193 protein-coding genes, 1 tRNA gene and 13 pseudogenes are annotated in these 230,686 nt (G+C 70.1%); 109 read left to right on the top strand and 98 right to left on the bottom strand.

Translation table 11 applies throughout. The annotated features are described in order from the left end of the window. Nucleotides 1-7: 7 nt before the first annotated feature. From ACHFIV_RS16425 to ACHFIV_RS16395, 7 genes and pseudogenes are all read left to right on the top strand, one after another. Nucleotides 8-481 (top strand): annotated as a pseudogene (locus ACHFIV_RS16425) (GNAT family N-acetyltransferase); the annotation flags it as partial. Nucleotides 482-759: 278 nt separating this feature from the next. Continuing rightward, a complete protein-coding gene (locus ACHFIV_RS16420; protein WP_398968872.1) occupies nt 760-1,422 on the top strand; it encodes a maleylpyruvate isomerase family mycothiol-dependent enzyme in 663 nt (220 codons plus the stop codon). A gap of 365 nt (nt 1,423-1,787) precedes the next feature. Further along, a complete protein-coding gene (locus ACHFIV_RS16415; protein ID WP_398968869.1) occupies nt 1,788-2,633 on the top strand; it encodes a GNAT family N-acetyltransferase in 846 nt (281 codons plus the stop codon). Nucleotides 2,634-2,760: 127 nt separating this feature from the next. After that, nucleotides 2,761-3,075, top strand: coding sequence for a hypothetical protein (locus ACHFIV_RS16410; protein WP_398968867.1), 315 nt, complete (start codon nt 2,761-2,763; stop codon nt 3,073-3,075). 72 nt (nt 3,076-3,147) lie between these two features. Next, nucleotides 3,148-3,312, top strand: a complete 165-nt coding sequence (locus tag ACHFIV_RS16405) for a hypothetical protein (protein ID WP_398968864.1) — start codon at nt 3,148-3,150, stop codon at nt 3,310-3,312. After that, nucleotides 3,279-3,458, top strand: a complete 180-nt coding sequence (locus ACHFIV_RS16400) for a hypothetical protein (RefSeq protein ID WP_398968861.1) — start codon at nt 3,279-3,281, stop codon at nt 3,456-3,458. The genes ACHFIV_RS16405 and ACHFIV_RS16400 overlap by 34 nt, the downstream gene beginning before the upstream one ends. Further along, the gene (locus tag ACHFIV_RS16395) at nt 3,395-3,823 is read left to right on the top strand and encodes a transposase family protein (RefSeq protein ID WP_398968859.1); all 429 of its coding nucleotides are present in this window, start codon (nt 3,395-3,397) and stop codon (nt 3,821-3,823) included. The genes ACHFIV_RS16400 and ACHFIV_RS16395 overlap by 64 nt, the downstream gene beginning before the upstream one ends. A 204-nt stretch (nt 3,824-4,027) precedes the next feature. On the opposite strand, the gene ACHFIV_RS16390 is transcribed toward ACHFIV_RS16395, so the two are convergent. Next, on the bottom strand, nt 4,028-4,570 hold the full coding sequence (locus ACHFIV_RS16390) for a hypothetical protein (RefSeq protein ID WP_398968856.1): 543 nt from the start codon (nt 4,568-4,570) through the stop codon (nt 4,028-4,030). Between the two features lie 562 nt (nt 4,571-5,132). Further along, nucleotides 5,133-6,023, bottom strand: a complete 891-nt coding sequence (locus tag ACHFIV_RS16385; RefSeq protein ID WP_398968853.1) for an LLM class F420-dependent oxidoreductase — start codon at nt 6,021-6,023, stop codon at nt 5,133-5,135. A gap of 429 nt (nt 6,024-6,452) precedes the next feature. On the opposite strand from ACHFIV_RS16385, the gene ACHFIV_RS16380 reads away from it, so the two are divergent. Beyond that, a complete protein-coding gene (locus ACHFIV_RS16380; RefSeq protein WP_398968850.1) occupies nt 6,453-7,526 on the top strand; it encodes a glycerophosphodiester phosphodiesterase family protein in 1,074 nt (357 codons plus the stop codon). Nucleotides 7,527-7,839: 313 nt separating this feature from the next. Here the strand turns inward: ACHFIV_RS16380 and ACHFIV_RS16375 are convergent, their stop codons facing one another. Continuing rightward, on the bottom strand, nt 7,840-8,451 hold the full coding sequence (locus tag ACHFIV_RS16375) for a hypothetical protein (RefSeq protein ID WP_398968848.1): 612 nt from the start codon (nt 8,449-8,451) through the stop codon (nt 7,840-7,842). 740 nt (nt 8,452-9,191) lie between these two features. Here ACHFIV_RS16375 and ACHFIV_RS16370 point away from each other — a divergent pair. The 3 genes from ACHFIV_RS16370 (at nt 9,192) to ACHFIV_RS16360 (ending at nt 13,224) form a co-directional block, all read left to right on the top strand. After that, nucleotides 9,192-9,395, top strand: a complete 204-nt coding sequence (locus tag ACHFIV_RS16370; protein WP_014158060.1) for a cold-shock protein — start codon at nt 9,192-9,194, stop codon at nt 9,393-9,395. Nucleotides 9,396-10,082: 687 nt separating this feature from the next. Then, on the top strand, nt 10,083-10,274 hold the full coding sequence (locus ACHFIV_RS16365) for a hypothetical protein (protein ID WP_398968845.1): 192 nt from the start codon (nt 10,083-10,085) through the stop codon (nt 10,272-10,274). 676 nt (nt 10,275-10,950) lie between these two features. After that, nucleotides 10,951-13,224: an FhaA domain-containing protein gene (locus ACHFIV_RS16360; protein WP_398968842.1), complete on the top strand. Its 2,274-nt coding sequence runs from the start codon at nt 10,951-10,953 to the stop codon at nt 13,222-13,224. Between the two features lie 283 nt (nt 13,225-13,507). On the opposite strand, the pseudogene ACHFIV_RS16355 reads toward ACHFIV_RS16360, so the two are convergent. Next, a pseudogene (locus ACHFIV_RS16355) lies at nt 13,508-14,416 on the bottom strand (LysR substrate-binding domain-containing protein). Between ACHFIV_RS16355 and ACHFIV_RS16350 the strand changes: the two are divergent. From ACHFIV_RS16350 to ACHFIV_RS16335, 4 genes and pseudogenes are all read left to right on the top strand, one after another. Continuing rightward, nucleotides 14,363-14,782, top strand: a pseudogene (locus ACHFIV_RS16350) (SRPBCC family protein); the annotation flags it as partial. The pseudogenes ACHFIV_RS16355 and ACHFIV_RS16350 sit on opposite strands and share 54 nt — an antisense overlap. 225 nt (nt 14,783-15,007) lie before the next feature. Beyond that, complete coding sequence (locus ACHFIV_RS16345; RefSeq protein ID WP_398969705.1) at nt 15,008-15,634, top strand: hypothetical protein; 627 nt, start codon at nt 15,008-15,010, stop codon at nt 15,632-15,634. A 156-nt stretch (nt 15,635-15,790) separates the two neighbouring features. Continuing rightward, on the top strand, nt 15,791-16,237 hold the full coding sequence (locus ACHFIV_RS16340; protein ID WP_398968840.1) for a TIGR03618 family F420-dependent PPOX class oxidoreductase: 447 nt from the start codon (nt 15,791-15,793) through the stop codon (nt 16,235-16,237). An 890-nt stretch (nt 16,238-17,127) separates the two neighbouring features. Then, nucleotides 17,128-17,283, top strand: a complete 156-nt coding sequence (locus ACHFIV_RS16335) for a hypothetical protein (RefSeq protein WP_398968837.1) — start codon at nt 17,128-17,130, stop codon at nt 17,281-17,283. Nucleotides 17,284-17,463: 180 nt separating this feature from the next. On the opposite strand, the gene ACHFIV_RS16330 is transcribed toward ACHFIV_RS16335, so the two are convergent. Both ACHFIV_RS16330 and ACHFIV_RS16325 read right to left on the bottom strand, forming a co-directional pair. Further along, on the bottom strand, nt 17,464-18,282 hold the full coding sequence (locus ACHFIV_RS16330) for a MerR family transcriptional regulator (RefSeq protein ID WP_398969702.1): 819 nt from the start codon (nt 18,280-18,282) through the stop codon (nt 17,464-17,466). Nucleotides 18,283-18,624: 342 nt separating this feature from the next. Further along, nucleotides 18,625-19,191 (bottom strand): annotated as a pseudogene (locus ACHFIV_RS16325) (alpha/beta fold hydrolase); the annotation flags it as partial. Between the two features lie 919 nt (nt 19,192-20,110). Between ACHFIV_RS16325 and ACHFIV_RS16320 the strand changes: the two are divergent. Together ACHFIV_RS16320 and ACHFIV_RS16315 are read left to right on the top strand one after the other, a co-directional pair. Next, entirely contained in the window at nt 20,111-20,383 is a 273-nt protein-coding gene (locus ACHFIV_RS16320) for a hypothetical protein (protein WP_398968835.1), read from the top strand. A 271-nt stretch (nt 20,384-20,654) separates the two neighbouring features. After that, nucleotides 20,655-21,464 carry an alpha/beta fold hydrolase gene (locus ACHFIV_RS16315; RefSeq protein ID WP_398968832.1) on the top strand — a complete coding sequence of 270 codons (810 nt, stop codon included), beginning with the start codon at nt 20,655-20,657 and terminating at the stop codon, nt 21,462-21,464. A gap of 247 nt (nt 21,465-21,711) precedes the next feature. Here the strand turns inward: ACHFIV_RS16315 and ACHFIV_RS16310 are convergent, their stop codons facing one another. Then, nucleotides 21,712-23,172 (bottom strand): amino acid permease, encoded by a 1,461-nt coding sequence (locus tag ACHFIV_RS16310; RefSeq protein ID WP_398968829.1) that lies wholly within the window; start codon nt 23,170-23,172, stop codon nt 21,712-21,714. A 504-nt stretch (nt 23,173-23,676) separates the two neighbouring features. On the opposite strand from ACHFIV_RS16310, the gene ACHFIV_RS16305 reads away from it, so the two are divergent. Next, the gene (locus ACHFIV_RS16305) at nt 23,677-24,243 is read left to right on the top strand and encodes a GNAT family N-acetyltransferase (protein WP_398968826.1); all 567 of its coding nucleotides are present in this window, start codon (nt 23,677-23,679) and stop codon (nt 24,241-24,243) included. A 149-nt stretch (nt 24,244-24,392) separates the two neighbouring features. Here ACHFIV_RS16305 and ACHFIV_RS16300 read toward each other — a convergent pair whose 3' ends face one another. Together ACHFIV_RS16300 and ACHFIV_RS16295 are read right to left on the bottom strand one after the other, a co-directional pair. Continuing rightward, the gene (locus ACHFIV_RS16300) at nt 24,393-25,298 is read right to left on the bottom strand and encodes an NAD-dependent protein deacetylase (RefSeq protein ID WP_398968823.1); all 906 of its coding nucleotides are present in this window, start codon (nt 25,296-25,298) and stop codon (nt 24,393-24,395) included. 84 nt (nt 25,299-25,382) lie between these two features. Further along, a pseudogene (locus tag ACHFIV_RS16295) lies at nt 25,383-26,398 on the bottom strand (ArsR family transcriptional regulator). Nucleotides 26,399-26,631: 233 nt separating this feature from the next. On the opposite strand from ACHFIV_RS16295, the gene ACHFIV_RS16290 reads away from it, so the two are divergent. Beyond that, on the top strand, nt 26,632-27,135 hold the full coding sequence (locus ACHFIV_RS16290; RefSeq protein WP_398968821.1) for a metallophosphoesterase family protein: 504 nt from the start codon (nt 26,632-26,634) through the stop codon (nt 27,133-27,135). A 41-nt stretch (nt 27,136-27,176) separates the two neighbouring features. Here ACHFIV_RS16290 and ACHFIV_RS16285 read toward each other — a convergent pair whose 3' ends face one another. Beyond that, entirely contained in the window at nt 27,177-27,506 is a 330-nt protein-coding gene (locus ACHFIV_RS16285) for a DUF6233 domain-containing protein (RefSeq protein WP_398968818.1), read from the bottom strand. Between the two features lie 655 nt (nt 27,507-28,161). On the opposite strand from ACHFIV_RS16285, the gene ACHFIV_RS16280 reads away from it, so the two are divergent. From ACHFIV_RS16280 to ACHFIV_RS16245, 8 genes are all read left to right on the top strand, one after another. After that, nucleotides 28,162-29,025 carry an alpha/beta hydrolase gene (locus tag ACHFIV_RS16280; protein ID WP_398968816.1) on the top strand — a complete coding sequence of 288 codons (864 nt, stop codon included), beginning with the start codon at nt 28,162-28,164 and terminating at the stop codon, nt 29,023-29,025. A gap of 146 nt (nt 29,026-29,171) precedes the next feature. Further along, nucleotides 29,172-30,020 (top strand): NAD(P)H-binding protein, encoded by an 849-nt coding sequence (locus tag ACHFIV_RS16275; RefSeq protein WP_398968813.1) that lies wholly within the window; start codon nt 29,172-29,174, stop codon nt 30,018-30,020. A gap of 312 nt (nt 30,021-30,332) precedes the next feature. Then, nucleotides 30,333-32,237: a CASTOR/POLLUX-related putative ion channel gene (locus tag ACHFIV_RS16270; RefSeq protein ID WP_398968811.1), complete on the top strand. Its 1,905-nt coding sequence runs from the start codon at nt 30,333-30,335 to the stop codon at nt 32,235-32,237. 402 nt (nt 32,238-32,639) lie between these two features. Continuing rightward, entirely contained in the window at nt 32,640-32,786 is a 147-nt protein-coding gene (locus tag ACHFIV_RS16265) for a hypothetical protein (protein WP_398968810.1), read from the top strand. A gap of 37 nt (nt 32,787-32,823) precedes the next feature. Further along, complete coding sequence (locus tag ACHFIV_RS16260; RefSeq protein WP_398968808.1) at nt 32,824-33,825, top strand: terpene synthase family protein; 1,002 nt, start codon at nt 32,824-32,826, stop codon at nt 33,823-33,825. Next, nucleotides 33,825-35,435, top strand: coding sequence for a prenyltransferase/squalene oxidase repeat-containing protein (locus ACHFIV_RS16255; RefSeq protein ID WP_398968805.1), 1,611 nt, complete (start codon nt 33,825-33,827; stop codon nt 35,433-35,435). The genes ACHFIV_RS16260 and ACHFIV_RS16255 overlap by 1 nt, the downstream gene beginning before the upstream one ends. A 273-nt stretch (nt 35,436-35,708) precedes the next feature. Continuing rightward, nucleotides 35,709-37,322 carry a wax ester/triacylglycerol synthase domain-containing protein gene (locus tag ACHFIV_RS16250; protein WP_398968802.1) on the top strand — a complete coding sequence of 538 codons (1,614 nt, stop codon included), beginning with the start codon at nt 35,709-35,711 and terminating at the stop codon, nt 37,320-37,322. Between the two features lie 149 nt (nt 37,323-37,471). After that, the gene (locus tag ACHFIV_RS16245) at nt 37,472-38,515 is read left to right on the top strand and encodes a beta-ketoacyl-ACP synthase III (protein WP_398968800.1); all 1,044 of its coding nucleotides are present in this window, start codon (nt 37,472-37,474) and stop codon (nt 38,513-38,515) included. A 94-nt stretch (nt 38,516-38,609) separates the two neighbouring features. Here ACHFIV_RS16245 and ACHFIV_RS16240 read toward each other — a convergent pair whose 3' ends face one another. Further along, entirely contained in the window at nt 38,610-40,097 is a 1,488-nt protein-coding gene (locus ACHFIV_RS16240) for a SulP family inorganic anion transporter (protein ID WP_398968796.1), read from the bottom strand. Nucleotides 40,098-40,509: 412 nt separating this feature from the next. Here ACHFIV_RS16240 and ACHFIV_RS16235 point away from each other — a divergent pair, with 412 nt between their 5' ends. Next, nucleotides 40,510-40,971 carry a MerR family transcriptional regulator gene (locus ACHFIV_RS16235; RefSeq protein WP_398968794.1) on the top strand — a complete coding sequence of 154 codons (462 nt, stop codon included), beginning with the start codon at nt 40,510-40,512 and terminating at the stop codon, nt 40,969-40,971. 143 nt (nt 40,972-41,114) lie between these two features. Here ACHFIV_RS16235 and ACHFIV_RS16230 read toward each other — a convergent pair whose 3' ends face one another. Continuing rightward, a complete protein-coding gene (locus ACHFIV_RS16230) occupies nt 41,115-41,693 on the bottom strand; it encodes a dihydrofolate reductase family protein (RefSeq protein WP_398968791.1) in 579 nt (192 codons plus the stop codon). A gap of 431 nt (nt 41,694-42,124) precedes the next feature. Next, on the bottom strand, nt 42,125-44,371 hold the full coding sequence (locus ACHFIV_RS16225) for an MMPL family transporter (RefSeq protein ID WP_398968789.1): 2,247 nt from the start codon (nt 44,369-44,371) through the stop codon (nt 42,125-42,127). 368 nt (nt 44,372-44,739) lie between these two features. Here ACHFIV_RS16225 and ACHFIV_RS16220 point away from each other — a divergent pair, with 368 nt between their 5' ends. Beyond that, nucleotides 44,740-45,543 (top strand): siderophore-interacting protein, encoded by an 804-nt coding sequence (locus ACHFIV_RS16220; protein ID WP_398968786.1) that lies wholly within the window; start codon nt 44,740-44,742, stop codon nt 45,541-45,543. A 201-nt stretch (nt 45,544-45,744) separates the two neighbouring features. Further along, nucleotides 45,745-48,447: a helix-turn-helix transcriptional regulator gene (locus ACHFIV_RS16215; RefSeq protein ID WP_398968783.1), complete on the top strand. Its 2,703-nt coding sequence runs from the start codon at nt 45,745-45,747 to the stop codon at nt 48,445-48,447. Here the strand turns inward: ACHFIV_RS16215 and ACHFIV_RS16210 are convergent. Together ACHFIV_RS16210 and ACHFIV_RS16205 are read right to left on the bottom strand one after the other, a co-directional pair. After that, entirely contained in the window at nt 48,426-49,367 is a 942-nt protein-coding gene (locus ACHFIV_RS16210) for a GNAT family N-acetyltransferase (RefSeq protein ID WP_398968780.1), read from the bottom strand. The two genes, ACHFIV_RS16215 and ACHFIV_RS16210, sit on opposite strands and share 22 nt — an antisense overlap. 334 nt (nt 49,368-49,701) lie before the next feature. Beyond that, complete coding sequence (locus ACHFIV_RS16205) at nt 49,702-50,937, bottom strand: epoxide hydrolase family protein (protein WP_398968777.1); 1,236 nt, start codon at nt 50,935-50,937, stop codon at nt 49,702-49,704. A 488-nt stretch (nt 50,938-51,425) separates the two neighbouring features. Here ACHFIV_RS16205 and ACHFIV_RS16200 point away from each other — a divergent pair, with 488 nt between their 5' ends. Further along, nucleotides 51,426-53,456 carry a PA14 domain-containing protein gene (locus ACHFIV_RS16200; RefSeq protein WP_398968775.1) on the top strand — a complete coding sequence of 677 codons (2,031 nt, stop codon included), beginning with the start codon at nt 51,426-51,428 and terminating at the stop codon, nt 53,454-53,456. 134 nt (nt 53,457-53,590) lie between these two features. On the opposite strand, the gene ACHFIV_RS16195 is transcribed toward ACHFIV_RS16200, so the two are convergent. From ACHFIV_RS16195 to ACHFIV_RS16180, 4 genes are all read right to left on the bottom strand, one after another. Continuing rightward, nucleotides 53,591-54,100, bottom strand: a complete 510-nt coding sequence (locus ACHFIV_RS16195) for a hypothetical protein (RefSeq protein WP_398968772.1) — start codon at nt 54,098-54,100, stop codon at nt 53,591-53,593. 21 nt (nt 54,101-54,121) lie between these two features. After that, nucleotides 54,122-55,189: a DNA polymerase III subunit beta family protein gene (locus tag ACHFIV_RS16190; protein WP_398968769.1), complete on the bottom strand. Its 1,068-nt coding sequence runs from the start codon at nt 55,187-55,189 to the stop codon at nt 54,122-54,124. Between the two features lie 77 nt (nt 55,190-55,266). Then, nucleotides 55,267-56,559: an acyltransferase family protein gene (locus tag ACHFIV_RS16185; RefSeq protein ID WP_398968767.1), complete on the bottom strand. Its 1,293-nt coding sequence runs from the start codon at nt 56,557-56,559 to the stop codon at nt 55,267-55,269. A 178-nt stretch (nt 56,560-56,737) separates the two neighbouring features. After that, nucleotides 56,738-57,250, bottom strand: coding sequence for a hypothetical protein (locus tag ACHFIV_RS16180; RefSeq protein WP_398968764.1), 513 nt, complete (start codon nt 57,248-57,250; stop codon nt 56,738-56,740). Between the two features lie 242 nt (nt 57,251-57,492). Between ACHFIV_RS16180 and ACHFIV_RS16175 the strand changes: the two genes are divergently transcribed. Beyond that, entirely contained in the window at nt 57,493-57,840 is a 348-nt protein-coding gene (locus ACHFIV_RS16175) for a VOC family protein (RefSeq protein WP_398968761.1), read from the top strand. A 294-nt stretch (nt 57,841-58,134) separates the two neighbouring features. Here the strand turns inward: ACHFIV_RS16175 and ACHFIV_RS16170 are convergent, their stop codons facing one another. Then, nucleotides 58,135-58,662, bottom strand: a complete 528-nt coding sequence (locus tag ACHFIV_RS16170; protein ID WP_398968759.1) for a GNAT family N-acetyltransferase — start codon at nt 58,660-58,662, stop codon at nt 58,135-58,137. A 392-nt stretch (nt 58,663-59,054) separates the two neighbouring features. Between ACHFIV_RS16170 and ACHFIV_RS16165 the strand changes: the two genes are divergently transcribed. Then, nucleotides 59,055-59,681 carry a class I SAM-dependent methyltransferase gene (locus ACHFIV_RS16165; protein WP_398968756.1) on the top strand — a complete coding sequence of 209 codons (627 nt, stop codon included), beginning with the start codon at nt 59,055-59,057 and terminating at the stop codon, nt 59,679-59,681. A 97-nt stretch (nt 59,682-59,778) separates the two neighbouring features. Here ACHFIV_RS16165 and ACHFIV_RS16160 read toward each other — a convergent pair whose 3' ends face one another. Then, complete coding sequence (locus ACHFIV_RS16160) at nt 59,779-61,554, bottom strand: serine/threonine-protein kinase (RefSeq protein ID WP_398968753.1); 1,776 nt, start codon at nt 61,552-61,554, stop codon at nt 59,779-59,781. Nucleotides 61,555-62,328: 774 nt separating this feature from the next. On the opposite strand from ACHFIV_RS16160, the gene ACHFIV_RS16155 reads away from it, so the two are divergent. Together ACHFIV_RS16155 and ACHFIV_RS16150 are read left to right on the top strand one after the other, a co-directional pair. Further along, nucleotides 62,329-63,513 carry a globin domain-containing protein gene (locus ACHFIV_RS16155; RefSeq protein ID WP_398968751.1) on the top strand — a complete coding sequence of 395 codons (1,185 nt, stop codon included), beginning with the start codon at nt 62,329-62,331 and terminating at the stop codon, nt 63,511-63,513. A 35-nt stretch (nt 63,514-63,548) separates the two neighbouring features. Then, a complete protein-coding gene (locus tag ACHFIV_RS16150; RefSeq protein ID WP_398969699.1) occupies nt 63,549-64,205 on the top strand; it encodes a pyridoxamine 5'-phosphate oxidase family protein in 657 nt (218 codons plus the stop codon). Nucleotides 64,206-64,266: 61 nt separating this feature from the next. Here ACHFIV_RS16150 and ACHFIV_RS16145 read toward each other — a convergent pair whose 3' ends face one another. The 7 genes from ACHFIV_RS16145 to ACHFIV_RS16115 all read right to left on the bottom strand — a co-directional run bounded on the left by ACHFIV_RS16145 (nt 64,267) and on the right by ACHFIV_RS16115 (nt 71,046). Continuing rightward, a complete protein-coding gene (locus ACHFIV_RS16145; protein ID WP_398968748.1) occupies nt 64,267-64,872 on the bottom strand; it encodes a GOLPH3/VPS74 family protein in 606 nt (201 codons plus the stop codon). 388 nt (nt 64,873-65,260) lie between these two features. Further along, entirely contained in the window at nt 65,261-66,406 is a 1,146-nt protein-coding gene (locus tag ACHFIV_RS16140; RefSeq protein WP_398968745.1) for an RNA polymerase sigma factor, read from the bottom strand. A gap of 17 nt (nt 66,407-66,423) precedes the next feature. Next, the gene (locus ACHFIV_RS16135) at nt 66,424-66,831 is read right to left on the bottom strand and encodes a YciI family protein (protein WP_398968743.1); all 408 of its coding nucleotides are present in this window, start codon (nt 66,829-66,831) and stop codon (nt 66,424-66,426) included. A 278-nt stretch (nt 66,832-67,109) separates the two neighbouring features. Next, nucleotides 67,110-67,820, bottom strand: a complete 711-nt coding sequence (locus ACHFIV_RS16130; protein ID WP_398968740.1) for a hemerythrin domain-containing protein — start codon at nt 67,818-67,820, stop codon at nt 67,110-67,112. 320 nt (nt 67,821-68,140) lie between these two features. Continuing rightward, on the bottom strand, nt 68,141-68,734 hold the full coding sequence (locus tag ACHFIV_RS16125) for a hemerythrin domain-containing protein (protein ID WP_398968737.1): 594 nt from the start codon (nt 68,732-68,734) through the stop codon (nt 68,141-68,143). A 9-nt stretch (nt 68,735-68,743) separates the two neighbouring features. After that, a complete protein-coding gene (locus ACHFIV_RS16120; RefSeq protein ID WP_398968735.1) occupies nt 68,744-69,943 on the bottom strand; it encodes a hypothetical protein in 1,200 nt (399 codons plus the stop codon). A 242-nt stretch (nt 69,944-70,185) separates the two neighbouring features. Then, on the bottom strand, nt 70,186-71,046 hold the full coding sequence (locus ACHFIV_RS16115; protein ID WP_398968732.1) for an MBL fold metallo-hydrolase: 861 nt from the start codon (nt 71,044-71,046) through the stop codon (nt 70,186-70,188). 531 nt (nt 71,047-71,577) lie between these two features. On the opposite strand from ACHFIV_RS16115, the gene ACHFIV_RS16110 reads away from it, so the two are divergent. From ACHFIV_RS16110 to ACHFIV_RS16095, 4 genes are all read left to right on the top strand, one after another. Then, nucleotides 71,578-71,829, top strand: a complete 252-nt coding sequence (locus ACHFIV_RS16110; RefSeq protein WP_398968729.1) for a TraR/DksA family transcriptional regulator — start codon at nt 71,578-71,580, stop codon at nt 71,827-71,829. Between the two features lie 158 nt (nt 71,830-71,987). Beyond that, nucleotides 71,988-72,593: a dihydrofolate reductase family protein gene (locus ACHFIV_RS16105; protein ID WP_398968726.1), complete on the top strand. Its 606-nt coding sequence runs from the start codon at nt 71,988-71,990 to the stop codon at nt 72,591-72,593. A gap of 290 nt (nt 72,594-72,883) precedes the next feature. Further along, a complete protein-coding gene (locus ACHFIV_RS16100; protein ID WP_398968724.1) occupies nt 72,884-73,870 on the top strand; it encodes an aldo/keto reductase in 987 nt (328 codons plus the stop codon). Nucleotides 73,871-74,075: 205 nt separating this feature from the next. After that, the gene (locus ACHFIV_RS16095) at nt 74,076-75,254 is read left to right on the top strand and encodes a septum formation family protein (protein ID WP_398968721.1); all 1,179 of its coding nucleotides are present in this window, start codon (nt 74,076-74,078) and stop codon (nt 75,252-75,254) included. 144 nt (nt 75,255-75,398) lie between these two features. Here ACHFIV_RS16095 and ACHFIV_RS16090 read toward each other — a convergent pair whose 3' ends face one another. Both ACHFIV_RS16090 and ACHFIV_RS16085 read right to left on the bottom strand, forming a co-directional pair. Further along, nucleotides 75,399-76,070, bottom strand: a complete 672-nt coding sequence (locus ACHFIV_RS16090) for an enoyl-CoA hydratase-related protein (RefSeq protein ID WP_398968719.1) — start codon at nt 76,068-76,070, stop codon at nt 75,399-75,401. A gap of 84 nt (nt 76,071-76,154) precedes the next feature. Then, nucleotides 76,155-76,745: a TetR/AcrR family transcriptional regulator gene (locus ACHFIV_RS16085; protein WP_398968716.1), complete on the bottom strand. Its 591-nt coding sequence runs from the start codon at nt 76,743-76,745 to the stop codon at nt 76,155-76,157. 436 nt (nt 76,746-77,181) lie between these two features. On the opposite strand from ACHFIV_RS16085, the gene ACHFIV_RS16080 reads away from it, so the two are divergent. The 4 genes from ACHFIV_RS16080 (at nt 77,182) to ACHFIV_RS16065 (ending at nt 81,045) form a co-directional block, all read left to right on the top strand. Next, complete coding sequence (locus tag ACHFIV_RS16080; protein WP_398968713.1) at nt 77,182-78,555, top strand: glycoside hydrolase family 76 protein; 1,374 nt, start codon at nt 77,182-77,184, stop codon at nt 78,553-78,555. A 286-nt stretch (nt 78,556-78,841) separates the two neighbouring features. Next, nucleotides 78,842-79,516: an HAD family hydrolase gene (locus tag ACHFIV_RS16075; protein WP_398968710.1), complete on the top strand. Its 675-nt coding sequence runs from the start codon at nt 78,842-78,844 to the stop codon at nt 79,514-79,516. A gap of 99 nt (nt 79,517-79,615) precedes the next feature. Continuing rightward, the gene (locus ACHFIV_RS16070; protein WP_398968707.1) at nt 79,616-80,050 is read left to right on the top strand and encodes a VOC family protein; all 435 of its coding nucleotides are present in this window, start codon (nt 79,616-79,618) and stop codon (nt 80,048-80,050) included. 335 nt (nt 80,051-80,385) lie between these two features. After that, the gene (locus tag ACHFIV_RS16065) at nt 80,386-81,045 is read left to right on the top strand and encodes a class I SAM-dependent methyltransferase (protein ID WP_398968705.1); all 660 of its coding nucleotides are present in this window, start codon (nt 80,386-80,388) and stop codon (nt 81,043-81,045) included. A 36-nt stretch (nt 81,046-81,081) separates the two neighbouring features. Here the strand turns inward: ACHFIV_RS16065 and ACHFIV_RS16060 are convergent, their stop codons facing one another. Further along, nucleotides 81,082-81,951, bottom strand: coding sequence for an alpha/beta fold hydrolase (locus ACHFIV_RS16060; protein WP_398968703.1), 870 nt, complete (start codon nt 81,949-81,951; stop codon nt 81,082-81,084). Nucleotides 81,952-82,035: 84 nt separating this feature from the next. Between ACHFIV_RS16060 and ACHFIV_RS16055 the strand changes: the two genes are divergently transcribed. Continuing rightward, on the top strand, nt 82,036-82,812 hold the full coding sequence (locus ACHFIV_RS16055; protein WP_398968700.1) for a class I SAM-dependent DNA methyltransferase: 777 nt from the start codon (nt 82,036-82,038) through the stop codon (nt 82,810-82,812). Between the two features lie 120 nt (nt 82,813-82,932). Here ACHFIV_RS16055 and ACHFIV_RS16050 read toward each other — a convergent pair whose 3' ends face one another. Continuing rightward, nucleotides 82,933-83,823, bottom strand: coding sequence for a helix-turn-helix transcriptional regulator (locus ACHFIV_RS16050; protein WP_398968697.1), 891 nt, complete (start codon nt 83,821-83,823; stop codon nt 82,933-82,935). A gap of 258 nt (nt 83,824-84,081) precedes the next feature. Between ACHFIV_RS16050 and ACHFIV_RS16045 the strand changes: the two genes are divergently transcribed. The 7 genes from ACHFIV_RS16045 (at nt 84,082) to ACHFIV_RS16015 (ending at nt 89,488) form a co-directional block, all read left to right on the top strand. After that, a complete protein-coding gene (locus ACHFIV_RS16045) occupies nt 84,082-85,098 on the top strand; it encodes a zinc-dependent alcohol dehydrogenase family protein (RefSeq protein ID WP_398968694.1) in 1,017 nt (338 codons plus the stop codon). Nucleotides 85,099-85,136: 38 nt separating this feature from the next. Beyond that, entirely contained in the window at nt 85,137-85,316 is a 180-nt protein-coding gene (locus ACHFIV_RS16040) for a hypothetical protein (protein ID WP_398968691.1), read from the top strand. Nucleotides 85,317-85,584: 268 nt separating this feature from the next. Further along, entirely contained in the window at nt 85,585-85,932 is a 348-nt protein-coding gene (locus tag ACHFIV_RS16035; RefSeq protein ID WP_398968688.1) for a cyclophilin-like fold protein, read from the top strand. An 82-nt stretch (nt 85,933-86,014) separates the two neighbouring features. Beyond that, nucleotides 86,015-87,271, top strand: coding sequence for an MFS transporter (locus tag ACHFIV_RS16030; RefSeq protein WP_398968685.1), 1,257 nt, complete (start codon nt 86,015-86,017; stop codon nt 87,269-87,271). 135 nt (nt 87,272-87,406) lie between these two features. Beyond that, complete coding sequence (locus ACHFIV_RS16025; RefSeq protein ID WP_398968683.1) at nt 87,407-87,820, top strand: (R)-mandelonitrile lyase; 414 nt, start codon at nt 87,407-87,409, stop codon at nt 87,818-87,820. A gap of 404 nt (nt 87,821-88,224) precedes the next feature. Beyond that, complete coding sequence (locus ACHFIV_RS16020; protein ID WP_398968680.1) at nt 88,225-88,797, top strand: DUF6328 family protein; 573 nt, start codon at nt 88,225-88,227, stop codon at nt 88,795-88,797. Nucleotides 88,798-89,263: 466 nt separating this feature from the next. Then, nucleotides 89,264-89,488, top strand: coding sequence for a hypothetical protein (locus ACHFIV_RS16015; protein WP_398968677.1), 225 nt, complete (start codon nt 89,264-89,266; stop codon nt 89,486-89,488). 247 nt (nt 89,489-89,735) lie between these two features. On the opposite strand, the gene ACHFIV_RS16010 is transcribed toward ACHFIV_RS16015, so the two are convergent. Next, nucleotides 89,736-90,455, bottom strand: a complete 720-nt coding sequence (locus ACHFIV_RS16010; protein WP_398968674.1) for a MerR family transcriptional regulator — start codon at nt 90,453-90,455, stop codon at nt 89,736-89,738. 62 nt (nt 90,456-90,517) lie between these two features. Here ACHFIV_RS16010 and ACHFIV_RS16005 point away from each other — a divergent pair, with 62 nt between their 5' ends. After that, nucleotides 90,518-90,988, top strand: a complete 471-nt coding sequence (locus tag ACHFIV_RS16005) for a DUF6194 family protein (protein WP_398968673.1) — start codon at nt 90,518-90,520, stop codon at nt 90,986-90,988. 400 nt (nt 90,989-91,388) lie between these two features. Then, nucleotides 91,389-92,771 carry a hypothetical protein gene (locus tag ACHFIV_RS16000; RefSeq protein ID WP_398968670.1) on the top strand — a complete coding sequence of 461 codons (1,383 nt, stop codon included), beginning with the start codon at nt 91,389-91,391 and terminating at the stop codon, nt 92,769-92,771. Nucleotides 92,772-93,036: 265 nt separating this feature from the next. Here the strand turns inward: ACHFIV_RS16000 and ACHFIV_RS15995 are convergent, their stop codons facing one another. Both ACHFIV_RS15995 and ACHFIV_RS15990 read right to left on the bottom strand, forming a co-directional pair. Then, complete coding sequence (locus ACHFIV_RS15995; RefSeq protein ID WP_398968667.1) at nt 93,037-93,708, bottom strand: adenylate kinase; 672 nt, start codon at nt 93,706-93,708, stop codon at nt 93,037-93,039. 199 nt (nt 93,709-93,907) lie between these two features. Continuing rightward, nucleotides 93,908-94,678 carry a calcium-binding protein gene (locus tag ACHFIV_RS15990; protein ID WP_398968664.1) on the bottom strand — a complete coding sequence of 257 codons (771 nt, stop codon included), beginning with the start codon at nt 94,676-94,678 and terminating at the stop codon, nt 93,908-93,910. Nucleotides 94,679-95,326: 648 nt separating this feature from the next. On the opposite strand from ACHFIV_RS15990, the gene ACHFIV_RS15985 reads away from it, so the two are divergent. Beyond that, nucleotides 95,327-95,932, top strand: coding sequence for a lytic polysaccharide monooxygenase auxiliary activity family 9 protein (locus ACHFIV_RS15985; RefSeq protein WP_398969696.1), 606 nt, complete (start codon nt 95,327-95,329; stop codon nt 95,930-95,932). Nucleotides 95,933-96,092: 160 nt separating this feature from the next. Here the strand turns inward: ACHFIV_RS15985 and ACHFIV_RS15980 are convergent, their stop codons facing one another. After that, nucleotides 96,093-96,365, bottom strand: coding sequence for a hypothetical protein (locus tag ACHFIV_RS15980; protein WP_398968661.1), 273 nt, complete (start codon nt 96,363-96,365; stop codon nt 96,093-96,095). Between the two features lie 243 nt (nt 96,366-96,608). On the opposite strand from ACHFIV_RS15980, the gene map reads away from it, so the two are divergent. Next, nucleotides 96,609-97,394, top strand: coding sequence for a type I methionyl aminopeptidase (gene map / locus ACHFIV_RS15975; RefSeq protein WP_398968657.1), 786 nt, complete (start codon nt 96,609-96,611; stop codon nt 97,392-97,394). A 231-nt stretch (nt 97,395-97,625) separates the two neighbouring features. Continuing rightward, on the top strand, nt 97,626-99,095 hold the full coding sequence (locus ACHFIV_RS15970; RefSeq protein WP_398968655.1) for a hypothetical protein: 1,470 nt from the start codon (nt 97,626-97,628) through the stop codon (nt 99,093-99,095). An 87-nt stretch (nt 99,096-99,182) separates the two neighbouring features. Here the strand turns inward: ACHFIV_RS15970 and ACHFIV_RS15965 are convergent, their stop codons facing one another. After that, complete coding sequence (locus ACHFIV_RS15965; protein ID WP_398968652.1) at nt 99,183-99,860, bottom strand: response regulator; 678 nt, start codon at nt 99,858-99,860, stop codon at nt 99,183-99,185. Further along, nucleotides 99,857-100,969, bottom strand: a complete 1,113-nt coding sequence (locus tag ACHFIV_RS15960; protein ID WP_398968650.1) for a sensor histidine kinase — start codon at nt 100,967-100,969, stop codon at nt 99,857-99,859. The genes ACHFIV_RS15965 and ACHFIV_RS15960 overlap by 4 nt, the downstream gene beginning before the upstream one ends. A 183-nt stretch (nt 100,970-101,152) precedes the next feature. Between ACHFIV_RS15960 and ACHFIV_RS15955 the strand changes: the two genes are divergently transcribed. From ACHFIV_RS15955 to ACHFIV_RS15940, 4 genes are all read left to right on the top strand, one after another. Beyond that, nucleotides 101,153-101,794: a hypothetical protein gene (locus ACHFIV_RS15955; RefSeq protein ID WP_398968647.1), complete on the top strand. Its 642-nt coding sequence runs from the start codon at nt 101,153-101,155 to the stop codon at nt 101,792-101,794. Then, nucleotides 101,787-102,326: a hypothetical protein gene (locus tag ACHFIV_RS15950; RefSeq protein WP_398968645.1), complete on the top strand. Its 540-nt coding sequence runs from the start codon at nt 101,787-101,789 to the stop codon at nt 102,324-102,326. The genes ACHFIV_RS15955 and ACHFIV_RS15950 overlap by 8 nt, the downstream gene beginning before the upstream one ends. Nucleotides 102,327-102,674: 348 nt before the next feature. Further along, nucleotides 102,675-103,190: a hypothetical protein gene (locus ACHFIV_RS15945; RefSeq protein ID WP_398968642.1), complete on the top strand. Its 516-nt coding sequence runs from the start codon at nt 102,675-102,677 to the stop codon at nt 103,188-103,190. Between the two features lie 21 nt (nt 103,191-103,211). Then, nucleotides 103,212-103,757, top strand: a complete 546-nt coding sequence (locus tag ACHFIV_RS15940; RefSeq protein WP_398968640.1) for a hypothetical protein — start codon at nt 103,212-103,214, stop codon at nt 103,755-103,757. Nucleotides 103,758-104,031: 274 nt separating this feature from the next. Here the strand turns inward: ACHFIV_RS15940 and ACHFIV_RS15935 are convergent, their stop codons facing one another. Next, entirely contained in the window at nt 104,032-105,540 is a 1,509-nt protein-coding gene (locus tag ACHFIV_RS15935; RefSeq protein ID WP_398968637.1) for a DUF4246 domain-containing protein, read from the bottom strand. A gap of 293 nt (nt 105,541-105,833) precedes the next feature. Here ACHFIV_RS15935 and ACHFIV_RS15930 point away from each other — a divergent pair, with 293 nt between their 5' ends. Next, nucleotides 105,834-106,421, top strand: coding sequence for a lytic transglycosylase domain-containing protein (locus tag ACHFIV_RS15930; protein ID WP_398968634.1), 588 nt, complete (start codon nt 105,834-105,836; stop codon nt 106,419-106,421). A gap of 146 nt (nt 106,422-106,567) precedes the next feature. After that, on the top strand, nt 106,568-107,371 hold the full coding sequence (locus ACHFIV_RS15925) for an SDR family NAD(P)-dependent oxidoreductase (RefSeq protein WP_398968632.1): 804 nt from the start codon (nt 106,568-106,570) through the stop codon (nt 107,369-107,371). A 294-nt stretch (nt 107,372-107,665) separates the two neighbouring features. On the opposite strand, the gene ACHFIV_RS15920 is transcribed toward ACHFIV_RS15925, so the two are convergent. After that, nucleotides 107,666-108,628 (bottom strand): LLM class flavin-dependent oxidoreductase, encoded by a 963-nt coding sequence (locus ACHFIV_RS15920; RefSeq protein ID WP_398968629.1) that lies wholly within the window; start codon nt 108,626-108,628, stop codon nt 107,666-107,668. Nucleotides 108,629-108,893: 265 nt separating this feature from the next. Then, nucleotides 108,894-109,598, bottom strand: a complete 705-nt coding sequence (locus ACHFIV_RS15915) for a TetR/AcrR family transcriptional regulator (RefSeq protein WP_398968626.1) — start codon at nt 109,596-109,598, stop codon at nt 108,894-108,896. A gap of 132 nt (nt 109,599-109,730) precedes the next feature. On the opposite strand from ACHFIV_RS15915, the gene ACHFIV_RS15910 reads away from it, so the two are divergent. Further along, entirely contained in the window at nt 109,731-110,954 is a 1,224-nt protein-coding gene (locus ACHFIV_RS15910) for a saccharopine dehydrogenase family protein (RefSeq protein ID WP_398968623.1), read from the top strand. A 430-nt stretch (nt 110,955-111,384) separates the two neighbouring features. Here ACHFIV_RS15910 and ACHFIV_RS15905 read toward each other — a convergent pair whose 3' ends face one another. Genes ACHFIV_RS15905 through ACHFIV_RS15895 form a run of 3 tightly spaced genes read right to left on the bottom strand, consistent with a single transcriptional unit; the run spans nt 111,385 to nt 113,637 of the window. Continuing rightward, nucleotides 111,385-112,092, bottom strand: a complete 708-nt coding sequence (locus ACHFIV_RS15905; RefSeq protein ID WP_398968618.1) for a B3/4 domain-containing protein — start codon at nt 112,090-112,092, stop codon at nt 111,385-111,387. Between the two features lie 40 nt (nt 112,093-112,132). Beyond that, nucleotides 112,133-112,780 (bottom strand): FMN-binding negative transcriptional regulator, encoded by a 648-nt coding sequence (locus tag ACHFIV_RS15900; protein ID WP_398968616.1) that lies wholly within the window; start codon nt 112,778-112,780, stop codon nt 112,133-112,135. Between the two features lie 23 nt (nt 112,781-112,803). Then, nucleotides 112,804-113,637, bottom strand: coding sequence for an EamA family transporter (locus ACHFIV_RS15895; protein WP_398968613.1), 834 nt, complete (start codon nt 113,635-113,637; stop codon nt 112,804-112,806). A 114-nt stretch (nt 113,638-113,751) separates the two neighbouring features. Here ACHFIV_RS15895 and ACHFIV_RS15890 point away from each other — a divergent pair, with 114 nt between their 5' ends. Together ACHFIV_RS15890 and ACHFIV_RS15885 are read left to right on the top strand one after the other, a co-directional pair. Then, entirely contained in the window at nt 113,752-114,327 is a 576-nt protein-coding gene (locus ACHFIV_RS15890; RefSeq protein WP_398968610.1) for a helix-turn-helix domain-containing protein, read from the top strand. 315 nt (nt 114,328-114,642) lie between these two features. Further along, nucleotides 114,643-114,915 carry a hypothetical protein gene (locus tag ACHFIV_RS15885; RefSeq protein WP_398968607.1) on the top strand — a complete coding sequence of 91 codons (273 nt, stop codon included), beginning with the start codon at nt 114,643-114,645 and terminating at the stop codon, nt 114,913-114,915. Nucleotides 114,916-115,334: 419 nt separating this feature from the next. Here the strand turns inward: ACHFIV_RS15885 and ACHFIV_RS15880 are convergent, their stop codons facing one another. Further along, entirely contained in the window at nt 115,335-116,570 is a 1,236-nt protein-coding gene (locus ACHFIV_RS15880) for an MFS transporter (protein ID WP_398968604.1), read from the bottom strand. Nucleotides 116,571-116,642: 72 nt separating this feature from the next. Here ACHFIV_RS15880 and ACHFIV_RS15875 point away from each other — a divergent pair, with 72 nt between their 5' ends. Further along, the gene (locus tag ACHFIV_RS15875) at nt 116,643-117,485 is read left to right on the top strand and encodes a LysR family transcriptional regulator (protein WP_398968602.1); all 843 of its coding nucleotides are present in this window, start codon (nt 116,643-116,645) and stop codon (nt 117,483-117,485) included. Nucleotides 117,486-117,829: 344 nt separating this feature from the next. On the opposite strand, the gene ACHFIV_RS15870 is transcribed toward ACHFIV_RS15875, so the two are convergent. Further along, nucleotides 117,830-118,039, bottom strand: a complete 210-nt coding sequence (locus tag ACHFIV_RS15870; RefSeq protein WP_398968600.1) for a hypothetical protein — start codon at nt 118,037-118,039, stop codon at nt 117,830-117,832. A gap of 905 nt (nt 118,040-118,944) precedes the next feature. Between ACHFIV_RS15870 and ACHFIV_RS15865 the strand changes: the two genes are divergently transcribed. Both ACHFIV_RS15865 and ACHFIV_RS15860 read left to right on the top strand, forming a co-directional pair. Further along, on the top strand, nt 118,945-119,343 hold the full coding sequence (locus ACHFIV_RS15865; protein WP_398969747.1) for a hypothetical protein: 399 nt from the start codon (nt 118,945-118,947) through the stop codon (nt 119,341-119,343). A gap of 109 nt (nt 119,344-119,452) precedes the next feature. Then, nucleotides 119,453-119,859 (top strand): annotated as a pseudogene (locus tag ACHFIV_RS15860) (ATP-binding protein); the annotation flags it as partial. A gap of 81 nt (nt 119,860-119,940) precedes the next feature. Here the strand turns inward: ACHFIV_RS15860 and ACHFIV_RS15855 are convergent. Beyond that, nucleotides 119,941-120,585 carry a dihydrofolate reductase family protein gene (locus tag ACHFIV_RS15855; RefSeq protein WP_398968597.1) on the bottom strand — a complete coding sequence of 215 codons (645 nt, stop codon included), beginning with the start codon at nt 120,583-120,585 and terminating at the stop codon, nt 119,941-119,943. 345 nt (nt 120,586-120,930) lie between these two features. Here ACHFIV_RS15855 and ACHFIV_RS15850 point away from each other — a divergent pair, with 345 nt between their 5' ends. The 3 genes from ACHFIV_RS15850 (at nt 120,931) to ACHFIV_RS15840 (ending at nt 123,076) form a co-directional block, all read left to right on the top strand. Beyond that, on the top strand, nt 120,931-121,206 hold the full coding sequence (locus ACHFIV_RS15850; protein ID WP_398968594.1) for a hypothetical protein: 276 nt from the start codon (nt 120,931-120,933) through the stop codon (nt 121,204-121,206). A 180-nt stretch (nt 121,207-121,386) separates the two neighbouring features. Next, nucleotides 121,387-121,602: a hypothetical protein gene (locus tag ACHFIV_RS15845; RefSeq protein WP_398968591.1), complete on the top strand. Its 216-nt coding sequence runs from the start codon at nt 121,387-121,389 to the stop codon at nt 121,600-121,602. Nucleotides 121,603-122,683: 1,081 nt separating this feature from the next. Then, on the top strand, nt 122,684-123,076 hold the full coding sequence (locus ACHFIV_RS15840; RefSeq protein ID WP_398969693.1) for an alpha-amylase: 393 nt from the start codon (nt 122,684-122,686) through the stop codon (nt 123,074-123,076). A gap of 145 nt (nt 123,077-123,221) precedes the next feature. Here ACHFIV_RS15840 and ACHFIV_RS15835 read toward each other — a convergent pair whose 3' ends face one another. Further along, nucleotides 123,222-124,172, bottom strand: a complete 951-nt coding sequence (locus ACHFIV_RS15835) for an NADP-dependent oxidoreductase (RefSeq protein WP_398968589.1) — start codon at nt 124,170-124,172, stop codon at nt 123,222-123,224. A gap of 71 nt (nt 124,173-124,243) precedes the next feature. On the opposite strand from ACHFIV_RS15835, the gene ACHFIV_RS15830 reads away from it, so the two are divergent. Beyond that, nucleotides 124,244-125,200 (top strand): GlxA family transcriptional regulator, encoded by a 957-nt coding sequence (locus ACHFIV_RS15830; RefSeq protein WP_398968587.1) that lies wholly within the window; start codon nt 124,244-124,246, stop codon nt 125,198-125,200. Between the two features lie 247 nt (nt 125,201-125,447). On the opposite strand, the gene ACHFIV_RS15825 is transcribed toward ACHFIV_RS15830, so the two are convergent. The 6 genes from ACHFIV_RS15825 to ACHFIV_RS15800 form a co-directional block, all read right to left on the bottom strand. After that, nucleotides 125,448-125,888 (bottom strand): VOC family protein, encoded by a 441-nt coding sequence (locus tag ACHFIV_RS15825; RefSeq protein WP_398968584.1) that lies wholly within the window; start codon nt 125,886-125,888, stop codon nt 125,448-125,450. A 354-nt stretch (nt 125,889-126,242) separates the two neighbouring features. Then, on the bottom strand, nt 126,243-128,075 hold the full coding sequence (locus ACHFIV_RS15820) for a hypothetical protein (RefSeq protein ID WP_398968581.1): 1,833 nt from the start codon (nt 128,073-128,075) through the stop codon (nt 126,243-126,245). Continuing rightward, the gene (locus tag ACHFIV_RS15815; RefSeq protein WP_398968579.1) at nt 128,072-131,941 is read right to left on the bottom strand and encodes a DUF5682 family protein; all 3,870 of its coding nucleotides are present in this window, start codon (nt 131,939-131,941) and stop codon (nt 128,072-128,074) included. The genes ACHFIV_RS15820 and ACHFIV_RS15815 overlap by 4 nt, the downstream gene beginning before the upstream one ends. 3 nt (nt 131,942-131,944) lie before the next feature. Then, nucleotides 131,945-133,177, bottom strand: coding sequence for an AAA family ATPase (locus ACHFIV_RS15810; protein WP_398968576.1), 1,233 nt, complete (start codon nt 133,175-133,177; stop codon nt 131,945-131,947). Then, nucleotides 133,174-138,330, bottom strand: coding sequence for a hypothetical protein (locus ACHFIV_RS15805; protein WP_398968573.1), 5,157 nt, complete (start codon nt 138,328-138,330; stop codon nt 133,174-133,176). Before ACHFIV_RS15805 ends, ACHFIV_RS15810 begins: the two co-directional genes overlap by 4 nt. Further along, nucleotides 138,327-139,187 carry a DUF4132 domain-containing protein gene (locus ACHFIV_RS15800; RefSeq protein WP_398968571.1) on the bottom strand — a complete coding sequence of 287 codons (861 nt, stop codon included), beginning with the start codon at nt 139,185-139,187 and terminating at the stop codon, nt 138,327-138,329. Before ACHFIV_RS15800 ends, ACHFIV_RS15805 begins: the two co-directional genes overlap by 4 nt. A gap of 244 nt (nt 139,188-139,431) precedes the next feature. On the opposite strand from ACHFIV_RS15800, the pseudogene ACHFIV_RS15795 reads away from it, so the two are divergent. Then, nucleotides 139,432-139,599, top strand: a pseudogene (locus ACHFIV_RS15795) (acyl carrier protein); the annotation flags it as partial. A 269-nt stretch (nt 139,600-139,868) separates the two neighbouring features. Here the strand turns inward: ACHFIV_RS15795 and ACHFIV_RS15790 are convergent. Together ACHFIV_RS15790 and ACHFIV_RS15785 are read right to left on the bottom strand one after the other, a co-directional pair. Beyond that, complete coding sequence (locus tag ACHFIV_RS15790) at nt 139,869-140,300, bottom strand: hypothetical protein (RefSeq protein WP_398968568.1); 432 nt, start codon at nt 140,298-140,300, stop codon at nt 139,869-139,871. A gap of 546 nt (nt 140,301-140,846) precedes the next feature. Next, entirely contained in the window at nt 140,847-141,530 is a 684-nt protein-coding gene (locus ACHFIV_RS15785; RefSeq protein WP_398968565.1) for a GntR family transcriptional regulator, read from the bottom strand. Between the two features lie 108 nt (nt 141,531-141,638). Here ACHFIV_RS15785 and ACHFIV_RS15780 point away from each other — a divergent pair, with 108 nt between their 5' ends. Beyond that, nucleotides 141,639-142,805, top strand: a complete 1,167-nt coding sequence (locus ACHFIV_RS15780; RefSeq protein WP_398968562.1) for a mandelate racemase/muconate lactonizing enzyme family protein — start codon at nt 141,639-141,641, stop codon at nt 142,803-142,805. Between the two features lie 162 nt (nt 142,806-142,967). After that, nucleotides 142,968-144,347, top strand: a complete 1,380-nt coding sequence (locus ACHFIV_RS15775) for a cation:dicarboxylate symporter family transporter (RefSeq protein WP_398968559.1) — start codon at nt 142,968-142,970, stop codon at nt 144,345-144,347. 242 nt (nt 144,348-144,589) lie between these two features. On the opposite strand, the gene ACHFIV_RS15770 is transcribed toward ACHFIV_RS15775, so the two are convergent. The 10 genes and pseudogenes from ACHFIV_RS15770 to ACHFIV_RS15725 form a co-directional block, all read right to left on the bottom strand. Continuing rightward, a complete protein-coding gene (locus ACHFIV_RS15770) occupies nt 144,590-144,886 on the bottom strand; it encodes a nitroreductase family protein (RefSeq protein WP_398968556.1) in 297 nt (98 codons plus the stop codon). Between the two features lie 254 nt (nt 144,887-145,140). Next, nucleotides 145,141-145,401, bottom strand: a pseudogene (locus ACHFIV_RS15765) (nitroreductase family protein); the annotation flags it as partial. A gap of 146 nt (nt 145,402-145,547) precedes the next feature. Then, nucleotides 145,548-146,282 carry an NADPH-dependent F420 reductase gene (locus ACHFIV_RS15760; protein ID WP_398968552.1) on the bottom strand — a complete coding sequence of 245 codons (735 nt, stop codon included), beginning with the start codon at nt 146,280-146,282 and terminating at the stop codon, nt 145,548-145,550. A 100-nt stretch (nt 146,283-146,382) separates the two neighbouring features. Continuing rightward, entirely contained in the window at nt 146,383-146,976 is a 594-nt protein-coding gene (locus ACHFIV_RS15755) for a TetR/AcrR family transcriptional regulator (protein WP_398968551.1), read from the bottom strand. Nucleotides 146,977-147,201: 225 nt separating this feature from the next. Next, a complete protein-coding gene (locus ACHFIV_RS15750) occupies nt 147,202-148,197 on the bottom strand; it encodes a carbohydrate kinase (protein WP_398968548.1) in 996 nt (331 codons plus the stop codon). Between the two features lie 220 nt (nt 148,198-148,417). Continuing rightward, a complete protein-coding gene (locus ACHFIV_RS15745; protein WP_398968545.1) occupies nt 148,418-149,881 on the bottom strand; it encodes a glycoside hydrolase family 32 protein in 1,464 nt (487 codons plus the stop codon). Nucleotides 149,882-149,957: 76 nt separating this feature from the next. Beyond that, on the bottom strand, nt 149,958-150,830 hold the full coding sequence (locus tag ACHFIV_RS15740) for a carbohydrate ABC transporter permease (protein WP_398968542.1): 873 nt from the start codon (nt 150,828-150,830) through the stop codon (nt 149,958-149,960). A 1-nt stretch (nt 150,831) separates the two neighbouring features. Next, nucleotides 150,832-151,758 carry a carbohydrate ABC transporter permease gene (locus ACHFIV_RS15735; protein ID WP_398968539.1) on the bottom strand — a complete coding sequence of 309 codons (927 nt, stop codon included), beginning with the start codon at nt 151,756-151,758 and terminating at the stop codon, nt 150,832-150,834. 71 nt (nt 151,759-151,829) lie between these two features. Then, nucleotides 151,830-153,131 carry an ABC transporter substrate-binding protein gene (locus ACHFIV_RS15730; protein WP_398968536.1) on the bottom strand — a complete coding sequence of 434 codons (1,302 nt, stop codon included), beginning with the start codon at nt 153,129-153,131 and terminating at the stop codon, nt 151,830-151,832. Between the two features lie 145 nt (nt 153,132-153,276). Further along, nucleotides 153,277-154,311: a LacI family DNA-binding transcriptional regulator gene (locus ACHFIV_RS15725; protein WP_398968532.1), complete on the bottom strand. Its 1,035-nt coding sequence runs from the start codon at nt 154,309-154,311 to the stop codon at nt 153,277-153,279. 262 nt (nt 154,312-154,573) lie between these two features. On the opposite strand from ACHFIV_RS15725, the gene ACHFIV_RS15720 reads away from it, so the two are divergent. From ACHFIV_RS15720 to ACHFIV_RS15710, 3 genes are all read left to right on the top strand, one after another. Beyond that, nucleotides 154,574-157,507: a GH32 C-terminal domain-containing protein gene (locus ACHFIV_RS15720; protein WP_398968530.1), complete on the top strand. Its 2,934-nt coding sequence runs from the start codon at nt 154,574-154,576 to the stop codon at nt 157,505-157,507. Nucleotides 157,508-157,703: 196 nt separating this feature from the next. Beyond that, nucleotides 157,704-160,496 (top strand): GH32 C-terminal domain-containing protein, encoded by a 2,793-nt coding sequence (locus ACHFIV_RS15715; RefSeq protein WP_398968527.1) that lies wholly within the window; start codon nt 157,704-157,706, stop codon nt 160,494-160,496. Between the two features lie 523 nt (nt 160,497-161,019). Beyond that, entirely contained in the window at nt 161,020-161,724 is a 705-nt protein-coding gene (locus ACHFIV_RS15710; RefSeq protein ID WP_398968525.1) for a phosphodiesterase, read from the top strand. A 27-nt stretch (nt 161,725-161,751) separates the two neighbouring features. Here the strand turns inward: ACHFIV_RS15710 and ACHFIV_RS15705 are convergent, their stop codons facing one another. The 5 genes from ACHFIV_RS15705 to ACHFIV_RS15685 all read right to left on the bottom strand — a co-directional run bounded on the left by ACHFIV_RS15705 (nt 161,752) and on the right by ACHFIV_RS15685 (nt 166,094). After that, on the bottom strand, nt 161,752-162,003 hold the full coding sequence (locus ACHFIV_RS15705) for a hypothetical protein (RefSeq protein ID WP_398968522.1): 252 nt from the start codon (nt 162,001-162,003) through the stop codon (nt 161,752-161,754). 39 nt (nt 162,004-162,042) lie between these two features. Beyond that, complete coding sequence (locus ACHFIV_RS15700) at nt 162,043-162,576, bottom strand: hypothetical protein (protein ID WP_398968520.1); 534 nt, start codon at nt 162,574-162,576, stop codon at nt 162,043-162,045. Between the two features lie 529 nt (nt 162,577-163,105). Next, nucleotides 163,106-164,377 (bottom strand): SGNH/GDSL hydrolase family protein, encoded by a 1,272-nt coding sequence (locus ACHFIV_RS15695; RefSeq protein WP_398968517.1) that lies wholly within the window; start codon nt 164,375-164,377, stop codon nt 163,106-163,108. A gap of 102 nt (nt 164,378-164,479) precedes the next feature. Further along, nucleotides 164,480-164,995: a carboxymuconolactone decarboxylase family protein gene (locus ACHFIV_RS15690; RefSeq protein ID WP_398968514.1), complete on the bottom strand. Its 516-nt coding sequence runs from the start codon at nt 164,993-164,995 to the stop codon at nt 164,480-164,482. Between the two features lie 205 nt (nt 164,996-165,200). Continuing rightward, nucleotides 165,201-166,094, bottom strand: a complete 894-nt coding sequence (locus ACHFIV_RS15685; RefSeq protein WP_398968511.1) for a sigma-70 family RNA polymerase sigma factor — start codon at nt 166,092-166,094, stop codon at nt 165,201-165,203. A 360-nt stretch (nt 166,095-166,454) separates the two neighbouring features. On the opposite strand from ACHFIV_RS15685, the gene ACHFIV_RS15680 reads away from it, so the two are divergent. Continuing rightward, nucleotides 166,455-167,039, top strand: coding sequence for a hypothetical protein (locus ACHFIV_RS15680; RefSeq protein WP_398968508.1), 585 nt, complete (start codon nt 166,455-166,457; stop codon nt 167,037-167,039). A gap of 266 nt (nt 167,040-167,305) precedes the next feature. Here ACHFIV_RS15680 and ACHFIV_RS15675 read toward each other — a convergent pair whose 3' ends face one another. The 4 genes from ACHFIV_RS15675 to ACHFIV_RS15660 all read right to left on the bottom strand — a co-directional run bounded on the left by ACHFIV_RS15675 (nt 167,306) and on the right by ACHFIV_RS15660 (nt 169,643). After that, nucleotides 167,306-167,578: a hypothetical protein gene (locus ACHFIV_RS15675; RefSeq protein ID WP_398968507.1), complete on the bottom strand. Its 273-nt coding sequence runs from the start codon at nt 167,576-167,578 to the stop codon at nt 167,306-167,308. Beyond that, nucleotides 167,575-167,853, bottom strand: coding sequence for a hypothetical protein (locus ACHFIV_RS15670; RefSeq protein ID WP_398968504.1), 279 nt, complete (start codon nt 167,851-167,853; stop codon nt 167,575-167,577). The genes ACHFIV_RS15675 and ACHFIV_RS15670 overlap by 4 nt, the downstream gene beginning before the upstream one ends. A gap of 179 nt (nt 167,854-168,032) precedes the next feature. Beyond that, nucleotides 168,033-168,578, bottom strand: a complete 546-nt coding sequence (locus ACHFIV_RS15665; RefSeq protein WP_398968502.1) for a hypothetical protein — start codon at nt 168,576-168,578, stop codon at nt 168,033-168,035. A gap of 507 nt (nt 168,579-169,085) precedes the next feature. Further along, nucleotides 169,086-169,643: a CchlQ gene (locus ACHFIV_RS15660; RefSeq protein ID WP_398968500.1), complete on the bottom strand. Its 558-nt coding sequence runs from the start codon at nt 169,641-169,643 to the stop codon at nt 169,086-169,088. 392 nt (nt 169,644-170,035) lie between these two features. Between ACHFIV_RS15660 and ACHFIV_RS15655 the strand changes: the two genes are divergently transcribed. Beyond that, nucleotides 170,036-170,788 (top strand): DUF899 family protein, encoded by a 753-nt coding sequence (locus tag ACHFIV_RS15655; RefSeq protein ID WP_398968497.1) that lies wholly within the window; start codon nt 170,036-170,038, stop codon nt 170,786-170,788. Nucleotides 170,789-171,207: 419 nt separating this feature from the next. On the opposite strand, the gene ACHFIV_RS15650 is transcribed toward ACHFIV_RS15655, so the two are convergent. Both ACHFIV_RS15650 and ACHFIV_RS15645 read right to left on the bottom strand, forming a co-directional pair. After that, nucleotides 171,208-172,326: a fatty acid desaturase family protein gene (locus ACHFIV_RS15650; protein WP_398968494.1), complete on the bottom strand. Its 1,119-nt coding sequence runs from the start codon at nt 172,324-172,326 to the stop codon at nt 171,208-171,210. Nucleotides 172,327-172,333: 7 nt separating this feature from the next. After that, nucleotides 172,334-173,389 (bottom strand): ferredoxin reductase, encoded by a 1,056-nt coding sequence (locus ACHFIV_RS15645; RefSeq protein WP_398968492.1) that lies wholly within the window; start codon nt 173,387-173,389, stop codon nt 172,334-172,336. A gap of 86 nt (nt 173,390-173,475) precedes the next feature. Here ACHFIV_RS15645 and ACHFIV_RS15640 point away from each other — a divergent pair, with 86 nt between their 5' ends. The 4 genes from ACHFIV_RS15640 (at nt 173,476) to ACHFIV_RS15625 (ending at nt 176,271) form a co-directional block, all read left to right on the top strand. After that, the gene (locus ACHFIV_RS15640; protein WP_398968489.1) at nt 173,476-174,621 is read left to right on the top strand and encodes a PucR family transcriptional regulator; all 1,146 of its coding nucleotides are present in this window, start codon (nt 173,476-173,478) and stop codon (nt 174,619-174,621) included. A 300-nt stretch (nt 174,622-174,921) separates the two neighbouring features. Continuing rightward, nucleotides 174,922-175,260, top strand: a complete 339-nt coding sequence (locus ACHFIV_RS15635) for a thioredoxin family protein (RefSeq protein WP_398968487.1) — start codon at nt 174,922-174,924, stop codon at nt 175,258-175,260. A 91-nt stretch (nt 175,261-175,351) separates the two neighbouring features. Then, nucleotides 175,352-175,705, top strand: a complete 354-nt coding sequence (locus tag ACHFIV_RS15630; protein ID WP_398968484.1) for a transposase — start codon at nt 175,352-175,354, stop codon at nt 175,703-175,705. Beyond that, a complete protein-coding gene (locus ACHFIV_RS15625) occupies nt 175,702-176,271 on the top strand; it encodes a hypothetical protein (protein WP_398968482.1) in 570 nt (189 codons plus the stop codon). Before ACHFIV_RS15630 ends, ACHFIV_RS15625 begins: the two co-directional genes overlap by 4 nt. A gap of 179 nt (nt 176,272-176,450) precedes the next feature. Here ACHFIV_RS15625 and ACHFIV_RS15620 read toward each other — a convergent pair. Next, a tRNA-Ala gene (locus ACHFIV_RS15620) sits at nt 176,451-176,524 on the bottom strand. Between the two features lie 50 nt (nt 176,525-176,574). Further along, entirely contained in the window at nt 176,575-177,021 is a 447-nt protein-coding gene (locus tag ACHFIV_RS15615; RefSeq protein ID WP_398968479.1) for an anthrone oxygenase family protein, read from the bottom strand. A gap of 91 nt (nt 177,022-177,112) precedes the next feature. Here ACHFIV_RS15615 and ACHFIV_RS15610 point away from each other — a divergent pair, with 91 nt between their 5' ends. Next, nucleotides 177,113-177,691, top strand: coding sequence for a TetR/AcrR family transcriptional regulator (locus tag ACHFIV_RS15610; RefSeq protein ID WP_398968477.1), 579 nt, complete (start codon nt 177,113-177,115; stop codon nt 177,689-177,691). A gap of 310 nt (nt 177,692-178,001) precedes the next feature. Here the strand turns inward: ACHFIV_RS15610 and ACHFIV_RS15605 are convergent, their stop codons facing one another. Both ACHFIV_RS15605 and ACHFIV_RS15600 read right to left on the bottom strand, forming a co-directional pair. Beyond that, complete coding sequence (locus ACHFIV_RS15605; protein ID WP_398968474.1) at nt 178,002-180,947, bottom strand: FG-GAP-like repeat-containing protein; 2,946 nt, start codon at nt 180,945-180,947, stop codon at nt 178,002-178,004. Next, on the bottom strand, nt 180,947-183,502 hold the full coding sequence (locus ACHFIV_RS15600; RefSeq protein WP_398968472.1) for a S8 family serine peptidase: 2,556 nt from the start codon (nt 183,500-183,502) through the stop codon (nt 180,947-180,949). Before ACHFIV_RS15600 ends, ACHFIV_RS15605 begins: the two co-directional genes overlap by 1 nt. 229 nt (nt 183,503-183,731) lie before the next feature. Here ACHFIV_RS15600 and ACHFIV_RS15595 point away from each other — a divergent pair, with 229 nt between their 5' ends. The 3 genes from ACHFIV_RS15595 to ACHFIV_RS15585 all read left to right on the top strand — a co-directional run bounded on the left by ACHFIV_RS15595 (nt 183,732) and on the right by ACHFIV_RS15585 (nt 186,908). After that, entirely contained in the window at nt 183,732-183,857 is a 126-nt protein-coding gene (locus ACHFIV_RS15595) for a hypothetical protein (protein ID WP_398968469.1), read from the top strand. An 86-nt stretch (nt 183,858-183,943) separates the two neighbouring features. Further along, entirely contained in the window at nt 183,944-185,836 is a 1,893-nt protein-coding gene (locus tag ACHFIV_RS15590) for an alkyl/aryl-sulfatase (protein WP_398968467.1), read from the top strand. A 52-nt stretch (nt 185,837-185,888) separates the two neighbouring features. Next, nucleotides 185,889-186,908, top strand: coding sequence for a DUF389 domain-containing protein (locus ACHFIV_RS15585; protein ID WP_398968465.1), 1,020 nt, complete (start codon nt 185,889-185,891; stop codon nt 186,906-186,908). Between the two features lie 610 nt (nt 186,909-187,518). Here ACHFIV_RS15585 and ACHFIV_RS15580 read toward each other — a convergent pair. Beyond that, the gene (locus tag ACHFIV_RS15580; protein WP_398968462.1) at nt 187,519-190,863 is read right to left on the bottom strand and encodes an ATP-binding protein; all 3,345 of its coding nucleotides are present in this window, start codon (nt 190,861-190,863) and stop codon (nt 187,519-187,521) included. A 646-nt stretch (nt 190,864-191,509) separates the two neighbouring features. Beyond that, complete coding sequence (locus ACHFIV_RS15575) at nt 191,510-192,439, bottom strand: AraC family transcriptional regulator (protein ID WP_398968460.1); 930 nt, start codon at nt 192,437-192,439, stop codon at nt 191,510-191,512. A gap of 110 nt (nt 192,440-192,549) precedes the next feature. Here ACHFIV_RS15575 and ACHFIV_RS15570 point away from each other — a divergent pair, with 110 nt between their 5' ends. The 4 genes from ACHFIV_RS15570 (at nt 192,550) to ACHFIV_RS15555 (ending at nt 195,594) form a co-directional block, all read left to right on the top strand. Then, complete coding sequence (locus tag ACHFIV_RS15570) at nt 192,550-193,230, top strand: NAD(P)H oxidoreductase (RefSeq protein WP_398968457.1); 681 nt, start codon at nt 192,550-192,552, stop codon at nt 193,228-193,230. A 278-nt stretch (nt 193,231-193,508) separates the two neighbouring features. Continuing rightward, nucleotides 193,509-194,045: an RICIN domain-containing protein gene (locus ACHFIV_RS15565; RefSeq protein ID WP_398968454.1), complete on the top strand. Its 537-nt coding sequence runs from the start codon at nt 193,509-193,511 to the stop codon at nt 194,043-194,045. Between the two features lie 495 nt (nt 194,046-194,540). Further along, nucleotides 194,541-195,179 (top strand): LysE family translocator, encoded by a 639-nt coding sequence (locus ACHFIV_RS15560; RefSeq protein ID WP_398968451.1) that lies wholly within the window; start codon nt 194,541-194,543, stop codon nt 195,177-195,179. A 214-nt stretch (nt 195,180-195,393) separates the two neighbouring features. Then, nucleotides 195,394-195,594: a hypothetical protein gene (locus ACHFIV_RS15555; protein WP_398968449.1), complete on the top strand. Its 201-nt coding sequence runs from the start codon at nt 195,394-195,396 to the stop codon at nt 195,592-195,594. Between the two features lie 579 nt (nt 195,595-196,173). Here the strand turns inward: ACHFIV_RS15555 and ACHFIV_RS15550 are convergent. After that, the gene (locus ACHFIV_RS15550; protein WP_398968446.1) at nt 196,174-196,692 is read right to left on the bottom strand and encodes a hypothetical protein; all 519 of its coding nucleotides are present in this window, start codon (nt 196,690-196,692) and stop codon (nt 196,174-196,176) included. Between the two features lie 605 nt (nt 196,693-197,297). On the opposite strand from ACHFIV_RS15550, the gene ACHFIV_RS15545 reads away from it, so the two are divergent. The 4 genes from ACHFIV_RS15545 to ACHFIV_RS15530 all read left to right on the top strand — a co-directional run bounded on the left by ACHFIV_RS15545 (nt 197,298) and on the right by ACHFIV_RS15530 (nt 201,793). Then, nucleotides 197,298-197,765 carry a hypothetical protein gene (locus tag ACHFIV_RS15545; protein ID WP_398968444.1) on the top strand — a complete coding sequence of 156 codons (468 nt, stop codon included), beginning with the start codon at nt 197,298-197,300 and terminating at the stop codon, nt 197,763-197,765. A 462-nt stretch (nt 197,766-198,227) separates the two neighbouring features. After that, the gene (locus ACHFIV_RS15540) at nt 198,228-200,540 is read left to right on the top strand and encodes a molybdopterin-dependent oxidoreductase (protein WP_398968443.1); all 2,313 of its coding nucleotides are present in this window, start codon (nt 198,228-198,230) and stop codon (nt 200,538-200,540) included. Nucleotides 200,541-200,675: 135 nt separating this feature from the next. Further along, nucleotides 200,676-201,227, top strand: a complete 552-nt coding sequence (locus ACHFIV_RS15535) for an EF-hand domain-containing protein (RefSeq protein ID WP_398968441.1) — start codon at nt 200,676-200,678, stop codon at nt 201,225-201,227. Nucleotides 201,228-201,274: 47 nt separating this feature from the next. Beyond that, nucleotides 201,275-201,793: a hypothetical protein gene (locus tag ACHFIV_RS15530; protein ID WP_398968438.1), complete on the top strand. Its 519-nt coding sequence runs from the start codon at nt 201,275-201,277 to the stop codon at nt 201,791-201,793. A 323-nt stretch (nt 201,794-202,116) separates the two neighbouring features. Here the strand turns inward: ACHFIV_RS15530 and ACHFIV_RS15525 are convergent, their stop codons facing one another. Next, the gene (locus tag ACHFIV_RS15525; protein ID WP_398968436.1) at nt 202,117-203,607 is read right to left on the bottom strand and encodes a carboxylesterase/lipase family protein; all 1,491 of its coding nucleotides are present in this window, start codon (nt 203,605-203,607) and stop codon (nt 202,117-202,119) included. Nucleotides 203,608-203,629: 22 nt separating this feature from the next. Then, entirely contained in the window at nt 203,630-204,544 is a 915-nt protein-coding gene (locus ACHFIV_RS15520) for an MBL fold metallo-hydrolase (RefSeq protein WP_398968434.1), read from the bottom strand. Between the two features lie 182 nt (nt 204,545-204,726). On the opposite strand from ACHFIV_RS15520, the gene ACHFIV_RS15515 reads away from it, so the two are divergent. Further along, nucleotides 204,727-207,528: a helix-turn-helix transcriptional regulator gene (locus ACHFIV_RS15515; RefSeq protein ID WP_398968431.1), complete on the top strand. Its 2,802-nt coding sequence runs from the start codon at nt 204,727-204,729 to the stop codon at nt 207,526-207,528. A 282-nt stretch (nt 207,529-207,810) separates the two neighbouring features. Here ACHFIV_RS15515 and ACHFIV_RS15510 read toward each other — a convergent pair whose 3' ends face one another. Next, entirely contained in the window at nt 207,811-208,725 is a 915-nt protein-coding gene (locus ACHFIV_RS15510) for a YceI family protein (RefSeq protein WP_398968428.1), read from the bottom strand. 307 nt (nt 208,726-209,032) lie between these two features. Between ACHFIV_RS15510 and ACHFIV_RS33205 the strand changes: the two are divergent. After that, nucleotides 209,033-209,152: pseudogene (locus ACHFIV_RS33205) on the top strand (IS701 family transposase); the annotation flags it as partial. Between the two features lie 146 nt (nt 209,153-209,298). Then, nucleotides 209,299-209,484, top strand: a pseudogene (locus tag ACHFIV_RS15505) (hypothetical protein); the annotation flags it as partial. 22 nt (nt 209,485-209,506) lie between these two features. Here the strand turns inward: ACHFIV_RS15505 and ACHFIV_RS15500 are convergent. Next, a complete protein-coding gene (locus tag ACHFIV_RS15500) occupies nt 209,507-209,920 on the bottom strand; it encodes a DUF6086 family protein (RefSeq protein WP_398968426.1) in 414 nt (137 codons plus the stop codon). Nucleotides 209,921-210,078: 158 nt separating this feature from the next. After that, on the bottom strand, nt 210,079-210,771 hold the full coding sequence (locus tag ACHFIV_RS15495) for a vWA domain-containing protein (protein ID WP_398969690.1): 693 nt from the start codon (nt 210,769-210,771) through the stop codon (nt 210,079-210,081). A 525-nt stretch (nt 210,772-211,296) separates the two neighbouring features. Between ACHFIV_RS15495 and ACHFIV_RS15490 the strand changes: the two genes are divergently transcribed. The 6 genes and pseudogenes from ACHFIV_RS15490 (at nt 211,297) to ACHFIV_RS15465 (ending at nt 216,907) form a co-directional block, all read left to right on the top strand. Then, nucleotides 211,297-212,226, top strand: coding sequence for a hypothetical protein (locus ACHFIV_RS15490; RefSeq protein ID WP_398968423.1), 930 nt, complete (start codon nt 211,297-211,299; stop codon nt 212,224-212,226). A 67-nt stretch (nt 212,227-212,293) separates the two neighbouring features. Next, the gene (locus ACHFIV_RS15485) at nt 212,294-212,737 is read left to right on the top strand and encodes a hypothetical protein (RefSeq protein ID WP_398968420.1); all 444 of its coding nucleotides are present in this window, start codon (nt 212,294-212,296) and stop codon (nt 212,735-212,737) included. Nucleotides 212,738-213,281: 544 nt separating this feature from the next. Continuing rightward, complete coding sequence (locus tag ACHFIV_RS15480; RefSeq protein ID WP_398968417.1) at nt 213,282-214,118, top strand: alpha/beta fold hydrolase; 837 nt, start codon at nt 213,282-213,284, stop codon at nt 214,116-214,118. A gap of 74 nt (nt 214,119-214,192) precedes the next feature. Then, a pseudogene (locus tag ACHFIV_RS15475) lies at nt 214,193-214,611 on the top strand (hypothetical protein). Between the two features lie 468 nt (nt 214,612-215,079). Beyond that, the gene (locus ACHFIV_RS15470) at nt 215,080-215,817 is read left to right on the top strand and encodes a dienelactone hydrolase family protein (RefSeq protein ID WP_398968414.1); all 738 of its coding nucleotides are present in this window, start codon (nt 215,080-215,082) and stop codon (nt 215,815-215,817) included. A gap of 355 nt (nt 215,818-216,172) precedes the next feature. Next, nucleotides 216,173-216,907, top strand: coding sequence for a DUF6193 family natural product biosynthesis protein (locus ACHFIV_RS15465; RefSeq protein WP_398968411.1), 735 nt, complete (start codon nt 216,173-216,175; stop codon nt 216,905-216,907). Between the two features lie 333 nt (nt 216,908-217,240). On the opposite strand, the gene ACHFIV_RS15460 is transcribed toward ACHFIV_RS15465, so the two are convergent. Together ACHFIV_RS15460 and ACHFIV_RS15455 are read right to left on the bottom strand one after the other, a co-directional pair. Further along, nucleotides 217,241-217,507: a hypothetical protein gene (locus ACHFIV_RS15460; RefSeq protein WP_398968409.1), complete on the bottom strand. Its 267-nt coding sequence runs from the start codon at nt 217,505-217,507 to the stop codon at nt 217,241-217,243. 277 nt (nt 217,508-217,784) lie between these two features. Further along, nucleotides 217,785-218,657, bottom strand: coding sequence for a LysR family transcriptional regulator (locus ACHFIV_RS15455; protein ID WP_398968406.1), 873 nt, complete (start codon nt 218,655-218,657; stop codon nt 217,785-217,787). A gap of 167 nt (nt 218,658-218,824) precedes the next feature. On the opposite strand from ACHFIV_RS15455, the gene ACHFIV_RS15450 reads away from it, so the two are divergent. Beyond that, a complete protein-coding gene (locus ACHFIV_RS15450) occupies nt 218,825-219,634 on the top strand; it encodes an EamA family transporter (RefSeq protein ID WP_398969688.1) in 810 nt (269 codons plus the stop codon). A gap of 592 nt (nt 219,635-220,226) precedes the next feature. Here ACHFIV_RS15450 and ACHFIV_RS15445 read toward each other — a convergent pair. Next, nucleotides 220,227-220,784, bottom strand: a complete 558-nt coding sequence (locus tag ACHFIV_RS15445; protein ID WP_398968404.1) for a hypothetical protein — start codon at nt 220,782-220,784, stop codon at nt 220,227-220,229. 169 nt (nt 220,785-220,953) lie between these two features. Here ACHFIV_RS15445 and ACHFIV_RS15440 point away from each other — a divergent pair. Further along, nucleotides 220,954-221,427, top strand: a pseudogene (locus ACHFIV_RS15440) (transposase family protein); the annotation flags it as partial. Between the two features lie 677 nt (nt 221,428-222,104). Here ACHFIV_RS15440 and ACHFIV_RS15435 read toward each other — a convergent pair. The 4 genes from ACHFIV_RS15435 to ACHFIV_RS15420 all read right to left on the bottom strand — a co-directional run bounded on the left by ACHFIV_RS15435 (nt 222,105) and on the right by ACHFIV_RS15420 (nt 227,083). Next, nucleotides 222,105-223,211: a lytic polysaccharide monooxygenase auxiliary activity family 9 protein gene (locus tag ACHFIV_RS15435; protein ID WP_398968402.1), complete on the bottom strand. Its 1,107-nt coding sequence runs from the start codon at nt 223,209-223,211 to the stop codon at nt 222,105-222,107. A gap of 249 nt (nt 223,212-223,460) precedes the next feature. Then, nucleotides 223,461-224,594, bottom strand: a complete 1,134-nt coding sequence (locus ACHFIV_RS15430; RefSeq protein WP_398968400.1) for a GH12 family glycosyl hydrolase domain-containing protein — start codon at nt 224,592-224,594, stop codon at nt 223,461-223,463. A gap of 293 nt (nt 224,595-224,887) precedes the next feature. Next, nucleotides 224,888-225,910: a LacI family DNA-binding transcriptional regulator gene (locus ACHFIV_RS15425; RefSeq protein WP_398968397.1), complete on the bottom strand. Its 1,023-nt coding sequence runs from the start codon at nt 225,908-225,910 to the stop codon at nt 224,888-224,890. Between the two features lie 393 nt (nt 225,911-226,303). After that, entirely contained in the window at nt 226,304-227,083 is a 780-nt protein-coding gene (locus tag ACHFIV_RS15420) for an NAD(P)H-dependent oxidoreductase (RefSeq protein WP_398968394.1), read from the bottom strand. A gap of 139 nt (nt 227,084-227,222) precedes the next feature. Between ACHFIV_RS15420 and ACHFIV_RS15415 the strand changes: the two genes are divergently transcribed. Then, nucleotides 227,223-228,071 (top strand): helix-turn-helix transcriptional regulator, encoded by an 849-nt coding sequence (locus ACHFIV_RS15415; RefSeq protein WP_398968391.1) that lies wholly within the window; start codon nt 227,223-227,225, stop codon nt 228,069-228,071. Nucleotides 228,072-228,173: 102 nt separating this feature from the next. Here ACHFIV_RS15415 and ACHFIV_RS15410 read toward each other — a convergent pair. After that, a pseudogene (locus ACHFIV_RS15410) lies at nt 228,174-228,337 on the bottom strand (glycoside hydrolase family 6 protein); the annotation flags it as partial. Between the two features lie 546 nt (nt 228,338-228,883). Continuing rightward, complete coding sequence (locus ACHFIV_RS15405) at nt 228,884-229,381, bottom strand: hypothetical protein (protein WP_398968388.1); 498 nt, start codon at nt 229,379-229,381, stop codon at nt 228,884-228,886. Nucleotides 229,382-229,542: 161 nt separating this feature from the next. Between ACHFIV_RS15405 and ACHFIV_RS15400 the strand changes: the two genes are divergently transcribed. After that, nucleotides 229,543-230,379: a hypothetical protein gene (locus tag ACHFIV_RS15400; RefSeq protein ID WP_398969685.1), complete on the top strand. Its 837-nt coding sequence runs from the start codon at nt 229,543-229,545 to the stop codon at nt 230,377-230,379. Nucleotides 230,380-230,686 lie beyond the last annotated feature (307 nt).

The following is a 230,686-nucleotide window of genomic DNA, read 5'->3' as shown; positions in this document are numbered from 1 at the left end:
CGCCCGCCTGTTCCGTCAGCTCCGGTGCGTAATCGCTCGAGTCCTCGAGATCCACGAGATCGGGATGCCTGAGATCGCTGACGACGAGCCACTCCTCGTCAGCGAACTCTCCCGCTACCGGACGAACGGACTGGCCTGGGTCGCCGTCGACGACGCAGACGCTCCGGTGGCCTATCTCATCGCTGAACGCGTCGACGGTAACCTCCACGTGGAGCAGGTGTCGGTACACCCTGCCCAGGCACGCCGCGCCGTGGGACGCCGGCTTCTGGACCACCTCGCGCAGCACGCGGCCGACAACGGGATACCCGCCCTCACCCTCACCACGTTCGCCGAAGTCCCGTGGAACGCGCCCTACTACAACCGGTGCGGATTCCACACACTCGACGACAGCGAGCTCGGCCCCGGTCTCCGCGAGATCCAGCGGCAGGAAGGCGCACACGGCCTGGACCGATGGCCGAGAGTCTGTATGCGCAGGGACCTGTGGCTGAGCGGTCGTCCTGGCGCGGCCGGGCAACCCGGAGCCGAGCTCTCGTCCCGGCGCGACAAGCGCCCGGGTGACCGCGTCGTCTCCTCGGCACAGGCGGTGCCGGAGGAGTGTGCCTACTGACTGCTGCGAAGCCGCGGCGCGGGGCCACTCGTCGCCGATGATTTTCCGCCGGGGAGGGAGTCCCGTCTCCGACCACTAGGCCCTGGCAGCCTGCGTATCCGGAGCCAGGGCCGACAACAGACAACGAAGCGTGACACGAGGAAGATGCCCGTATGACTGAAGTGAAACCGGTAGGCCGAAGTGGCGGGCGAGACATCTGGCCCCTCATCCACTCCGAGAGGGCGGCCCTCGCAGCAGACCTCTCCGGCCTGCCCGAGGGGCGATGGATGACACGGTCGCTGTGCAGTGAACTGACGGTGAGGGAGGTGCTGGCCCATCTCACCGCGGGGGCGAGCCTCAACTCCCTGCGTTGGCTGGCAGGCGTCTTCCGGTGCCGGTTCGACTTCGACAAACAGGTCGCCATGCGGCTGGCCGAACACATGGGCTCGTCCCCGGACGAGACGGTCGAGCGGTTCAGCCAGGTCGTCGCGAGTACGACGAAGCCGCCCCTCCCCGCCATCGCCATGCTCGGGGAGACGGTGGTGCACAGTGAGGACATCCGGCGTCCGCTGGGCATCCACCGGGACCACCCGATCGAGACGGTCACGCAGGTCGCCGACTACTACAGAAAGTCGGACCTCGTGGTACTCGCCAAGGGACGCATCCACGACCTGCGGCTCGTCGCACAGGACGGCCCCTTCAACACCGGTTCCGGACCGCTGGTCTCCGGTACCACACTCGCTCTGGTGATGGCCATGACCGGCCGTGCGACGTTTCTGGAGGACCTGGAAGGAGACGGAGTCGAGCTTCTCCGGGCGCGTTGCGAGTCCGTGTGACGCCGTTGCCTCCCGAAGGCGCCCCAACGTTGCGTGCGTGAGGCCGGGCAGGGTGCCGACGCCTCGGCGCCCTGCCCGGGGCGGAGGCCGTACGCGGGCAACTGCCGTGGGCGAGCGCAGCGAGCACCGCACGGACCCGGCGGTGACTCCCACGCGTCAACTCGCCATGCTCAGCCTGTCGCACGGACGACGTCACAGTGTCCGCCGAGCGCGTCATCGGGGCCGGGGCTGGGTACCTAACCCCGTGTACGCGCTGTCGTGAGTCCCGCAGCGGGCAGGAGGCTGCCATGTTCCGCGCGGCGGTTGCCCGGCAGCGTGGCCTGGGCGGGCGTTCGGACACGTTCCGTATCGAGTGGAAGCAGGACATGGCAGAGTACGAGATCACCATCGCCGGTACCCGTGACATGACGAAGTTCCTGCAGTGGGCCGACGACGAACAGTGGAATCCAGGGAAGCTGGACCATGTGCCCTTCCACGCAGCCGATCCGCACGGATTCCTCCTGGGGCGGCTGGACAAGGAACCCGTCACCTCCATCTCCGCCGTACGGTACGGAGCGGACTTCGGGTTCATCGGGCTCTACATCGCGCGGCCTCACATCCGTGGCCAGGGCTACGGAATCCAGACATGGCGGGCGGCCATGAAACATCTGGACGGCCGGAACGTGGGCCTGGACGGTGTGATCGACCAGCAGGACAACTACCGCAAGTCCGGGTTCCGTACCGCCTGGAACCACGTGCGGTACGCAGGGGTGCCGGACACCGGGGTGCCTGCCGCAGACATCACCGTCCTCGACGCGGGATCGGTTCCCTTCGACAGGCTGGCTTCCTACGACCGCCGCTTCTTCCCCGCGTGCCGTGATGCCTTCCTCTCCTTGTGGGTGGGAGTTCCTGGCCACACAGCTCTGGTGGCACTGCGGGACGGCGAGTTGAGCGGCTTCGGCGTGGTGCGCCCCGCCGAGTCGGGCGCGCGCGTGGGGCCCCTGTACGCCGCTTCCGACGATGTTGCTCTCGCCCTTCTGCACAGCCTGTCGGCAGCGCAGGAGGGGGCACCGGTGGCCCTGGACGTGCCCGACGTCAACACGGCCGCGGTGAGGCTGATGGAGCGCCTGGGACTCGAACCGACCTTCGAGTGTGCCCGGATGTACACGCGTGCCGCGCCCGACGTCGACATGGCCGGCATCTTCGCCGCTACCACCATCGAACTCGGATAGCGCCGTGCCGGCCTGAGCGCGCCCCGCACGTGGCGTCGTCGAGCTCGAAGAACAGCTGGCCAAGCAGCTGGAAGCAGTGCGGGCTGGGCGGGACGAGCTCGCCGTCGCCGAACGTGTCCTTGAGTGGGTGAGCGAGCAGCTCGCCGAGGAACGCGCCTCAGCCCGGCCGATTCCCGGGCAGGTGGGCGGCCGGGCGGTGATGCTGATCCCGCGCCGCGACCCGGGCACGGACGAAAGCATGCTCCCGCCGGACTACCAGCGCATCATCGCCGCCGTGCGGCAGGCTGCCGGACCGGTCATGGCCCGCGAGGTCGGCGAAGGGGTGGGAGTTGACGTCAGCGTAAAGGCCAAACTGGAACCGCTGCGCGGCAAGCTGGTCAGACTCGTCGATCGCGGCTGGCTCCAGAAGCTGCCCGACGGCCGGTTCACCACCCGCCTGTGACCAGGAGCACCGCCACTCGAAGCGGCTCGGCACGGGCGTATCCGGGCTGCCCCCGGCGACCGTTGGAACTGTGTGACGAATACAAAAGAGCACGCCGAGGACACCTGCCTGCTTGTCTACCAGTGCCGCCTGCCGCTGTGCACGCGCACCGTCAACCACCTCGCCGACCTGCTCAGGCGCCATCTCAAGGCGATGCGGTCCAGGTGGCGGATCCTGCCGCCGGGAAGATCGCGGTGATCGTCCTGGCCGTACTGCGCCACGGCCAGCGCCTGGCCGACATGGACGGCGGCAACGACGTGTCCGAGTCCACCGTCCGCCGTTGGCGCGACGAGCTGACCACGGCCTGCACTTCCTCGCCCTCACCGACGAGAAAGGCCGCCTGATCTGGATATCCGCCGCCCGGCCCGGCCGCACCCACGACAACACCGCAGCCCGCCACGACCACATCCTGGCCCACCTTCACGCCGCCGGCCTCGGAGCGCTGGTCGGCCTCGGCTTCCGCGGCCTGGAGAACAACCTGCTCAACCCCATGATCGTCACCGGCTACACCGCCAGCCGAACCCACAAGCTCACCCCGGGCCAGAAGGACGCCAACCGCGTCCTCGCCGTGGGACGTGCACCAGTCGAGCACGCCTTCGCCCACCTCAAGAACTGGCGGACCTCCACCAAACTCCGAACCGACCCCGCCCGCGCCCCCCGACTCCTGCGCGCCCTGCTCGTCCTGACGAACCTCGAAATCAACCGCTAACGGCGCGCTGTGTGCCTGGCCGTGGACCATGTGGTGGACGCACCGTCCATGGGTCGCCGCGCTCGTAGCCGGGGTCGCCCTGAGGTTCGGGGTATTGGACTCCTCGCAGGCAGCAGGATCCCGGCGACAGATCCGGGATCTGACGACCACGCGACAGCCGACCGTCCCACCGGGCGGCCCGGATACTTCCCCATCAGGCCGGTCTCACACGGGTTGCACGCTGATGGACCACGGTCCGTCGGAGCGGGCGTGGACGAGGCAGGGCCCCGACAGAGGCGCCTCGCCCTGCCACGGGCCCGTGCGGTTGGCCAATTCGTCGAGAAAGCCGCCCCCGTCAGCCTCGAAGGTCTCTATGAGGCAGTAGCCACCGTCGCCGGACCGCGGGTCGCCCTCGTAGGTGAGCGTCGCGATTCCCGGGCCACCCTCGTAGCACAGTACGTCCGAGGCGGGGCGCCGTGCCTGGCCGTCCAGGGGCAGCGCGCTCGACAGCGCGGTCACCTCGATCGTCCACGGCCCGTCCGCCTGGACTCGAAGTGCCTTCACCGGTCTGTCGTCGGCGTTGATCAATGACCGACAGGAGAAAGGCCCGTCGGTGTAGACCAGTTGTCCCTGCGAACGCAGCTTTCCCTCCAAGGCGTCCACGACGAAGTGCCCGGCCCCCTGGTGCCTGATGTCGAGGATGACCGGCTCCACCCCGGTGGTCAGACGCGCGACCTGGTTACCGTCACCGCCGATCCTCTGCGACACCGGACCGCCCTTGGAGAGCAACAAGGGCGCCTGGCCAGGCAAGGACAGGGGCAGGGGCGCATCCCTGGTCTTGGCAACCCCGCGAAGAGATGTCACATCCGCATGCTGCTTGCCCCGGTTCGGCGTGAACCACTTCATCGAACGCCCCTTGTCTCTTGGTGGTGTCTTACGTCTCAACGAGGGCGTCAAGCCCTGCCTCGATGAGCCGATCGGACCCGATGTGCCTACCCGATCCTCGCTCGCGGGCGATATGGCGGACCCGCTTGGGGGGATCATCGCGGGTCACCAGAGTTTTCGGTCGGCGTCCGAGGACAGCAGGCTCGCACATCCGCCGACGCCGCTGCATCGCGTTCTCTTCGACCCAGCCGTACTGACAGACGATCTTCTTCTCAGACTTCCGCCGACGACCAGCACGAGCACCCAGAGCACGTGTTACACCAGCCTTGCGACCTGCGGCTTCAGGTTGACGGAGGCTCACTGGTCCGCAAGTGCCACGTTGCCCTGTCCAGCTGAGGCGGGCCGACGGCAGGGCTCCGGTGAGGTCTTCGCAGAGCGGCCCCCGCTACAGCTCGTCCGCGAAAGCCCCGGCCAGCTCGCGCCATTCGGCCCGCGGCAGGCCACCGCCCCCCTCCTCGGCGGTGAGGATCTGCAGGGCCACGTGGTCGGCGCCGGCGTCGAGGTACTCCCGGGTCCGGGCCCTCACCCGTTCGACGTCACCAAGGGCGAACAGGGCGTCGAGGAGACGGACGCTGCCACCACCCTCGAAGTCGCTCTCCGTGAAACCCAGGCGCAGCAAGTTGTCGGTGTAGTTGGGGAGCTGGAGATACATCGCCAGCATGTCGCGTGCGGTGGTGCGGGCACGGTCGGCATCGGTGTCCAGAACCACCGACAGTTCAGGGGCGAGCATCGCGTCCGGGCCGAGCGCCGCGCGTGCTTCCGCGGTGTGCTCCGCGGTGACGAGATAGGGATGCGCGCCCAGCGTCCGGTCCGAGGCCAGTTCGAGCATCCTCGGGCCGAGGGCGGCCAGGAGGCGGCGCCCGGAGCTCACCGGCGGGCTCGCGGCGTCGAGAGCGTCGAGATAAGCGACCATCGAGCTGTACGGCTTCGTGTACTGCGGCACCATCGGGCCGTGACTGACGCCCAGGCCGAGGACGAACCGCTCGCGCGCCGTCGCGTCGATCTCGGCGATCCGCCCGGCCACCTCCTCGGCGGAGTGGTCCCAGATGCTCAGGATGCCGGTGGCCACCGTGACCGTGCGGGTGGCGTCCACCACAGCTGCGGCGTCCTCGACGGACGGACTGCCGCCGATCCAGAGAGTGCCGTACTTCAGCTCCTCGAGCTCGGCGACCGCTTCCGCGATCGCCTTTCTGCCCGCGCCGTCGGTGCGCGACCCGTGCAGTGCGCTGCTCCAGATGCCGATCCGTCCAAACGCCTCGCGCGTCTCAGAAGTCATGGTGTGGTCAACAGCGGCCCGACCTCGCTATTCCCGGCCGGACGGGATTCACCCGAACGGCCGCATGGAACGCCGTCCTTCTGAAGGGGCCAGAGGGAGCGGGGGAGAGCGAGGGCCCCTCGCACGTGCCGGCGACGTCCGGAACCGTGTCGACCGCCACGGCATCCCGTTCCCGGACGCCCTCGTGCGCGGATGGTTCAGGTGCCAGGGCATTTCAGCGCCTACGGAGCGGGTAGATAGGGGCCACGGGAGGCAGCCGGCCCCCGGAACTCGCGGGGAGGGACCGGCACGCGGGGCGGGCGGCTGGTCACCACCTCCGAGTGAGCGTTCCACGGACGTTCACCACGTCCTCGCCGAGGGTCTGTGTGTGAGGCGGGCCCTCAGGATTGGCTTCGCGACGTCCAGCCCTACGCAACAGATGAGGCACACATGTCCCTGAGGCACGCGGTCGCCGGTCTCCTCCTTCTCTCCGCCCTGGCCCTTCCGACGACCGCAGGGGCTGCCACGGCCTCCCCCGAGCGGGAACCGGTTCGCAGGACCTCGTTCGACCTCCAGGCCCACCGTGGGGGACTCGGACTGACCACGGAGAGCTCCCTCGAGGGTTTCGGAAAGGCGCTGCGGCTGGGTGTCAGCACGCTGGAACTGGACACCCAGATCACGAAGGACCGCAAGGTGGTGGTGACCCACGACCGGCAGGTCAGCTCACAGAAGTGTGAGGACACCGGTCCGCTGAGGCCGGGTGATCCGATGTATCCGTATGTCGGCAAGTACGTCAAGGACCTGACGCTCGCGCAGATCCGGAGCATCGACTGCGGATATCAGCAGCTCCCCGGATTTCCGGAGCAGGAGCGGATCGAGAACTTCCGCATGGTCGAGCTCAAAGACGTCCTGAACCTGGTGAGGAGCTACGGGGCGAAGCGGGTCAGGCTGAACATCGAGACGAAGGTGGAGGCCGGGGCGCCCGAGCAGACCGCGCCGCGCGAGCTCTTCGTCCGACGCGTCTTCCAGGAGATCCGCCGTTCCGGCGTCGAGAAGCAGGTGTCCGTCCAGTCCTTCGACTGGGGGGCGCTGAAGGAGATGCACGAACTCGCCCCGGACTACCCTCTCGTGGCGCTGACGAACTACGACTTCCTGCAGGTGGGGAGGCCCGGAGCATCGCCCTGGCTCGGTGGGATCGACGCCGATGACTACGACGGGGACTTCGTGAGGGCCGCCGCTTCCGTCCCCGGCGTCACCACGCTGTCCCCGAACTACGGTTTCCCGCAGAGCGGTACGGTCGCCGATCCCGACTTCCGGTTCTACCCCGACGAGAAGATGATCCGCGACGCGCACCGGCGCGGTCTCAAGGTCGTTCCCTGGACCTGTGACGACCCCGCCACCATCGGGGCACTCATGGACATGGGCGTCGACGGGATCATCACCGACTACCCCGACCGTGTACGGAGCGCCATGGCAGCCCGCGGCATGCGTCTGCCCACCTCGTACCCCGCGCCGCGTCACTGACGACGGCCGGGCGGCCCTTGCCGGGCGAGCTCCAGGCCCTCGTACTCCGGTATGCGTGGCCGACGGGGAGACGGCCGACCGGCGCCCTGAGTGCCGACGGCGTGTCGGATCGGCACCTCAGGGATCGCTCGGCGGTTCGCGCCACGGGGGGTCCGGTGACGCCCACTGCGGGGCACAGGTGCGCCGTCGCGTGGATCATTGTGCCCGCGTGTGGCCGGCCCCACCGGCGGCAGGCCGACAGGTCCGGCGACGGGGCCACGCCGTACACGCACGCCGTCGAGGCACTCCCGCCGCCCGCACTCATCGTTCCCGACTAAGCGGCAGACTCCGCGCCTTCGTCGCCCTTCGCGGCGGGGACGGGGCTGTAGTAGACGGAGCGTCCCTGCTTGGAGCGCTCCAGCAGCCCCTGTGCGACGCCGTGCTCGAGGGTGTTGCGCACCACGGTGACCTGCGCCGGGCGCTGGGGGTGAGCCTCGGTCAGCGCGGCGGTCACCTCGGCGGCCGACTTCGGCTCCCGCTGCTCCGCGAGATACCCGGTGACCAACTCGCGCCAGGTCGGCTCGCCGGCGTCCTTGGGGGCGGCGGACTTGCTCGCGGAAGCCTGCTGACCGGCCCGAGCCCGGGACTTCGCCCCGTCCGCTCCCTTCTGCGCGGACGCCTTCCCCTTGGCCCGGCGGGCGGCGGGCACAGCCGCCGCAGCCTTACGGCCGCCGCTCTTGCGCGCAACGGGCTTGTCAGTTCCGCCCAGTACCTCCTGCATCTTGACCAGGATCTGCTCACCCTCTTCGAGGCGGATGAGCTCGTCCTGCAGACGGGTCAGCTCGGCACGCGCCTGGTCCTGCTCGCTGCGGTTCGCCGCGAGGTCATCGGCGATCCTCTGTGCGTAGTCTGCGCTGATGCCGGAAGTAAGAGTGTTTTCGGACATGCAGTCCTCGTCTTTCGGTGTGTCTCAAACAGGTATGGGCGGCTGATGCTACCCACAAACGAAGGCAACGCCCCAGTGGATGCCGATTCACCACAGATGCGGGCCTTCTCCGGTGCTCGATCCCAAGGGACCGTAGAGGGCCCATTCCCGGCCCGCACCACGCAACACCGTGGGAAGGCTGCCGTGTTGGCGCGATTTTGTGTAGACATGACTGGGGCCATGTGGTCGGAGGCGAGCCTGGTCGACCCTCTGTACACCTGATGGTGTCTTGTCCTCCACGTCGCGGCCCACCACTGCGACGCGGCAGGCGAGATGTCGAACCTCACACCACCCCGGCGGTCCGCCGCTCCGCTTCGGGGACCTCGACGCCGCCTCCTCTGAGGGCCACGAGGTACTCACCCGTGCCGACGGAACACGGCCGGATCAACCCGGGTACATGAGTGCCCCTGGAGTGGCGTGGACCCGGGAGTCAGCCGTGACCGACTCCCGGTCAGTGTCCGCCGGGCCGTGTGACACGTGCTCGGACCGTGCCGTAGGAGTGAGTCAAATCCATCGGATGCACACATCGCGTCGTTGCTCTCTGGTGGGGGCCGGTTTCGCCATGTAGCGTCACTGCCAGATGTCGTGGTTCGCCGTACCTGCCCGCGCTTCGGTGCGGGCGTTCTACTGTGCCGGTCCGGACCATGACATCTCCGGGACCGCGCGGTGCGGGATCCGGATATCAACGGGAAGGCACGAGCATGGCCAGCGGAACCGTCAAGTGGTTCAACGCCGAAAAGGGTTTCGGCTTCATCCAGCAGGACGGCGGCGGGCCGGACGTCTTCGCGCACTACTCCGCCATCAACGCCACCGGCTTCCGGGAGCTCCAGGAGGGCCAGGCCGTCACCTTCGACGTCACCCAGGGCCAGAAGGGCCCCCAGGCGGAGAACATCACGACTGCCTGATCCGGTAGATCGAGGTCGCCCAGGCCCCGGAAGCGCGATCCGAGGGCCTGGTGCCGCCATCGAGCGGGCGTACGTGCCTGTGCGACGGCGGGCGTGACCGAGCGGAGACAGGAGCCGGGCCTGTGGCGTCGGGTGCGTTCGTTCGTACCCGGGCGCGTCGCCGGTACCGGCCACAGCGGAACCGACGGGGTCGAACCCGTCCTTGGGACGCGGACTCGAGCGCACACTGCCGATACGAGTGCCTCGTCGACGACAGCACCCGGCACTTTCCGAGTCGGCCCCGTACAGCCTGACCGCCTTCGTGCGAGTTCCGGATTCCGTGGGCCGTCCCCTGTCCGGCCAAGGCGCCGATGCCGCCAGGACCAGTGCCACCGGCATCCACACACCTGGCGCGGACCCGTGGGCAGGGCCGACGGGAGTCGGCGTGCGCCGGCGCGCGTCACCAGTGGACACTTTCGCGACCTGCCTCAGGGGGATGTACCGGGCTCAGGGCCGGGCATGTGCGGTGCGCAGGCCAGGAGCCCGGTCCGCGCGAGCGCGGTTCCGGCGACACGCCGGATGTCCCGACTCGCCCGCTCACCGAGGACCAGCCGGTGGCGTCGGACGAAAGTGTCGGTTCAGCCGAACACGAGGCTCAGGGATCGTGGTGGGCGCGGGACCTGCCGGCTCGGAAACACCGTCGCCGAGGTGGTGCTCGCCCGGTACGGATACCGTCCGCTCCTCAACCGCCGCGTCATGGCCTCGCCCACGCCGGTGCGCTTTCTCGCCCGGCTTCTGACGCACGGCACCGACGCACCTTCCGGCGACCTGATCGAGACCGTCGTCCGGGGTCTCGTACGCATGGTCCCCGCGCCGAGCCGACGCACACGCGGTGTGTGAACGCGCCCCCGGCAACCCGACACCAGGGACACGCCGCCGGAAGCCTCCGCACATGTGTCGCTCGCGACGAACCTGGTCCGGGACCGCACACCCTGACCGCAGGGCCGGGAAGGCGGCACGAGGAAGTCATACACACGACGCGTACCACGGGACAGCATTGCCGCCGATGATCCTCGCCTACTCGACCCCGTCAAGGTCCATCTCGGCCGTGGCCTGACGCGCGGGCCCACCTGCGCCGTCGACGCGCCCGTCCGCACCGGCCGGGCTTCCGGCCAGCCGCCCGGGCCGCGTCGAGCCTTCTCCGTTTCTCGAGAACCTGCGTCCCGATGACGACCGCACAGGTATCGGCGCGTCAGGTGATGTCACCACGGTGTGTGACGGCCGCTGCGCCATCGCATCGTGAGGTACGCGGTCCTGTGGCGAGCAGGCGGAGTGCCGCCTCGAACCGTTCTTCGACGGAGCGCGAGTGCCCGGTGGCCCGGGAAGGGTCCGGCCCGTAGTGCCGGGTTTCGTCCCCGCCCGTCGGTCCGGGCATCGGCCGAAGCGGGCGACTGGGGGGACGATCGAGTGAATCGCGCCGACACACCGCAGCAAGGGGCGAATTCCGGCTAGAGACACCCAGTCAGTGAACGCACATTCGCTCAAATGGCGGGCGATCCGTACTGGAAGGCTGACAGTGGGAACGCTGAACAAGCTGGAGCAGCGCTTCGAGGCGTGGGTGAACGGCGCTTTCGCCAAGGCTTTCAAGTCTGCGGTGCAGCCCTTGGAGTTCGTCGGCGCGCTCCGGCGCGAGTGTGACGTCAACGCCAGGATCTGGAGCACTGATCGCACGGTTGTACCCAACAGCTTCGTCATCGAGCTGAACAGCGACGATCACGCGTTGCACAGCACCTGCCTGGTCATGCTCGGCGAGGAACTGGTCGAGAAGGTGCGCGACTACGCGGAGTCGCAGCTGTACTCCTTCGTGGGCCCTCTGAAGGTGCAGCTGCAGTGCGCGGACGACTTGGAGACCGGGCGCTACCGGGTGAGGAGCCGGATCGAGATCCCTCCGAAGGTCAAGCAGGCCATGGAAGCGGCCGAGAGGCGGGCGATGGCTGCGCGCGAGTGGGGCGGCCATGGGGAGGCCATGACCTGGAGGCAGCCGCCACGCTCCTTGGGCAGGGAGAAGCAGGTACTGACCGTGGAGCAGTTCATAGAGCACGAACTGACGGTCGACAGCAACGGCATGCTGGTACGAGGTGGTCTCCGGCCGGTCGCCAAGTCGTCGCAGCTCCGGAGCATGAAGGACCCTGGGACCAAGGGTGCCGACGCTCCCGAACTGCTGCCGTTCCGGCAAGGGCCGTCGACCCGCACGCACAGGCTCGGGGACCGTCCTCCGCACGGCCCCATGACAGGATCCGACCGGCCGAAGAGCCTGGCTTCCGAGATCCAGAGATGCCTTCCTGCCGGTCGGCCGCGGCTGTCCGCGCCCGGTGTCGAGGACTGCCCCCGCGAAGAAGCGCCTCGTCAACCCGAAGAACACGGTAGATCGGTGGTGGAAGCATCCTCTCCCCGACGCGCCGAAGCTGTGCCCAAGAGCTCTACGAGATCATCGAAAGGACCGAACAGTATGACGAATGACCGTGACCTCAGCGTCGGCAGTCCTACGCCTGACGGGGGAGAGGGCAGGCCGGAGGGCTTCGGAGGCCACAGGCCGCCGGACCGGTACGCGGCGAGTGAGTCCCACGCCTCCGCGGCCCGGGAATCCCGTCCGTCGGCGCGGGCGGCCGACGAGGTCGGACACGGTGAATTCGGGCCGCACGCGCCTGCCGGCGCCGCCTCCGCCCACGGACAGGGCGGAGCCCCCCTGTCCTACCCGTACGCCGGGGCTGCGCAGGCTCCACGGTTCGCCGACGCCCCCCCGGTCAACCACCGGGCGGCGGCCGCCTATCCTCCTGCGGCTCCGGACCGTTCCGGTCATGGCAGCGCGTTGGGGCACAGTTCGTCGGTCGAGCTCTCGTCGGAACGTCTCCTGCGCAACAAGTCCGGCGTCCGGGGCGGTCTCAAGAAGCTGCGTCTCGGCGGTAGGGGCGCCGAACGGGTGAGGCAGCAGAAGCTGTCCGTGCTCCGAACCCCGGTGATGGACTGCTACAAGATCGCCGTCATCAGTCTGAAGGGCGGAGTCGGCAAGACCACTACCACGACCGCCCTCGGCGCGATGCTCGCCACGGAGCGCCAGGACCGGGTCGTGGCGATCGATGCCAACCCCGACGCCGGCACGCTCAGCCGACGGGTACGCAGGGAGACGAGCGCGACCATCCGTGACCTGGTGGCCGATCTGCCGAACCTGCCCAACTACATGGCGGTACGCCGGTACACCTCCCAGTCCCCGAGCGGCCTGGAGGTCCTCGCCAACGACGTGGACCCCGCAGTCTCCACGGCGTTCAACGACGAGGACTACCGCAAGGTGGTCGGCTGCCTCGGGCAGCACTACCCGATCATCCTCACGGATTCCGGTACCGGGCTGCTCCACAGCGCCATGGGCGGCGTACTGGATCTCGCGGATCAGCTGATCGTCGTCGCCACGTCCAGCGTGGACGGCGCTGCCAGTGCGAGCACCACCTTGGACTGGCTCAATGCCCACGGCTACGCGGACCTCGTCCAGCGGAGCATCACCGTGGTGTCCGAGGCGCGCAAGACCGGAAAGATCGTCAAGCTGAACGATGTGGTTGCCCATTTCCGTGCTCGCTGCCGTGGTGTGGTGGTCGTTCCCTTCGACGAGCACCTCTCCGCCGGAGCGGAGGTCGACCTGGCCAAGATGAAGGCACAGACCCGCGAGGCGTACTTCAACCTGGCGACGCTCGTGGCAGCGGACTTCCACCGCACCCAGCCCGAGCCCGTCGGCTGGCCGCCCCTCCCGCACGCGGGATACAACTCGGCCAGCGTCTTCTCGGCTCCGGTCTGGGGCTGACTGCTGTCACCCCGACCGCGCATAAGCGCGGCACGCGGCAGGACCTGCGATGCCGCTGAAGCGGACGCCGGCGGTTCGGGCCACCGCCACCAGGGCGTGCGCATGGACAGAGACTTCGTCCCACCGGTGGTGGCCGCCCCGTGTTCCAGAGGCGGCCACCACCGGTGGGACGGGGTGCCGCTCGGCCCGCCAGGCCGAGCGCGATTCCGCGCCAGGCGATCGCCCACAGTGAGGGGGCTGAGCTCCCCGCTGGGTCGAGGACACGACCCGTGGGCCTGTGCCGTCACACGGCTGGTGGGGCGGTGCGGTGGCTGAGGACGGTTTCGCGGAACGACCCGACCACCGGGCGGAGGTCGGTGCGGTGCCAGGCTGCCCACAGGTGCACGGAAGCCTGATGCCAGGGGAGTTCCCGGACCTCCACTCCCTCGGTGGCGCCATGGATCATGCTCTTCTGGACGAGCGCCAGCTCCAGGCCCGAGGCGACGAGGCCGAGGGCGGTCAGCGGATCCGGCGCGTCGAGGCGGATGTCAGGTGTGAAACCCGACGCCGTGCAGGCGGCGACGAACGTGTCCCTGGCCGCCTGCTGGTGCAGCGTGTCGATGGCGATCCAGGGCTGGCCGTCGAGGTCGGGCGCCGTGATGTCCTGCCGGCGTGCGAGGGCGTGTCGCGCGGGCAGGGCGAGAAGCAGTGGATCCTCGAGCAGGGGGGCCGCCAGCAGGTCGGGGTCGTCCGCTCCGGGGGGCTGCTGGACCAGGGCGATGTCGAGGCTGCGTTACCGCAGGCCCACGAACTGTTCGTCCGGGGTCAGATGGTAGAGGGACACATGGATGCCGGGGCGCTCCCGCTGCAGGATGCGCAGCGCTGAAGGGAGCACGCCGGTGTGCATGGCGTCGGGTACGTACCCGATGCACAGTCCGCCTTCCTCTCCGCGTCCCAGGCGTCGCCCGAGGTTCTCCAGCCGGTCGGCGTGGCGCAGCAGCGCGCGGGCCTCGGTGAGGAAGACCCGTCCATCGGCGGTCAGACGAATGCGCTGCTGGGTGCGCTCGAAGAGTGTGAGGCCGAGGCTCTTCTCGAGCTGGGCGATCTGGCGGCTGAGAGGCGACTGGGAGATGTGTAGCTGCTCTGCCGCGCGGCCGACGTGCTCGGCCTCGGCCACGGCGATGAAGTAGCGAAGTTGTCGCAGGTCAAGCATGTAAGACCTCTGGGGACTCAACTCAGTCCAAGCGAGTCTTGGACCACGACCACCGCGTCGATTCGCATTCCCGCGCCGCCCACACGTGTCTGGCAGCTCATCGGAGGCTTCGGCACGCTGCCCGACTGGCTGCCGTACATCCTCAGGAGTGAGCTCGGTGAAGGAGGTCGCACCCGGAGCCTCACGAGTGAGGAAGGGGGCCGGATCGTCGAGCGTCTCGATCTCTTCGACGACAAGGCCCGCACCTACAGCTACTCGATACTCGAGGCCCCGTTCCCGGTGACCGGTTACCTCTCGACCCTCACCGTGCGCCAGGACGCGCAGGGCGGCTCCTCCCTCGTCGAGTGGACCGGCACTTTCACGCCGGACGGAGCCGGTGAGGACGCGGCGCGGGGCACGGGGTTCCGCCTCGTGCCCCACCTCCGGGAAGGGGGGCCCGCGCGACGCTGTCGGACGTGTCCGGGTTCGACATGTCCGCCCTGTCCGGCGTGCGGCCGATTCGGCCCTGACAGCACCCGACAGCCTAGGCTGTCATCGAAGCACTCGACAGATTTACTTGTCGTCAGTGTCCCGCGCAGGTATGTTTGTCGCATGGATGACGCAGTGGCAATCCCGACCCCCGACAAGGACGACAAGGACTTCTGGCCCACCGTCCTGACCGCGGTGGATCCCGCCTGGAATGAGCCCACCGACGACGATTCGTTCGTCATGGACGACGAAGTCCTCAAGACCGTCCGCGCGCTCACCGAACGCATTTCGACACGCGCGCTCGCCTATCAGGCCGCCGGTAAACCCTTCGACAAGGCCCTCATGGCCGCGCCGGACGTGCAACTGGCTCTGCTGCGGGCACTGTACGAAGCCAAGCAGTCCGTCGACCGGCTGGCGGAGAGCGCCGCGACCGTGGCCGGCCGTGGGGGAGCGAGTTACGCCCAGCTGGGTAAGGCCTGGGGTGGCATCAAGCGCCAGTCCGCTCGCCTGAAGTGGCCCCACGCGGTCGCCAAGAAGTCGGCCAGTGAATCCATCCCGCTTCGCTATGCAGGCGGCACGGCCGTCATTCACCACGAGCCGGACGCCGACGCCTGGTGGTTCGCAGCCGTCGCCGCGGACCAGCAGGAGGAGGAGTCCGAGGCCTGCCACGCCACGTCCACCGAGGCCATCGCGAGGGCGACCGAGTTCCTGCTGTCGCACGCCCAGCCCACCCGGCAAGCCTCTGTCTGACCCTGAACGCCGCGTACCGCCTGGCCCGGCAGGGCGCTCCGGACGTACCGGGCGGTGCGGGCAGGAAGGTGTGGGTGTGCCATCCCGTCGTCGGTGCCCCGTCGGACGAGCAGCCCTCTGAGCTGTCCTGCGGGTCATGGTTGGTAGCCTCCGGTGATGACTGCGACCTTCGACGAAGCTGTCCGCGCGCGACTGCGAGCCCCTCACATCTGGTACGTCGGCACCGTGTTCGCCGATGGATCTCCGCAGGTCAGCCCGATGTGGGTGGATCTGGAGGGGGAGGGAGAGCTGACGTTCAACACCTCGGTGGGCCGGGTGAAGGAGCAGAATCTACGCCGCGACCCCCGCGTCTATCTCTCGCACGCAGACGCCGCCGACCCCTTCGACAGGGTGCAGATCAGCGGTGAGGTGGTCCGCTTCATCGAAGGCGAGGAGGCGCACGACCGGATGGACCGGCTGGCCAGGAAGTACCTGGGCGTCGAGCGCTTCGAGTGGATCATGCCGGGCGAGCAGCGGGTCGCGGCGATCGTGCGCCCCCTCAAGGTGCGGCATGTGGTCGGGGTCGAGAGGTTCCGTCCCGGCGGCCCCACTCCCGCACCATGAGGGCCCTGAGGACACTCCGCTGCGACGCCCCGGCTGCCCGAACCGCCCCGGTCCGAGACGTCCGGGACGCCGCCGGCCGCGACGGGCGTCGGCACAGCCATCCGCCTCGGTCGAGGTCGGGCCTGACAGGGAGACCCCTGCCGCCGACTACGCGCACGTCTTCAACCGTGCCGAAGACGCCGATGTGCGTCCTCGGTTGCTGACACGGGTGGAGACGACTCCGGGAGGCCCCGACGAGTTGCCCGACCGGTTCCACTCGGAGGTAGCTCCCGTCCGAACGGGGTGAAACACCACCTGTTCCGGTGCGAGTGACCGGCTCTCAGGGCAGCCCTGCTGTCCAGGGCCGCTCTGAGAAGGGCTCCCGAAGCGTGCTTCGGGCGGTCTGATGGGACACCGCCGATGGGTCACGGAGCGGGCCATGTCCTGGCTGACCGGGTACCGGGCGCTCAACCACCGCCACGAACGCCGTTCCGGCGGGTCCGCACCGTCGTCGGGTGATTGTGATCGGTGGGCAGGCGCACCCTCGGCAGATGCGGTAACCCGAACGCGAGTGCTATCGGTAGCCGCTTGCTGTGCTGGTGGGTGCGGGGTGTCGGTGGCGGACGGATCGCCGGCAGCGGCGGCGCGACACGAGGCAACTGCCCGCCGGGCAGGTACCCCGTCGCGCGTTGCACGCGGACATCTGTTGTGAACGAGTGATCGTGAGATTACGCATTTCATGTGCGCTTGCGGTGTGCATGAACGCGATGGTGCGGGGCACGAGGATGAGCGCGGCAGGAACCTGACCGCTAACGAATTGAAGTCAGCCAGGCTGTACCGGCCGGGTGTGATCAGTCCGCTACGAAGTGGAAATCTGAACGCGCCCATGAAGCTCTATGACGGGAACTGACATGATTCTGCTCGGTGCCATTCTGCTCGTAATCGGCTTGCTTGTCGGCATATCGTTGCTGACCACCATTGGCAGCGTGCTCGTCGTGGTCGGCGCCATCCTGTGGCTCCTTGGCGCAAGTGGTCGCAAGGTGGGCGGGCGAAAGCACTATTTCTAGTTCCGTGAGCCGATAGAACGCTGCCGAGGCCTTCGAGAATTCGATCCGCGCCTGCCCAGCGAGTTCGGTGGAACAGGTGCCGATACGTGCGGGTGGGCCGCGACGACATGTCGTCGCGGCCCACCCGCACGTCGCCGTCTCCTCCGCCCGGGCCACGGGTCGGCCCCTTACGCCGGCTCCTCAGCCCCCGGCCCTCAGTTCGTCAGTGAGGATCTCGGTCGCCTCCCGCGTGGGGCGCACGCGCTGAAGCCTGGTCCATCCGGTCCAGCCTCGCTTCGTCAGCAGCTCGATCAGTTGCCGGGCCGGCGGCACCGTTTCGAACGCCAGCACGTCCATCAGCTGGGCCAACGGTGGTGAGATGCCGGTGTCGTCGACGTAGTCCTCACCCTGCTCGTCGGCCATGTGTGTGAGGTAAGCGGCCAGCTCGTCTGCCAATGCGACCAGCAGCGGGTCGTCGTGGGTGCGGTCGAGAGCCTGGCTCAGGGTCACGTAGAAGGCGACGAACTGGGGGTCGGTGATCTGCCTGCGCTTGCGCGCCATCCACTCCGGGACTCGGTCGGGCGCGAGCGCGACCAATGGAATCCAGCCGTCACGTTCAGCCTGGACGATCCGCTCGTCGACCCCGAGCGCCCGCAGCCGGTCGAGATGCCCGACCACCTCCGGAGGTAACGCCAGGTGGTCCCCGGAGGCGAGGGACGCTATCCGCTCCCGGTGCCGCTGCCGTACTCGGATCTCGGCTGTCAGCCGCTTGTCGATATCTGTGATCGCCGCGGTGAACTCCGACTCCTCGGCCTCCAGCAGCTCCCGCACGCGTCCCAGCGGGACCCCTGCCGCGGCGAGGGTCCGGATCCTGATCAGCTCGACCACGGCGCCGGCGTCGTACCTCCGATAGCCGGAGCGGTCTCGCTCCGGCTCGGGCAACAGCCCCTTGGCGTGATAGTGGCGCACCGCGCGCACGGTCACGCCGGCATGCGACGCCAGCTCGCCGATGGTCAGCATCGGACCAGTCTCCTGGAAACCGGCCTGACGTCTGAGTGGTCCGCTCCTGATGATCTCCGCGATTTCCGCGGCATGAGTGAAGACCAGCCCGTGGTCGGCCTCGAGCCACGCCGTGGCGACGTCGGATCGTGCACGGACGAGCCGCTCGACGCCGGCGCGCCAGACGCGGTTGTGCCGTGACGCACGTCCTGCACCGCTGCTTCCGGCGATGGACGTCGACATGATCATACGGATGGGGTGATCGATCTTCCCGTACCGGTCGAGTATCGCGGACCGGACCACATCGATCTCCAGATTCAGGTCGAAGATGTCCTGCCCGGTGAGCAGCACCTGACGCGCGGTCGCCCGCATCGCGTCTTGCCGCGTCGCCAGGTCCTCTGCCATAGCGCGGAACGCCGCCAGGTCCGCATCGGCGATGAACGGCTCGGGCAACGGGTTCGCCCCGTCGATGAGGACGAGTCCCGCGACTGCCCCGGGACGCTCGGCGGCGTAGTGCACGGCCAGATCCGCACCCATCGAGTAGCCCACGAGCAGGGGGGCGGAGGGCAGCTCGATGTGTGTGAGTACGGCGACGAGATCACTGAGGAACGCTTCGAAGGAGTACTGTCCGGCGGCCGAAGCCAGGCCGTGGCCCCTGAGGTCGAAGGTCACCACGTCGTGGTCGCGCCGAAGCAGGTCGGCCAGGTCGTGCAGGCCGGCCTGGGTCGAGTTGAGTCCAGGGCACAGGACCAGTGGATGTCCGCGGCCGCCGCGGGTCACCGGAATGGTGACGCCGTCGTGGTGGACCGTGAAGTGCTGCACCGCCCGATCGCGTCCTGCGGCCCCCTCCTCCCTGTCGGTCGGAACGCAGGCGAGTGTCACGGGGGCGGATCCCTGGTCGGTTCCGGCGGCATCGGCTTGTGAAGTCATGCCAGCCATGCTGAGAGGTTGCCCGTGCGTCAGGGTCAACCGCCGCACGATCCTGGAGGGACGCCGCCGGAGCCAACGGGGAAACACAGCGAGACGCTCACCCCCCCCCACGTCCCCGCCACCGCACCGCACACGGCTCCGCATGTCCTGCAGCCCGGGGGAGGGCCGCGTCCACCACGGCAACGCCTGAGCCTCCGCAGCCCGTACGGCGAGAGGGCGGAGCTCGGTGTGCGGATCGTCTTCCACGGGCGCGTGGTCGGTGTGCACGGTCGCGGCCGTCAGCCGCGGCGCCGCGTGGACCGGCCCACGGCATCCGCACCTGGCAGCACCACGAGTGAGACCGCCGTGATCGTGTCCGTGGTCGTGATGCTTGCGCGCGTGCGTGTGCCGATTGCCCGCCGTGCGGTTCGCCATGACGCACGGACCCGGTTGTGGACACTGTCGTCATATGCCCGGTGACCGGGTGCGATTCCCTCGCCACAGTGCCGACGGGGCGTGCCACCGCCCCGGCGTCGCCACCTCCCCGATGACTATGACCGCACCCTCACCGCCGCACATCGGTCACGCCACCGGCTCGCCCACCGGTGGTCGCCTGCGGCCGGCCTGTGTCCCGGCGCAAGCGGCAGCACTTGCCGGACCTACCCGCGCGGTCCAGGATCGCAGTGAGCCCTCGCAGTCCCGTGTGTGCCGCCCCTCGAGCCGCTGCTCCACCGTTGTCGCAGTTCGAGGAGTTCGTGCGGCTGACGGAGTCCGGGTACGGAAGGCGCGTCCGCCTGCACGTACGCACGGGTCGTCCGCCTTCCCGTCCCGGTGCGGGAAGCATCCGGACCGGGATGCGTCGTCCCAGGGACGGGGGGTATGCGAGGTGCGAAACCGGCCCGTCCGCACCGGACGGGCACGCACCGACGGGAGTGACGACATGACCGATCGCAGGCCCCAGGGCACCGCTTACACAGGTGCGGAGGGCAGCCCGCCGCCCATACCCGCCGACATGCCCGACCAGCAGGTCCAGGACGGTGAGGACGCCCTCGACGTGATCCTCCCGCCGGACAGCGAAGCCGCCGAAGCGGAACAGCACGCCGAACCCGAGACCGACAGGCCCGACCTGGACGAAGCCGGCTCCGGCCGCGGCGCGGCCCGCAATGCCGGCGTCCACCCCGAACACCCCACCCCGGACGAGTCGACGGGGTGACCCGTGGCCCCGTCACGCACGGGCCCGGCCGCGTACGGCGGGACGCAGGGGGGGGCGACCCTGCCGGCGCCCCGCTCGACGGAGGCGGAGGAGCGGCGACCACGTACCGGGATTCCTCTCTCGTCCTTCCCTTTTCGCCCGGGGCTCTCGGAACGCCCGACGCGGGCCGGTGGCCCCGGGTGCCTGCCCGGCGCCCTCGGCCCGCGTGGCGGACGTGAGAGGGCCGGCGCACACTGGCCGGGACGGCGACAGCGCGGAGAGGCCTGGAACGATGGGCGAGTACGCGGAACTTCCCGGAGTCAGGACGTGGTACGAGACCGAGGGCGCCGGTGAACCGCTGATCCTGCTGCACGGCGGCTTCTGTACCAACGAGACGTGGGGGGAGCTGCGCACCGACCTCGCGTCCGGATACCGCGTCCACCTGCCTGAGCGGCGCGCGCACGGGCACACCCCCGACGTCGCCGGCCCGCTCTCCTACCAGGACATGGCGGATGACACGGAGGCCTTCCTGGAGACCGTCGTGGGACGGCCGGCCCACCTGGTGGGCTGGAGCGACGGGGGCGTGGTCGCGCTGCTCGTCGCCATCGCCCGGCCCGACCTGGTCCGCAAGGTCGTGGCCGTCGGAGCCAACTTCCGCCCCGCGGCCGAGTGCTTCGCCGAACCCGGGATGCTCGACGCCATGACGCCGGCCGGCGACGGCCTCGCGTTCTTCCGTGAGATGTACGAGGCCGTCGCGCCGGACGGCGCGGGCCACTGGCCGGTGGTGGCCGAGAAGATGATCGACATGTGGCGCACCCAGCCGACGCTCACCCGCGACGACCTGGGCCGTGTCGAGGCGCCTGTCCTCGTCCTGGTCGGCGATGACGACATGATGACGCTGGAGCATACGACGGCCCTGTACCGGGCGATCCCGGATGCCCAGCTGGCCGTCGTACCCGGCGCCTCACACCTGGTTCCGCTGGAGAAGCCGGCCCTGGTCAACCGGCTGATCGTGGACCACCTCGCGGGGGACGAGGTAGAGACGATGCTGCCCATCCGGCGCGCGCCGGCACCCGAAACCGCTGAGGGCACCGCGGCCTGACCGGTCCCGATCGGCTCTCGGCCCTTCATGAGCACGACCGCGGTCGGTGGGCCGGACCGCCGGTGAACGGCGGGGCGGCCTGCCACAGGTGCCGCCCCGCACGGACGAGTCGGCTCCGGCCGACAACGGCGTCGCGCCCCACGCATGCGTGGGGCGCGACGCCGTTGTCGCAGGGCTGCACTCTCGCCCCGACGCGAGCGGGCGACCGTTCTGCTCGCCGGTCGGCACCCGGGCAGGGGGCGCGAGGTCAGACGTTCTGCTTGGCCCGCGCCACCTCGTCGACCCGGCCGCGGACGACGAACCAGCCACCGACCAGTGCCGCCGCGATCAGCGGCAGGCACATCACCGTCGTCCGGCCGACGCCGCCGCCCCACCACATCAGGAAGGCCACCCCGACCAGGAACACCAGGGTCACGATCTGGGTGTACGGAGCCCACGGCAGGCGGTAGGCCGGCCTCGTCACCCGGCCGTTCTGCGAGCGGTGCCAGAAGACCAGCGAACAGAGCATGATCATGCCCCAGGTCCCGAGGATCCCGATCGACGCGAAGTTCAGCACGATCTCGAATGCCTGGCCGGGCACCACGTAGTTCAACCCGACGCCGAGTACCCCGAAGCCCGCGGTCAGGAGGATGCCGCCGTAGGGCACCTGCCCCTTGTTCATCAGACCGGTGAACCGGGGCGCGGAACCTGACAGCGCCATGGAGCGCAGGATGCGGCCGGTGGAGTAGAGGCCGGAGTTCAGACTGGACAGAGCGGCGGTCAGTACCACCAGGTTCATCACACCGGCTGCCCCGGGAACGCCGAGCTTGTCCATGACGGTGACGAAGGGGCTCTGGTCCCCGGAGTAGGCGGTGTACGGCAGCAGCAGCGCGAGCAGCACCACCGAGCCGACGTAGAACAGTCCGACGCGCCACATGATGGAGTTGATGGCACGGGGCATGATCTTCTCGGGGTTCTCCGTCTCGCCGGCGGCGACACCACACAGCTCGACGGAGGCGTAGGCGAAGACGACGCCCTGGATCACGAGCAGCATCGGAAGTGTGCCGACGGGGAAGACACCGGTGTCCGAGACGGTGGACAGCCCCGGGGTGTGGCCGTCCACCGGATGCTGGGTGACGACGAGGAAGATGCCGACCAGCATGAAGGCGACCAGGGCGGCCACCTTGATGATCGCGAACCAGAACTCCATCTCGCCGAAGTACTTCACCGAGATGAGATTGGCCGTGAGCACCACCGCGAGGGCGATCAACGCGAGGATCCACTGCGGGACGTCGCTGAACATGCCCCAGAAGTGCGCGTATGTCGCTGCTGCGGTGATATCGGCGATCGCAGTCGTCGACCAGTTGAGGAAGTACAGCCAGCCGGCCGCGAAAGCCCCCTTCTCACCCATGAACTCGCGGGCGTACGAGACGAAGGCGCCTGACGACGGCCGGTAGAGGATCAGCTCGCCCAGCGCGCGGACGACGAAGAAGGCGAAGACACCGCAGACCGCGTAGGCGATGGCGAGCGAGGGCCCGGCGTCGGCGAGACGGCCGCCGGCGCCCAGGAACAGTCCCGTGCCGATCGCGCCGCCGATGGCGATCATGTTGATGTGGCGGGACTTGAGGTCCTTGCTGTAACCGGCGTCGCCGGCGTCCACGTGGGGGGAGCGCGCCGCTGGTGAGTCAGCGGCGAGCTGATCGGCTGCTGTGATGCTGCCGTCACTCATGGAGGGGATTCGCCTTTGTGAGGGGATGATGGTCGGTCCCGGCCGGGCCCGTGGGGGGCTGCGCCCGGCGATGGTTCGAAGGCGCATGATCAGGAACCCTGTGATTCTGGCAGTGCGCTCCAGCTGTCGAAAACAAATCTGAGGTATTCCAGAGGTTTCGGCACAGTAAAGCAAGCGAGGTCTCGTCTGTCGCCCAGCTGGGGAGTGCGCTCCGTGGCCTGACCGCCCGTGCGGCGCGGCGGGGGGAGGGAGACCTCGTCCGGCTTCGGCGGTTCAGGCTCCTGCCTCGGCTCGGGGCCCCCGGTCGGCGGGCCGGTCGGGCCTTCGCCCATGTGCCTTGCCCTTGCCGGGGGAAGGCGACATCCTGTCCGCGAGCCGGCCCCTGCCGGTCACGCGGTCCTGACCCGGTGCGTCCACCAGGGGACGGGACCGTGTCCGCTGCTGCCGTGGGAAGTCGAAGCGACCGGCCGCCGACGTCTGCAACTGAGCGAAGTGGTGAGCGTCATGAGCGACATGTGGGCCGGCGAGAAGGTGCGCCTCCGGGGCGTCGAGCCGGAGGACTGGAAGGGGTTCCGGGACCAGGCCCGGAACACCATCGACGTACGCAACGCCGACCTGGTCGAACCTCCCCGCTCAGCGGAGAGCTTCCGGGCCTGGACCGCCGACCGTGCCGGGCGGCCGCCGAACACCGAAGCGTTCCGGCTGGTGGTCGAGGTGCTGGCCGACCGCGCGTTCGCGGGAGCCGTGACGGTCGGAGAGACCGATGCCCGCGCCGGACGGTTCAAGACGGGCATCGAGATCTCCCGCGAGCACCGTGGGCGGGGGTATGCGACGGAGGCCACCGGACTTGTCCTCACCTACATGTTCGCGGAGCAGCGCTACAACAAGTGTGAAGTCGAGGTCTACGCCTTCAACGAGGCGTCCCTCGCCCTGTACGCCAAGCTGGGTTTCACCGTCGAGGGGCGGCTCCGGCAGCACGAGTACTTCGCCGGAGAACATCACGACGTGGTGCTGCTGGGCATCACGGCCGCCGAACACTGGGCCACGCACCCGCGCCCCTCGGTGCGGTGACGCGCGACAGGCTCGGCGGACGAGGGACCGGTGGTCGTGCGAGGCACCGGCGAGCGGTCTGTCGACCGGTGCGAGCGGGCGGGAGAGGCGGGACGTTCGGGGCCCGCGGTGCGGGAGCGTGCCCGAGGCGCCCTGCCGCGGTCACCGCCTCACCGGGACTCTGCCGCCTCGTTTCCCACGGCGATGCCGAGCCGGCCGGCCACGTCGGTGAGGGCCGTTCCCAGCGGGAGTGCGACGCGGGCGACGGCGTGCCGGTCGCCCCGGGTCGGGTCCCGGTTCACGACCAGTACCGGTTTCCCGGCCCGGTCCGCCTCGCGGACGAAACGCAGCCCGGACATCACCGTGAGCGAGGAACCCAGCACCAGTAGGGAGGCCGCCCCGCCGACCAGTTCGCGGCAGTACGCGACCCGCGGCGGAGGTACGGCCTCACCGAAGAAGACCACGTCCGGTTTGAGGATGCCGCCGCACGCCGTGCACGGCATCACGCGGAACTCCCCGACCTGTCCGTCGGTGAGGTCGGCGTCACCGTCCGGGTTGATCGTGGCGCCCACCGGCTCGAAACCGGCGTTGGCCTCCTCCAGCCGCCGGGCGAGTTCCCGACGCGGGCTGCGGGCACCGCAGGAGAGGCACACGACCCGTCCCAGGCTGCCGTGGAGTTCCACGACGTCCTCGCTGCCGGCGGACTGGTGCAGACCGTCGACATTCTGGGTGATGACGCCCGAGAGGAGGCCATGCCGCCCGAGCGCGGCCACGGCTCGGTGTCCGGCGTTGGGGCGGGCGCTACCGAAGGTGCGCCAGCCGAGGTGGCTGCGCGCCCAGTACCGCCGCCGGGCCTGAGGGCTGGTGACGAATTCCTGGTACGTCATCGGAGTGTGCCGGCTCAGGCTCCCGCCCTCGCCCCGGTAGTCGGGAATGCCCGACTCCGTGGAAAGGCCCGCCCCGCTGAGTACCAGCACACCGCCGGTGCGCAGCGCCTCGGCAACCGGCGTCAGATCGGTCGTGCCCGGCGACAGGTCCGCCGGAGGGACCCAGCTGAGAGTGGGGCGCATACGCATGCCCCCAGGATACGGAACACGCCACGATCACCCCCTCCATCGCGCTGCCTGCCCGGCCCCGGGCACCCACCACCCGGATTCCGTTCAGCCGGACGACACGGATGCCGTCGTGCCCGCCCGGAGCAGGGAGGCCCCGGCCGGGGTGAGGGTGTGCAACACGGTCGGGCCGTGCCGGACGGTGGTGATGAGCGGGGCGTCACGCAACGCAGTGGCGTGCCGACTGGCCGATGACGCCGAGATCCCTGCGGCACGGGCGATCTCCGTGGTCGTTGCGCCGGTGGACGCGGCGCGCAGAGCGACCGCGCGTGATCGTCCGAGAAGGGCGGTCAAGGGCCGGCCGTCGACGTCGGCGCCGTACGGGGTGCCCGGCCGGCTCCCTTCGTGGAGCATCGAGTACCAGAGCACGGGCGGCAGCTGGGGATCGGCGAAGGTGACCGGTTCCCCCCAGTTGAAGTACGAGGGGACCAGTGTCAGACCACGGCCGTCCAGATGCAGGTCCCGGTCGGCGGCCTGCTTCGGATAGCTGACCTCCAGAACGGGAGGGCGCCAGCGCAGCAGGGGCCCGAGCCCGGAGAGCATGCCCTCCACACCGCCGTCCAGGAGCCCGCGGCAGCGTGCCGCACGCTCCGCTTCGAGCCGGGCCTGGGCCTGTTCCTCGTACGGGGCGACGACCGCGTCGTAGTAGGTGCGCAGCATGCCCACCAGCTCCTTGCGCGCGTCCAGCCGGGTCAGTTCCCCGGCTTAGGCAGGGGCTCCGACGGTGCGGTCGAGAACGGCGACTTCCTCCAGGACCCGTCGCGCAGGCGTGGCCACGATGATTCCATTCCCATGGCCAGGTCGCCCACCGCGTCAGCGGGGGTCAGGAAGTCCGGAAAGTACGCCGCTCTCGGGTACAGCGGCAGAAGGACACTCCGCAGAGCCCGCTCCAGCCCCTTCTCCCGCAGTTGCTGCCGGGCCGTCCGGTACCACTCCGCGTGAGCCCAGCGGCCTTTCCGTGACTGCAGCCGGTGCAGGCTCGCGGCGATCTCCCAGACCGGATCAGGCGCGGCTGCGATCCTGGTCCTGGCCAGGTCCGCGTCACTGAAGTGCATACGGAGCATGCGTCGTCCCCTGGTGCCCGGCTCGGTGCCGTCCAGCGTCACCCCTGGCTCAGCACGTCTGGCCGACTGATCGTAGGACTTCCCTATAAGACGCGATAAACGGGAGTCTCATGGTCATAGGGGGCAGGCGTTTATCGCCGCCCGCGCGGCGTCGAAGGCCGGACGATGACACACTGGCTGATCCGGCGAACGCCGCGCTTCAGCCATGCGACCGAAGGACAGGAGGGCCCAGCGTGCGCCTCCTGCTGACATCGGACACGCACGTGCCCAGGCGGGCGAAGCACCTGCCCGCTTCCCTCCTCGCGGAGATGGACGCGGCGGATGTCGTCCTCCACGCCGGAGACTGGGTGGACGCCGCGACGCTGGACCTGTTCGAGGCGCGCGCGAAGCGCCTCGTCGCGGTTTACGGCAACAACGACGGGCCGGAGCTGCGATCGAGGCTCGACGAAGTCGCACGGGTGGAGTGCGAAGGTCTGCGGTTCGGCGTCGTGCACGAGACGGGGGCGTCGCAAGGCCGCGAAAGACGGTGCGCGGCTCGCTTTCCCGATCTTGACGTCCTGGTGTTCGGTCACAGCCACATCCCGTGGGACACCACCGCTCCGGGCGGGCTGCGCCTGCTCAACCCGGGTTCGCCGACCGACAGGCGCAGGCAGCCGTACTGCACGTACATGACCGCCGAGGTGTCGGGCGGAAGGCTCGTCGACGTACAGCTGCACCGCCTGCCGCCTCGCGTCTGACATGAGCTTCGCCCGTGGCGCCGCCGTTCACATGTGCTGGTTCACGGCAGCCCCGTCCGGGGGTCGCAGATCTGGCAGGCCTCGATACCGGGGTCGGCCAGCGCGGCCACCGCTTCCTCGCGGGAGATGAACCCGAAGTCGTTCTTGAACAACGCGCAGCTGCCGCGGTGCAACAGGGCGCTCGAACTGGAGCGTTGCGGTTGGATCTTCCACGACCGTTCGACCCTCGCCCGCCGGCTGCGACGCCTGTCCCGCTGCTCCTGAGCCTCCAGCTCCCGGATGCGGCGGTCCACGCACTGCAGCTGCCAGGCGAGGTATGCCCGGGTCGCCCGCCACTTCTCGAGCCGGGAGATCCCGTCGGGCCCCGGCACGGCTACGGCGCCCCGTCGGCGTGCACCGTCCGGCGGGCACTCGCCGGGACCGGGCGGAACGCGGTCGGGTGCTCCGCGCGCCGGTGAGGGCGCAGGTGTGTGGACACCGCGGCGCTGGGGCCGATCGCGAGCCGCCCTCGGCGGTCCGCCTCTCCACCCTGCACGCGTGTGTGCCCGTGGCAATCGGCGGATCCCGGCCGGCGGTCGCAGTGCTGCTGCTGCTCGGCCTGCCGACCGGGCGGCGCTTCAGCGGGCCGGGTAGGGCTCGCGGCGTGGTGTCCAAGGGCGGCGCGAGTCCGGCGCGGCGCGAGGTGGGCTTCGCGGCGGACTTCGGGGAGGTGGTACATCGGCACATCCGTAATAGTACGCCTGTTCGATTTGTGCGGGCGAGTCCCACGTGGATGCTCCGAGATGTTCCGGACCCGGCGGACGTGGAAACGGAGAGGCTCATACCGGTTGCATGGATGATCTTCCGCTGCGTAGTGTCCCCGAGGGATATCGGGCAACCGTTCGCGCCGTCATTCGACCGACACTTCGCCTCGGGCGGGGTGGCGCCTGCCGCACGCAGGCGTCTCCGCAGCAGGGGGAAGCACAGCAGCCGTTCACAGGCCGCGCCTGTCGCCGAGGCGGCCGTGGTCAGAGAGTGAGCAGCTAGATGCAACCGACGTTCGTACTGGTCCACGGAGCCTTCGCCAACTCCTTCTCCTTCGCGCCGCTCCAGGCGGAACTCGGCCTGCTCGGACATCGTTCGGTGGCTGTCGACCTGCCCGGCCACGGGTTCGGGGCAAGCTTCTCGAGGGCGTATCAGGCACCGCAGGATCCCGCAGGTCTGGCCACGGCCCCTGGCTCGATCAAGGGCGTCACGCTGGCCGACAACGTCGCGCACCTGCTCGGCATCCTGGAACGGGCCAAGGAGAACGGGCCGGTGATCCTCCTGGCGCACAGTCGCGGCGGTGCGACCGTGACCGCTGCGGCCAACGCGCGGCCGGACCTCATCGACCGACTCGTCTACGTCGCGGCCTGGTGCCCGGTGGATCTGGACGTCGGCGAGTACTACGCCGAGCCGGAGATGGCCACGGTCGACGCCGGGTCGCTCGGCTTGGCCCTGGCCGGAAATCCGGCTGAACTGGGCCTGCTGCGTGTCAACTTCCGGACTGCGGACCCCGCCGCCCTCGAGGCGTTCAAGGCCGCGTTCGTCGCCGACGGCACCGACGACGAGTTCCTGACCTTCCTGAACACCTTCCAGCCCGATGAGAACCTGGACGTCGGCACCTCGGCCGACCGGGCACAGGCCGCGTCCTGGGGCAGCGTCCCCAAGACGTTCGTGCGCCTGTCCGGTGATGCGAGCATGCCGCTCGCGATGCAGGACCGGCTGATCCGCGAGGGTGACGCGCTGACGCCGGACAACCCCTACGACGTCCGCACCCTCGACAGCAGCCACCTGAAATGGCTGATCACTCCGGGGCCGGCGGCTCGGCTCCTGGGTGAAGTCGCCGCGCTCACGTCCCGGTCGTCCTGACCGGGGGCGTCGGCGTACACGTGAACGTGCACATCCGGGTGAACGTGCCCACTCCTCGTGCACGGCCGGGCGCCTCCTTGACCTGAAGCATTATCGAGGTTCTAGCGTGTCGACCACTCGATCAGCTGACGACGGGAGACACGCTCGTGATCCTCGTGACCGGAGCCACCGGAAACATAGGCAGTGCCCTGCTGAAGGAGTTGCACGCACGCGGTGTCGGGCCGCTGAGAGGGCTCACCCGTGACGCCGCACGGGCCGTCTTCCCCCAAGGGGTCGAGGCCGTGGAGGGCGACTTCGCAGAGCCGGCTTCGCTGAAGCCCGCGCTGAAAGGGGTGCGCTCGCTGTTTCTTGTGCCGCGTCCGGGATCGGACGCCGACATCCTCGAAGCCGCCCGGCAGGCGGGAGTGGAACACGTCGTACTGGTGTCGTCCATCACCGTCCAGACCCACCCGCACCTCGGCCCCGCCGGCGAGAACCTGGCGGTGGAGCGACTGCTCAAGGAAACCGGCATGGCCTGGACGATCCTGCGGCCGACGCAGTTCGCGTCGAACGCCCTGATGTGGACTGCGTCCATCCGCGGCCGCGAGACCGTCCGCGCGCCGTACCCCGAGACGGCGCTACCGACCATCCACCCCGCGGACGTCGCATCGGTGGCACGGGTGGCACTGACCGAGCCCGGCCACCACGAACGCACGTACGCCTTGACCGGGCCGGAGCCGATAACCGCCCGACAGCAGGTCGCGGTTATCGCGGCAGTACTGGGTCGGGAGGTGCCCTTCGCCGAGATCAGCCGTCGGCAGGCCTACGCGCAGATGGTCGCGGTCTTCGGGGCCGAGGCCGCGGACGCGGTGCTCGACGTCACTGGTGGAGACGTGAACCCCGAGCTGCTGATGGTGCGCGACACGGTTTCTCAGGTCACCGGAACGCCGGCTCGCCCGTTCCGGCAGTGGGTTTCGGAGAACGCCGACGCCTTCCGTCGAGTCGCCAGGGCCTGAGCACGTTCCTCCGGACCCCGGTGCGCATGATCAGGAGCACGACGACAGGGGGTGCGCGGAGTCGGAGTCGTGGTGCTCACCACCGAAGCCGGAAGACCACGCGCAGGTGAGGGGCCGCAGCGCCGATGGGCGAGGCCCTGCTGCTTGTGGATCTCGAAAGGATGAAACCCGGTCTGATCGCCTGTGCTGGACGCCACGACCTCTCACGCTGCTGCTGTGCAGAAGACAAGTGGCGGTACGGACCGGCGTTCGCGCTCCGGCGGTGCCCGTGTGGGGAAGCAGAGGCAGCCGCAGCACGCTTCGCGTGGGCCGGTGCGACGCGGGGCGGAAACCGAGCGCCGGGCTCCTCTGAACGAACAGGTGCGGTACTGGTTCGACAACACGCTGACCGGCGGAGTGGCCGGCCTCATCGGATGGCTCGCCGTCGCCTGCCTGGCCGTCGTGGTTCCCTTGAGCGCGGTCCTGGTCTGGACGGACGAAAGGGCTCCCGACGCCCTGCGGGCCAAGACCGCCGCGGTGTGGCGGACCGTCGGTCAGACACTCAGGCTGGGCGGCGAGGTCGGATCCCCTCTGCGGGTCGTCCTGTCGGTAGTGCTCGCCCTCGTAGCCCTCTTCTACGTCTCCACCCTCGTCAGTCTCATCACGGCTGCGATCACCGAGAAGCTCGTCGCTCTGCGCCTCGGCCACTCCACGGTCCTGGAAGAAGGGCACACCGTCGTACTCGGCTGGTCCGCCCAGCTCCACACGGTGGTGACCGAGCTCGTCGCCGCCAACGCCAACCAGGGGCGTAGCGCGATCGCGGTGCTGGCCGACCGGGACAAGACCGAGATGGAGGAGGAACTGAGCGCCGAAGTCGGCAGTACCGGGCGCACACGGATCATCTGCCGCAACGGACGGCCCACCGACCCGGCCGCACTCGTACGGGTCAGCCCCGGCACGGCTGATGTCGTGCTGGTGCTCCCGCGGGACGAGCCGGACGAGGACGCGGAGATCGTCAAGAGTCTGCTGTCCCTGCGTGCCGCTGTCGACGACGGCTGCCGGGTGCGGGTGGTGGCCGTGGTCCGCGACGAGCGATACCGGCTGGCGGCACGCCTCGCGGCCGGTCCGGACGCGGTCGTTCTCGAGGTCGACGACATCACCGCCCGCCTGATCTCACAGTGTGTCAGGCAACCGGGCCTCTCGCTCGTCTACCAGGAGCTGTTCGACTTCGCCGGGGACGAGTTCTACGTCATCGACGCTCCGGCGCAAGCCGGGCGTCCCTTCGGCCGGGCGTTGCTGGCCTATCAGGACGCCTGCGTGGTCGGGGTCGTGCGGGCGAACGGCACGGTACAGCTGAACCCGGCCCCCGACTCGGCCGTTCTCCCGGGGGACCGGCTCGTCGTGATCGCGCAGGACGACGACACGGCGACACCGGCCGACGAGCCCGCGGCCTTCGACGAGTCGGTCATCGTGTCCCGTCCACCGACGTCGGCACGCCCTCAGCGACTGCTCCTGCTGGGCTGGAATCGTCGGGCACGACACATCGTCGCCCATCTGTCCCGCCACACCGCGGCCGGTTCGGCCCTGCACGTGGTGGCCGACGGCGGAGGGGCGGCGGACGCGGACGTGCGGGACACGGCCTCCGAGGCCACCGGCCTGGCTGTCACCTTCCGCGAAGGAGATCCGACCCTTCCCGAGACGGTGAACGGCCTGGACGCCGCCGGCTACGACGGTGTCATCGTCCTGGGGCCCGACCGATCGGCCGGCACGGGGTCACCGGACGACCGGGCCCTGGTCACACTGCTGCTCCTGCGCGATCTCGAACGCACCTCGGGACGAGCGATCTCCGTGGTCACCGAGATGACCGACGACCGCAACAGAGCGATCGCGCCGGTCGGGCCCGGTGCCGACTTCGTCGTCAGCGGCAAACTGATCGGTCTCCTGATGGCTCAGATCTCCCAGAACTGGCGTCTCGCCGAAGTGTTCGAGGACCTCCTGTCTCCCGGTGGCAGCGGCATCCACCTCAGGCCGGCCGGTGACTACGTCCGGGAAGGGCACCACGCCTCCTTCGCCACCGTCGTCGAGTCGGCCTCGCGCCGAGGGGAGTGCGCCATCGGCTACCGGAGCCGCGACACGGCCACGGCCGGGCCCCACCACGGCGTCCACGTCAACCCCTCCAAGGGAGTCGTCCGGCGCTGGATGGCGCACGACGACGTCATCGTGATCACCACGAACTGACCGGTCAGCCCGGGTGCGCCGGGGCCGGGGGACCGCTCCCCGGCCCCGGCGGCTTCGTCCGTGGCGCCGCCGCGGGCCCGAGAAGCCGCGCCCGCGCGGTCATCCGGACGACTTCCACCTGACCTGCGTCCGCCGGGTGCCGGTGGTTCCCGTACCGCAGGAGGGGCCGAACAGCGGGCCCCGAACTCATCACCGACCCTTCCGGGGCCGTGAAACGGGTCATGCCCGCGCGGTGGATGACCTCGTAGTGTCTCAGCCGGCCTGACGGAGGTGGCCGCCGCGGTTTCCGCCACGCCGGTCGAGTGCGTGCTTTCGAGTGAATCCGACGCAGCGGAAACGTTCAGGCTCGAGAGAGCACGTCGGGGTGGCCTGATGCTGGGGGCCGACGAAGGGGAGGCTCTCATGCGGCTCCGCATCACTACCACCAGCGATCCCGTCCAGGGTGCGTGTCTCCCGGCCGGCTTCGGCCTCTCCCGCTCGCTCCTGTGCCGTGTGAAGGGCCTGTTCGCGGGCGCCGGCCGTGTCGACGCGCTTCCGGCCCAGGGCTGAGTGCGTGTCCGGAGGGGCCGTCGCGCGGACGGAGTGCGTGAGTACCTCGGCCGCTGCGAGTGACAGGCGGCTGAACTCCACGGTGCTGGACTGGGCAGAGCGCCTGGGAGTGGTCACCGGCACCGCTGAGCAGGAGCGCCTGGCCGCCATGCGGCTGGGGGAGTTCGCCGCCCGCGCAGTCCCCCAGGCCGGTGCGCCGGCAGCGGAGCTGACAGCTCAGTGGGCGGCGTTCGTCTGTCTGGTCGACGACCGGCTCGATCGCGGAGGCCTGGGTTCCCGCCCCGAAGCGGTCCGCGCATTGTTCGACCAGTTGCTGGCCGTGCTCAACACGGACCGTGCAGCCGTTCCGCGCGGTGCGATCACGTCGGCCCTGGCCGACCTCTGGCGGCGTACCGTTCCCGGCACGACTCCGCGATGGCGTGAGCGGTTCATCACCGACTACCGCGACTTCGCCCGCGCCACGTATGAGGAGGCCGGAACACGCAGGGACGGAGTCCGGCTGCCCCTCGGTGACTACGTCCGTCTGCGCCGCCTGACCATCACCGTGCTCCCGATGGCCGACATCGTGGAGCGCACCGCCGACGCTCCCTGGCCGGACCGCTCCGGTCGTGACGCCGGCGTGCGGGCCTTGCGGCAGGCGGCAGCCGACGTGGCGGGATGGACGAACGACCTGGTCTCGGCGGACAGCGACGTGCAGGCGGGTCAGGAGAGCCTGGTAGCTGTCGTAGGGCGCGAGAAGGGCTGTTCCCCGTCCGATGCCCGAGACCGGGTGACGACGATGCGGGACGGCCGGCTTCGAGACTTCCACGGCCTCGCCGCTGCTCTGGCAGTCGGTGAAGGGGTGCCCGGGGCGGCCCGGGAGCCGTTGCGCGGCTACGTCGCTGGGCTCGGCTCCTTCCTGGACGCGACCTTGCACTGGCTCGGCGTCACCGGCCGGTTCGAGACCCGCTGGCTGCCGACAGCCACGGCGGCACGGCCTCCGCTGTGCGCTGATCCGAGTATCCCGTTCGTCTGCCGTGTCCACGAGGAAAAGCACTGATGAGACCATTCACCGCCGAGCATCTGCCGCCCGCGTGGCCCGCCCGGCACTTCCCCTCCGGGCTCCTCGCGGTACGGGGCCGGATCGCCGCCGGGCTGCTCGACAGGGTCGGGCCGGACGGGGCCGTCCGCGACGCGTGCCGGAGCCGCGTCCTGGAATCCGCGCTCACCCTGGCCCTCCTGGAACGGCAGGGGAGCCGGCACGCCGGCGCCCGTGCCGGCCTCGTGCGCTATCTGGAGCGCCACCGGCCCACCGGTGACCTGCTGGACAACGCTGTGGTCGAAGCAGCTCTGGGACAGGGCGGGCAGCCCGTACCCGAGGAGGTGGCCGAGGCGGTCGTCGGGGAGGTGCCGGACTTCGCCGGGGCGCGCAAGCGCACCCTTGTCCACGCCCTCTTCGCGATGCTCGGTGCCACTCCGGGGCCTCGCGATTGGGGCCCTGAGGCCTTCGACGTGAGCGCGCTGCACCCCTGGGCCGCCGTGCAGGTCACCGCGGTCAAGGCGGTCCTCGGCCGCACAGCCGGGCAGCCGCTCTCCGCCGACGACCTCGCCCTGCTGGTGTCCACCCAGCGGCGGGGGACCGTATGGGAGGGAAACCTCCTCATCCACCTCTCGGTCCTGCACGCACTGGCGGACCAGCCCGGTACGGGAGCCACGGTGGGGGAAGGTCTGCGTACAGCGCTCCTCCACCAGCGGGACGACGGTGGCATGCCCTTCGTCACCGACACGGCCACGTGGTCCACGGTCACGGCCGGGCTCGCTCTGCACGCCGCGGGCGCCCCACCACGTGTGCTGCACCGTGTCGCACGGTACCTCGTGCGGGCCCAGCAGGAGGACGGTGGCTGGTCCTACACCGACCAGGCACGGCTCTCGGACACGGACTGCACCTCCGTCGCGGTCGAGTTCCTCCACCAACTCGACCGGGACGAGTACCGTGACTCCGTCCGCCGCGGCGTAGCCGCCCTGATCGCTGTGCGCGGCCCGGACGGCGGGTTCCCCACGTACGGGGCCGGGACCCCGTCGGAGGCATGCATGACGGCAGCCGCCGTCAACGCGCTGAGCACACAGGCGTGTCTCCCCGACGGCGTGGTGACTTCGGCTCTCCGCCACCTGGTGAACAGCCAGCAGCAGGACGGATCGTTTCCTCCGGGCTGGAGCGTGAGCCGACTGCACACACTCTTCCGGGTCCACCTCGCCGTCGGCCATGCGAACCGGCAGGCCTTTCCTTCCGTCCGCACCATGCACCAGCGGATCACCTCCCTGGTATGCGCCGCCCAGGGGGACGACGGTGGCTACGGTCAGCAGGCCGTCAGCAGGAGTGACGCGATCAGTACCTCCTACGCCCTGATCATCCTGACAGGATGTCCCGACCCCGCGCCGGCCGCACGGGCTGCCCGCTACCTGCTGTCCCACGTGCGCCCCGACGGGTCCGTCGACTCACCTCCCGACATGGTGGGACCTCGCCCCTTCCCCTACCACGTCCCCGTTCTGGCCGACGCCTTCGCTCTCCTCGCGCTCGGCCACCTCACCTTCCGCGTCCAGCTGCCCCGCTCCGTCGCACCGGGCCCCCGGCGCAGTGGGGCGCAACCCGTCGGGGGAGCAGCGCTGTGAACCGGGCGAAGCCCCAGGCGGATCCGGACTGCCGCGAAGGCGGATGCCCACAGACGCGCGGACGACGCTGAGCCTTCGCCGGTGCGTCCGCCCGGAGGAGGACGACCGCCCGGGACAGCCGGTGGCAGCCCGGCCCGTGCCGGTCGCCCCTTCCGCCGTCCCGGCCCGGACGGGCCCCTCCGCACAACACCCCGGGTGCGCCTCGCCCGGCCCGGTCACCACCCCCGCACCACCGATGTCCGCACGCCCGCCCGATCCCCAGGAGACCGCCCCGTGACCACCACCCAGCGCCCCACCTCCATGGACCTGACGATGCATCACATGTCTCAGGCGCACCCCTCGATCCCCCAGACGATCGGAGCGGTACTCCACCTGGACGGTGCCCCGCCCTCCCTGGAGGAGCTCCGCGACCACGTCGAGAGACACCTGCACGACGAACCACGTCTCACCCACTACCTCGACGGACCCGGCCTGAAGGCGCGCTGGCAACGGGACCCCGCTCCGGACCTCGACACGCGCATCCGCGCACGGCATGTCCCGCCCGGTGACTCCCACCTGGACAACGCGCTGCGCGAGCTCGTGGAACACCCGCTGCCCGACCGAGGCCCCCTGTGGGACGCGTGGCTGGTGTCCGGCTACGCCACTGACCGCTACGCCATCTGCTGGCGGGCCCACCACAGCACCCAGGACGGCATGGGCCTCATGGGCACGCTGCACACACTCTTCAGCACGACCACCCCGCCCGCTGCGGCACCGGCGGCCCGCCCCGGTCCCGGAACCTACCTGCGAACGGTGCGCGCCACGCTCGCAGCGTGTACCGCCAACGGCATCTGGACCGACCCCGCACGTCCGCTGAGTGGCAACAGGGTCGTCAACTGGGCCTCGGTTCCCACCGGACAACTCCGCGATCCAGCCGTGGCACGGGGCGGTGACACCAACGACGCCTTCCTGGCCTCTCTGAGCGGGGCGTTGCGCGCCTGGTGCTCGGAGCACTGGCCCAGGGGCGCCGACAGGCCCCTGCCCACGCTCACGATGGTGAACCTGCGCCGTGCAGGCGAACGCGAACGGCCCGGCAACCTCTTCGCCTTCGCCCCGCTGCCGCTTCCCTGCGATGAGCCGACGGCCCGGGGCCGCCTCGACCGGGTCGTCGCCGCGACTCGTGCCACCAGGGATCCGGTCCGGCTGAACGCCCTGCGCGTCCTGTCGGAACGCACGCCCACCCGGGCATTCCACGCGATGGCCGGCTGGCTCACCACGCCGGCCCGGGCACCGCTCACTGCCTCCTACCTGGCGTTTCACCGGGCCCTCGCCTTCCAGGGCGACCCCGTCACCCGCATCCAGCCCTTCAGCTGGCTGCCGCACAACCAGCCGGCGTCCATCGTCGCCTGCAGTTACAACGGCAGCACCAGCGTGTGCTTCACGACCGACACGGCGCTTCCCGGAACACGCGGTCTTCCCGCTCTGTTCGCCGACGCCGCTGGACAACTCGCGGGCCGGGCGCCGGGCTCACCGGCAGCACCGTCCAGGCAGGCCGACGGCCTCGAGGTTCCGTCTCCTGCTCTCGCCCCCGCACCCGCCCCCGCCGGTGAGGCCGCCACCTCAGCCGGCATCGACTTCGACTTCGTCAAGGGCCTGCTGGTCGACCACGGCGCGCTGCCGCCCGGGCCGATCACCCCGGACGCGTCCTTCTCGCACGCCGGTATCGACTCCATGGCCGTGACCGCCCTGTCCATGGCGCTCGAGGACCGTCTGGGCATGGTCATCACCGAGCAGGAACTCACCCAGGCCCCCACGGTGGCGGCCCTGGTCGATCTCGTCGCCCGACGCGCCACGGACCCGCCCCGACCGGACTCGCCACACCCGCCCGCCCTGGACCACCGACGTTGAGACGCCGCCCGCCGGGACCGGCCCTCCTGCCCGCAACGGCCCGGAGGGCCGACGACGCCGGACCTGCCTCACGTCGGACCGGGTGCCACCAACGGGTGAGGTCGACGAAGCGGCCCATAACCGCCGAATTTCCCGGCTAATCTGCCGCCATGACCACCGCATCCCCTGCCCTGCCCCCACAGGCGCCGAGGTCCGCCCGGCTGATCGGCCTGGGGTCGTGGTTGCCCCAGCGCCGGGTGACCAACGCGGAACTGTGCGCGAGCCTCGACACGTCGGAGGAGTGGATCCGCACCCGCATCGGTATCGCCACCCGACACGTCGCCGACCCCGCGACGGCGACCAGCGACATGGCCGTGGAAGCGGGAACCCGGGCGATGAAGTCGGCAGGAGTGGAACACGTCGACGCCGTCGTGCTGGCCACGGCCACGCCGGACCATCCGGTGCCCGGCACCGCGCCGACGGTGGCCCACAGACTCGGACTCGGCCATGTCCCGGCGTTCGACGTAGGCGCCGGCTGCTCCGGCTTCGTCTACGCGACCACCGTGGCGACAGCCCTCATCCAGGCGGGCACATCCCGAACCGTCCTGGTGGTCGGGGCGGAGACGATGTCGGCCGTCATCGACCCGGCCGACCGGACCACAGCGCCCATCTTCGGTGACGGGGCGGGCGCCGTCGTTCTGCGGGCCGCCCGGGCGGGCGACCCCGGATCCCTCGGGCCGGTCGTGTGGGGAAGTGCCGGAGAGCACAGCGATGCCATCCGCATTCCCGCAGGGGGATCCCGCCGGCCCGCACACACGCTCGCGGGCGGTGAGGCAGCCGATCGCTACGTGCGCATGCAGGGCAACGTGGTGCTCCGTCACGCGGTCCGCCACATGACCCGAGCGGTCCGGGACGCAGCCGCGGCAGCCGGCTGGGCCATCGAGGACATCGACCGGCTGATCATCCACCAGGCGAACGCCCGCATCAGCGCCGGGGTGGCCGACGCCCTCGGCATTTCCCCGGAACGTGTGCCGTCCAACATCGCCGAGGTCGGGAACACCTCCGCGGCCTCGATCCCCCTGCTGCTGGCCTCCGCTGCGGCCGAAGGGCGGCTGGCGGCCGGCCAACGGGTGGCCGTGGCTGCCTTCGGCGCCGGCTTCACCTGGGCGGCAACCACTCTCGTGTGGCCCGCTGGCCTGTCCGCTCTCACCTGAGCGGCCGCAGGAGCCGCCGGCAGCGGACGTCCTCGTCGTGGTGCCACCGGACAGCCTCGTGCGCCGGGGCCCTGCGGTGGGCGGGGCCGGGAGGTCAGTGGCTGCTGAGCTCTCCCGTGAGCTTGCCGTGGAGGTCGGCGCTGGGAGCGTTGAGGCCGATGATCTCCACCGTGCTGCCGCGTTGGGCGTACTTGGCCTCGATGGCGTCCAGCGCGGCGACGGACGAGGCGTCCCAGATGTGGGCGGCGGAGAGGTCGATGACGACCCTGTCGGGGTCGGTGGCGTAGTCGAACTGGCCGACGAGGTCGTTGGAGGAGGCGAAGAACAGCTCCCCGGTGACGGAGTACACCACGGCGGTGCCGTCCGGGTCGGTGACGGCGGTCACCTCGGCCAGGTGGGCGACGCGTTTCGCGAAGATGACCATGGCGGAGACGGAGCCCACGACGACGCCGATGGCGAGGTTGTCCGTGGCGACCACGCAGACCACGGTGATGACCATGACGGCGATCTCCCCCGCGGGCATCCGCCTGAGGGTCTTCGGGGCGATCGAGTGCCAGTCGAAGGTGGCGAAGGACACCATGACCATGACGGCGACCAGGGCGGCCATGGGGATGTCCGAGACCACGGGGCCGAAGACGATGCACAGAACCATCAGGAAGGATCCGGCCAGGAAGGTGGAGAGCCGGGTGCGGGCTCCGGAGACCTTCACGTTGATCATGGTCTGACCGATCATGGCGCAACCGCCCATGCCGCCGAAGAAGCCGGTGACGATGTTGGCCACGCCCTGGCCGATGGACTCACGCGTCTTGGAGGAGCGGGTGTCGGTGATGTCGTCGACCAGTTTCGCGGTCATCAGCGACTCCATGAGGCCGACCAGCGCCATCGCCAGTGCGTACGGGGCGATCGTCGTCAGGGTGTCCATGGTGAACGGCACGTCCGGCAGCCCCGGCACCGGCAGCGAGGACGGCAGCGCGCCCTTGCCGCCCACCGTGGGCACGGCGATCCCGGCCGCGACGGTGATCACGGTGAGGATGACGATGGAGACCAGCGGTGCCGGGATCACCGTGGTGACCTTGGGGAAGAACACCATCAGGGCCAGGCCGCCGATGATCAACGGATACACCGCCCAGGGCACGTCGTGCATCTCGGGCACCTGAGCGATGAAGATCAGGATCGCGAGGGCGTTGACGAAGCCGACCATCACCGAGCGCGGCACGAACCGCATCAGCTTCGCCACTCCCAGTGCGCCCAGCGCGATCTGGATGACGCCGGCCAGGATCACGGCCGCGATCAGGTAGCCCAAGCCGTGCTCGCGGTTCAGAGGAGCGATCACGAGCGCGACGGCACCGGTGGCGGCGGAGATCATCGCCCTGCGGCCACCGACGACCGAAATGGTCACGGCCATGGTGAAGGAGGCGAACAGGCCGATCGCGGGGTCGACCCCGGCGATGATCGAGAACGAGATCGCTTCGGGGATGAGGGCGAGCGCGACGACCAGGCCGGCCAGAACCTCGGTACGCCAGACCTTCAGGTCGGACAGCCAGTCGGGCTTCAGGCCGCGCAGCCGCGCGGCGGGAGTCATCACGGAAGAGGACAAGGAGGCGAGTACCTGTCGTGCTCGGGCACGCCCATCGCCAGGCGAGGGGTGTGCGGAAAGGTACGGAGGCCGGCCGGCGCACCGCAGACGGCCTGGACCGGCCGGAAGGGAAGGGGGGAACGGAGGCGGCGGCGACGTGGGCACACGCGGCCGAACAGCTCACATCCGGAAGTGAGAAGTCACGGTGGGCAGGCGGCCGTCGGAGTCATGGGCTCGCTCACGGTCACTCCTGCGAGAATCGGGATTCCGTGCCGAGGAGTCGTCGGCCCCGCAACGGTGGCAGCGGGGCGCCGGCCTCGCCTCGGCCACGCCAACTCTACCCTAACGTTAGAGTAGGGCTCGGCGAGGCTGCGCGGGACGCGGGACCGCCACGACGGGAAAGGTCAGGACCACGGTCGTGGACGACAAGCACATGCAGATCGGCGAGGTCGCCGCGCGGACCGGACTGTCCCTGCGCACCATCCGCCACTACGAGGAGACGGGGCTGGTCATCCCCTCTGCCCGGTCCCAGGGCGGTTTCCGGCTGTACACCGAGGCCGACGTCCAACGGCTCATGGTCATCCGGCGCATGAAACCCCTCGGATTCACCCTCGACCAGATGCGTGACCTCCTGGAAGCCACCGACCGCCTCGACAACGAGTCCGGGCTCGGCGCCGATGTCCGAGAGGGCCTGCTCAGTCGCGTGCGCGTGTACGAGCAGGCTGCCGACGAGCAGGTCGACAGGCTTCGGACCCAACTGGCGCGCGCCGAGGATTTCGCCGCCACCCTGCGCACCCGCCTGGAACAGGCGTCGCCTGCCGGACGGCCGTCCGGGGCCGGCGGTGGGGCCTACCACCGCGCGGAAGGGCAGCCGCGCTGACCAGCGGACCGGCACGGTGCGCCCGCCCGAGGTGTCGGGAGGGACCCGCGGACGGCGGGCGGCCCGGCGTCTTGTCACGGGCCGGTGCCCTTCGTCGTGCGAAGGGGCCTGGCCGGAGTGGGTCCTCCGAGGGGGCGGACGGTTCAGACGTGCAGGGTGGGCCGGTAGACGAGCTCCTGCACATGGCCGTCGAGGGTCCGCCGCCCGGTCAGCTCGAGGTCGAAGTCGGCCGCACCCCTGAAGACCGGGTCCAGCCCGGTCTGACCGGTGATCACAGGGAAGAGCGTCACCTGCACACGGTCGACCAGGCCGGCGGCCATCAGTGCGCGGTTCATCGACAGACTGCCGTGTGAGCGCAACGGCACCTCGGACTCCTCCTTGAGCCGAGCGACGACGTCGACCGCGTCCCCGTCGGCGATGGTCGCGTCCGGCCAGTCGAGGGGTCCTTCCAGCGTCGTGGACACCACCGTGGCCGGCATGCTCCTCATCCGTGTGACCCAGGGGTCACGTACCTCGGACTCCTCGGTGCTCGTTGCCATCATCCGCGCGAAGGCCCGGTACGTGGTGGCCCCGAAGACCATCCGCAGCTCTTCGCCGTACTGTGCGAGGCGATGGGCGAGGAGCTCGGGGCCCTGTTTGCCCCAGTAGCCGGTCCAGTTGCCGCCGGCGGCGCCGAAGCCGTCGAGGCTGGAGAAGACGTCGAACGTGTAGGTAGCGGTCACGGTGCTCTCCTTGAGCGGACGAACCACCTGCCGGAACGGTGGGCGGCGGCCGGGGTGACCGCCATCGCCCACAAGCTCCTGGAGCCGTGGCGCGGTCGGGCCGGAGGCCGGCAGGCCGGCGTGATCGGCCGGACGGCGGGTGAGGAGACGAGCGTGCCACGCCCGTCCCGGGATCACGGCCATTGCGCGGGGGAGCCGCGTGTTGCCCCGCCGGACCGAGGGGCGGCCCGGCGTTGGGTGCCCCTGCGCCTTGGCCGTCCGCCCTGTCCGAGGGGCGTCGGCGGGGGAGGCGACGCCCCGTCCCACGCGTCGCAGGCGGTGGGCTCCTGACCACCCTTTCGATTCGTACTGCCCGCGGTACCCGCGGGGGACGACTCCCCGTTCCTACGGCGGCGCCGGGCGACCGGCTGGATCCGCCCGCTGGCGCCCCGTCAGCCCCTGTGCGGTTCGGCGCCCGGACCGCCGAGGGCCGTCCCGTCGTTCGCAGGCCCGAGGGCCCCCTCACCACGGAGCTCCCGGCCCGCCAGTGCCGGCCGGTGGGGCCACCAGGACCGGTCGCCGAGCAACGCCAGTGCGGACGGCAGGACCAACGCGCGCAGGACCACCGCGTCGAAGAGCACCGCGACCGTGAGGCCGACCGCGATCTGCTTCATCTCGATCCGGTCGATGAACAGGAAGCTGACGAAGACCGACACCATGATGACGGCGGCGCTGGTGACCACACTCGCGGACCCCGCTATGCCGTCGACCACTGCCTGCCGGGTGGGCACCCCCCGGCGCACCGCTTCCCGGATCCTGCTCACCACGAAGATCTGGTAGTCGGTGGAGAGCCCCACCAGTATCGCGAAGACCATGAGCGGCGTACGGGATCCGACGAAGCCGAGCGACTCGAACCCGAGCACCCCCTGCGCCCATGTTCCTTGGAAGACCAAGGTCAGGACGCCCCAGGAGACCGCCACGGCCGCCAGGTTGAGCACCACGCCCAGGACGGCCAGGACGACGGAGCGGAACGCGGCCCACATGATGGCCAGGGTGGCCAGCGACACGAAGACGATCACCCAGGGCAACCGGTCCTCCTGGTGGGCCGCGTAGTCCACCCCACCGGCGATCTCACCGGATACCGCCACCTCCGCCCCCGCGTCCGCCTCGCCCATGGCCCCAGGTATCAGCTCGGTGCGCAACCGTTCCAGGGAGCGCGTCGCCTCCGGCGAGTTCTGGGCGTACGGGACCGGAACCTTCAGCATCGCCGTACGCCCGTCCTCGGCGACGGTCAGCTCCGGCGTCCGCTCCTGGGCGAAGAGGTCGTCGCCCTTGGTGCGGGCGGCGAGGGCCCGCAGCGGGGCAGCGGGGTCCTCGGCCCGCACCACGACGAGATGCGCGGCCCCTCGGGACGGATAGGCGGCTGTCAGCCGGTCGTACGCGGACACCGCCGCGAGGCTGTCGGGGAAGGTCTCCTTGCCCTCTGTACCGAGCTCCATGTTCAGTGCGGGCAGGGCGAGCGCGGCTGTCGCGGCGGTACCGAGAAGCAGGGCGGCCAGCGGGCGGCGCACCACCGGGCCGAGGAGGGCGGCCCACGCGGTGCCGGTCTCCCGTCCCTTGCCGCCGTCCCTGTCCCGGCCACGGTCCGGGCGACGGCTGTGCGGCTTGTCCATCCGGTGCCCCAGCAGGGCGAGCAGCGCGGGCAGGACGGTCAGCGACCCGGCCACGGCGACCAGCGTCACCAGGATCGCGCCGGTGGCGATGGACGAGAAGATGACGTCGTCCACCAGATAGAGACCACCGAGGGAGAGCACGACGGCCAGACCGGAGTCCAGGACCGCCCGCCCGGAGGTGGCCGCAGCCACCTCGACCGCGGCAACATGGCTGAGCGCGCCGTCCGAACGCTCGCGCTCCTCACGGGCCCGCTTGAGGTAGAAGAGCGAGTAGTCGACTCCGACGGCCATGCCCAGCATGAAGATGACGCTGATCGCCGCGCCGCCCGCGTCCGGGAAGACCCAGGAGGCCAGGCCGTACAGACCGACAGATCCCGCGAAGGCGGTCAGGGCGAGCAGCACCGGGATCCCCGCGGCCATCACCGCGCCGAAGACGGCGAACAGGATGACGAAGGTGACGGGCAGGCTGATGGCCTCGGTCCTCTGCAGGTCCTGGCCCATCTTGTCGTTGACCGCCACCGAGATCGACGCGCTGCCGGTCTGCTCGATCCGCAGCTCCCCGTGCGCTCTCCGCACTGCCTCCGTCTGCACGAGGAGAGCCTCGACGTCGTCCTTCGCGGTCTCCTTGTCACCCCGGAGGGTGATGGTCACGCGCAGAGCGGCGCCGTTGCCCGCACGTACCGGATCGGCCACCCGCACCACGGAGGGCAGGACTGCCATCCGCTCGCGGAGCTCGCCCGCTGCGGCGCGCGCGGCGGATTCGTCGAGACGGCCCCCGTGGTCCGGAGCCGTGATGAGTACCTGCTCCTCCGGCGCGGGTGTGAGACCACTGCGCAGGGCCATGGCCTCGGCCCGTCCGGCCTCGCCCACCCAGAAGTCCTCGAACGTGCCCTTGTTGGTACCCGCGGCCATGCCCGCGCCGAGGCACAGAGCCACGAAGAGCAGCCATCCCACGACGGCTTGCCATGGATGGGTGGCGGACCACCTGGCTGCACGCACCGTGATCGGTTGCTGTTCGCTACGCACGCGGGGGTCCTTCCGGGGACAGTGATTCCGTTGCTTGATCACCTTCCTGGACCGCGGCCGTGGGGACACTGGTGCCCGCAGCCGACTCTTCCTGTGGTTAACCCCACCCTCGCGTCGCCCGGGGCGGGCCGGCGCGAACCGGTGCACGCCCGGTCACCTCCGACGGCTGCGCGGGACGGCCGTGGCCGAGCCCAGCGCCGGAACGTCCAGGGCCGGGACGTCCACGTCCGGGACGAGACCGTGGCGCACTTCTGCGGGCCGACGCTGTGCCGTACCTCCGCAGCGGGGCCGGTGTGACACTCGCACACGATGCAACTAAGCTAAACCTAACCTAACGACGGCGTTGCTCTTCCAGGGGTGGTCCTTCGATGTCCCAATCGCACCAGGCCTTCCAAGTGCCTCCGCAGCGCGCGATGTTCGTGACCGTCGCCGCAGTGCGCCGGCTCACCCCGCGTATGGTGCGGATCACGCTGGCCGGGAACGACGTGGACGACTTCCACTACGCCGGTCCCGACCACCTGGTCCGGCTCTTCTTCCCTGTCAACGGCCACCTCCAGCTGCCGACCGGCCCCGACTGGTGGCCCGAAGTGCAGGCGATGCCGGCTGATCGACGCCCTGTGGTACGCAACTACACGGTTCGCAGCATCGATCATGCCCGGCGTCGGCTCGACGTGGACTTCGCGCTGCACGGGGACATCGGGCCGGCCTCGGCCTGGGCGAGCTCGGCTGAACCCGGCGACCGGATCGGCGTACTCAGCGACGGCGCCCGGTACCAGGCCGACGACGCGGACTGGCAGTTGCTCATCGGCGACGAGACGGCTCTGCCCGCGATCGGTTCCATGCTCGAAGGCGCCCGCACCCCTGTGTACACGCTGCTCGAAGTCAAGGACGAGCAGGACGTGCTGGACCTGGCCGGTGAGGCGACCTGGCTGTACCGATCCGGCGCTCCCGGCTCCCGGGCGCTGGAGGCACTGCGCGCGCTGCCCTTCCCGCCCGGCACCCCCTACGTCTGGGTAGCCGGCGAGTCCACTCTGGCCACCTCGGTCCGGCGTTATCTGGTCAACGAGCGGGGCATCGACAAGCAGCGGATCTACTTCTGCGGTTACTGGCGTGGTACGCCGTCCACCGTCCGACCGGCAGCCGTGACCGAACGGGAGCCGGCGCACGCCTGAACAGATGCCGGCCGCCGGTCCGGCATCGGCCTTCGCCCCCACGTCCGCGGCAGCTTGACGAGGTGTTACCGCCGACGCCGACCACGTACTGGCCGGCGCGTTCGTCCCGGCGGGCGGACCCCGCCCGAGGTGCGGGCGTACTGCCCCCGAGCTGGTACTACTGGTGTCGGCGAGACGTGAACAGGGCCGACGGCGGGAGCGGTGTTGCTGGGGCGAGGCGCGGAACGGCGGCGGATGGACGACACTCTCGCCGCGTGCCGGCAAGGAGCCGGAGCGGGCCTGCTGCTGCATGGCGAGGCCGGGATCGGGAAGACCACTCTGCTCGACTATGCCGCGGAGCGGGCGGAGGGCATGCGCCTGCTGCGCGTCGAGGGCATCGAGTCGGAGATGGACCTGGCCTACGGCGGACTGCACCAGCTGTTCCTCCCGGTGCCGGAGGCCGTCGACGGGCTGCCCGCACCGCAGGCCGCAGCGATCCGGGCCGTGTTCGGGCTCTCCGACCGTGCGGTGCCCGATCGCCTGGCCATCCGCCTCGCCGTACTGTCGATGGTGTCGGACCTCAGCGCCAGGTCCCCGCTGCTCTGCCTGATCGACGATGTGCAGTGGCTCGATCAGGCGACGGTCGACGTACTCACCTTCGTCGCCCGCCGGTTGGCCACCGAGGCCGCTGTCATGCTCTTCGCCGCACGTGACGGGGCACAGGGCAGCGTGGTCAGGGGCCTTCCACTCCTGCACGTCACAGGGATCGACCGGGAAGCGGCTGCGGCGCTGGTGCACGACCTTCCACCACCTGTCGCAGAGAGGATCATCGAGCAGGCACAGGGCAACCCCCTCGCGCTCCTCGATCTTCCGGCCGTGCTCACCCCGGCGCAGCGTGCCGGGCAGCTCAGCCCGCTCGTCCTGCCGGAGGCGCCTTCCGCGCTGCGTGGCCGGTTGCAGGAATCCTTCGCGCAGCAGATCGACAGGCTGCCCGACGCGACCCGGGCGGCGCTGGTGGTCGCCGCTGCGGACGACACAGGGGAGCTGGCCCTCGTGCTCGGCGCGGCGCGGCGCATGGGTGCCGGGCTCGAGGACCTGGAGCCCGCCGAACGCGCGGGGCTCCTCCTTCTGTCCAGTCAGGTCCTCCGCTTCAGGCATCCGCTCGCCCGGCACGCCGCCTACCAAGGCGCCCCGCTGATACGGCGGATCGCCGCCCACCAGGCGCTGGCGGCGACGCTGGACACCGGCCGCCACGCGCACCGGAGAGCCTGGCACCTCGCTGCGGCGGCGACGGGTCCCGACGAACGTGTCGCCGCCGAACTCGAGCACGTTGCCGAATGGGCCGGCGACCGCCAGGCGATGGCCTCGGCATCAGCCGCATACGAGCGTGCCGCCCAGCTCACCGAGGACCCGCGTGCGCGGGCGCGGCGCCTGATCCGGGCAGCCCGGAAGTCGGCCGAGGCCGGGCAGGACGAGCGCGCCGGCACTCTGGCCGACCAGGTGTCCCTTCCCGACCAGGACCCCGGCACGGCCGCCGAGTTCGCACGCGTCCGTGCCGTGGTCGAGCTCGGCTACGGCAGCCCGGCGGCTGCCGGCCGCATCCTCCTCGACTGTGTGGACACTCTCTCGCCCTGTCACCCGGACGAGCTCGCCTCCCTGCTCACCGACGCCGTCCATGCAGCCTTCTCCTCGGCGGACACCGACCTGATCCGCGAGATCGCGCACCGCGCGCCGGACCTGCCCGTCCTGGCCGTACCCGCCTTCCTGCTCACAGGACGTGTGCCGGCCGCGCTCGAAGCGCTGCGCACCCACGTTCCGGCGTGCCGACTGCCGGAGACGGGTGTCATGGACCGTCTGATGACCGGTACCTACTGCCGGCTGGTCGGGAGCCATCAGGACGCGCACGAGATCGCCGCTGACGCGGTCGAGCTCTGCCGGAGCCAGGGCATCGGCGGGTGGCTGCCCACCACGCTGCACCTCCTGGCGCTGACAGACATCTCCCTCGGCCGTCTCGGCCAGGCGCAGGCACACGCAGCCGAAGCGCTCCAGCTCGCCGACTCCTACGACCTGGACCACCGGGCCGCCCATCTGCGCGCCGTCCTGGCGGTGCCGGCCGCTGTCCGGGGGCGTGAAGGGGAGACCCGCTCCCTGGCCGGGCAGGCACTCGAGTACACCCGGCCACGTGGCATCGGGCAGGGCACAGCGGCCGCCCTGTGGGCCCTCGGCCTGCTCGAACTCGGCCTCGGACGGGCGCGAGAGGCACTGGAGCACCTCGAGGCGGCCGCGGAGGAGGCAGGGCATCCCCTGCTCGCCCACTTCCTGCTCCCCGACCTCGCCGAAGCCGCAGTGCGGGCCGGCTTTCCGCGACGGGCCGCGGAGCCCGCGAGTCTGCTCGCGGACTGGGCGGAGGTCATGACGGAGCCGGCCATCAGCGCGGTGGCCCGCCGTTGTGCCGCCCTCACCGGACCCGACGACGCGGCCGAGGACCACTTCACGGCGGCCCTGAGCTTCCATGAGGGCGGCAGCGACTTCGAACGGGCTCGCACGCTGCTCCTGCACGGGGAGTGGCTGCGCCGGATGCGCCGCCACGTCGACGCGCGCGACCGCCTCCGGGCGGCGCTCCAGGTCTTCGAAGGGCTGGACGCTCAGCCGTGGGCCCGTCGGGCGCGTATCGAACTCCGGGCCGCGGGCGGTGACACGGTCCCGGCCGGCACCCCGGACACGCCGATCAGCCGGCTGAGTCCTCAGGAACGGGAGATCGTGCGACTGGCCGCCACGGGGGCGACCAACCGAGACATCGCGACACAGCTGTTCCTGAGTCCGCGCACGGTGGGACACCACCTCTACCGGGCCTATCCGAAGCTCGGCATCAGCTCCCGTACCGAACTGGCCTCACTGCTTCCTCACGAGACAGGAGCCGAGTAGATCACCCGGATCTGCGAGATCCGGTATCCGGCCCGGGCGAACGCCGCTGCCATCGGTGCGTTGCCCGTGTCCGTGGTGGCGGTGATCAGCTCGGCCCCGGACCGGGCCTGGAAGCGGGTGATCTCGGCGAGGATGTCGTCGACGTAACCGTGACCGCGGAACTCCGGGACCACGCCCAGATAACCGACGTTGCGGTTGTACGGGGTCGCCGAGGGAATCGCGAGGCCCGCGACCTCACCGGAGGCGGTGCGGGCCAGCCGCCACCACTCCCGCTCGCCGGGGCAGCCGAGGTAGAAGTCCATCTCGTCCCGTGCGGTGGCGTCCGGGCCCCTGGACGCCAGGTTCCTCCGCGTCTCGGCGTCCAGACTGCCTTCGGCGATACGCCGGAACACCTCCAGGAACTCGTCGTCCCCGGCCTCGGCGAAGGTGAGCCGGCCGCTCGGGCGGGGGATTCCCGCCTCGGGGCTCCACTCCAGGCGCAGGCGCTCCACCTCCGCGGTCAGGCCGGCGGACAGCGCTGCCGTGCGCCGCCATTCCAAGGCGTCGGCCACGGCCGCCTCCGCACGCCGGTCGGGCTGCAACGTCACGTTGTACAGGGGTGGCCGGGGAGCCCCCTGCTCCGAGAAGGCCCGCAGGCCGGCCGTCAGGAGGTCGGCCGCCAGCGCGGAGCGGTCCGTGACGGAACTGTCCACGTGCAGACAGTCCAGGGCAGCCGGGTGCGCCCCGGAGGCCTGGCCCCACCACAGCGCCCGCGCCATGATCCGGTCATCCTCCTCGGCTATCCAGGTCCACTCCGGCCGGTACATGCCCTGGCGGAGTTCGTCGGTGTAGCGGTCGGCGGCGATCCAGCCGACGGGCTCGTCGACCGTGAAGGCGACGATGCGATCGAGGTCGGTCTCGGTCGTCGAACGGATGATCATGTGCTTCCTCACTGCTTGCCATACGTGGTGACCGACGTGCCGGTGCGTCCTGTCCCTGCTGCCGCGGTGCGGGACGGCGAGGCGGGCGGACCCCATGAGCACGTGGAGCCGGTGGCGGCGCGGGGGACGGAGTGACGGGATGAACACTAGGCAGGCCTGGGGACCCCGGGCATCAGTCGTCGCGACTTAACACGGGCTGTCGGCGCCCCGCGTACACGCACGGCGAGGCCCGCAGGCGTCAGGGCCACCGCGCACCCGCTCGGTACGGCGGCCGAGCAGGCGCTGCGAAGCCTCTCCCGCGGCGAACCCGTTGCCGGACGAGCCCGCAGGGCCGTCAGGTCCTGCGGCCGCGGAAGGTGCGTCGCAGATCGCTCACCCAGGCCTCGGGATTCTCCCAGGGGATGAAGTGGCCACCGTGGTCGTGGGCGTTGACGTTGACGTGGTTGAACCAGTCCGCCTGCGGGCCGGCCTCGAACGCCTGGACGCGCTCGTCGGCGGTGTGGATGCCTGGCGGGTTCTCGTAGGTGACGAAAGTGAGACCGACCGGGGCCTGCACGACCGGGGTGCGGTCGTGGGCGGGGACCCAGGGGTAGCGGTTTGCGTTCGCGTAGTAACGCATCGACGTGGCGGCGGAGTTGTTCACCCAGTAGATCGTGGCGTGGGTGAGCAGGTCGTCCTTGCTGAAGACGGACTCGACGTCACCGCCGTTGTCGCTCCAGGCGTTCCAGCGCTCCAGCAGCCAGGCGAGCAGCCCGGCGGGCGAGTCGCTCAGCCCGTGGGCCAGGGTGGCGCCGTCGAGCATGTGGACGGTGAGGTGGGACGCCGAGCGGTGGTCCAGCTCGATGATGCGGGCACGGACGTCGGCGGGCTGGTCATCGGTGAGCGGCCGGTTCCTGGCGAAGTCCCAGGCGCGGGGGCCGGTGAAGAAGTCGAGTGGCAGCCCGGAACCGATATGGATGCCGTACAGCTCGTCGGCGTACTTGTGGCCGAGCTGGCTCGAGACGATCCCACCGATGTCGCAGCCTCCGGCGGCGTACTTCTCGTATCCCAGTGTCCCGGTCATCAGGGTGTGCCAGAGGTCGGACACCTTCCAGAAGTTGACGTCCGGGAAGCCGGTGAGCGGGCCGGGGAAACCGAAGCCGGGCAGGGACGGCACGATGACGTCGAACGCGTCGGCGGGGTCACCGCCGAACGCGGCCGGATCGGCGAGCGGGTCGATCACCTTGGACCAGTGCCAGAACGTCCACGGCCAGCCGTGGGTGAGGATCAGCGGGATGGGGCCGGGACCGCGGCCGGGCTTGCGCATGAAGTGCACGGGGACCCCGGCGACGCTCGTCCGGTAGTGCTCGTAGACGTTGATGGCGGCCTCGGCCTCGCGCCAGTCGTAACCGTCCCGCCAGTACGCCACCAGTTCACGGAGATAGCTGTCCGGGACACCGTAGGACCAGTCCTCGTTCCCCTCGTCCAGCGGCGGGCGGGTCGAGGTGAGACGGGCGCGCAGGTCGTCCAGGGCGGCGTCGGACACGTGGATCGGGGTCGGCTCCAGGGGGAAGGTGTGCGGGGTGGTCATCGCGTAGTCCTTCGGCAGAGGGGAAACGGTGTCGTCGGCCCGCACGGCGGCCGGAGGCGAGCAGGGTCCCGCCAGAAGGGGCGGGCTGCGACGCGGCGACCGCCTCCGGGCACGCGCGGTCCGGACCGGTCCGTCCGGGCGGCCGGTCCGACCGCCGCCTCCCTGCGCCGCACATCGCCCCTTCGCTCCGACGCGGACACTCGACAGCTCTGACAATAGATCGGCCCGGCATCCCCCGGCGGCTCCGCCGTCACCAGGGAACCACGCGGCCGACCACCCACCGGCCACGGTCACGCCATTGCCGAAACCGCCGCGCCGCAAGTGCTGTTCACCGATTCCGGCGGTGCGTGGCGAACATCTCCGAAAAAGAGGGAAGGCCGGAGCAACCCTGCCCCCGTCTCGTCGGTCACACATGCGTCACCAGCTTCACCTGATCAGTTCGTCCCGGAAGGGCCCCTCTCCCTGTGATAACTCGTAACCGGCTGACCGTGCTTGCCACGACGGCCGCCCTGGCCGCCGGAGGCGGCCTGATCACCGCTGTCCAGGCCTCTGCGGCCGTCACCTGCGCCGCGCCCGTCTGGACGGCGCAGTACTTCGGCAACGCCACCTTCAGCGGCACGCCGAAGCTGACCGCCTGCGACTCGGCGATCAGCGAGAACTACGGGAGCGGTGACCCGGCAGGAGTCACGCTGCCCAAGGACAACTTCTCCGTCCGCTGGTCCCTCACCCGGGACTTCGGATCAGGCGGCCCCTTCCGGCTCTCCGCCGCCACTCAGGACGGCATGCGCGTCTACATCGACGGCGTGCGGAAGATCGACCTGTGGAAGAACGTCTCCACCACGGCTCGCAAGACCGTCGACCTGACCGTCCCGGCCGGCAGACACACGATCCGGGTGGACTACGTCGCCTGGACAGGCGTCGCCAACGCCGGGTTCACGTACGCCCCCCGCGTCGAGGCCGCCATCGACAAGGTCAAGCCGCTCGCCCCGACCGGTCTCACCGCCGCCTACAACCCGGACACCGCGAAGACCACCCTGCGCTGGGCTGCGAACAAGGAGGCGGACCTCGCCGGATACCGCGTGTACCGCCGGCTGAGCGCCACCCAGTGGGCGAAGGCCAGCGGCTCGGCGCTGCTCACCTCTCCGTCCTTCGCGGACGCCACGCCCGCCACGGGCCAGACCTTCCTGTACGAGGTCCGCGCAGTCGACAAGGCGGGCAACGAGTCGACGGGCAGCCTCGACGTGACCGCTGTCACCGTGGACCGCACGGGTCCTGCGGCGCCGACCGGTCTCACGGTGACGGGTGACGCGTGGTGGGCCACCCTTGCCTGGCAGGGGCCTGCCGACGCCGCGACCTACGAGGTGTACGCCGCCTCCGGCGCCACCGGCCCGTTCGTGCTGCTGGGTACGACGACCACGACGTCGTACCGTACCGACGCGCCCGAGAACACCGCCCGCTACTACCGGGTGCGCGCTCTCGACGGGCTGGGCAACCCCTCGGCGTACGCCGCCGTCACAGGCGACGGTGTCGACCGGACACCGCCGAAACCCCCGGTCTCACTGAACTCCGTCGTCCGCGTGGGCTCCACCGACGTGCACTGGAGGCAGCCCGACGGCTTCGAAGAGGACTTCGACAACGGCGGGAGCTACCACGTCTACCGCTCGCCCGGCAAGACACTCGACCCGGCCGCCCTCACCCGTGTGACCTGCGCCGAGGAGAGCGACGAGACCGGCACCGGCGGCAACTGCAACGACCTGGACATGCCCGCCGGTACCTACGTGACGTACGCGGCCGTCGCGGTGGACCCGGCCGGAAACGAATCGGCGCTGTCCGCCCCGCTCGTCGTCCGCACCGGCGACCGCGTGGCGCCGGGCCCGGTCGCCGGGGTGAGGGCCACCCCGCGCGCCGACGGCGTGCTCGTGAGCTGGGCCGCCTCGACCGAGGACGACTTCGAGCGCTACATGGCCTGGACCGGTTCCCGGCAGGCCGACGGCACGGTCAAGTGGCTCGGCCCCACCTCCTGCCGCGAAGGCACGAGCGACCCGCTCGCGACGCTCTGCGGCGACCTGCCGGACGGCGAGACGTACGTGTACGCGGTCGTCGCCAGGGACCGCTGGGGCAACGCGCTGCCACCGAGCGACCCGGGAGTCATGGTCGTCCAGGCAACCGAGCTGGACGTCCGGCCGTCCGTGACGGTGACCCGGGACTGGGACCTCGGCAGCATGGGCCACGGCACCGTGATCGGCGGCCCCGACGAGGACGGGCCGTCCATCAACTGGCGGTGCGACAAGACAGATGAATGCGCCACCGTGGACGGCTACCGGGTCAGCCGGTGGAACGCGGCCACGCAGGCGTACGAGCCGCTGCACGACGGTCTGCTGCCAGCGGACACCCGTGCCTACACGGACACCACGGCCGCACGCGGAGCCACCCACTTCTACACGCTGCAGGCAGTGCGGGCCGACGGCACCGTCGTGGGCACGCACGTGTGGCACTGCGTCTTCCAGAATCGTGTCTGACCGATAGTGCCACGCGGGGACCTGCGTCCGTACGAGTCCCCGCGGGCTCTCCACCGGGCTCCGGACACCGGCCGGGGCCCGGTGGAAGCCAGGCCGGCAGGGCAGCACTGCGCGTGCCCGGCTACGGCAGCGTGTCAGTCAGCGGAACCGGGCGCGGACGGCCGCCGTGTCCGGTCCCGTATCTCGATGGCCGCGGCGACCTCCTGGACGGCGGCGCGAAGGGCGTCACCGTAGGAGCCCTGGGGAAGGTTCGGGGCATGGGCTTCGGCCGCCTCGATGTGCTCGGCGGCGGCTTCGAACGAGCCGAGCCGACGGTAGTTGTCGGCGAGGTTGAGGTGCAGGGAGGGGTAGAAGCCGGCGACACGCAGGTCGGCCTGATGCTCTTGCACGCGCTGGTCGTTCATGGCGTCGGCGGCATCCAGGGCCCGGACGTCCCAGACCAGGGCACGGGCGGGATCGTCGTACAGATCTGCCAGGTAGTGCGCCAGCGAGCAGCGGTGCAGCGGGTCACCGGTGACGCCCATGGCGGACCACAGCCCCAGAAGTCTGTCGCGGGCAGAAGCCGTGCCACCCGCCCGGCCTTCGGCGACGGCCTCCCCGATGGCCGCCATGGTCGTGTCGGGGCCGGGGGATTCGGTGTTCATGAGGTCTCCTCAACGTGTGTCTCAGGCGGAGTGGCCGGGTCTGACGGGCATGACCACGGTGGTGAGATCGCCCCGGTCGGCGGAGCGGATCGTGACGGGCTGGTCCTCGCCCCTCAGGTCGAGCATCACGTCGGGCCCGATCGCGGTGCTCACGGCGGGGTAGAGCGTGGCCAGTTCGAACCAGATCAGCAGGTCCTGCCCCGTCGCGGTGGCGGTGAGCCGGATGCCGGCATCCTCGTCACCCGCCCGGACGTGTGTCCCGCGGTCGCGGACGTGCAACGCGACACGCTCGTCCCCGTGGTCCTCGACCGCTCTCAGCAGCAGCTGCTTGGAGACGGTCACACGGGTGGTGACCTCGTCCAGTGACGCGAGCATCAGCCGGTATTCGGGGAAGCTGCCAGGCAGCAACCGGCAGTGACGGTCCTCTGCCCCCGCCGCGCGGAGCCGGAGCCCGTGCGGCACGGCTTCGAGTCGCACCAGCACGCTGCGGCGGAGATCGGCGACAGCAGCCCGCAGCTCGTCACCGTCGACCGTGCCAGCCCAGGTCCGCCTCGGTCGGTCAGCCGGCACCAGCGTCCGGGTCGAAAGCCGGTACCGGTCGGTCGCGGTCAGGGTGACGGCTTCATGCCCCGCCTCGATGTGCAGGCCGGCGAGCACCGGCAGCCCCGGCTCGCGTGCGGTCGCGGTCAGGACCTGCTCCACCGCGTCGGCGAGGACGGGGCCCTTCAGTGCCGTGACAGGGAGGCCCGTCACGTTGCCGAGCACCGACTTGATGACAGCGGCCTTCCGCCGCGCGGCTGTCGCCTCGTCGATGACCTTCGTGACATGCTCATCGAGCAGCCGGGACGCCTCGTCGGCCCCGGCGTCGAGGACGGCCTCGACGGCGGCGAGAGGCATGGCGATCTCACGGAGCTGACGCAGCACCGTCGCGCGCGCCACCTGGTGCGCGCCGTAGTAGCGGTACCCCGTGACCGGGTCGGTCTCGGCAGGGGGCAGCACGCCGGAGTCGGCGTAGAACCGCAACGCACTGGCGGTCAGACCACTGCGTCGCGAGAAGACCCCGATCGGCATCAGCTCAGATTTCGGCACCCGGCAATCATCGAGCTTCAACCAGGTCGAAGGTCAACACCGACGGGCGGCGCCGTCCGAACGCTCGCCGCGAACAGCTACTTCTCGTGACGGAGAAGCGAGGGCCGGGGCGCTCCAGCGGCGGCGGCCGGCCGGTGCTGCCCGAAGCGGTTCATCAAAGGCGTCTCCACGTACCGGTAGAGAACCAGGGCGCACCCCAGTGCGATCGCCAGCAGGGTGACGGCCAGGAACACGCCGGTCGCGAGCGAGAACGTCCGTGTGGGTCCGATGAGGTGGGCGGCGGCCATGAGCACGGTCAGGTGGACCATGTAGAAGGTGAAAGAGATCTGCCCCAGGAACACCATCGCCGGACTGCGCAGGACCGAGGGACGGTCGTGCAGATCCGCGACCGCGGCGGCGGCGATCAGTGGTGCGGTGCACACCGACGCCAGCCCGCTCCTGCCCGCCAGGTACGGCTCGCACAGGGCGAGCAGATATCCGGCGGCGGCCGCCGCGAAGGCGGGCAGCAGCCCGATCCGGGGCCACATGCCCGCGGTGACGATCCTGGCCAGGAGGATGCCCAGAACGAATTCGAGCACGCGCACCGGCGGGAAGAAGTACACGAACCACACCTGCTCGAACGAGACGGGGGCGGTCATGGAGAAGAGGCTGAGCCGTGGCTGGTCAGGCACGAGGAAACGCGCGATGAGGAAGGCCCCCGCGATCAGCGCGGTCACCCCCGCCGCCGCCGGCCACAGCCACTGGACGCGTACGCGGCGCAGAGCGGGCAGCAGGGCCGGAAAAGCGAGGTAGAAGAAGAACTCGCAGGACAGCGACCAGCTCACCTCGTTGACCGCCAGGCTGGTGTGCAGGCTCGGGAACCAGGCCTGCTGCAGAGTCAGCGACGCCAGCCAGTCGACCGTGGAGGTGGGCCGGGCCATGCTCGTCACCAGAAGGGCGGCCAGGGCGTAGGTGACCAGGTGCGTGGGGCCGATCTTCACCAGGCGGCGCCGCCAGAACGACCGGGCCGTGTCCTGGGGCCGTGCCGTCCACGTCAGCACGAATCCGCTCAGGACGAAGAAGAAGCCGACACCGTAGGGGCCGGCGAGGGAGAAGACCAGCTTGAGCGCCGTCCCGATCTCATCCGGTACGAGGCGGGTGAACCACAGCACGTGGCCGGCGAAGACGAGCAGAGCGGCCACGAACCGCAGTCCGGTCAGCGAGGGCAGCCGGGAGGGGACCGGGCCCGCGGGCGGGCGCCGAGGCCCGGCTCCCTCCGGACGAGCGTCGGCGGGACGCTTCCGGGCAGGACCCGAACGCCTGCCCGGACCCGCCCCCGGGTAGAACCCGACACGACTTCCCGCCCCACCAGCTTCCAGGTCCGCGCCCATGACAGGAGCAACGACGACGAGCACCACTCGTCACGCCCGGTACGGTGCGGTCCACCGGACCGCGCCAGGGCGCCCGATCCCCACCTCCACGGCCGGTGTCGCACACCCACGGGTGACAGCACCGCCGCCGGTGACCAGCCGCCGCGACGCGGGGAGCACGGCTGTCCGGGCTGCCGGTTCAGGAAGGCACCGACTCCAAGTGGTACGTGGTGTCGACCCAGAAGCCGTTCGTGGCGCGGGCTTTGATCTCGAGTACGTACTGGCCGGGAAGCAGCGGAGCGGCACCGCCCCAGATTCCCCACGCATAGCGCTGCGTCAGCCCTGTCCTGAACGGTGCGGTGAACTCCTGGAGCGGCAGGGCGATGCCGTTGAGGGACGCTGTCGCCTCTGCCACCGACATGGACCGGGGCACCCGCGAATACGAGCGGGTGTGCTGCATGTTGAGCACCGGGAAGAACACCGGCCGGTCCGAGGGAACAGCGCAGCGCCGTACGACCCGGCCACCGTAGGTGCCCGCGAGGAACCACAGATCGTCCGGCTGATTCCAGGCGGCGTACTCGCCCGTCGTGTCCTCGACCGGGCTACGGCCCTCAGGTGCGGACAGGGCCCACTTCCACCACCGGCCCGCGAGCCTCCCGCCCTGTTCGCCGCTCAGTTTCCACCCGCTGTCCACCGATCCCGCACCGCTCATGACGCCCCTCCCGCGCGCAGCCCTGGTCCAGGGCTCATCTCGAACGAGCAGACACTACCCGGGGCACGGGAAAGGCTGAGCGGCGGCCCGCGCCGACCGGTCGTGCAGGTGGAGGCCGGGATGCCCGAGGCTTTCCGGAGGCCGCACAGCACGCCCGCAGCCCGGTCAGGTGCGGAGGGCGGGTGCGCTGTAGTACCTCTTGGGAGTCCCGGAAACACGTCCATCAGCTCGTGGAGTCGTCGATGTCCGTTCGCCGCGTCGTGCCCAACGTCCAGTCGGAGGCTGTGCAGGAGAATCTGGAGTTCTACGGTCTGCTGGGCTTCGAGGTAGTCATGAACCTCGGCTGGATCATGACGCTTGCCTCTCCGTCCAGCCCGGCGGCGCAGGTCAGTTTCATGGTCACCGACAAGACGGCGCCGGTGACCCCCGACATGAGCGTGGAGGTGGACGATGTGGACGCGGCCTTCGCGGTCATGCGGGAGAGTGGCGCCGACATCGTCCACCCGTTGCAGGACGAGGAGTGGGGAGTGCGTCGGTTCTTCGTCCGCGACCCCGGTGGCCGGGTGGTCAACGTACTGGGGCACCGGTGACGCTGGTTCCCCTCCCGCACGTCGTCCGCGGGTGGCCCGGCCACCGGCCGCAGAGCGGTAGGCCCCGCCCCCTGCCGGGGCAGGCGGACGGGGCCGCGGCGGGAGCCCGGTCTCGGGGGGGGGCGTCCGGGATTCCGCGCCGGATCAGCATGGCACCGGAATCAGCCGGAGGACGGAGGCGCGACCACGGGGACGCCGGTGGTGCAGGACGCGTCGTGTCACCGGCAGCCACGGCTTGACCCGTCGCCGCTCCCGTGAGGGTCCTGGAGGGCATCGCCTCCAGGACCCCGGACTTCAGGCCATCAGCGCGCCGGCCCCGGGGCGCCGGCGCGTGAACCTGAAGGTGGCTGCGTTCTCCCCGGTGGTCCACCGGTGGAAGCCGGCCTTCTCGAGGACCCGGACGGAGGCCGCGTTCGACAGTTCGACGTCGGCGGACACGGTGTGGACGTCCGGCAGGGTGAGGGCGAACCCGGCCAGTGCCCGGGTGGCCTCGGAGGCGTAGCCCCGGCCACGTCGGGAGGTTACGACGCCGTATCCGATCTCGAGTACACCCGCGCCGGGCGGCCAGAACAGCCCGATGGACCCCACCACCGAGCCGCTGTCGCGCTCGATGACCAGGCGGTGGCCACAGGTGCCGAGCCAGTCGGGGTGGTGGTCGAAGAGGCCCGCGATGACTCGGTCACCTTCGGCGGGAAAGTCCTCCGCCCAGTGCGGGGACCGGATGCCGTCGAGGACCGCAACGGCCTCGTCCACGGTCCAGGGCCGCAGAACGAGACGCTGGGTGACCACATCGGCATGGGCGGGTGAGGGAGGGGAAGACATGTGTCTCTCCTGGTCGGCGGAACGACCGGCCGCGCTCTGCTGTCGCGGGCCGGATGAGGGCATGCTGATGAGGACCGACGGCGGCCATATTCATCAACCTCCCCATCCCGGGACCAGGATCTGACGTACCGGCGTCAGCGTAGTAGCCCCCTTTCGGCTGGGGCAATCGCCTTTGTGGACGGCGTCATGGTCACAGGCCAGGTCCCGGACGCCGGCCGCACTCCTCGCTCGGGGGTGCACGCGTCGGCCGCCGACAGGCGGGGAGCCCGCGTCAGCGCGGCCCGGCACAACAGTGGACGCGTGGGCGCCTACCGTTGGCTCGTCCGCACAGCAGTGTGGTGACACCGTCCTCGTGCCCGCTGGGTGAGGCCGACCGGAAGGACACGCTGAAGATGACTGGGCAACGCGACCGTTGGGCGGAACTGACCGGGGGAGGAGGCGGGGAGGAATATGCCCGGCGTTTCGCTCGGCTCGTCGAAGCGGGCCACGACATCCACGGCGAGGCCGCCTTCTGCGCCGCTCTGCTGAAGCCCGCCGCCCGGGTGCTCGACGCCGGATGCGGTACCGGCAGGATCGCGATCAGGCTCGCCGAGCTGGGCCACCACTGCACCGGTGTGGACGTCGATTCCTCGATGCTCGCCGTCGCCCGCCGCGACGCCCCCGCGCTGGACTGGCTTCTCGGTGACCTGGCCCGTCTGGACGCCCTCGGCCTGGAACCGGACTTCGACCTGGTGCTCGCCGCCGGAAACGTCATCCCCCTGCTGGCCCCCGGCACCGAACCGGCCGTCGTCCGGCAGTTGGCCGCCGCACTGCGACCCGGAGGTCTGCTCGTGACGGGCATGGGACTGGACGCGGCGCACCTGCCACTGGCGGAGGCGCCGGTGACCCTCACGCAGTTCGACCACTGGTGCAGCCGGGCCGGACTGACCCTGAGGCAGCGCTACGCCACATGGAGCGCCGATCCCTACCACCAGGGAGGCGGCTACGCCGTCAGCGTGCACTCGCGCCCCGCCACCTGAGCCCGCGCCCCGCCGCACCTCCCGCCGCCGCCGCACCTCCCGCCGCCGCCGCACCTCCCGGCGGCGGGGCCGAGGCATGGCCGTCTCCAGATGCCTCCTACTGCTCCTTCTGGGGCAGTTCCGCGTTGCGCCAGATCGTGAGGTCGAGGTCGACGTACGTGCTCGGGTCGTTGCTGCCCGACCTGCCGCGGTAGGTCACCACCGCGATGTGCCCCGCGTCGCTGAGGACGCAGAACCGCGACCCGTCACTGAGCTGGTCCAGACGGATCTCCTTGGTGAAACGGGTCTCCGTGCGGCACCTCTCCAAGGAGCCTTCCTGCGCGTTGTCCAGGAGGACCATCCTGGCGTCACCGCTGCGGATCTCGTCGCTCTCCACGACGTTGAGTGTCTTCGGCTGCAGGTACAGGTCCCCGTCGGTGACGGAGGTCCCGCTCCCACCGGCACTCGGACGTGGAGGGCTGTCCGCCAGCATGAGGTAGTACCGCTGGGGCAGGGAAATGCCCTTGTACGTGACCGGTTTCGGGTCCGCCTTCCCCGGGACGCCGTCCGAGGCCGCGCTGCTGCCGCTCGCGCCGGTCGTCGGGGACTTGTCCCCGCGGTCGTCGCCGGAGCCGTCCGGGAGGAGGGAGCGAATCACTCCGAGGACGATGACCGTGCCCACGATCGCCCCGGCGACGATCAGGCCGGTCCGCTGCTTCCTGGGCTGCCGGGGGAGCGTCTGGGGGGCCGGGAAGCCGGGCGGCGGGGTGCGGTGACCCTGCGGGGGAGCGGGGTGCATCGGGTAGCCGGGTGGTGGCGGAACCGCCCCAGGAGCTCTCCGCGCGGTCTGCGTCGGCTGGGTGGCCTGTCCGGGGCCCGTCGGCGCGTTCGGGCCGGCCGCTCGGCCGGGGGCCGAGTGCCGCGGGGGCGAGTACAGGGTCGGCGTCGGCGTGGCAGGGGGCTGGGGCTCCGCGGTCCTCACCGGTCCGGGCAGCCGCAGCCGCTCGGTGATCGACGCGGCGACTGCCTGCGGCAGCCAGTCCTCACCCTGGCGCAGTGCGACGGGCGAGAGCTCGTGGCACAGCTCGATGATCTCGGTGAGGCTCGGCCTGCCGGCCGGATCACGGGTCAGACAGCGGCTCACCAAGGGCAGCAGTTCAGCCGGCACCTGGGTGAGGTCGGGGTCCTCGTGCACGATCCGGTAGAGCAGCGCGTGCGAGGGTCCGCCACCGTATGCGGGCGAGCCGATCGCCGCGAAGGCGACGATCTGGCCCAAAGCGAAGATGTCTGTGGCGGGGCCGACGGTGCCGGCCGACGCCTGCTCGGGCGCCATGAACGCCGGGGTGCCCACGCTGACACCGGTACTGGTCAGCGCGGTGGTGTCAGCGGCGCGGGCGATACCGAAGTCGATCACACGGGGGCCGTCCGAGGCGAGAAGCACGTTGGCGGGCTTCAAATCGCGGTGGACGATGCCCGCGCCATGGATGACATGGAGGGCCTCGGCCACTCCGACCGCAAGGAGCAGCGAACTCCGCAGTGGCAGCCTGCCGTGCCCGGTCACGGCATGCGCGAGGGAGGGACCGGGCACGTAGGCCGTCGCCAGCCACGGTTGCGAGCTGTCCGTGTCGAAGTCGATGACCGGCGCGGTGTAGAGGCCCTGCACCCGTTGCGCGGCCTGGACCTCCTGCCGGAAGCGCCGCCGGAACTCGGGGTCCTCGCCGAACTCGGGCCGGATCACCTTGATCGCCAGGGGTCGTCCGCCCGGCGTGTAGGACAGGTACACCTTGCCCATGCCGCCCGTGCCGAGCACGGCGACGAGCCGATAACCGCCGACGGAGGCCGGATCGCCCGGCCCGAGCGGTTCGAGATGGCTGGCAGAAGGCGTACTGGTCATGACGCATCATCCCCTGTTGGTAACCGGTTCGGCTCCTGCTGCGGTCCGAGGCCAGGAGGAGCGTACCCAGAGCCCGGCGTGTCCCTGTATCCGTTCCCTCGCCGGGGCGTCCGCGTGGTCAAAACCCGCCTCCCACGCCTCGGGGCCATTCGCTCGCCGGCGGACTCCGTGTCAGCGGGAAGGACGTCAGCGGCGTCGACGGGACGACCCCGCAGGGGGATGCCGGCCCGTCACCACCCGTCAGGGGCCTCGTCCGGGGGCGCCGCGCACGGCCGGTTCGACCGGACGTCAGTGAGTCATGGGGCAGGCGCTCGCAGATCGGCTGTTGGCGTACGTTCACTCAAACGATCGAATTTGCTTACTGAATCTCCCCATGGTGCTCGTGTTCGGGCCGCCCGGTGTTCCTCCGGTGCGGCGTCGAACGGCGAGAGGCCCTGGTGACACGCCATACCCGAGGCCCGCGCACTCGTGCCGGTCCGTTCGCAGGGCGTTGATTTGCGGCAGATTGCGCTGATTGCATAAGGCGACGCAGGCCCCCAGGGGTGGCCTCGGGCCCGTCGCCTAGGTGCACAATGGCTCGTCCGCTGATCACACTTTCGCCGGTCTGAGCTTGAGTGACATGAAACGTCCTTCTACGATTGCGAATTTTTACTTGTCGGCACATCTGGTACGCCCGGTGATCACCTCACCGTGGGCGACTTCTGCTCCCTCGCACGCCGCTTTCGTCAGACGCGTGAGGACGTACCTCCGCCCCGCACCGTCCGGGGGCAGGCCGTGACGGCCGCCCCGCTGACAGACCGGGAGATCTCCCTGGTCCGCACGAGCCTGACGGTCGTCGCGCCGCAGGCCGCGGAGATGACCGTCTACTTCTACGCCATCCTCTTCACCCGCTATCCAGAAGTGCGGGGGCTGTTCCCGGACAACATGGACGTTCAGCGTGACCGGCTGCTGCGCGGACTGTTGCGCATCATCGATCTCGTCGACGACGTCGACAACCTCGTGCAGTTCTGCTCACGCCTGGGCCGGGACCACCGTAAGTTCGGGGCCCTGGAGGCCCACTACCCAGCGGTGGGCGACTGCCTCGTGGCCTCCCTGGCCCGCTACGCGGGAACCGCCTGGAACGCCGAGGTCGCCGCCGCATGGACGCGCGCCTACACCACCGCCGCGCAGGTGATGATCGCGGCCGCCGCCGACGACACCCGGCTGCGCCCGGCTTCCTGGGAGGCGCAGATCATCCGCAACGACTACCGCGGCCACGGCATCGCCGAGATCACCGTGCGGCCGGACCTGCCCTACCGCTTCGTCGCCGGTCAGTACGTGAGCATGGAAACCCCCTGGTACCCCCGCACGTGGCGGCACTATTCCCCCGCTCACCTGCCACGCCAGGACCACACGCTCACGTTCCACGTCAGGGCCGTCCACCGGGGTCAGGTCAGCAACGCGCTGGTCCATCACGCCACCCCGGGGCACAGGGTGCGGCTCGGGCCTCCTCAGGGAGAGATGACCCTCGCCACGGCAGGCGACCGAGACCTGTTGATGGTGGCCGGTGGCACCGGCCTCGCGCCGATCCGCGCCCTGATCGAGGAGGCCGCCGTCTCCGGGATGCGCCGCCACGTGGACCTGTTCGTCGGAGCCCGCACCGCCGAGGAGCTGTACGGCCTCGACGACATGCTGCGCCTGGCGCAACGTCACTACTGGCTGACCGTCCGTGCGGCCGTCTCCCACGAGAACATCCCCGGTCAGCAAGGCACCCTCCCGCAGGTCCTTCGCGAGTTCGGCCCCTGGGACCGGCACGAAGCCTTCCTGTGCGGTCCGCCCGACATGGTCACCACGGCCGTGCGCACCCTCCAGCACCAGGGCACCCAACTGGCCCACATCCATCACGACCCGCTGGACACACCCGTCCTCACCGCGCCCCTCACACCGCACCGACCCGGTCAGGAGTCCGACCAACCGTGACCCGCCCCGATCCCAGCCCCTCGCGCGGAGAGCGCATGCTGCAGGCCCACCTGGGCACCGGCGAACGCGCCGAAGCCTTTTACGGCCGACAGGTGCACCCCTACCTCACCGCGGCCATGCGCGACTTCATCCGACGCCAGTCGATGGTCTTCCTCTCCACCGCCGACGCCCGAGGCCACTGTGACGCCACCTTCCGCGCCGGCCCTCCGGGATTCGTCACCGTTCTGGACGACCGTACGCTGGCCTACCCCGAGTACCGCGGAAACGGTGTCCTGGCGAGTGCGGGCAACCTCACGGAGAACCCGCACATCGGCCTGCTCTTCATGGACTTCACCCACGACCACATCGGACTGCACGTCAACGGCTCCGCCCGGCTGCTCAGCGACCAGGAACTACGTGCCGCCCATCCCTGGATACCCACCGAGTCCGCCCCCGGGCGGCACCCCGTGCTGTGGACGCTCATCACGCTCCACGAGGCCTACGTGCACTGCTCGAAGCACATACCCCACCTCGAGCCCGCCCCCCGTCCCCTGGGGGTCGCGCGCACCCGCCCCAAGGACGCCGACTACTTCACCGAGCCGGCCCCGGTCCCCGTTGCCGCAGGACCTGGTCAGGACCTGCCGCTCACGGGCCCGGAGGTCTTCGGCTCCGCGTGCGACAGCGCGAGGGCGCATCCCTCCGCAGGTTCGTAGGAGTGCCGCGCCGGTGTCGCCCGCCGGGGGCGGTGGGGCTCCGGCCGGCCGGAGCCCCGGTTCACGGCCCGCGCCACAGATTCGCGAAGGCCGCGTTCTCGATGCTCCGCCTCTGGCGCACGGACTCCAGCTCCATCACCGCGTCGTGCACGGCGGCGAGCACGGCCGTCACCGCCTCGTCCTCGATGTCCGCCTCGTCGTCCGACGGACCGCGGTCGATGCCCACGGCCGAGGCGAGCGCGGCCAGGACAGGCTCCTTCTCCTCCCAGCGTTCGGCTGCTCGGCGGCGGCCGGGCGTATCGGCCAGTTCGACGCGTTCCGAGCCGAGGGACAGGCGGCCGCTGCGTTTGCGGGTCAGTTCACGGCCCTCCTCCAGAGCGGTCCGGTAAGTGCGTGCGAGGTCCCGGCCCCGGCGCCACAACCAGTCCTCGACGCCCTCGTAGGGCGGCTGCCGGGTGAGCAGCGCCGCAGCCTCTGCGAGGAGCCGATCCTCCGGGGGCCGTCGCTCTTCGGGCACGATCCGGTCCCCGTCCAGCGCGACGGCCCCCGCGGTCAGTAGATCGATCAGCTCGGCTCCCGCAAGTGCGAGCGACAGGTCACCCTGTCCCACGGCAGGCTCCAGCCGCGGGTCCATGGTGATGACGAACAGGTCTTTCGCCGTGGTCACTGAACGGCTCCCCTCGAAGAGATCGGCAGAGGTGCGTCCCCCCGGCCCCGCCGTGTCCGGCGTCGGTTCGGCGGCGAGTCGGCTGTCGAGACCATTATCGCCTCCCGCGGACAGCGAAGCCCCGCCGGGAGGCGGAGTTCCTGTAGCCCGGCGACCACGCCGCTGTGACCCGCGCGTCGACGAGAACGGCTCATGGAGAGGCAGTTCGGGCGGTCTGCGCCAGGAGGGATCGCGCATACAGGCACAGGAGCCGCGCGGACCCGCCACCCGGGGTGGCGGCGGAGCGCGCGGGCCGTCCTGCCGACGCGGAGCGCCGTCCTGTCACGAAGAGCCCGCCGAACGCTGAGCACCGTGCCGGGCACCGGGGGGACAGGGCGATGGCGCCCTGTCAGCGACTCCGGCGGGTGTTGAGCCGGGCGGCCTGGCGTGTCAGGTGGTCGCGTTCGGCGAGATCGGGCGCCTTGTGCGCTGCCTCGGCGTACAGCCGTGCCGCTTTCGCCAGGTTTCCGTCGCGCTCGTGGAGGTACGCCGCCACCGCGGTGTGGCGGGGCAACGACTCGTCCAGCCCGGCGAGCGCCGCCAGGCCGGCGCGCGGTCCGTCGGCCTCGCCGACGGCGACCGCGCGGTTCAGCCGTACGACGGGGTTGTCGGTCAGGCGCGCGAGCTCGTCGTACCACTCGACGATCTGCACCCAGTCGGTCTCCCCGGCGGTGGGCGCGTCGGCGTGGAGCGCCGCGACGGCGGCCTGGGCCTGGAACTCGCCCAGCCGGTCGCGGGCGAGGGCTGCCTGGAGGATCGCCACCCCCTCGGCGATCGCCGCGGTGTCCCACCGGCTCCGGTCCTGCTCGGCGAGCGGTACCAGGCTGCCGTCGGGCGCGGTCCGGGCGGCGCGCCGGGCGTGGTGGAGCAGCATGAGGGCGAGCAGCCCAGCCGCCTCGGGGTGGTCGACGGCTGCCGCCAGCTGCCGGGTCAGCCGGATGGCCTCGGCGGCGAGGTCGACATCGCCGGAGTAGCCCTCGTTGAAGACGAGATACAGGACGCGCAGCACGGTGGCGACGTCGCCGGGCCGGGCGAAGCGCACGCCGGAGACCGTACGTTTGGCCCGGCTGATGCGCTGCGCCATGGTCGCCTCGGGCACCAGGTAGGCCTGCGCGATCTGGCGGGTGGTGAGCCCGCCGACGGCTCGCAGTGTGAGCGCGACCGCGGACGACGGCGTCAGCGACGGGTGGGCGCACAGGAAGTAGAGCTGGAGGGTGTCGTCCACCGCGGGCGCGGTCCCGGGCGCCGGTTCCTCGTCGACCAGCTCCTCACGTCGGCGGCGGGCGGCTTCCGACCGGGTCGCGTCGAGAAACTTGCGCCATGCCACGGTGACCAGCCAGCCCTTCGGGTCCCGTGGCGGGTCGGCGGGCCAGACGCGGAGCGCCTCGACGAAAGCGTCCTGCACGGCGTCCTCGGCCGCCGCGAAGTCGGCTCCGCGGCGGACGAGGACAGCGAGCACGCTCGGCGTGAGGCTCCTCAACAGGGCCTCGTTCATCTGCGTCCCCTGAGAGGTCAGTCCGTGATGGTGGGCGGCGCGGTCAGGAAGGGGCGCAGCTCCAGCCACTCGTGGATCGGCTCGCCGCCCGCCCCGGGAGCGGCCGACAGCTCCCCGGCCAGCTCGACAGCTCGTTCGTAGCTGTCCACGTCGATCACCATCCAGCCGGCGATGAGGTCCTTGGTCTCGGCGAACGGGCCGTCGGTGACCGGAGGGCGTCCCTCACCGTCGTACCGGACGAACGTGCCCTCGGGGGCGAGCGCCTGACCGTCGACGAACTCTCCGGTCTTCTCCAGCCGGGCCGCGAAGTCGTGCATGTACTGCATGTGTGCCGAGATCTCCTCCGGAGTCCACCGGTCCATGGGTACGTCGTTGACCGGAGCGGGGGCGCCACGGTAGTGCTTGAGAAGCAAGTACTTGGCCATCGGGTTCTCCTCGGTGCCGGTGCGGTCCATTCTGGCCGCGCTCACTACGGGGACGGAGCCGACCACGGATTCTCGACACCGCTGCCCGACTTTTCTTCCGCTCTCGTGGGCGGGCTCCGGATGAGCCCCGCGGTGTCCACGCCCGCGCCACTGCCCGGGCCGGGACGCAGCGCGTCCACCAGGGGCGGCGGCTACCAGGCAGACGCGTCACCGTGTCGAGTGGCCAGGGCCTGCCGGCTGGGGCGTCCGGGGTCTTCCGGCTTCGACACGAGCACTCTTCAGCCCCGCGCGCGCCGGACCACCCGTCGCACCACGAGCGTGAGCAGGCACGCGCCTGCCAGCGCTGCCCCGAGCACGGCGGCCCGCCGTGCTCCCGGGGTGCGCGTGCCGCCGGGGAGGAGGTCGCGGGCGCGGTCGAAGGCGCTGAGCGGCACACCCAGAACGGCGTTGCCCGGGGGCCGGCGGGGCACGCGTGGGTGCGGACGGGTGGGCGCCGTTCGGCGTACGTTCTCCCACACCGCCCCCAAGCGGCGCAGCTGCCGAGGGGACAGGGACTGCTGCAGGCGGGGCAGCAGCACGTCCTCCTCGTCACGGATGTCCTGCCGGATCAGTGAGAACGCCCGTCGCACCAACTCGTCATGGCCTCGGCCCTCGTGCCCCACCCGGTCCATCTCGGCGATCAGGTCGTTGATCTCCTGATGCTCCTCCTCCACCCGAGAGGTGAGCTGTTCGCCGTCGGCAGACAGACGGCGAAGCACAGGCCAGAGCACGACCTCTTCGGCGAAGGCATGGCTGAACGTCAGCTGGACGATGTCCTTGAGCCGGCCTCGCCGCTGGGCCGGCGATCCGTCGCCGGACTCATAGAGCTCCATCAAGCGGTCGAGCTCGGCATGGTCGCGCCGCTGACGCACCAGGACACTTCGCGCACCGCCCAGTTCCCGAGTGGTCTGGCCGGCGACGGAAACCACCCTGCCTTCTTCCGTGGTCATGAACGATCCTTCTCCCTCTCGCCGGTCACCGCCCTGGGAGCCAGGGGGCTGCCGCGGTCCTGCGGTGGGGCCGGCCCGGGAACACGCTGTGAAGAACGAGCGGGGCTCCGGCCCGTGCCCGGTGGGGTGGCACAGCGCCTGTCAGTGGTCGGCGTCACGAAAGCTTCGCGGCCGGAACAGCGGGGCTGAGCAACGGACTCAGCCGTGGGGTGGGACCAGGGCAGTGCGGCGGCCCGTCGGTCCACGGACTCGGTGGACCACAGACGCACGGATCGGCACATGTTCCGGCCCGGCCCGCAGGCAAGGCCGGAACATGGTGCTCAGCGCCCTTGGCCCATGGCCTGTCGCACGGCGTCCTTGGTGCGGTCCATCAGCGCGGCCACCGGCCCGAGCGCCGCGTTGGCGGCGCCGGACTCGACTCCCGGATGGGGACGGGTGGGGGCCATCGCTTCGGCGGCCTTCACCGCTTTGGCCATTGCCGCGAGGTTGGTGACGTCGGTGCTGCGGCGGATGTGTGTGAACTCGTACCGTTCCTCGGACCGGGCGTGCTCCTGCACCTCCGTTCGCAGCTTCATCAGCCGGGGCATGAACGTCGGGTCCTCGGTGTCCAGGTCGTCGAGGGCCGCCAGGGTCTCCTTGGCCGCCTTCTCCTCGGCCAGACGGTCCTCGACGATCTGCTCGCCACCCGGAAAGCCGCGTCGGGCGAAGGGATGGACGACTTCCTCCTCCGCGGTCTCGTGGACGGCGAGCAGGCGCACCAGACGGCGGAAGGCATCGCGGCGTTCCTCGCCGGCAGTGGCCTCGACCTCGTCGAAGAGGTTGCGGATGTCGCCGTGCTGGCGCATCAGCAGCGCCACCACGTCGGCGTCCTGAGCGTGGTCGTCACAGGCGTGCGGGGTCTGCGTTTCGGTCATGGCCGGGTCTCACTTCTCGCGCATGGCGGGGTCAGGGTGCTCGCCTTCGGACTGCACGCGGTACTCGCGGCCGAACATGGCGTGGTGTTCAGTGATGACCCGCTCGCTCGGAGGCTCCTCGCCACCGTGGATCTGCTCCTGCAAGGTCTCGAACCGCTCGTGTGCCTCGCGTACGTAGCCGGCGCCCAGAGTCGTCAGGTCCATCTGCGTCTCCAGCAGCTCCCGCAGGTACGCCTTGTTCGGTTCGAACGTGAGCACGTTGGGCAGCTCGGGAGCCAGCACCGACTCCGGGTCGCGACCGTCGTGGCTCCGCATCAGGTCACACGCGATGTGCAGGTGCTCGAGCTCCATGTTCAGGTGCAGCTCCCAGATCGCCTTCACCTTGGGATCGCTCTCCTGCTCCATGAACGAGTGGTAGAGGTAGCACTCGTTGTACTCGTGGTTGACCAGTTGCTCCCACCACGTCTCACCAGGGTCCACCAAGGACTCGTAGTGGGTGACGTGCTCCTCCTCGATCAGCCCGATCTCCTGGTACAGCTGGCGGGCGATCGGCTCCATGTAGGTCGGACCGGTGTTCATGTAGAAGTTCATGGTCTGCTGCTCCGCCGACATGATGGTCAGCGCGTGGAGCTTGGACAGCGGGTTCGTCTCGTCCTTCGCATACGGGTCGCGGACGTTGTCCACGGGGTTGCGGTGGTGGTACTTCGTGGGCCGCCCGGGCATCACCTCGGTCAGTCCGTCGACGATCGCCTCAGCCTTGCGGTGCTCGATCATCTCGTACAGGTTCGCGTACCGGTACAGGTGGTCGAAGTCCTCCAGCACACCGAACTGGTACGCCTGCTTCAGATACGGATCCGGCTCCATCCGCGCCACCCAGGCGGTGAGGTCCACCGCGACCTGCTCGTAGGCGATCGTCGTCTCGAGGACCGACGAGACACCTGGCAGCAGCCAGTTGACCACCTTCTGCTGCTGTGCCTCGATGTACCGCGTGCGGGCCAGCTGCCGCTTGATCTCGGGGTCGGGACAGTGCCGGGCCAATTGGTGGCTGAACAGGATCGCCTCGACCTCGATGCCGTTCATCGTGATGATCCGGCACCGGGTATAGGGGTCACAGCGGTCCGGATCGATCGGCTTGACGTTCAGCTCACGCCAGTTGCGCAACTGCCGGTCCAGCGGGATGCCACGCTGCTCGAGCGGATTGAAGGTCACCAGGGTCTCCTCGGTGGGGCGGATGGACGGAGCACCCTCGTAGTCGCGATTCAAGTCCGCCGAGTCCGCGGGGCGCCATCCCTCATGCATAGCCCTGGGTCGCGGAGGCCGCGATCGCACACGCCCGGACAGCCCTGCCGGAACCCCGTATGACGTAATTCCTCCGAGCCGCCGGGTCGCGTGCGGCAGCGTGGCGACCCACCGATGGGAATGTCGCCGACATCGCCGGCAGGGTCAGGGAGTCACTGGGCCCGGCTCGGCGTTCTCGTCACTTCGTCGGCCGCGGGGCCCACGAGGACACGCTCGCCCCGGCCGCAGCGCACCACGTCGGGCGCGAAGCCGCCGCGATCAGCCGCCGCGAGGAAGTCCGACAGCGGCGAACGCATCACTCCGTATTCCTCGTAGTGCACAGGCAGCAGCCGCCGGGGTCGCACGGTCCGGACCAGTTCGGCTCCCTGACGTGCGTCCATGGTGACCAGCAGGCCACCGGGCAGAGTGGTGCCCCCCAGGTGCAGCACGGCGAGGTGAACGTCAGGACAGCGCCGCGCGATCTCCTCGATGCCGGGGAACAGCACGGTGTCACCGGTGATGTAGAGGCGCAGCACCGGTGGCGCACCCAAGGGACCCAGTTCCAGCAGGCTCCCCATGACGGGTGGGAGAAGCGCATGTGCGAACGCGGGGCCATGGCGGCCAGGTAGCGCCGTCACGCGTGCCTGCGACCGGTCGCCGACGATCGTTTGCGACTGCCACGTGCGCAGACCGACAGCCCGGGAGAATCCGTGGAGGCCCTGGAGGCGCCGCGAGGCGTGCGGGGTCGTGATGACCGGCAGGGAACGGTCCAGACCTCGACGCGCGATCCGGTCCCAGTGGTCCCCGTGCAGGTGGGAGAGGAGTACGGCGTCCACATCGGGTGGGAGTTCGTGCACCCCGATGGCTGGTTCAGTCAGCCGGCGGGAAGCAAGGCCGTTGCCCAGGTACGCGTAACTGCCCCGGTGGAGGAAATTGGGATCGGTCAGCAGGGTGAGCGACCCGTACCGGATGAGCATGGTGGCGTTGCCGATGAAGAGGATTTCCGTGTGGCCGTCGGGCGGATGGTCCGGCATGACACGCACCTCGCAGAGCCGAAATGTCTGTCCTTCATGGGTACCTCCGAAGCTCTGTCGTCGCGACTCCTCGGGGGTGGCCCGATCGGTACGGCGCAACGATCCGGGCGGGGGGTCGCTGTGCGGGCCGCACGCCGCCGCGCGGTGGAGAGCTGGGCGTGCCGACGGGACGACAGCATCGCTTCCGGGCGGAGGAGCGGTCGTAGCCGCGAGTGAGAGATGGTGCGGATCACGGCCGGTCGTACGGAGGGGAGCCCGACAGCGGGCGGACGGTACCGGCACCGTCTGACCGGGTAGGCGACACAGTGCGGTGCAGGTGCCGATCCGGTAGCGGAGAGAATTTCTATGTGCAATGTGCCTGATCCTCAGCAGAACACCGGGAGCGCTCCCCACGCGACGCGACCGACACGCGCAGGGCCTGACGAGCAGTCCCTGCGTGATCGCCTCACCGCCCGCATCGATGCGCTCAGCCGACGAAAGGCGTCCGCAGAAGCCGCGGTCTCGGATGCGCGAAAGGACTGCGCCCTCGATGTGGCAGACCTCGGCTCGACACGCGCGGCAGTCGCAGACGAACGCGGCGTCGCTGAGGTGGCGGGCCGCCGGCTGGCCGAGACCGAGGCCGCCTTGCAGCGCCTGGAGGACGGCACGTTCGGCATCTGCACCGCGTGCGGTTCGCCGGTCGACCAGGAGCGGATGCTCGCCGTTCCGCAGACGGAACTGTGCGTCACCTGCCGGCGCGATGCCGGGAGCCGGCGAGGCACCCGTACCGAGGGCCGTGAATAACGGGAAGGCCCCGACTTCCCGTGCAGAGCCTCCTGGCCCGCGGGGAAGACACCTGAAGGACGACGTCGGCGCGGGAGCCCGGACGGCTCTGCGAGCCGCGATGAGTCCTGCGGCGTCCGGCGGTCATACTGTCGAACCCGTTCCGAGGAGGACCACGTATGCGCAGCGTCACCTATTCGATGAGCACCTCACTCGACGGCTACATCGTCGGGCCGGACGGCGGCTTCGACTGGACGGGGCCTGACGAGGAGGTCTTTCGCTTCTGGATCGACGAAATCCGAGAGGTCGGCGTCCACCTGTTGGGACGACGGCTGTACGAGACGATGCTGTACTGGGAGACCGCCGACCAGGATGCAACGCTCGACGACGCCGACCGCGAGTGGACCGAGCTCTGGAACGCGCTGCCGAAGGTGGTGTTCTCCACCACGCAGTCAACGGTGCAGGGCAACGCCCGCCTGGCGTCCGAAGGCCTGGCGGAGGAGATCGAGCGGTTGCGGGCCGAGCCGGGCGAGGGTGACATCGCGATCGGCGGTGCCACGCTCGCGGCCGAGGCGGCCGCGTCGGGGCTGATCGACGAATACCGGACCGTGGTCTACCCGGTGCTGGTCGGCGGTGGCGCACCGTACTTCCCCCGGGGGGAACGCCGGGTGGATCTCGAGCTCGTCGAGACCCGCACCTTCAGCTCAGGAGTCGTCTACCTCCGCCACCGGGTGGTGCGTCAGCCGTCGTCCGCCGGGAACCGGGACGAGCGGGCCGGTCGATGACGGCTTGCGCTGAAGACAGGGGGGACTGCTGAGCGAGGCAGGCGATGCCGTCGGGGAGGAAGCGGTAACCGTGCCCTGGAGGACGGCCCGCGCCGCGGGCCAGGCGGTGCGTACAGCCGCGCTCGCCGAACCGGCACCGATCGTGCCGCCCAGCCAGAGCGGAACACGCGGCGCGGCCACGTCCCGGGCCGAGGCTACGGCTGACGTGAGGAACGCTTGACTTGGAGCGCACTTCAAAATGCAGACTCCCTCTTCGTGCCCGACGACCGGGTCCTAAGGGGAGGACAACCATGAAGTACCGCACCATAGGCACTGATCCGGCCAGACGCCGTGAGGTGAGCGTGCTCGCGCTCGGCGCGATGCTGTTCGGCTCGCTCACCGATGAGAAGACCTCCTTCGCCATCCTGGACCGTTACGCCGAGGCGGGCGGGAACTTCATCGACACATCCGACAACTACGCGTTCTGGACCGACGGCAGCCAGGGCGGCCACAGCGAGGAGGTGCTCGGCCGTTGGCGCCGCAGCCGCGGGATCGGTGACGAGATCGTCATCGCCACCAAGCTGGGCGCCCGCCCCCTTGCTCCCGGCACCGGGTACGTCGACAATCCGGAGGGCTTGTCGGCCAAGGTGATCCGCGAAGCCGCCGAGGCCAGCCGGGATCGGCTCGGCGTAGCCCGACTGGACCTGCTGTACGCGCACATCGACGACCACACCGTGCCGCAACGGGAGACCGTGGAAGGCTTCGGCGCGCTCGTCGCCGAGGGCACGGTGGGCCTGCTGGGGGTCAGCAACCAGGCCATGTGGCGGGTGGAACGGGCCCGGGCGCTGGCCGCGGCAGCCGGACTCCCCGCCTACGAGGTGCTGCAGTACCAGCACAGCCATCTGCGTCCCCGGTCCGACGTGCCGAGCGACCTCTTCCCGGACGGCAGCCTCGGCCACGCCGGCCCCGAACTGCTGGGCTACCTGCGGGCCGAGCCCGCCCTGACCCTGGTCGCCTATTCCCCCCTGCTCGCGGGCGCCTACGTCCGTGACGACAAGCCGCTGCCGCCGGACTACGACCACCCGGGCACCCCGACCAGGCTCGCCGCGTTGCGTGCCGTCGCCAGGGAGACCGGAGCCACCGTCAACCAGGTCGTCCTCGCCTGGCAGATCGGAGGCGAGCTGCCCGTCGTCCCTCTGGCGGGGGCGTCATCGGTGGCGCAGCTTGAGGAGAACCTGGCCGCGGTGGACCTGGAGCTGACCACCGACCAGCGGGGGCGGCTCGACGCCGCTCACTGACGCTCCCCACGGCGGGAGGCGCTTCCCGGCGCCTTCCGCCGCGCGGGACGCGGCCTGCGTCGTCCCGAGGCCGCACTCGTCTCCCGCCGACGGTCCGAGCGGACGCCCGGAGCCAGGACGAATGGCCATTCCGTTACCGTCGAGAGGGCAACCGATCAGACGTCTCCATGGTCGAACCGACGTGATCAGAAGCCACCGTAAGTCCTTGTGCGCTGTCGCCGCCTCGGCCGCCATGTTGCTCACCGCGTGCACGGGCGGGTCGTCCGACGACAAGCCCGCCCACCCGGTCTTCGGAGTGCCGGTGGAGCAGCAGCCCCGCCAGGCCCTGCTGACCACCCAGGCGGCGCGCACCGCGAGCTTCACCCAGACCCTGACCTTCACCTCGGCGTCGGGCGACACGGTGCAGACGACCTCGGGGCGGCTCGACTTCCCGGGCGGCAGGGCCGCCGGGACGATCGACTGGGCCCAGGCCGAGGACCTGACGGAGGAGGCAAGGGACACGCTGCTGGGCGTCCGCCTGGGAGCGAGCCGTGCGCCCGCGCGTACCGAGGTGGCGATCGAGCCGGACACCATCCGCCTGCGCGCGGGCGGGGCCGGCTACTGGCTACGGTACGAAGGGTCCTCCGACGCCTTCGGCACGGGCGCCGCGATCGACGCGCTCCGGGGATCCGAGGCCGCTTTCGGCGGCACCCTTCTCGAGGTTCTCAGCGGAGCCCAGAAGGTGAAGCACGCACCGGCGGAGAAGGGCGGGCGCACGTACCGGGCCGAACTCACCGTGTTCAACGCACTGCGCCTGTTCCCCAAGGATCTGGGCTCCGAGCTCACCGCCGACATCGACCCGAACGGTACGGCGACGCCCGTGCCGCTCAGCATCTCCGTGGACGCCACGGGGCGCGTCACGCGGGCGGAGGCGGATCTCTCGGGCCTGCTCGACAAGGAGGACGGTGCCCTCGACGAGATGACCGGACTCCGTGCGGTGCTGGAGCTGGGCGGGTTCGGGGCCGCGGCACCGGTCATGCCGGCGGCCTCGGAACGGACACTCGACGCAAAGGAAGCCGTCAGGGCGGTCGGTGAGATGGAGAAGGGCGGATGCGCGGATCTCACGACGGGCACCCGCACCCTCGACATGATGGTGAGCGTTCCCTGCGCCCAACCCCACGATGCCCGGATCTTCGCCCACGCACGGTTCGACGCCTCGTACCCGGGCCGCAAGGAGGCGAAGCGGATGGCTGTCGAGGCCTGCACGGACGGGTACAGGTCGGCGCCCGCTGCCTGGACGGGGGAGGGCACGGAGAAAGGCCACTTCTGGTACACCTGGCCCGGCGAGGAGGACTGGGGCGTCGGCGCCGATCCGGTGGTCACGTGCTACGTCGAGACACGGTGACGCGTCGCCCTCGAAGAGAGCGCGGTAGGAGCCGGGACGCCGGTCGCCGCCCGAGTCCCGGGCGGCAGGAGGACCGCTGAGGCGGCCCGCGTCCCGGGGGGTTCGTCCGGGGCGCGGGCCGGTGCGGTCGGGTGAGGTACCGGCTCAGCCGAGCGGGACGGCGGTGTCGCGCAGGGTGGCCAGGGCAGGCGCGTACATCCGGGCTTTGATGGTGCCGAGAGTTTCGCCCGCCTTGTTCACCTGTGCCTGGGCGGTCTCGATCGCGGTGGAGCGCACGGCGTCCTCGGCGACAGCCTGGTCGACGATGCCGGCGGTCGCGGCGTCGGTTCCGCCGTAGCGGCGGGCGGTGAGCATGGCCTCGTGCGCGGTCCGTGGCGCCAGCCGGGACTGGATCAGGGCGGCCATGCCGGGAGTGAAGGGAATGTTGATGTCCGCCTCGGGGAGACACCAGTACCCGCGGTCGGCACGCATCACGCGGAAGTCGTGGGCGAGGGAGAACATGGCGCCGGCGGCGAACGTGTGTCCCTGCAGTGCGGCCACCGTGACGAACGGCAGCGACAGCATGCGCGCGAACAGTGCGTGGACCGAGACGACGTAGTCCTGGTGCTGGTCGGCGTGGGCGAACAGCCACTCGAGGTCGAGCCCGTTGGAAAAGAACTTGCCGGTGGCAGCCGTGACCAGGGCGCGAGGGCCATCCGCCTTCTCCACTTCGTCGAGCGCGGCGCCGACGGCGTCGAGCCAGTCGGGGTGGAAGCGGTTCTCTCCGTCTCCGAGGTCGAGGACGAAGACGTTGTCGTGGCGGTCGAGCGAGGGCATGGCGACTCCTTCTAGCTGAACGGACTGACGAGCTGAACGGACTGATTGACATGGCTGCCTGCCCCAGGGCGGGGGCCGGATCGGTCACCCCGGGCGGCCACGCAGTGTGTGGACGAGCAGGTCGTGGATCTCTGCGGCGGCGGCATCGATCGGGGCTGTGCTCCGCTCGGCCCGGCACATGATCACCGCCCCTTCCACCGCGGCGATGATGAAGGCGCCGAGCCGGCGGCTGCGTTCCTCGGGCAGACCGTGCCGGACGAGGAGGGCAGTAAGGGCCTCCTGCCAGCGGAGGAAGACAGCGGCGGCGGAGCGGGCGAGCCGGGGCGCTTCGTCGTTGGTCTCGACGGCCACCGCCACGATCGGGCACCCGGCCCTGAAGCCGCTCTCCACGAGCCGGTCGCGCCACAGCACGAAGAACGCGTCGACGGCCTCCACCGGATCGTCCGCCCGCACGGCGGCGTCGATCAGGCCCGCGATGAAGTCCCCCGCCAGGGCGACCGCCTCGTCGATGAGCTGCGCCCGCCCGCCGGGGAAGTGGTGATAGACCGAACCGCGAGGGGCTCCGCTGTGGGCGAGCACCCGGTCGATGCTGGTAGCGCTCGCCCCGTACTCCCGCAGCAGGGCAGCGGCACTGAGGATCATCCGGTCACGGCTCTCACTCCTGCGCGGACTCACCTGACCACCACCCTCCTGACGGCGGGGCTGCCCGCCGATTGGGCTACCTGTCGGTAACTTATGGGCTATGCCATAGAGCATGCAAGGGGTGACGGGTGATCATTCGCCCGGCGCTGTCGCGCGCCGCCCGGCGCGACGCGTGCGCCCTGCCTTCCCGGCGCTGTCATGGGCGGCGCCGTCACAATCCGGCCGGACCGGAGGCTCAGCCGCCGTGTTCCTGATTCCTGCGACGGGTCCCCCCGCCTCATCGGCGGTGCCGTTGTATGCGTTGACGTGGTCATGTCGCTTAGCTACTTTCAGGGAGCGCTCTCCGCCCGGCAGGGCGCCCTCATCGCGACCAGCCGTCTCGGGAGCCTCTGCCATGAAGCCAATGCGATACACGTCGGCCTCCCTCTTCATCGCCTTGACAACGTTGTCCACTCTCTGCCTCGGCGGAATGCCGTCAGCGTCCGCCGCCGCGCCGACGGCTGTGTGCAACACGTACTGCGACGCGCGAGACCCTGCGCTGAGTCCCCAGGACCGCGTCCCGGTCACCGCCACGACGTCCTCACGATCGATCGCCCTGCACTTTGACGACGCCGACGCGATGGGGTGGGCGTCCATCGACAACGGTGGCCCGGGTGACCACGTCTGGCTGGACCGGTCCATGGACGGCGGCCGGACCTGGGCGTCGGGAAGCCGTCTCGGCGACACCGCGGTGCCCTCCGGGCGGCGGGGCTGGCGCACCCAGATGTACAACGTCGACGAATGGAGCACCCAGGGCGTCGGTGCCCTCCGGGCGTGCGGGCAGCCTGCCGGAGGAGCCATCGCGTGTACGTCCTGGGCGCGCACCACCTGGAACGCGGGCAGCAGGAGCACCGCGGCGGCCACCGCCCTGATGATGTCGTTCGACCGGGGCAGCAAGCTCTTCGGCGGCAACGGCTGGTGGACCGCCGCCAACGCGCTGACCGCGGTCATCGACAACATCCGGATCAGCGGCATGGGCAGCTACACCTACGCCATCGCCGACACGTACGAGAAGAACCTCGACGCACAAGGAGGGCAGTTCCGGAACGAGTACCTCGACGACACCGGCTGGTGGGGTCTCGCCTGGATCGCGGCGTACGACCTGACCGGCGACCGCCGGTACCTCGAGACCGCGCGGGCCGACGCGGACCACATGTACGCGAACTGGAACAGCACGTGCGGCGGCGGCGTCCGCTGGAGCACCGACGGCAACTACAAGAACGCGATCACCAACGAGCTGTTCCTCCAGCTCACTTCGGCTCTGCACAACCGCATCCCGGGCGACACCACCTACCTGGAACGAGCGAAGACCGAATGGAACTGGTTCCAGCGGAGCGGCATGATCAACAGCGACCGGATGATCAACGACGGCCTCAGCGACACCTGCGTCAACAACGGCCAGACCACCTGGACGTACAACCAGGGCGTCATCCTGGGAGCGCTGGCCGAACTCCACAGAGCCACCGGCGACTCCAGCCTCCTGACGACCGCACGCGGCCTGGCCGACGCCTCCACCGTCCGGCTGCAGGCGGACGGCGTCCTGCGTGAACCCGGTGAGGGCGACAGCTGCACGGGGGACGGCCCGAGTTTCAAGGGGGCCTACGTACGCGGACTCGGCACCCTCAACCGCCGGCTACCCGATCGTCCCTATGCCACGGCCCTGACCCGCTGGGCGAACAGTGCGTACGACCGGGACCGCAACACGCTCGACCAGTACGGCCCGCACTGGACCGGGGGGAGCTCCACCACGGGCTACGGCTGTCAGCAGAGCGTTCTCGACCTCCTCAACGCCGCCACGGGCTGACAGTCCGAAGCGCCGGTCCCCGCGCGAGCCGGAAGGCCTGGTCCGGCGCCGGGCCAACGCTGCTCCCCGCGCGGTCCGGCGCCGGGGGACCGCGACGGGGAGCGGGCCGGAGAGCTCGGCCGTCCACCCTGCCGTGGGTCCCCGCGGACCTGAGTGACGCAGCCGCTCGCACTCAGCGAAACGCCGTAGCCCCCGCCGCGTCGCCCTACCCGTCCCGGAGACGCTTACGATGCAGAGCAATGCGGCGAGCGCACCTCCGCGCGCGGCTGCGCACGGAAGGAGCGTCATGGTTCGTGCGGCTCTGTTCGATGTGGACGGAACACTCGTCGACACCAACTACCTGCATGTGACAGCCTGGTGGGAGGCCTTTCGGCAAGCGGGGCGGACGGTGCCCATGACCGCGGTGCACCGGGCCATCGGCCTCGGCTCCGCCGATCTGATCGAGCACCTCCTCGGACCCGCGCGGGACAGTGAGCGGGACGCACAGATCAAAAGCACGCACTCAGCGCTGTACGCGACGTACTTCGAGCGGCTGGCCGCGGTGGACGGCGCGGCCGATCTGCTACGGGCCCTGGCGGCTCGGGGCTGGAGGGTGGTGCTCGCCACCTCCGCGTCCGGGCCGGAGCTCCAGGCACTGCGGCGCGTCCTGGACGCCGATGACGTCATCGCCGACACGGCGAGCGCGGATGATGTGGACGAGGGCAAGCCGGCTCCCGCCCCGGTCCGGTACGCGATGGAGCTTGCCGGTGCGACGAGCGAGGAGACCGTGTACGTGGGTGACTCGGTCTGGGACATGAAAGCCGCGACCGGCGCGTCCGTGCCCGCTGTGGCCCTCCTGTCGGGGGGCATCCCCGCACAGGAGCTGACGGACGCCGGGGCCCTCGAGGTGTATCGCAACCCTGCGGACCTCCTCGAGCGTCTGGACAGCAGTGTCTTCTCCCGGTTCGACCGAGCCGACTGACGCACTGCACGAACGGCGACCACGCCGACCCCTCCGAGGGCGGGGGCGGCGCGTTGTACGCCCTGTCGAGCCGCTGAGTCCACCTGCTAGGGTGCGCCGATGCCAGCGATCAAGAAGTTCCAAGTCACCTTTGATTGCGCGGAACCCGAGCGCCTCGCCCGGTTCTGGTGCGAGGTGCTGGGGTACGCCGCACCGCCCCCGCCGGAGGGGTTCGCCACCTGGGACGCATACAACCGCACCCTGCCTCCTGAGAAGCAGGACGCGTGGTTCGCGTGCAGTGATCCCTCAGGCGTCGGTCCCCGCCTCTACTTCCAGCGCGTCCCCGAAGGCAAGACCGCCAAGAACCGGGTGCATCTCGACGTCCGGGTCGGCACCGGTCTGGTGGGGGACGAGCGCCTCGCCGCGCTCGAAGCCGAATGCGCACGACTGGTCGCGCTCGGTGCCACTCACGTGCAGACGCTCTACGCCGACGAGGAAAACGAGTCCTGCATTCCGATGCTGGACATCGAGGGCAACGAGTTCTGTGTCGACTGAGTGTGGCTCCGCCTAGGAGAGGCGGGGCACCGTCTCCCTCGGGATCCCTCCGGTCCGGTGTGGAGCGGGAGTCACCCCCGCGAAGTCGAGTCGGGTGCCGGCGCCGATGACCACCTGGTGGTCGGCCGGGTCCGGACAGTTCTCCGACCGCCCGCGACCGTAGGATCCCGCATGGGCGCCCGAGTGCGTCTACCGGCCAGCACGGCGACAGCCGGGCTTCTTCCGGCACGGCGGGGTACGCCCCTGGGAGCGGAGCCACCGTCCGACCTCATGCGGCGCGGAAGGGCGTCGGAGCATGGTCGCTTCGGTTGCGGGCTCGCACTAGGGTCGCCCGCATGCCTGATCTCACCCACCTCGCAGCAGTCCGGAAGTCGTACGACACGGTCGCCCTGGACTACGCCCGGCTGGTCAAGCCTCCGGCAGAGCTGGATCCGCTGTCACGAGGCATGCTGAACGTCTTCGCGGAAGTGGTGCGCACAGCCGGCCTCGGACCTGTCGCCGACCTGGGCTGCGGGCCCGGAAAAGTCACGGCCTACCTTGCCGAGCAGCATGTTCCCGCGTTCGGCGTGGACCTGTCGCCCGCCATGGTCGAGCTGGCCCGTAGCACGTACCCAGGTCTGGCCTTCACCGTCGGCTCGATGACCTCGCTGCCTGTCAGGAGCGGGAGCCTGGGCGGCATTCTTGCGTACTACTCCACCCACCACACACCGCCGGCCCTGCTGCCGGTGGTGTTCGGCGAGTTCCACCGCACGCTGGCGCCTGGCGGCTGTCTGATGCTGGCCGGCCACGTCGGGGCCGGCCAGCGTCTTCGCCCCACGCAGGCGTACGGCGGTCATCCGGTGTCCTACGAGTCCTATCTGTCCCGGCCCGACCGGATCGCCGAACTCCTGAAGCACGCCGGGCTCGGCATCACCGCGCGCCTGGTGGAGGAACCCGGCGAGGGTGCTGAGCGGACGTTCGCCACCTTTCTTGCTCACCGGCCCGCCCGCCCTTGAGGTCCTCCTTCGTCCGGGGGGCGGTCACCGTCCGGGTCATGAGGCCCCGTCAAGTACCTCGCGCAACCGACGTCCGAACTCGTCCGGCTTGCCCGGATAGCCGAACTCGCCGTCCAGGAACCCACCGTGATGACTCGGGAACATGGTCACCCGCCGTCCGAGCAGCTCGGCGGTCGCGACGGAAGTGCGCCCGGTCTGGACGTTCCGGGACTCCTCACCCAGGGCGATGACCACGCGTGTCGCAGCCGCGCTGAGCGCCTCGGCGTCCGGACGGTAGCTGCTGATCGCCCAGGACCGGTCGGAGAGCAGTGGATCATCGCGCGAGCCGTCGTCCTCGGTGGGCATCCCGTAGGCGACGGGATCGGCATCGGGCTGCGCGAAGAACGCGTCGGTGAACTCGCCCTCCCACGAGGTCATGGCCACGAATGCGGCCATCCCGGCCCCCCACCCCCGCTTCTCGTACACCTCCCGGACCCGGGCCCGCGCCCGCACGGCCGCCGGACCGTCCGGTGTGAGGGTGATGAGCGGCGGTTCGTGGGCGACCAAGGTGGTCACATCACCGGGATGCTTCGCCACGACCGCCAGTGCGGTGATCGCGCCGCCGCTACTGGCGAACATCTCGACCGGCCCGGCCGCGAGGGCCTGGAGAACGGCGTGTACGTCATCGGCCTGAACGTCCGGTGTGTGGTCGACCCGGCCGTCTCGACGGGTGCTGCGACCGAGCCCGCGCGGATCGTAGGTGACGACGGTCCGCTCGGGGAAGCGCGCGGCGAGCGCGGCGAAGCCAGCGGCGTCCATGGGCTGTCCGATCATCACCAGCGGCGGGTGTCCGTCAGCGGTCGGGAGGGGCCCGCGCACGTCGTAGACGAGGTCCGCGCCAGCTGTGCTGAGTGTGTAGGTCTCCATACCGTGTGGACCGGTCCGGCCCCGGAAACTCATCGGAAGGTAATTGCGTCGACAGAGCCCTCGGTGCCCGGCAGAGTGGCGCTCGTGACGAGCAGTGAGTTGTGGACCCGCGCGGCCGCCGAACGCTACGACGCCGAGGAAAGGGAGAGGTCCTCGGCTGCCGTTCTCGAACCGACCCTCGCCTTTCTGTCCGAGCTGGCCGGAGACGGCAGGGCACTCGAGTTCGCCATCGGGACCGGGCGCGTAGGCGTCCCGCTCCGGGCACGCGGTGTGCCAATAGTGGGCGTCGAGCTGTCCGAGCACATGGCGGCGGTGCTGCGGCGCAAGATCGACGAGAGCATGCTGCCCGTGTTCGTCGGAGACATGGCCACCACCGTGGTCCCCGGCGGCTTCACCCTCGTCTACCTCGTCTACAACACCATCACGAACCTGCTCACGCAGGAGGAGCAGGTCGAGTGCTTCCGCAACGCCGCACGACACCTTGAACCCGGCGGCCGATTCGTCATCGAGCTGGGGGTGCCGCCGCTGCGCTTCCTGCCGCCCGGCCAGGTGGCTGTGCCGTTCGACGTCTCCGAGCGGCATCTCGGCTTCGACACCTTCGACCTGGTCGAGCAGATGCTCGTGTCGCACCACTTCACCCGCGAGGGCGACGACGGCTCCTACCGTCGCGCCGCCTCCCGGCACCGGTACGCCTGGCCGGCAGAGCTCGACCTGATGGCACGGATCGCCGGACTGGAACTGGAACGGCGCGTCGCGGACTGGTACGGAGCCCCGTTCACCCAGGACTCCGCACAGCACATCTCGGTGTGGCGCAAGCCGGACCGAGACCGGCCACCGAGCCGTCGGAACTCCGCGGAGTGAAGACTCCGGGGCGCGGACCGAGGCCCCGCACAGGGCGGCCCATGCACGGTGGGCATGGCCCCGTCCGTGACCCGCGGCCGGAACGGGGGCGTGACTCCCCACGGGACCGGTCCCAGGCGCTCACGCACGGCTGGAGTCGTCGATCCGGCTTCCGGCTGTCCGCGTGGCCTCCCAGGAGGCGAGCAGGTTCAGGCTCTCCTCGGAGGCGGATCCGGGCTCCGCGGCGTAGATGGTGAGGGTGAGGCCGGGCTCGGCGGCCATCTCCAGTCCCTCGTAGGCGAGAGTGAGGTCTCCCACGGCGTGGTGGTGGAAGCGTTTGGTGCCGGTGCCGTGGTGGCGGACGTCGTGGGCACCCCAGCGGGTGCGGAACTCGTCGCTGCGGGTGGACAGCTCCCCGACGAGGTCGTGCAGTCCCTTGTCGTGGGGACTGCGGCCGGCCTCGGTGCGCAGAATGGCGACGGCCACGTCGGCGGCCTGCTCCCAGTCGGGATAGAACCGTCTGGAGGCGGGGTCGAGGAAGTTGAAGCGGGCCAGGTTCGCCTGGTTGCCGGGGGCGGCGTAGACGTCGTCGTAGAAGGCGCGGGCGAGCTGGTTGGCGGCGAGAAGGTCCATGCGGCCGTTGCGGACGAAGGCCGGGCCGGCGGTGATCGCGTCCAGGGTCCACTGCAGGCTGCGGTGCGGCGTCCACTGCCGGGTGGCGCGGCGGCGGGGGCGGGCGAGCACATCGGAGCCGTCAGCGGCCTGCGCCAGACGAAGTAGGTGAGCACGCTCGGCGTCGTCCAGCCGCAGAGCGCGGGCGACGGCTTCCAGGACGGCCGGGGAGACCCCGGCGAGGTTTCCCCGCTCCAGTCGAGCGTAGTACTCCACGCTCACGTCGGCGAGGGCCGCCACCTCGCTCCTGCGCAGGCCAGGGACGCGACGGCGGCTGCCGGAGGGCAGACCCGCCTGCTCGGGTGTGATCTTGGCTCGCCGCGAGGTGAGGAATTCGCGGGCCTCTGCTTGGTTGTCCACAACTCCGACGGTACGTCCCGTCGGCGGCCGGAGGGATGTACTGCCGGTACACCCCTTGCTGGTGACTCGCTGCGCGCACCGGGAGCGGGTTACCTGGTTGATGTGGCGCTTCCCGCCCGCCCGGCCGTGCGCAGGGCTGGTGCGGACAGTCCACGCCCGGCCCGGACGCCCATCGCCGTCCACGGCCCGCCGTCCCTGCACTCGGCGGCTGCCGGTACACCCGTACCGCCCGCCTCGGCACGCGAAGGAGTTCCGCTCATGCGCGGAGCAGTGATACACGCCCCCGGTGACGTCCGCTTCGAGACCCTGGACGACCCGGAGATCCTCCACCCCACCGACGCGATCATCCGTACGGCCGTGACCTGTGTGTGCGGCTCCGACCTGTGGCCCTACCGCGGTGCGGAACCGATCGGCGACCCGCACCCGATGGGACACGAGTACGTCGGCTTCGTCGAGGAAGTCGGAGTCGAGGTCACCTCGGTCGAGCCGGGCCAGTTCGTGATCGGTTCGTTCGCGACCTCGGACAACACGTGCGCGAACTGCCGCAACGGCTTCCAGTCGAACTGCCTGCACCGAGAATTCATGAGTACCTGCCAGGCCGACTTCGTACGCATCCCCAACGCGCAAGGCACCCTGGTCGCCACCGACGAGGTACCGGGCGAGGAGTACTGGCCGGGTCTTCTGGCCGTCTCCGACGTGATGGGCACCGGCTGGTGGGCCGCCGACGCCGCCGAGGTCAAGCCCGGCTCGACCGCGGTGGTGGTCGGCGACGGCGCCGTCGGCCTGTGCGGGGTCATCGCAGCCAAGGAGATGGGCGCCGAGCGGATCATCGCGATGAGCCGCCACGGATCCCGCCAGAACCTCGCCCGCGAGTTCGGCGCCACCGACATCGTCACCGAGCGCGGCGAGGAGGGCGTGGCCCGGGTCAAGGACCTGACCGGCGGTATCGGCGCCGACAGCGTGCTGGAGTGCGTCGGCACCGCCGAGGCCATGCGGCAGGCGCTGCACTCGGCGCGGCCGGGTGGCAACGTGGGCTTCGTCGGCGTCCCCCACGAGGTCGCCGTCGACGGACAGGAGCTGTTCTTCTCCCACGTCGCGCTGCGCGGCGGCCCGGCCCCCGTGCGCCGTTACCTGCCCGACCTCGTCGACCACGTCCTCTCGGACCGGATCGCCCCGGGGAGGGTCTTCGACCTCACGCTTCCGCTCGACCAGGTGGCCGAGGGTTACAAGGCGATGGACGAACGCCGCGCCATCAAGGCCCTGCTCACTCCCTGATCCGGGACCGGCACGGACGGGTGTCGGACGGTTCCCGCGTGCATGCCGTGCTGCCCGGGATGCGGGCGATCGGCGAGGCACCTTTCGTCAACCACGACAGCGCGGTGCGCCCGCGTCCTGACGGGGCAGGCACCTGGACCACCTTCGCGGCCCAAGGCGCGTACTCGGCGATGCTCGACGACGGCCTCGCCCCGGACCACGTCCTTGTGGCCACTTGATCGTCCCCCGCGCGATGTGGCGCGACACCGAGCTACAGCCCCGACGCTCCTGCCGAGCATCTGTACAGCCCGCACACCGAGCGAACCGGGGTCCGGCACTCCGCCGATCCCACGCCCGATCGACCCCTGAACGCCGCGCCTCCTGCGCCGCCCGCCCGCCGTGCCCCCGTCCGCGTCGTCCCGGCAGCCGGTTCCTGGCCGCCGGAACCGCCTGTGCGACGAGGCGCGCACCTCCGGTCCCGCCGCATCGACAGAGGAGAACACCGCCATGCGCATCCGGCTCACCCTGGACGGCCGCCAGACCGGCGCCACCTTGCACGACACCCCCGCCGCGCGCGACTTCGCCGCGCTGCTGCCGTTAACCGTGGAGCTGGAGGACTTCCACCAGACCGAGCGGGTCGGCGACCCGCCGCGCGCGCTCGACACCTCCGGGGCTCCGGGCTCCGTCACGCCCCGGGCCGGTGACCTCGCCTACTACGCGCCCTGGGGCAACCTCGCTTTCTTCTACCGCGACGGGGAGCACTCACCCGGCCTGGTCCTGCTCGGTCACCTCACAGACCGGCGTGAACTCGACCGGATGGCCAGGGCCACCCAGGTCCGCATCGAAGCCGCCTGAGCCCTCCCGCGCGATCCGTAGGGACACGATCCGTTGGGACACGATCCGTTGGGACACGATCCGTAAGGAGAGAACCACCCGTATGTCCTCTGCAGCCACGACCGCCCACGGCAAGCTGCCCGTCGTCGTACGAGTACTGGCCGCCGGTACGTTTCTGATGGGTACCACCGAGTTCGTCATCGCCGGACTGCTCCCCGAGCTGGCCGGTGACCTCGGTGTCAGTGTCTCCCACGCCGGCCTGCTGATCACCGCCTTCGCCCTCGGCATGATCGTCGGCGGTCCGGCCATGGCCATGGCCACCCTGCGCATGCCCCGACGTCAGACCCTGGTCCTGGCTCTGACCGTGTTCGCGCTCGGCCATGTCGTCGCGGCGCTCAGTTCGTCCTTCGCCGTCGTCCTCATCGCTCGTGTCATCACGGCGCTGGCCACGGGGGCGTTCTGGGCGGTGGGGTTCGTGATCGCCACCGCCGCCGCGGGCCCCGAGCGCTCCACCCGGGCCGTCGGGGTCATGATGGGTGGCCTGACCCTTGCCAACGTCGTCGGTGTGCCGCTCGGCTCCTTCGTCGGCCAGTTCACCGGCTGGCGGGGCCCGTTCTGGGCCCTGGCCTTCCTCGCCGCCCTGGCCGCCGTGTTCGTGGGCCGCTTCATCCCCCGTGTCGAGGAGCGTGCCGCGGTGTCGGTGCGGGCCGAGGTCCGGGCCCTGCGCCAGGGCCCGCTGTGGCTGGCCCTGGCGGCCGCCGTGCTGATCATGGGCGGTGTCATGGCGGCCTACACCTACATCACGCCTCTGCTCACCGGCCGCGCGGGCATCCCGGAAGGGGCTGTCCCCCTGGTCCTGATCGCCTTCGGAATCGGTGCCCTGGGCGGCACCGCGATCGGTGGCCGCCTCGGCGGCCGGCGCCCCATGGCGACGACCATCACCGCCGCCGCGGCCACAGCTGTGGCCCTTCTCCTGCTCGTTCCGCTGTCCGACGGCCCGATGACGGCCATCGCCCTGGTCTTCCTCATGGCGCTGACCGGATTCACCGTCAACCCGGTCGTCACCTCCCTCGCCGTCCGCTCCGCGGGAGACGCCCCCACCCTGACCTCCGCTCTGACCACCTCCGCGTACAACATGGGCATCGCCGCCGGATCGGCGCTCGCCGGACACGCACTGGACTCCTCCCTCGGTCTGACCGGCCCCGCCCTGGTGGGCGCAGTCTTCGCCGCCCTCACCCTGCTCCCGCTCATCGGCCTCCTGCGCAGCGGCCCACACCGTCCGACGCGCGTCGTCCTCCAGCACACCGCTCCGGCCGGTGAGCGAGGTGACGCCGCCTCACCGGCACCGTCGCAGCGCTGACACCGGACCGGCACACCACGGTCAGCGGTGGGGCCATGTGCCACCGACTCGACGAGCCACCGACCGATCCTTCCGCCCGGAGCCACCCCCCTCCCGTCGGCTCCCGCCGCTTCCCGACAACAGCAAGGACCCACCATGGAGCACGTCATTACCACCCCGACGGCAAAAGCCCCGGCCGAGCGGTTCACCGGAGACGTCTACCTCGACATGATCGAGGCACCGGCGGAGCCGGCCCGTCTCGCCGCAGCTCTGGTCCGCTTCACCCCCGGTGCGCGCACCAACTGGCACTCCCACGCGAACGGCCAGACTCTTCACGTCACCGACGGCACCGGCCTGGTAGGCACCCGCGACGGCCACGTGGTGCGCGTCAGTGCGGGCCAGACCGTGAAGTGCCCAGCAGGTGAGGAGCATTGGCACGGCGCCACCGACACCTCGTTCATGGCACACATCGCCCTGGTCGTCGGTGACGGCACCGGTGACGGCACCACCTGGCTGGAGCCCGTCACCGACGACCAGTACGCCCGCGCCCATGCCGCAACCGGCAACTGACCCGAGTGCCGCGCGGGTCGGCTCTCATCGCTCGTCGTCCACGTCCACCTGAATCAGGGCCGAGGTGTCCCGCTCCCGCCCCGCAGAACTGCGATGACCGCGACGGCTCAGCACACGCCGGCCCTCCGACCGGCGGCCCCGCAGACACGGGCCGGCCATCCGGTGGCATCCCCCGGCCGACCCGTCGCCGCACGACGCGGCATCGCACCAGGGGCGTACGGCCGGCGCCGGGCAGTTGGCACGAGCATCCGAACGCCACCCTGCCCGTGGCCCAGCCGTACCTGCGACGCGTCCCTGCTGCGACCGCGCGGCCGGTCCGGCCCAGGGGAGCGGTGAGCGACACGGGTGACGTGCATGAAGGCGCCCATCCTGGGAATCCGAGGGATTCAGCACTTGGAGGCGCCATGACCATGACGGAGCAACAGCCGGGGCCGGAGACGGGGGAGAAGCCCTGCCCTTCCTGCGTAACGGGGGAGGCGGGCCCGGAGGCGGAACGACCGGAAACCGCTCGCGAACGGGTCAACCGCCGCTGGAACGAGATACTCCAGGAGACGCGGGTTGCACAGACGGGTGTGCAGATCCTGTTCGGCTTCTTGCTGAGCGTCGCCTTCACACCCCTGTTCCAGGACCTGGGCACGTTCGAGCGTGCCGTCTACATCACGACCGTCGTGCTCGGAGCGATGGCCACCGCCTCGCTCATAGCGCCCGTGTCAATTCACCGCTTCCTGTCCGGCCAGCGCATGAAGGACGAGGTGGTCGAGGCCGCCAGCAGGCTCATGATCTGCGGGATGGTGCTGCTGGCCCTCACCATCGGCTGCACCCTCCTGCTCATACTGCACGTGGTGGTGCCCGGTCCGCTCGCCATCATCCTGGTCGGCAGCGTCATGCTGTGGTTCTGCCTGTGCTGGTACGTCCTGCCTCTGGGGCTGCGCCGCCGGGCCACCATGCGCCCCCGGCGACGCGCAACGAAGGAGTAACACGGGTTCGGGGCCTTCCGGGGGCTCTGGGACGGAACGACGCACGGCTCAGGTACGGGGACCGGCTCGAGGACCACACCGTCGGGCCCGGGGCGCGGAGGTCAGCTGCCCACGGGTCCGACGGTCTGCGGTGTGACATCTGTACCGCGGCGCGAAAGTTGCCAGCAACCACGGTGCGGTCCTCAAGAAGGAGGCTTCAGTCATCGCCGGCGCCGTACGCGAGGTCGCTGACCTCGACCGTTCCGGACAGTGAGCACACGAGTAACGCGCTGACGACGGGCGGCACCCTTCACGCGGTGCCCGCCCGGTGACTGAAAAACACGCACTGCGCACCAGTCGGTCGGCTGAGACGGGCATTGCCCTCCGGTTCGTCCGACGGCGAGCTCCTGACGCGGCCGGGCAGGGAGCCCGCGGCGCTCCGGGCAGAACAGTCCTGGCCCGGATACCGGTTTCCTACACTCGCGGGATGAACGACTACACGTGCACCCATTGCGGCACCGTCGGCCTGGTCGACGGATTCATCGAGGACGCCGGCAAGCACTCGCGCGGGTACGCGCGCTGGATCGAGGGCACGTTGGAGCGGGGGGTCTTCGGGGGCGCCAAACGAATGGGCCGGCCCAGACGGCAGATAAAGGCGTTCCGCTGTCCCGCGTGCGGGCACCTGGAGCTGTACGCCACCGACGACGTGTAGGGCGCGGGACGGAATCAGAACACCGACAGCACCTTCTGCGCGAGGTCGGGAGCCGTCCAGGCGTCGGCATCCCCAGCGCGCCCCAATGTCATGGGGTCTCACCTCGTGGGCCGCGACGGGGCCTGGCCGGTCTGCCTGTTCGGCTCCCCCTGGGTTCCTGTCACGGTGGCCTCAGCTGCGGGGAAGAACGGATAGGCGCCGCCCGGAGCCACGACGCGGTGAGCCCTGTGGGGGCGCAGCAGGTGCCTCACCCCGAGGTGGCGGCGAGGACTGCGCTGAGTGCGGCGGAGCCTTCGAGGAGAGCACGGGAACGAGCCGTGATGCTCACGTCCCGGGCTGCCAGCGCGGCCCTGAGATCCTCCGACCGTTGCCCGCTCCGCAGGGCCGGCATCAAGGTCCGCAGCTGCTCGATGCGGTGCCCGGCGCTGCGCAGCTGGTGCACGATCCGGGCGTCGCGCGTCTGGACCGGTGAGTATCGTCGCGCTTCTCGCGGTGGGACCCGGTCAGGAACCGCGAGCCCTTCGGAGTCCCAGTGCCGCAGTGTCGACGGGCGCACCCCTAGCGCTGCGGCGAGTTCGGAGACGGTCATCGCATCCGATGGGCGTACGTCTCCGACGGGCTCTGCGGAGATCGCGGCAGCCGCCTCCTTGGCGCGTGCGAGGTCCGTACGCTCCCGGTGCAGTCGCGCGTGTGCCGCGTCGAGGAGTGCGAGTACTTCCGGAGTCGCGCACTCGTGCACGGCGCGGACGATCCGCTTCGCCCCGCTCGGACCCGTGCCGACTGCGAGGGCTCGGTAGGCCACGGCGCACTGGACGTGTGTCTCCCCGTAGATCCGGTAGCCCGCGCCCGAGCGCGCCGCCGGCGGCAGGACGCCGTCCCGTTCGAGGTTGCGCACCTGTTGCACGGAGTACCCGGCACGCCGTGCGACATCGACCGTGCGCATCGACGACGACTTGAGAGTTGGCACCCCAGGTCCTCCGCGTTCCGGATCGAAGTCTCCACAAGCACCTTAATGAAACGCTCGAGCACATGACCATGGAAGAGATCATTGCGTTCGTGGAGCGCCTCGATGGCGCTCTGGCAGTCCAGCCGGGACCGGGCGACGGTTCGCCTGAGATCAGTTGGGGGGACACGTTCTTCTTCTACTCCCCTGAAGGGGGCATGCCGAAAGCCACTCAGCCGTTCGCGACGATCGTGACGAAGGACCAGCCGGGCGACGACAGGTCGCGCCTGGACCGCCCGGATACGTTCCGGGTCAACATCGGCGCCGGGAGGTCGGCGTTCATCGACTGGACGGGCCACGCGCCGCGCGAACCAGCCGTCGACGACGACCCCGGCATGGACGACGCTGTGATCGCACACCCCGTCTACGCGTCCCTCGGATGGGTCGCAGTGGTGAATCCGGGGCGGGGGACCGATGCGGCAGTCCGCGAGCTTCTCCGCAACGCCTATCACCGCGCACGTGCGCGCCATGAGCGACGTGCGGACTCGACGAGCTGACGACGAGCAGGACCTCGTCCGCGCTGAGCGCCGAGCGGGCGCCGGCACGACGGACCTCCGCACCGGGCCCACACATCCCCGCAGATAAGCCGTCGCCATGGCTGTCTGCGGCGTGCAGGCAGCAGGAGTACGCACGTCACCTCCGGCAGACGTGCAGGTCGCCGTCGTCGAGCGGCACGTGGACCTGTGCGGCGGCCCGGGCACCCACGGCCGCAGAAGCGAGTGCCCACATCACGGGTGCGGGCGTTGACTGCCGTGTACGTTGGCGTTTCTCCTTCCCTTGATCAGCGCGGCGACTCGAGGGCTCCGCGACGAGATACCCCGGTCGTCGTCAGGTGCCTCCCTCCCGGCGCGCACGATGCGCTGGAGGGTGCAACCGGACGGCGACAGTGGGGGGAACATGACGGCGCGACACGCGATAGAGGGCCTGGCCAGCAATCCGGCAGCACCGTCCTGCGTGCTGCTGCGGCTGCTGGCGCTCGGCGACCACTGGATCGTCAGCCGGCTTTCGTACCGCACGACCTTGCCGACCGAAGTGGCTGAGGCCATGGTGGCCCATTCGGACCGCCGTGTGCGGACCGCCCTTGCTCAGAGCTGGACCGTCGATCCCGGCCTGCGTGCCCGTCTCCTCGACGGACTGGCGTCGGACGCGCTCGCTGTCGCGATGGGCCCCCATCCGTACCGCATGGAAGGAGCGCCCTTGCCGGACTGGGCGTACGAGCGGCTCCTGACCCACGAGCGCGGCACGGTCCGGTATGAGGCTGTCAACGCGCCCACCGCACCCGCACACGTGCTCGTGCCGCTTGCCGTTCACGACGACCCGCTGTTCCGGCTGGCGGCATGCCGCCGCGTCTGGCACGCACTCACCGACGACGTGCGTACGTCGCTCCTCGACGACACTGATCCCGCTGTACGCACAGCGGCCTCGCTACACGTGATGCACGACGACGAGGGACGCACGGCAGAGCTCGTCGAAACGCTCGCGGGTGACTGGCGGCTCGGAGACGTGGCGGAATGGGGCCGGCTCGGGCGGCCCCAGGCGGAAAGCCTCGCGGCCAAGGGAGTGTGGCTGGAGCGGCTCGTGCGCAACCCGGCGTTTCCCGCGGACCTCGCGCGGGAGCTGGCCAGCCACGACGACCCCGCCGTGCGGTTGGCAGTCTCCTCCCGTCCCGAACTCTCGGAGGCGGAGCGAGCCGCGATCGACTGGCAGGTCGGTCCTGAGGACCGGCTGGGTGTCTTGCGGTGGGTGTGGGACGCGCGCGGAGATACGGAGACCCTGCGCCGGTGCGCCACGTCCGCACACACATGGCTGCGGCGAAGCGCTGCGATGTGCAGGGAACTGCCTGACGACTGTGTGGACCTGCTTGCCGGGGACGCCGATTTCGGCGTGCGGCTGCTGCTGGCCGAGAACCATCCCGACGCCCCCGCGGAACTGCTGCTTGATCTGTATCTGCACGGGGAGCACCGGGCAGTCGCCATGCTGGCTTCCAAGCCGCAGTTCCCGGTGGACGGTCTCGCGGGGCGATTCGCTGACGCGGCGGCCCCGGAGGCCCGCGCTCTGGTCATGCGAGACCCGGGCGCGACGCCCGACGTCATCGAACGGCTGAGCCGGGACCCGGCGGCACGGGTGCGCGAGACGGCCGCATGCGACCCACGGCTCCCCGTGCCCAGACTGCTGGAACTGCTGGACGATCCCGATGTGGGTGCGGCCGCTGCCTCCAACCCCGCGCTGCCCATCGCGCACATGTCGGCCCTCCTGGACCGGGCGGGTATTGCTGGCTGAGTACGTCGGGCCGGTGCATCGGTGGGGAGCGGTGGCCGCCCGCCGGCCATTCCGCTGCGGAGGGGCGCCGGACGACGGCACACTGATGCCCGCTCACCAGCTACCGGGTCCCGTTTGCCCCCTCCCTCCAGGACGAGGCCCTGGCCGGCCCGTCCGCCGAGCCCGTTGCCCTTCACCGGGGAGTGGCGTCACCGTCCTCGCGAAGTCGGCAGGCTGGTGCGGGGCCACGACGCGGCCGCCGTGGTGGCTTGGGCGGGCGGGGGAGTCAGCAGTCCTCGGCGACCCCCTGGCTCCGGCTGATCGCGCCCAGCGCCTGGTCCAGGACCTCCTGGACCGGGCCGAGGGCCGGGATCGCGGTCACCAGACCCTGGGCCTCGTAGTGGTCGACAACCGGTTCCGTCTCGCTGCGATAGACCTCCAACCGCCTGTGAACGGTTGCCTCGCGGTCGTCGTCGCGCTGGTACAGATCACCGCCGCAGACGTCGCAGGCTCCTGCCACTTCAGGTGGGCTGTGGTCGACGTGGAAGATGTGCTCGCGATCGCGACGGCACAGCCGTCGTCCAGCGATCCGCCTGACCACCTCGGCCTCGGGAATCCTCAGATCGAGCACCGTGTCCAGCCTTGACCGGGAGGACGCCAGGATGCCGTCCAGCGCCCGTGCCTGCCGCAGATTGCGGGGAAAGCCGTCCAGCAGGAATCCTCGCTCGGTGTCCGGACGGGCGAGGCGGTCGTTGATCACCCCGATCGTGACCTCGTCCGGTACCAGCAGGCCGACCCGTATGCGCGTGTGGGCTCGCTGCCCGAGTTCGGTGCCCCGGTCGATGTGCTCGCGGAACAGGTCACCGGTGGAGATGTGCTGGATGGACAGATGTGCGGCGATGCGCACTGCCTGGGTGCCCTTGCCGGCTCCGGGCGGCCCGATCAGGAGGACGCGCATCGACAGGATTCCTCTCCTCATGTGTTGAAGGACCGGGTCGGGTCCCGATCCGGGTGACGCAGCAGCTCACCGTGCCGATCTCCTGCTGGTCGACCTCCCAGGTCCCCAGGCTCGGGTGGCGGGTCGCCGGCGGTGGTCGCTCGGCGCCCGCGACGCCGTCTCCGCGCCGCGGGACAGAGGTTTCGGGCATGGAGGCGGCTTACGGGAGGACCACGTCGCGGCCGGGTCCGCCTTCGAGGGCGTCCTTCCCGGTGCCGCCGCAGACGAGGTCGTCGCCACCTTCGCCGTCCAGTGTGTCGTCGCCGGGGCCGCCGAGGAGGATGTCGCGGCCGTCCCCGCCCATGGCGTGGTCGTCGCCGGGACCGGCGTACACGCTGTCGTCGCCGCCGTAACCCTCGAACATGTCGTCGCCCCGTCCGCCCCACATCTGCTGGTTGCTGCTGTCACCCATCAGGTGGTCCATGCCGTCTCCACCGTGCAGGGCGGCGGGTCCCATGACCATGTCGTTCCCCGCGCCGCCCAGCACCGTGCGTGCCGTGTGAGCGTGCAGTTCGTCGTCGCCGGAGCCGCCGCTGACGGTGCCGACCCCGGGTGTGAAGGCGGCGACGGTGTCGTCGCCGTCGCCGAGGATGACGTCGATCCTGTCGGGCCGTGCGCTGTCGGCGGGCAGTTCGCAGACGACGGAGGTGGTGTCCTCGGCTCTGGAGTACGCACAGTGGTCGCCCGCTTCCAGCGGAACCACGTCGCTGAAGCCGATCCGCCGGATGCCGTCGCTGGTGTACATCGAGAATATGCTGAGGTCGTTGGTCTGTCCGGCAGCTGCGGTGAAGACGATCGACTGAGTCGTCCAGTCGGCTCCGACGCGGGCCTTCGCCTCGGTGGTAGTGGCGGCGGCTGCCGGGCCGACGGCGAGCCCGGCGGTGAACAGGGTCACGGCGGCCGCACTGACGGCGGCTCGGTATCGGTTCATGAGGCCTCATCTCGGTGGAGTGACGGTGGACCGTCCGTGTGGCATGGCCCCGCCGGGGGCCGGCCCGGCCCGGTCGTGAAGGCAGTCTCCCCTGTTGGTCCGAATCTGCAAGACCGCGATCGACACGGCGTCATGTTGAGCCGACGGTCCTCCGGACGCGATGTTCGGCTTCCTCGGTCCGGCCCGTCCTGATGTCGCCACGGCGGGTTCGCTGGCTCAAGTCCGTTGTGAAACGGGCACGTTGGCCGAGTCGGTCGAGGGCTGAGATTGCCGGAAGGGCAGGAGGCGGTTGCCCCGCTGCGGTGGACGGGCTTCGCCCTCGGACGGGACCAGTTGCGGTCGGACCCGGCCAGGTGGCCGCTACGTGTGTCGTCGGTCGCTTTCCCGCGCGCCGGTCCCGGGGGCCCGGGCGCCTCCCGGTCCCGGGACACACTTCTCACCGCCGGGCGCGCAGGGCAGATTCCCTGCTCACCGCCAACTTCACGGTCAACTCCGTTTGTTTCATTGACATTTCACTTAGAAGTCGTACCGTTGGGAGCGCTCCCATGACAGCCTTGCAACTGGAAGGGGTTCCCCCACATGCGTAAGAAGAGTCCGTTAACCGGGCGTTCGCGGTCGTTCCTCCGTCGGCCTGTCCACGCGCTCGTCATGCTGTTCGCCGTGGTGGTCGGCGCACTGACCTGGTCGGCCCCCGCTCAGGCTCACGGCACCATCGTCGGCCCCGCCTCCCGCGCGTACCAGTGCTGGAAGACGTGGGGCAGCAACCACACCAATCCGGCCATGCAGACTGAAGACCCCATGTGCTGGCAGGCCTGGCAGGCCAACACCGACACCATGTGGAACTGGATGAGCGCGCTCCGCGACGGTCTCGGCGGCCAGTTCCAGGCGCGGACCCCCGATGGGACGCTCTGCAGCAACAACCTGTCGAGGAACGCCAGCCTGAACAAGCCCGGGCAGTGGAAGACCACACCCGTCGGCAACAACTTCTCGGTCCACCTGTACGACCAGGCGTCCCACGGTGCCGACTACTTCAAGGTCTACGTGAGCAAGCAGGGTTTCAACCCCAAGACCCAGACCCTGGGCTGGGGCAACCTTGACCTCATCACACAGACCGGCCGCTTCGCCCCGGCACAGGACATCACGTTCCCCGTCCAGACCTCCGGCTACACCGGACACCACATCGTGTTCGTGATCTGGCAGGCCTCACACCTCGACCAGGCATACATGTGGTGCAGCGACGTGAGCTTCGGCTGAGCAGCGGAGCGCCGCGTACGGCACCGGCTTCCGCCAGGCGCCGGTAACTCGCCGCCCGGCCGACCGAGCTCCGTCGGGGCAGGGGACCTGTGGGGTCACCCTGCCCCGACGGTGCTTCCCGCACTTCTGGGGCTGTCCCGTAACTGTGGCGGGACAGCCCTCATGCGCTCGGGCTTCTCCGCATGTGTTGCTCGTCCAGCGTCCCGAACCGCATGTCTCCGCCTGCCAGGTCGACGAGGACGGGCCGGCAGTTCAGCGGCTGTCGCCTCCGATTACGCGAGGCCAGGCACTGCACGGAGTCGTAGGGCATGATCAAGAGCCCGTCGCTCCGGCGGACCTGCTCCGTGCCGATGGCGAGAGGCGGCTCGTCCTCGCGCCGGCTGCGGGCGAGAAGCTCCACCGCGATCTGCCGGGCTTCGTCCTGTTCCCTCATCCGTCTCCAGTCTGTCGGTCCGGCGAACGCACCCTGACCCCCGGGAATGATCTCCGCGTGACCGGTGCGATCGCGGCGCCGGCGCCGTGTCGGGCAACCCCGTTCCCCGGACTGATCCCACGTGCGCACCGCGCGTCGCCGCGTGGGTCTCACCGGAATCGCGGGCGGTCCGGCCGGGACCACGACTCCCGTACCGGTATAGTTTGACCGGTATAGTTGTTGGTTCCGTGAGGAAAGTGGCACATGATCGAGATCCTGAACCCCGCACTGCTGGCCCGGGCGGCAGACACAGGCGCCCTGGTCGCAGACATCCTGCAGACACTGAAGGACCGGAGCACGACCGGCACGAATCTGTTGGACATCGACCGGTGGGCCAAGACCATGATCGTCGAGGCGGGAGCACAGTCCTGCTACGTCGACTACGCGCCCTCCTTCGGGCGCGGCCCCTTCGGCCACTACATCTGCACGGCCGTCAACGATGCCGTGCTTCACGGTCGGCCCCGCGACTACACGCTCGCCGACGGCGATCTCCTCACCCTCGACCTTGCCGTCTCCATGCGCGGAGTCGCCGCAGACGCCGCCATCAGTTTCGTCGTGGGCACCGCGCAGCCCTCGGAGAGCGATGCCGCGATGATCAGGGCAACCGAACGCGCACTGGCCGCGGGGATCGCCGCCGCCGGCCCCGGAGTCCGCATCGGAGACATCTCCCACGCCATCGGGACAGTTCTCGGCGAGGCCGGATACAAGATCAACACCCAGTTCGGAGGGCACGGCATCGGGTCGACGATGCACCAGGACCCGCATGTCGCGAACACCGGACGACCCGGCCGTGGATACAAACTGCGTCCCGGGTTGCTGCTGGCACTGGAGCCGTGGGTCATGGCGGACACCGCCGAACTCGTCACCGACGCCGACGGATGGACGCTACGGAGCGCGACGGGCTGTCGCACGGCACACAGCGAGCACACGATCGCCATCACCGAGGACGGAGCCGACATCCTCACGCTGCCGACGTCGTCGCGGCCGTAGGGCTGGGCCAGCCGCGTTCCTCGTTCTGTCGTGGTGGCGTCGCTCGCCCGAGGGCATGCGCGTACGCGTCCTGGGAGGGCGTAGCGTCCCCGGGCCGTCCGGGAGCGAGCAGCAACGCCGAGGCACGTACTGCGGCACGGAGGGGCGGGCCGACAAGGTCGGTGACGGTTTCGGTCCGAGTCCGCCCCCGAAGTCCCGTTTCACGCGAGGGCGCGGTGCGACACTGAGCCGGTGCCGGAATTCATAGACCGCTTCACGAGCCTGCGCCGCGCGGGCATACGTTCCTTCCACGAGACCGAGCGCAACCTGATCGGTGTGAACGGCCCGGAGGTGCAACCCCACAACGAGGCCGGAGTGATCGGCTGGGGCACCTCGTGGCGCATGCAGGGCTACCTGTTGATGGCGCGGCGCACCGGAAGGCCCGCGTACGCCGAGCGGCTGGCGGAACTGATCGACCAGGTACTCCTCGCCCGCGACGACGTGCGCGGCAACCGCGACTTCCGTGGCCGCTGCCTGCCGGTGTGGAGCAGCGCCCACAAGTTCACCGCGGCCACCGCCGTCCTGCACGACACGGAAGGCCGCCCCGCCCTCGAGGTGACGGTCTGCCCGCCGCGCGCCAAGGCCGCGAAGGTCACCGTCGCGCCGGACGGTGAGCGGCACTTCAGCATCACCGTGAGCGGGCCCGAGCGACGGGACCTCACCGTGGACGGGCTCAGCCTGGACCCGTTGGACGAGCGTCGGGCGGACCGGGCCGTCTACGCCGCGTACGAGCAGCGCACCGCGGTCACCGCCCGGCTCGTCCTTCCGGAGCGGCCGGTGTCCGGTAACCGGCGCCCCGCCCCCGGAGTCTTCCCGGTACGCCCGGCCACGGTCTCGCTCGCCGCGCAGACCGGCATGATCACCTATCCCATGGCGGGTCTTGCCCGGCTGGCCCGCGAACGCCCCGCCGCCGTGCCCAGGTCGGTGCGCAACCGCCTCGACGGTTACCTCGACGCCGTCGACCGTGCGATGCGCGTCCACGACGAGCAGTGGGACACGACGGACGACGGGCGTGGGTTCTACCGCTGGCTGCCCGACGAGCCGGTCTCCTTCGCAGGCGCGGAGCTGCCCACCAACGAGTTCCTCGCGATGGGCCGCACCGCGGTCCAGCTCGCCGTCGTCACCGGTGACACCTACTGGTGCGAACGCGCCGCCGCGATGGCCCGCGCCCTGCGCGGCGACCTCACCGTCGCCGGTGGCGTGGCCAGCTGGCCGTACTGGCCGAGCTTCGGCCGGGTGTACCAGGGCTGGCAGGCGACCGGCTCCCCGAAGGCCGACGGCTCCGACTTCCGTCCCTCGTACCGCGCGGTCACCGTCCCCGAGGACGTCACGCACGCCCTCATAGACCTCGACTTCCTCTGCCTCTACCACGACGCCCCGGGCCTTCCGGACGTCTTCGTCGAAGCCGACATGCGCGCTGTGGCGAACACCTTCACCCACCACGCGATAAAGCGCGGTACAGGCCCGGTGCGACTGCGTCACGACGTCGGTGGACAGGGCCGCCGCGGTACCGACCGTGAACAGGCCCACGTCGCCGCATGGCTGCCCATGCGGCGCTGGTCCCGCGAGGTCCCCCGCTACGTCCGAGCGATCCGGCCGGCCGTCCCACCGCCTCCGTTGATGGGCGTCGACACCTACTGCGCGGCCCTCCTGACGCAGTGAGCAACCGTGTGCGGGAGGAGCCGTGCCGGCGACGCGCCTGCACGCCCGACCCACCGGCACCGCTGCACGGCGTCCCGGGCGTGCGCCCTACTCCTGCGGGACCGCACCGGCCAGGCCGTGCGCCCAGGCCCAGGCGGCGATACCCACCCGGTTGCGGGCCTTCAGCTTCGCCTGGACGTTCGCGATATGGGTCTTGGCGGTGCCCGCTGAAATGAAGAGCTTCCCGCCGATCTCGGCGTTGGTGAGGCCCTCGGCGACCAGACGGACGACGTCCTCCTCACGGGCGGTGAGAGGCGACGGAGCCGTGCAGACGGGGGCGGGGGAGGGGGCGAGGGTCTGGAGCAGACGGACCGTGACCTGGGGACTGACGAGGACGTCCCCGGCCATCGCTGCTCTGACGCCCTCGATCAGCAGCCCGGGGCCCGAGCGCTTGAGCAGGAACCCGCAGGCGCCGTCGTGCAGCGCCGTGCGAACGTAGTCGTCGTGGTCGAAGGTGGTCACGACGAGAACGCGCATGGGAACGGCTGCTTCCGGGCCGGCGAGGCGCCGAGTGAGTTCGAGGCCGTCCAGGCCCGGCATGCGGATGTCGGCAAGAACCAGATCCGGGCGCAAGGTGCGGGCGAGGTGGACGGCGGTGAGGCCGTCCGCCGCCTCGCCGACCACGGCCATGTCGGGCTGGGAGTTGAGTATCAGGCGGAAGCCACTACGGACGTCGTCCTGGTCGTCGGCGACGAGGATGCGGGTGGGGGCGGCGTTCGTCGTCATGATGTCCTCTTCGGAAGCGAGGTCGGCAGGGCGACGGTCAGTTGCCAGCCACCGCCGCCGATCGGTCCCGCCGAAAGGGTTCCGCCGAGAGTCCGAGCCTGTTCGGTGAGGGCGGGGAGACCGAGACCGCCCGGGGAAGCGCGGTGGTGGGACGGGGCAGATCCGGCGCCGCAGTCGTTGGTTACCCGGATCTCCACGGTCGTGGCCGTACGGGTCAGGACGACGGTGGCGTGGTGGGCGCCCGGCGCGTGTCTGCGGACGTTGGTCAGCGCCTCGACGACGACGCGGTATGCGGCGGCGCCCACCTCCCGGGAAAGCGCGTCCGCGACCTGGGGAGCCATGACCAGTTCCGCCTCGGTGGCGCCTGCTGCGTTGAAGTTCCTTATGAGCGAGGGAAGCCGGGACACATCGGGAAGCGGATCGACGGCGGGTGCCTCCGGGCCGTGCAGCATCTCCACGGCACGGTCCATCGAGGCGAGTGCTCTCAGGCCTGCCTTCTCGATGCGTTCCAGGGCGAGGACGGCGTGAGACGGGTCGGTGGCGGCCACGAAGCGGGCTGCTTGGGCCTGGACGACTATTCCGCTGACGTCATGGGCGACGAAGTCGTGCAGGTCACGGGACAGGTGCAGGCGCTGGGCGCTGCGGGCCTCGGCCACCGCACGCCGCCGGCGGAGTTCCTGGCGCCGGGGGTAGGCGCCGGCAGCCACCGCGCCGACCACGGGGAGAAGCCAGAAGGTGGCGATCCCGATGGCCTCCAGGAAGGTCTCGCCCGTGACCAGCGGCAGGGGCCAGAGGGCCACCGCGAGGGCGGTCGGCGGGAGGGTGCAGATGAGTTCGCGCGGCGGTGACCAGCGGGTGACCACGGCCAGGAGGAGCAGGAGGACAGCGGCCCCCGCCAGCTTCCAGTGGGCACCGGGACCGGCCGTGGGTAAGGCGAAACCGGTGGTCAGGGAGAGGGCGGCGCAGGCTGTGACCGGGCGGGCGAGACGGCCGAGCCGCTGCCGAAGGCCCGCACGGGGACGGGCAACGGCCCACGCCAGGGTGCCTGCGGCCGCGAGCGCCGGCGAAGCGCCCAGTGCTGTGACGGCAGGGCCGTTCGATTCCCACATGGTGATCAGCGTACGGGCGGGCGGCCCGGCGGGGCTCTCTGCCGAACGGCATAGGAGGGGGTGGGCGAAGGCGCCCACTCTGTGCCGATCGGCGGATGGGATCGCAGGGCGCCAAGGGCGAGGCTGAGACCGTTCAACCGGCACCACATTACGCAGACAGCCTTCGACCCAGGGGAGTTCCACATGCGTACCACCGCGATCGGCGCCACGGCAGCCATGGCGGTCATCGCCGGGCTGGTCGCTGCGGCGCCCGCTTCGGCGGACCTGACCGAGTCCGTCGAGAGGAAGCCGGCAAAGGCCGCGAGCGTCCACGGGCAAGCCCGCATCTCGTACATCGAGTCGATCGACGACGACATCCGCTTCACCATCCGCGCCGAGCAGAGGCCGTTCACGCGACCGGTGCTTCCCATCGCTCCGGAAGGCCTGTCCACAGACGCCCGGGGGACGCTGACGTTCTCCCACACCGCCCCGAGCGGGGAGTCCGGGTGGGCGGAGGCCCAGGTGGACTGCCTGGTCACCAGTGGCCGGACGGCGACGCTGACGGCAGTCGTGACGAAGTCGAACGTCGAGGACGTCGGCACCCGGCTGGGCATCAGCGTCCAACAGGCGGGAAAGGGCGAACCGGCCCGGCTCGGCTTCTCATGGGGCGTGGTGAACATCGCTCCTGAGCACGTCGACGAGAACGGTCAGCCGATGAGGCCGCAGACCGGTACGTGTATGGCCCCCGCGTCCTTCACGACCGTGATCACGGGCGGCTTCGAGGTGGTCCACGCAGAGCTCATGAAGTCCCCCGCGCAGACCGAGGGGGCGTCGCGCCGTGGCTGACACCCTGGACGGCGCAACGCTCGTGCCGGCCGCGCCGCATGTCCCGCGCTCCATCCGTCTGGCGGCGCACGCTGCCGCGTTGACCCTGGTGCCGTCCGGGCTGTGGCGTATCGCTGTCGCCGTGGGCTGGGACTCCGGGTTCACCGATGAGGTCCTGCACCCGGAGAACTTTCCAGGTGAGGGGTCTCCGTACCTCATCGGACTGAGTTTGTTCGCCGAGGCACTCGGGCTTCTCACCCTGGGCCTGGTCCACAGTTGGGGCGAGGAAGTCCCGCGCTGGGTACCGGTTCTGGGCGGTCGGCGCGTTCCCGTGCCGGCCGCGGTGATTCCTGCCTCGATCGGGGCGGCACTCGTCACCGTCGTCACGTTCACCGGTGCGTTCGGCTGGAACGACGCGGACAACATGGGCGCCGCAGGCTCCCCGGAGGGCGGCCTCTACTGGCTGATGACCGCCTGCTATCTGCCGCTGCTGGCGTGGGGCCCGCTGCTCGCGGTGGTCACGATCGCCTACTACCGCCGTCGGTGTCGCTGAGCCATCTGGGTCCGGTTCTTGTGCAAGCTGCTCAGGAAGAGCGACAGGCCGGTGCGGCCAGTTAAGGACGTTCGGCGAGCCGACAGGGGACAGGGACGCCTGAGGGCTCGACCGCGAACAGGCCTCCGGACCGGGCGCGGGGGCGCGAAGGATGGCGTGCCGGGCCGTGTCACGCGTTGAACAGCCGGATCGTCGGACCGTCGGGCAGTAGCTGATGGTCCTGCTCGGGTCCCCGGCCGGGTAGTCGACCCGCAGCCCCGGCCGGATCGTGAGCAGTCGTCCCCTCGACGTCGGAGACAGGCACAGCGCCGCGTAGGGTCAGAGGCAACCGAGCTGGGGGAGTGCGGGATGGCCGGAACTGCGGTCGGTCGGGGCGTTCGGCTCGGCGTACGGATCGGGGCGGTGCCGGCGGTGGTCTTCGGCGCCATGGCACTCGTCAGCGCGGTGATGTGGCTCCCCACCGGGCCGGCCCACGCACTGGAGGTTCTCCTGCGGGGTGTCGCCGTCGCGGGCGGGAGTCTGGGGGTCGGTCTCCTGCTCGGTGGGGTAACCGGCGCGGCGCTCGCTCTGTCGCCCGAGTGGCTTGCTCGCCGGGCTCCGTTGAGGGGGTTGCTCGCCGGCTGTGTCGCGGGCACGGTGTACCTCGGTGAGACCGTAGTCGTGACAGTCGCCTTCGACGGCGGCCACGCACCGATGTTCCTCACCCTCCTTTCCACGCCTGTCGTCGGTGCCGTGGCAGCCGTACACAGCGGGGACGTCCTGGGGCGTACGCACTACCACCCGTGGTTGGTGAAAGAGGAGGAGTGTCCCAAGGGCTGGGCAAGGCGCTTCGGGCGGGTACCGGGTCCGCGTACGCATGGGTGAGCGCCAGTGCTGCCATGATCCGTGGATGAACTCGCCAAGTCCGTCCCGACCCGCGTGGTGGTACTGCCGACGACAGACCGTGCCGGGGGCACGCGGCGCAACCTGGCGTTCGGCGTGGTTCGTTGGCAGGTCCACCTGGCATCAAGCGAGGAATGGCACATGATCTATGCACTGACGAGCTTCTTCGTCCTCGGGGCTTGCTTCATGACCTGGAAGGCCTTTCAGCTCTGGCGCGACCCGGCGCTTGTCGACTTCTTCCTGTCCGTGTTCACCTTTCTCCCGTTCGGACCGGATGCACGGCGAGGAGAGGTCCGCTCACTCGCCATCACCGTCGTCTCCTTGTGGGCCATAAGTTTCCTGGTGGTGGCGGGCCTCTGGAGCGATGACGTCGGCGACAGTCTCGACCTCGCGGGTCTCGCCGCCGTCGTGGTGATCATCGGATGTCTCGTGGCCGAGGCCTGCGTCATCCTCTTCAACCGACCGAAGTGCCTGGTTCCGCCTCACATGAGGTCCGAGCAAGGAGCACTGGCGAAACGCCGGAAGACACGCAGGAGGTCGTCCGTTTAGCTACTGCCGGACGCGCGGCGATCCGCACGCGCGGGCGTCGACGTGTTGACCGCGCGTCACTGTGGGGAGTGTCGCTCTGCTCGCCCAGGACATGCGCCAGCTGTCCTCACCCCCCCTTGTCCGGCCCCCAGATGCGCAGCGCGACAGCGGAGAGACGCGCCGGTGTCAACGTGCCGGACAACAGATGTCCTGGCCACCACATCGCGCCCTGTCCTCCAGGCCGCCTCTGCCTTCTTGGCCTGGACGTACGCAGGCCAGGAGGGGGTCAGTGCGTTCAGTGCTCGCAGAGGGAGAACTCCCGCTCGTAGAGCTGCTCGTTGTGTTCGTCGACGAAGAACTTGCGTTCCCGCATGAGCTGTTCGCGGTACTCCCTGGCTTGGTCGAGCGTCATCGTCGACGTGTCCGACCACGGTTGCTGAGGTGGCACGTCGGATGTCGAGACGATCCTTTCCGATGGGTCGACCAGGAAGAACGCGAGTATTTTGCGATGCCCCGGGCGGGTGGGGTCCGTGAGACGGAAAGAGCCGACGCGGTGTTGCAGGACGTTCGGGAATGCCAGACAGCGGCCGGCCGGGGTCGATGCCGAACCCAGTATCTGGTTCAGCGCGTCCTCGTCCTCCAGCCCGTAGACCTCACGCAGACCGTTGTCGTCGTTCTGTTCGTAGTTCGGGTCATCGAGGGCCGCACGGAAACTCAGCCGGCTTTCGGTGATGTTCTCGCTGTCCCAGTAGTAGATCCCGGTCGAGACGATTCGTTCGTTCAGCATTCCCTCGACGTGCCACGAGCCGCCGTTGTATTCGGGCTTGTCCGGTGTGAGATGAATGGTGGCGAGCTTGACGATGACCTGGAGACGGCGTCCGCGCAGGTCGACCCGGGCTGAGGCGTCGGGCGACTCGGGGACGGTGAAGGCCGGGGCGTCCGGAATGACCGGGCGGCGGTTCTCCCACCAGTCGTCCTCCGCCTCTTCCCACGCGCCGAGAGCCTCCGCGTAGGCTTCGTCGTCGCTGTAGGAGGCCCTGTCGGGATGTTCCGGCTCCGAGTCGTACCACCCGTACGGATCAGCCTCGATCCGCAGGGGCCGCGGATGGCGCAGGTCGGTGAGCACGTTCTCCAGCAGGGGACGCATGCGCGCGAACACGTCCGGCAGGACGGAGGCCAGCTCGCGATGAGTGACGGGGTGCACGTTGTTGACGTACGAACGGAACGAGACGTCGCCGTCGTCACTGACGTCGACGTCCGTCGGGAGCCACTGGAAGTCTTCCGAGAACTCGTACTTCGAGTAACGGTCCGTCGGGTTCTGCCACGCGCGCTCAGGCGCACCGCTCACCCCTCTCACCAGGCAGAACAGTGAGGGATGGACCAGATCCAGGACCTGGCCGCCGGACCCGGGATGCCAGTCCCGCTCCGTCTCCGGTACCTGTTCCAGCACCCGCACGGCCTCGCGCAGCCGGGACCGGAGCTCGTCGTCGATCAGTGTGTCCGACTGCCATACCCCGTCCACGGCGGACACTTCGATGCCGGTCCGTCCGTCCCGCAGCGCGGCGTAGTGCTGAAGTTCGTCAAGCACGTAACGGATCTGCGCTTCGGTGAGGCCCTGGGCGACCGCCTCCCGCGTCCACCTGTCGACGATGTCGGGGTGGTTCATCTTGTCGAACCACCCCGACTTCGCCCGGATGTGTGAGCTGCACTGCATCATCTGGAGTTCCCGCAGCGTTCGGGGTGCCGCGAACGCTATGGAACGGGAAGCGTGAAAGGGCAGCGGGAAAGCGGACAGGCCAGTCACGTCTCTGGTCCTCACAGTCGGTGTGCGATGGCGGGAAGAATACGTCAGCGGACTGACAGCGCAGCTGAGCCCGCCTCACCCCCGGAAGGACCGGTGCGCGCCGGGCGCCGGCAGCTGGTTGAGCGGCGAGCGCGTCGGCCGGGGAGGCAGGCGGGTGTGCGCTGCCCTGGACGTGCCCAGGGGCGAGTGGGTGGCAGTGGATTGAGGCCGGTCCGCGGGGGCATGTGCACCACAGTTCGGTGGATGCCCCGCTCTGCAAGTGAGGGCGGACAGCAAGGGTGAGGTGAGTGAGGATGGCCGGGCGATCGAATGCGGCATCGAAGCCGGTGGACCACGGTGGCGTCCGGACGCCACCACTGCGTCCAGGCGGCTACGATCCGGCCGACTACGCCACATGTGTCCTGCACAGCGCGGAAGAGTCCGGCGTCTCACCACTGCTCGTGATGACGGTTCTCCACAACGAGGCCTACAAACCTCATCATCCGCTTCTGGAGCGGTTGTGGCAGTGGTGGAAACCCGGGGCGGCCTACGGAGTGGGCAACATGCACCGCGCGACGTTCGAACAGGTACGACGGTCGCACGGCCTCGCGGAACGGTGGCAGGATCTCCGCGACGATCCGGCGTTCGCCGTACACGCGGCGGCCCTGCATCTGAAGGACCTCGACCGGAGTCTTCCGCGGCGGCACGTGCGCCGCTACACCCGCGACGAACTTCTGGCCCTGGGTTACAACGCGGGTGAACGCAACATGCGAGCCTTCGCACGCGGCGTACCGCCAGGCCCCATGGCACGGTCGTATCTGCGTCGTTACCGTGCCTATCGAGTCAGAGCCGCCACGATTCTGGCGGACTGCCCCACGCCGCGCCCCACCGGCGCCGTCTGAGTTGTGCTCGCTCACGTGGCCGGGAGGCCCGGGGAGTGGTTCACAGCACCTCCTCGGGACCGCGTTGTTCGTCGTTCCCTTCCTCCTGACGGCGGCGGCGCTACTCGCCGGTCACTCGTAGTGTGAGGCTGAGGACAGGAGAGGCGATGGGCGCACAGCGGGGCAAGGCGTTGGTCACGGGTGCTTCCTCGGGCATCGGAGCGGCCTACGCGGCGAGGCTGGCCGCCGGGGGGTGGGACACCGTCCTGGTGGCCAGGCGGGGACCACGGCTCGAGGAAGCGGCTGCACGTCTGCGCGCAACGACCGGAACGGCCGTGGAGACCCTGGTGGCGGATCTTTCGGATCCCGAAGGCCTGGGGCGTGTGGTGGAGCGGGCGGGACAGGACGACATCGGGTTCCTGTGCAACAACGCAGGGATCAACGGATACGGCCCGTTCGCCGCGCTGGAGCCGGGGCTGATGGCCAAGGTCCTGAACGTCAATGTCCTCGCCGTCACCGCGCTGGCCCGGGCAGCGGTCCCGGGGATGCTTCAGCGGGGCCAGGGGACGGTGGTCAACGTGGCCTCCCAGCTGGCGTTCGCCGCTTCCCTGCCTCCGCACCCGCTGCCCGAGCGCGCCGTGTACGCCGGCACCAAGGGCTACGTGGTCACGTTCACCCGGACGCTCGCCGCCGAGCTGTCCGGCTCACCCTTGCGTCTGCAGGTCCTGTGTCCTGGCCTCACCGCCACCGAGTTCCATCGCTCGCGCGGCGAGGAACCCGTGGGCGGGAGTGAGCAGTCCGTGCACGCGGACGGGGGCATGCCGGTGGAGCAGGTGATCGAAGCCTCGCTGGCCGCACTGGAGGCCGGCCAGGTGGTGTGTGTACCCGGGTTGTCCGACGCGGCGCCGGTCGACGGGCTTTCGGCGGCAGAGCTAGCGATCCGCGCCGCGGCCCGCAACGACCGCGACTGAAAGCCTCGACGCCCTCGACGCCCTCGACGGCCGTCGGCTGTTGCAGCCGGGTGCACGCGCCCCGGGCACGGATGCGGGCGTGCCCTGCACAGTGGGAACGCAAGAACCTCGGCGCCGGACCGTCTCCAGTCCGTCACGCGTCGGCTCCCGCGACGTACTCGCGTGTGAACAGCACGCCTTGCTCGAAGGCAGCGGCCCTCGGCCTGGCCTGTGGCTCACGGAAGACGAAGGTAGGCGGGCCGGGACCCGAAGCGCTGCGCTCCGTCGCGCACGGCCCATGCAGGCCCCACCCGGTCACAGGATCGCGGCCAGCCTTTCCAGGGAGGCAAGGTAGTCAGGGCCCACCGGAGCCAGGACGGCACTGGTGACACCCGCGTCGAACAGCTCGCTCACGCGCGACCGGGCCTGGCTCGGCGTGCCCGCCACGGCGAGCTGCCCCACCCATTCGTCCGGGAGGGCGCGGGCGAAGTCCTGCGGGTCGTCGTGGCGGGCGCGCAGTTCGAGGAGACCGTCGTGGAAGGGGAGCGGAGCGATGTGTGGCCGCCAGTCGGGCTCGCCGACCACTTCCAGGGCGGGGCGAACGGCTGCCACAGCCGCCTCCGGATCCTCGTCCACAGCAGCGACGTTGTAGGCGACCAGGCGGTGGGCGCCCGCTGGGGCGATGTGCTTGAGGGCCTGCTCGACGTAGGGCGGCGTCACCGGTTCCGCCAGGACGGTGCCGTCCGCCACCTCACCGGCCACGGTCAGCGATCTGGCCCCCCGTACTCCGGCCAGAACGAGAGGAACGGTTGTCGGCACAGCGCTCTCGTGCAGCCGTACGTCATTCAGCTGCACATACCGGCCTCGGCAGTCGACGACTCGTCCGCTGAGGAGCGCCTTCAGCGCGGTGATGTACTCACCCAGGAGCGTCAGGGGACTTTCGGGCCACGCCCCGGCGTCCCGCATCCAGACCGGCATGCCGTGGCCGACGGTGACGTCAAGGCGTCCTGGATGCAGTTGCGCCAGGGTCGCGATCTCCATCGCGGCGAAGGCCACGTTGCGGGCGCCCGCCGGCAGCAGCCCGACACCGACACGGATACGCGTGGTGGAGGCGAGGGCGGTGGCTGCCTGGGAAAGCCCACCGTGGTACCCGAGATCCTCCACCACCCACAACTCATCGAAGCCGTGTCTCTCCGCGTGTCGGGCGTAGGTGACGAACTCCCGTGCCGGCATGTCGCGTGGGACGAGTACACCGATGGCATGGTCCGGCCTTGTCATGTTGTTCTCGTCCTCCATGGAGTCGGGTGAGCCGGCGTCTCAGGTGCGCCCCTGGCCGACGTCCATTCTCACGGCAGCAGACCGCTGCCGGTCACCCCCCTGCCTCAGGCCGGGGCGCTCGCACCCCGACGGCCCGTCCGGCCGGATGTCGGACGTGGGCCGCCCGCCGTCGTCTACCGTGATGCCTCGTGAAGTGCTCGCGAGAAGGCACTGCGCGGCCCCCGAAGCCCCAGCCGGACCACGCTCCGCACAGGGGCCTGGCGTTTCACCCTCCGTCGGCGAGCTCGGCGGCGGCACTCGCCAGCAGCATGTCCAGCACGGTCGGGTAGGCGCTGGACGTCATACGCGCGGCCAGCAGACCGGCCGTGGCCGCGATGTGCGGGAAGCTCCGCTCCGACAGGTTCGCGTACGTCGATTCCCACATGCCTTCGTCGGCCTGGCGCGACTCCGTCGCCAGGGCGAGGGCACCGGCGTCCAGAGCGGCGAATGCCAGGCTCAGGTCGATGAAGGCGTGGTAGATCCGCACCGAGTCCGGATCGGTGAACCCGGCCGTACGCAGGATGCCGAGGACGGCCTCGTCCGCCTCGATCTCGCGCGGGCGCCCCGTGACACGGCTCGCGGTGAGGACCGCGGCCTGGGGGTGGGCGAGGTATGCGCCGTGGATGCGCAGCCCCAGTCCACGCAGGTCCCGTCGCCAGTCGCCGGTCGGCGCCCAGCCGGTCATGGCTCGGCCGATGAGCTCCTCGCCGATGGCGAGGGTGAGGTCGTCCATCCCCGAGAAGTACCGGTACAACGTGCTGGGGTCCGCCCCCAGGGCCGCGCCCAGCCGTCGTGCGGTCAGCCCTGCACTGCCGTGCTCGCGCAGCATCCGAAGGGCGGTGTCCACGATCAGCCGCTCGGACAGGATCATGCCGTGCCGGGTGGGCCGGCGTCGCCTGCGCGCCTCTTCGGGAACCACTCTCTTCGCCATCGACGGCCACCTCCCCCTCACGGGCGGGTTCGCCCGCGTCCTTATGCCAACGCCATTGACCTTAGTTGAGGGACCCGGGTTTCATCCCTCTCCGGGAGGCGCGGGCCTCCCGTCCGAGGAAGGATCTCTGTCATGCGTGTACTTCTTGTCGGCGCCGGCGGCGTCGGATCGGCGATCACCCGGATCGCGGCCCGCCGCGACTTCCTCGACCACATGGTCGTCGCCGATCACGACGTCTCCCGCGCCGAGGCCGCAGTGGCCGCGCTGGGCGGCTCCGCAGGCAGGTTCAGCGCCTGCCGCGTCGACGCCTCGGACGAGGCGGCTGTCACCGCGCTGCTCACCCAGCGGCAGTGCGACGTGCTGGTGAACGCCACCGACCCGCGGTTCGTCATGCCGCTCTTCCGGGCGGCCCTGGCGGCCGGCACGCACTACCTCGACATGGCGATGTCGCTGTCGCGCCCGCATCCCGGCCGGCCGTACCGGGAGTGCGGGGTCAAACTCGGCGACGAGCAGTTCGAGCACGCACAGGAGTGGGCGGAGTCCGGCCGTCTCGCGCTCGTCGGTATGGGCGTGGAGCCCGGACTGTCGGACGTGTTCGCTCGCTACGCCGCCGAGGAACTCTTCGACGAGATCGAGGAGATCGGCATCCGCGACGGAGCGAACCTGACCGTCCAGGGCTACGACTTCGCGCCCTCCTTCAACATCTGGACCACCATCGAGGAGTGCCTCAACCCGCCCGTGGTCTATGAGGCGCAGCGTGGCTGGTTCACGACGGAGCCGTTCAGCGAACCCGAAGTCTTCGACTTCCCCGAGGGCATCGGTCCGGTCGAGTGCGTCAACGTCGAGCACGAGGAGGTGCTGCTCATCCCCCGCTGGGTGGACGCCCAGCGCGTCACCTTCAAGTACGGTCTCGGCGACGACTTCATCAGCAAGCTGAAGACCCTGCACGCCCTGGGCCTGGACTCGACGATCCCGGTCACTGTCCCCGGCGAGGCGGGCCCCGTGCGCGTCTCCCCCCGCGACGTGGTCGCCGCCTGCCTGCCGGACCCGGCCACACTCGGCGAGCGGATGGCCGGCAAGACCTGTGCGGGGACCTGGGTCAAGGGCGTCAAGGACGGACAGCCACGCGAGGTCTACCTCTACCACGTGGTCGACAACCAGTGGTCCATGCGCGAATACGGCTCCCAGGCCGTGGTCTGGCAGACCGCGATCAACCCGGTGGTGGCCCTGGAACTGCTCGCCACCGGCGTCTGGACCGGCACCGGAGTCCTCGGTCCCGAAGGGCTCCCGCCCCGACCGTTCCTCGACCTTCTCACTGCCTACGGCTCCCCGTGGGCCATGCGGGACGGGGGCTGACGTCCCCGTCGGCCGAACGGGGCGCCGACGCACGCGCGCCGCAGGCCGCCGGCCATGATCGAGCATCGGTTTCCGAGGCCGTCCGCGTCGGTCGGCGTCGTGCGCGGTTCCCGAAGTCGCGCGCGGCAGGCGGCGCCCAGAGGGCCTGCGAACCGCTGGCGGAAGGAGGTGCCGCCGACTCGATGTGGTCCGACGGCACCGAGAGTCCTGCCGGCGTCACTGCCTCAGAGCGTGAACCCGGAAGCACAGCCCTTCCGGGGCGCTGCATAGCCGCCACACGGAATGGACGGAGTGGTCGGCCACCCGGATCCAGATAGTGGGACTCCGGCCGCCGACGCGCAGGCGGGGGTGACGCCATCCGGATGCAGGCCCCCGACGGTGACGTCCCACTACGGAGTGGCGATGAGCCCATCCGAAGCAGAGTCCTGGCTCAGATGGCGGCCTGAGGGCTTGCGGGGCTGAGGTAGTCGACGCTGCTCCGGTCGGAGTGCCCGGTGAGCAGGTCCTGCAGCTCGCCGACGGCGGTCTTGAGGAGGTGGCCGTCGCGAGCGCCGTGCAGGGTCTCGAGGAGGAAGGCCACGTGGGTGGAGTCCTCGGTGACCCGGGTGCGGTGGGCGTCGCGGTGGTTCCAGTGGCGGGTGAGGACGTCGGTGCCGTCGATGTAGATGATCTCCCCGGCCTTGGGGTTCTCGACCGTGCCGGGTTCGCCGAGAGGAGTGAAGGTCTCGCTGCCGTCGGCGTGGCGGAGTTCGACATCGCCGGTGACGCGGGCGAGGTCGAAGGCGCCGGCCGGCAGGCCGTGGCGGACGGAGACGGAGTTGTACGAGTCGACGGCCGGGTTGATCCGGGGCAGCGAGCCCCTCTTCACCAGGCGGCGGCCGAGGGCATCGACGCTGGGGCGGATGCGGCGGGGGTTGGTCCCGAAGGAGCGGTAGGCGTTGTGCCATGCCTCGATACGCGGGTCGCTCTCGTCGGCGGGGACCCACGTGCCGGCCGCGAGCTGCTGCTCCAGGTCTTCCTGGGCGGTGGTGGTGGCAGGCCAAGCTTCGCGGCCGCGCAGACCGGTGGCGATGACGACGGCGACGAGGCTGTCGGGGAAGGCGTCGGTGACGGCGGGGCTGAGGCGGAAGGTGGTCATCGCAAGGGGTATCCGTTCCGTGAGGGACTGGGCGGCAGGGTCACGGCTTCCAGGGGCCGATGCGGTTCAGACGTCGCATCTGCTGGGCCGCGGTGAGCGCATCCAGGGCAGTGCCGCGGGCGGTGAGCCGCTGGGCGGTGTCGCTGCGTTGCTCGACGGGCTTGTGGTCGTCGTACTTGAACTTCGCGCGGACCTCGGTGACGTCCAGGCGAAGGCCGCGGATGCCGGGCAGCATCCGTCCGTAGGGCGAACGGTCATGGCTGATGGGGGCGTGGTCGCCGTCGGGCTGGAAGTGGGCCATCTGACGGCGCAACAGCTCAGCTTTGCCCTCGGGCTCGTCGATGATCTCGGCCCGGCAGGTGAACTGGACGGCCGTGTAGTAGCTGGTGGGGACGCCGTCGGTGGGCGCGATGCCCGGCGCGGCGCGCCAGGGTCCGGGAACGAAGGCGTAGTCGCTGGTGACGGTGAAGGTGACGTTCGGATCGGCTTCGATCGCCCTCCAGACGGGGTTGGGGCGGGCCAGGTGGACCAGCAGGGCGCCGCCGTCGACGCTGAAGTGGGTGGGCACGACCGTGGGCGCCTGGCCAGGCAGTCCGTTGGCGCTGAGGACACCGAAGTCGTGGCCGTCGGCGACCCAGGTCTGCCATTCGGCGTCGTCGAGGGCGGCGTCCCAGGGGTGGATGAGCATGCCGTGCACCTTCCTGTGGGTGGTCAGGCCAGGGCGAGGAGGCTGACGGCGACGGCCGCGGTGCCGAGGCCGATCAGTTGTCCGCGGTGGATACGTTCGGCGAGGACACTGCGGGCGAGCAGGACGGTACCGGCCGGGTAGAGCGCGGTGATCACGGCGACGACCGCCAGGTCGCCGCTGCGGGCGGCGAGGAGGAACAGCAGGTTCGCTACCGAGTCCAGCACGCCTGCCGTAGCCGACATGGCGTACGCGGGCTTCTCCGAGCCGAGTCTGCGGTACATCAGCCCGGCCGCGGCCAGCGTGACGGCAGAGGACACGGCGCGGCCGACGATCAGGGGGCCGACGCCGCTGTCCGCAGGCGCTTGGTGGAGAAAGACGAGCTGGAGCGCGATGGCGGCCCCGGCCCCGAGGCCCATCAGCAACGCAGTGCGCGACGGTGCCCTGCGGGTGCCGTGTCCGGCGCTGACCAGCACCACGGCGGTCAGGGCGAGCGGCAGGCCGATCAGCCCGGCCAGGCCCAGGTGCTCCCCCTGGAGCAGCCCGACGCCGACTGGCAGCATCGCCGAGACCAGCGCGGTGACCGGCGACAGGACATTCATCGGGCCGATCGCGAGCGTGCGGTAGAGGAGGGCGAACGCGGCGGCCGACGCGACGCCCGACGCCGCGCCCCAGCCGAGGGTGGCGGGGGCGAAGGAGGCGCCGAGGAGGGGCCACAGCAGCAGTTCGACGGCGAGCGAGGCCGGAGCGGCGATCATCACGGTGCGCAGGACATGGGCCTTGCGGGCACCCAGACCGCCGAGGAAGTCGGCGCATCCGTAGGCCAGGGAGCTGCCCAGTGCCAGCAGCAGAGCAATCACGGGTACATCCCTTACTATCAATGGAACGACTACACCGTACAACGCACCGACCGAAGGTATCAACCAACCGACCGTGCGGCGCATTGCACTGATCCATCCCTGGGGGGTGACGTGATGTCCGAGACCGAGGTGGCGCTGCGGACGCTCGCGCACAACGTCCGCACAGCCCGTACCCGTGCCGGGTTGTCGCTGGACGAGCTCTGCCGCCGTGCCAAAGTCAGCAAAGGAGCCTTGGCCGGGCTGGAGAAGGCCCAGGGAAACCCGAACTTCGCCACTCTGGTCCGTCTCGCCGACACCCTCGGCATCTCGGTGTCCGCGCTCATGGAAGGGCCGACCGAAGGCCGTGTCAGGGTCGTGGCCGCAGATGCCGTCATGCCCCTGTGGAAGGGGGAACGCGGCAGCGACGCCCGGCTGATGCTGACCACTTCGGGACCGGCCCCGGTCGAGGTCTGGCGCTGGACGCTGGAGCCCGGTGAGGAGTACCCCAGCCACCCCCACCAGGCCGGCGTCGTGGAGACCGTCAGTGTCACCGCCGGGCGGATGGTGCTCGTCGTCGACGGCACCGATCATCCTGTCGAGGCCGGCCAGACAGCCGCTTTCGACGGCGACACCACCCATGCCTACCGCGGCGCGGGCACCGAGAGCTGCCAGCTGATCATGACCGTCCACCTCCCGCCCGGCCCGGCCTGATATCGCGCCCTCACCGGGTGGACCCCACCGGCCAGGGCCCGCCGCTTCGAAGGGTCCGCACAGGGGCGAGCGTCGAATGTGCCGGTGGCCGACCAGGCAGTCAGTGAGGCCGAGGCTTTTCCTCGACGTCGTCGCGTCGTTTCAGGCGGCTGATTCTCGCCAGAGCCTGATCGGTCGATCACCGGCGGGGCGCTTGCCCGGCTGTTACGGTCGAGCGTGCAGTTCACTTCGGGCGGAACGGGCGGACCCCGTCTCGACGCCGCGGCCACGGCGTGGTCGGGCCGTGGCAACAACGTATGGGGATCTCTTGCAGGGGTGGCCAGCGCTCAGCGCGCGGCCGAGGCGTTCCATTCCGCAGGGTGGGGGGCCCGCCTGTCGAGCTGGGACGAATGCGAGGTCGAGAGTGCCTTCGCTCAGCTGGAACTGATGTCGCTGGACCCTGTGCTGTTCAGCGGGTTCGTGGATTCCGCCCGCATTTCTGTTCTTCTGACAGCCCTGGAAGGCATGGGCCTGCCGTTCACCGTCGAGTTCCACGACCACGACGGCCGAGAGCACCTCTACCACTCCGCTGCTCGGGCCAGTCGCTGACCGATGGTGGCCCCGGCGTCGCGGCTTCGCATGACGGTTGTAGCCGTGGGGCGGATGGCGTCCAACGTAGGGGTGCGCGAAGGGCAGCGGCATCGCTGGCGCGCCCCCGGCTGAAAGCGGCCATGTCGGTCTTCGCTGCTGTGGCTGTGCAGGCCGACGTCGTGGCCAGGGAGGGTGGTCGGTGTCGTCGCGCGAGAACAAGGCGGCGGGAGGTTCCGGAGAACACGACCCTGGGGGCGGGCCGCCTTCGGGCGGGTGGCCCGGCATCGGCGCCGCGCACTCAGTCCGCTGAAGCCGCTCCGACCGACAGGCTGCGGACGCGCCGCACCAGGGCGGCCGGCGGGCCGGACTCCAGAGGCGGGAACCGATAGGGCGCGGGTACGGCCGTACGAAAGGGCCCGAGTGCCGGAGGCGGCTGATCACTGCGTATGGTTTTTTCCTTTTCTCGCCGACTCGCGGCGAGCGGACGTGGGCGGCCGTGGCGACGGGCAGCGGCGGGACAACAGGAATCCGGTCAGCGCGGCGGCAAGGCCGCTCAGCCCGGCCGCCGCGAATCCAGCCGCCGGTACGGAGACGTCCATCGCCAGCCCGACGATCGGGGAGCCGAGCGCGAAACCGGCACTCTGAGCCGACGATTGCAAACCCGTCGCCTCGCCCCGCACGCCGGCTGGTGCCAGGCGGATCATCGCGCCGGTCACCGCGGAGAGGGTCGGCGCGGCGAGAAACCCCGTGCCGACAACGGCCACGCACAACCAGGGCCAGTCGCCGGCGAACCCTCCGGGAATCGTCACGAGCCCGAGCAGACCGAGCAGCAACCAGGTCGGCATCGACCGGGACGACGCGCCGTACACCAGCCCACCGACGACAGACGTCACGCCGAGCACGGCCACGACCATGGCGGCCCAGGACACCTGGCCCACCTCTTCCAGCGTGGCGACAATGGCGATGTCGACACCGCTGAGCAGCATGGCCGTACCGAACGCCATCGTCAGTACGGCGATCATGCCGGTACCCAGCCACTCCCTTCGCGCGGGCCGTGCGGTCGTGCCGTTGCTGCCACCGCCCGCCTCGGTCCCGGCGTCGGCCAAGAGTGGGGGATCGAGCAGAAAGAGCCCGATTCCCCCGATCATGATCGTGGCGCCGAGTCCCCACGCCACCACGTCGGGGGACACCTTCGTGGAGCTCAGGATTACGACCGCCGGCCCCACCATGTAGGCCAGTTCCCCCTGCACCGATTCCAGCGCGAACGCGGCCCGGCGCTGTTCCGCCGTCGTCATCGCCGTCATCGCCTGTCTGGTCACCGGCTGAGCCGGCACCATCAGCAGACCCGCCGCGAAGGCGGCACCCAGGAGAGCCCCGTACGGCAGAGCCGGCACGCACAGCCAGAAGACGACCTGAGCCACGACCGTGACCAGCAGTACCGCCCGCAGACCTCGCCGATCGATCATGCGGCCGAGCAGTGGCCCGCCCAGCGCCAGCCCGGTCGTCAGCGTCGCCGCGAGACCGCCGGCCGCCGCATAGCCCAGGTCGAGGCCCAGCACGACATACATCGTCAGTGCCATCACGGAAGCCGTGACAGCCGTACGGACAAGGAAGGAGACGCCCAACAGCGGTGCCATCCCCGGCACGGCCAGTATGCGCTGGTATCCGGTCACCGGTGTGACGCTAGATCCGTCGAGGCTCCATAGGTAGTGGTTCTTTGACTGTGGCTGACATAATGAACAGTTATGGCCAAGGATCTTGAAACCGCGTTGTTGCGGTCCTTCGTCACCGTCGTGCAGGCGGGCAGCATCAGCCGCGCCGCGACCGTGCTCGGACATACTCAGCCCGCGCTCAGCCAGCAGGTGCGCAAGCTGGAGAGAGCCATCGGCCGTCCGCTGCTCCACCGGTCACCGTCAGGTGTGTCGCTGACCCGCGCAGGCGAGGAGCTGCTGCCGTACGCCGAACGCATTCTCTCGCTGTCCGCACAGGCACTCACCGAAACGGGGCGCAGACTGACCGGCCGCTGCGGCGTCGGGTTGCTCGAGGACCTCGCTGCATCGAAGCTTCCGCAGGCCCTCGCCGACCTCGCCCGCCTGCACCCGGGGGCAACGCTGGAAGTGCTCAGCCTCTCCCACGCCGCGATGCGGGAGGCCTACGACACGGGCCGCGTCCAACTCGTTCTCGACGAGGTGCCGGGCGTCCCCGGCCCGCCGCGCTGGACGGTGCGCCGCCCGCTGGTCTGGGCGATCGGCCAGGGGGTGGAGGTGGCTTCGGATCCGCTGCCGGTGGTGCTGTTCTCAGGCACGTGCTCCTGGCGCACGTCGGTGCTGGAGACCTTGGAGGGCGCCGATCGGCCGTGGCGGGTGGCGTTCGAGAGCAACAGTCTGGTCGGTGTGCTCGCCGCGGTAAGAGCCGGTCTCGGCGTCGCGGCCCTCATGCCCGCCAATCTCGAACCGGCCATGGCGTGTCACGACGCGGACGCCCTGCCCGCCCTGCCGGACGTCGAGCTCGGTCTCGCCCGGCACCCGCGTTCCGAAGGGGACCCGCTGATCGATGCGGTGGAGACCGCCCTCCGACGCGTGATCTGAGCGTCCGGCCACGTCGGGCCTCCGCCACGCGTCCGCCCTCGCTCAGTTCGGGCCGCTTCCGTCGGCGGCAGGGCCTCAGCCGTGCTCCGCGAGCAGCCGCACCCTTGCCGCCGCCGACCGTCGGACTCGCGGCCGGATCCCGGAGCGACGCCGAGTGCCGGAGCGGCGCTCCAGGAGGTGGCCTCCGCTCCGGGCGGGCGTGAAAGGCGGTGGCGAGTTCCGCTACGTGAGGCGTGCCAGGCCGTGACTCAGCCGGTTGCCTCGCCGCAGCCGTCGAGAGGCCGGCGCTCCAGCGCGGCGTGCTCCGGAGCCATACGGGCGCCCGGACCGTCAACCAGGGGCGGTTACTCGGGCTGCGTCACGGTCAGTCCCCACCGGATGTCTTCGTCCGAGGCGTCGACGCCGAGGGTGAAGGACCCTCCCTTCACGACCCCCGCATCCAGGGTCACCGAACCGACGCCTACACCGTCGACGGGACAGTCCGTACTGAAGTGCGCCAACTGCGACTCCTGCCGCATCGTCACCTGCACACTGCCGCCTCCCTCGCATGCCACGGTGAGTACGGTCGGCAGCCCCTCCCACGCACCTCCCGAAGCGACACCACCGTCCCCGGTCACTTCCTCCACCCATACCAGGCCGTCGGGCCCCGGGTGGGGAAGAAGAGCACCAGTCGCTGCGGCTGCGGGTGCAACCCCCATCCCTGCCACGCCACATACCGTCAACATCGCCACGGCTGCGGCGCTTCTCACTCGTGTCACATCTGCTCCTCGGTCAACCGGTCACTGAGCCCCGAAGTATTACGGGCGGGGGCGTCTCGTACACGAGTACGCATACTCATGACAGCCGTTGACCGGGCCGCTGTACGGGAGGTCCGCCCGCTTGGTCCACGGCGTGAGGCAGCTCCTTTCGTGCGGAGCTCCTCGCCCGGGCAGCCGGGACGGTCCCGGTGGCCCCATGTCTCCGACGGAGTCCGTCCGTTGTCGGCTCGTCCGGCTGTCAGCCGAAGATGTCCAGTAGGTCCGGTCAGAGGCCTGCCTCGTCGGCGGGACGGGGCCGCATCGGCATGGGGTCCGGATAGACCCGCGCTGCGGCTCCCGCGCGGACGATATCGGCCCGCCGCAGGCCGTGACCGTGAAGGCGCCGAACACCTCGGCGAACGCCGCTGGGTCATCTGTCGAGAAAAAGAGGTCTGGCCCGAACGGGTGACGTTTCTGACCTGCCAGTTTTGCCTGTCACGTGAGATCCGGCTTCCAGTCAATAACGCAACGCGGACTTTGACAGCGAGATGCGGAACTTGCAACAGAGAGTGGCCACGTCACGGAAGTCGAGCCAGAACCCGAGTGATGACGTCAGTTGTTCACGGGTCTGGGAGGTGCCCCATCCACGGGCGGGTGTGTTCACGAGCACTGGGGTACTTGCCAGGGCAGCATCGGGGTGCTCCCGATGAAGGGTCCTGGTCATGCCGCAGATGTCCGAGGTCGAGTTGTACGCGGCGATCCGGCGTGATCACCGTGCCGGATTGAAGATGCGCGAGCTTGAGCGCAAGCACAACGTCTCGTGGAGGACGGTCAAGAGGGCCGTGGACTTCGTCTGGCCGGAGCCCCGGAAGAAACTGCTGCCGCGGCCGACTGCGCTGGATCCGTACAAGCTGGTGATCGACGAGATGCCGCGGACGGACCTCGACGCGCCGAGCAAGCAGCGCCATACGATCACTAGGATCTTCCACCGGCTCATCGATGACGAAGCGGACCGCCCAGCGTGCGAAGCGCGTGCACGTGTCCTTCGAAGAAGGCTTCCTGGCCACAGGAGGCAAGGACCCGGTGGACGGCTTTGCCTGCGGTCGCCTTCGGCGGCGTGACCGTGCGCCTGGCCGGCGAGCTGGTGACCTGCTACCTGTTCTTTCTCCGCCTGTCCTACTCCTGGCCCTCGGAGCAAGATCCGTTACGACAAACCTGAGCTCGGCTGTCCTGGCCACCGAGGCGGCGATGAAGGGCTACCGTGTTCGCTACGCGCTGGCCGCGAAGTTGGTGCACGAGCTGGTCGAGGCGGCAGACGAGAAGCAGCTGAACAAGGCCATCGCCCGTTACGGCCGCGTCCATTTTTTGTGCATCGACGAACCGGGCTCCAGGGAGCTGGACCGTCACGGCGCTGAGCTGCTGTTCAGGTCCCGGCCGAGCGGGAGGAGAAGAACAGTGGCGCCATCGCGTCCAACGAGACGTTCGGCGGGTGGACAAAGACGTTCACCGATCTCCGACTCCGCGCGGCCATCGTCATCCGCCTGACATTCAACGGCACGATCATCGCGTCCGGCGTCGACTCCTACCGGCTCGTCTCCACCCGCGCACGAGCTGAGGATCTTGCCAAGGCCGGCTGACCGCCTGAGGCGCGACTCGATGGCCCCCCCAGGGCGGCCCGGGAACGCAATACAGCTGCCCGGAGCCGCCCTGAGGACCGGTCACTTTCGCCAGAACAGGTGGTGCGTCACTCCGCTCGGGCTGGGAACGACCTCCAGGTGATACCGGTCGAGCAGCTCATCGGGGGACTCCCAGAGCCGTACTCCGGACCCGAGCTTCACCGGCGAGACCGCCACGTGCATGGTGTCGACGAGGCCGGCATCGAGAAACTGCCGGATGGTGGTGGCTCCGCCGCCAAGTCGGACGTCCTTGCCCTGCGCCGCCTCCCGGGCCTGCTCGAGGACCGTGGCAGGGTCGCCATCGACGAAGTGGAACGTGGTGTCGGAAAGCGTGAGCGAAGGACGCTTGTGGTGGGTCAGGACGAATACCGGGGTGCGGAACGGGGGCTCGCCACCCCACCAGCCCTGCCACTCATGGTTCTGCCAGGGCCCGCGCTGGGGACCGAACTTGTTGCGGCCCATGATCTCGGCGCCGATGTTGCGCGCGTAGTCCCGCGTGAGGTAGTCGTCCAGACCCCGGCTCCCCCCGGGGTCGGTGCGCATGGGCCAGCTCGCCGTGGCACCGGCCCAGGCGAACAGCCTCTCGGGCTCGACATGACCGAACGGCCTTTCGAGAGTCTGGTCCTCACCAGCACCGATGCCGTCACTCGAGACGTTGAAGTTCTGGACCCTCAATAGCTGAGCCACGCGTTCCTCCTGTGATGGGGCGATATCAGTGGTGAGACTCTCCGGGCCCGGCAAACTCATCGCCACCTCCGTGACCGGTCAGAGAATCGGTCAACTGGCCTGCGGACCTGTGAGGTTTGCGCGGTTTGGGTAAACGCCTGTGGTGAGAGGGCGTCCGCCCCCTGCGGAGCCTTTCACTATCTGCTTGGTCATGGAGGAGGCCTGAAGAAGCTGTTACGGCCCATGCGGTGACGTCATTTCTCGGGTTCTGGCTCACTTTCCGTGGAGGTTGACTGAGTGTGATGTCAGTGGTGTGTGGTGGGACGGTCGGACTCTGTTGCCGTGACCTGCTGGGAGTCTGCCTTGATGCCCGTGTGCTCGTCTCTGACCCACGCCCTGGCCGAGGCCTTGGTCGACGTCCTGTGGTTCATCGAGGGCAATGATGACGAGCAGATGGATCCGGACGACGCGGTCAAGGTCCTGGAGGGTGTCGCCCACCTGGTCAGCAAGTTGTCGAGCGACCAGCGGAGCGAACTGATCGACCTGCTCAGGACGATAGCTGAAGCCGAGTCCGATCCCGCTCGGCGAGAGTTCCTGGAAGGGGTCCCGGAAGGCTTCGGGCTCCTTGATGATGTGGTCTGACCTGTGCTTCACGAGTGGAGCAGGACGCGCTTGCGCAGGAGAGGAAAGCCGGACCAGCCGGACATTCGTTTCGAGCATTTTGATCCGGTTGACGTGGCCTTCGTCGACACCTGAGCTCCGGGGCAAGGTGAGGCCGGCGATGACTGCATCGCGGTCACGGTCGATGCCTGCGGCGAGTGCGTGAAGGCCAGGGAGGTCGTCTCGCCGGACGACATCGAGCCACTGCCGCAACCGTTCGCTCTGGCGCTCGGTGGGTATCTGACCGAAGGAGCGGACGTGGCCGGTGAGGGCGTCCAGTTCAGGGCAGTGGACCAGAACGGCCTTGAGCCCAAGGTGTTTCGCCTCGGTGAGGGTCTCCGGCCGACGGAGGATCCATCCAGCGACGACCCGGGGTGACGGTGGCCGAGCCGTGACGGGGCCCGGCGAGAGCCGCTTCGCCCGGAAACAGGCGCCAACCCGCTGGTAGCTGCCCTGACAGCCAAGCGGCGCGATCTCCTCCCACACCGTCCAGGCGTTCGTGCAGCCTTGGTTCCAACGGTCATCCAGGTAGGGCTTGAAGGCGTCGAGTTCGGATGGCCGGCCCTGCCACTGCCCGTGGGACAGGTCCCCCGGGGTGGCTGCGTCGGCGAAGAGCTTGACGGTGCGGGAGGACATCCGGAGTTGGCGGCCAATCGCCCTCCGGCTGAGCCCGGCGGCCAGTAATTCGTGGACGGTCGCGTGCGTGACGCTTCGGGGCTCTGTGCCTGTTGGGTGGCGGGCTGCTTCGGTCGTGGGGCGATGCGCCGTCATCCGCCAGAATCCACTGCCCTACCGGCAAAGGACCCGCCGCTTCCCGTCAGCACCATGTCCGCAAGCTATCCGCCGTCTCGCGGCTCACCCAGACGCCTTCCCGTGGGGGTGGGCGACGTCACCGCCACCGTCGGGCGACACGCCTCACCTTGGTCGGCGGGCGTGCCGACGCCCCGTTGCTCAGGGCGACCGTCCGGCATCCGACTGACCCGGGCACCAGGAGCTACATCTCTGTGCCGGCTTTCGGAGGCGCATGTTCTTCGGTCAACAGGGCCAGTCAGACCGGCGTGCCCGCGATCGACAGGTGAACCGCCCATGCACCGGGCGGCGCGGTGGCGTGCAGGCGGAAGTCGTCTGCTTCAGGCCGTCGGGCTTGCTCCCGTGACAGTGCATCGGCTTGCCCGACCCGTCCGGCCGAGGGTCACTTTCGGCCTTGCGGCGAGCGCTCACTCACGCGATCTTGCGTTCACTGGTCGACGGCATCGGGAGCTTATGGCAGGAGTGAGACCTGCGGCTTCGTCTGCAGGTAACTGGTCTCGAGCAGGCGTCGCGTCGACCGTGCCTCATGGCTCGCACGCGGTGCCTCTTTGGTCCACCTCCCTGAACTGGGCCTTCCGGTGCGTTTCGACAGTTGCAGTCGTTGAAAGGGCCAACCGCAAGAACTCTGAAAATTGCCGCAAATCTTTTCATGCCGTGTCAGGCCCTGCGTATGTTGAGGGAGTCCGTTCATCAACCAAAGAGGAGACACCCCGTGTATCGGCTCATATGTTCAAGTTTTGTGGCTTCCATTGTGGTTCTTGCCGCAACTACTTCGACCGGTACCACCCACGCCGAGGGCCGGGAGGAATCGGGGACAGGGCTCAGCGCGCCCAGCTGTGTGGCGTTCAGCGCGGACTGGCGCTACACGTTCGTCGTCAACAACTGCTCCGACACCCATATCGTGAAGGTCGTGTACCGCGACGGGGCCACAGTCCCTTGCCGAGTGGCACCCTCGACGGCACGGATCACCTTTCCGGGGTACGGGCCCTCAGGCAACGAGGTTCTGGGCGTCGTTCTGTGCGAAGACGGTGGCCGCGTCTGACCGGCCGGGTGACGCCGAGCGACTCGTCGACAAGGCCGTTCGTCAGACGGCGCGGGGGCGCAGGATCGCGGACCCACTCGCACCCGGATCTGCTGAACCAGATCCGGGTGCGCCGCCCGGCGGGCGATGGTCGGGACTCTCTGCGCTAAGGGAGTGTCAGTACGAGCTTCCCCGTCGTGTGGCCGCTGTCGCCGAGGGCGTGTGCCCTGGCGGCTTCGGCGAGTGGGAAGGACCCGGCGATGGTCGCGCGGAGCTCGCCCGCCTCGACCAGTTCGGCGATCGCGTTCATCCCCGCGTGATCGGCTTCCACGAGCATCTCCACGGCCCGGACCCCCAGTTCGTCGGCCCTTTCGATGAAGTCCGTCTCGCCGCTGGGCAGGAGCGTGACGAGGAGGCCGCCCGGGCGCAGGACACGTAGCGAGCGGAAGCGGTAGTCGCCGCCGATCGTGTCCAGGACGACGTCGACCTGGCGGACGGTCTCGGCGAAGTCGGTCTCCCGGTAGTCGACCGGTTCGTCGACCCCGAGCTCACGCAGGAAGTCATGCTTGCCCGCGCTCGCCGTCCCGATCACGTAGGCGCCGCGCGCCTTGGCGATCTGCACCGCCAGGTGACCGACCCCGCCGGCGGCGGCGTGGATCAGTACCCGATGTCCCGGTTGCACGTCCGCGGTGTCCACGAGGGCCTGCCAGGCTGTCAGTGCCGCGAGTGGGAGCGCGCCTGCCTGTTCGTGGTCGACGGACGAGGGTTTGCGGGCGAAGGAGCGGGCCGGTGCCGTGACGTACTCGGCATGGGAGCCGGCACCGAACGGGTAGGGCAGCATCCCGAACACTTCGTCTCCGGGCTTGAAGAGGGTGACTCCGAGGCCGACGGTCTCGACGACACCGGACACATCCCAGCCGAGGATGAAAGGCGGCTCCTTGAGGAAGAGCCCCAGCTCGCGGTGCTTCCAGTCGGTCGGGTTCAGTCCTGCCGCGCGTACCCGCACCAGCAGTTCGCTCGGTCCCGGGGTGGGCCGTTCCACTTCCGCTTCGTCGAGTACGTCCGGGCCGCCGAGGGCGGTCTGGCGGATGGCTCGCATCGTTTTCGCTGTGCTCATGCATCCAAGCGTGCCGACCTCGGCCGTCCTTGGAAAATGGCAAGATTGCCAATATCCGATAGGATCGTGCCATGCATGATGTGAAGCGCGTCGTGGTGCTGGCACTGGAAGGGGTCTACCCCTTCGAGCTCGGCATCCCCAGCCGGATCTTCGGAGCGGCGGACGGCCGGTACGAGGTGTTGACCTGCAGCGTCGACGGGGGCCCGGTCCGCACGAACGCGGACTTCTCGGTGACCGTCGAGCACGGCCCCGATGTACTCGGCACGGCTGACACGGTGGTCATCGCGCCCATCACCCCGTCGTGCATCACCTCACGGCTGCCGGACGCGGTGGCGGCCGCGCTCGCGCACATCCGCTCCGGCACCCGCGTCGTCTCGATCTGCACCGGCGCCTTCGTGCTGGCGGCGGCCGGTCTGCTCGACGGGCGCCGGGCCACCACGCACTGGCAGACAGCCGAGTACTTCCGCACCATGTTCCCGGCGGTGGAACTCGATCCCGACGTGCTCTTCGTCGACGACGGCACGGTCCTCACCTCGGCCGGCGCCGCGTCCGGTGTCGACGTCTGCCTGCATCTGATCCGCAAGGACCACGGCAGCGAACTGGCCAACACGGTGGCACGTCGCTGTGTGGTGCCGCCCTGGAGGGACGGAGGCCAGGCGCAGTACATCGAGCAGCCGGTCCCCGCGCCCTCCGTCGCCAGCACGGCGGCCACTCGGCAGTGGGCCCTCGAACGCCTCGGTGATCCTCTGACGCTCTCCGATCTAGCGGGCCACGCCCGGATGAGCCTGCGCACCTTCGCCCGCCGGTTCAACGACGAGGTGGGCATGGCTCCCGGCCGCTGGCTCATCCAGCAGCGCGTGGCCCGTGCCCGACATCTGCTGGAGGCCAGTGACATGCCCGTTGACCAGGTCGCCGGCGAAGTCGGTTTTGCGACCGGCGCGTCCCTGCGCCAGCACCTGCACGCTGCGATCGGAGTCTCCCCCCAGGCGTACCGGCGTACGTTCCGGGCGGTGCGCCAGGTGCAGTGATCCCGGCGTTGCCGGCAACGGCCTGCTCGTAGCCGCGATCACCCACCGGAGTGTGGTGCGTCCTACGTGATCCACATGACGCCATGCGACCCGTTCACCCCCGAGGCGATCGATGCACTGCGCGGTTACGTTTTCGGCGACATAGGCCAGGTGGGTTACGCCCCTGTCGGCAGTCCTGGCTTGTCGGGCGGCTCGTAACCTCCGGAGTCCCGTTCGGCCGATGACGCGGTCTCCCGCCTTCAGTTCTTCAGCCCAGTTGCTCGGCCAGGCCGACGATGACGCCCTCCGGACCGCGGACGTAGCAGAGCAGATGGCTGTCCTCGAACCGGGCGATCTCGCCGACGAGTTCAGCGCCGTGCGGGCGCAGGCGGGCAACGGTGTCCTGGAGGTCGTCGACGGCGAACATGACCCGGTGCGTGCCCAGGACGTTGTGCGGCTGGTTGCGCGGCCCGGCGCTCACCACCGCGGGACTACGGTACTTCGCCAGCTCGAGCCTGCTGTGACCGTCCGGGGTCCGGACCATCGCGATGTCACAACGCACGCCCTCGAGTCCGGTGCACCGGTCGGCGACCAGGCCCGCGACCTCCGTCCTGCCCTCCAGTTCCATTCCGAGCTCCACGAAGAACGCGATCGCGGCATCCAGGTCCTCGACGACGATGCCGACGTTGTCCATCCGTTGAATCGCCATGCTGGTTTCTCCTTCTTCCCCGTGCGGCCGGTGACGGCCGCTGATGTCCTGGGACGGAGCCGTTGGGAGGTTCTCGGCATCCCCAGGTCGCCGAACCCCCGGTCGACGCAACTTCGCGTCCCGGTTCCGCCGCAGCGGACGCACAAGTCAGGCGCGATGTCTCGGAGACGGTACCTGCCCCGCTCACCGGACCGCCCGCGTCCTGGGCACGCGCCGTGCCGGCTGTCCGACGTGCTCACGTCGGTGCTGTCCAGCTGCTGAGTCCTCTCACCGCACACCAAGCCCTGCCTCCCGGTGCCGGACCCGACGGCGGGGCCTGGCTGTGTACCGGGCGCGTGTGGCGGCGCGTCGTGATCAGGCCCGGTTGCCGGCCGGCGTGGGGGTGGCCTGCTTCTCGTGGGCCGTTTTCCAGGCCGCCGCGCACAGGGACTCGGACACGGCCGATGTGTACCGGGCGGCGGTGAGCCAGTGGGTGGCGAAGCCGTCGGTGTCGGCGGGCAGGAGACGGCCGAAAGGGTCGCGTTCGCGTCGTGCCGCTGAGGCGCACAAGGCGGTGAGGAGAGCGGCGGCCGTGGGAAGGCCTGACCTGCGCAGGCGGCGGGCTTCCGAGGAGACGTCGCCGAGCATGCCGAGGGCAGCGCGGCCCGCGGGCACTGTCTGTTCGACGCGTCGCTCCAGTAGGTGCAGGGGTGAGTGCGTCCCGGTGCTGCCGGGCTCGGGCGGGGCCGGGTGTACGAGGGCGGGAGGGAGGGGAATGTCGGCGCGGGCCAGACGGTCGTAGCCGAGGTCGATCGTGCCCTCACCGGTGGGGTGGGAGCAGGCGAGGAGGGCGAGCCTGGGGTGGAGCGCGGGGATCAGGCGGCCGATGATCCGCAGCCGTGTCCCGGGTGCCGTGGCCAGGAGCATCAGGTTGTCCCGGTGGGCGAGTGCGGGGTCGTCGTCGGCGACGGTGAGCCGGACGGGGAGATCCCCGTCGCAGCGTGCAAGCAGACACGAACCACCCGGCTCTCGTACGGTGCCGCAGAGTTCGACGTCCAGGAAGAGCAGGTCGCTGCCGCCGATGTCCGGGTCCGCGTACGGCGATGTGGACCGCAGGGCGCGTATGGCCTGCTGACAGGGCGGCGTTTCCCACAGGGCGGCGAGCGGTGGCTCCGTCCACGCCGCGCCCCGGGCGGTGACGGCCTTGACGCCTTTCCCCGCGCCGAGTCTGCCGTCCGGAGAGACCGTCGCCCCTGAGACGGCCAGGCCGGCCCGGCCCAGCTCCCGGTGGGTGAGCGCGCTCTCCCCGAGGCGTACGGCCCGGTCGGCCACGCCCAGGGCGCGTCCGACGCCGCCGGGTGCCACGTCGCCGACCGTGTAGAGCCGGCCGTCTGACCCGGCGACCCAGGTGCGGACGCCGCCGTGTCCCGAGTCGGTGACCAGGGGCTCGGTGAACAGACCGTACAGACGCAGCGAGCCGTCCGGGCTGTACGGGCGGCGCACCCGGCCCCTGAGGCCGGCCAGCTCCGCTCCGGTCGCGGACGGCACCCGGTGTGCGGTCCCCAGGAGTTCGGCCAGGGCGGTGACGAGGTCGGCGGTGCGGTACGAGGGGTCCCCGGCGCGGGCCGCGCGCAGGAGCGTGACGACGGACAGCGCGGCGCCCGCGGCGCGCGGCAGGTGCTGGAGCCTGGCGGTGTGCGCGGCGCGGAGGAGCGCCGCTTGGGCGACGGCGCCGGCCCCGTCGACGCCGGCCTCGAGCACGGCGGCAGCCGCTGACCACAGGGAGCGGGCCGCGTCACGCTGGGCCGGGCTCAGCTCGTCGGGCGCTGGGGCGGGGGAGGTGGGGGAGGTGCTCCCGGGGTGCGGTGCGCCACCGGTTGGAGGTCCGGCCGGTTGCCCGGAGGGCTCGGGCGCCGGATCCGCCGTGGGGGCGGCGCAGGCGGCGGCCGCCCGGTGAAGACAGGACGGGGCGAGGAGACAGCCACAGGTGATGGCGTCCGCCGTTGCCACCACCCCGCCCGGGGCGTGCAGGCGCAGGTCGGTTTCCTCGTCGACCGCTATCGTCACCGTGTCCCCGTCGCGGTGCGCCGGGCGTGCGCCGAATTTGGTGACCGCCGCGTCCAGCCGCTTGCGCAGCCGGGGTGAGAGGTCTTCCACCAGAGTGGCTGTGACCTCGGGTGCGACAGGTGGCAACTGGACGGCGCTCATGCGGTCTTCTCCCCTATCCAGCGGGCCAGTTCGAGTGGGCTCAGCGCGGCCACGGGCATACCGGCGGCCACGAGCTGGCCGGCGACGCCCGTCGAGTAGCGGGGCCGGCCCGCGTCGTCGAGACTCGCGCACCCCAGGACGTGGGCTCCGGTGGCCACCAGGGCCCGCACCTCGGCCAGCAGCCCGCCGAGCGGAGCGCCCTCCTCGAAGTCGCTGATGACGACGACGAGGGTCCGGGTGGGCACCGTGATCAGGCTGCGCGCGTGCCGCAGCCCGGCGGCGATGTGTGTGCCGCCGCCCACGCTCACCTCCAGCAGGAGGGAGAGGGGATCGTGCACGTGCCCGGTGAGATCGACGACCTCGGTGGAGAACGCGAGGAAGTGGGTGCTCAGGGCCGGAACCCCGGCCAGTACGGAGGCGGTCAGCGCGGACCAGATCGTGGATGCCTCCATGGATCCGGATACGTCGGTGACCAGGATCAGCCGCCAGTCGGCCGACCGGCGGGCGCGACTGCGGAAGACCGGTTTCTCGGGTATCACCTGGACCGTTCCGTCGGCCGCCCGGCGGGCGGTGGCCAGATTGGCGCGCAGGGTGCGCGGCAGGTCCAGCCGGCCGCCCGGGCGTCGGGTGGGACGGGCCGTCATGGTGCCGGTGAGGGCGGGCCGTAGCCGGGTGGCGAGCTGCCGGGTCAGTTCGTCGACCAGGCGGCGGACCAGGGGGCGGAGCACCGCCAGACGTGCCTCGGGGAGACCGCCGGCGTAGCGCAGGACCGTACGGAGCAGCTCCACCGAGGGGGTGGCGGCCGCCGGGTCGAGTTCGGCCACGACATCCGGCCTGCCGGTCGCGGCAGCGGCGGCCAGGACTTCCTCGCGGATCCCGGGGCCGAACAGTGCGGCCAGCTCCTCGGACCATTCGCGGACGCCGGGAAACGGTGCTTCGCGGCCGCCACGCCGGCTCCTGCCGAGAGCGGGCATGCCGCCGCGTGCTCCCTCGCCGCGTCCCTCCCCGTACAGCTCGTCCAGTGCGGTTGCCAGCCGGGTGGCTTCGGGCGGGAGCTGATCGGGTCGTCGGCCGAGTACGAGCCGCCATCGGTCGGCGGGCGCGAGGGTCCGGGCGGCTCCGGTTCCGGGGGTGCGGGCACACTCCGGCGCCGGACCGGCGGTGGCGCCCGCTCCGGTGGAGTGTGTGCCGGGGGGAGGGGCCGGGGCGGCGGGCGGAGGGGATGCCGCGGTGTGTTCCTTCTGCGACAGGAGCCGGTCGTCGTGCGCGGGGGACGGCAGGGGCAGGCCGAGGCCGGTGAGGAGTTCACGCGCCGAGAGGTCGGCGGCCGTGCGGACCGCCAGGTCGGCCGGGTCGTCGGAGTCGAGGCTGTCCACCTGTTCGCCGAGCCGCTCCTCGATGGTGTCCAGCAGCCTGTCACGTGCGGCCGGGCTGAGCGTGTCGAAGCCGCCGCGCAGGGCGGGCAGCCGTGTCAGGAACGGGGTGTCGTCCAGCTCGACGACACGGTGCAGCAGAGGGTCCAGGGCGCCGGCTGCGAGGGTCAGGAGGGGGCCCGCCGCCGTCAGGACGCCGGTGAGACGGGCGGTGAGTGCGGCACGGGAGGCGCTGTCGACAGCACCGTCCACCCAGGAGGCTATGCGCACTCCGAAAGCCTGGGCCTCCTCGTGGCCGGTGAGCACCCGGACGGCCCCGGCAGCGGCGGAGATCAGCGGGCTGCCGTCGGTGGCCAGGCGGGCGAGGGCGTCGGTGAGCCGGATGCCGCCCACCCGGTCGGCGCGCTGGGCCAGTTCCAGCAGGGCGCGGGCGTCCTCGGGTTCCTCGGATCCGCTCAGGCCGTCGACCTGCCGGACGGCCGCGGAGGTCAGGAGTTCCGCCGTGTGCGCGATGCGGGCGGCACGGTCACCGGCGGCAGTGTTGTCGCTGCTCAGGGGGGCTGCCGAGGTCTGGGGGGAGGTCAGGCCCGGCAGGTGGCCTGCGTCGACGCGGTCCATGAGGCCGAGGCCGGTGAGGATCTCGGGAAGGGTGCCGCTGGTGGGGAGTACGGCCGCGAGTTCCGTGAGCCGTTCGTCGGTCAGGGCCGGAAGCCCGCACTCGGCGGCTTGGATCAGGCCTTGCATGACTTGGGCGGCGGTCGGGCCGCCTTGCGCGCGTTCGGCTGCCTGTCGCTGCCGCAGCACGCCTTCGGCGGCCTGGGCCGGGGTGACACCGCGGGTCCCGGCCGCGGTGAGCATGGCGGCCGTCGCGGGGGTCCATCTGACCTGCCAGCGCGTCGTCAGCCCTTCCGAGCCCGCCGCTCCCGTCACCGCCTGTTCCTGTGCGTAGGGGACGCCGCACACCGTCAGCCGGCGCAGGAGTAGTTCGCGGTGTCCGTCGAGGGGGGAGCGGGCCGGGTCGAGCCGGAGATCACGTGGTGTCCTCTCGTGGGCGTCACCCGGCCCCGGCAGCGAGAGCGCCGCGGTCTCGGCCTCCACGGCCGGGCCCAAACCGCTGCGCGGAGCGGCGGGGGCGGGCCGTCCGGTGCGGGTTCCGATCAGTACGTGTTCGAGTGCCTGGGCTACGGCTCGGCCCGTGCCGTAGGTCTCGCCGCGCCCCAGCACCGTCTGTACGGCTTCCAGGAACTCACCGCGGCCGGGAGCGGGCAGCTCGCGCAGGCGCGCCAAATCCCCGGCGACCCGGACGACCTCCCGGCCGTCCGCCGGGCCGTAGGGGTGGCCCTGTTCGCGCAGGGCCGTGCAGACGCGCACCGCGGTGCGGATCAGCGCCTCGTGCAACGCGGCTGTGTCCCCGGCGGCGTCCAGGACGGTGTGCTGCCACTCCGGGTCGCGGATGCCGGCCGGGTAACCGGACCGTGAGTCCAGGAGCGGGTAGGTGTACGGAATCAGGGACACGGTGCACGCTGCCTCGTCGGCCGCGCCGGTCCTGTGGCCGTCCGCATCCGGCTCGCACGGGGCGGCGGACGAGGACCGTTCCGGCGGCGCGGGTGCTTGTGCGGTCCGACAGGCGGACGGCAGCAGGGCGGGGGCGTGGAAGGCGCCCACCACCACGGCGGGGCGCCGTCCGCTCGCCAGGGCCTCGGCGACATGTCCGCGCATGCAGTGCTCGCGCGCCAGGTCCCCGCCGTCCACGCCGCCCGTCGCCTCGGTCTCGGACCGCAGTGCCCAGCCGGTGAGGAGGGCGGCGCGGCGCAGCGCCTCGGGTGTCGAGCCGGGTGCGGGGGCCTCCACCAGCCGGTCCCACAGGTCGTCGCCGTCGCGGCCGGTGAGCCGGGACCGCAGGGCGGCGGACAGCCCGCCACCTTCTCCCAGCAGGGGTGCGGAGCCGGCCTTTGCGTGGGGGTCGGGGGCGGGGGCGCCCGGCCCGTTCCGCGCCCGGAGCCGGTCGGCCAGTGGCAGATCACAGGCCACGGCCGGGACGCCGTGTCGTGCCGCCCAGCGCAGGGCGACCAGTTCGGGCGAGAAGTCCGCGAACGGATAGAAGGCGGGGCCTCGTTCGTCGTCCGCCCGCGTCCTGTCGGCGGGCACGGCGGCCAGTGCCACCGGGGCTTCGGTCTCCTCGTGGGCGAGCCAGCCCAGCCAGGGCTGGAATTCGGCGGGCAGTTCGACCAGGAGGATGTCGGGGGCCGCCGCGTCCAGGAGTGCCGGCAGAGCGGCCGCGAGTGAAGGCGCGTGGTGGCGCACTCCGATCAGGAGCGGCTGCCCGGGCCCGGTCGCCGCGAGGGCCGCGACCGCGGCCTCCGCGGCGGCGGATCCGGCCGTCGCCGGGCCCTGCGGCGCGCCGGCCGGCGGCACCTCGGTGTGGAGCGCCGCGTCAACGGTGGGCGGCACCTGAGCGGTGACGCACGCGTCCGGGGTGGTCGGCTGGCTCATCCGTCAGCTCTCCAGTACCGCGCGAAGTTCCCACAGGGCACGCCACGTGGACGACCCCTGCTCCGCGCGTCTGCGCACAGGCCCGTCCCAGTATCCCAGCAGCCTCGCCGCGTCGGCGGGGTCGTCCTTGCGTACGACACCGAGCAGGTGGCCGGGCAGGAGGCGGAGCACGTCCCGGTCGCCGGGGAAGTAGGCGGTGGTCAGACCCAGGGATCCCGCGACGGAGACCGCTTCCGCCGTGCTCATCACCGTGGAGGGGCGCTCGACCTCCCACCCTTCCACGGAGCGGCCCTCGCGCAGGTCCCGGAAGGCCGTGACGAGGGCTTCGAGGACCGCGTCGTCGACCTGGTAAGCGGCACCTGTCCGTTCGACGGCCGCCCGCGACTGGCGCCGCACGAGGGCGATCTCGGCGTCCACGTCCCCGATGGGGCCCACCGTCTCGAAGTTGAAGCGCCGCTTCAGCGCGGCCGACATCTCCGACACGCCCTTGTCCCGCAGGTTGGCAGTGGCGATGAGGGTGAAGCCGGGGGCCGCGTGTACCTGGGCGCTCTCGCTTCCCGCGAGTTCGGGCACCGCGATCCGCCGTTCGGACAGCAGTGACACGAGCGCGTCCTGGACCTCGGGCAGGCAACGGGTGACCTCCTCGACGCGGGCGACGGCGCCCCGCGTCATGGCGGTGAGGACCGGAGAGGGCACCAGTGCCTGTTCGGTGGGGCCCTGAGCGAGTAGCAGCGCGTAGTTCCAGCCGTACTTGAGCTGGTCCTCGGTGGTGCCCGCGGTTCCCTGCACGGTGAGCGCGCTGGTCCCGCAGACGGCCGCTGACAGCAGCTCGGAGAGCATGGACTTGGCGGTGCCGGGTTCGCCCACCAGCAGCAGTCCGCGCTCCCCGGCGAGGGTGACCACGCAGCGTTCGACCAGGGCTCGTTCGCCGACGAACTTCTGCTCGATCACCAGGCGGCGCGGCACCCCGGCACCGGGCCGGGCGGATTTCGCGAGGCCGAGCGCCTCTCCCGCACTGCCCATCACGAAGGTGACGACGGCGCGCGGAGTCAGGAGCCAGCCGGGCGGGCGCGGCCCCGTGTCGTAGGCGGCGAGGAAGGCGAGCTCCGTGCCGTACTGGTCCTCCGGCAAGGTGACCTGGCGGTCCGGCCGGCGGATTCCGGCCGGGGGCGTCGCCTGGTCCGGGGCGCCGCCCGTGCCGGTGCTCTCGGTGGTGGTCGTGGTGCGGCTCGTCATCGGTGGCGGCCCTTCCGGGGTGCGCGGGTGTCCAGTTCTTCGAAGGCGGGGGCGTCGCCGCCCCGTGTCCGTGCCCAGGCCGTCGTGAACAGCTCGGGCACGGGGATGTCCGGCAGGGTCCGGGTGGACCCGGTCACGGGGTACAGCCGTTCCTTCCAGGTCTCCAGTGGAAGACCGGGCGTGCCGCGTTCGAGCCAGCCGCAAGGGAGGAACAGGGTGCGGCCGGCACGGGAGCGCTTGGCCTCGACCACGAGGCCGGTGGCGGCGGCGAGCTCCGCCCGGGCCTTCTTGATCCGTGCGGGCTTCCACGCGCTCCAGCGGGCGCAGTTGCGGTCCGTCGGATCGGGGAGGGCGAGCAGCATCAGGTACAGGGCGGCGGCGTCACCGCTCAGCCCGAGGGCCGAGGCGGCCTCGGCCACCAGGTCCGGCACCGCGCGCGCCGGGTCCTGGGCAGGGTAGTGCGCGGTGCCATCGGGAGCGCCCGCCGCAACCAAGGCGTCGATCTCCTTGCCCAGCAGGACGCGCAGGGCGCGGAGCTCACCTGCCCGGTACTGCGCGACGGTGCCCTCGACCAGACCGAACACCGGGTCCTGCGGGCCTTCCAAGCCGGCCGGGCGGATCAGGAGTTTCTCGTTGTTGCCGTGGCCGGCTGCGAGGAGAAGCGCCGCACCGACCCGCACCAGGCCGTCGGGCCCCGCGCCGCCGGACTCGGGAAGGTGGTGGGCGGCCCGGACCACGGGGCCGATCGAGCCGCCCGCCTCGGTCCAGTCAAGCCCGAGGTCAAGCACCAGGTCCGGGTCGGCGAGGGTGCGGCGCAACGCCGCGAGCCCGACGGGCAGGTGCGCCCGCAGCGGGTGCCCGTAGGGCAGGGTGTAGGCGAGGGTCCGCAGCGCGGTCAGGGCGTTGGACAGCGAGCCGTACGCATGGACCCGGCGCAGGCCGGGCCGGCCGGTTCCGTCCTCGATCGGGGAGCCCTGGCCCAGCCACAGCCCCGAGCCCGGGTTGAGGACGAGGTCGACGGCGGCGGGGGTGGTGCCCGACAGGTCGAGGTCCAGTTCCTCGGGGACGCGGACGAGGGAGGCGAGACGTTCCTGCCAGACCTCGGCGGCGGCCCGGACGTCGGGTCCCGCGGACCACAGCTGGGCCGGGTCTTCGGGCAGCAGCGCCTCCAGCAGGGCGTGGCGGTCGGCGCGGGGGAGGGCGTGCAGCCTGGCCAGGGCCGCCTCGAAGGCACGCGTCTTCGCTCCGAGCACCTTGAGCACCTCGGCGCCCGGCTCGTCGACGGCGGCCGACACCAGGGCGGCGGACTGAAGGGCACCTATCCCGGTGGCCGCGTGGAGGGCCTCCGCGGCCTCGGGACGCCAGGGCGCCGGGCCCTGCTCCCGTACCAGGGCGGTGAGCTGGGTGAGCCGGGTGCGGGCGATGCCCTGGCGGTGGACGTGCTCGTGGTTCAGGGTGAAGCCCGGAACGGGGCCGAAGACGCCGGTGGGGTCGTGGTCCAGGGCCAGCCAGCGCGCCGCGTCGTTCCTGGAGTTCCGGCCGCGTTCGGCGAGGACCACGACGGTGCGGGCGCCCTTGCGCAGCACCTGGCCGAGCCGGTGCACGGCCTCGAGACGCCCCTGCCCGGGTGATGTGCCGTACGGTTCGACGAGTTCCACCTGCCGGACCGTGCCCGCCGGATCCGCCAGCGGGCCCTGGGCGAGGGTGTCGAGCAGGACCACGAGACCTGCGCGGTGTTCGGCCGAGGTGGTCGCCGAGGCGGCCCGGTAAGCCAGCTGGGGCAGCACGTCGAGCAGCAGGGGCCAGGCCAGGGACTGACCGGGAACGGTGTACTCGTCCCGCTGCCAGCCGTCCACCGGGGGGAAGGGGACCCTGGACGGAACGGGCGGGCCGAAGGCCGGCTCGCCGCGCAGGACGTGGTTGACGGCGAGGATCTGCCGGATCGTGGTCCACCGGCTCTCCGACCCCAGCCAGCCCCTGTACATCCGCTCGGTCCCCCACGCGGTGGCGTGCAGCAGGGTGGTGTCGTCGCCGTGCTCGGGCGAGTGGTCGAAGAACATGCCCTGGGTGCGTGAGGTGCTCCGGGTGACGGTGGGCTGAGGCGGCTCCAGGTAGCGGGCGGCCGCGGCGGCCCTGTCGACCGCGTCGCGGACCAGGGCGGTGACACCCGACAGGAGCCGCGTGTCGGACACCTCCGGCAGCACCCGGGCGACAGCTTCCCGGCTCAACTCGTGCGAGGAGGGCCCGGTGTAGTCCTCCACGGCCCGGGAAGCCTCCAGGTGCCGGGCGACCGCGGTGGCGACCTCGTCGAGCAGTTCCCCCGCCCGGGAGTCCGCCAGGTTCCGCAGGGCGGCGGAGCCCCGCTCGTCCCTGGGGCGCATGGCGTGCCAGTAGGCGACGGGAGGGAGGAACGGCGTGCCCGCGGCGTTGTTGCCGTCCGAGGAGCCGGGCGTGACGGACCACAGGCTTCCGCCGGTGCCCGCACCGTCTGCCGGGTAAGCCACGACGAAGCGCCCGGACAGAGCCATGACGGGGCGTGATCCACCGGGGAGGGTGAGGGCACCGAGCGGCACCGGGAAGCCGCCGGGCAGGGGGTGCGGCAGAGACACCGTGTGGCCGTCGGGAGTCCCCGCGACGATCCGGTGCCCGTCCGCGGGGACGGGCATACCCGGTTCGGTGGACGTGCGGCGGACCCAACGGCCGAGGACCGTGCCGTCCGTGCCGAACGGGGTGCCTTCCAGACCGGGCTGAAGGGGAAGCACCTGGCAGTGCTCACTGACCAGCCGGGTGCCTTCCACCACCCCGCGGTGCAGGAAGGCGGGAAGGGAGGCACGGCCGTGAGTGCCGCTGACCGGGTCGTACTCCAGCCAGACCCGCCGTGTGCCCTCGTGGCCGTCCCGCCAGTGACGCGTGCCGTCGCCGATGACGGCGCGCTGAGGCGGGAGGGCGGTGTCGCCCGCGTACAAGGCCTTGCCGCCGGTCGCGCGGCCGCCGCCGGGCAGGGGCAGGCAGACAGCGTCGAAGAGGCTGGACCCACGCCAGCGGGGGATCTGTTCGCCTCCTACGGTGAACACCTCGGCGGGACGGTGCGACCAGTAGCCACGCTGCTTGCCGTCCTCCCACCAGATGACGAGCAACTCGCCGTCGGTGTAACGGAAGGCGAGCTGCCGCCAGTGGTCGACGGCGCCGGGCAGCCTCAAGGAGTGCCGCAGCACGACGCCTTCCGGGCCGACGACGACGGCGCGTTCGCTGGTGTTCAGGATCAGCGCGGGCCAGGCGCCGGTGACACCGACACCATCGGACCGGTCACGGGGCTGGCGCGTGGAGGCCGCCTCCTTGGCCAGTTCACCGTAGGCCTCCTCCAGCGCGGGCCAGCCCAGTTCGGCCAGGACGCCGGCACGCAGGGTCGAGGCGAGCAGCGGTACGACATCGTGTCCCTTCAAGAGCCGCACCGCCTCCGGGGCGACCTCCGCGACCACGGAGCGGAACGCCGAGAGCTTGTCGAGGGCGGTGCGCAGCCCGGGAAGCCCCTGCGCGGCCGTGTACTCCTTCGCGCAGGAGGTCAGCCACTCCCGCAGGATCCCGGACAGCACCGGATGCGCCGCCAGGCTTGCCATGTCCGTGTCGCCCAGTCGCTGGCCGCGTCCCCCGCTCAGGCCGCCGACGGCCCGGCTCAGCAGCGCGCGGAAGACAGGCCGTCCGGCGACGGCGGTGAGCTCCCGCGCTCCTGGCGACGTGTCGGTGAGCCAGGAGGCGAGCGGTACACCAGGACTCTGTGCGGTGCCGGTGTCCTGGTCGTCCGGCTCGGCGACGGGGATCTCGTAGGCCAGGCAGAGGTCGAGGAGATCCAGGTCGGCGGTGCGCTGCCAGCGGCCCTGGAACAGTTCGACGGGGCGCCCGTCGGCGCGCAGCCGGTCCGCCATCCGGGTGACCAGCTCAAGGGTTCGCGGGCTGCGGCCGGCGGTGGCCCGGTTGCGCCGGCGGTGCGTCTCCCAGCGGGCGACCCAGTCCGCCGGGAGAACCGACGGATCACCCGGTGCGGCTGAACCGGAGACGTCCGGGAGGGCGGTCAGCAGGTCCTCGGCGCCGGATTCGGCCAGCAGCTCGAGCCAGCCGTCCTCGCCGTCGGTCTCCCGGCCGCTCTCACTGAACGTCTCCGGGAAGAAGCCGAGAAGCCGGACGCGCACGGCTGTGTCCCCAAGTGCCGTGGTGACGAGCGCGGAGCGGTAGGCCGTCCAGAACGAAGCGGGGGCGCGAACGATTCCGGGAGAGACGATCAGGTCGGCCACCAGCTCGCGTTCGGCGGCCTCGCGGTCCAGCCCGGCGGCCTTGACCAGCGCCCGTACGTCCTGCGGCAGTGCCGCGTACGGCGGCATACCGGCCGCGCAGCGCTCCACCAGCAGACGGCGGAACTGCGCCCAGGCGTCCGCAGGCGCCAGCCGGGCCACCAGGTCGCGCACGTACTGCCGCAGCGCCTTGACGGTCAGCGCGCCGGCGAAGGCGAACTCGAGGAAGACGGCCCGCTGCCGGTCCTCGTCCACGACCAGCCCGTGGACCCGTTCGGCCTCGCGGGCCTTGCCGAAGAAGGATGCGGCGTAGGTGGTGTTCTCCGCCTGGAGGAAGAGACGCGCCACCTGCTCGTAGTAGGTGGGCAGGAAGTGGGGCACGGCCCGGCCGAGCCGGGTGCCGAGCGCGTCGAAGCCTTCTTTGGCCGCTCCGGCGCGGCTCCTGGCCTGCCGGCCCAGCCGCTCGATGTCCTTGACCAGGGCAAGGGCGTGATGCCCGTTGGCCGGGTCGTTGACCAGGGCCCAGGCCGGGAAGCCCAGCGTTTCGCGGCGCACCTGGCCCACGACGGGCATCTCACCGGTCCGGGCGAGGCCGAGGAACTCCAGGGCCAGGTCCTCGGCTTCGCCCAGAGTGCCGGGCACCAGCCGGACCACGGGGCGGTCGCCCAGAGCGTGGTGCGTGTACGTGCGGGCGGTGAGGGTGTCGGCGTCGTCCCGGTCCGTGGTACCGGCGGGCAGGACCGCGCCCGCCTCCAGCAGCGCCGCCACGCGGGCTTCGGGGGCGGGGACGCAGCCCCCTTCGTGCCGGGTCTGGGCGGGTAGGGATCCGGTGCCCGCCGCCGTGTCCACGCTGGTCGTCGTCGTCATGCCGCCCGCTCCTCGTCCTCTACATCGCGGCCGGCGTAGAGCGCCGCCGCCATGCGCATGCCCTCGGACCAGGTGACCGGCCCGAGCTCGGCGGCCGTCAACGCCCGTCCCGAGAGGTCGGTCCAGCCCAGGGGGCCCGTCTCCGTGCCGTACTCGTCGTATCCGTCGTGCTCGCCGATCCATATACGCGCCTCGGCGGTGGTGCCGTCCTCGACGACCGGGCAGACCGCGTACCCGCCGCGCGCCCGGTATCCGAGCTGGGTGACGCGGCCGTGCAGGAAGCGGAGTTCCTTGAACACTCCGCCGGCGTAGGTGTCGACGGAGGTGCTGTCCGGGGCGAGGCCCTGCGGCCGGCGCCACACCTCGCGGAACAGCTGCTCCACGTTCTGACGCACCTGAAGTTCGACCGCGAACTCGCGCAGTTCGTCAAGGTCGTCCAGGAGGACGGGGTGAGGCACCCTCACGACGTCCGGGGTGATGCGGACCGTGTCGCCGTCCAGGTCGACGAGGCCCAGACCTCGCGCGGGGTCGGCGTCGCGCAGGAACCCGGCGACCCCGCCGTCCGGGCCGGTCACCACCACGTCACGCAGGGCTGCCTGCCACGCCGGGTCGGGCCAGACCTGGGCGAGAACAGCCGTGGGAACGGGCAGCGAACGCACCATCCACTGCTCGACATCGGCCAGGCACCTGCGTTCGTGCCGCTCCAGCCACTCAGTCAACTGTCCGAGCCCGACGACCGCCGGATCGTCCTTCAGTTTGGCCGGGACGGACTTCAGCCGCCGGCCTTTCCCATTGCGGCACACCACCTTGCCCGCCTCCAGAGCGACTTCGTAGTCGCCTGCCGGTACCCACCCCATGCGCCGTTCTCCCCATTCCCCGGACGCCGCCGGTGTGGCGGCACGCTGACAAGACCCGTCGACGGCAACGCACCGTGACGAGTAGGAGAGACTCTAGGCGTACCCAGTGACAACGCGTCCGGGGCCGTCCGCCCGCTCGTACGGACAGGCGACACCGGCGGCCGGAAGCGCCCGGCATCCACCCCTGACGCGCACGTCCCCACGCGTCGTATGAGGAGTCCGTGGGACCTCATCAAGCCCGCCGGACCAGGCGTTCACCAGCGACTTGGGTGTCGACTCGTTGTCCATGGTCGAAGTCGTCGTCGCTGCCGAAGAGCACTTCGACATCAGAATTCCGGACTCCGACGTCCAGTCCCTGAGGACTGTCCGCGACGCGGCCAACTACATCTTCAAGGCCCAGCGCTCCCAGTGACAGCTCAGTGAACCGACCGACGAAACATGGCCCGGCATCGGTGCCAACTCCGGTCGGCTGTCCGACCCGCGGCCGCCTGGGCCTGCGCGTGCCGGGCGACCAGGCCTTCCGGCCTGCCCATCGGTTGTCGAGCAGGGAGCGAGGGGCCGGCCTGCTCAGGCCGGGCGCCGCAGGCAGCAACACACCGCCGCCCCTCACATCACCGCGGCTGACTCACACTGGCCCGACGGCCGTGGACGTACCGGCGCGGACGCCGGCCGCCTGCCCGTTCACGAGGAGACCGGCTTCCTTCTGTGAAGAAGCGCATGGGCGATCCGGAACAGCCCAAGGGCAAGGGCGCTGACTGCGAGAACGGCGAGGAGGACGATCGTGGGGTTCACCCAGGCGGGCACGAGACTGACGTGCTCGTTGCATGCGTCGGCCAACGGGAAGAGGGACGTGCCGTCCGCTCCCGTACGGTCACGCCATGCCTGGTCGTAGGTGGTGTGATGGTTGAGTTCGCAGGTCTCACGAGTGTCCAGCCCTCCTGCGAAGATGCCGAAGCCCCACACCATGACCGTGAGGCAGCCGGCGATCAGGGCGGCACTGATGAGGGCGCCAGGCCGTTTGTGCCATCGTGGCGGTTGTTCGACGCCGCGACGGCCTATCGTCAGTCCTGCCAGCACGGCAAGGACAAGTGCTGCGAAGACGAGGTGGAGCATTGTCCTCATGCTTTCGTGAAGCGGGCTGTCCGACGGGCGGCCAGGTGAGCGAAACGTGCTTCCGACGACCAGCGGGAATGAGGACTGTCGCGGTACATGTGCGTGTCTCCGGAGGCACTTGCCGAGGCGAAGAAGCGTAGTGGGTCCCATTGACGCGTCCACATCCAGGGCGGCGGGCCGAGCGATGGTGTCTCAGGCGGTGCTGCCCGGGTCGAGACCACGTGCGATGCCCGGCTGGACCAGGCGACAGCGGCGGCGTTGACACCTTGGCGCCGTTCTCAGGAGGTAGACGACTCCAGCCTGGTCCTGCGGGACGTTGCCCTCGCGGTCGCGCTCGACATCAGTGTCGCCGGAGGTGGAGGGCACCCCGGGCTCCGAGGTCCGGGTCTTCGTCGTGCGGTGGAAGAGCTCGCATTCAGCCCTGCTCGCTCCAGCGCACGGACCTGCCCAGGACGAAGCGGTGTGAAGAGCGGCAGCCTGGTCGAAGCCGCCGAGGTCGACGACCACCACCAGGAAGTACCCCCGCTCTCGAAGGCCTTCAGCGCCTCACTCCGCAGGGCCGCCTTCCCGGTCTTCGAGGGCGCTGATGGCGGTGGCTGTGAGGCTGTGGGCCACGTGGCCACGCATCAGTTCGGCGGCCTCGGCCGCCCGTCCGTCGTCGATCAGGTCCACGAGTCGGTGATGCTCCTGAAGGTCCCGGGTGCGGGGTTCGTCGCCCGGCGGGAGCTCGAGCCCGAGGCGCCGGTAGCGGTCGGACTTGTCCCAGAGGTCGTCCAGGAGACCGATGAGCACGTCGTTGTGCGAGGCCCGGTAGAGCGTCTGGTGGAAGATGCGGTGGGCCGCGAGCGCTTCCTCTCCCCACTGGCGGGTGACAGGGAGCAGTTTGCCGACGGCGGCCCGCATGGCGGCGATGTCGTCGTCGGTGCGCCGTAGGGCCGCCAGTTCGGCGGCGGTGGGGTCCAGGGACAGGCGTACCTCGAACAGCTGACGGGCTTCGTCCGAAGTCATGGTGGACACCCGGACGTCGCGGTGGGTCTCGACGGTGACGAGCCCCTCGCTGCTGAGGCGGCGGATGGCCTCGCGCAAGGGCGTGATGCTCATGTTCAAGGACTCGGCGAGGTCGTACTGCGCGAGCCGTGACCCCGCGGGCAGCGTCCCGAAGAGGATCCGACCGCGCAGCTCCGCATAGGCGAGGTCGCTCTTGCTGAGGAACAGGTTCGTGTCGGCCATGGCCCCGTACGAATCCTTTCCGGGTGCTCGCACCCCCTTGACAGTCCCGGTCAGGACACCTCAGCCTAACACCGACGTAACTTATAAGATATTAGAAGGGTCGCCGCAGTGAAGATCACCAACGTCTACGAGGGCGTAGTCCCGATCAGCTCCTCGATCCGCAACGCCTGGATCGACTTCAGCTCCATGGACTGCTCGATCGTGGCGATCGAGAGCGACGTCATCCGTGACGGCAAGCCGCTCGTCGGCTACGGCTTCAACTCCAACGGCCGCTACAGCGCCGGCGAGATCCTGCGCCGCCGCGTCCTTCCCCGCCTGCTGAACGCCGAGCCCGGCAGCCTCCTCGACGAGCAGGGTGGCCTGGACCCGGCCAGGGCGTGGGACGTGATGATGCGCAACGAAAAGCCCGGCGGCCACGGCGAGCGCTCGGTCGCGGTCGGCGTGGTGGACATGGCGCTGTTCGACCTGGCGTCCAAGATCGAGGGAAAGCCGCTGTACCAATACCTGTCCGAGCGCCACGGAGACGGGCAGCCCGACGACTCGGTGTTCGTCTACGCGGCGGGCGGCTACTACGCCCCAGGCAAGACCCTCACCGACCTGCGGGACGAGATGCGCGGCTTCCTCGACCTGGGATACGACATCGTGAAGATGAAGATCGGCGGCGCCGACCTGGCCGAGGACCTGCGCCGCATCGAGGCCGTCATCGACGTGCTGGACGGCGACGGGTCCCGGCTGGCCGTCGACGTCAACGGCCGCTTCGACCTCACCACCGCGCTCGAGTACGGACGGGCCATCGAGCCGTACGGCCTGTTCTGGTACGAGGAGATCGGCGACCCGCTCGACTACCACCTCAACGCCACCGTCGCCGAGCACTACTCCGGCGCCATCGCCACCGGCGAGAACCTGTTCTCCCTGCAGGACGCCCGCAACCTGATCCGCTACGGCGGCATGCGCCCCGACCGCGACACCCTCCAGTTCGACCCCGCCCTCTCCTACGGGCTCACCGAATACCTGCGCATCCAGGACATGCTCCGCCGGCACGGCTGGTCCTCCCGCCGCTGCATCCCGCACGGCGGCCACCAGTTCTCCCTGCACATCGCCGCCGCCCTCAAGCTCGGCGGCAACGAGTCCTACCCGGGCGAGTTCCAGCCCACCGGCGGCTTCGCAGACGACGCCGTCGTCGAGAGGAGCCGGGTCGGCCTGACCCACACACCCGGCATCGGCTTCGAAGGCAAGGCCGCCTTCTACAAGGTGCTGCGCGACCTGCACAGCTGACCGGCACGCGGCAGGGCGGCCCGCCCCGGACAGCGAGGCCGCCCGACACCGGCGCGGGATCCGTCGAGCGCCACGCAGGACCCGGGGGCGAGAGCCGTCGCACGCCCCGCAGCCCCCACGGGACAGGGCTACACACGAGCGTCGTGCAAGGGAGCACCAACGATGACAAGCACCACCACCGCCGACCGCCCCCAGAGGGCACGGCTGAACCGCCTGATACGCGAGCTGTGGTTCCAGGTCGTGCTGGCCGCGGTCCTCGGCATCGCCGTCGGCATCCTCGCGCCAGGACTCGGTGAGGCGCTCAAGCCGCTCAACGACTGGTTCATCGCACTGGTCAAGATGATCGTGGTCCCGGTCGTCTTCTGTGTGGTCACCACCGGCATCGCCTCCATGGACAACCTGCGCAAGGCAGGCCGGATCGGTGTGAAGGCGATCGGATACTTCCTGGTGCTCTCCTTCGTGTCCATGCTCATCGGGCTGGTCGTCGCCAACGTCTTCCAGCCCGGTTCCGGACTCAGCGTCGACCCCTCGTCGCTGAACGCGGACGACGTGCCCGAGACGGCTACCGAGCACGCCACCCTCACCGGGTTCGTCTCCTCCCTCATCCCCACCTCGCTGCTGGGCGCCATCACCGGTGACGCGATCCTGGCCGCGCTGATGGTCTCGATCATCTTCGGCGTCGCCCTGAACATGGCCGGCGAGGACGGCGCACCCCTGACCCGCGGCATCAAGGCGCTCTCGGACGTCGTCTTCCGTATCGTCGGCTGGGTCATGCGACTGGCGCCCCTGGGCACGTTCGGCGCGCTGGCGACCGTGGTCGCCACCTACGGCGCGGACAGCCTCAAGCAGCTCGGCTACCTCATCATCCTGTTCACCGCCACCTGCGTCCTCTACGTCCTGGTCGTCCTTGGGGCCATCATGCGGGCCTGCCGCCTGAGCCTCTTCGGACTCATGCGCTTCCTCAAGGCCGAACTGCTCGTGGCCCTGAGCACCTGCTCGAGCGAGGCGGTCCTGCCGCAACTGGTGCGCAAGCTGGAAATCCTTGGTATCGGCCGGCCCGTGGTCGGCATCGTCATCCCCTCCGGGTTCTCCTTCAACCTGGACGGCTCCGCCGTCTACCTCACGATGGCCTCCCTCTTTCTGGCCCAGGCCATGGGCATCGACCTCTCCTGGCAGCAGCAACTGATCATGGTCGGTGTCATGATGCTCACCAGCAAGGGAACCGCCGGAATCGCGGGGGGCGCGTTCATCGTGCTCGCCAGCACCGTCACGGCGGTCGGCCACGTGCCCTTGGCCGCGCTCTCCCTGATCGTCGGTATCGACCGCATCCTCAACGAGGGCCGCGTCTTCATCAACGTCCTCGGCAACGCCGTCGCCACCATCGTCATCGGAAAGTGGGAGAAGGACATCGACATGGATCAGGCCCGCGCGATCCTGAGCTCCGGCGCCACGCCGCCGCAGTCGGACAGGGCCACCGAGCTCGACTCGGCCGCAGCCGACGCGTGCGAGGTCGACACCACCGAGGCCGACGCGGCCAAGTGACCCCGGCGGAAAGCGAAGGGCCCACAGGCACGCGCCGGCGGCGCCCCCACACGGCCCCGCCCCGAGCCACGCACCGAGACGGTGGAGTGTCGCGTCGGTGGGTGCAGAGGCTCGGACCGTCCTGGCCGCGTTCCGGAGGGCGCCGGCGACCTTGTCGTCGAGGGTGCTGGGAAAGGGGCGAGCGCCGCCTCGCGGCCCCGGGCCCGGGGCCCGGTGGTGGATGGCTCCTGCGGGCGGACCGGCTACTGCTGGCCGAGGACTCCCGGGGTGTCGTGCAGGTACACGCTCTGCTGCAGTGGTACGCGCCCTCGGCGGACCGCGTTCACCGCGGCCGCCGGGTCAGCCGTGCCGAAGGAGATGCCGAACAACAGCTTGAGGTCTCCGGGGACGTCGAGGAATGCGCGGACGGTGTCGGCGTAGAGCCCCAGCACGGCCTGCGGAATGCCCGCGAACCCCCGGGACGCCAGGGAGAGCAGGAAGTTCTGCGCGTACATGCCGAGATCTCCGGCCGTCCGCACCCCGTCGCCCAGGGACGGCATGAACAGCAGGGCGACATGGGGGGGGCACCGTAGAACTCCAGGTTCTCGCGCACCGCCTTCCGCCTGCCTTCCCGGTCCGAGCGTTCGATGCCTCGGGCACGGTAGTGGCTCGCGGCTTGAGCCTGCGCCCGCTCGAGATACAGCCCATCGCCGTAGCCGTCGGTGAAATCCGAGGAGGTCCGCCCCTCCTCCTCGGCGCGGAGCAGCTCCCGGCTCAGCGTGAGCCGCGCCGCACCGGAGACGATGTGCACCGTCCACGGCTGGGTGTTGCTGTTCGAGGGGGCCGTCTGCGCGTCCTCCAGCACGCCGCGGATGTCCGCGGGGGACAGGGGAGCGGGCCGGAACTGCCGGGGCGAGCGCCGGGAGCGGGCGAGGTCGGTGAAGGGTGACGTGATGCCGGACAAAGGGGTTCCTCTCCATGGCGCGCAGTCGCCGCCTCGGCGCGACGCGGCACCGCACACGGCAGCCGTGCAGTGAGGCGGCCGACGCACGGGCCTGATCCGGTGCGCACCCATGCGGGTGCCGTCGCGCTCGCAGGCATCGGGCGCGAGGTGGCGGATCGCGGTGCGGGGCTGTGCGCTCGTCGTGTTCGTCTTCGGTGTTCGCCCGCGCGTCGGCGCCGCCCTCGCGCCGTGGCGTGCGCGGGGCGGCCTCGGGCCGGTCAGCGGTGGGCGGCGCGGTTCATCTCGACGATGTCGTCCAGTGTGGGGTTGGCGGACAGAGCGGCGAAGCGCTCACCCACGCTCGCCCGGACGGCTGTGTCCTTGCCGCGGTCAGCCGCGGCCAGGGCCGCCGGCAGCTCCTCCAGGGTCAGCTCGGTGCAGTAGGCGGGACCCATCGGCTGCTGACGCCAGGACTCGGCCAGTACCCCGGCGTCGTAGGGGTCGAAGCCGGTGTCGTCCACGAGCTGCATGGCGACCCTCTTCGCCTCTTCGGAGTCGCCCGCGACGGGGATCGCGATACGGCCCGGGGTCCCGGCCGGAACGCCACGGATCCGCTGGGTCTCGGCCAGGGCCGCGTTCCACGCCTTGATCACGGGCCGCCCCAGCTGCTCGGCGTTCCACACGCTCTCGACCTCGCCGTTGTCCACGGCCTCGATCTGTCCGTTGAGATGCGGGTAGTAGTTCGACGTGTCGATGACGACCGTCTCGTCGGGGACCGTGGCGAACAGGCCGGCCAGCTTCCCCGCCACCCCGAAGGGGATGGCCAGCACGATGACGTCCCGGCCCTGGACGGCGTCGGCGAGGTGCGCCGTGCGAGCCCCGGACTCCAGGATCCCGGCCGCCCCGGCCTCGGGGCCGCGTGCGCGGGCGACCTGGACGTCGTGACCGGCCCCGGCGAGCTTGGCGGCGAGGTTCCCGCCGATTTCACCGGCGCCTATAACAGTTATTTTCATGATTTGTCCCTTGAGAGAATGCGCTGCGCCTGGGCGGCAGCGTCGCGTACTGGCCGCGGGGTGGCCGCCGGAGGTGTGCGGAGCGGGGTGGGCTCGGCGCTTACGCGTTGACGTCCCGCTCGCGATAGCCGCTCGCGATGAGGGAACGGAGGCGGTCGAGCGCCTCCTCCTCCATGCCGGTGCCCTTGATCCAGGCAACGGAACAGGCCGCGAGGAACAGGTCGTGCCCCCGTACCGACGCGCGTACGTGCCCCGCGCTCCGCGCCGCTTCCACGTACTGATCGGTGGCGCTGATGAGGATGTCGCAGGGGATCGTGAGCGGGTTGTCCGGCTCCTGTGCCCTGGCCGCGGCCATGAGCGGGTCCGGCAGCCCGCTGAAGGCGCTGAAGTACTCCTCCATCGCCCGCAGCCACTGCTCCAGCGCCACGGCGGCGTCGCCGAGGCGCTCGATATCCGCCTGCCGGGCCACCAGTTCCTCGGAGCGCGTCTGCAGTACGGCCGCCAGCAGCGCCTCCCGGGTGGGGAAGTGCCGGTACAGAGTGCCGGGCCCGACGCCCGCCTCCTTGGCCACCGCCTCGAGTGAGGTGCCGACCCCGTGCTGCAGGAAGTGACGCTGCGCGGTCTCGAGAAGGGCCGCGCGGTTGCGCTGTACGTCCGCGCGGGGCTTGCGGCTCCGCTGCTCATGCACGTTCATGGGTCCTCCTGCCTCAGGTGATCCTGCGGCCACAAAAAACGGATGCCGCCTCCGTTCAGATTCGAGCGTAAAGCGGAGGCGGCATCCGGTCAAATGGGCCAGGTGGGATACCTGCCGGTCAGGCCCCGACGGGGGAGGGGTGGAGGGGGCTCGGGGGCGACTTCCGGATACGGGCCGAAGGCCATGCACACCAGCCGTTTCCCATGGGCGTCCGCCGAGAGGCCCTCAGCCCCCGTGATGCGGTGGATGCCGTTCCGTGTCGACGTGCAGTGCCGGATGGTCCGCCCACGGTGGGTTCGCTCCCGGGACGGAGCACGTGAGGGCGGCGACCCGGGCGGCGAATGAGCAGGCGTCGGTGACATCGTCGAGGGCCAGGTCATCGAGCCGGCCGCCGAGTCGGCCGAGCGTGGCAAGACGGTGGAGGAGGCCCGCGGTGAAGGAGTCGCCGGCGCCGACTGTGTCGACGATGTCGACGGGCGGAGCCGGTACGGTGACGCGCCGGCCGTCCAGTGACGCGAGGGCTCCGCGCCCGCCCAGGGTGATCACGACGAGGCGTGTGCCGGCGGCGTGCCAGGAGTCACACGCCGCTTCGAGTCCGACGCCGGGGGCGAGGAGGGCGCAGTCGTCCTCGCTGAGCCGGAGGATGTCCGCGGTGGAGCACCAGAGGGCCAGGCGATCGCGGTAGGCGGAGGGCGGCACGAGCAGGGGGCGGACATTGGGATCGACGGACACGGTGGAGTGCTCGCGTGCCTGGGCGAGGTATTCCTCGATTCGGCTGCCGCCTGGCTGACGTACCAGTGCGAGGGACCCGGTGTGCAGGCAGACCGCGTCGTCCTTCGTGGTTCCGGCGAGTTCGTGGTCGGTCCACTGCCAGTCGGCGGCGCCGTCCGCGTAGAAGGTGTAGGTGGCCTGACCGGTGGCGTCGAGTTCGGCGACGGCCAGGGTGCTGGGCTCGGAGGCGGCCACACTGCCGGTGAGGTCGACGCCTGAGGCATTGAGGCGGGCACGGAACAGCGTGCTGAAGGAGTCGTCGGAGAAACGCCCGCAGAAGCGTGTGGGGGTGCCGAGCCGGGCGAGTGCGACTGCGGTGTTGGCGGGGCCGCCACCGGGCAGGGCACGCAGCGACAGCTCTTCCGGATCGGACAGGGCGGAGTGGTTGAAGATGTCGGCGACGCACTCTCCGAGAACGGTGATGCTGCCGGGGGACCCGGATCGGGTCATGGGAACTGTCTGCCTCTCAGGGAGGGCGCGGGGCTCCCGCCCCGCGCCATGGGGGCGCAGCCGGACGCACGCGACGTGCTGCGAAGGACGAGACCGACCGCATACGTCGCAACGCGGGCTGGGTGGCCGCCTGCACGGGTGCGGACGGATCGGGTCGTCCGGGCGGTCGTCCAGGGAGGACGACGCATGGACGCGGTGGCCGGGGCCGTGCGGCGAGCAGCTAGGCGTCTCGTCCTCGGCCCGCCGGCACCGCTTCCTGACGGACCCCGCCGGGTGCCAAGTCCCATGCCTCGACGGAGTAATCACCTCGTCCGGTGCCCGTCGTACGGGCCTGCAGTCGCCACGGCCCGTCGGCTACCGGATAGAACCGCAAGGTGAGGACCTGCCCGTCGGCCAGATACACCTCCGCTATCGAACGGTCCACGATGACGCGCAGTTCGACGGGGGCACCCGGGCGTGTCGCTGACGGGCACGGGGCTGTGTACGAGCCTCCGCGCGCTCGCGGGTCCAGGGACGCGTGGGCGCGGTCGACGACGAGGTGTCCCGCTGCGGGGTCGAGGCTGATGTCGAGGTACTCGGAACCGTCCGCGGAGGTGACCAGGCGCAACCCGCTCGTGCCCGTGGGGTCGGGTACCAGGGCGGCGGTGAGGTCGAAGGTGCGGCCGACCTGACCGAGCTCGGCCGGTTCAGGCCCCCTGAGGTGCCCGGTGCGGTGCAGTACGCGCGCGCCGCGCAGCGCCAGCAGCTCACGGGCAGGGTGCTGGACGACCGTGCCGTCAGCGCTGATGTCCACCTCGCGGGGAAGCGTGAGGACACCTGCCCAGCCGGTCTCGTGCGTCCAGTTGTCGTCGCGGGCCTCCCAGGCCCAGCCCCACAACAGCCAGCGGTCTTCCACCGGGTCCTTCAGCAGGGCGGGAGCATAGATGTCGGGCCCGTGGTCCAGCCGCACGGGCGAGGCGGCAGGCGTGAAGCGGCCGTTCTCCTCGTGGCCGGTGTGGACGGTTGTGTGGCTGGGGCCGCCCTGCGGGGTCCAGTCACTGACGATCAAGATGTTCCGGTCGTCGAAGGCCGCGTACTGGGGGCACTCCCAGCCGATCGGACCGGCGCCGGGCGCGGCGTCGCCGGTGTGGAAGGGCCCGATGTAGACCCAGTGTTCCAGGTCGTCGGACTCGTACAGCAGCGCCGCGGCGCGGCCGTCGTCGAGGGCGGAGCCGACCAGCATCCGCCATCGGTCGTCCTGCCGCCAGACGTAGGGGTCCCGGTACATGGTGGTGCCGGTAGGCGGGTCGGCGATGAGCAGTTCCGGGCGCTTGGCCCAGGTGCGGCCTGCGTCGTACGACTCGGCGGTGGTGATGGGCTGCCACCAGCGGTCGTTGCGGTGGGCGGAGTAGAAGGCGACCATGCGGTCGTCGACGGAGACGGCGTTGCCCGAGTAGCAGCCGTCGGCGTCATAGCCGCCGGGTGTGGGGGCGAGGGCGACGGGGAGGGGCTCCCAGTTGATCAGGTCGGGGCTGCGGAAGTGGCCCCAGTGCACGTTCGAGTGCTGCGGGCCGTGCGGGTTGTACTGGAAGAACACGTGGTAGTGCCCGTCGTGGAAGACCAGCCCGTTGGGGTCGTTGACCCAGTTGCGGGGCGGTCGCAGATGTAGGGCGGGGAGGTGGGGGTCGGCAGGCAACGCGGACACACAGGGCCTTTCTCAGGGTGCGCGAAGCACACGGAAGTCGTCAGGAGGAGGGCGAACGGCTCGGTGGTGCCGCGGGTCAGCCCTTGACGCCGCTGGAGGCGATGCTGTTGACGAAGGAGCGCTGGAACGCCACGAAGAGCGCCAGGACCGGCACGGTGATCATGGAGGAGTACGCCATGATCTGGCCCCAGCCCACATTCAGCTGGAAGAAGTAGGAGATGCCCACCATCACCGGCCGCAGCTCCTCGCTCTGCACGACCATCAGCGGCCACAGGTAGGAGTTCCAGGCCGGGAGGAAGGTCAGGATCGCCACGGTGGCGATGGCCGGGCCGGACAGCGGCATGAGGATGCGGCGGTAGATGGTGAACCAGCCGGCCCCGTCCACGATGGCCGCCTCGTCCAGTTCCCTGGGGACACTCTGGAAGTACTGGTGGAAGAAGAAGACCGAGAAGGCGTTGGCGACGAACGGCAGGATCTGCACCTGGTAGGTGTCCATCCAGCCGGTGCTCCACTCCAGGTGGAAGCCGTTGACGCTCAGCAGCGGGAGTTGGTTGACCCACCACACCAGCGGCAGTGCGAAGGTCTCGAACGGCACGATGAGGGTGGCGATGACCGTGGTCAGGACGAGTTTGCGGCCGGGCCACCGCATCCGTGACAGGGCGAAGGCGGCCATGCTGTTGACGACGATGCCGAGCACCACGGTGATCGAGGAGATCAGTACGGAGTTCAGCAGGAACCGTGCCGCAGGTACTCGTTCGAACACTGCTGTGTAGTTGTCCAGCGACAGGGCGCCGACCGGCAGGAAGGCGCGCGGGGAGTCCAGGTCACCGAAGATCCGGTCGTCCGGCTTGAACGACGAGACGAGCATGAAGACGAGGGGGAGCGCGAAGACCAGAGCCAAGGCGATGCGGCCGGTGTGACCGCCGAGGTGCTTGAGGAAGGAAGTCATGTCAGTCCTTCTCCCGGGTCAGGAAGCGCTGGATGAGTGAGACGCTCAGGACGAGCACGAAGAAGATCAGGGAGACGGCAGCCGCGTAGGCGGTCTGCTGCTGGTCGTAGCCGGTGTGCACCGCCTGGTAGACGACGGTGGTGGTGGAGTCGAGAGGGCCGCCCTGCGTCATCACCCTGATCTGGGTGAAGAGGCTGAGCGCGGCGATCGTGATGGTGACGAGCACGAACGTGCGGGTGGCGCGCAGCCCTGGCCAGGTGACGTGGCGGAAGCGGTCCCAGCGGGTGGCACCGTCGAGATCCGCGGCCTCGTACAGCTCGGCGGGGATGGTCTGCAGTCCGGCCAGCCAGATGACCATGTGGAAGCCGACACCCTGCCACACCGACATCAGGATGATGGCGGGCATCGCGGTGGCCGGGTCGCCCAGCCAGTCCGGTCCCTCGACGTGACCGAGGGTGAGCGTGGAGATGACGTGGTTGACCAGGCCGTCCTCCCGGTAGAGGAAGGTCCACAGGAGGGACACCACGACCATCGAGGTGACGACCGGCAGGAAGTACACGGTGCGGAAGAAGTTGACGCCGCGTACTCTGGCGTTGACCAACAGGGCCAGTACCAGGGCGAGTCCTGCCTGGAGCGGGACGACGACGGCGGCGAAGTAGGCCGTGTTCCGCAGCGATTTGTAGAAGGTCGGGTCCTGGAAGAGCAGGGTGAAGTTCCTCAGGCCCACGAAGCGGGCTGGGGTGGGCGAGACGAGCCTCGCGTCGGTGAACGCCAGGGTGAAGGCCAGAGCGACCGGCACGACGAGGAAGACGATCAGCAGCACGACGGCCGGGGTGGCCATGCCGAAGGCGGTGAAGCTCTCGCGGCGACGGGCGTTGGTCGTTCGGGTTCGCCGGACCGGACGCAGCAGCTCCTGGGCTGCGGTCATGGTGGGCACGGTATCTCCAGAGGATCGGTCCGGCTCGGACTGCGGGTGGCGCCCGAACCGGACCGGGCAGGTCAGTCGGAGTAGTAGTCGTTCGTCTTGAGGTTGCTGTCGATGTCCTTGGCCGCCTGGCCGAGAGCGTTCTTCGGGTCGGCGCCGGCCAGGATGTCCTTGGCCGCCTTCTCGAACTCCGTGGAGATGTAGGGGTAGGCCGGTGTGGCGGGGCGCACCGTGGCGTATTCACGTGCGAACTGGACGAGTACGTCGAACGTGCCGCCCGGCTGGTAGTCCGCGATCTGCCGGGCGGCGGCGTCGGTGGCCGGGATGGTGCTGGTGGCCTTGGCGTAGTCGGTGAAGTACTTGGTCTTGCGGGAGAACTTCAGCCACTCCTGCGCCCCCTCCTTGTTGGAGCAGGTAGAGCTCATCGCCCACTGCCAGGAGGATCCGCCGATCTTCGGCCCGTCGCCGAAGTCCACCGGCGGGATGATCGCCAGGTCGTCGCCGAGCTTTTCCGCGTTCTTGGCCGCGTTCCAGCTGCCGTCCCACTGAATGGCGCTCTTGCCGGCCAGGAAGTCCTTGTTGGGGTCGGCTCCGGACTTCTTCGCCATGTACCCCTCGGCCACCAGGGAGTGGAACCAGGAGGCCCACTCCACGGACTCCTTCCCGTCGAGAGTGCCCGAGGCGGCCTTGTAGTCGTCGCGGTCGATCAGGTCACCGCCGAAGCTCTGCAACTGCGGGGAGTACCCGTAGGACCACCACTCGCCGGTGCCGCCGGTGCCCATCTCCAGCGGGTACTCGAACTTGCCGCTCTTCTTCAACGTGGCGAGCGCCGCGTCGAACTCGTCCCTCGTCCAGGGCTTGTCCATGGAGGGGATGCGGATGCCGTGCTCGTTCAGTACGGACTTGCGGGCGAAGAAGGCGAGTGAGACGTCGTAGAAACCGAACGCGTAGAGCTGGTCCTTGTAGTCTCCGACCGTGCTGGCCAGCTGGTCCGACAAGGGCACTTCACTGCCGGAGACATCGATGGGGGACAGGTAGCCGCCCCACGCCCAGTTCGCCACGTTCGGGCCGTCCACGTCGAGCAGGCAGGGCAGCTTACGGGCGGAGGCCGCCGCCACGACCGAGTTGTTGTAGTCGCTCTGCGGAAACGCCTGGAGCTTGACCTCGTACCTGTCCTGGGATTCGTTGAAGTCCTTGATGATCTTCTTGACGACGTCGAGTTCCACCGAGTTGCCGGCGTTGTGCGTCCACAGGGTCAGCGTGTCACCGCTGGCACCGGACGAGCCGCCGCTTCCGGAGGTGCATCCGGCGACCAGCGCGGTCGCCGCTGTGACGGCTACACTCGCGGCAGCGAGGCGTCTTGTTCTGAACAGCATGAGGTTCCTCCATCTCACTGAGACGGGTCTTGCAGGACCCGCCCTCGGCGACCGGTTGCGACGGTCGCTGTTCTTGGTGTTCGTCCCGCCCCCGCCCCGGAATCGTCGGTGCGGGCGGCGGGACGCCGGTCTTTCGGTGCCTGCGTCAGCCGCTGGCGGGTGCGGCGAGAGAGGCACGGCTCCGCAGAGGCATCGGCACGCGGTGCACGACCGCTTCGAGCGGGCCCGGGCGGAGGATCAACTCCATGGCGAGGTGTCCGAGCTGGTAGTGCGGCAGCCGTAGCGTGGTGAGCGCCGGACGCAGGACGGAGGCGATGTCCTGGTCGTCGAAGGAGATGACCGACACGTCGCCGGGCACGGAGAGCCCCGCCTCACCGAGGGCCTGGTAGGCGCCGAAGGACACCCGATCGGCCAGGCACACCAGGGCACGGGGCTCGTGACCCGCCGCCAGCAGAGCTGCCACCTCGCGGTAGCCGTCGAGCGTGTCCCAGTCGCACTCGATGACTCCGTCCAGGCGTGCGCCGCCGCCCCGGAGGACTTCCTCCAGGCCGCGCATGCGCTCGTTGCCGGCGATGATTCCCTCGGGGGTGGCCGGAACGGCCTGATGCCCGCCGATCGCCCAGATGCCCTTCGTATGACCGGCCGCGAGCAGGGCCCGGGCCGCGTCCCTTCCGGCCTCGAGCTCGTCGGGGACCACGGAGGGTCCGTCGAAGCCGGGGGCCAGACAGTTCAGCAGGACCACCCGGCGCCCGAACAGTTCCTTGGGTGGCGTCACGTACCGGGTGAACATGGACGCGTAGATCACCGCGTCGACCTGTCGGTCCAGCAGCGCGTGGACCAGTGACGACTCGGCGGCGCGGTCGCCTCCCGCCTCCGTGATGAACAGCAGGTGATCCCGCTCCCGGGCGGCTTCCATGGCACCGCGGATCACGTCACCGGCGAACGGTGTCGTGGTGATCTGATCCGACACGAGCCCGATCGTCTGGGTGGACTTGGTCCGCAGACTGCGCGCGGTGACGTTCGGGCGGTAGCCCAGCTCCCTGGCTGCCTCCAGCACACGGGCACGGGAGGCTTCGGAGATACGCATGTCGGTCCGGCCGGACAGGGCGAACGACGCCGTCGTCGGCGAGACGCCCGCCTTGCGGGCAACGTCGGCCATGGTTACGCGGCGCTCGGACATCAGAGGATCAGCCCCGTTCGGCTAAATCGGATTAGCAAGGTGTGACGAGATTGCGTCACCCGTCATGTGCTGTCAACACCTCGGACATCTCGCCTGCGTAACGCTGACTCTTTGCGGTGTTTTGGACAGCTCTGGTGCATGCGAATCCGAAATCCGTATGCGTTAGCCCTTGCTTTAGCGCCGACGGCGCACGAACCATGCCGACCCATCACCTAAATCGTATTGGCAGGCCGTCAGACTGCCGTGCACGCCAGGAGTTCGCATGAGGAGAAGGACAGCTCTCAGGGTTGTTTCCGCTGCCGTCGGCGGCGCCGTCGTACCGCTCTCGTTCGCCCCTGCCCCCGCCGCCGCCCGTGGAGACGGCACCCCTCGAAGACCCACCGCGCGCTGGGACTTCGAGGAGCGGACCGGCGCCGTCACCCGGGAGGCGGTCTCCGGCTCCGCGGACCCCATCGGCTACGTCTTCAACGACGCCCGCTACAAGCCCGACAGTGATCCCGTACGCCGCCGCGGCGTGCTCGGCCGGGCCCTGTACTTCGACGGCTGTTCCACCGTCGTCACCGCCGAGGGACCCGGCAAGCTCGACATCACCGGCGGTATGACCCTCGACGTCTGGATCGCTCCCTACGCCTACGAACACGGCATCGACGGCAAGCCCCAGGCCCTGGTCAACCAGCACGATCCGGGTGCGAGAACCGGGTTCCTGCTCGGCCTGCGCCGCTTCGGGCAGATCGTCTTCCAGCTCGGGTTCGGCACCGACCTGGTGGAAGCCAGGGGCACCCCGGACCAGCCGGCCGCCAGGAACAGATGGACCCACGTCGCAGCCACCTACGACCCGGCCGCCCGCCAACTGCGCCTCTACCGCGACGGCGGACTGATCGGAACCGCGCCCACCCCCGACCGAGCCCCCGTGCCGACCCCCGACGAGCCCCTCCTCATCGGGAAGCACAACCGTCCCACGCTGCTCAACGGCGAGTTCGACGCCAACATGTACATGGGCCTCATGGACAGCCTCGTCATCCGCCCGGGCGCCCTGGACGACGCGACGGCACGCAAGGAGCATGCCGCGAGCGTCGCCGCGCTGCCCGGCAAACGCGTGCCCCGCCCGGACCTGACACACGACCGAGGCCGCTACGACGGCGACCGGCACCGCCCCCAGTTCCATCTTCTGCCGCCCTGGCACTGGATGAACGAGCCGCATGCCCCTGTGTACTTCAAGGGCAAATACCACATCTTCTACCAGCACGACCCGCTCGGCCCCTTCTGGGGGCAGATCCACTGGGGCCACGCCGTCAGCACCGACATGGTGCACTGGCGCGACCTGCCGATCGCCCTTGCTCCGGCCGCGGACTCGGTGGGGCCGGACGGCTGCTGGTCGGGCTCCGCCTACGTCGACGGCGACCGGGGGCCGGTGCTCTTCTTCACGGGCGGCGACGACCGGCTGCCTTACAGGCAGCGCACCGGGCTTGCCCTCTCCACCTACCAGGCCGATCGCGACACCGACCTGCCCACCTGGACGACGAAACCCGAACCGGTCACCGAAGCCCCGGCCGCCCTGCCCGCCGGTCCCGGAACCGCGTGGGCGGAGAACTTCCGCGACCCGTTCGTCTGGGAAGAGGACGGCACCTGGTACCAACTCGTCGGCAGCGGCATCGTCGACTACGAGGGCTCCCGGGTCACCCACAAGCACGGCGGAACCGCGCTCCTCCACACCGCCCGCCGCCCCGAAGGGCCGTGGACGTACCAGGGCCCGCTGCACCGGAACGACCTCGCCACACTGCCCGAGCCCGGAGAGGTCTGGGAACTGCCGGTACTCCTCCCGCTCCCCGGCCCCCGGGGCCGGCGCACAGGCAAGCACATCCTGCTGATCTGTCCGTGGTGGGAAGGGTTCAACCCGGACGCCGTCAAGCACACCTACTACTGGATCGGCACCTTCGACAAGCGCCGCAACCGCTTCGTACCCGACCACGAGAAGCCCCGCGAGTTCGACTTCGGTGAGCACTTCACCGGCCCGTCCGGATTCGTCACCCCCGACGGCCGGTCCGTGCTCTTCAGCATCACCCAGGACCGCCGCTCCGAACAGCAGCACGCCCAGTCCGGCTGGGCGCACAACGCCGGCATGCCCGTCAGCCTCTCACTGCGCCCTGACGGCACTCTCGGCGTCGAGCCGATCTCCGAGGTGGCCGGACTCCGTGGCAAGAAGCTCGCTCACATCCGGCACGCCCCGGTGAAGGACGCGAACCGGCGGCTCGCCGGTGTCTCCGGCGACCTGCTCGACATCAGTGCTGTCATCGAGCCACGCGGAGCGCAGACGATCACACTGGCAGTCCGGGCCGGCGTCGACGGCACGGAGGAAACGCTGCTGTCCTACGACACGGCCACCCAACGCTTCCAGATCGACCGCAGCCGCTCCAGCCTCGACCCGGACGTACGCAAGGGCGTCCACGGAGGAAGCGTGGCACTCGTCGGGGGACGGCTGGAGCTGAGGGTCCTGCTCGACCGGTCGATGATCGAGGCATACGTCAACGGCAGCAACAGCCTCACCAGCCGCCTCTACCCCACCCGTCAGGACGCCACCGGTCTGCGTCTGGAGACCACGGGCGGAGCCGCGCACGTGGTGTCCCTGGACGTCTGGCGTATGAACGGCGCCTACGGCACCCCTGTCGCCCCCGGCACCTACGACCCACCGCGCCCCACGGACGTCGACGCCCTGCCCAACCACGACTTCGCGACCGGGGACCTCACCGGGTGGACCGTGGTCTCGGGCACGACCTTCAGCGACGCCAACGTGACCGCACGCCCCGGCTGGGGCTGGGGCGGCCCCTTCCAGCAAGCCGAGACCGACGACGACCCCACCGGCCACCACCTGTGGGGCTTCAACCCGGAGGCAGGAGGAGACGGCGCCACCGGCGTGCTGCGCTCAGCCACCGTGGTCCTCGGTGGGGACGGAGTGATCGACCTGCTCGTCTCCGGCGGCGGCGACCCTGACCAGCTCTATGTGGCCGTCGTCCGCGCCGACGACGGCAAGGTCCTGGCCAAGGCCACCGGCCGCGGCGTCGAGCAGTACCGCCGGGTCGTCTTCGACCTCGCCGCGCACATCGGCGACCGGGTCCATATCGAGATCGTCGACCGCTCCCCGGGCGGCTGGGGCCACATCAACGTCGACGACGTCAACGTCCCCGTGCAGCGCCCCTGAGAAGCCGCTCCCCATGCGCGCTGCCCCTGAACCGCACCGACGCCCAGGGGCCTCGCCCCGCTCGATCCGCTCACACAACCCGACACCGGAGGTTCGCATGCGAACGCGCTTCCCAGCGCAACACGCACCACATACCAGGCGTACTCTGCTTCGCCTGCTGCTCGCGCTCACCATATGCCTCGGTCTGACATCGCCCATGATGGCGAGGACCGCCGGCGCGAGCGCCACCGCCCTGTCCAACCCCGGCTTCGAGACCGGCAACCTCAGCGGCTGGACCACCACCGGCTCCGCCTTCGACGGCGCGGTGACCGACGATCCTGGGTGGGGGTGGGGCTGCTGCTTCAACCAGGCGGGCACCCACCACCTGTGGGGGTTCGCCGGCGGCGGCGACGCCGCCACCGGAAGCATCACGTCCGAACCGTTCACACTGACCGGCACCGGGATGGTCAGCGCCCTGGTCTCCGGCGGCCGCAACGAAGCCCAGTTGTACGTCGCCGTGACGGCATCGGACGGCACCGTCCTGCACAAGGCCACCGGCACCGACGACGAGGCGTACCGCCGAGTCACCTGGGACGCCCGCGACCACCTCGGCGAGCAACTGCGCATCACCGCGGTCGACCAGGCCACCGGCGGCTGGGGCCACATCAACCTGGACGACGTCCGCGTCGGCCTCGACAAAGCACCCGACCCCGCCCAAGAGGGGCTGAGCGCCTACTGGGACTTCGCGGAGGGCCAGGGCACCACGACCACGGAGCGGATCAGCCAAGCCGCTGACCCCATCAGCTACGTCTTCAACGACGCGGTGGACAAGCCGGACAGCGCTCCGTTGTGGCGCACAGACCGTGAGGAAGAGGGAGTCCTCTCCGGCGCCCTCCTCTTCGACGGCTACTCCACCTGGGTCACCCGTGCCGCGTCCGCGACACAGATCCCCACCGACGGCATGACCGTCGAGGGGTGGGTGGCCCCCCGTGCTTTCGAATGGGGCGACGAGGGCAAGCCATCCGCCATCGTCAACCAGCAGGACAAGGGCGCGAAACGCGGCTTCTCCCTCGGCGTCGGACGGCATGGAGTGTGGGAGTTCGGCGTCGGCACCGGAGACACCTGGTACGAGACGAAGGTGCCCAAGTCCGCGGCCCTGAACGCCGGGAAGTGGGCCCACCTCGCCGCCGTGTTCGCACCGGGTGAAGGCGCCGTCAGGCTGTACCTGAACGGCACGCAGGTCGCCCGGAGCACCATCCCCACCACCGCACGCCTGGCCAAGGCCGACGTCCCGCTGATCATCGGACGCCACAACCAGCCCGCGATCATCAACGGCACCTTCGCCGTGAACATGTTCAACGGCCTCATCGACGAAGTGAAGGTCCACACCGGCCCGCTCACCCCCGCAGCCGTCACGACGAGCCACACCAAGGACCTTCAGACGTTCAGCGGCGGAGCCATCCCCCAGGCTCGTATGGCCATGGACCGCTCACGCTACGACGGGGACCGCTACCGCCCCGGCTACCACTTCACCGCCCCCAACCACTGGATGAACGAACCCCACGCCCCCATCCAGGTCAACGGCAAGTACCACCTCTTCTACCAGCACAACTCCCACGGCCCCTACTGGCACAACATCGGCTGGGGGCACGCGGTCAGTGAGGACCTGGTCCACTGGCGTGATCTGCCCGACGCTCTCGTCCCGACCGCCGACAGCGTGGCACCCGACGGCGTCTGGTCCGGCGACTCCACCCTGGACGAGAACGGTGTCCCCGTCCTGCTGTTCACGGCAGGCAACGACGCCCAGCGCCCCAACCAGGCGACCGGCCTCGCCCGCCCCGTCGACCCCACCGACCCCGACCTGGTCGAATGGAAGATGCACCCCACCCTGGTCACCAGCCAGACCGCCGACCTCGACGTCGGCGCCGGACGCAAGGTCCGCTACGGCGACTTCCGCGACCCCTTCGTCTGGAAGGAGGGAGACACCTGGTTCCAGCTGATGGGCTCCGGCGTCCAGAACACCTCGGGCGCCGACATCGGCGGCACCGCCCTGCTCTACACCTCCAAGAACCTCACCGACTGGACCTACTCGGGCCCCCTGATGGTCGGCGACGTCGCAGCCCACCCCAAGACCGGCCAGGTCTGGGAACTGCCCACCTTCCTGCCCATCGGCAAGGACGCACAGGGCCGCCAGCGCCGGGCACTGCTCATCAACCCGGCCTTCCCCGCAGGCCCCGGCGAGTACAGCAGCAAGTTCGTCCACTACTGGGTCGGCACCTGGGACGCCGGCGCCCGCCGATGGACACCCGACACGACCGAGCCCAAGCTGATGGACTACGGCGACCACTTCACCGGCCCCAGCGGAACCGTCGACGACAAGGGACGCTCCCTCGTCTTCAGCATCGCCCAGGACCGGCGCACCGAACGCGCCCACTACGACGCCGGCTGGGCCCACAACGCCGGCCTCCCCATCGAACTGACCATGCGGCCCGACGGAGACCTCGGCTTCCGCCCCGTCGAGGAGGTCTCCCACCTCCACACGGGCGAACCGCTCCTGAACATCACCACGCCGACCTCCGTCAACGACGCCAACACGCGCCTGGCCGCCGTCAAGGGCAACATGCTCCACATCAAGCTGACCATGGAACGAGGCACCGCCGACACCTTCGGCCTCGACGTACTCCGCAGCCCCGGAGACGAAGAGCGAACCCGCCTGTTCTACGACGCCCCCGCAGGACAGCTGGGCGTGGACCGGACCCGATCCGGGAACAACTCCAGCGCCGAGCCCGACTTCGGCATCCACAAAGGTCCGCTCACGCTCTCAGGCGGCAACCTGACCCTCGACGTGTTCCTCGACCGCTCGATGATCGAGGCTTACGCGAACTCACACAAGTCCATCACCACCCGTGCCTATCCCTTCCGGCCGGACTCCCTCGGCCTGCGACTGTTCGGGAACGGCAGTGTCATCAAGTCGATGACCGTCTGGAAAATGGGCGACATGACCGGCTGACCCGACCCGACAGCAGGTACGGACACACCTGGCACTGGGCTCCCGGGCCCCAGCCTGCTCGGCCCGCGGTCCCGTCGCCGCGGGCCGAGCACGCGAGTTCCGGAGGCATCCCTCTACTGCGTCGAGAACCGCCACCGCGACACAGCGGCACGCCTGCCTTTCCCGGCCGGGCCTGAGGGCACCCATCCGGGAGCCTCGGGCACCGAGGACCTCACGCCCTTCCGCTGTCCTGAAGACCTCGGCACGGCGCCGGGAAGGCGGACGGGGCGATTCCACGCCCCGTCTTTCGGTTGGCGTCCTTCCGTAGCGATAGGGCGGCGGATGACGGGGTATCCGCCGCTCACCGGAACAAGCCATGGCCCTGCGCGGACGCTGACCGCCTGCGCCCTTCCCAGGGCTGGAAGGGCCGGGTGCTCCACACCCTGGGCGGACGTCGAATCGTGACAAACGGGAATGAGCGGGCACCCGGTCCGTAGGGCGGGTACCGCCCGCACTGCCGCCGACCTCAGGAACGGACAGCTGGATGAATCGTCTCGACCGTCTCGCCTTCCGGACGGCCCGCGCCGCAGCCCGTCGGCGCGGCAGCCGGCCGGCCCTGCACCCCGACGGGGTGATCATGACGGGCCGCATCGAGGTGCCCGCGCGAGTGACCCGCTGGGACGTTCCGTGGCTGGACATCCCCGGCTCGCACGCGGTGACGGCCCGCTGGTCCCGCGCCGCCGGGCTTCCCCGGCCCCTGCCGGACGGGGCGGGGATGGCACTGCGGGTGGCGGACGCCGCCGGACCGGGCCGCCCTCTGGATCTGCTCCTGACGACCAGCGGCCGCGGCCGCTGGTCCCGTCACGTGCCGCTTCCCCGTACCTCCGCCACCGCCGGCCCTTACTCCACGCTCCTGCCGTACCTCGTAGGCGGACGACGCGGGGTGCTGGCCGTGTTCCCGGAGCCGGGGGCCCGGCGGATCCTCACCGACCCAGCTGCGGTGGGGGCCGCTGCCGCCGTGCGGCCCCTCGCATTCAGGCTCTGTTTCGGGTCGGGCGCGGCCTGGCGGCCCCTGGCCCGGTTGTTCCTGCTCGGCGAGGAACCCACCGCACGATCCCAGCAGGGCGCAGCGTTCGACCCCTACAGCAATCTGCTGCCTGACCTCCGCCCCGTGGACCGCCTCCGCACGCTACGCGTCGCCGCCTACGCGGGTTCACGCGCCGGGCGGCAAGCGAGGCCACCCGGCTGAGACCCGGCCGTACCGGGGGCGGCTACCTCAGCCGCCGAGCTTGCCGACCGCGTCGTCCAACGACGCCGCCATCAACGTCAGGTCCTGCGGGGCGGGATGCGTGGTGCCCAGCCGGTCCACGAGCTCCGCCCGTGTCAGTACCACCGCCGCGCCCCGCAGGTCATCACCTCGGAGGGCTGCCCGTCCGGCTACCCGGGCGCGGCCCTCCAGGAGGACCAGGGCGGAGTCGTCGTCGGTCGCATCCAGCAGCTCGCGGAGCAGCGTCTCGTCGATCATCACGTGTTGCCCTTCCTGTTCTCGGTTGTCGGGACTTCAGGTTCACCGGCCATAGGTGTCCCTTCGGCGCAGGGGCCCGACATCAGCTCTGCGGCCGGGGCGTTCGGCGGCGTGGCGTTGCCCGGGCCCCGCCCCGCCCCGTGCGGCGAGCGCGTCGGCGACGGCTCCGGTGACGTAGGCGTAGACGGCCTTGTGCAGCACGTCGACGACGAGTTCCTTGCGAGGCCAGGTGGAAGGCGGGGCACCCACTCCCGTGGCGTTCTCGAGGATCTGGTCGTTGGTGAGACGCACGACGGCGAACTGCGCCGAGGCGACCGGTCCGCGCAGTCCGGCATGCGCCATCACCGACCGCAGCACGCCCAGTAGCGCGGCCTGACCGAAGTGCATCGCCCAGTTGACCGGCGAAGGCTGCTTTCCGGCATGCTCGGCCGTACCGGTCAGGCGCTGGAGCACCCGCGCGGGCACGTGTGAGCCGGGCCGACCGGTGACGGCCTGCTCGAGTTTCTCGCCGACAGTCATCACCACACCGCCGACGGCGCCCGCGATCAGACCTTGCCACAGTGTGCGCTTGATCATGTCCCGCAGGGTACCCAGGGTGGCCGCTCGGACGCATGCGGTCGCGCGCGACGCCGCCCGGTCGTCGGGCGGCTCGGCCGGCCGCCGAGGCCAGTGGGCCCGTCACCGCGCGGGAGCCGGCCCGCTCGGTGGCAGGCGGCGGCCAGTCAGCCTCTGAACAGCGACTCGCCCGCTGGCCGCCCGCCCCCTGCCCACGTCTCGTGGTGCGCGCGCCGATCCTCCGTGGTCCATGTCTTTCTGATCGGTCGGTGCGCGAATCGCCCCTTTTCCCGGGAGAGTGTCCAGCCCGCCGCATGCGGGCCGCCGCCACCTGCTCCGCATCATGCCGTAGCCCGCTGACACGGAGCTGAGTGGTGCCGTAGTTCGTCGTTCGGCGGCAACGTTGTCTCAGCCGGCCGTGCCGCGGTGGACTCCGGCATCTCTGACGGGCTGGACGTTGGAGTTCATCCGCGTACCTACCGGCCGAGGACCGACTCGGCCACGCACCCCGCCGGTCACGCGTCGGCGGACACCGCTGGGGATCGCCGGTTCACTGCTCCCACGTGGTCAGGTCGACGGCGTCGGCCATGGCCCGGTATCCGGCGGGGCTGGGATGGAGGTGGTCGCCCATGTGGAGGTCTTCCCGGATGCGGCCGGTGCCGCCGGGGTCCAGGGCGCGCGCGAAGTCCACGACGGCGTCGTACTCGCCGCTGGTGATGATCCACCGATTGACCTGGTCACGGATCGCCTCGCCCTCGGCGTCCCAGCCCGCCGCGCCCCGGAACGGGGTGAGCGTGGCGCCTACGGCCCTGACCCCACGGGCGTGGGCGGCGCCGATCAGTGAGCGATGCCCGTCGATCAGCCGCCGCGCGGTGACCGGCGGGGTGTCGCGACCGGCTCCGCCTGTCAGGTCTTCGGTCTGCTGGATGTCGTTGACGCCCATCAGCACGATCACCGTACCCACGCGTGGCTGGGCGAGGACATCCTGCGCGAACCGCGAAATCCCGGCGTCACCGCCGAGGGCCGAGTCGGTGAGCAGCTTGTTGGAGCCGATGCCGGCGTTCAGGACCGGGCGGGGACAGCCGGCGGCGAGCAGGCGTTCGGCGAGGATGTCGGGGTAGCGGTCGTTGCCGTCGATGGTCGCGCCGAACCCGTCCGTGAGGGAATCGCCGAAGGCGACTACCGCGTGGGGCAGTGGGCGTTTCCCGGAGGTCTCGACGCCTTCCAGGTAGTACCAGGATCCGAACGCGGGCTCGACCTTGTCCGTGTAGGCGGTGGCGGCCGGGTCGCGGTGGTGGTCACCGGCGGCTCGATAGGTGGTGGCCATCGACAGCTGGTGATAGGTGGCCGGTCCGGTGGGTGCCTCGAAGTACAGGCTGATGGTGAGCTGGTCGAGTGGCGCGGTGGGCAGGGCGACGGAATCGCTGATGGCGCGTCCCTTCGCGGGGATGGTGGTGCAGGGGGATCCACCGAATCGCAGGACGCGCATGGTGCCTGGCCGAACGGCCGCAGAACTGGCGGTGTGGCCGATGCTGGCGCCGGTGAGATGCAGCGGCGTGTCGCCGTAGGCATTGGACAGCCGGATCCTCAGCTCGGTGCCGCCGGTGGTGACCCGGACGATCTGGCGGACCGACTGGTTGGCGAAGCCCTGCTCGGCCCAGGTCTCGAACCACGGTGCCGCGGAGGGCCGCATGACCGGGGTGGTCCAGGCGCCGTGCCAGCGGGAGGCGCCGGACGTCCGGGGCACGGCTTCGACGGGGGAGGCGGGCATGGCAGGCGCGGTGTGCACGAGCAGGGGAGGGGTGGACTCAGGTGGACTCACGGTCGGATGCTCTTCCTTCGGGACGTCGTGGTGAGTGGCGGGCAGGGGCCCGGCGGTGTTCGGCTGCATGGCCTGCCGGGCCCCTGCGGGCCCTCCTGTCAGCTAGCCGGTCGTGGCCGTGCGCCACTGCTCGGCCATCGATACGCCGGGCAGTGGCTTGCCGATCAGGGCGAGGGGAATGAAGAAGTTGACCTGTCCGATCACCATGGCGAGGGTGGCCAGCGCCGTGTCGTCGTAGTGCTCGGCCGCCCGCGCGTACAGGTCGTCGGTGACGCGCTCCCCGTGCCCGCCGGGCGTGAGGACGGACTCCACCAGCTCCAGCGCGACCCGTTCGGCGGCGGTGAAGTAGGGAGCGTCCTTCCAGGAGGCCACGGCGGCGATCTTTTCCTCCGGCACTCCCGCCCGGCGCGCGTGAGCGGTGTGCATCACCGTCAAGTAGGTGTTCTCGACCAGCTGCCCGGCGCGCAGGTGGACCAGGGTGACGGTGCTCCTCGGGACTGCCCCATTGCCGATGATCTTGAACAGCGAGGCGCTGACGTCGCCGAGTTCGGGGACCAACTGCTGCGGGTCGGGGAACCGGGAGGTGAGGGTGTCGAGGGTATTCGTCGTCGTGTCCACGGGGGGTGTCCCTTCCTTGGCGCGGGCCGTTCGCAGCCCGCTTGATCGGCTTGTTCACTGCACTGACGTCGCCCGCGGGGCGAAGGTGACCGGCTGCCAGAAATTTCTTCGCACCCACCGCCGACCGGTGGGGCGGGTGCGTCAACGCCGTCGGCCCCCGCCCCGAGGACACCAGGTCACGGGGCGGGGGCCGACGGCGAAAGGGTCAGTCCCCGGCGGATGCGAGATCGAGCCCGGCCAGGCGCTGGGGGTCGGACAGGATGTCGATGGCGGCGATCCGTCCCTGCGCGACGGTGAAGCTCATGACGGACAACGGCTGCCCGTCGATGGCGTTGACCAGGCCGGCCGAGCCGTTGACGAGTGCCGGGCGGATGGTGGCGGAGGTAGCCATCCGACGGAAGGTGTCGAGCTGCCCGGCCACGGCGTCGGCCCCGCGGATGGTCCGCAGACCCCCGGTGAGTGCGCCGCCGTCCACGCGCAGCACGACGTCCGGGTCGAGGAGGGCCAGCAGCGCGTCGAGGTCGCCTCCGCGTGCGGCAGTCAGGAAGGCGTCCACCACCCGGCGGCCTGTGGAGCGGTCCGGGTCCGGAGGCGGCGTGGCACCGCGAACCCGCAACCGGGCGCGGCTGGCCAGCTTCTTGGCAGTCCCGGGCGTGCGTCCGACGATCGGCGCGATCTCCTCGAACGACAGCCCGAACATGTCATGCAGCACGAACGCCAGTCGCTCACCCGGGCTGAGCGACTCCAGCACCACCAGCAGGGCCAGCCCGACCGAGTCCGCCATCAACGCCTGCTGCTCGGGGTCGGCCCCGTCCTCCCGGCTGATCACAGGATCAGGCAGCCGCTCCTCCAAGGGCTCTTCGCCGCGCCGCTTGCGGGTGCGGAGCACGTCCAGACAGACCCGGCCGACCACAGTGGTCAGCCATCCGCCCAGATTGTCGATCCGGCGGTCATCGGAGCTCGACAACCGCAGCCATGTCTCCTGAATCGCGTCGTCCGCCTCGGCCAGGGAACCGAGCATGCGATAGGCGACCGCGCGAAGGTGCGGCCGGTGCTCCTCGAACCGCATGGCCAGGAACTCAGGTGGATTCACGATCACAGACCTTTCTCCGACGGGCATCGCCTCCCTGACGTACCGCACCCCCGAAAGGTGACCGACGACGCGGCACGAGTTTCCCAGCCCGTCCATCCGGCGGGTAAGGGACGCGGTTGGCTGTACTGCAACGGCCCATGGACCGGAGGTGCTTGCTCCGGCCGGCGCGGTTCGAGCGGTGGTGGCCGGCCCCCCGCCGGTGTCCGGGCCGTACCGAGGGGTCCGACGTCTTCGCGATGTCAGACCCTGATGGCAGCATCGACGATGTGAACGCCCCCGCACGGGTCGCGGCGGTCGTCGGCCGCTCGTCGGCGTGACCACGACCGCCAACTCGTCGATACGCACACCGAGAAGGAGCACTTTCCCTTGCGACTGCATCGCGTAACCCCCGGCATCGCCGCAGGCATCCTCGCCCCGGCGCTGCTGCTCGTCACCCCTTCATTCGCGGCCGCCGCGGAACCGGCTGCCGTGACGGCGGCAGTGTCCTCGTCCACGGACGAGCCGGACGCTGACGACCTGAGGGTGGCGATAGCCCGGATCCTTGCCGACCCGGACAGCGGGCGGCGTGTGACACGAGAGGCCAACGCTCTCCTGGACGCGAACGACATCGATGCGATGCGTGCCTGGCTGGGGACTGGCTACCGGCTCGCTCAGGCCGAGGACGACCGCGTCGCCATCACACGCATCCTCGCCGATCCCGACAGCGGCAGGCGCGTCGTCGCGGAGATCAACGCTCTCCTGGACGCGAACGACTCCGATGCGATGCGTGCCTGGCTGGAGACCGGTTACCGGCTCGCTCAGGCCGAGGACGACCGCGTCGCCATCGCACGCATCCTCGCCGACCCGTCCACGAGCCCGGCTCTCCGCGCGGCGGCCGGCGCCGCTCTCGACGACAACACGCCGGAAGCGCTGCGTCACTTCCTGGAGGTCGGCAGGTACCAGGTCGACTGACGGGCGTGGCGCCGAGGCGCAGCGCCCGTCCGGCCCGGGCCACCGTCGCCCGGTGACCGGGAGTGACCAGGGCGGGCCCGTCGGGACTGACGTGCCGACGGGCCCGCACGCGCGACCGGCCCGGCACACTGCCGGTACGTCGCAGCACGCGGCCTGTCGGCACCCCCGACCGAGGGGGACTGTCGGCGCTTGCGACACGGCCTTTGGGGGAGCTCGACGAGCGTTACCTGGAGACGGAGAGGTCGCGGCCGTCGGGTCAACGTGCTTCAGCCGAACCAGACGAGGACGGGAACCCGGATCTCCTTCGCGTCTCGCATGATCATGTACTCGATGATGACCGGCTCTCCGGGCACTTCGAGGGAGTAGCGGACGCCTATGTCGTCCATCGGGTCACCGGGCGGGCGCCGCCCGAGGTCCAGCGCACTGCCGACCTCGATCGCCAGGGCCCTCAGGAAGTTGGCGGTCTTCCCTCGTAGGTCAGCAGGCAGACTCAGGACGGTCAGTGCGGGGATCTCCTCCGTCCAGACGCTCCAGCTCACGCGGCGTCGATCCGGGCGATGAGTTCGTCCACGGACACCAGACAGTTCCCTTGTTCAGCGTTCGCACGGCTACGCGCCGCGCCGGGGACGCGGTTGATCATGGCTGTTTTCCACCAGCGGCGCATCACTCCGGGGACGTCCGATTCCTCCGCAGCGAGCACCTCGGATTTGAACCGGGCGCTGTCGGCGAGGTCGAGGGCGTCGGCGATGGCATTGATGGTGTGTGGAATGCCAGGGATCCGGCTGTCTCGCGGGCTCTCGGGCTGGGCGCTCATGCTCGTCCTCCAGGTCGGGGACTTCGAGTGTCCTACACGACCGCGTGCGGGGCGGCCCACATCGTGGCCTTGGCACGCCGACTTTCGTCTGACATCCGTGAGGCCCTCCACAGGCAGCACCGACCTTCGCGGTGGGTGGGAAGTCGCGCTCAACCGACCTCGCAGACCCCCGGAAGCACTCACTCGGACAGTTCGGCCCGCCATTGCCGGGGCCACTGCCCCGACGGTGGCGGAGCTCCGTGTATGCCGAGGTCACGCCGTGCGCTCTCGTAGAAGGCATCACGCGCCGCACTTGCCATCCGATGGACCCTGGTCCACTTCTCCGCGTCGACCGGCCCCTCACGTATGAGCAGCTCGATGGTCCAGATCGTCTCGTGCCAGCGTCGGGCCGCCGCGATCGTCGCTGCGTCCCCGACGAGCAGGACGGCCTCCCACTGTGTTGCACGATGGGACTCCGCATCAGCGAGCAGAGGCAGCCCCTCGGCCGCCGGCAGCGGATCAGTCACGTCCGCGAATCCAAGGGCGGCGCCGATGCGTTGGGCGAGGCGTAGCTGGGCCTTGAGGGCATGGGCATAGCCGCTGTATATCTCGAAACGCTTCTCGTCCCACCTCTCCTCCCGCTGTCGCTTCCACGTCCGGCGCTCAGTCAGGCTCTGCGCGGCATAGGAACCAAGCGAACCGACCACGACGCCTATGAGAGCAGGCAATTGGTCCAGTAGCTCCACGATCACTCCCCAGCCAGTTTCCGATACAGCAGGTTCACCGCTCCACGGCTCACAGCTCCCTGTCCATCCGGGACGACCTCTGCTCGGGTGGGATGCCCAACGGTTCCTGCCCCAGGCGCAGGTGTCGGATGGCGGGCAAGCTGTGGTGACATTAACGGCCGCAGGTCACACCCCGCTGACGTTCGGTCAAGCCATCACGGCGCAGAACAGCGTAGATCTCGGGCCCCCGGCGGGTCACTTCACCGTCCCTACGCGCTCAGTCGCCAGGTTCCACGTCTCCGGAGGTCAGCCCCGGCGGACAGAGGAGCCGCAGGCCCGACAGACCAGCTGACCCATCCGGACGTCCCGCACGAGAAGCCCATGCGGGACGCCCTCCATGCGGACGACCGGGGCACGGCGGCTTCGCCGGCCGCGGTGTCCGCTCGCATGGCCCGTCAGAGGTCCGGTCACGACACGGCCGAGTGACGGGCGCCGAACCGTCACCTGGACGGCCCCTGCCCCGGATCGTCACCGCTCGGGCGCTGTGTCCGCCTCGCGCTGCCCGCAGTGCACGCAGCGCTCGCGGCCGTCCCACACGGACCAGCCGAAGTCGGCCGGGGTGAGCGCGTGGCCTTCCAGCTCGCTGCGGACGGCCTCGCGGTAAGCCCAGACGGCCTCCAGGTAGGGGTGGTAGATGTCATGGAACGCAGGGGTCGAAATGCCGGCACCCGCGGCGACTGCCCCTCGGAGGGCGCGAAGGCGCTCGAACATGGTCTGGCCCGCGCTCGCGATCCGGGCGCTGGCGTCGATGAAGAGACGCTCGCGCACCTCGTAGATGCGGGCGTCTGCCAGCGCCAGGCGGCTTGCTTCCTCCAGGCCGGTCGTCCCGGCACTGCTCTGCGCGAGACGCCGCAGTTCGGTGTGTGCCGCGCCCGCCGCTGCGATGAACTCCGTGTAGACGTCTCGGCGGCGCGCCTGCAGGCTGCGGCGGTGCTCCTGGCGGGTGCGCAAGCGGTCGGCCAGCACTGTGCCCGCTATCGCGATCAGACCACCGCCCAGTGTGGCTACCAGCGTTCCCCACTCCATACCGTGTCCCCCAAATCGGCGTGCGGAAGGGCGTCCCCGCGCCGTCCCACCCCGCAGATCATGCCCGACGGCTGGGGGCGATCGTGCTCGCCCGGAAGGGATCGCCGCCTGCGCCTCGCGGAACCTTCCCTACATCCTTCCCAGAAGGCGGTTCGTGAGGTCTGAGTGGCTCTGTCGTCTTCTGACGGTGTGGACGGGACGGGGAATCTGCCCCGGTGCCGGAGGCCTCGCCGCCCTGATGACGAAGCCTCACCGCGTGCACGCCGTCGGGGCCCGGCTGTTGGACTGATCGAGGGAGCCCCGAGGGCTGCTGCGCGGCGCTCGGGAGCGCGGCGCGGCCTGGTGGGCATTGTGGGACCCAGGTGACCTCTTGACAGCCTTCCCGGAAGCGAATGGAGACGCTCGTGAACGAACGATCACCGAGCCCCGCCCTCCCGCCTGTGGAGGACAGAAGGACCTACCAGGAGGCGCGGGACGCTCTGCTCGCACGGGAAAAGGCGCACACCCGTGAAGGAGACGCGATCGCGGCGGCGCGGCGGCGGCTGCCCATGGTGGAGGTCGACGCCGCCATCGAGGTCATCGGTCCTGACGGGCCGATCACGATCCTCGACGTCTTCGAAGGCCGCAGGCAGCTCATCGCGTACTTCCATGCCTGGTGGCCCGGACGGCCCGCCGCCGGACAGTGCGAAGGGTGCACGTTCTTCAACAGCCAGGTCCGCGAGTTGTCCTACATCCACTCCCGTGATGCCACGTACGCCGTGCTCTGCAAGGGCCCATACCGAGCAAGTGCCCGCTACCGTGACTTCCTGGGCCTGGACATGCCGTGGTACTCGGTCGAGAAGACGGCGCCGCAGCTCTTGGAAGGTCGTGACTGGCAGCGTCACCACCTCGTCTGCTACGTCCGTGACGGCAAGCGGGTGTTCGAGACGTACTACACCGGCGGTCGCGGCGTCGAGGTCATGGCGCCCACCCACGGTCTGCTGGACATGACCGTCTACGGACGCCAGGAGGCATGGGAGGACTCGCCCCGCGGCTGGCCACAGCCCTGGTACTCCGCCGAGAACCCCGAGGAGTGGCGTACGAACGGTCGCCCCATCGCCCAGTGGTCCCGCATCGAAGCCGGCCACTCCGACGAGCTGACCTAGACAGCGCGGTACGCGGACTCCGCTGACGGGGCCCACAGCGGGTGCGTCCACGCATCGTGCTCAAGAACCTCTGCCAGGCACTCCTCAGGGTTCCGCGGCCGGCTGGACGGTCCCTTCCGGTGAGGTGGGTCGAAGGCGCCAGTTGGCCGCGCGGCAGCGGGGCCTCAGAGGGGGAGCCGGCGGGCGCGTCCGGGGAGCAGCCGCCGGCGTGCGCCGCGAGAAGTACCCGGTCTCAGGACCTTGCGCCGGGTCTCTTCGGGCGCGGGAGGCAGGGACGAGGCGAAGCGGACACTGCAACACCCTCACCGGCCCGGGTGCGGTGCCGTACGGTACGGCGTCGCGGTCGCCTACCGCCCGTACGGATCTCACCGCACCCGGCGGTGCCGCCGTACGGCCGGGAGGCATGAACCGGTCGGGAGTCAGGCGGCGACGAGCTCCTGCTCGCGGTCCGGCGTTTTGACCGTGGGCTTCTTGTTCGGAAGCGAAAGCCGGAAGACCTTGTGCCACGCGGAGAACACCTGCTTGGGCAGCGGGCCGGTGACGTACTCCAGCTCGTACTTGTCGAACAGCGCGCGCACCTTCACCGCTACCTCGGCGTACCGGTTGCTCGGCAGATCCGGGAACAGGTGGTGCTCGATCTGGTGCGACAGGTTTCCGGTCATGAAGTGCATGGCCTTGCTGCCGCTGATGTTCGCCGAGCCCATCATCTGGCGCAGGTACCACTGGCCGCGCGTCTCGCCCTTGATCGACCGGCGTTCGAATACCTGTACACCTTCGGGGAAGTGCCCGCACATGATCACCGAGTGTGTCCAGATGTTGCGGACCAGGTTCGCGGTGAACGTGGCGGCGAGCGTGGTGAGGAACGACGGGCCCGACAGCAGCGGATGGAACACGTAGTCCTTGAGCACCTGCTTGCGGATCTTGCGGCCCACGTCCTTGGCACGCGCGCGGAACTCCGGGTTGTTGCGGCGCCGCTTGCTCAGGTTCTTGCCGAGCTCCAGGTCGTACGCCGCGATGCCGTACTCGAAGAAGCAGGCGTTGAGGAAGTTCCACAGCGGCTGGCCGAGGTGGAACGGGTGCCACTTCTGGTCCTCGTCGACGCGCATGATGCCGTAACCGAGGTCGTTGTCCTTGCCGATGACGTTGGTGTACGTGTGGTGGAGCTCGTTGTGTGAGTGCTTCCACTGCTCGGACGGCGAGACGTGATCCCACTCCCAGGTGGTGGAGTGGATCTTCGGGTCTCGCATCCAGTCCCACTGACCGTGCAGGACGTTGTGGCCGATCTCCATGTTGTCCATGATCTTCGCCACGGACAGTCCGGCGGTGCCGAGCAGCCACGCCGGCGGAAACATCGAGAACAACAGAACGCCCCTGCTGACCAGCTCGAGCTTGCGCTGCGCCGAGATGACCTTACGGATGTAGGCGGCGTCCTTCTCACCGCGGCCGGCGATCACCTCGTCGCGGATCGCGTCCAGCTCGCGGCCGAGCTCCTCGATCTGCTTCGCGGTCAGGTGGGCGGTGGGGTCGATGGCGCTCAAGGTGCTCCTACCGTTCGATGTCGCAGGGGCCCGCCGCGGCGGACACACAGGTCTGGATGAGGACGCCCGGCTCGGCCTCGGTGATCTCGCCGGTGCGCAGGTCGCGGACGGCGCCCGTCCTGAGGGGAGTGACGCAGCCGAAGCAGATGCCCATGCGGCACCCGGAGGGCATGAGCACGCCGGCTTCCTCGCCGATGTCCAGCAACGGCGTGGCGCCGTCCGCGTCGACGGTCCTGCCGGTGGCGCTGAACGTGACCGCGCCGCCCTCACCGGCGACGACGATGCCGGCGCGGAAGCGTTCAGTGTGCAGACGCTCTCGTACGCCGTGCTCGGTCCAGTGCTCTTCGGCGGCGTCGAGCAGGCCTGCGGGCCCGCACGCCCAGGTCTCACGCTCGGCCCAGTCGGGCACGAGTCCGTCGAGACGGGCGATGTCGAGCATCCCGTCCGTGTCGGTGTGCACCTCGGTGAGCCGCAGCTTGTTGTCCGCGACCATGTCGTGCAGTTCGTCGCGGAAGATCACGTCTTGTCGCTGCGGCGCACAGTGGACCATGACGACGTCGTCGAACTCGGTGTCGCGCAGCATGCCCATCACGGGCGTGATACCGCTGCCGGCCGTCAGGTAGAGCACCTTGGCGGGCTTGACCCGCGGAAGCACGAAGTCACCGGTCGGCTGGTCGAGCTGGATCAGCGTGCCCGGCTTCGCCCTGCGGACCAGGTGATTGCTCACCCTGCCGTCCGGGATCGCCTTCACGGTGATCGTGACGCGGCCGTCCCGGCGGTTCGTCGGCGAGGTGAGGGAGTAGGCGCGCCACAGGCGCACCCCGTCGACGTCCACACCGATCCGCACGTACTGACCGGCTGAGTGGCCGCGCCAGCCCCGTCCCGGCCTGATCACGACAGTCGCGGCGTCACCCGTCTCGGGGTGCACGGCCTCGATCCGCCCACGCAGGTCGGCGCCCGCACGCAGCGGACTGACCAGGTCGAGATAGTCCGACGGCAGCAGCGGCGTCGTGACCATCTCCAGCAGCTTCCAAGCCCTGCTGCGGAGGGTTGTACTCGTCATGGCCCCAGCTTGCTGCGCCCCCAGGCGTAAAGTCCTGACCGCAGGACGTGAATCTGGTCGGTCAAATTGTTCGCAGGGAACAAAACGTGAGCCATGCAATCCGGAGGGCCAGCGAACTGGCCCTGAATGACACGACGGTCACCGCACTACGGGCCGAGCTGAAGACCACCGCCGACGAGGTCGTCCAAGCGATCATGGACGAGGTGCCTTCCTACGCCAACGCACTCTCGGGCCGCATGGGCGCCACCATCCGCCGAGCCGTCCGCACCGCCCTCGGACATTACCTGGACCTCGCAAGCGGGAACGCGACAGGTGGCGACGCCGGTGACGCGGCTTACGAGCTGGGCCGCGGCGAGGTGCGCGACGGCCGCTCCATGGACGCCCTGCTCAGCGCCTACCGTGTCGGCGCCCGTGTGGCCTGGCGATGCCTGGCAGCGGGTGCCGTGCCCGCGGGCCTGCCCGCAGCCGAGGTAGCCAAGTTCGCCGAGCTGACCTTCGCCTACATCGACGAGCTCTCCGCCGCGAGCGCCGCCGGCCACGCCGACGAACTGGCTGCCCGGGGCCGGGCCCACGAACGCCACCTCGAACACCTGGCCCGCGACCTCCTCGCCGGCGCGAGCCCTGACGTGCTGCTGGCCTCTGCCCAACGGGCCGGGTGGCACCCCCCGGTTTCGCTGACCGCGGTCCTGCTGCCCGCCGCCCAGGCCCGCCCCGCCTACCGCGCGCTCGACCCGAGTACCCTCGTCCTCGACGATCTGCCGGATTCCACCGGTGTGCTGCTCGTCCCCGATGCCGACCGAGCACATCTCCTGAGGCAACTGTCCGACCGCACCGCTGCGGCCGTGGTCGGTCCGGCCCGGCCATGGACTCGTGCCTCGGCCTCGTACGCGCGAGCCGCACGCGCGCGCTCCCTCTCCGCCGATATCCGCGACACAGAGGACCACTTGCCCGAGCTGGTGCTGAGCGCCGACGGGGAGGCGCTCGCAGATCTGCGCGCCCGAGCCCTCGCTCCCTTGCGGACCTTGCCGGTCGCGACCGCGCGGCGGCTGGAGGAGACGCTGCGGGCGTGGCTGCTCTATCAGGGCAGGCGAGAGGAGGTGGCGGCGGCGTTGTTCGTCCACCCCCAGACAGTCCGGTACCGGATGTCGCAGCTGCGGGAGGTGTTTCCGGATCTCGCCTCGCCACACCGGGTCCTCGAACTGACGCTGGCGGTCGGTCTCCGGAACAGCTGACGCCAGACCGGCCGTCAGCGACTGTGTCCGCGCGCGTGCCGGGAACGTGTCTGCTCCTGTGTCATCCGCGGGCTCACGCGCCCCGGGGCGGCGCGGCAGGAGCCGGCTCCGGGACCGACCGGCGGGCGGCCAGGCCGGTCCGTCAGGAGCGGGGCCGGGCCGTTCGCGCCGGGGACCACCGTGGTCCTGCGCCGGACCCGTGCCCCCTTCCGGCAGGTCAGCCGGACCGGCACGGCCGGCCCGGCGCGCGGCGCGAGGGATGATGGGGAGGCAACGACGAACGTGAGGTCAGGAGTTTCCATGGCGCAGAGGGTGCACCGCCCCCGTGAGGACGCGGAGTTCGACTTCATCCTCGGGATGAGCGGAGTTCCGGTCCTCGCATACTTCACCGGGACATGGCCCAAGGCGATCGAGCCCTGCCGGGCGATGGACCTCGTCGTGGGGCGCGTCGCCGACGCGTACGCGGGCCGCCTGACGGCCGTCCGCACCGACATCACGCGCTGTCCGGCGGCAACCGAGCGGTACGGGATCACCAGAGCCCCGTCCTACGTCCTGCTGAAGGAGGGAGAGGCGGTGCTGCACGGATCGGAACCGTCGACCCTCGCCGACGTACGGAGGTTCTTGGACAGCCACCTCTGAGCGCCCGCTGCGGCACGTGGCCGCGACACCCCTCACGCCTCGCCCGAGAGCGCTGCGCCACCTGGTCCAGCCAGGACTTGTCCGGCCGATCATGTGGAGACTGCGTGCCCGAGTCGTTCCTGTGGACATGGGGCGGGGTGATCTGAGTGATGCCGAGTGGGAACGGCCGCGGCCGTTCCTGCCGGTCAGCAATGGGCGTTGTGGCAGGTGGCGGAATCACCGGCAGGTGATCGACGGGATCCTGTACCGGGTGCGGACCGGCGTGCAGTGGCGTGACCTGCCTGCCCCTAAAAAGGCCGTCTACGAACGCCACCGGCTGTGGTCGGCCGACGGCACCGGGGAACGTCTGCTCCAGCAGGACGTCACTTGCGATACGGACACGTGCGAGGCAGGTCAGCACCCGCTCGGGCCGGTCTGTGAGTGCCGTCCTATGGTTCCGGAATGAGTAACTCTGCTGCGGCTGCGGTCCTCACCACCACCGACCTGTCCGAAGCGATACGTGCGGTGCGTACCTTGCTGGGCATGGCAGACATCGATCAGGGAGAGGTGGACTTCGAAGCCGTGATCAGGTCGCCGGACGTCCTGACGCAAGTACGTCACGTACTGCCCGACCTCGAATGGTGGGCGTTGGCCGGCGAACAGCATGGGTCTTCGAAAGCCAACGACAACCCTGCGGACTGTCTGCCGATCCAAGTGTTCGACTGGGGGCATCCGCTGGACCGCGCTGAGCCCTTCGTCGCCGCTCTGGGGCCGGACCCCGCAGCTGTTCGGTGGGATCTGAACGCATGGCCTGCGATTCCCGAGGCCGGGCTGGAAGCGATCTCGCAGAAGTACGCCTACCTCACGCTGACAGTGAATTCTCGGGACCTCTACCAGGACGAACCGTCGCAGGACCACACCGTCCACGTCCACGTCCGGGATCGGAACGGCGACCAGATCGCCCGCGTCCACTGGCTCGCCGATCAAGTGGGCGGCCGATTCACAGGCAGGGTGGAGTTGGCGCCTCTGTAACCCCTCAGCAGGCAGGGAAGACCGGTATTTCCAGGTGTGTGAACACCGCACAGGTCCTAGGAGTGCGGGATGCGCGGCCAGAAGCGCCGCGGGCAGGGGGCCGCCCCTGCGGCGTCCGGTCAGAACTGTGCCAGGCGCCGGGCCGTCCTCTGCATGAGCTGGATACTGCCGGGGCGGGATGGGGCCGACCGGATTCGAACCGGCGTCCTCCCACATGCGGTGAAGGCGCGACAACCACTGCGCTACAAGCCCCACCCCGCTCGCGATCCTACGTGGCACCGGCACCGGTATCGGCGTGCGGGTTCAGATAAGGCCGGCGGCCAGCAGGGTGAAGGCGGCGACGATGACGGCGACGCGGACGTAGTGGTAGCGGTCCCAGCGGTTCATCTGCTGCTTCCAGTCGGCGGGCCGGTTCTCAGGGGTCCACGTCTTGCCCCGGTTGTTGATCGGGACGAGCAGCAGGACCGACATGATCACGCTGAGGAGCAGCAGCGCGCCGGCGGTGACGACGAGGCCGGTGCCGTCACGCCCCCATCCGGCGACGGCCCGGACCGCCACGAGGACGAGCGAGGTGATGTACCAGGCCGGCATCACCGCGCCGAGCATCCGTCCGCCGTGGGCACGGCCGAGCTGGCCTCCGTCGCCGGGGAGCGCGTTGAAGATCCGGTTCATGACGAAGGCGACGGAGAACTCCACCCCCACCATCACGCCGACGACCACGGTGGTGAAGACCTCGAGTGCGTTGAGCATGGGTCACCTCTCGGGAATCTAGCGTTGATAGCTGATGTGGCAACGCTAGACCTTCAATTGCTCGGTTGTCTAGCAGTGCTAGGGTCGGGTCATGTCGGTAAAGGAACGCAAGGAGCGTGAACGGGCGGCGCGCGAACGCCTCATCTTGGCGACCGCCCGAGAACTGGCCGAACAGCAGGGCTGGGACGCCGTCACCACCCGTCGGCTCGCGGAGCGCATCGAGTACAGCCAGCCCGTCCTGTACAGCCATTTCCGCGGCAAGCGGGAGATCATCGGCGCCGTCGCCCTGGAAGGCGCCACCGAGATGGCTGCGGAGCTGAGAGCCGCGGCTCGTGCGGCGGACGGGCCGCGCGCCCGGGTCGCCACCCTCGCTCGCGCCTACCTCGAGTTCGCCGAGCGCAATCCGGCGGTCTACGACGCGATGTTCCAGCTCGACGGCGGCCTGGCCTTCGCCAAGGAGGACACTCCGGAGCCTCTGAAGGACGCCTTCGCCGTGCTGTCGGAAAGCCTCGGAGAGGTCGCGGGGGACAACGTGCACCCGGGACTGTTCACCGAGGTGTTCTGGGCGTCACTGCACGGCCTTGCGACTCTGACCCGGGCGGGACGGCTGCCGCCGGAGGACACCGACCGGAGGACGGAGCTGCTGGTGGACCGGCTCGCCGTGCTCTGACGTACCGCTACCGCTGGGTATCCGCATCCGGTCCCGTGTGACGCGGAGCGATGTGGAAGGGGTACGGCGATGGACGACTGTCCGCTGCTGCGTCTGTTCCTCACGATGCTGAACTTCTGCCGGCCGCGCGGCAGCGAGCACGGGGAGGAGCTCGCCGGGAGGAAGCGGAACGACGATCCGACCCCGGAGGAGTACGAGAGGGCGAAGGCGAAGGTCCTCGCCCGAGCCCGGACCCGTGGGCGCGGCGAAGACCCCCCGGCCATGGCCAGGGGGTCTCTTCCGGGGCTCGTCCGGCCGAGCCCCGGTGACGTCACGACAGCTTGTACGTGGTCATCTGGTTGATGCCGTTGTCCGTGTCGCTGACGCGCGAACCCAGTTGCTGCGCCATCCGGTCATAGCCGGTGTCGTCGAAGTTGAGCGAGATCATCTCCTCCGCGCCATCGCCGTCGAGGTCGGCGGCGAGATAGTTGCGGCCGCTCATGACAGTGGCACCGCCCACGCCGGAGTTGAACGACCAGCCGTTGGTCAGGACCGAGGGGTCCCACGCGCCCACACCGGCCTCGGTGCCGCCCGCCACCAGCTTCCGTCCTCCGGGGCCTGTGATGAACTGAGCGGTCCGCAGGGACCCGGAGACCGAACTGGTGGTCTGCCCGCCGTCGGAGCCGTAGCCACGGAACGTACCGAAACTCAGGGCGTACAGGGGGTCGTTCGCACCGTCGATGAAGAAGTTGCCGTGGGACCAGGGGCTTCCGGTGGCGCCCCGGTGCAGGACCTCGCCGGTGCGCCCGTCACGGATCTCGACGATGACGCGCGGGCTGGGCGCCTCGGTCCCCGAGCCGAAGTCGGGCTCCGACCGCATGATCCAGGTGTGAACGACCGCGTGACCGTCCGCATAGGGAATCTTCGGCGAGGCGAAGACGGCGCTGTCGAGGAGTGCGCCCGTCAGCTTCCCGCCCACGGCCTCTGCCGGAGCCTCCGGATCGGCCGTCCAGCGCACCGCGCCCGTCGCGCCGTCGAGCGCGGCACCGTTCACGACGGCGTCGTCGAGGCCCAGCGCACCGACGCTGGTGTACTGCGTGTACACCCGCTCGTCGCCCACCGCCGTGTCGGAGAAGACCACGTCGCCGGCGCTCGCGGGCGCCGAGTACGTCCAGAGCTTGCTTCCCCTGCCGTCGTAGACGCGCAGCGCGTCGGTCGGGACGACGATCTCGTCCTTGCCCCTGCCGTCGACATCGGCGACGGTGACCGAGCGGACGTACTGCCCATGGCCGTCGATGGTGCTCAGGATCTTGCCGGTCCGGCCGTCGAGAACGACCGTCGCGTCGTCCGCGGCGACGACGATCTCGGGCTTGCTGTCCCCGGTCACGTCACCGGTCTCGATGCGGTGCACCGAACCGCCCACGGCAGACTGCCACAGCTTCTTCGGCGTGCCGTCGACGAGGGAGGTGCCGGAGTAGGCCCACACGCCGTTGGAGACGCCGCCGGCCACGACATCCGGCTTCGTGTCACCGTCGAGGTCGACCGCCTCTGCGTACGCCACCGAGCTCCGCAGAGGTGTCAGATCCTGCTGCCGGCCGTTGCCCAACCTGTACGTCCGGACGTTCTGCTCCAGGTCGACGACCCGGACGTAGGTCTCGTGCTCACGGTTGAGGACCTGCTGGAACATCGGTGACGCGGTGGGCCCGGCCTGCTCCCAGCGCACGTCACCCTTGCCGTCGAAAACCGTCAGCCTGGCCAGTCGGCCGCCGCCGGAATTGTCGGCCGTGTCCAGGCCCTCGTCGTTCTGCGCGGAGGCGACCAGGCGGCCGTCCGCGATGTCCAGACGCCAGGTGCTGGCGGCGTCGTGACCGTTGCCGGGGTCCCGCTTGGTGGTGTGCGACCACAGAACGGTGTCCGGGGCCGCACCGTCGAGCACGCGGACCGTGCTCGCGTTCACATACAGATTCGGGTCGAGCGTGGACTCGGCGACCGCGTACTCGGTCCTCCTGTCGCCGCGCAGGTCCCCGATCGTCATGGCGGTCGGCAGGACGTTAGAGCGGGCGTCCAGTACGGTCCGGTCGCCGTCGGACGACGCGTACGACACGATCTCGTACCGCACACCGTCGGTGGAGTCGGACTGCTCCAGGCTGATGAGCCGCTCACGCGAGGCGTCCAGGTGCAGCTGACGGCTGTACAGGGAACCGTCGTTCTGCCAGGAGACGGAACCGTCGGCGGTGTCCAGGACGAGCGTGCGGTTGCGGGACGGCGACGTAGCGGCCTTCGGCACGTTCCAGGAGGCGGCGGCCCGGCCCTCGCCGAGCGACTCCAGGGCTCCCCAGGTGGCGGCGGTCTCCCCGGTGTCGTACGTCCAGGTCGACGACGGGGTCAGCGCTCCGCCGGCGTACGAGAAGCGGATGCCGCTGAGCGTGGCCGTCTGCGTGGCCGGCGCGTTCTGGTTGTAGTCGGGTGAGTCGCCGACCAGCAGCGTGCCGCCCGTGATCTTGACCGAGGTCGCGTACGAGTACAGCCTCGACCACAGGGTGCTGCCGGTGCGGCCGTCGAGCACCGTCACGAACGTGCCGGTGGGCAACGGGGAGCCCGGTGAGGTGAAGGGGCGGTAGGGAGCCGAGCCGACGCCCGCGGAGAAGACGACGTCAGGTGTGCCGTCGCCCGTCAGGTCTCCTGTGTCGAACCCCTGGTCGGATGCGGGTGTGAAAGGGCTCACGGCGTTGTAGCCCATCACGATGCGCGCCGGGTACGGCTCGGCCTGCCATACGCGGACCGGCTTGACCTTCCAGTCCGCGTACAGCGACGCGTTGGTGCGCTCCCACGTGCTGGTGCCGTCGGCGCGGTGCAGCTGAACGTTGCCGAGGCTGTGCACCGTGAAGTAACTGCCGTCGGAGCCGGCGGACACGGTGGCTCCGACGCCGCGGACCCCCTCCAGCGTGGACGTGCCGGTGAAGGTGACGGGCGTGTCGACCGCGGTGGTGCCCGACTTCGCGCCGTGACCCCCGGAGTCCGGGGCCACCTCGGCCGGGCCCCTGCCGGAGGTGTCGCCGCCCGGCTCGGCGTTCCCGGCGTCGTGGGACTCCGCGGTGTCACCGTAGACGTCGACCTGAGCGTGCGCGGTCAGCTCCGCTGCCTGCGCGCTGCTCAGCTTCATCCCCGGACCGTCGTCCTCGGCGGCCAGTGCGTGCGGGGCCGCGGTCAGCGCGAGACCCGCCGCGGCCAGGGCGGAGGCGAGCCGCAGGGCCCGCCGGGAGGTATGGGCTCTCATCACTTGGCTCCCTGCGCGATGCGAACGGCCGAGCCGTTCGTCAGGACCGGCTGGTTGAAGGAGTACTGAAGTGCGTCCGTGCCGGATTGGTTCTCGATGCCGACCGTTGCCTTGCCGCCGTTCCCGGGAACCGACAGGTACTGGAAGGTGATGGCGCCGGTGGCCTCGTCGAAGACCACCTCGAAGGTGGCGCGGCCGGCGGGGCCGTCGGCGAAGAGCACGTTGTCCCAGACGATGGCGAACTTCCTGTTGCCGCCGGTGCCGGTGGTCGCCGTCTGTACGCTGGACCTCTTGTCGAGGGTGAGGTCGTCCCACAGAGGCGCGACGATGCCGTTCGGCTTCGCGGCGGCCGGCAGGGCCGTGTTGGTGTAGTCGCCGACGCGTGGCTCCAGGAAGTTGACGAGGCCGTTGGTGGTCACGGCGGCGCTGGTGTACGAGACGCCGTACAGCTTCACGGGGAAGGGCAGCGAGACGTTCCGGGCGTCCTCGTCACCACTGAGGGCCACCTTGCCGGAGCCCTTGATCCACGCGTACGTGGCCGGGGCGCAGCTGTTGCCGGCGGCGTCGGCGCGCGCCGGGAGCCGGAGGGTCAGCGACTCGTCGCCGTCGACCGTGAGGGCGGTGGATCGGACGCCGTTGCACAGGAGCGGGGCCGCGGGCGAGGCGGTCAGCGTGTAGGAGCCCTCAGCGACCTTCGGCAGGGTGAAGCGGCCGGAGGAGTCCGTGGTGACCGCGGGGAGCGGGACGCCCTCGACGGTGACCGTGGTCCTGGCGAGCGGCTTGCCGGTGACGTCGAGGACGGTGCCGGACACCGCGTGCGTGGTGACGGGCTCCAGCGCCAGGTCCTGAGCGACGTCCTGTCCCGCGGCGAGCTCCAGACCCGTCACCGAGCGGACGGCGTAACCGTATCCGGAGTAGGAGAGCGAGTACGTGCCCACGGGCAGCGACAGCCGGTACGAGCCGTCGGAGCCGGTGGTGACGGTACGGCTGGTGGCGTCGTTCTCGGCCTTGACGGCGACACCGGTCAGTGCGGCGCCGGTGACCTTGTCGGTGACCTTGTCGGTGACCTTGTCGGTGACCTTGCCGGTGACGGTCCCGGCGGTGTGCGGAGCCTTGTCGACCGAGGCGAAGATGTCGAGCTTGCCCTCGCCCCACACGTTGTTCATGCCGGCGGTGCCGCCGCAGTGCGTGTCGTCGACGTCGATCGCGCCCTCGTTCAGTGCCGCGCGTGTGCCGTCGATGTCACCGATGAGGGAGGGAGCCGACGACCACAGCAGGGCGACGGCACCCGCGACGTGCGGCGTCGCCATCGACGTACCGGAGGACACCTTGTACGTCGAACCGGGCCAGGTGGAGCGAACGTCGACACCCGGAGCCGAGATGTCCGGCTTCGCGGAGCCGTCGACGAGGGACGGGCCGAAGCCGGAGAACGAGGCGATCCTGCCGCTCACGTCGTACGCGCCCACGCCGTAGGCGGGTGCCTGGGCGCCGGGGGCCTCCGCGGTGGAGCAGGTCGTGCCGTTGCCGGCGTTCCCTGCGGCGAACGCCTCGAAGATGCCGACGGCGTTCCACGCCTCGACGATGTCCTGGTAGAAGGTGGTGTTGCCGCCGCCCCAGGAGTTGTTGACGATGTTCGGTGCCAGTTCGGGGCGCGGGTTCTGCCCGCTGCTGTCGGTCGGGGCGAGGATCCACTGGCCGGCGGCCAGGAGTGAGGAGTCCGAGCAGGAGGACGTCTCGCAGCCCTTCGCGGCGATCCACGTGGCGTTCGGCGCTACGCCGATGCCGTGCTTGCCGGCCATCGTGCCCATGGTGTGGGTGCCATGGCCGTTGTTGTCGCAGGGCAGCCCGCTCGCGCCGCACTGGCCGGTCGCGTCGAAGAAGTTGTAGTCGTGCGTGAAGGAGCCGTCGCCGTTGTTGCCCCGGTAGTTCGCCACCAGGTCGGGGTGGTCGAACTGCACACCGGAGTCGATGTTCGCGATGACGACGCCCTCGCCGCGGGTGTCGTACTGCGACCAGACCTGGTCGGCCTTGATGTCCTTGACACCCCATTCGGGCGTGCCGTCGACGGTGGCCGCCGCGGCCGAGACCTGGCTCTCCGTCTCGTCGAGCCCGTAGTGCTGCTCCTTGACCACCCGCGCGACATCGGAGCGCTTCGCTATCCGGTCGACGAGCTTCTTGTCACCGGTGACCTGGACGGCGTTGGCGATCCAGAAGTCCTGGTGTCCGACCTTCTCCCTGTCGAGAAACGCGGTCAGGGACTTCTGGCTGCTCCCCGCCTCGGCACGCAGGGCGTCGAAGGCCGCCTTCGTCTTCGCGGAGTGCGAACGCTTGCTCCGGGCGGAGGTGAGATCGGCCTGGTCCTCCAGGACCACGAAGAAGGACGCGTCCTGGCCGCTGTCGACGGCTCGGAGGAGTGCGGCGTCGATCTTCGCGGACGGTGCGGGGGCGGCCTCGGCGACCTCGCCGGCCGGCAGACCGGCCAGCAAGGCCGCCGTGGCGAGTGCGGCGGTCGCCCACACGGCGGATCTGCGCCAGGGGGGTCGGGGCAGGTGCATCGGGGAGCTCCTAGAGACGGTGCAGGGGGGCTTTTGACCCTAGGAAGACACCGTTACAAAATCATTACTGGCCGTTCCCGAGCCCCGGCCCGCCCCGCCGGGCCACGCTCGGCATCGCGCATCGCGCATCGCGCATCGCGCAACGGGCCGGCGGAGCCGACTCGGCGCTCACCGGATTCAGGCCGGCGGCGGTCACCGGGTGGTCCAGTCCGGGCGGACGACCGCCGAAATGGTCGGTCATTCCGGTCCGCTGGTCGGCACCATCATCCACGTCCACGTCAGCGAGGACCAGAATCCGTTGCGCAGGGCCTTGGTGACCGGTCCGGACAACGATCCGCCGACCGGAGAACACTGAACGGCTGCCCGCTCGGCAGGGCGGGGATTCCTTCGACACGCGGCAGGTACGAGACGTTTCCGTGACTGAACGGGCAATCTGGTCGAATGGTCACCACCCCGAAACCGGCCCGGCCGTTCATCGCCCGGCAGCAGGCGCAACTGCGTCAGCACTTCCCGTTCTCGGACACGCAGGACTTCGACGATGCGACGCGAGGGTTCATCGGACGGCGTGAGCCGAGTGCCGTCACGGCCGAGGACGGCACCACGCTCTGGGACAACGACACCTATGCGTTCCTCGAGGGCGAGGCCCCCGACACGGTGAATCCCAGTCTGTGGCGCCAGTCCCGACTGGTGGCCACACAAGGGCTGTTCGAGGTGGTCGAGGGGATCTACCAGGTCCGCGGCTTCGACCTGTCGAACGTGACCTTCGTCGAAGGCTCCACGGGTGTCGTCGTGATCGACCCGCTGCTCTCCGTGGAGACGGCAGCGGCAGCGATCGCGCTCTACCGCGAGCACCGTGGCGACCGGCAGGTGACCGGCGTCGTCTACACCCATTCACACGTCGACCACTTCGGCGGAGTCAAAGGCGTCACCACGCAGGAGGACGTCGATGCCGGGCGGGTGCCCGTCCTGGCTCCTGCGGGCTTCACCCATCACGCGGTCGCGGAAAACGTCTACGCCGGCATCGCGATGGGGCGAAGGGCCGCATACATGTACGGGGCCGCGCTCGCCCGGGGTCCGCAGGGGCAGGTCGGTGCCGGGCTGGGGCAGACGACGTCGACGGGCACCATCACCCTCATCCCCCCGACCGTGGACATCACGCAGACGGGCCAGGAAGAAGCCGTCGACGGGGTACGCATGGTCTTCCAGATGGCCCCGGACACCGAGGCGCCGTCGGAGATGCTCATCCACTTCCCCGACTTCAAGGCCCTGTGTGCGGCCGAGGACGCCACGCACACGCTGCACAACCTGCTGACACTGCGCGGCGCGGTGGTCCGTGACCCGCGCTCGTGGTCGCAGTACCTCACCGAGTCGATCGACCTCTTCGGCGACAGGACGGACGTGGTCTTCGCGTCACACCACTGGCCCACCTGGGGACAGGAACGTGCGGTGCACTACCTCAGCATCCAGCGGGACCTGTACGGCTACCTGCACGACCAGTCGCTGCGCCTGATCAACAAGGGGTGGACCGGCACGGAGATCGCCGAGCACCTCGAGCTGCCTCCGGCGCTGGAGAACGCGTGGAGCACCCACGGTTACTACGGCTCGGTCAGCCACAACCTCAAGGCCGTCTACCAGCGGTACATGGGATGGTTCGACGGCAACCCCGCGCACCTGTGGCAGCACACCCCTGTCGAGGCCGGAAAGCGGTACGTGGAGTTCATGGGCGGGGCGGACGCGGTGGTAGACAAGGCGCGCGGCTCCTTCGAGCAGGGCGACCTCCGCTGGGCCGCCGAAGTGCTGAGCCATGTCGTGTTCGCCCAGCCGGACCACCCAGCGGCACGCGAGCTGCTCGCCGACACCTACGAGCAGCTCGGCTACGGCTCGGAGAACGGCACATGGCGCAACTTCTATCTGTCCGGTGCCACCGAACTGCGTCAGGGACGGTTCGGCACCCCCACGGTCGCGGCGTCACCGGACGTCATCGCGAACCTCACGCCGCCCATGCTGTTCGACGCGATCGCTGTCCGGATCGACGGACCGAAGGCATGGGAGGAGACTCTCAGCATCGACGTCCACATCACCGACTCCGGCGAGCGGTACCGGCTCCGTCTGGCCAACGGCGTGCTCACGTACTCCGCAGCGGCACAGAAGGGCAGAGCGGACCTCACCCTGGGGGCGACCGCCCGCGCCCTGCCGGCGCTCGCCCTGGGCAACCTGTCGCCGGAGCGTCTTGCCGAGGCGGGCATCCAGGTCGACGGGGACGCCTCCGTTCTCGGCCGGCTCGCCGCTGTGCTCGACCCGGGCGACCAGGACTTCCCGATCGTCACCCCCTGACCCACGGACCCCGAAAGCCGTTCCACGTCGCGTCACCGAAGGAGCACCGGTCATGGCGGCAGTCGACGTGATCGCGGTCCACCGGATGACGGAGACCCTGTTCATCGACCGGAGGCTGCGGAGCCCCAGTTCGACGCGGTTCTGGGGACTGCTCGTGCTGGCCTCGGTCATCGCGAGCGCCGGAGTGGTCGGGGACTCGACGGCCACGGTCATCGGCGCGATGATCGTGGCTCCGCTGATGACCCCCATCCTCGGCTGTGCGCTGGCGCTCGTTCTCGCCGACCGGTGGCAGGTCGTACGGTGCGTGCTGCTGGTGATCGGAGGGGCGCTGGCGGTGGTGGTGATCGGCATGCTGCTCGGCTGGGTCGTCTCCCCGCCGGACGGCTTCTCCTCCAACAGCCAGGTGTCCTCCCGGATCAGCCCCCGCCTCATCGACCTGCTCGCCGCCCTGGCCACGGGGACCGTCGGCGCCTTCGCGCTCGTCCGCGCCGATATCTCCGACACCCTGCCCGGTGTGGCGATCGCCATCTCGCTGGTTCCGCCGCTCGCGGTGACGGGCCTGCTGATCACGGTCGGCCGGTACCACGACGCCGCCGAGGCGGCGTTGCTCTTCGGGACCAACGTGGCCGCCATCGTGGCGACCGGAACGCTCGTGTTCCTCATCTACGGCGTCCGCGGCGCAGCCCGCGAGTCGGGACTGCGAGTGGGCAGGTTCCGCGGACGGACTCTGGTCGCGGTCGCGAGTGTGGTCCTGCTCGTCGCTGTGCCCCTGACGCACGGAACAGTGTCCGTCGCCCGTGACCGCACGCTCGCGGCTGACGCCAGGCCGGTCGCCGAGAAGTGGGCAACGACGCGCGACTGGCAGATCGCCTCGGTCGAGGCCCGGAACGGCACCGTCGTCGTCAGTGTCCTCGGGCTCCCGCCGCAGCCCGCTCCCAACGCGTTGCGCACCGCCCTCGACCGCGAAGGATTGGCGGACGCGGACCTCGAACTGCGCCTGGTGGGCGGCCGGACACACTGGTGCCCGGCCGAGACGGACGGCTGTACGGTGCGGAACGCTGAGCACAGCTGACCCGCGGGGACGGCCGCCGTCGACCGGCCGACCGCATTCCGGCCGCCCGGCCGCAAGGGCCACCGTGGCAACCGCCCGCGCCCCGTCCCGAAGAAGCCAGCCTCCCGGGCGGGAGCGTACCGGTGGGCAGGACACGGTCGCCGGCGAGTCGTGACGCGCAGGAGGCGTCGGCGAACGCGGTGGGTGAGCTGCGGACCAGCACGGAGCCCCCGCAGGGCCAGCGGCCGCAACGATCCGTTCGCCACGCGCATCGTCGGCCTGCCCGACACGGAGAGCCGTGAACTGCTTCGTCAGCCGGTGCTCAAGGCACATGTCGCCGAGTTCAGGTCGGCTTCCACTCGGAGCCCCGGCACGGTCGCGCTCACCGGATCCCGGCTCGCCCGACACGGCTCCGGACGCGCGTGTGCACACCACCACGCCCAGGCTTGGCGGGTCTGCCGGGCATCTACGTATGGGTACTGCGCGGCTGGTTCACGCTCCGACCCGCTCGCGGTGCGATCTCGCCGGTGCGGCGCGCCTGCGCGAAGCCGACAGCCCGATGGGCGCCGGCCCGGGGGCCCGGCCCCGGCGGCGGTGCCGCGAGCCACGGAGCCGCGTGGGTTCGTCGTGCTCAGCGATGCCACGTCTCGTGCAGCAGATTCCTCGCCCATGCCGCCCGGCGTGCGCCGGCCGGATACGGCAGTGCTTCGGCCAGCGACTCGGCCCGTTCCAGCTCCGTCGTGCCCTCCGCCGTCCGGGCGAGCCAGGCCAGCGACGCTCCGAGCACGATCCGCGCCTCCACCTCGGCGAGGCGTTCCCCGGTGCGCTCGGCCCGCGCCACCTCGGCGCCTGCGAGCCGCACCGCGGCTTCGGCTCGCTCCGACAGGAGCTCCGCCCAGGCCACCAGCACCGGGGCGTCGTCGGCGTACCCGTCCAGGGCGCGCAGCGCGTCGTCCGGACGACGCGCGTGCAGCGCGAGCTCGGCACGCGCCGTGCGCACCTCGTGCTCCGCCTGCCGGTCTCCGTACGCGGCCGCCACCCGTTCGGCGCGGTCCAGGAGGGCTGTGCCCTCCGCCGTCTCCCCGGAGAAGAGCCGCACACGCGCCATCGTCGCGAGCGTGTAGGGAAAGCACCACGCGTCGTACGCCTCCGCGCCGGCAACCGCCTGCTCGGCGAGGACACCAGCCGGCTCGGGGGCCTCCAGCAGGAGTTGCAGCTCAGCGAGGTTCGTCCGCTCGAACGCGGCCGCCGTCGGATCACCGGACTGCTCAGCCAGACCGAGCGCACGCGCTCCGATCTCGACCGCCTGGCGCAGCCGGCCGGACCGCCGGGCGTTCTCGCGCAGCGTCGACAGGACCGAGCCGAGCAAGGTCGGATCTCCGTACGCCTCGGCCGGGGCGAGTGCCTCATCACCCGCCTCGCGCGCTTGGTCGAAGCGGCCGGCGAGTCCCAGGTTGGCGGCCAGCAGAGCGAACGCGCGGGCCACGAGCCCCTGTCCCCGCGGGCCCGGAACGCCGCGCGCGGCCGCCAGGGCGCTCCGGGCGACCTCCGCTCCGGCTGTGTACCGTCCCTGGACGCAGCGGAGGACGGACCAGGCGAGGAAGTGGGCGGCGGCCGGTTCCGGGGCCGTGTCCGTGGTCACCGGGTGCTCCCGCAGAGCTCTGTGGCCGGATCGGGGGGCACCGGCCTTGACGAGTGTCTCGGCGAGCAGCGCCGCCGCGAGGACCGCGTCGTCGTGCTCGCCGCGTCGCTCGAACTCGGCCAGGGCGAGCCGCACGGTGTCGGCCGCCTGAGTGAAATGGCCCATTCTCCGCAGGACATGGGCGTGCGCCAGCCGCGCCCGGGCCGCGTCGATGTCCAGCCGGTCCACCAGATCCCGGTAGTAGCGGTCGGCGGTGTCATTCGCATACAGGGCCGCTGCGCGCTCGGCCGCGCGGCGCAGGTATTCCGCCGCGCGTGGGTCGTCGGCGCGGGCGAAGTGCGAGGCAAGTGTGTCCACCGCGTCGGGCCGGCGACGTTGCACGGCCTGCGCGAACGCGGCGTGCAACTGCCTGCGGCGGACCACGGTCAACTGTTCGTAGCACGTCAGCCGGACCAGCGGATGCCGGAAGGCCACCCCCGCCACGGGGCGTCCGGCCACCACGATCTGCCGTTCTTCGACGAGGGAGGCGGAGATGGCCCGTTCCAGGGCATCGGCCGCAGCAGCGCCGCGCACCGGCGGGTGCATCCCGTCTCCGGCGACATCCAGCAGTTCCGACAGCGCGGCCTCACCTCCGGCCACGGAGAGCGCCTCGACGATGCGGCGGGCGTCCGCGTCGATCCGTACGAGCCGGTCGGCGACCAGTTCCCGTACCCCTTCGGGCGCGAAGTCGCCGGTGCCGCCGGCGGACAGGTCACGGGCGAGCTCGACGGCGAACAGCGGGTTGCCGACAGAAAGTTCCCACACGCGACGGACATGTTCGTCACGCGCCACGCCCGGTGTGGCGTCGCGCGCCACGGCCAGACACGCCTCCTCGCCGAGTCGCCCCAGCTCCTCGCGCGCGCACAGACGTTGGCGAAGCAGCGAGGCGACGACCGAGCGGCGCCTGTCGTCCTCGGGGAGTTCCTCCTCGCGGTACGTCACCAGGAACCGCAACGCCGTCCCCCGCTCCACGGCCCGCCGGGCCAGATGGCCGAGCAGCTGGTACGAACCGCTGTCGGCGGCGTGCAGATCGTCGAGGACCACCAGCACCGGGCGCACCGAGGCGAGGTCGCCGAGGAGCGCCGTACTCGCCCGGAACAGCCGGTCCCGCTCCTCCTCCGGGCTGCGCTCGCTGGTCGCCCCCACCTGCCCGAGTGCAGGCAGGAATGCGGCCAGCTCGGGATACTCGGAGCCGACCCGCGCGCGCTCGGCGGCCGTGTGCCCTGCGATCCAGCCCTCCAGCGCCTCCGCGAACGCCCCGTACGGTGTGTGCCCCTCCGCGTCCTGGTTGCCGCCCCACAGCACGGCCGTCCCGGCCGCGACGGCCCGCCGCGCCACCTCGCCCGCCAGGCGGGTCTTCCCCACGCCCGCCTCGCCGGTGAGCAGCGTGACCGGAGGCCCGCCCTCCGTGAGGAGCCGGTCGAGCAAGGCGTCGCGGCCACGCAACGGCGGCGCGGAACTTCCGGCCCTCAGCGGGGCCGGGAGCAGCGGGGTGGCGGGGCCAGAGGCGGGCGCGGAGGCCAGCGCGGCCCGGTGCAAGCGTTCCGTCTCCGGCCCCGGCCGCACTCCCAGCTCCGTGTCGAGCGCCTCGCGGCACACGTGGTACTGGTGCACGGCGCGCCGGCGCAGTCCCTGGCGCAGCCAGGCCTCGATGAGGATGCGGTGGGCCAGCTCCTCGGCGGGGCTGGCCGCGAGGACCTGCTGGGCGACGGTGACCGCGTCGGCTGCCGCCCCCCGGTCCAGGTGCGCCCTGCCGAGACGGAGCAGCAACTGCTCGCGGAGCAGGGCGAGCCGGCCGCGCCGGTCGTCGGCCCACCGTGCGTAGCGGTCCTCCGGCAACAGCTCACCGGTGAAGCGGTCGAGGGCGGCGCCCAGTTCGTGCAGTCCGCCGTCGGCGAGTGCCGCTCGGGCCGCTGACTCGGCCTCGTCCGCGTCTATGCACACGGTCGCGGAGTCGAGTCGGAGGAACGCACCGTCGGAGATCAGGTACGAGGAGGCAACGCGGGGGAGGAGTTCCGGTTCCAGGGTGTGGCGAGCGCTGTGCAGAGCCACGCGCAGACTGCCCGCGGCGGTCCGCTGATCGGCGTCGGGCCAGCAGGTGGCGATGACCTGTTCCCGGTGGAGGCGGTGTCCGGGGACTACGGCGAGGAGCTTCACCAGGGCGCTCGCACCGGGTCGCGGCCACCGCTCCGCGAGCGCGGGTCCGCCGTCGCGGGTCGCCCGGAACCCACCGAAGAGGCGCAGACGCAGCACCGGTGCCGCTGTGCCGGTGCCTTCAGGTTCTCGCGCGCTCATCAGAGCGCACTGTAATGGATCAGGTGAGGTACCCACGGGCCGGACCAAGGGGTGGAAGGGTCTGGCCAGGCCTGTTTCCCGGAGCGGCTGCGCCAGGCGCGCACCCCGGCCGGGGAGCCGCTCCACGACACCTGGAGCGCCGCAGCCGCGCGCGGGCGAGGACCCGGTCGGGCGTGCGCCGGACCGGTGTGCCGTACGGCGGGCCCGCCGTACGGTTCCACCGACCGCAGTGAGCGCCACGGCGCTGTCCACCGCCGGGGCAGACGCAGCGATGCCTTGCCCCGGGTCTGCGGAAGCAGAACGTGCTTGTGTTCGACCCGGACGGAGCGTGCCTTCATGAGGGACCTGCCGGGCGCGGAGCGCCACCTGATACCCGAGGGTGGGCACTTCCTTCTCGCCAGCCACCTGGGCACCGTGCCGGCAACGGCGTGCGTCCTGACCGCGCGTCACCGGGTCTCGGGAGATGAGAGACAGGGGAAGCGCCCGCTACGGGCGTGTCATTTCGTCTGCAGCCTCACGACGACGGCATCCCCGGGAGGGGCTGTCCAGGGCCGCGCGCCGGTGATCCAGCCGTTCGCGGCCCGGCGGGAGGAGGGCGCCCCCTGCGGCAGAGGGTGACCGTGCCTACGCGGCAGCGTGCCGTGACTCATGCCGCCGTGGTGCGGAAGGTGCTGGGGCTGAGGCCCTTGTGACGTTTGAAGGCGGCGCTGAAGCCGAAGGCGTCGGCGTAGCCGACGCTCTTGGCGATCTGGGCGATGGTGAGATCGGTGTCGGCCAGGAGTGCCTCGGCGTCGTCCATGCGGCACTCGGTGAGGTAGGCGAGGGGCGGGCGGCCCATCAGCTCGCTGAAGCGCCTGGCGAACAGTGCCCGTGAGACGCCGGCTTGAGCGGCCAGAGACGCGACCGTCCAGCTCTCGGCGGGCCGCCCGTGGAAGGCGTGCAGGGCGGGGGAGAGGACCGGGTCGGCGAGGCCGCGGTACCAGTCGGGCGCATCGGCGCCCGCCCGGTCGAACCAGGTGCGCAGCGTGCAGACGAGAGCCCAGTCGAGAAGCCGGTCCATCAGCGCCTGCGAACCGGCGGAGAGCCGGGCGGCGTCGGCGGCGGAGTTCTCCAGCCAGGCGCAGACCTCGGCGTCCTCGGCGACGACCAGGACGGGAGGCAGTGCGCGCAGGAGCCGTTCGTGGCGGTGCCCCGAGGCTCGGTAGGCGCCCACGATCAGCGCGGTCGCTCTCTCCGGGCCGGTGCCCCAGTGGATGCCGTCGAGTTCCTGCCCCGTGCACACGGCGTCCGCGGCGAAGCAGTGGATCTCGTAGGCGGTGTGGGGGCGGCCCACGGTGGCAGGCTCGTCCGCGAGTCGGAACCGTGCGGGGCCCCGGACGATGGCCGTGTCGCCCGCGGCGATCGCCCGCTCGGTACCGTCGGACAGCAGCAGTGTGCCGCCCCCGCGCAACACGCTGACCATGGTGAGCGGAGCGGCGTCGGCGAAGGTGATACTCCAGGGCGCCGTCAGGACGGCATGGCTGACGACCGAGCCCTCGGCCCGGATGCCGCTCAGAAGTGAACTCAGGGGATCCACAAGGCAATCGTAGACGATCTCCTATGTGCTGGAGAGTTTCTCCCATGGATCATCTACGGTGCCGCGGTTGTACTGGAGTCACTGCACAGACCGAGCCTTCAGGAGACACCGTGCCGCAGCTCAGCAGTGACACCAGGACAGCCCTCGTGGTCGTCGCGCACCATCGCAGCGATTCCCTCACCGCCCACACCGCACGCCGCGCGGCTGCCCAGCTCGAGACCGCCGGATACCGCGTCGATCTGCTCGACCTGCACGCCGAGGGGTTCGACCCGCGGATGAACGTGGAGGACCAGCCGGACTGGGGCGACCGGGAGAAGCCGTACGCGGACGAGACGCAGGCCCACATGCGGCGGATACTCGACGCCGATGTCGTCGTCGCAGTCTTCCCGGTGTACTGGCAGAGCGTGCCGGCCGTCCTCAAGGGCTGGATCGACCGCGTATGGAACTACGGGTTCGCCTACGGGCGCAGCAAGCCCCGGCTGGCGGGCAAGCGCATGCTGTGGCTGGCCCTGGCCGGCGCCACCACCGACGACCCCTTCGCGGAGTCGATGCAGTCCGTCCTCGAGACGAACCTCAGCGACGGCATCGCCTACTACTGCGGCTTCTCCCGTTCCACCGTCGGACTGCTCCTGGACGCGGAGGAGCGATCGCAGAGCATCGACGCCGAGGGCAATCTGCTGGTCGGCGAAGCGGTCGCCGGCGCCGAGCGGGAGGCGCAGTACACAGAATTCGACCGTCGGGCACGGAAGTACGTGGAGGAGTTCCTCGCGGACGGAGCCGTCGTGGCCTGACGGCACAGCTGCCCGGTGACGACTGCCGCAGTGCCGGCCCACGGTAGTTGGATGCGGCGCATGTGCGGCCCGGTGACGATGTCGAGGGAAATGGCGAGTTCGGGGCCGGCGAGGGTGCCTCGTCGAAGAGGCCCACTCAACGATCGCTTCCGCGCAGTCGAGAGCTCCCGAGCCGGACACCCGGCCCGGCTCCCTGCGGGCGGATGACCTGGCTCGATCGGGTGATCTTTTCCAGAAGGAACGGTTCGGCACACAACCGGTCCGTCAAGATCATCTTTATGAGTATCCGACGCTGGGCCGCTGCAGCGGCCGCCGTTCTCTCCGCCGCTGTTCTGACCGGACCCGCTCAGGCAGCACCCACCGCCGCCCCCGTCCCCTCGGGTCCTGTCGTCATCACCAACGACGCCCATACCAACTATCTGGTCCCCGACGACACGGTCGGCAACGCCGGCACCTTCCTGCAGGTCTACTACCGGCAGGACCATCCCTTCCCGCGCACATTCCAGTTCGACCAGGTGAACGGTCGTCCCGGAGTCTTCCACTGGAAGAGCGCCCGTACCGGCAACTGCGCCGACGCCAGGACAGGCGAGGCAGGGGCCTCGGTGTACCTGGCCGCGTGCACGACGAACAAATCCCAGTGGTGGATCCTCAGGTCCACCGACGAGAACCCCGCACGCTGGGTCCTGTCACCCTTCCTGAACGAGGACCTCGCCGTCACAGGCTTGTACGGGGACGACAACTACGCACCGCTTCGCGAACTGCCCCACCCCGATTCAGCAACCACCTCACAGATGTGGCACTTCACCCGGCAGTAAGCACGCCCGGCTTCGGCGCTGCCCTCTTCCGGAACTCCGGTCGACTCGCGTCCGACGGACCGGGCCCCGGGTCACCAAGAATTCCGGGGTCCGGTCAGGGCGTAGGAGGTCGGTCAGTGGCTGACCGGGGGATCGTCCTCGGCTTCCCCGGTCCGTGCCGAGTTCCGCGAAGGCAGGGGCGAACCGGGCGGCGTCCGACCGGTCCCTCCTCGACGCGGCGATCGAAGCCCGCACATCCTGCTTCACGACCACCGGCCGGCCCCACCCGTTGCGTGAGCGCCGCCTGTGCGGACAGCGGCCCTGAGGTGTCCGGATGCGACAGTGCGTCGATGACCGCGCCGTTGTTCCATACCTTCCGCCGGAGGTTCGCCATGTGCCGCCCGACAAGCAGCACTGCCACGCCCTCGCTCTCTCCCTGGCCGGGTCTGTCCGGATCGTGAGGCGGGTCGAGAAACAGCTGGAAGAGAGAACCCACCCCGTGCTTGCATGAGCTTCATGGTGTCTACCGACCGCTTGCTCGCTTTCGCCGCCATGTCGTTTCTGCTGATCGTCATCCCCGGCCCCAGCGTGCTCTTCGTGGTCGGACGGGCGCTGGCGCAGGGGCGCCGTGCCGCACTGACCACGGTCGTCGGCAACACGCTCGGCTCCTACGTGCTCATCGTGGCCGTCGGCTTGGGCATCGGGTCCGTCGTGGAACGCTCGGTTCTCGTCTTCACGGTGCTCAAGCTGGCGGGGGCGGCCTACCTGGTGTACCTCGGGGTCAAGGCCTGGCGGGAGCGTGGTTCCCTGCACGCCTCGTTCACCGATGGCGGGACGGCGCACGGCGGCCTGCGCACGTTCTGGGAGGGGTTCGCCGTGGGTGTGTCGAACCCCAAGACCATCGTCTTCTTCGCGGCCGTGCTGCCGCAGTTCGTCGACCGCAGTCAGGGACATGTCGCGATGCAAATGCTCGTGCTCGGTCTGGTCTTCAACGCCATCGCGGCCGCTTCGGACAGCGTGTGGGGCCTTGTCGCAGGTACCGCGCGGAACTGGTTCGGCGGCTCGCCTCGCCGACTCTCCCTGGTCGGTGGGATCGGTGGGCTGACGATGATCGGCCTCGGCGTCACCGTGGCCGCGACCGGGCGCAAGGACTGACACCACCTGAGGTGTCCGGGGCCGCGCACAGGCACTGTTCGCGGCCGCCGCCGCGCCGGGTGATGTCTACACGGCCACATCGGTCAGTTCGATCGGTACGGCCAGCACTCAGGTTGTCGCCCTGTCACTTCCTGCGGGGACCTACACCCTCACCGGTTCCGCCCACGTGGTCTACTCGGACAAGGCGAGCTGTTACGTCACGGCGGGGCCCTCGATGGCGACGCCCCGAGGCAGCGGCTACAACGAGGCGTCGCTGAGCGCCACGGGACTGGTGACCCTGACCAAGACGGACAAGGTCCAGCTGATGTGCAGGAGCGAAAAGGTGCTGCCTGTGCCGCAGGGGCCGGCCGCCAACGGGACCCTGACAGCCACCAGGGCCGGCTCCGTACAGAACCAGGGAACAAGGGCCCAGTAGCCGGCCCTCGCCTCGGGGCGGCTGCGTCGTCGGGACAACGCTGCGGCCCTGGTGTCGGGCTCCTTCAAGCCGGTCCGCCGTGAAGCAGGGGCCGTCCCATGGATCGCGCCACACAGACGTGTCAGACGACGCGATCTGGCGCCCGACGGTGACCTTGACGTGGCTCCGGTCCCGGCGGGGTGCTCGAACAGTCCCCGATGTCCGCAAGCTGATGGACAGGCCCCGCCGGGCCACCCGCGACATCGGGGACGGTGCGGTCCCGGATGACGTATGCGGCGACACGGATTCTGGGCCGGGTCATGCCGGCATGGTCAGTCGTCTGCCCCGTTCATGGTCGCCGGGGAGGCTTCTCTCCGGTTTCGGTGCGCAGACGAGTGGCGCTGCGGTGGGACACCGGTCTCCCACAGGTTGCCTGGGAGGCTGACCGGGCTCCATCGGTTGTCCGGGCGGACGGCCAGGGAAGAGCCGCCTCTGTGATCGGCGTAGGGCAGGTGCCGAAACGCTCAGTAAGCCGCACAGGGGCCGCGGGATGCGGCGCAGGGGCCTGGGCAGGCGATTGCGTGGCTCGGTCAGGTCCTCTCAGCTGAAGTACAAGGCCGCCTTCTCCAGTACGTGCTTGGTAAACAGGCCGCCTATGGGGACCTGGCCCCTGTACATCGTGACGCGCGCTCCGTCCGGCCAGGTCTCGACCGTGAGGGGCCGGCCGATCAATGTCGCGCCGACGACCCGGGCGTCCTGGGCGGCCCACTGAGCCGCCTCGGGCTGTACACGCGAGCTGATCAGCGCGGGGAGCACCATGGCCGCGTTGCGGGCTCCCGGTATGCCTTTGCGCAGGCTCTTGGCATAGCTCATGGACCACCCGGTGAAGTCCGCCAGGGTGACTAAGTCGATCTCGGGCACGGCTGCCGCGAAGACGAACACCTCGGTCTTCGTCCCGAACCAGCGGGCCTTTCGGTCGGCGCGGTGGCCGATCACCGCCGGACGGTCCTTCCACTGCGGCGAGTTCACCGTGCAGCCGTCACGGGTCAGCCGTTCCTGGAGCGCCGTCAGGTATGCGGCCGCCGCGTCCGCGGTCGGTCCGGTTGCGTTCGGATTCATGCGTGCATGCTCCAGCACTCATGCCGCGCAAGGGAAGAGGGGCTGTGAAGCACACTCTCAGGAGATCGTCCTCGCTGGCTTGAGCGCTGCCTGGTCCTTTCAGGATGAGCTCGCTGAGGAGAGGGGCCGTGGCGGGGTCGGCGGCAGTCTTGTGCGGGTATCAGATGATTTCGTGCCTGCTTATATGTGGGATCGTGTGGCCCTGTTGCTTCCTCGCCTTCGCCGGTATCCGGGGCGCCTGGCGGTGGCTGCGGGACTGGACCGAGGCCGGAGTCCGGCCAGGAGAGGTGAACTCCTGCCAAGTAGGCGCTGTAGTAACCCCGTTCACTCGTCAGCCCTGCGGGGTAGGCAGGATCAGCCCCGGGAGTGATGCGTACGCACCCTGCCGAATGCGACCTTTCGGGGGACGGGCCGACACCGGCCCGCGAACGGAAGGTACGGGGATGTATCAGGCCAAGTCGCCGACACACGGTACCGGGACAGCCCCCGCGCCGGCGCCCGGACCGCGGCGCGGGGATGCCATGCGGCGCGGGTGGCGGGCGGCTCATGAGCCCGCCGAGGGAGCGCCCCCATGGGCGCGGCGGGTCGCATACGCTGTGCCGCTCGTGGTGCTCCCGTCCGGGATCTGGCGACTGGGTGTGCTGTTCACCGCCGACAAACGTGGCGGCATGCTCCCGGAGTGGGCGATGAACAGCTATGTGGTCTGCCTGACCCTGGTGTCCGAACTCCTCGCGTTCATGGCTGTCGGCCTGGTCGCGCGCTGGGGGGAGGTGTTCCCGCGCTGGGCACCGCGGTTGCGCGGCCGCCGGGTGCCCACTGCCGCCGTGGTGGTCCCCGGCGCGGTCGGGGCAACGGTCCTCACGCTGGCGTTCACGGTCGCCGCAGTCGCCTCTGAGATCACCAACACCAAGATCAACGGCGAACCGCTGCCGGGGGACTTCCCGAGCGAGGTCGGCGGATGGGGCACGTACTACTACTACCTCTCGTACGCTCCGCTGGTCCTGTGGGGGCCGATGCTCGCCGTACTGACCTACGCGTATTGGCGACGTCGTCGAGCAGCGACGACCGGCTGACCCGGTCGCGCATATCTCGCAGCGCGTCGTCGGACAACGCCATCATGGACGGTGGGGCGGCGATGGATAGCCAGGAGCGCGGTTCGTACATGCAACCGTCCCGATACGCGTTCGCTGCCCGACGAACGCACTCCGGCCAGGGCTGTGTGCTGTTGCGCGCTACGGCGTGATTCGATGGTGCGTTGTTCTCGGTCCGAGGCCGGTTGCCCGTGCCTGCGGGCCTCGACGGTGGCCGTGGCAGTCCTGCTGTGTCGGACGGCGGTCAGGTCGCGTTCGGCAGAGAGGCGCTCCGGCCTCGGGTTGCATGGCGGCGGTGGGAGTCGTGCGCACCGTCAGGGTTGGGCAACATCCGCCAAGGGGAGCCTGTGTGCGGGCCGCTGACTGACGCGGGACCCCTGTGGTGCAGCGGAGCGGCCATTGTGCGAGAGCCCGAAGAGGCTTCAGGGATGGAGTTGATGCGCGATGGAACGACGCATACCGGTGGCGACGCACTGGGGCAGTTTCGTCGCCGTGGTCGACTCGGGGCAGCTGGTACGCATCGAGCCCCGGGGCGACGACCCCGCGCCGTCGCCGATCGGCCCGGGCATGGTGACGGCTGCTGAGGACAGGGCGCGTGTGCTGCGTCCCGCGGTGCGTAGAGGGTGGCTCAGAGGCTTGCCGCGCGTCGATGAAACGGCCAGAGGCGCAGACGCCTTCGTGGAGGTCGGCTGGGACGAAGCGCTCACGCTGGTGAGCGAGGAATTGGAGCGAGTGCGCGCACAGCACGGGGACGGCGCGGTGTTCGGCGGTTCGTACGGCTGGGCGAGTGCGGGCGGGTTCCACAACGCGCAGGCACAGCTCCAGCGGTTCCTGGCGTTGGGCGGGGGCTACACCGACTCACGCAACACGTACAGCACCGCCGCTCTTGAGGTCGTCCTTCCGCATGTGATCGGCGGAGCTCCGTGGAGCTACCAGTCCCGGATGCCGATGTGGGACGAGATCGCCGAGAACTGTGAGCTCGTGGTGGCGTTCGGAGGGCTGGCTCTGAAGAACAGCCAGATCAACCCTGGCGGGCTGGCCCGGCACCGGACGCGGGACCTGCAGCGGAATTGCCGTCAGGCCGGAGTGCGGTTCGTCAACGTCAGCCCCATCCGCAGTGACACCGCCGACTTCCTCGATGCCGAGTGGCTGTCGGTCGTGCCCAACACCGACACCGCCCTGATGCTCGGCATCGCGTACACGATGCTGGTCAACGACTGGCACGACGAGGACTTCCTCGCCCGCTGCTGCGAGGGGTTCGACCGCTTCGCCTCCTACCTGACCGGCGACGTGGACGGCGTGGTCAAGGACGCCGACTGGGCCGCGAGGATCACGGGTATCAGCCGCGACGCGATCCTCGATCTCGCCCTCCGCCTGTGCACACAGCGTTCCCTCATCATGGTCAACTACGCCATACAGCGGGCGGACCACGGTGAGCAGCCGATCTGGATGTCGGTCGTGCTGGCGGCCATGGCGGGTTCGCTGGGCCGACGCGGCTGCGGCTGGGGCGCGGGCTACGCGACGATGGACGCGACCGGTGTGGCCCCGGGCCGCCCGTCTGTGGCGTCGATGCCGCGGGTCGCGAACCCCGTCGCGGACTTCATTCCGGTCGCCCGGATCGCCGACACCCTGCTGGACCCGGGCGCGACGATCGACTACGACGGTCGGCTCCTGACCCTGCCGGATCTACGCCTGATCTACTGGTGCGGAGGAAACCCGTTCCACCACCACCAGGACCTTCACCGCCTTACCCGAGCCTGGCAGCGCCCTGAGACGGTGGTGGTCCACGAGGCCTGGTGGAACACCACGGCCAAGTTCGCCGACATCGTGCTTCCCGTCGCGACCAGCCTGGAACGTGACGACTTCGCCGCGGGGTTCTCCGACCCCCACCTCGTCGCGATGCCGAAGGTCCGCGAGCCGGCCGGCGAGGGACGCACCGACCACCAGATCTTCGCCGCTTTGGCTGCCCGGCTCGGTTTTGAGCGCGATTTCACCCAGGGGCGAAGTGAGATCGAATGGGTCCGGCATCTCTACGCCCGAACCAGGGCGGACCTCGGCGACGACGCGGCCCTGCCAGACTTCGACGACTTCTGGGAACGCGCCTCCGGTGTCGCACTGCCGGCACTCAGCGGGCCGTTTCCTGGCAGCTTCGAAGCGCTGCGCTCCGATCCGCAGCGCTTCCCCCTGACGACGCCGTCGGGCCGGATCGAGATCTTCTCCGAGGAGATCGACTCGTTCGGTTACGACGACTGCACCGGACATCCGAAATGGTTCGAACCCGAGGAGTGGCTTCACGCCGACCTGGCGGACCGCTTCCCCCTGCACCTGATCTCGAATCAGCCTGCCTCACGCCTGCACAGCCAGTACGACAACGGTGGCCACAGCCTCAAGTCAAAGATCCGGGGCCGCGAGCCCGTAACGATCAACCCGCAAGATGCGGCATCGCGCGGCATCGGGAACGGCATGATCGTGCGCGTCTTCAACGACCGAGGCAGCTGCCTGGCGGGCGCGATCCTGTCGGACGCCGTCATGGCCGGCGTCATCCAGCTTTCCACCGGAGCATGGTGGGACCCGGCTCAGCCGGGCCTGAGCGGAACCTTGGACCGCCACGGCAACCCCAACACCCTTACCGGGGACCGCGGGTGCTCGCGACTGTCCCAGGGACCCAGTGCGCACAGTGCTCTCGTCGACGTCGAGGTCTACGACGGACCGGTCGAGGACGTACTCGCCTTCATGCCACCACACCTCGAACACTGAAACGAAGCCAACGCGGCAACGGCCGAGTTAGACGTGCTCAGCCTCGTCGGGCGTCCGGTCGGCAGGTCTGACCGGACGCCTGGCCCCCACTGCGGCGTTTGCTTCACCGTGACTGCGTGAATACGTTACGTATTCATGACTGCACTTCAAGATCTCAAGTACGGCCAGTGGTTCAGGGGCGCCGATGTCGACGGGGACGGGTTCATCACCCAGCACGACGTCCGCAAGATGAGCGAGCGCTACATCAGCGCCCGCGAGACCACCCCTGATGCCGAGACCGTCCGCCGGCTCACCGCGGGAATGGACCAGTTCTGGTCGAACGTCATCGCCCCGATGGACCAGGACGGTGACGGAAAGGTCGACGTGCGGGAGATGACCGAAGGCTTCAAAAGTGTCCTGACCGACCGCGCGTTCTACCCGCAGCAGATCGCGCCGGTCACCAACTGCTTCTTCGACCTCGTCGACCTCAACGGAGACGGCAAGATCGACGAGGCCGAGTTCCAGCAGATGTTCGACTCGGTCGCCGCCGTCCCCGGCGAGGACTGCGCCGCCGTTTTCGCCGCTCTGGACCTCGATGGTTCCGGCGGGCTGGACCGTGACGAGTTCCACCGGGCACTCGAGGAGTTCTTCTACGGAAAGGACCCCGAGGCCCCCGCCAACCACATCTTCGGCAAGGTCACCGCCTGACAGTTGCCGCTTCGCGTATCGCCTTTTTCTCGCCTACGGTCGCCTTCATGAACAGCAACGGCGTAGTGGTGGACGATGCGGTCCGTGCGGCGTGGGACACCTACCGTGTCCTGGAGAAGCGGACGCCCGCCAAGGAGCGCCAGCAGGCGCAACAGCGGGTGAAGGCCGTGATGGACTCCGTCGGTCGCGAAGAGGTCTCACGGGGCACGGTGTTCCTGGTGGGGGTGCTGACCGGGTATTTGATCGCTGAGCCGCCCGGGGGCGGGGAGCGGCTCGATCCGCTCAGCGACCTCATCCCTGCCGTGATCCGTCGGCTGCCCTCCTTCGAGATGGCCGATCCGGAGCAGGTGCCGATGGTGACCGGAGTCCTCATGGCCGCCGCGATGGGTATGGACACCGTGGCCTGGCGCGACCGGTTCGGGACGATCCCACCGGAGGAGGCCATGGTCCACGGCTTCGTCCTGTGGCTGCTCGCGGACCTCTTCGACTCCCTGGCCGACAAGCCGGGAACCATCGACCAGCTGATGCGCGGGACCTTCGAGACCATGGGCGCCTCGGAGGACTGACGCAGCACGGACGGGCGGTCGGCGTGGCTTTGGTGGGCCGGGTTCATCGAGCAGTCCTTGGGCTGCTCACCCGCGACTCCGTCGGTACGGTCTCAATTGCTCAAGGTGGAGGAGCGGGCGTGCGACCCCCGCCTGAAGCAGCGGTCGGACCCAGTGTGGGCGCATGAGAATACTGGGCCGGACGGTTTTGCTACCAGTGGCCGGCCTTGTGGGACAGCCTGGCCCACCGCCCTGAATTCCACGTAGCTGAACCACGCCCGTACCGACGGTTCCGGTCATGGCTCTCCTCGAAGCGGGGGCGCAGGCTCGAGAAGCACCAGCGGTCAGCTCCATACCTGACGTTCGCGGCGGTGGGGATCGCGGACCTGGGTCCAGTCGGCGTCGATGCGCATGGTGGTCCTGCGCTCACTGTCGTAGGGGTCCCAGCCGGGGTCGCCGGTCCTGGCGAAGCGGACCCAGGCCCCGTGCACGCGGGTGGGGAGATCTGCGGGGGGCTGCGCGGGGCCGAGCAGAGCGGCGGGGCCGTTCAGGGCGGCGAGACGGGTGAGATCGAAGACGAAGGGCAGTTCGACCGCGTGGGTGGCGCCGAGCTGTCCGTCTAGGGCCTGGGAGCGCCAGGCGAACTCGTAGGCGTAGGTGGTGGACCGGGAATGGGCGGCGTGGGCGCCCGCCAGGGCCCGGCTGCCCGCGCCGAACAGCGCGTCGCCCATGAGGGCCGAACGCAGCTCCCCTTCGGATGCCTCGGGGCGTGTCGTGCGGTAGGTCGTGACCAGCCGGGTCGGGTGGGGGTGCGAACGGACCGCCACGTCGTCGATGTCGGCGGCGGTCGTGGTGCCGAACTTTCCCACCGGAACCAGGTAGAGATGCCCCTCCTCGGAGTTGGTCCCCACGAGCAGATCGACGTCGGCACCGAGGCCGGCGGCGACGGACGTGGCGGGCTGAGTCTCGAGGACCAGGCTGAAAGGGCTGAGGCCGATCAGTGGATCGAAGTGTGTCTCGGTCCGCAGGTCGATGCCCGCGAGCCCGGAGGCCACCTCGACCAGACGCTCGTCGGAGACCTCCGCGAAGGCGTCGACGTAGGGGGCGATGCCGAGAGCCTCCGCCGCCGCGTGTGTGACACGGGCGGCCTGCTCAGGGGAGAACGCCCCCAGGCCGCTGCCGCTCTGGACGATGGCCCGGCGGAAGAGGCCCTGGGCGGCGGGGGTGGCGAGGACGCCGCCGACGATGGTCGCTCCGGCCGACTGGCCGAAGAGTGTGACCTGGTGAGGATCGCCGCCGAAGGCAGCGATGTTGTCCCGTACCCAGTGCAGCGCGGCGACGACGTCGAGCAGTCCGCGGTTGGCGGGCGCGCCGGGGATGTCCAGGAACCCGGCGATGCCGAGCCGGTAGTTGAGGGTGACGAGGACGACGCCGTCACGGGCGAAGGCGGAGCCGTCGTACATCGCGGACCGGGTCGATCCGGCGACGAATCCGCCACCGTGGACGAACACCATCACGGGCAGGTCACCGCTCGCGGTGGACGGTGCGTAGACGTTGACGGTCAGGTAGTCCTCGCCCCGGCTCCAGCCGGCGCCGAAGTAGGGGGCCATGTCCACGCTGCCGAGCTTCCGCTCGGACTGCGGCGCGTTGGGTCCCGGTACCGTGGCGTCCCGGACGCCGTCCCACGGCTCGTGCGGCCGCGGCGACGCGAACCGGCCGGCGCCGACGGGCGGCGCTGCGTAGGGAATACCGAGGAAGGTGCGGGCGTCGGCCCCGCGCAGGCCGCGGACAACACCCTGGGTCGTGGTGACGAGGGGCTCGGGACGGTGGTTCACAGTGATCTCCTCCTTGCGGTTCTCAGGCCTGCCCGGAATACGGGGCGAAGGGGGCCCAGCCCTTGACGGCGAATGAGTCGCCCTCGCGGATGACCTCGGCGGCTCCGTGACCGCCCAGGTGTGCGGGGATGACGAGCGCGTTGTTGTCGGCGGCCCAGCCCAGTACCTTCCGGCGGGTGACGCGGGCGCCCGCCGGGTCCTCGCAGAAGCAGCTGTTGGTGTCCGGTTCGAGGATCTGGACCGGGTTGTGCAGCATGTCGCCGACGAAGACCGCGCGGTCCGTCCCGGACGTCAGCGTCAGCACGGAGGAGCCGGGGGTGTGTCCGGGAGCGGCGTCCAGCCGGAGGCTGCCGTCGATGCGGTGGCCGTGTTCCCACAACTGGGTCAGACCGGCCTGGTGCACCGGCGCCACGCTGTCCTCGAAGACATTCTGGTTGCCGCGGCCGAGCAGCGGCTCGTGGCCGTTCGCCGGGTTCCAGTAGTCGAAGTCGTCCTTCGGCATCAGGTAGGTGGCGTTGGGGAAGGTGGGCACCCAGGTCCGGTCGTCGAGGTACGTGTTCCAGCCGACGTGATCGATGTGCAGATGTGTGTTGATCACGATGTCCACGTCCTCGGGCGTGACGCCGGCCCGGGCGAGGTTGCTCAGGAAGTCCGTCTTCAGATGGCTCCAGACCGGCGCGTAGGGGCGTTCCTTGTGGTTGCCCACGCCCGTGTCCACGAGGATGGTCCTGCCGTCGCTGCGGAGCAGCCAGGTCTGGATGGCCGAGTTGACGACGTTGTTCCGCGCGTCCAGGAAGTGTGGGTCCAGCCATGACGTGTTCTGGTCCCACACCTCTTTCGGACTCTCCGGGAAGAAGGTGTCGGGCGTCATGCCGACGGGGCCGAAGTATTCCCATATCCGTGTGATGTCGACATTCCCGAGTGTGATGTGGTTCATGGGAGATCCTTGGGTAGGGAAGGGCGTTCCCCCAGACCGTAGGAACGGTCCGGGCCCGAGCGGTATCCGTCACGTGACTGCACCGGTGCGTACGGCTCGGGCACGGGAACCGGACGCTTGTAACCTGGGACAGGCAAGTGAAAAGGCTCGTGGCCCGGAGAGCCACGATTTCTGGAGAGCCCGTGGACGAGCAGACAGCCGGCTCCGGTGGCGGCGTCGGGCCGGAAGCGGACCAGGACGTGGCGTTCGTCGGCCGCGGCACGGAGTTGTCACGCCTCTTGCGTGCCGTGGACCCGGCGTCGGACGAACCGGTGGTGGTGCTGGTCGGCGATACGGGTGTCGGGAAGACCGCGCTGCTCGGCCGCGTGGTGCGCCGGGCCGAGGCGCGAGGTGTGCGGGTGCTGCGCGCCGAGGGCAGTGAGTCTGAGTCGGACCTGGTGTTCTCGGCTCTGCACCAGTTGCTGAGGCGGGCTCACGCCGAGGTGGACAGGCTGCCGGAGCGGCAGAGTACGGCCCTGCGCAGCGCCTTCGGCACGGGACCGGCCGTCTCCGGACCCACAGGCGCACCCGATCCGATGCTCATCGGACTCGCCGTGCTGAGCGTGCTCTCGGCCCTGGGCGACGCCAGGCCCTTGTTGGTGGTGCTCGACGACGCGCAGTGGTTCGACCGCGCGTCCCTGGACGCGCTGTCCTTTGCCGCCAGGCGGCTGGAAGGCGAGCCCGTCACGATGGTGGTCACGGCCCGCGACCGGGACCGCCTCCCGGGATTCGACCGCCGTACGCCGGTGATTGCCCTGGAACCGCTGGACGGCGAAGCGGCGAACCACCTGCTGGATCTGCAGCCGGCGTCCCCCACAGGCCTCATGAGGACACGGATTCTCGACCAGGCGGGTGGCAATCCGCTGGCGCTCGTGGAACTGGCGCGGGCGGCTGCCGCGCGGACCCCGGGCGTCGGATCTCCGTTCACGGGGCCCCTTCCGCTGCCCGATCATCTGGAGCGGATCTTCGCCGCTCGGCTGGCCGGTCTTCCCGCCGCCGCGAGGCGGGCTCTGGTGGTGTTGGCCGCGATGGACGGGATCGACGCGGGAATCGCGTTCCCGGCCGGCCCGCCGGACGCGGGCGACGACCTCTGGCTGCCCGCCGAGCGGGCCGGGCTGGTCCGGCGGACCGGCCAAGGCCTCCGGTTCCGCCACCCGCTGGTCCGTTCCGCCGTCTACCACGCCGCTTCGGCGGGCGAGCGGCAGGAGGCGCACGCCGCGCTGGCCGAGTTGGTGCGGGACGAGCCGGACCGGCGTGCCTGGCACCGTGCCGCCGCCTGTTCCGGCCCGGACGCGGCGGTGTCGGCGGAGCTGGAGCGGACCGCCGACCGGGCCCGCCGCCGCAGCGGCCACGCGGCGGCGGCCCATGCCCTCCAGCGTGCGGCGGACCTCGCCCCCCGGCGCGCGGACAGCGCCCGGCTGCTGGTCGGAGCAGCCGGGGCGGCCGTGCCCACCGGGGACCTCGCCTGGGTCGAAGAACTCACCGCTGCCGCCCGTGCCCTCACGGACGACCCGGCACTGCTGGCGTCCGCCGACGTCCAGGCCGGCCGGCTGGCGGTACTGACGGTCCGCCATACCGTGGTCTTCTCGCGGCTGGTCCAGGCCAGCGAGCAGCTGACGGTCTCCCGTCCCGCGGCCGCGCTGGACCTGCTGACCGCCGCCGCCGTGGTGCGCTACTACTCCGGAGCGGACACCCAGCTCCGACGCATCGAGGAGCTCCTGGGGCACCTGGCCGAGGACCCCTCCTCGACGGACATGCGTATCTGGGTGAAGGCCGTGTCGAACCCCTTCGACGACCGCGACCGGCTCGTCTCCCTGCTTCCCCGGTTGGCGGCCGGGGCCGGCCGGCAACCGGAGCGGCTCACTGCCTTCGGCATCATGGCGTGGCTCCTGGACGAGACCCCGCAGGCGGTCCGCGCCTTCGACGAGGCCTTCGACCACTGGGAGTCGCAGGGCCAGCTGCCGGAAGGGCTCGGCGGCGCCGTCGCCTGGGCCTACACGGAACGAGGAAGGTGGGACCAGGCCCGGGCGGCCTGCGCCCGCACCACCGCCGTCGGGCTGACGGCCGGCCTCGACCACGCCGTGGCGTGTGCGGCCGCCGTCGACGCCACCGTGCTGGCCTACCAGGGGGACACCACAGAGGCCCGCAGCCGGGCCGACGAGGCGCTCGCACTCATCGACCCGCTGGAAAGCCGTTCGGTCCTCGTCTACGCCCGGCGCGCCCTCGGCGCCGCGGCCGCCGCCGACGGTGCCTACGAGACCGCGTACGGGCTTCTCCGCTCGGTCTTCACGACCGAGGGGGCGCCCTTGCACTACCACGCCTCCTACCCGGCCCTCGCTGAGCTGGCGGCCGCCGCCGCGCGCTGTGGACGGCGCGACGACGCCGCCGGGGTCGTCGAGCGTGCGGCCCGCACCCTCGCCGACGACGCCTCACCTCGCCTGCGCGCGCTGATCAGCCGGGCCCGCGGCCTGCTGGCCGAACCCGAGGACGCCGAGCCGCACTTCCGGGCCGCCCTGGCCGATCCGGTCCTCGCGCACTGGCCCTTCGAACGCGCCCAGACCCAGCTCGACCTCGCCGAATGGCTGCGCCGCCGCCGACGCATCACGGAGGCGCGGAAGCCGCTCATGGACGCGCTGGAGACCTTCAGCCGCCTGGGCGCCCGCCCGTGGATGGAGCGCACCCGGGCCGAAGCGCGGGCCGCCGGCCTCGACGCCACGGCCACGATCCCCGACGCACTCGCCGAACTCTCCCCGCAACAGCGGCAGATCGTCGGACTCGCCGCCGGCGGGCTGACCAACCGCGAGATCGGCGAGAAGCTCTTCCTCTCCCCCCGCACGGTCGGCTCACACCTGTACCGCAGCTTTCCCAAGCTGGGCATCACCGCCCGTTCCCAGCTCCGCGGCCTCATCGAGGGACCCCTCACAAAGGCCGCTCACCAGGAGTAGACGCACGACCGGTCGCGGAAGGCAGTCACCTGACGCATACCGCCCGCCGTCCGACCTGGCACACACTGACCACGGGTGCGGAAAACGACGACCCGCCGGGCGCTCGTGCATCGCACGCCATGTACCCCCGGGTGCTGGCCAGCCCTGTCCGACCGGCATCCGCCGACAGCGCTGCACGTCGACGGAGCGAGCCCGGAGTCAGTCGTAGTGACTCCGGGCCCTGTCAGGAGGCAGGCGCTCCCGCCACGTGCCCCCGCCGGGGCAGGGCGCCCTCACCGGCCGTCACTCCGGAGGCGTCGGGGTGTCGGGGCCCTGGAACATCGTCTGGACGTCGAGCTCCAGCTGAATCGTGGGCCCCACAATGGCGATGCCGCGGGCGAGCATGTTGCGCCAGTTCAACGTGTAGTCCTCGCGGTGCAGCTCGGCGGTGGCACGGGCCGCACAGCGCAGCTCCTCGCCGTAGCCGCCGTTGACAGCGCCCAGATACTGCGTGTCCAGGGAGACGGAGCGGCTGACCCCGTGCATCGTCAGCCCTCCCTGGACGGTCCAGTTGTTGCCGCCCCGGTAGGTGAAGCGCCTGCTGACGAAATGGAGGTAGGGGTAGTTCTCCACGTCGAGGAAGTCGGCCGACCGCAGATGGTTGTCCCTGGTCTTGTTGCCCGTGGTGATGCTCGAAGCATCGATGCGTATCTCGACCTGGGAGTCCTCGACGGAGGGCGCGATGCGGATACCGCCTTCGAAGGCGGTGAAACGGCCGTGCACATTGGCCATGCCGACGTGCTTGGCGATGAAGCGGATCGCGGTGTGCGGAGGATCGAAGAGCCAGGTGCCGGGGGCCGGGGGCTCGAGCTGCCGGGCAACGTCCAGTTGCACGCGGCCCATCGACAGGGTCTCGCCCTCGGCGATATCGAAAGCCCAGCTGGCCGGCTGCATGCCTTCGGCCGTCATGAGCAGGCGGTAATCACCCGGGGGCAGAGCTGCGACGAACATGCCGAACAGGTCGGTGGTCCCCTTCGCCACTGTCCGGGCCGACTTCTGGGACGTGACCGTGATCTCGGCGCCGCCGAGCGGCTGCCCCATGGGATCGACGACCTCGCAGGTGACGGTTCCTGCCCCGGGCGGCACGGGAAGAGCGAATCTCGCACCACCACCGGAGGCCGCCTTGGATCGCCTGCCGCGAAGGAGAGAGAGGACCATCACATAAACCTTTCGAGCGCGGAAAGTATCAGCATAGAAACCGACCGGAATGGCTCGTTCAACGGCCCCGGGATCCTGCCTCGCCCCGGGCGGCATGCGCCCGCCCACTGCTGCGGCTCCGGCGTCCGGGAGGCCCATCGGACCAGAAGAAGGCGTCCAGCCGGCCGTCCACCTGCCGAGCGGCTTCGTGGCGATCACGGCCGGGGCGGGAGCGCCTCGACGCGCTCGATCACGTCCGCGTCCCGCTGCAGGGGCAGGGGCAGGGCGGATGACACCGAACTCGCCAGGAGAGCATCAGCCCAGCCGGGTGCAACGGCGGTACTCCGGCCCCGCCGGCCGCACGGGGGACTCCCGGATCGGAGTCTTCGCCGCCTACGCCACCACCCGCGGTACCGCTCCTGTCGACCGCGGGCTCTGCCTGTCCAAGCCCCCGTCTTTATCCACTGCCCTGCACGGGACGCCTCGCCGGCCGCGTCCGCTCCGTCGGCAGGATGCTCACCGAGCGCCGGGTCGAGCGGCTTCCGCAGTGGCTTGATGCCGGTCCGGCGAGACAACTGCCCCGGCCTCCACGCGCTCGCCGAAGGCATCGACCGCGACCGGCTGGCCGTCATCGCCGGCCTCACCCGTCCTTGGAGCTCCGGCGTGGTTGAAGGACACGTCAACCGGATCAAGATGCCCGGACGCCAGATGTCCGGCGAGCCGGCCTCGGTCTACGTCGTGTGGCCCGCGGTACACGCAGGGCAACGCTTGCGAGCCTGAGGCGGGTGCTGACGGACGAGCCTCAGCTCGCTATGTGCCGGATGAGCTCGTGCGACTTCTGCTGCAGTGCGGCTGTCCACTCCTTTGCACGGGGATCCGAAGCAGTCTTGAGATAGTGACCCTCGGCGCGCTCGGCCGCTTGCCAGTTCACCTCGATGTTCGCTTTCTCAGCCAAGGCCAGCGCTGTGGCAACGAAGCCTTCGGACAGGGTGGCCATGATGGCGTGCCTGGTTCTGCCATGCCAGGCGAGCAGGGCGTCGACGAAGGCCGCGAATGCGATGGGGTCGATCTGGCACTCGTCAGCTTCCATGGGGCCGATGCCGGATGGCAGACCCACTTCGGCTTGATAGACGGTGACCTGGCTCATGAACAGCCGGGACGCCCCGTTGGACGGGTCCCACAGGGTGTGGTCGCTCAACTTGTAGAACTGGCTCACGTCAACTCCTCGTTCGTTGGTCACAGGGGCGACCTCAAGGGTCAGTAAGCCTCCGACGGGCAGGGAGCCAGACCCCCGTGATGTGAGTGCCGGGCTGTTGGTCCGGGGCTTCTTCATGTCTGCCAGGTCGGTGTGCTCCGGTTGTTGCCGGCCGCGCTCTACTTCAGGATCCGGGCGGTTCGGGCAGCGGTCAGCCAATGAGGGAATTCCTGGAGGAGCTGGTCGTAGAGCTGCGCGTCATCGACAACCTGTGGGGTGCGGCCGGCGTGGAAGAACCCGGCATTGTCGATGACGCGGTGAGCGGGGACGGCGAGAGTGTCGAGTTTACGCAGGAAGGCGAACTCGTTGTCGTCGGGGTCGCCGAAGCCGATGAACTGCCAGAACAGCGGTAGCCGGGCGGCTTTGCAGAGATAGCGCTCGGCGGCGAACTTGCTGGTCGGCCCGCCGTCGGTCTGAAAGATGACCAGAGCGGGGGCGTCGCTGCCGGACGCTGTGTAGTGGTCGATGACCTCGTCCATGGCCCAGTGGTAGTTAGTACGGCCCATATGGCCGAGGTTTTCGTGGAGCTTGTTGACGCGGCCGCGGTGTCGGCCGAGTGCCAGGTCGGTGGATCCGTCGACGTCCGTGGAGAAGAAAACCACCGGGACGATGCCGTCGTCATCGAGATGCGCCGACAGGGACAGCACCTGCTCGGCCAGGTGCTGCATCGTGCCGTCCCGGTAGTAGGGCCGCATCGACCCGGAGCGGTCCAGCACCAGGTACACCGCGGCCCGCGCTCCCTCCAGTCCGTGCACGCGGATACTGCTGCCCGCCGCCTTGTACAGGCTCACCAGCTCAGGAGCCTGCTCCATGACCTTGGACAGGCTGATGGCGGACGCGTTGTTGCTACTGGTCGACACGATCACCTTTCGCTCCCGGTGCGGCCGGGCGTGCACGCTGAACACTGATGCGCCGGTGGCGACCGACGGGACGGCGTTCCGGTGAGGCTCCCGCTGCGCCGCTCTTTGCGCCGCCGGAACGACATGCGTGCGCTGGGGGTGAGTCAACAGCAGCACCAGACCTCAGTCGGCTCGGATCACAGAGCCGGCTCTGCGACGCTTCGGCCCGTTGCCCCACAACTTCCCCCCTCGGCGCGTCGGTTCCTGACGTCAGTGTGTCGGGATGCCCTCGTTCGCTGCAACGGAAGCGACGACGACACACGGGTCCGTCCTCCGCTGAAACGACACCTTCCCATGGCGGTGCACAACTGACAAAGGTTGCTGCACGGATGACACATTCCGAATCCCGCGATGCCCCTAAGGTCCATGGGCAGGGCCAAAGGGAAAGGCTCACCGAAGGCGGCTAGGACGCCGCGTCAGCCGTGAGGAGCGCATCACATGAGGCGGGCATTCCCCCTATCCGTTGCTGCCATGGCGGCTGCCTGCATAGCGGCGGGCTGTGGTGCCGGAACGAATCTCACGACGAACTCGGCAGAACCGTTGAAGGGGGGCGCCGTCACGATTCCGGACAGCGAACTCCGGGACCTTACCGCCCCCGAGGAGATGGAAATCGAGTACGCCGAGTACGCCCTCGTCAAGAAGTGCATGGAGAACGAGGGATTCTCGTACTGGGTGGGACCGGTGGCGGGTGTCGACGCCCGTAAAGCGGGGCGCTACGTCATCGACGACATCGCGTGGGCGGAGAAGTACGGCTACGGCCGGCCCTTCGACGAGGCGGCCGAGAAGGAGCGCAGCGAGCACCCCAACGTCCGGTTCCCGAACGCGCTCCCGAAGAAGGACCGTATCCGCTACAACACGGCTCTCAACGGCGACTACGACGACGTACTGAGCGTGGACCTGCCGGCCGGAGGCGCTGTGGAGACTCCCCGGACGGGCTGCTGGGCCGGAGCCCGCTCCCACCTCTACGGAGACCTCGAGGCCTGGTTCAAGGCGAAGAAGACCGTCACGAGCCTCACGCCGCTCTATGTCCCGCGCATCCTCGCGGACGAGCGGATGAAAAGGACGGTCGGCGCCTGGGCGCACTGTATGAAGGAAGCCGGCCGTCCATTCTCCTCGCCGGACGAGATCCGCGAGAAGCGTGCCACCAGCACCGCGGGAATGAGTTCGCAGGAAGCTCGGGCCTACGAGGTCGAGTTGGCGGTGACCGAAGCCTCGTGCGCCGTGAAGACGGATCTCGGAAAGACCGCACGCCGACTCGAGCGGGAACACCGGTCCGCCCTGCTGAAAAGGTATGCCAAGGAGAATGCCGCATACCAGCGCATGGGGCTGGCCGCCCTCTCCCGAGCCCGGGACATCACCGGCGAGTGACTCACAGGTTTCCGCGGCCCGGCGGTCGCGGATGCATCCACACCGACACATGAAGGAGCACCATCTCATGCGCAAGGCTTTCGCTGCCCTCACGACCGTCGCCGTTGCATCCCTCGGCGCTCTCGTCCCCGCGACCTCCGCCCAGGCGGCGGACTGCTCCGACGCCATGGCCGGCGCGCTGTCCGGCTACATGTACGCGTACGACAGCACCAACTGCAACGGCCACCTCGGTCATGCGGCCGGTGACGACTCCAACTGGGGTGACTCGGCGCTGAGCTTCCAGGGCGCCGACACCAACAAGGCGTCGTCGGTCCTGAACAACGGCAACAGCTATGAGGTCAAGTTCTACAACGGCACCGGCGGCAGCGGCGGACACATCTGCCTCAGCCGGTCCGAGGGCTGGGCTTCCAGCCTCCTGGGTGACTCCTTCACCACGGGCGCCGCAGCGAACAACAGCATCAGCGGTCACGCCTGGTCCTCGGCCTCCAGCTGCAGCAGGTGGGCGGTCTGACCGTAACCGCGCGCGGTAACGCGCCACGCCTCCCGTGCATCTGACCACCTCGGCCCGCCGGCCTCTTCCCGGCGGGCCGAGGTGGGTCTGGCCTGGGTGTTCATCCACTCGTTCCAGGTCATCTCGGAGCCTCCCCTCCCGGTCTCCGAAAGCTCCGCGGACATCCTGCCCCGCACTCGTCGCACTCGCTGCGACCGCAGGTGTTTGCGGTGCCGCAGGCGGCGAAAGCCCACGAGAGCCGTTGGCAGGTACGGCAGTAGGCCGGGGTTGCTACCGGGCTGAGCCTGCGCTCTTTCGGGAAGCTGGTGAGGGCTCTCGGGGCTATCCAGGACAGCTACGACGCCGCAATCGCACCAGTCACAACTGGATCATCCCGGATCATCCCGGTTTTCACTGCCGGCCATGCCCTCGATGCTGCGTAAGTGGGGTCGTCCTCTCCGAGCTGTGAGGGCTTCGGCGTCGAGCGCCTGGCGCACCGATGATTATTCTGCGCTGCGGGGGTCCTCACAGCAGTACGACCCCTACGTGAACCGGAGAGATTGACATGGCAACAGCGCGAGACCAGTCAGCCAGAGCCGAGGCCTGTGTCGCCTCCGCCGACGGCACCGAGATCGCATTCGAACAGTCGGGCCGCGGGCCGGCCGTCGTCCTGGTCGCCTCGGCGCTGGCAGACCGCTCGGACACGAGCAAACTCGCGGCTCTCCTCGCCCAGCACTTCACTGTGATCAACTACGACCGGCGAGGACGGGGTGCCAGCGGTGACGCCAATGCCTACGCCCCCGACCGCGAGATTGAAGACATCGCCGCGTTGGTCGAACACGTCGGCGGTTCGGCGTCGGTGTTTGGCTCGTCCTCCGGAGCGGTCCTCGCCCTGCGCGCGGCCGCTGCTGGAGTGAACGTCGACCGCCTGGCTCTCTATGAGCCGCCGTTCGTGGTCGCCGAAGGCGACGACGGGCCACCCAAGGATCTCGCGCAGCAGATCACCGTGCTGCTCGCGGAAGGTCGGCACAGTGACGCGGTCAAGTACTTCATGACCAGAGTGCAGGGCGTGCCCGGCATCGCTGTGTTCTTCATGAAGCTCATGCCGAAGATGTGGGCAAACCTCACCGCGCTGGCCAGCACTCTGCCCTACGACATCGCGGTCATGGGCGACACCCAGCAAGGCGAGCCGCTCGATCCTGAGGAGTGGAAAGGGGTGGCAGTACGCACCCGCGTGTTGACCGGCGGCAAGAGCCCGGCCGCGTTCCAGCGCGCCGCCCTCGCCGTCACCGAGATCCTGCCGCGGGCCGACCACCGTACTCTGCCCGGACTCAACCATGGCGCCGTCGTCATGGCCCCGAGGAAAATCGCCCCGCAGATCATCGAGTTCATCAAGGGGTGAGCTTGTCGCTCGAGCGGTTCGGCGGCGTTTGGTACCCCTCCTCGTACTCGGAGCGGAGCGCGACCCACCGCCAACTGGCCGCCGAGCCTCGAACGACCAGAACTCACTGGACAGCCCGTATGACGAAGCGACTGCCTTTTCTGTCCGACATGGACCGACTTGGAGAAGCAGTTGAGCGTGCCTTTCGGGGATGGATCCCGACTTCCGCCAAGTCAACCCGGAGATCCTTGGCAACACAGACCCGTTCATGCATGCCCCTGTCTGGCCGCGGTTCGCATGGGAGCCGGCCGAGCTAGGGGGCGAGCCAGTATGGCTGTATCCACGTGACCGGTGGGTGGATGCCGAAGAGGGCGCTGACGACGACAAGAGGGAGGACGGGGATCGCTTCCACCATGGCGGCTGCTGGAGCACGGAGAAGCGGCAACCGGGACTGGTAATCCGCGTCCCGATGCCGACGGGTCGAGTACTCCTTGGCCGAGGTCGGTGGGCATGATCGAGTTGTCGTCGGCGGCTGCCCGGGCCCGGGCCGAGGGTCGCCAAACCAGTGTGCGGCGGTGAGACTCCAGGCCGCATGGACGGGCGGCGACGCCGATGGCGAGGCTGGTAGGGACGCTGCCGGTGCACAGGAGCGCGCCGACGGACTCGTTGCTGATCCGGCGCTGTGGGCGCTCACGTACTGAACCGGTCGGTACTCAGCGGTGATTGGCGTGGTGACTTGCCTGTTGTGGTGCTGGTCAGGCGGCTCTGCGCTGTGCCGGAGCGATGGTGGGCGCCTGACCGGAATCAGTCCAGCCGCACGCAAGGTGTGAACGGGGTGCGCGTGAAGGGGACAACGAGACGATGTTGAAGCCCTGAGTACTCAGCCCCCATCTTGCAGGGGGATCGGAGGGACAGGCACGCTGTTCTGCCGGCGGCAAAACACCCACCGGACCGGGCTCGACGATCACTAGGGTCCCATCTCATGAACACGATCACGACACGTACGGTCGAGTACCCGGCGGACGGTTTGACGATGATCGGACACCTCGCGCTCCCGGCCGGTGTCGACCGCCGGCCCGCCGTGCTGCTCGGACCAGAGGGCATGGGACTCAGCGACGTCGAGCGCCGCCGGGCCGACGCCCTCGCCGAACTGGGATACGTGACGCTGGCCTTCGACCTGCACGGCGGATGCTACTTGAGCGATCCCGAGGAGATGTTGGGCCGTTGCATACCGCTACTCGCTGATCCCGACCGGATGCGGGGCATCGGCCACGCGGCACTCGACGTGCTGTGTGCCGAACCGCGGACCGACCCCGACCGGATCGCCGCCGTCGGCTACGGCACCGGGGGCGCCATCGGGCTGGAACTCGGACGCGACGGCGTCAACCTGCGCGCGATCGGGACAGTCAACGCGACTACCACGGGCCGACCGGGCGAGGCGGTGCGCATACGCTGCCCGGTGTGGGCCGGGGTCGGGTCGGAAGATCCGATCATGCCGCCCGCGCAACGGAACGCGTTCACCGCCGAGATGCAGGCCGCGGGTGTCGACTGGCGCCTCACTGTCTATGGCGGCGCCTTGCACGCCTTCCACCACCCGTCGGTCGACCACCCCACGGTCCCCGGTGTCGGCTACCACCCACAGCACGCCCGGCGAGCCTGGCGCGACGTCATCGACCTGCTCGCCGAGTGCCTACCCGTGACGGAGCATTTGGGGGCATGACCCAGGCAAAGAGCCTTGCGCCAGGCTCGATCCGCGTCGTGACAGTCCATCCCCCCTCAAGTCCGCACAGAAGGAGCACAGGGCATTGGGGTGCGTCCCATGAGGTAGTCCACGTCGAAGGACGGGCCGGTACTGATGTCTCCGGCGCTGTGGCGTAACTGATCCTGAGGCGAGCGTATCCCCGATGGAGGCGTCGACAGGGAGCACGGCCAGGGCGGCCCTGATGCGGATCTCGGAATCTCCCCGGTCCGGCTCTTCGCTCCCACTCGGGTTCCGGCATTCAGCGGACCCGGCAGGGGGCACGGACGTAGGCAGCGGGGATGTCAATGCGCGCCAGCCTGGCAGACTCGCTCGTATGCCCAGACAACTCGCCGGCGATGCGGCGCCGAACGATCCCATGCACGAGTACTTGACGCTGTACCCCGAGGTCGTCCGGGCGGGATCCTTGCAGAACGCCCTGCAGGCGGTGGCCGATCGTGCTGGCTACGGGCTCGCGGTCGAGCTGACATCCTCACCAGGCTGGCGCCAGGTGGCCGCACGGGTGGAAGCCGGCGGCCACTCGGCGAATGTACTGATGGCACAGAATGAGCGCAGCTTCATCGTCGACTGCTGGAACAACGATGTCCGCATGGCCACCGGCAGCACCCCGGACCTGTCCGTGGTTGTCGGGGCGTTGCATTCGTGGCTGCAGGATCCCGGGGTCCGGGGACTCGTCGCTCAGTGGCCTTTCCTGCGGACCTGGGAGCTGGCCGAGGCCCATGAGCGTGGAGAGGCTATTCCAGTGCGATGGCGCCAGCTACGCGAGGCCGCCGCGCGCAAGCCGGGCACTGCGCTCCACGAACTCGTCGAGGCCGCCTTCGAACAGGAGCGGCTTCGGGTCCTGTCGCCAGGGCGGAGCATGTACTGGGTCACTTTCAGCCGACGGGCCGCGCCGCCCATCTGCCATGACCTGCCGGCGGCCATGCCGCTCAGAGGTGGCGGCTACCAGGTGCGATTCTCCGACGGACGGCTGCAAGAGCTGGACAGCGCGGCAGAGGCCGTGGCGGCCGTCATTGCGGGACTTCCGGACGATGCTGTCTCACGGCCTTGAAGATCACGGGGTGGGGATCCAGGTGAGCAACTCTGCTCATGCTCAGAAGTGTGGTGCGGGGAGGTCCGGCGGCGATGTAGGTGGCGAAGTCGGCTGGCGTGCCGGCGTGGCACTCGAGGCAGGACCCCGACGCCTTCAGGGGTAGCGGCGCGGAGCACGTTTTCCGTCGCTGTCGCATTTCTGCCCGAAATGGTCCGTCAGACCTTGGGTACGTGCCCCTGCGCCGTGCGCATGCGCTGACCGAGGGAGGGGCCGGTGCGGGAGAGTTGCACGCGTGATGGAGCGAGAAGCTGCCGTTCGGGCTGCTGTCGAGGATCAGTCGGAGCGCGACTGTCACCAGTGGCGGGGCGCCGTCTCCGCGATAAGCGGGGAGTGGGACGCCGCTATCGGGCCCGGGACCAGCCTGCGCATTGCCTCGATGGCGGAGCCCTGGTCGATGGCCGCGTCGGCCTCCGACTCATATGTCGCCGCGATGGAGTTCTCGGTGGCTGCGCTGAAGAGCTCGGTGCGGTCGGAGGAGCAGCGGTGCAGTGTCGTGCGGCCGACGCCGGCAACGTCTGCGCTATCCGCCAGCCTGGCGTGATAGTCACGGCCGAGCACAGGGGCGGCCCGCGCTCGGAACGTGGCTGGAGACAGGTTGGTCGACGACCGCTGTGTCGGCTGCGGAGGTTCGGTCCGATGCGGTCGGCTCTGAAGCGGCCATATATCACCTCCCACACGAGGCGCCACCCCGCCTCCGTCCTGCGACGGAATCCGGTACCTGGCACAGGGCACCACACCCCCTCCAGACGCTCTCACGGCCGCTCCCACCGCTCGGTGTGGTGACCCGGAGCGTTGTTCACGCGGCTGATCGGGAGCTGGCCTCCGAACAGGCGCTTCAGCGGTAGAGGTCGGAGGCGAGGGCGATGGCGGCATGCGTGGCGGGGTGGGGGCTGTGGGCGCGCCAGATGAAGTGGACGGGGACGGGCTCGGCGTCGCGCAGGGGCCGGTAGGTGATGCCGTCGCGGCGGTACTGGGCGGCAGTGGCCTGGGGAGTCAGCCCGATGCAGCGGCCGGAGGCGATGGCGGCGAGCCAGTCGTCGATGTCGTGGGTGTATTCGACGGAGGGTTGGTCTTCTTCGGGCCACAGATCCAAGGTGGTGGTACCGGTTCGGCGATCGATGGCCAGGGTGCGGCCGGAGATGTCGGCCAGGCGGATGGTGCGGCGGCGGGCCCAGGGATCGTCGGAGGCCAGGGCGGCGTAGCGCGCTTCTCGTCCGATCTGCACGTGGGCCCACGGTTTGAGGTCGATGGGGGCGCGGATGACGGCGAGGTCGCACAGGCCTTCGGCGAGGCCACCGGTGGATGTGTTGTGGCGGATGAGACGCAGGTCGGTCTCGGGCTGCTGTCCGTGCCAGCGTCGTTGGAACTCGGTGGTGTGCCGGCCGAAGGCGGACCAGGCATGGCCAATGCGCAGGCGGGTGTGTCCGGTGGTGGCTTCGCGGACGAGTTCCTCCGCACCGTTGAGGAGCACACGGGCGCGGGCCAGGACCTGCACTCCGGCGGCGGTGGGGGAGACGCTGCGGCTGGTGCGGTGCAGCAAGCGCGTCCCGAGGATGCTTTCCAGGCCGGCGAGTGTGCGGGAGACGGCTGCCTGGGAGAGGCCGTGCTCACGAGCGGCGTCGGTGAAGCTGCCGGTGTCCACGATGGCGACCAGGCACCGCACGTGCTTCAGCTCCAGCAATGCCACCGGGCTGTTCCCATCATCCATACGCACAGCGTATAGAAGGCGTCATCAATGCATTTTGTGTATGGAGTAGGTGCTTTCAAGGTGGAGGCATGACGATCGATGCCTGCCGCGCCGAGACCTCCGCCGCCCCCGTGGACTTCGGAGCGGCTTCTCGTGGGGCTGGAGGGCGCGGCGCCGGTGCGGCCCTGATGCTCGGCAGCGGGCTGTCCAACCAGGTAGGGGCTTCTGTGGCGGCGCTTGCGTTCCCGGCGCTCGGGGCAGCCGGCGTGGTGGCGGTGCGTCAATGGGTTGCCGCCCTGGTGCTCGGGGCTGCGGGGCGACCGCGGCTGCGGCGCTTCACAGCGGCGCAGTGGCGTCTCGTCCTCGGTCTCGCGCTGGTGTTCGCGGTGATGAATCTGTCCCTGTACGCGGCGATCGAGCGGATCGGGCTCGGGCTGGCAGTGACGCTGGAGTTCCTCGGCCCGCTGACCGTGGCCCTGGCCGGCTCCCGCCGCCGTATCGACCTGGCGGCAGCAGTCGCGGCAGCGGGTGCGGTAGTGGTTCTCACGCGTCCCACACCCTCCACCGACTATCCGGGCATCGGGCTTGCTGTACTGGCCGCGGTCTGTTGGGGCTGCTACATCCTGCTCAACCGGAGCGTCGGCGCCCGTCTGCCCGGCCTGGAAGGCTCGGCTGCCGCAGCACTCGTCTCCGGCCTCCTCTACCTGCCCGTCGGCGCCTGGGTGCTGTTGCACCACCCGCCCACCCTTGCGGCCCTGGGCTGCGCCCTGGCGGCCGGAGTGCTGTCCTCGGCGGTCCCGTTCCTGGCTGATCTGCTGGCCCTGCGCCGTGTACCGGCGCACTTCTTCGGCGTGTTCATGAGCGTCAACCCGGTCTTCGCCGCGCTGGTCGGTCTCGTCGTGCTCGGACAGCAACTTGACGGCCCTGCCTGGGGTGCCATCGCAGTGATCGTCGGTGTGAACACGGCTGCAGTCTGTACGAGCCGCCCGGTCCACTGACGCGCCGAGGGAGCATCGCTTCCGTGACGGACGCCCCAGGAGATGCTGCCGGACTCGGCCTGTCCCGACCACGAGGACGGCAGCTTTCCTCGCCCTGTCACGCGGCCGGGGCGGGGAGTGACGTGCTGCCGACACGTGCGGGGAGAAACCGGCCGATGACACACGCGACGACGCCGGACGGAAGCTGTATCGCCTGATCCCCGAAGCCCGGCACGCCTACTTCGAGGAGTTCCGCACCCACGCCAGCCCTCTCGTCCTCGACTTCCCACGACCACCGCACACCAGCGGCGAACCAACACCGACAACACCCGGCGCCGCAAGGCTGGTTCCACGACCCGCAACGACTCCGCCGTCGGCCTCGCGAGCGGAACGCCTCCGGCGCCGCGACCGGTTTCGTCCGCGAACACTCGGGCACATGGGGAGCCATGAGGAGCGGAGGGAGTAGCCAGTGTCACCTCACTGAGGCCCAGGGCACGGTCATCGGGTGGGTCGACACCGCCGGCGAGCGCACCGCCACCTGCACCTACAGCTTTTACTGAGCGCTTTCCAACTTCTGTCTGCGCTGGTCGGATACAGGCAGAGGCCCTGTGCGTCAGAGCAGGGCCGCCCCAGCGCAGCAGCCGAGTACCGTGCCCGTAAGGCTCAGGGCGAGAAGGACGTTACGGGCGTGCACCTGCTCGGGTCCAGATGCCACCACCATGCCGCTGCGGTCCAGCCGCACGCACCACAGCAACAAGGCCACACCCCATCTGCGGAACAGCCATCGTCCGTACAGCACGCCGAGCAGCAGGGTGCTCAGCAGGCCGATGACGGCCATGACCACCCGGCTCTGGCTTGTGTCGGCGACGAACGCTGCGGACCAGAGAAAGCGGACTCCGAGGGCCGCACCCAGAATGAAGGGCGCCGCAGCGGCCGGCAGGGGCCCGCGGACGCCCTCCTGCCAAGCATGGATGAGCAGTGCCAGCGTGGCGAGACCCGCCACCCACGGCGCCGCAATCGCGTAGCCGGTACCGGGGGGACACGGGACACCGATGTGCGGACCGCACTTCGTGGCCGCTCCTGCGAACTCCCACCCGAACACGAAGAGACAGCTCACTCCGCCCCAGACCAGCAGATTGAGCACGAGTACCGTGAGCCCGGATACGAACATGTTGTTCGGAACGGCCCCTTTGCCACGCCTGTCTTCCCCATTCATATGTGCATCGAGCACTGGGCGTTCTCCATTCGTGTGGTCCGGCGGCCAGTTGGACCGAGAGACAGGTGAAGCCCCTGGTAGATGGGTTTTCGACCAAGAATTCCTTCTCCACCAGAGGCTTCGCGTGCTTGTCTACCCGTCCGGCGTCGACGTGTCCACCTCTTACCTCCGCTTCCTGTCCGCCAAGCTCCGTCAACACCGCCGAGAGCTCGGCAGCCGGTGGAGGCGCCTGACCCCAGGCCGGCAGGCCCTGCTCACACTCGCCCACCTCCGCAACGGTCACCCCTACGCCCAACTCGCGGCCGGGTTCGGTGTAGGCACCGCGACCGCCTACCGATACGTCACCGAAGCCGTCGACCTCCTGGCCGCACTCGCCCCGACCCTCAAAGAGGCTGCCCGTACGGCATCCACGAAGGCGTTCGTGCTGCTGGACGGCACGCTGCTGCCCATCGACCGGATCGCCGTTGACCGCCCCTTCTACTCTGGAAAGCACAAGAAGCACGGGATGAACGTGCAGATCCTGACCGACCCGTCCGGCCGGCTGCTATGGGCATCACCGGCTCTTCCCGGCGCCGTCCACGACGTCCGGGCCCGCCGGTGCAGCTGCTCGGCCTGCTCCTCGTCCGTCATGAAGACGCTGGGTGCGGCGACGCGTGCGCGGGGAACTACGATCTCGCCGACAAGGCCCCGACCTCGCGCCCAGGTGATACCAATGAGTGAAGGGGGCGATGAGTTGCCGCTGGGGGAGCGGCGCCTGGGCCAAGGGGGCGTCCGCCCAGCGGGGCAGGGCCTCCAACCGTTCGTCGCGCCGCGGCAGCACCACGGCGACGACGAGGACGTCGCGGATGTAGCGAGTGGTCGGCGGGTTGGGGAGATCATCGAGCTGATGGTGGGTGATCTTTTCATCACGTTGACCGGTGGAACGTTCGCAACTCCACTTCGACTCGTGCGCGGGTGCCGGAGAGACGGTGGCGATGACGGTGCTGTTGCAGGTGAGGCGGCCAACGATGGCCGCGCGGGGCGGAGGTCGGCTGCAAGGCGGACGAGCAGCTTCACAGCGACCACCGGCCGGAGAAGGAAGACAGCTACGGCTGACACGCACGAGCAGGCGACCTCACCCCTCGGTAAGGCACCTACGGGGTCCACCAGGAGCTTCACGCACATTGACCGGCGGTGGCGGCGGGGTCGCCCGCCGCCACGGTGGCCCGGTGCGCAGGAAAGCGCGACAGCGCAGGCTCCCCTATATGCGGGAGCCGGCGCTGCCTCTGTCAGCGGCTACGGGTTGACGCAGCCGATCGAGCCGACCGGGAGGTTGTTGCCGGTCGATGTCGCTGTGAATCCGAAGGTGACGCTGCCGTCCGGTGGGATGGACCGGTTGTAGTCGAGACTCCTGACCGTGACCGTGCCGTCGGCCCCGGTGGTCAGCGTGCCGTTCCACACGCTGCTGAGCTTGGCTCCGGCGCCGGGTGTCCACTTCACCGCCCAGCCGTCACGCGCCGTCGTGCCGTGGTTCATGACCTCGACGGACCCCTGGAATCCACCGCTCCAGTAGTTGGTCACGCGGTAGACGGCCATGCACCCACTGTGCGGGTCGGTCGGCGTGGGGGTCGGGTCCGGGGTCGGCGTGGGGTCCGGCGTGGGCGTCGGGTCCGGGGTGCTGCCCGAGCCCCGGATGCCGGTGACCTCGCCGTTGCCGCCGTCGAAGACGACGTCGGAGCAGGAGAAGAAGTTCTCCTGGCTGTCCGAGCGCACCCACTGGATGAACATCACCGCGTCACCCGAGCGGCCCGAGGGCAGGTCCAGATCCCAGTAGTAATGGCCGCCGTCCGTGCCCGGGGAGCCCGTCTGGGGTGGGTTGGTGACGGTCTCGATCAGGTCCAGGTCGTCCCAGCCCAGCTCCGTGCTGGGCGAGTAGCCGGGCTTGGACAGGTACACCCGGAAGGAGCCCGGGTGCGCGGCCCAGTTGCTGTGCTTGACCTGGATCGTCCGGCCGGCCGTCAGGTGCGTCCGGGGCCAGTCGGAGCGGGCGGCGTTGTATCCGGTGAAGTCGTACGGCGACCGGTCGCCGGCGCTGCACAGCTTTCCGTCCGGGACGTAACCGGCCCCTCGTCCACCCGCGTTGGAGTCGAGCACGGCGAACCAGTTGTACAGCGCCGTCGAGCCGCTCTCGCTGAGCGCGGCCTTGCACGCCGGGTTGGTCGGATCCAGGGAGCCGGTGCTGGTCTTGGCGTCCAGCCAGCAGAGGTAGGTACGCGAGCCCGGAGTCATCGTCACTCCGTGAGCCTGCGCGTTGCCCTGTCCCAGCAGGGTCAGGGCGATTCCGCCGAGCAGGGTCGCGAACACCGCCGCCAGGGAAACAAGTCGTCTCTTGCGTCGAGCCATGGTGTCTCCTGTGCCTGTGTGGGGACTTCTTCCGATTGCGCCTGTCTCCTGCTGTCACCCTCCGGTGAGAGAATCCTCGCCCTGCGGCGAAGGCGTCCGCCTTGACGGGCGAGGGATCTGAGGGCCGCCATGCGCGGACCGGGGAGGCGGTGGGCCCGGGGCGGCTCGGCGGCGAGGCGAGCGGGGAGCGCGGGGCCCGCCCCGTACGTGCGGGGAAGTGAGAGGGCGGGCCGTCGTCGTGCGCCGGGCTCAGGCGCAGCGGGCGCCGTCGAGGCTGAATACGGACGGCTGCGAGAACGTGCCGCTGTAGGTCCCCTGGAAACCGAACGTCTGGCTGGCGCCGGCCGCTATCCGGGCGCTGTGCGCGAGGCCGGTCGCCGTCACCGCTCCGGAGGCACCGCTGACGGTGGCGTTCCACGTGTTGGTGACGCGTTGCCCGGAGGGCAGGGTGAAGGACAGCTTCCAGGAGTCGACGGGCGTCGAACCGGTGTTGGCGACCGTGACGTCGGCGGTGAAACCGCCGGTCCATACGTTCGTCGCGTAGGTCACCTTGCAGGCCGTCACCGGGTCCCCGGGCCCACCCGGATCGCCCGTGCCCGGAGTCCCGAGATTCACGGCCGAGGAGAAGGAGTTCACCGCGAGCCCGGCACCGTTCTGCCAGGGCTCGAAGCCGGCCTGGACACTGGTGAGGTACCAGTTGTTCTGGGCCATGCCGCGGGAGACGGTGTTCCGGACGAAGTCCATGACGTCGAAGCTCCAGCTGGAGACGGCCGACGGGGCGACGAAGGAGATGACGTCGTTGGAGCCGTTGCTGCCCGTCCACACCTGCCAGGTGCGCCCGCCCACGGAGGCGGTGCCGACCTGCGACCCGATCGGCTGGATCGGGCCGACCTTGTTGAACCAGATCATGATCTCGGTGCGGCTCACCCCGTCCTTCTTGGGCGTGGGGTCCAGCCAGATGTCGTACGACGCGTTGTACACGGCGTCGCCGACATAGCCGTAGGAGATGCTGCTGGGGGCGCTGGCGATACCGCTGACCTGCGCCGGGAGGTTCGTACCGGGCGAACAGTTGGTGTAGTGACAGCCGTTGAAGACCGAGGGATAGGACTTCGGGGCCCCGTTCGTGGGGACGGAGCCGTCGGCCTGGGTCACTCTGAAGCCGCTGTCGGTAGCGGTGACGCACTGGGGGGCGCTGGTGCCCCAGCGGTTGTTCTGGACCACGTAGCGGCCCTGGATCGTCGTCGAACCGTACTGTTCACAGATCAGGGTGTCCGCGTGGGCCGCCGGGGCAGCGGCCAGGACAGCCGCCACGGTGGCGAGAGCGAGGAGCAGCGCGCCGAGCAGGCTGCGCGGGGTTCTGGGGCTGTGCGGTGACGCTCGCATGCGGGGCCTCTCCAGGAGGGATGACCGGGTGGGGCGATCAGGGAATCGGGAGCGCCCGGTCGTCTTTTTTGGGAGCGCTCCCACCCGCTGTTTCGTAGGGGACTGTAGGAGTGTCGGTGTGTCCCTGACAACCCATCGGGACGGAATGCGACGAACGGATTCCGAAGGGGCAGGTCAGGGACAGGGTGAGCCGCGCGAGTTTGGGAGCGCTCCCGCTGCGGGGCGCGCTGGGAGCTTCAGCGCCTCCACACCGGTCCGGTCCGCCGACCGGCGGCCGGGTGCGCCGAGGCGGCTCAGGCCGACTCGCGCACCACCAGCTGGGTCCGCAGGATCACATGGCGCCAGGCGACCTCCGGCTGGTCCATCTCCTCCAGCAGCAGTCGCACCATGGTCCGGCCGATCTCCTCCATCGGCTGGCGGACGGTCGTCAGCGGCGGTTCCGTCTGCTCGGCCAGCTCGAAGTCGTCGAAGCCGACCACCGCCACGTCCTCGGGTACCCGTCGCCCTGCCGCGTTCAGGGCGGCCAGCGCTCCGGCGGCCATGCTGTCCGAAGCGGCGAAGACGGCGTCGACCTCCGGGTGCCGCTCCATGAGCCCGGCCATCGCCCGCCGCCCGCTGGCCTCGGTGAAGTCACCCTGGACGAGCAGGGACGGCACCTCCTCCAGCCCGGCGTCGCTCAGCGCCTCCCGGTAACCGCGCAGCCTGCACCGGGCGACGTACATGTCGGGCGGTCCCGTGATCGTGGCGACGGCCTTGCGCCCGCCGCCCACCAGATGGGCCACCGCCGCCCGTGCGCCGCCCACGTTGTCCGCGTCCACATAGGTCACCCGTTCGTCAGCCGACCGTCTGCCCAGCAGCACCGTGGGTAGCCCGGCGTCGGCGAGCATGTCGGGCAGCCGGTCCCCGGCCCGGACGGACATCAGCAGGGCGCCGTCGACCCGGCCGCCGCGCACGTACTCCACGAGCCGCTGCCGCTCGGCGTCCGTACGGACGAGTGTGAGGAGCAGCTGTACGCCGGCCTCGGTGAGGGCGTCCCCGACCGCCCGCACGACCTCCGAGAAGAACGGCTCACCGAACAGCCGCCAGTCCGTCTTCGTCATCACCAACGCGACAGCGCCCGCCCGCCGCCCGGCCAGGGAACGCGCGGCCAGATTGGGAACGTAGTCCAGTTCGTCGATGGCACGCTGTACAGCGCGACGTGTGGACGCCTTGACGCCCGACGCGTTGTTGATCACCCGGGAGACCGTGCCCCGCCCCACTCCGGCAAGGGCGGCCACTTCCTCCAGCGTCGGTGTGCCGGAACTCCGTTTCAGCATGTACCCACCCCCAAGAGCACCGATCCTACGTCCCGGCGGGCGCCCGGCCGAATGTTTCGGCGGACCGAGGGAGCCGGGTGGCTGATCCCGCTCGGTGCTGCCACCGCCGACGGGTGCGCCGGGGCCGTGAACACGTGGCCGAACGGCGAATCCTGTCCGGCAGCTCGAGGCACCTCACGTGACACACGAATTCGGGAGCGCTCCCGCTACTGTGCGCGCCGCCTGGCGCGACGCGCCCGGATGGGGGGGACGACGAGGATCACGGCAGCCGACCTGCCAGGGAACATCTTCTTCATCCTTCGTCGCCTGATGGAGACCGTGCGACCAGGACAGCCTCCGCGATCGTGAGATCGGCCGGTGGCGCTCGCCCGCACCGCTGCCACGGACCTGCGGTCAGCCCCGCATGTGCAGCCCGAAACCCGTGCGGCCCGCGGGCTCCAGTCCCTCCCTCAGGCGCAGCGAAGGCATCTCATAGTCACCGCAGTTCTGCCGCCGGAAAGCGATCGGCTCGGTCGACTCCAGGGTGAGCAGGCGCTGCTCCCACGCCTTGGCGACGTCCGGGTAGTCCTCGACAGCCATCCGGTCGGTGCCGTACAGCACGAACGGCGGCAGCACTTCGATGCCCGGGTAGTAGAGGATGCCGTGCTGAATCGGGAACAGCAGATCGTCGATGGGGCCGTTGATCCCGCGGGCGCCGTAATGCGGCTGCGGGCCGCCGACGGTCACCGACAGCAGGGCCCTTCGGCCCGCGAGGGTTCCTTCGCCGAAGCGCTCGCCGTACTTGGTGTCGCTGTGCTCGCCGACGCCGTACGCGAAGTGGGAGGTGAACACCCGGTCCACCCAACCCTTGAGGATCGCGGGCATGGTGTACCACCACAGCGGAAACTGGAAGATGATCGTGTCGGCCCACAGCAGCTTCTCCTGCTCGGTGCGGACGTCCTGGGTGAGCGTTCCGGCGTCGAAGGCCCGGCCCGAGTCACGCGCTACTTTCAGCGGGCTCGAGGCGTGGCGGCCGTAGTCCCCGGCGTCCACGACCGCCTTCCAGTTCATCGCGTACAGATCACTCACCTGCACCTCGTGCCCGGCATTCTCCAATGTGGACACCGCGAGGTCTTTCAGCGAACTGTTGAGCGACTTCGGCTCCGGGTGGGCATGGACGATCAGCGTCTTCATGGGAACTCCTTCGGATCGGACGCCTTCGATCCTGGGCGCCGCGGCGTCCAGCGTTCAGGGGCGCCTCTTCCGTCGGACTGGACTTCCTGGTAATGGCAGTACCACCTCCACGGGCAGCCACGAGGCCATAATGAGAGGCATGGACGATCTTGCGAGCTTCCTGCGGACCCGGCGCTCCCGGGTCGACCCGGCGGCCGTCGGCATCCCCACCGACAGTCGCCGCCGGGTCGAGGGGTTGCGTCGCGAAGAGGTCGCGCACCTGTCCGGAGTCAGCGTCGACTACTACGTTCGCCTGGAGCAGGGCCGCGCGACCCAGCCCTCCGAGCAGGTCCTCGACGCGCTCGCTTGTGTTCTTGGCCTCGACGAGACCGAACGCGGGCACCTCTCCCGGCTCGCCCGGCAACGCCGCCGCCGCGCGAAGGCGCCGGGCGGGAGGGTCCGACCGGAGTTGCTGCGCGTCCTCGACCTGGTGACCGACGCGCCCGCGCTGATCATCGACCACCGCCTGAACGTGCTCGCCGGGAACCGCCTCGCCGGGCTCCTCCACGGCCGACCGATACCGGGCCTGAACACGGCCCGGCACCTCTTCCTCGAGGAGGCCGAGCGCGGCCTCTACGCGGACTGGGAGGGCTGCACCCTCGACGCGGTCGGGCACCTGCGCCTGGCCGCCGGCAAGTACCCCGAGGACCCCCACCTGGCCTCGCTCATCGGCGAGCTGGCGATGGGCAGCGAGCGCTTCCGTCGCCTCTGGGCCCGCGCGGACGTCCGTGCCCGCACCCATGGGCGCAAGGCATACCAGCACCCGCTGGTCGGACTGCTGGAACTGCACCAGGAGAACTTCTCACTACCGGACGAGTCAGGCATGGAGCTGCTGGTGCTGTCCGCAGCCCCCGGCAGCCCCGCCGAGGACGGCCTGCGCCTGCTCGCGGGCCTGGGCGCGGACCGCGGTGATGCGCATCCCAGAGTGAACGCTCAGGTCCGCGAGTAACTCAACCGAGCCCACCCACCGTTGGGAACGCCACGGCACTGACGGCTTTCCGGTCCCCGGCCTGGCTGAAATCCTGGAGTGAGGTCCGAGGCCTCCGCCTGCCGCGGCGGCGCCGCCCGCGCAGTGAGCGCCGCAGTAGTCCCGGTTGTAGATGTTGTACGCGACGAGCACAGGCAGCTTGCCCCGTAGTCGGCCGCGCCCACGTACGCGCCGGTGGCGGTGCCGATCGTGCCGCTCCACGAGCCGAACCACCAGGCCATGGGTGTTGGCGATGGACGCGTTGGTCTTCATCCTCTTCGGCCGCCACATCGTCGGCGGCATCACCCGAGGCGCCATCAAGGGCTGACCCCGCCTTCCCCCGCACAACCTCTCCCTGCCACCTCCTACCGAAGGAGTACCCCGCCATGCCCGCGAGCGCCCTCACCGGCACAGGCGCCGCCACCCTCGGCCGGCTCGCCTTCCCGTTGGAGGGGGCGCGGCCGCCTTCGGCGACGGCGCCCTCGGTCTGGTAGGCGGTGGCGGCGCCCCACAGGAAGCGGGGCAGAGCGTCTCGACCGGTGTTGGTCGAGCCCTTGTGTGTCGCGGGATTCAGCGGGGGACACCGCGCCCAGGACGCGGACGTCCGGCAGCTCCCCGTCCGGTACGTCCGGCTCCGAGTGAAAGCGGACCCGCTGGACGGGACGAAGTTCGGCGAAGCCCCGTGAGGTCAGAAGCTCCCGGCTCGCGCCGCTGGTTGTCACCGCCTCAGGCGGGCGTCGTCCGCAAGGGCCGCGCGCAGAGACACTGATGAGCGCCCCTACGGGCAAAGGCGCTCAGTCGTCGGCGATCTGAAGGGCCAGCGCGAAGTGCTCGCCGTCCGTCCCTGCGATCAGAGTGTCGAACAGCGGGGTGAGTCCATTCACCGCGCCGCACTCGGTGTCGTGGTTGGTCCACCATGTGGCCGCCGGTCCGAGCAGGGACACCACCCGGGCCGCCGTCCGCTCGGCTGTCTCCACGGGCAGGAGCCGGTGGCTCGGCCAGACCAGGTCGACAGTCGCTATCCGGGTCAGGAGCGAGGCGGCTGCGTGCGTCTCGACCGCCTCCAGAGCAGCGATGATCTCCGGGACGGACGGTGGGGCGTACCCGGATAGGAAGCGCCGCCAGGCATCGTCCGCCGCGGCCGAGGCCAGAAGTGAGCGGATCTGGGCTGCCAACTCCGGCAGGCCGGTCTGCGGCTCGGTGAACCGCCCCGTCGCCACGAAGACCCGCATCGGTGTGGCCAACCCGGCCATGTCGGCTTCCACCTCGGCCAGGATCCCCACGGACGTCACAGCATGATTCTGCCGTACGCCCCGCCCGATCCTCACCTGCGTTCGATGCGAGGGGGCGCACTGTGACTCAGCGCTCTGTTCGACCTGTCTGGCTGTCTGGTCAGATGCACGCTCAGTGCTCGGCGGAGCCCGTCCCTGGGGTCCCGTATGGTCGGCCCGTGATGATCAGTACGGGCGACCCCCGCCGTCTCGGCGCCCCTTCCTCCGAGGCACGGTTGCGCTTCGATACGGAACTGCAGGAGCTCGGCGGCGGGCCGCGGCGCCGCTTGCTCATGGTCGACGACGAGCCTGCCTTCGAGCTCAGCTTCTACTGCGGAACGTGCCCGCTCCTCTTCCGCCGGCTGGAGACCGCCCGGGGAAAGCTGTCGCTGGAGCGCATGCAGGAACGGCTCACCGGAGCACTGGCCGAACCGAACGGCGGCGGCGTGATCGAGGCGTTCGGTGCGTTGCTGCCGGAGGGCGAGTACCTTCCGATGCTCCTGGACGTGGAACCCCGGCTGGTCATTCCCGGTAAGGAGGGCGACTACTTCAGCGGCGAACAGGTGGCGACGTGGGGAATCGACCAGTTCTGGGGCCTCCCCGAGTACCCACACACCCCGTACTACCGGACCTTCGAGACCGCGATCGACGAGGATGCCCACCTCTACGAGTTCGTCGTTCCCATGGTTCCCCCGACGTGGAACGAGCGGGAGCGCGTCGATGAGTACGTCGCGCTCATGGAGCGCGAAACGGTCCCCACGGCGGTGGCGATCTCCACGCTGGACGTGTGCCAGCCCGCCACCGACCGGGGAGATGACTACTTCGTGCACTGGGGCCTGACCCACTTCCTCCTCGACGGCCACCACAAACTGGAAGCCGCTGCCACCGCCGGCCGGCCGGTGCGGCTCCTCTCTCTGCTGAACCTGGGTGAGAGCCTGGCCGGAGCCGAAGACGCCGCCAGGCTGCCTGCCTTGCGGGCGCAGCCCTGCTCGGCCCGAGCGACCGGAAAGGCGGCCTGAGAACCTGCTTGCACCAAGCTGGGACCCCCCAATGACTCGACGTCCTTGCCGGTGATCTTCGGACGGTCTTGGCCCAGCGTCTCGCATGGGCGGCCAGGGCCAACTATGTCGACCCATCCGTCTGCGCCGGCGTACGGGGACGTCCAGCGGTAGGCATCCATCCCGAACGCGCCCTCGGGGCCGATCATGAATCCGGAGGTCATCGAGACCCGGCAGCTCCCGGATGGGAACGACCAGCCCTCCTCCGCCGAGCCCTCGGGACAATTCGCGTCCAGGATGCGCGGGCCTCCCTCGTACGCGAGGGCTG

The sequence above is a fragment of the Streptomyces sp. ALB3 genome (assembly GCF_044385685.1).
Classification (GTDB): Bacteria; Actinomycetota; Actinomycetes; order Streptomycetales; family Streptomycetaceae; genus Streptomyces.
Note: the sequence above shows the minus strand (reverse complement) of the source record. Positions and strands in the feature narration are given on the sequence as shown.

Coding starts and splice junctions, on each gene's coding strand:
- ACHFIV_RS16130 (WP_398968740.1), bottom strand. CDS start 67,820: ATGACCACGGAAGAAGGCAGGGTGGTTTCCGTCGCCGGCCAGACCACT.
- ACHFIV_RS16370 (WP_014158060.1), top strand. CDS start 9,192: ATGGCCAGCGGAACCGTCAAGTGGTTCAACGCCGAAAAGGGTTTCGGC.
- ACHFIV_RS15400 (WP_398969685.1), top strand. CDS start 229,543: ATGATCAGTACGGGCGACCCCCGCCGTCTCGGCGCCCCTTCCTCCGAG.
- ACHFIV_RS15920 (WP_398968629.1), bottom strand. CDS start 108,628: ATGACAAGGCCGGACCATGCCATCGGTGTACTCGTCCCACGCGACATG.
- ACHFIV_RS15735 (WP_398968539.1), bottom strand. CDS start 151,758: ATGACCGCAGCCCAGGAGCTGCTGCGTCCGGTCCGGCGAACCCGAACG.
- ACHFIV_RS15450 (WP_398969688.1), top strand. CDS start 218,825: ATGCTCGGCAGCGGGCTGTCCAACCAGGTAGGGGCTTCTGTGGCGGCG.
- ACHFIV_RS15425 (WP_398968397.1), bottom strand. CDS start 225,910: ATGCTGAAACGGAGTTCCGGCACACCGACGCTGGAGGAAGTGGCCGCC.
- ACHFIV_RS15710 (WP_398968525.1), top strand. CDS start 161,020: ATGAATCGTCTCGACCGTCTCGCCTTCCGGACGGCCCGCGCCGCAGCC.
- ACHFIV_RS15670 (WP_398968504.1), bottom strand. CDS start 167,853: ATGAGCGCCCAGCCCGAGAGCCCGCGAGACAGCCGGATCCCTGGCATT.
- ACHFIV_RS16180 (WP_398968764.1), bottom strand. CDS start 57,250: ATGAGCGGTGCGGGATCGGTGGACAGCGGGTGGAAACTGAGCGGCGAA.
- ACHFIV_RS15905 (WP_398968618.1), bottom strand. CDS start 112,092: ATGACCACCTTCCGCCTCAGCCCCGCCGTCACCGACGCCTTCCCCGAC.
- ACHFIV_RS15760 (WP_398968552.1), bottom strand. CDS start 146,282: ATGAAAATAACTGTTATAGGCGCCGGTGAAATCGGCGGGAACCTCGCC.
- ACHFIV_RS15825 (WP_398968584.1), bottom strand. CDS start 125,888: ATGGCGATTCAACGGATGGACAACGTCGGCATCGTCGTCGAGGACCTG.
- ACHFIV_RS15645 (WP_398968492.1), bottom strand. CDS start 173,389: ATGACGAGTACAACCCTCCGCAGCAGGGCTTGGAAGCTGCTGGAGATG.
- ACHFIV_RS15755 (WP_398968551.1), bottom strand. CDS start 146,976: ATGAACGTGCATGAGCAGCGGAGCCGCAAGCCCCGCGCGGACGTACAG.
- ACHFIV_RS16265 (WP_398968810.1), top strand. CDS start 32,640: ATGCGGCTCCGCATCACTACCACCAGCGATCCCGTCCAGGGTGCGTGT.
- ACHFIV_RS16195 (WP_398968772.1), bottom strand. CDS start 54,100: ATGAACACCGAATCCCCCGGCCCCGACACGACCATGGCGGCCATCGGG.
- ACHFIV_RS16280 (WP_398968816.1), top strand. CDS start 28,162: ATGCAACCGACGTTCGTACTGGTCCACGGAGCCTTCGCCAACTCCTTC.
- ACHFIV_RS16315 (WP_398968832.1), top strand. CDS start 20,655: ATGGGCGAGTACGCGGAACTTCCCGGAGTCAGGACGTGGTACGAGACC.
- ACHFIV_RS15655 (WP_398968497.1), top strand. CDS start 170,036: ATGGAGACGCTCGTGAACGAACGATCACCGAGCCCCGCCCTCCCGCCT.
- ACHFIV_RS16380 (WP_398968850.1), top strand. CDS start 6,453: ATGTCCCTGAGGCACGCGGTCGCCGGTCTCCTCCTTCTCTCCGCCCTG.
- ACHFIV_RS16185 (WP_398968767.1), bottom strand. CDS start 56,559: ATGGGCGCGGACCTGGAAGCTGGTGGGGCGGGAAGTCGTGTCGGGTTC.
- ACHFIV_RS15540 (WP_398968443.1), top strand. CDS start 198,228: ATGGAACGACGCATACCGGTGGCGACGCACTGGGGCAGTTTCGTCGCC.
- ACHFIV_RS15800 (WP_398968571.1), bottom strand. CDS start 139,187: ATGGGGTGGGTACCGGCAGGCGACTACGAAGTCGCTCTGGAGGCGGGC.
- ACHFIV_RS16060 (WP_398968703.1), bottom strand. CDS start 81,951: ATGGAGACCTACACACTCAGCACAGCTGGCGCGGACCTCGTCTACGAC.
- ACHFIV_RS15715 (WP_398968527.1), top strand. CDS start 157,704: ATGATGGCGAGGACCGCCGGCGCGAGCGCCACCGCCCTGTCCAACCCC.
- ACHFIV_RS16080 (WP_398968713.1), top strand. CDS start 77,182: ATGCCGTCAGCGTCCGCCGCCGCGCCGACGGCTGTGTGCAACACGTAC.
- ACHFIV_RS15530 (WP_398968438.1), top strand. CDS start 201,275: ATGAACAGCAACGGCGTAGTGGTGGACGATGCGGTCCGTGCGGCGTGG.
- ACHFIV_RS15810 (WP_398968576.1), bottom strand. CDS start 133,177: ATGACGAGCCGCACCACGACCACCACCGAGAGCACCGGCACGGGCGGC.
- ACHFIV_RS15600 (WP_398968472.1), bottom strand. CDS start 183,502: ATGCACCTGCCCCGACCCCCCTGGCGCAGATCCGCCGTGTGGGCGACC.
- ACHFIV_RS16335 (WP_398968837.1), top strand. CDS start 17,128: ATGATTCTGCTCGGTGCCATTCTGCTCGTAATCGGCTTGCTTGTCGGC.
- ACHFIV_RS15700 (WP_398968520.1), bottom strand. CDS start 162,576: ATGATCAAGCGCACACTGTGGCAAGGTCTGATCGCGGGCGCCGTCGGC.
- ACHFIV_RS15730 (WP_398968536.1), bottom strand. CDS start 153,131: ATGCTGTTCAGAACAAGACGCCTCGCTGCCGCGAGTGTAGCCGTCACA.
- ACHFIV_RS16020 (WP_398968680.1), top strand. CDS start 88,225: ATGACCATGACGGAGCAACAGCCGGGGCCGGAGACGGGGGAGAAGCCC.
- ACHFIV_RS15495 (WP_398969690.1), bottom strand. CDS start 210,771: ATGGAGCAGGCTCCTGAGCTGGTGAGCCTGTACAAGGCGGCGGGCAGC.
- ACHFIV_RS15865 (WP_398969747.1), top strand. CDS start 118,945: ATGCCGCAGATGTCCGAGGTCGAGTTGTACGCGGCGATCCGGCGTGAT.
- ACHFIV_RS15840 (WP_398969693.1), top strand. CDS start 122,684: ATGCCGTGTCAGGCCCTGCGTATGTTGAGGGAGTCCGTTCATCAACCA.
- ACHFIV_RS16240 (WP_398968796.1), bottom strand. CDS start 40,097: ATGACTCCCGCCGCGCGGCTGCGCGGCCTGAAGCCCGACTGGCTGTCC.
- ACHFIV_RS16090 (WP_398968719.1), bottom strand. CDS start 76,070: ATGCCCTCGCTCGACCGCCACGACAACGTCTTCGTCCTCGACCTCGGA.
- ACHFIV_RS16210 (WP_398968780.1), bottom strand. CDS start 49,367: ATGATCATCCGTTCGACGACCGAGACCGACCTCGATCGCATCGTCGCC.
- ACHFIV_RS15625 (WP_398968482.1), top strand. CDS start 175,702: ATGAGTAACTCTGCTGCGGCTGCGGTCCTCACCACCACCGACCTGTCC.
- ACHFIV_RS15985 (WP_398969696.1), top strand. CDS start 95,327: ATGCTGTTCGCCGTGGTGGTCGGCGCACTGACCTGGTCGGCCCCCGCT.
- ACHFIV_RS15785 (WP_398968565.1), bottom strand. CDS start 141,530: ATGGCCGACACGAACCTGTTCCTCAGCAAGAGCGACCTCGCCTATGCG.
- ACHFIV_RS15520 (WP_398968434.1), bottom strand. CDS start 204,544: ATGAACCACATCACACTCGGGAATGTCGACATCACACGGATATGGGAA.
- ACHFIV_RS15815 (WP_398968579.1), bottom strand. CDS start 131,941: ATGAGCCAGCCGACCACCCCGGACGCGTGCGTCACCGCTCAGGTGCCG.
- ACHFIV_RS16105 (WP_398968726.1), top strand. CDS start 71,988: ATGCGCAGCGTCACCTATTCGATGAGCACCTCACTCGACGGCTACATC.
- ACHFIV_RS15775 (WP_398968559.1), top strand. CDS start 142,968: ATGACAAGCACCACCACCGCCGACCGCCCCCAGAGGGCACGGCTGAAC.
- ACHFIV_RS15605 (WP_398968474.1), bottom strand. CDS start 180,947: ATGAGAGCCCATACCTCCCGGCGGGCCCTGCGGCTCGCCTCCGCCCTG.
- ACHFIV_RS15635 (WP_398968487.1), top strand. CDS start 174,922: ATGGCGCAGAGGGTGCACCGCCCCCGTGAGGACGCGGAGTTCGACTTC.
- ACHFIV_RS16175 (WP_398968761.1), top strand. CDS start 57,493: ATGTCCGTTCGCCGCGTCGTGCCCAACGTCCAGTCGGAGGCTGTGCAG.
- ACHFIV_RS16255 (WP_398968805.1), top strand. CDS start 33,825: ATGAGACCATTCACCGCCGAGCATCTGCCGCCCGCGTGGCCCGCCCGG.
- ACHFIV_RS15925 (WP_398968632.1), top strand. CDS start 106,568: ATGGGCGCACAGCGGGGCAAGGCGTTGGTCACGGGTGCTTCCTCGGGC.
- ACHFIV_RS16160 (WP_398968753.1), bottom strand. CDS start 61,554: ATGACCAGTACGCCTTCTGCCAGCCATCTCGAACCGCTCGGGCCGGGC.
- ACHFIV_RS15660 (WP_398968500.1), bottom strand. CDS start 169,643: ATGGAGTGGGGAACGCTGGTAGCCACACTGGGCGGTGGTCTGATCGCG.
- ACHFIV_RS16015 (WP_398968677.1), top strand. CDS start 89,264: ATGAACGACTACACGTGCACCCATTGCGGCACCGTCGGCCTGGTCGAC.
- ACHFIV_RS15850 (WP_398968594.1), top strand. CDS start 120,931: ATGCCCGTGTGCTCGTCTCTGACCCACGCCCTGGCCGAGGCCTTGGTC.
- ACHFIV_RS16115 (WP_398968732.1), bottom strand. CDS start 71,046: ATGCCGGACCATCCGCCCGACGGCCACACGGAAATCCTCTTCATCGGC.
- ACHFIV_RS15750 (WP_398968548.1), bottom strand. CDS start 148,197: ATGACCCGATCCGGGTCCCCCGGCAGCATCACCGTTCTCGGAGAGTGC.
- ACHFIV_RS15560 (WP_398968451.1), top strand. CDS start 194,541: ATGGTGTCTACCGACCGCTTGCTCGCTTTCGCCGCCATGTCGTTTCTG.
- ACHFIV_RS15960 (WP_398968650.1), bottom strand. CDS start 100,969: ATGTGGGAATCGAACGGCCCTGCCGTCACAGCACTGGGCGCTTCGCCG.
- ACHFIV_RS16305 (WP_398968826.1), top strand. CDS start 23,677: ATGAGCGACATGTGGGCCGGCGAGAAGGTGCGCCTCCGGGGCGTCGAG.
- ACHFIV_RS15455 (WP_398968406.1), bottom strand. CDS start 218,657: ATGGATGATGGGAACAGCCCGGTGGCATTGCTGGAGCTGAAGCACGTG.
- ACHFIV_RS16025 (WP_398968683.1), top strand. CDS start 87,407: ATGGAGCACGTCATTACCACCCCGACGGCAAAAGCCCCGGCCGAGCGG.
- ACHFIV_RS15485 (WP_398968420.1), top strand. CDS start 212,294: ATGCGCAAGGCTTTCGCTGCCCTCACGACCGTCGCCGTTGCATCCCTC.
- ACHFIV_RS15420 (WP_398968394.1), bottom strand. CDS start 227,083: ATGAAGACGCTGATCGTCCATGCCCACCCGGAGCCGAAGTCGCTCAAC.
- ACHFIV_RS16385 (WP_398968853.1), bottom strand. CDS start 6,023: ATGACTTCTGAGACGCGCGAGGCGTTTGGACGGATCGGCATCTGGAGC.
- ACHFIV_RS15965 (WP_398968652.1), bottom strand. CDS start 99,860: ATGACGACGAACGCCGCCCCCACCCGCATCCTCGTCGCCGACGACCAG.
- ACHFIV_RS16125 (WP_398968737.1), bottom strand. CDS start 68,734: ATGACCGAAACGCAGACCCCGCACGCCTGTGACGACCACGCTCAGGAC.
- ACHFIV_RS15585 (WP_398968465.1), top strand. CDS start 185,889: ATGGCGGCAGTCGACGTGATCGCGGTCCACCGGATGACGGAGACCCTG.
- ACHFIV_RS16330 (WP_398969702.1), bottom strand. CDS start 18,282: ATGCTGACCATCGGCGAGCTGGCGTCGCATGCCGGCGTGACCGTGCGC.
- ACHFIV_RS15610 (WP_398968477.1), top strand. CDS start 177,113: ATGTCGGTAAAGGAACGCAAGGAGCGTGAACGGGCGGCGCGCGAACGC.
- ACHFIV_RS15930 (WP_398968634.1), top strand. CDS start 105,834: ATGGCCGGGCGATCGAATGCGGCATCGAAGCCGGTGGACCACGGTGGC.
- ACHFIV_RS16420 (WP_398968872.1), top strand. CDS start 760: ATGACTGAAGTGAAACCGGTAGGCCGAAGTGGCGGGCGAGACATCTGG.
- ACHFIV_RS16100 (WP_398968724.1), top strand. CDS start 72,884: ATGAAGTACCGCACCATAGGCACTGATCCGGCCAGACGCCGTGAGGTG.
- ACHFIV_RS15910 (WP_398968623.1), top strand. CDS start 109,731: ATGCGTGTACTTCTTGTCGGCGCCGGCGGCGTCGGATCGGCGATCACC.
- ACHFIV_RS15990 (WP_398968664.1), bottom strand. CDS start 94,678: ATGAACCGATACCGAGCCGCCGTCAGTGCGGCCGCCGTGACCCTGTTC.
- ACHFIV_RS16205 (WP_398968777.1), bottom strand. CDS start 50,937: ATGACCACCCCGCACACCTTCCCCCTGGAGCCGACCCCGATCCACGTG.
- ACHFIV_RS16310 (WP_398968829.1), bottom strand. CDS start 23,172: ATGAGTGACGGCAGCATCACAGCAGCCGATCAGCTCGCCGCTGACTCA.
- ACHFIV_RS15725 (WP_398968532.1), bottom strand. CDS start 154,311: ATGTCCGAGCGCCGCGTAACCATGGCCGACGTTGCCCGCAAGGCGGGC.
- ACHFIV_RS15535 (WP_398968441.1), top strand. CDS start 200,676: ATGACTGCACTTCAAGATCTCAAGTACGGCCAGTGGTTCAGGGGCGCC.
- ACHFIV_RS16345 (WP_398969705.1), top strand. CDS start 15,008: ATGGATGACGCAGTGGCAATCCCGACCCCCGACAAGGACGACAAGGAC.
- ACHFIV_RS15615 (WP_398968479.1), bottom strand. CDS start 177,021: ATGCTCAACGCACTCGAGGTCTTCACCACCGTGGTCGTCGGCGTGATG.
- ACHFIV_RS16005 (WP_398968673.1), top strand. CDS start 90,518: ATGACCATGGAAGAGATCATTGCGTTCGTGGAGCGCCTCGATGGCGCT.
- ACHFIV_RS15470 (WP_398968414.1), top strand. CDS start 215,080: ATGAACACGATCACGACACGTACGGTCGAGTACCCGGCGGACGGTTTG.
- ACHFIV_RS16065 (WP_398968705.1), top strand. CDS start 80,386: ATGCCTGATCTCACCCACCTCGCAGCAGTCCGGAAGTCGTACGACACG.
- ACHFIV_RS16340 (WP_398968840.1), top strand. CDS start 15,791: ATGACTGCGACCTTCGACGAAGCTGTCCGCGCGCGACTGCGAGCCCCT.
- ACHFIV_RS16140 (WP_398968745.1), bottom strand. CDS start 66,406: ATGAACGAGGCCCTGTTGAGGAGCCTCACGCCGAGCGTGCTCGCTGTC.
- ACHFIV_RS15490 (WP_398968423.1), top strand. CDS start 211,297: ATGAGGCGGGCATTCCCCCTATCCGTTGCTGCCATGGCGGCTGCCTGC.
- ACHFIV_RS16030 (WP_398968685.1), top strand. CDS start 86,015: ATGTCCTCTGCAGCCACGACCGCCCACGGCAAGCTGCCCGTCGTCGTA.
- ACHFIV_RS16375 (WP_398968848.1), bottom strand. CDS start 8,451: ATGTCCGAAAACACTCTTACTTCCGGCATCAGCGCAGACTACGCACAG.
- ACHFIV_RS15595 (WP_398968469.1), top strand. CDS start 183,732: ATGGTCGGTCATTCCGGTCCGCTGGTCGGCACCATCATCCACGTCCAC.
- ACHFIV_RS15550 (WP_398968446.1), bottom strand. CDS start 196,692: ATGAATCCGAACGCAACCGGACCGACCGCGGACGCGGCGGCCGCATAC.
- ACHFIV_RS15995 (WP_398968667.1), bottom strand. CDS start 93,708: ATGCGCGTCCTCCTGATCGGGCCGCCCGGAGCCGGCAAGGGCACCCAG.
- ACHFIV_RS15900 (WP_398968616.1), bottom strand. CDS start 112,780: ATGCTCATCCACCCCTGGGACGCCGCCCTCGACGACGCCGAATGGCAG.
- ACHFIV_RS15580 (WP_398968462.1), bottom strand. CDS start 190,863: ATGAGCGCGCGAGAACCTGAAGGCACCGGCACAGCGGCACCGGTGCTG.
- ACHFIV_RS16415 (WP_398968869.1), top strand. CDS start 1,788: ATGGCAGAGTACGAGATCACCATCGCCGGTACCCGTGACATGACGAAG.
- ACHFIV_RS15835 (WP_398968589.1), bottom strand. CDS start 124,172: ATGAGCACAGCGAAAACGATGCGAGCCATCCGCCAGACCGCCCTCGGC.
- ACHFIV_RS15555 (WP_398968449.1), top strand. CDS start 195,394: ATGGCGACGCCCCGAGGCAGCGGCTACAACGAGGCGTCGCTGAGCGCC.
- ACHFIV_RS16000 (WP_398968670.1), top strand. CDS start 91,389: ATGACGGCGCGACACGCGATAGAGGGCCTGGCCAGCAATCCGGCAGCA.
- ACHFIV_RS15630 (WP_398968484.1), top strand. CDS start 175,352: ATGTGGAGACTGCGTGCCCGAGTCGTTCCTGTGGACATGGGGCGGGGT.
- ACHFIV_RS16070 (WP_398968707.1), top strand. CDS start 79,616: ATGCCAGCGATCAAGAAGTTCCAAGTCACCTTTGATTGCGCGGAACCC.
- ACHFIV_RS15720 (WP_398968530.1), top strand. CDS start 154,574: ATGAGGAGAAGGACAGCTCTCAGGGTTGTTTCCGCTGCCGTCGGCGGC.
- ACHFIV_RS15945 (WP_398968642.1), top strand. CDS start 102,675: ATGGCCGGAACTGCGGTCGGTCGGGGCGTTCGGCTCGGCGTACGGATC.
- ACHFIV_RS15415 (WP_398968391.1), top strand. CDS start 227,223: ATGGACGATCTTGCGAGCTTCCTGCGGACCCGGCGCTCCCGGGTCGAC.
- ACHFIV_RS16035 (WP_398968688.1), top strand. CDS start 85,585: ATGCGCATCCGGCTCACCCTGGACGGCCGCCAGACCGGCGCCACCTTG.
- ACHFIV_RS16075 (WP_398968710.1), top strand. CDS start 78,842: ATGGTTCGTGCGGCTCTGTTCGATGTGGACGGAACACTCGTCGACACC.
- ACHFIV_RS15565 (WP_398968454.1), top strand. CDS start 193,509: ATGAGTATCCGACGCTGGGCCGCTGCAGCGGCCGCCGTTCTCTCCGCC.
- ACHFIV_RS15770 (WP_398968556.1), bottom strand. CDS start 144,886: ATGCCGTCCCTGGGCGACGGGGTGCGGACGGCCGGAGATCTCGGCATG.
- ACHFIV_RS16165 (WP_398968756.1), top strand. CDS start 59,055: ATGACTGGGCAACGCGACCGTTGGGCGGAACTGACCGGGGGAGGAGGC.
- ACHFIV_RS15740 (WP_398968542.1), bottom strand. CDS start 150,830: ATGACTTCCTTCCTCAAGCACCTCGGCGGTCACACCGGCCGCATCGCC.
- ACHFIV_RS15980 (WP_398968661.1), bottom strand. CDS start 96,365: ATGAGGGAACAGGACGAAGCCCGGCAGATCGCGGTGGAGCTTCTCGCC.
- ACHFIV_RS16320 (WP_398968835.1), top strand. CDS start 20,111: ATGACCGATCGCAGGCCCCAGGGCACCGCTTACACAGGTGCGGAGGGC.
- ACHFIV_RS16300 (WP_398968823.1), bottom strand. CDS start 25,298: ATGCGTATGCGCCCCACTCTCAGCTGGGTCCCTCCGGCGGACCTGTCG.
- ACHFIV_RS15445 (WP_398968404.1), bottom strand. CDS start 220,784: ATGTTCGTATCCGGGCTCACGGTACTCGTGCTCAATCTGCTGGTCTGG.
- ACHFIV_RS15820 (WP_398968581.1), bottom strand. CDS start 128,075: ATGAGCGCCGTCCAGTTGCCACCTGTCGCACCCGAGGTCACAGCCACT.
- ACHFIV_RS15435 (WP_398968402.1), bottom strand. CDS start 223,211: ATGGCTCGACGCAAGAGACGACTTGTTTCCCTGGCGGCGGTGTTCGCG.
- ACHFIV_RS16150 (WP_398969699.1), top strand. CDS start 63,549: ATGCTGCAGGCCCACCTGGGCACCGGCGAACGCGCCGAAGCCTTTTAC.
- ACHFIV_RS15480 (WP_398968417.1), top strand. CDS start 213,282: ATGGCAACAGCGCGAGACCAGTCAGCCAGAGCCGAGGCCTGTGTCGCC.
- ACHFIV_RS15790 (WP_398968568.1), bottom strand. CDS start 140,300: ATGCTCCACCTCGTCTTCGCAGCACTTGTCCTTGCCGTGCTGGCAGGA.
- ACHFIV_RS15955 (WP_398968647.1), top strand. CDS start 101,153: ATGCGTACCACCGCGATCGGCGCCACGGCAGCCATGGCGGTCATCGCC.
- ACHFIV_RS15875 (WP_398968602.1), top strand. CDS start 116,643: ATGGCCAAGGATCTTGAAACCGCGTTGTTGCGGTCCTTCGTCACCGTC.
- ACHFIV_RS16170 (WP_398968759.1), bottom strand. CDS start 58,662: ATGTCTTCCCCTCCCTCACCCGCCCATGCCGATGTGGTCACCCAGCGT.
- ACHFIV_RS15830 (WP_398968587.1), top strand. CDS start 124,244: ATGCATGATGTGAAGCGCGTCGTGGTGCTGGCACTGGAAGGGGTCTAC.
- ACHFIV_RS15510 (WP_398968428.1), bottom strand. CDS start 208,725: ATGGTCCTCTCTCTCCTTCGCGGCAGGCGATCCAAGGCGGCCTCCGGT.
- ACHFIV_RS16245 (WP_398968800.1), top strand. CDS start 37,472: ATGACCACCGCATCCCCTGCCCTGCCCCCACAGGCGCCGAGGTCCGCC.
- ACHFIV_RS15465 (WP_398968411.1), top strand. CDS start 216,173: ATGCCCAGACAACTCGCCGGCGATGCGGCGCCGAACGATCCCATGCAC.
- ACHFIV_RS16045 (WP_398968694.1), top strand. CDS start 84,082: ATGCGCGGAGCAGTGATACACGCCCCCGGTGACGTCCGCTTCGAGACC.
- map (WP_398968657.1), top strand. CDS start 96,609: ATGATCGAGATCCTGAACCCCGCACTGCTGGCCCGGGCGGCAGACACA.
- ACHFIV_RS15915 (WP_398968626.1), bottom strand. CDS start 109,598: ATGGCGAAGAGAGTGGTTCCCGAAGAGGCGCGCAGGCGACGCCGGCCC.
- ACHFIV_RS15890 (WP_398968610.1), top strand. CDS start 113,752: ATGTCCGAGACCGAGGTGGCGCTGCGGACGCTCGCGCACAACGTCCGC.
- ACHFIV_RS15430 (WP_398968400.1), bottom strand. CDS start 224,594: ATGCGAGCGTCACCGCACAGCCCCAGAACCCCGCGCAGCCTGCTCGGC.
- ACHFIV_RS15590 (WP_398968467.1), top strand. CDS start 183,944: ATGGTCACCACCCCGAAACCGGCCCGGCCGTTCATCGCCCGGCAGCAG.
- ACHFIV_RS16220 (WP_398968786.1), top strand. CDS start 44,740: ATGTCCCAATCGCACCAGGCCTTCCAAGTGCCTCCGCAGCGCGCGATG.
- ACHFIV_RS15805 (WP_398968573.1), bottom strand. CDS start 138,330: ATGACGACGACGACCAGCGTGGACACGGCGGCGGGCACCGGATCCCTA.
- ACHFIV_RS16135 (WP_398968743.1), bottom strand. CDS start 66,831: ATGGCCAAGTACTTGCTTCTCAAGCACTACCGTGGCGCCCCCGCTCCG.